Raw genomic sequence first — 190,027 nt, 5'->3', positions numbered from 1 at the left:
CGGCCTGCGCGGAAGATGTAACGGGGCTCAAACCATGCACCGAAGCTACGGGTATCATCTTACGATGATGCGGTAGAGGAGCGTTCTGTAAGCCTGTGAAGGTGAGTTGAGAAGCTTGCTGGAGGTATCAGAAGTGCGAATGCTGACATGAGTAACGACAATGCGAGTGAAAAACTCGCACGCCGAAAGACCAAGGTTTCCTGCGCAACGTTAATCGACGCAGGGTTAGTCGGTCCCTAAGGCGAGGCTGAAAAGCGTAGTCGATGGAAAACAGGTTAATATTCCTGTACTTCCAGTTATTGCGATGGAGGGACGGAGAAGGTTAGGCCAGCCTGGCGTTGGTTGTCCAGGTTTAAGGTGGTAGGCTGAAATCTTAGGCAAATCCGGGATTTCAAGGCCGAGAGCTGATGACGAGTTGCCTTTAGGCGACGAAGTGGTTGATACCATGCTTCCAAGAAAAGCTCCTAAGCTTCAGATAACTGGGAACCGTACCCCAAACCGACACAGGTGGTTAGGTAGAGAATACCAAGGCGCTTGAGAGAACTCGGGTGAAGGAACTAGGCAAAATGGCACCGTAACTTCGGGAGAAGGTGCGCCGGCGAGGGTTAAGGACTTGCTCCGTAAGCCCATGCCGGTCGAAGATACCAGGCCGCTGCGACTGTTTATTAAAAACACAGCACTCTGCAAACACGAAAGTGGACGTATAGGGTGTGACGCCTGCCCGGTGCCGGAAGGTTAATTGATGGGGTTAGCGCAAGCGAAGCTCTTGATCGAAGCCCCGGTAAACGGCGGCCGTAACTATAACGGTCCTAAGGTAGCGAAATTCCTTGTCGGGTAAGTTCCGACCTGCACGAATGGCGTAACGATGGCGGCGCTGTCTCCACCCGAGACTCAGTGAAATTGAAATCGCTGTGAAGATGCAGTGTATCCGCGGCTAGACGGAAAGACCCCGTGAACCTTTACTATAGCTTTGCACTGGACTTTGAATTTGCTTGTGTAGGATAGGTGGGAGGCTTTGAAGTGGGGACGCCAGTTCTCATGGAGCCATCCTTGAAATACCACCCTGGCAACTTTGAGGTTCTAACTCAGGTCCGTTATCCGGATCGAGGACAGTGTATGGTGGGTAGTTTGACTGGGGCGGTCTCCTCCCAAAGAGTAACGGAGGAGTACGAAGGTGCGCTCAGACCGGTCGGAAATCGGTCGTAGAGTATAAAGGCAAAAGCGCGCTTGACTGCGAGACAAACACGTCGAGCAGGTACGAAAGTAGGTCTTAGTGATCCGGTGGTTCTGTATGGAAGGGCCATCGCTCAACGGATAAAAGGTACTCCGGGGATAACAGGCTGATACCGCCCAAGAGTTCATATCGACGGCGGTGTTTGGCACCTCGATGTCGGCTCATCACATCCTGGGGCTGAAGCCGGTCCCAAGGGTATGGCTGTTCGCCATTTAAAGTGGTACGCGAGCTGGGTTTAGAACGTCGTGAGACAGTTCGGTCCCTATCTGCCGTGGACGTTTGAGATTTGAGAGGGGCTGCTCCTAGTACGAGAGGACCGGAGTGGACGAACCTCTGGTGTTCCGGTTGTCACGCCAGTGGCATTGCCGGGTAGCTATGTTCGGAAGAGATAACCGCTGAAAGCATCTAAGCGGGAAACTTGCCTCAAGATGAGATCTCACTGGGATCTTGAATCCCCTAAAGGGCCGTCGAAGACTACGACGTTGATAGGTTGGGTGTGTAAGCGCTGTGAGGCGTTGAGCTAACCAATACTAATTGCCCGTGAGGCTTGACCATATAACACCCAAGCAATTTGCTGACGCAGATTGCGGTGGTGAAGACGAAAGACCCGAAAATTCGTAAGACCACAAATATCGCATATCCGAATTCGCTGGGCTGTCCATCTGGACATTCTGGCAACAGAATTTCTTGACGACCATAGAGCATTGGAACCACCTGATCCCATCCCGAACTCAGTAGTGAAACGATGCATCGCCGATGGTAGTGTGGGGTTTCCCCATGTGAGAGTAGGTCATCGTCAAGATTCATTTCGCAAAACCCCTATCTGCGCATGCAGGTAGGGGTTTTGTCTTTGTGGGCAAAAAAAACTGGACCTGCTCGAATCACTGTGGGAACAGGCAGCTCGGTGGAGGGCACCGGCTTCGCCGGTGTTCGCGGGTAAACCCGCTCCTACAATGGCCTGTGTCCCCCCCCCCGATGTGTGTCCACCACCAAACTGTGTAGGAGCGGGTTTACCCGCGAATACGGTGGCGGCGGCAACGGTGAACGGCGGGTGGAAATTGGCCAGCAGGGCCGGCCTCTTCGCGGGTAAACCCGCTCCTACGACGGCCTGTGTCCACCCCCCGATGTGTGTCCACCACCAATCTGTGTAGGAGCGGTTTTACCCGCGAATACGGTGGCGGCGGCAACGGTGAACGGCGGGTGGAAATTGGCCAGCAGGGCCGGCCTCTTCGCGGGTAAACCCGCTCCTACAGAGGATGGTGCGACGCCAGGCTAGATTGGCCTCCACGCATCATTAACGCGACTTTCCCGCCCCCCCCCTACGTCAAGACTTTGGTTCGGGGCACTTCTGCTCTGGACCTGGCGATGCCAGCGTACCGTGCTGCGCATTTCTGGACTTCCCCGTCCCATCACTTGAGGTAGCAAGCAAGATGGCCAAGGCCGCCGATGTCGTTGTGCAATGCCTGGAAAACGAAGGTGTCGAGTATGTATTCGGCATTCCCGGTGAGGAAAACCTCGACCTGCTCGAATCCCTGCGCAAGTCGAAGATCAAGCTGGTACTGACCCGTCACGAGCAGTCTGCAGGTTTCATGGCTGCCACCTACGGTCGTCTGACCGGCAAGACCGGCGTCAGCCTGTCGACCCTCGGCCCTGGTGCCACCAACCTGGTGACCGCCAGCGCCTACGCCTACCTGGGCGGCATGCCGATGATGATGATCACCGGGCAGAAGCCGATCAAGAAGTCCAAGCAGGGTCGCTTCCAGATCATTGACGTGTGCGGCATGATGGACCCCATCACCAAGTACACCCACCAGTTCGCCTCGGCCGACAACATCCCGGCCCGCATGCGCGAAGCCTTCCGCCTGGCCGAAGAAGAAAAGCCGGGTGCGGTGCACCTGGAGCTGCCGGAAGACATCGCCGCCGAGCAGACCGACGCGCTGCCGATCCCGCGCAGCCTGCACCGCCGCCCGCTGGCCGAGCACGTGGCCATTGAAGCTGCCGTCGAGAAACTGCAGAACGCGCGTAACCCGATCCTGGTGATCGGTGCCGGTGCCAACCGCAAGATGACCGCCAAGGTCCTCAAGCAACTGATCGACAAGACCGGCATCCCGTTCATCACCACCCAAATGGGTAAAGGCGTGGTCGACGAGCGCCACCCGCGCTTCCTTGGCAACGCTGCGCTGTCGTCGGGCGACTTCGTTCACCGCGCCGTCGAAGCCGCCGACCTGATCGTCAACATTGGCCACGATGTGATCGAGAAGCCGCCGTTCTTCATGGTCCGTGGCGGCACCGAAGTCATCCACATCAACTTCCGCTCTGCCGAAGTCGATGCCGTGTACTTCCCGCAAGTAGAAGTGATCGGCGACATCGCCAACGCCGTGTGGCAGATCAGTGAAGCACTGAACGACACGTCGCACTGGGACTTCACCCGCCTGATGGCCATCCGTGAAGCCAACGAAGCACAGATCGCCGAAGGCGCTGACGACGACCGCTTCCCGGTCTACCCACAGCGCATGGTGGCTGACATCCGTCGTGTACTGCCGTCCGAAGGCATCGTCGCCCTGGACAACGGCATCTACAAGATCTGGTTCGCCCGCAACTACAAAGCGCACAAGCCAAACACCGTGCTGCTGGACAACGCCCTGGCGACCATGGGCGCCGGCCTGCCATCGGCAATGGCTGCGCACCTGGTGCACCCGGACCGCCCGGTAATCTCGGTGTGTGGTGACGGCGGCTTCATGATGAACAGCCAGGAACTGGAAACTGCAGTACGTCTGGGCATGCACATCACCGTGGTGATCCTGCGTGACGACGGCTACGGCATGATCCGCTGGAAGCAGGCCAACATGGGCTTCACCGATTTCGGCCTGGACTACGGCAACCCGGACTTCGTCAAGTATGCCGAAGCCTACGGCGCCAACGGCCACCGCGTGGAAAGCGCCGAAGGCCTGCTGCCGCTGCTGGAGCACTGCATCAAGACCCCAGGTGTGCACGTGATCGACTGCCCGGTCGATTACAGCGAGAACGACCGCATCCTCAACAGCGAGCTGCGTGAGCGCGCGTTGGCGGTGTAAGCCCTGACGACCTTATCGCTGTAAGCCGGCACCCACAGGTATCTCAGATCCTGTAGGTGCCGGCGGGTGGTAGTTAGCAACCACTTCACGCCTGTTGCAATTGATCATTCTCAGGTTCTCTAGTCATGGAGAACCCGAGAACATGACTATTGGTTCGACACACAACCATCCTGCCGATCTGGCCATCGACCCATCACTGCCTATGCAGCCGTGGGCAGCGCGTTTCCCTAATCCCCCGGATCTCTGCTTCGACTACCGCCGTCTTATTGAACAAAAGGGAGGCGTCGCACGCGCCACACAACCCGATCACTGAATTTGCATCGTCGGTGCCGGAGTTACCGGGTTGCTTCAGCACAGTTCAATGGTGACTTTACCCTTGAGTACTACCCACACTATCAGGTTGGGAAATAACGGCGTACGGCGCATTTTGTAGGGGGAGTCCTACTGCCATTGTGTGATTTTCCTTTGGTTCCATAGGACTCTCCTGACTGTCGCTCCCTGACCCAACATCGCTTTACTGGCGTCCTTCCAAAACAACCACAAGAAGGAAGCCGCCATGTCTGAATCCTGTTCCCCCGTCAGCCCCGTACGTATCGCTGTCATCCAGTACGACCCTCAGGTCGGTCTTGAGCACTGTGAGAGCAACGTGAGCAGAGGCCTGGCATTGGCCCGGCGCGCAGCACGCGAAGGTGCCAACCTGATCGTACTGCCTGAACTGGCCAACACGGGCTACACCTTCAACTCCCGTGCCGAAGCCTATTCCCATGCGCAGGTGTTGCAGGACGGCCCTTGCCTGAAAACCTGGGCCGACTTCGCCAAGCAGTACCAGGTATACCTGGCTGCGGGGTTTGCCGAACGTGACGGGCTGAAGCTATACGACAGTGCTGTACTGTTTGGCCCCGAAGGCCTGCTCGGGCACTACCGCAAAGCGCATCTGTGGAACCAGGAAAAGCTTTGGTTCACCCCTGGTGACCTGGGGTTCCCGGTGTTCGAGACGCCTATCGGCCGTATCGGCCTGCTGATCTGCTGGGACATCTGGTTCCCGGAAGTGCCACGGGTGATGGCCGCGCAAGGTGCCGACATCATCTGCAGCCTCAACAACTGGGTATGGACCCCGCCGCCGTTGTTCGATGATGCAGGGCGCTGCATGGCCTCGTACCTGACCATGACGGCAGCGCATGTCAACAACGTTTATATCGCCGCCGCGAACCGGGTCGGCAGTGAGCGGGGCGGGCGCTTCCTGGGCTGCTCGCTGATCGCCGGTACTCATGGCTGGCCGATCGGCGAGGTGGGCAGTGCAGAAGCCGAGGAGATTATCTATGCCGATGTCGATTTGAGCAGTGCACGGTCGGCACCGATCTGGAACAGCCTCAACGACCTGCCAAGAGACCGGCGCACCGACCTCTACGATGCCACCCTTGGCTATCGCTTGCATGCACCTATGCCACGTTGAGGAGTTGCGAATGAACACGCACTTCTTCTCACGACAGCAGCATTGGCTTGTGTTGATGTTCGGCTGCCTGCTGGTGTTTCTCGCTGCAAGCCTTGCCCATGGCCAATGGCTGGATTATGCACAGAGGGTGGCGACGCTCGATGAGCCGCTCAGCCGCTTGCGCTGGATTGTTGGTGATATCAGTGAAGTGGCTTTCTACAAGCACGAACTACCCGCGCTGGGCTTGCTGCTGGGCGCGTGCCTGGCGCACTGGGCGCAGGTGCGAGGGTACCGCTGGCAGGGCTTTGCCATTTGCTATGGCAGCGGATTATGGCCATGGGTGTTTACCAGCTCGCTCTTGGGCTTGCTGCTCAGCCATGCATTGTGGGGATGGACCTTGGCCAGTGGCATCTGGCAACCAACGTTCGTTGCCTTCGTGTCATTGCCGGCAGCCATGGTCTTGCTTTTTGGTGCGGGCTGGCGGGTGACGATCACGGGGGCGCTACTGGGGGCACTACTGGTAACACCGGCCAGCCTGCTGATGGTCAATTACCTGTGTTATCCCCTGCAGTTGCCCGTGGTAGTGGGCAATGTGAGTGGCATGGCTGTGGCAAGCGTCGTGGCCTTCATCCTGTGCAAGCGCTTTCCTTCATGGGTACGCCAATGCGGTGAACCCACCGTCGTGGCGCCGGTTGTCAATCAGCCTGACTACGGTGTGGTCTGGACTTTGCGGCGCGTTCTGGCCGACTTCAGCGAAGCCCCATTCTTTGGTAATGAGCTGGCCAGCCTCGGGCTATTGCTGGGTGTGTTGCTGGCATACCTGTTGAGCCCGGCTGCACTGTCATACGGTTCTATGTTGGTGATGCAGATGGTGGCCGGGCAGGCCCTGGCATCCCTGGTCGGGGTTGTATGCTGGCGTGGACAGTGGAAAGCCCGTGGGTGGTACCCCACCTACATTCCGATTGTGTCGATCGTCCCGGCCGCGGTCTTGACACATGGCGGCAGTTGGCAAGTGGTGGTGGCCAGTGCAGTGCTGGGTGCACTGTTGGCTCCGCCGCTGGCAGTGGCGATCACTCAGCGGTTGCCGGCCTATGTGCATGGCTACATCGGCAATGTGGTGTCGATGGCCATCTGCACGCTGGGCATCGTGCCGGTAGTCGGTTTGGTTGTGGGGGGAGAAGCATGAGTGAACATTCGAGCTTGCCCAGGCTGTCGATCGCCACTCTGGGCGGCACGGTCAGTATGCGGGCCGGTGCGGTTGGGGGTGGTGTGACGCCAAGCCTGGATTGTGAGCGGCAACTGCTTCAGGTTCCACAGTTGCGCGAGATGGCACAGTTGAACGTTGCTTCATTGTGCCTGCTCCCCAGTGCATCGCTGGACTTCGCGACGTTGCTGGAGGTGCTGGCATGGGCCCGGGGCGAGGTGGAGCGCGGAGCTCAGGCCTTGGTATTGAGCCAAGGGACCGATAGCCTTGAGGAAACGGCCTATTTCCTGGATCTGCTCTGGCCATTCGAGGTGCCATTGGTGATGACGGGTGCCATGCGCTCGGCGAGTCAGCCGGGCAATGATGGGCCGGCCAACGTGTTGGCTGCGGCCCAGGTTGCATTGGCAAAAGACAGCCATGGGCGAGGTGTGCTTGTGGTCATGAATGATCAGGTCCACTGCGCGGCAAGGGTTCGCAAGACGGCCAGCCTGGCGATGGCGGCATTCGAGTCGCCCGGATGTGGCCCGTTGGGCGACGTTGTGGAGGGGAGCGTGTTGTATCGCCATCCGCCTGGGCGGCGGGAAGTGTTGCCGTTACCGTATCGCATCGACCAGCGCGTTGCCCTGCTGGAAGCCTGCCTGGACGCAGACACGGCGCTGCTGCAGGCTGTGGCCACACTGGGTTACGAAGGGTTGGTCATCGCCGGTTTCGGTGCTGGTCATGTTTCTGCCAGTTGGTCCGAAGTGCTGGAACACTTGGCGCCCACCTTGCCGGTATTGGTTGCTACACGCACAGGGAGAGGGCCTACAGCCCGGGCAACCTACGGGTTTGCTGGTGCAGAAATCGACTTGCAGAAAAAAGGCGTCTACATGGCTGGGCCACTCTGCCCGCGCAAGTGCCGCATCTTGCTCTGGCTGCTGATAGGCGCCGACCGGCAACATGAGCTGCAGGCCTGGTTGCAGCCCTGAACCATCTGCCCGCGCAGTCGTTCGCGCGGGCAGCCCTTCCGGCGTTGCTGTGCTAGGGTGCACACACTTTTGCTCCCCAGGATTTTTACCCATGCTCCCCGTACTCAGCAAAAAAGAACTCGACCGCCTCGAAGACCTGCTGATCACCTATGGCAATGACTACTCGGTGCTGAACCTGGCCGAGCTCAATGGCTTTTTCGTCGCGCTGGCCAGTTCGCCGATCACTGTCCACCCGGAGCAATGGCTGCCCGCGGTGGCGGGTGGCAAGGTACCGAAGTTCAAGAAGCCCGCGCATGAGGAGGCCTACACGGCATTGATGCTGCGTTATGCCAGCCAGGTGGCAGAAGAACTCAGCAATGGTGTCGACCAGTTCGAGCCGCTGTTCGAGGAAAGCGAGGGCGAACAGGGCACTGTGATCGTGATGGAGGAGTGGTGTTTCGGCTACATGCGCGGTACCCAGATTGCCGGTTGGGGCGAGTTGCCACCGGAGCAGGACCCGCTGCTCAAGGCCATTTCGCTACATGGGCTGGAGGATAATTTCGAGCTGCTGGACCAGATGAGCGAAGAGGATATCCAGGCCTGTGTGCCGCAGGTGGTCGAGGCTGCGCGCGGGCTGTACCGACATTTCAAAAAGCGGCACTGATCTGATATCTGCATGAGCTAGTGCTCACCTGCCGGCGCCAGCGCAAGTGTTTGGAAACCATTATTCCGCCCCGCGAAATTATGGTTTCCCCTGCGCACTGATTCTGCTACCAGCCGATCCAGTGCAGCATGTGCTCCATCAGCCCCATCCCGGCGCTGACCAGGAACCAAGCCCATGTCGAACCCGATCAAGCTCTACAACTTCCCCAAGTCTGGCCATGCTCATCGCATCGAGTTGATGCTCTCGCTACTGAACCTGCCCACCGAGCTGGTGTTCGTCGACCTGGCCAAAGGCGCGCACAAGCAGCCGGACTTCCTCGCCCTCAACCCGTTCGGCCAGGTTCCGGTCATTGATGACAACGGCACGGTGATTGCCGACTCCAACGCCATCCTCGTCTACCTGGCCAAAAAGTATGACAACGGCGCGTGGCTGCCCGAAGAACCTGCCGCCGCCGCCCGTGTGCAACGCTGGTTATCAGTCGCTGCCGGCCCGCTGGCCTTTGGCCCGGCCGCCGCCCGCCTGGTCACGGTGTTCGGGGCTTCATTCAATGCCGACGAAGTGATTTCCCGTGCCCACACCTTGCTCAAGGTGATCGATGCCGAGTTGGCGAAGACGCCATTCCTGGCGGGTAGCACACCCACGATTGCGGACATTGCCAACTACTCCTACATCGCTCACGCCCCTGAAGGCAACGTGTCGCTGGAGCCCTATGCCAATGTGCGCAACTGGCTGGCGCGGATCGAGGCGCTGCCGCGTTTCGTCCCCATGCCGCGCACCGTGATCGGGCTGCAAACCCACGCCTGAAACCCCGCCATCGCGAGGAGCGCCGCCATGCAACAATCTCCTGATCACCGCCCCTCGCCCTGGCATACGGGTGAAAAGACCCTGCAGGAAAAGGTCGGTGTAGCAGAACGCATGGAGGCGTTCGGGCAAAAGGTCATTCGTGACCACATGCCCGACCAGCACCGGACGTTCTATCACCAGTTACCCTTCATGGTCGCCGCCAGTGTGGATGCCCAGGGTCGGCCTTGGGCCACGCTGCTGGAAGGGCCAGAAGGGTTCGTAAGCTCGCCTGACCCTCGTATGCTGACGATCCACACCACGTTGCCGGCAGATGACCCCGCCACCCCCGGGTTGGCAGCCGGGCAGGCGGTCGGCCTGCTGGGGATCGAACTGCACACCCGTCGGCGCAATCGCATCAACGGGCAGATCCGCCACGCTGCCCAAGGGCAACTGCACGTGGCCGTAGAGCAGGCGTTTGGCAACTGCCCGCAGTACATCCAGTTGCGTGACTACACCCGCGTCACCGAACCCGCCCTCGGGCGCATCGATGCGACAACACTGGATACCTCGACCGTCAGCATGATCCAGGCGGCCGATACCTTCTTCGTCGCCAGCTATGTCGAGCATGCTGACGGCCAGCGCTCGGTAGATGTCTCTCACCGTGGTGGCCGGCCAGGGTTCATCAAGGTCGAAGGCAATCGGCTGACGATTCCCGACTATGCTGGCAATCTGCATTTCAACACCTTGGGTAATCTGGTGGTCAACCCGCGGGCCGGCTTGCTGTTCATCGACTTCAATAATGGCAATGTGTTGCAACTGTACGGGCGTGCCGAGGTGCTGCTGGACAGCCCGGCCATCCAGGCCTTTGAAGGGGCTGAGCGGTTATGGACACTGCAGGTCGAGCAGGTGGTGTGGCGTCCGGCAGCCGTTGCCCTGCGCTGGGCTTTCAAGGAATACGCGCCGACCAGTCTGATGACCGGTACCTGGGCCGAGGCCGATGCGCGCCTGGAGCAGCGGCGACAACAGCGCCAATGGCTGGCCTGGCGGGTGCTGCGGGTGGAGCAGGAAAGCCGCGACATCCGCTCGTTCTATCTCGAACCACCGGCAGGCTGCCGTGTGGCCTTTGCCCCTGGCCAGCATCTGCCTGTGCAGGTGACGCGTGATGGCGAGCCGGCGCTGATCCGCACCTACAGCCTTTCAAGTGCCCCCGACGATGGATTCTTGCGCATCAGCGTCAAAGCCCAGGGCCCGGCTTCGCGGTATTTGCATGAGCACGTTGTGGCCGGCGAGGTGTTGAATGTGCGGCCGCCGATGGGCAGCTTCACGCTTGATCAGCAAAGCACGCGCCCGTTGGTGCTGATCGGCGCGGGCGTGGGCATCACGCCGTTGCTGGCCATGCTGCGTCAGCAGTTGAGGACGGGGCAGGCCCGGCGCATTCATCTGTTCCATGGCGCACGCAGCCTGGCCGACTTGCCGTTCCAGCAGGAACTGGCGACCTTGCAGCAACAGGCTGGCGAACTACTGCATATACACCGCGCCCTGAGCCAGCCTGACGGGCACGCGCAGGTCGGTCGTGATTACGAGTTTGCCGGCCGGTTGGGTATCGAACAGGTCAAGGCAACGCTGGCGTTGGACGACTACGATTTCTACCTGTGTGGTCCGGGCAGCTTCACCCAGCAGCTTTACGAAGGGCTGCGTGGGGTGCATGTGCCGGATGCGCGGATTCACGCCGAAGCGTTTGGCCCGTCGACGCTGCGGCGGCACACCGACGCAGACCAGCCAATCTTGCAACAGCCGCCTGCCGCCGACGAACCGGTGCCGGTGTATTTTGCTGCGTCGGCCAAGGAGGCTCGCTGGGTTCCCGGTAGCGGCACCTTGCTGGAACTGGCCGAGGCGCGTGGGCTGGCACCGGAGTTCAGTTGCCGGGGTGGTTCGTGTGGTACCTGCAAGACCCGGCTGGTGAGCGGCCAGGTGCATTATCCGAATCCGCCGGCAGAGTTGCCGGAGGCAGGGTCGGTGCTGATCTGTTGTGCTGTGCCAGCGAAGGGGGAGGAGGGGATGCAGGCGTTGGTGCTGGATGTCTGATTCAAGCCAGTCGTAGGAGCGGGCTTGCCCGCGAAGAGGCCGGCACAGCTAACACCACGCATCCAGATGAACGATAATCCGCACGCCCCATTACCCTCAGGAGCCCGCATGGACCAGATCCACCTGATGAAGGTATTCGTCGCCGTCGGCGAGCTGGAAAGCTTCGCCGCGGCTGCCCGCCGTCTGGACATTTCTGCGGCCGCCGTCACCCGCGCCGTCAGCGCCCTGGAAGAGCAGCTCGGGGTCAAACTGTTGCTGCGTACAACCCGCAGCGTGCGTCTGACCGAGGCCGGCGGCCGCTATCTGGAAGACACCCGGCACATTCTCGCCAGTATTCACGAGGCCAATGAAGCCGCTGCCGGCATCAACGCGACGCCCAGGGGCGACCTGGCGGTGACCGCGCCGATTTTGTTCGGCAAGAAGTTCGTCATGCCGTGCATCGTCCGTTACCTGCAGCAGTACCCGGAAGTCGACGTTTCCGCGTTTTTTCTCGACCGCGTGGTGAACATGGTCGAGGAGGGCATGGACGTGGCCGTGCGCATCGGGCCGTTGCCCGACTCCGGGTTGAAGGCGTTGCGGGTGGGCAGGGTGCGGCGCATGTTGTGTGCCTCGCCCGACTACCTGGCGCGCCATGGTGTGCCGAAGCATCCGTCGGACCTGGCCGGGCATGCGATAATCGGCACCACCAACCTGTCGCCGCGTGCGGGTTGGCGCTTCGGAGTGACCGACGAACCTACCTTGGTGCGCATGAAGCCACGGCTGACGGTAACCAGCAATGACGGGGCAATCGCAGCTGCCAGCGGCGGGCTGGGGATTGCCCGGCTGCTGTCGTACCAGGTGGCGGACGAACTGGCTAGCGGGGAGTTACAGGTGCTGCTGGCCGAGTACGAAGAGGCGCCCTGGCCCATTCATGTGCTGCACCGCGAAAGCAAGTACGGCTCGGCCAAGGTCAGGGCCTTTATCGACATGCTGGCGCAAGACTTGCGCGATCAGCAGCTGGATTGAGGTCGTGCAGCGCGTCGAGAAATGGCGCCAGACAATGTTCGCTATCGTGACGGCCCTTTTTCAGGCAGCCCGCTCACAACGCCCGATACTGCATCCTGAACCCCAGGGTCATTGCCTCCCCCCAGTTCAGCAACCGCAACCCTGGTCGCCCTGGCAGGTGATGCGCATTGATTGGGTGGCTAACAGGTTCAAAGCAGAAAAAACCTTGCCCCTGCGGGCAATACAGCAAGAAGTGTTCGGCCCCATTGGCACTGCACGCCAGTCGATAACCCGCGCTGGGCTGTTCGATCACACACTCCCCTGGCCAGCCATTGAAGGCGTGATCAACCACTGTCTCGGGTAAACGCCCCATGGCATTGAAGCGCCATTGTTCGGGCACCTCGGCCTGGTACGACGGCAACCGCCCATCCTCGGCCAGCCACACTTTGCGTGCCGATGCGTACAACTTGGTATCGGGATACCGCGGAAAGTAAGGGTGCAACCCCAACCCGTACCAGTTGGCCGACTCATCCAGATGGGTTACATGCAGGTCCAGGTTCAGGCACCCCTCATGCAGATGCACATCCAGCGTGGCCCGGTAAGCAAACGGCACAGCACTGTCTAGCGTCAGCCGTGCTCGCTGTTCACTGTGATGCTCCACCTGCCAGGCCTGTTGCCAGGCACTGCCATGGATCGGGTAAGGGTCATGCCCGGTATTCGGTGCCAGTGCCTGCCACCCCTCGGGCCGGACAAAGCCACCCTCGCCAATGCGGTTGGACCAAGGCGCCAGTGGGTAGCAGGCGAGGCGTCGTGGCGTACCACTTTCCAGTGCGGCCAGGTCGGAATGGCGCAGCAGCGCTTGCCCGGTCGCTTTCACTTCCCAGTTGACCAGGCTGGCGCCCAACTCCGGAGCCAGGCTCAGGCGGGTCAGGCGGTCCTGCAGGTGCAGTTCGGTCACAGACATTCAGGGCTCCATTTAAATGAACGATCAATTGGCCCGACGGTAGGTGAGCAGCACGATGCCGCACACCACCACCGCGCCGCCGAGTAATTGCAGGGTGCCCAGTTGCTGGTCGAGCAAGGCCCAGCCCAGCAGTAGCGTGGCGATGGGTTCGACGTTCATCACGGGGGCGTTCTGCGCCATGTTCAGCCTTGGCACACAAACGAACAGCAAGGTGAAGGCCAAGCCATACAGCACTACCAGGCTGGCCAAGGCCGCCCAGCCACTGCTGCTGCCTGGCAGTGACAAACCGGACGGCATCACGCCGCTTGCGCCTGCAACCAGCATGCTGGAGAACACGATCAGCAAAGTCAGCAGGCTGCGCACGGGGCCGCGCACGCTGGCCAGTTTATGGTCGGTGATCCACAAGGCACAGGCAAAGGCACAGGCGGCGCCGAAGGCCAGGCTGACCCCTGGCACCCAGTGCGGGTTGGCCGCAGCGCTGTCGGCCAGGCGTGCCGGCACATCCAGCGCCAGCACCAGGCCGCACAGGATCAGGCCCATGAACAGCACGGTGCGGCCCGTGGGGCGTGCGCCGCCCAGCGCCCAGGTGAGCAGCGCCAGCAGCATCGGGAAGGTGTTGCCCACCAGCAGCGCCAAAGCCACTGGAATACGCGCCACCGCCGAGTACAGGCACAGGCTCTGGGTGGCAATCAGCAGGCCGAGCAGCAACTGCCACCGGCGCGCACCAGCGGGCAGGGCCAGGGCCTGGCGTTGCCACAGCAGCAGCCCGGCCAGTACCAGGAACGTGATGCCTGAGCGGCAGAGAATCGCCAGCAGCACGCCGGTGCCGTCATCGAAGGCGATGCGCGCGGCGATGTGGTTGCCAGCGAATGAACAGGCCAGCAGGGCGAGCAGGGCGATGGCCAGTTTGCGGGGGAAAAGCGGTACAGCCGAGGAGGGAACAGCCATGTGCAGGATCCATTTGCAAGAGCCCAGGGGCCGCCAAGCGGCCCCCGTTCATAATTACAGCACCACGCTAGGCAGCCACAGCGAGATCGCTGGAATGTAAGTCACTGCCATCAGCACCAGGAACAGCGCCAGGTAGAACGGCATCAGCGCCTTCACCGTCGACTCGATACTCACCTTGCCGATGGCCGAGCCGACAAACAACACCGCTCCCACCGGCGGGGTGATCAGCCCGATACCCAGGTTCACCAACATGATCATGCCAAAGTGCACCGGGTCCACGCCGATACCGGTAATCACCGGCAGCAGGATCGGCGTAAGGATCAGGATCAGCGGCGCCATGTCCATCACCGTGCCCAGCAGCAACAACATGAAGTTGATGCACATCAGGATCACGTAGCGGTTGTCCGACAGGGTCAGGAACGCCGTGGTGATCTTCGACGGGATCTGCATTAGCGTCATTACGTAGCCGAAGCTGGCGGCAAAGCCGATCAGGATCATCACGATGGAGATGGTCCGTACTGTGCGGTGCATCAGCTTGGGCAGGTCGCGCCACTTGTAGTCGCGGTAGATGAACATGGTCACGAAGAATGACCACACCACTGCCACGGCTGCCGATTCGGTGGCGGTGAACACCCCCGACAGGATACCGCCGAGGATGATGACCATGGCCATCAGGCCCCACAGCGCCTCACCGGCAATTTTCAGCGCCTGGCGCAGCGGGATCACTTCGCCCTTGGGGTAGTTGCGCTTCTTGGCGAACAACAGGCACAGGCCCATCATCACCGCGCTCAGCAGCAGGCCGGGCATCACCCCCGCCATGAACAGCGAGGCGATCGACACCGTGCCGCCCGCCGCCAGCGAGTACAGCACCGAGTTGTGGCTGGGCGGGGTCAGCAGCGCCTGCACCGAGCCGCTGACGGTCACGGCGGTGGAAAATTCACGCGGGTAGCCTTTGCGCTCCATCTCCGGGATCAGCACCGAGCCCACCGAGGCGGTATCGGCTACCGACGAGCCGGAAATCGCACCGAAGAAGGTCGAGGCCATGATGTTGACCAGCGACAGCCCGCCACGCACGAAGCCCACCAGCACCCCGGCAAAGGCCACCAGCCGGCGTGACATGCCGCCTTCGGCCATGATCGCGCCGGCCAGCACGAAGAATGGAATGGCCAGCAGCGAGAACTTGTTAACCCCACTGGCCACCTGGATCATCATCGCCTGCAGCGGGATGTCGATCCACCAGGCGCCGATCAGTGCCGACAGGCCCAGGGCGTAGGCTACCGGCATGCCGATCAGAATCAGCACGATGAAACTGCCCAACAGAATGAACGCTTCCATTTACGCAGCTCCTTCGTTTTCTTCGACCAGATCAAAGCGCACGACCTTGCGGTTGCTCTGATCGCCCAGCAGGAGTTTTTCCAGCACGAACACCAGCGTCAGCACGCCGCCGACCGGGATCGGCGCGTAAGTCATGCCGACCCGCACACCGGGCAGCGAGGCCAGCGACTGGTTCCAGGTGGTGATGCACAGCCGGGTGCCGTAATAGGTCATGAACACGCACACCACGATCATCAGCAGTTGTACCAGCAGGGCGACCAGCTGGCGCTGCAGCGGCGGCAACCGGTCGGTAATCATCCCCACCGCCATATGCGCCCCGGCGCGATAGCTGGCGGCGGCACCAACGAAGGTGAATACCACCATCAGCAGGATAGAGACTGGCTCTGGCCAGCTGGAGCCGGTGCCCAGCACGTAGCGGGCGAAGATGCCCCACGGGATGATCAGCGTCATGGCCAGGATCGACAGGCCCGCGATCCAGATGCAACTGCGGTACAGCGTGTCGTTCACGCTCAGGAAAAGCGATTTCATAGGCATCACCAAAGCGGCAGGGCGGCGGCGGCCGCACTGCCGAGGTCGTCTTGGAAGGGGCTGGTATTACTGGACGGCGTCGATACGCTTCATCAGGTCGGCGTACGGCGCGCCGTACTTCTCGCGTACCGATGCGGTGGCTTCGAAGAACGGTTTCTTATCGACAGTGATGAACTCGACACCGGCGGCCTTGAGCTTCTCTTCGCTGGCGGCAGACTTGGCGTCCCACAGCGCACGCTCTTCCATCTGTGCTTCGCGCGCGACCTTTTTCACCAGCACCTGCTGCTCCGGAGTGAGCTTGTTCCAGGTGGTCTTGGACATCACCACCGGCTCCGGCAGGATCAGGTGGCCGGTCAGGGTGTAGTACTTGGCGCTCTGGAAATGGTTGTGCTCAAGCAAGGTCGGCGGGTTGTTCTCGGCGCCGTCGATCACGCCGGTTTGCAGGGCACTGAAGATTTCCCCGGTGTCCATGGCGATACCGTTGCCGCCCATGGCGTTCATCATGTCGATGAACAGCGGGTTGCCCTGTACGCGAATCTTCATGCCTTTGAGGTCTTCCAGGCTGCGCACCGGCTTTTTGGTGTAGATGCTGCGCGAGCCGCCGTCCATCCAGGCCAAGGCCACCAGGTTGAAGTCGGAGTTGGTGATCTTGTCGAGGATCTCCTGGCCGATCTCGCCATCGATGATCTTGCGCATGTGATCATGGTCGCGGAACACGAACGGCATGTTGAACACGTTCACATCCGGCACTACCGGGCCGACGATCCCCAGGCTGACGCGGGTCATCTGCACGGCGCCGATCTGAGCCTGTTCGATCACTTCCTTTTCCGATCCCAGCACGCCGCCGGCGAACATCTTGAAGGTAATGTCGCCATTGCTGGCCTGTTCCAGCTTTTTACCCATGTTCTGCTCGGCGACCACGGTCGGGTAGCCGGCCGGGTGGATTTCGGCGAACTTGATGTCCAGCGCCGAGGCGGGCATGGCCACGCTGAAGGCGAACGGGAGTACGGCAAGAAGCAGCTTGCGTTTGAACGTCATGATGAAACTCCGTGGTTTTTATTATCCGGTTTCGGGCGTGCAAGTGTGGGTGTGGCAGTGGGGCTCAGCCCCGGTAGGCAGGTTCCTCCAGGCCCTTGGTGCCAGGGTTGAGGGCAAATACCCCGCCAGCCAGTGGCTGGTCGCCGAGGTCGATGCCCGCGGGGCGAATCGAAGTGACGTACAGGGTGTCGAGGTTGGCGCCACCAAAGGCGCACATGGCCGGCTTGTTCACCGGTACGCTGAGCGAGCGGTCGAGGCGCCCGTCAGGGGTGAAGCGGTGAACTTGCCCGGCGTCGTTGCCGCAGATCCAGTAGCAGCCATCCTGGTCGATCGCGGCGCCGTCGGGGCGCCCTGGGTAGCCGCGCATGTCGACGAACAGCCGCTTGTTGTGCGGCGTGCCGCTGTCGGTGTCGTAGTCGAAGGCCCACACCTTCTGCACGTTGGGGTGTGAGTCGGACAGGTACATGCGCTTGCCGTCGGGGCTGAACGCCAGGCCGTTGGGCACGATCATGCCGTCCTGCTGCAGGTGCAGGTGGCCTTCGCCGTCATGCCGGTACAGCGCACCCACATGGGCGCCTTGCTGCATGTCCAGCAGCATGGTCCCGGCCCAGAAGCGGCCCTGACGGTCGCAGCGGCCATCGTTGAAGCGCATGCCGGCCTGGGCGTGCTGCACGTTGCTGAGCAGCCGGCTGTCCAGGCTGCCGTCCGCCCTGGCCTGGAGCTGAAAGATGCCGCTTTCCATACCCGCAACCCAGCCCTGACCGCTGCGGGCGATGCAGGCCAGCATCTCGTCGCCTTGCCAGAACTGGTGTTTGCCATCGGCCGCTTGCCAGCGATGCAATTGGCGAGCGGGAATGTCTACCCAGTACAGGGCCTGTTCACCGGGGTGCCACACAGGGCTTTCGCCGGTACCGTTACGGGCGTCGACGATCAGTTCGCAGTTCATGGCCGTGCCTCCTGGCGTGGGGTCAGTTGAACGGGCCGGCCACGGCGAAAGCGCCGCCCTGGTAGACCATGCTCGGGTCATCGGCGGCGGGTGCCGGTTGGGCCTCCACGGCTGCGCGGAAGGCTTCCGAGCTGTCCTTGGGCACATAGCCCAGGTGCGCGGCATGGCGGTTGTCCCACCACACGGTGCGATTGTCGGAGGCGCCGTAGACGATGGTATGGCCAACGTCGGGCGTCGATAGGCCACGTTCGATCAGTTGCACCAAGTCGTCATAGCTCAGCCAGGTGCAGAGCATGCGCGGGTTCTGTGGCTGCGGGAACGACGAGCCGATGCGAATGCTGACGGTCTCGATGCCGTAGCGGTCAAAGTAGAAGCTGGCCACATCTTCGCCGTAGCACTTGGACAGCCCGTAATAGCTGTCGGGACGGCGTGGCGCGTGAGCGTCGATGCGCTCATCCTGGCGGTAGAAACCGATGGTGTGGTTGGAGCTGGCGAAGATGATGCGCTTGACCCCGTGCTTGCGCGCCGCCTCATACACGTGGAACACGCCGCAGATATTGGGGCCGAGAATCTCTTCGAAGGCGTGTTCGGTAGAAACCCCGCCAAAGTGGATGATGGCGTCCACGCCTTCGACCAGTGCATGCACCGCAGCCTTGTCGGCCAGGTCGCAGGTGATGACTTCCTCATGCGGGCCAGCAGCAGGCGCCATGGGGCTGATGTCGGAAAGGCGCAGGACCTCGGCGTAGCCTTTCAGGCGTTCGCGAAGGACCTTGCCCAGGCCGCCTGCGGCTCCAGTGAGCAGCAGGCGATTGAAGGGGGTAGTGGTCATGGCCGGCTCTTGTTGTTAGTTGTTGTAGGTTGTCGTATGACTTGGGTGATTATTGGCGGTGGTTCTGTGTGTTGTCAATGAGGCTTGGGCGGCTTTTGCCGGCCTTTTCGCGGGTAAGAAAGGGCGAAAGGCCTGCGCGGTCGCCCGTAGGAGCGGGTTTACCCGCGAAAGGGCCGGCCCTGCTGGCCAATCTCCACCCGCCGTTCACCGTTGTCGCCGCCACCGTATTCGCGGGTAAACCCGCTCCTACACCAGATCGAGGGTGGACACAGGTCGGTGGTTGGGCGCAGGCCGCTGTGTAGGAGCGGGTTTACCCGCGAAAGGGCCGGCCCTGCTGGCCAATTTTCACCCGCCGTTCGCCGTTGCCGCCGGTACCGTATTCGCGGGTAAACCCGCTCCTACACCAGATCGAGGGTGGACACAGGTCGGTGGTTGGGCGCAGGCCGCTGTGTAGGAGCGGGTTTACCCGCGAAAGGGCCGGCCCTGCTGGCCAGTTTTCACCCGCCGTTCGCCGTTGCCGCCGCTACCGTATTCGCGGGTAAACCCGCTCCTACACCTGATCAATGGTGGACACAGGTCGGTGGTTGGACACAGGTCGTCGTAGGAGCGGGTTCACCCGCGAAAGGGCCGGCCCTGCTGGCCAATCTCCACCCGCCGCTCACCGTTGCCGCCACCACCGTATTCGCGGGTAAACCCGCAGGTCTTGATCAGAGCAACGACAATGGGTAGTTGAAGATCAACCGGTTCTCATCAAACTCGTTATTGCTGTAATCCCGGCGAATCGACGAGTTACGCCATTTCACACTCAAATCCTTGAATGCCCCGCTCTGGATCACATACGCAAGCTCCGTTTCACGCACCCACTCCTTGCCATCGGTCACCCCCCCGCTGTGCACATCGCGCCCGCTGATGTAGCGGTTCATCAAGGTCAGCCCTGGCACCCCGACGGTGACGAAGTTGAAGTCATGGCGCACCTGCCACGAACGCTCGTTGGCATTGTCGAAGCTGGAGTTGTAACTGTCGTTGGCCAAGGTCCCGCCACTGGTGCCGTTCACCCGCATCCAGGTATCACCATCGACTTTCTGCAGCCCCACCCAGAAGGTGCTGCCACCGTACTTGGCCGAGAACATCCCCGAGTAGGTCTTGTTGTCCAGCTGCCCGGCGCGTTCGGAGCCGTCCTCGTCGCCATGGAAGTAGCCCAGGTTCGCACCCAGGGTCCAGTCACCCACCGGCTGGCTGTGGCTCAGTTGCAGGTATTGCTGCTGGTACACGTCCTTCAGCACCGCATTCCAAAGCCCCACCAGCGTGCGGTCCTGGTTGAACTTGTACTCGCCGCCGACGAAGTTGAAACGGTCCGACACGCCGCCGCCGTAGCTCATGTCTTCCATGCTCGCGTCGTTACGCGGGCTGTTGCCGCGGAACTGGCCGCCGTACAGGGTCAGCCCTGCGATTTCGTTGGAGGTAACCTGCCCGCCACGGAACGTCTGTGGCAACGAACGCCCGTCGTCCGAACGCAGAATCGGCAGTACCGGCATCCATTCACCGATCTTCAGTTCGGTCTTGGAAATACGCGCCTTGCCCGCCACTGCCAGGCGCCCGTAGTCGTCTGCCGGCTTGCCATCGTCATGGCGTGGCAGCAACGCCGTGCCATAGGTACCGCCACCGCCGTCGAGTTTGACCGACCACAGCCCCAGCACATCCACGCCGAAGCCGATTGGCCCTTCGGTGAACCCCGAGCGGGCATCGAGGATGAAGCTTTGCGTCCACTCCTCGGCCTTGCTCTGTGGGTTGCTGGGGTTGGTGAAGTTGCGGTTGATGTAGAAGTTGCGCAGCCCGAGGGTGGCCTTGCTGTCCTCGACAAATCCCGCTGCCAGGCTGGTGCCCGGCAGGCCGGCGATAACCCCGGCGCCAAGCAGGGCGAAGGGTAGGGTGTGGCAGATTTTCATTATTGTTGTGCTCCCTAAGGGTGTGGCAGCCCGTCCACCGGGCACGCGCAAGCGGCCTGCGGCAGGGGCGGGTAGATAACGGGCCGGTCAGGGCCAGGGGTGAATGCGCGGTAACCGGGCGCTACGTACTGGCAGGTTTACGCGAGCTGGCCGGGGGAAGAGGGGTATGCAACAGACGTAGGTGTAGCGGGATGGATGTCGACATAAGTTCGTCCACTGATTGTTGTTTTTGTTATGCGTTGTCGTACAACTGTGGGCGATTATTAGCAAGGGGGAGGAGGGCTGTCAACGGCTGATCGCAGAGCAAATAGGGTACTAGACGCCAAAAACTGAGCGGCAGAGGCTCTACCCTGAACGCGCTGCAGACATACTACAACTGCCATGCACCATGCCACGCACGTACACGATCTACTGGTAGGAGCGGGCTTGCCCGCGAACACGGGTAAAGCCCGTGCCATCCACCCCATTGGCCGCCTCGCACCGCAAACCGGGGGCAGGGTTAAAAATCAAATCGTAACTGCGGTGGCCCCATCCCCGAGCCTGCGCTATCTTCAGATCTGGCCTCGCCCTTGACCACGTAGACTGGCATGTCCAGTCCCGGCATCCTTGCTGGTGCCGTACCCCTCCTGTCGGCAGGGGCGAGGCCTCTTCATTTGAAGGGAATGGCGCTGTGGTCACTTCCGGCAGACAAACTGCCATTGCAGAGTCCCCACGATCAGTGCAGTGTAATGACAATCGTCTTTACATGAGGGCTATGTCATGGCTTCTATCAATATCCGCGTCGACGATGATCTCAAAGCCCGCGCCTACAAAGAGCTCGATCGCCTCGGTGTCACCCCCTCCGAACTCATGCGCCAGGCCCTGCAATATGTAGCTGAGCGGGGCAAGCTACCCTTCCGGCCGGTCCTGATGACCGAGGAAGATGAAGATCTCATTGCTACCGTACAAGAGCGGCTTGCTTCTCCGCAGCGCGTGAGGGTAAAGCTGGATGACCTATAGCCTCGACTTCGATGCCCGCGCATTGAAAGAGTGGAAGAAGCTGGGCGATACCGTGCGTCAGCAGTTCAAGAAGAAACTGGCAGAGGTCCTGCTGAAACCTTGAATCGAGGCAAACCGCCTTCACTCGCTGCCGGATTGCTACAAAATAAAGCTTCGCAGCAGCGGGTACAGGCTGGTTTATCAGGTCATTGACCAAGAGATCGTGGTTTTTGTCGTCGCTGTCGATCGCCGTGAGCGGGACCAAGCTTACAAAAAGGCTGCTGAGCGACTTGAGTAGGCCTATAGGGTTTGGCAGCCCCAGGCCGAAATCTCAAGGTAAAACACCGCCTCAAAGCTAGAGCTGTGCTTCGGTGGGAGCGGGCTTGCCCGCGAAGAATCCGACTCGGTGTATGGCACCGGCTTCGCCGGTGTTCGCGGCGGTTCAACGCCTCGATGAACCCGCACAGGTCCCCCATCAGCCCAGAGGGCTCATTGCCAAGTCAGGCAGACCAGCTTGCCAGGTAACCCCGGCAAACTGCGATCTCTGTAGGAGCGGGTTCACCCGCGAAGAGGCCAGCACAGGCAATAAATGGTCCCCTGTTCACATGGGCCTTCGCAGGGGCGGTCTTTTATAGGATTAAGAAATCAATCTTCGTAACTGACGTCAGGACTCTCGGGGAAAATCATAAAAAAAGGCTGCCAATCGGCAGCCTTCTCGATGCTCAGCCCGGACGATCAGTCCCAGCTCAACGCCCCACCGGTCTGATACTCAATCACACGCGTCTCAAAGAAGTTCTTCTCTTTCTTCAAGTCCATGATTTCGCTCATCCAAGGGAACGGGTTGGTAGTCCCTGGGTACTCTTCCTTCAGGCCAATCTGGGTCAGACGACGGTTGGCGATGAACTTGAGGTAGTCCTCCATCATCGCTGCGTTCATGCCCAGCACGCCGCGTGGCATGGTGTCTCGGGCGTATTCGATCTCCAGCTGGGTCCCTTGCAGGATCATCTGGGTCGCTTCTTCCTTCATCGCCGCATCCCACAGGTGCGGGTTCTCGATCTTGATCTGGTTGATCACGTCGATACCGAAGTTCAGGTGCATCGACTCGTCACGCAGGATGTACTGGAACTGCTCGGCCACGCCGGTCATCTTGTTGCGGCGGCCCATGGACAGGATCTGGGTGAAGCCGCAGTAGAAGAAGATGCCTTCCAGGACGCAGTAGTAGGCGATCAGGTTGCGCAGCAGCTCTTTGTCGGTTTCGACGGTGCCGGTGTTGAATTCCGGGTCGGAGATGGCGCGGGTGTACTTCAGGCCCCAGGCGGCTTTTTTAGCGACCGACGGGATCTCGTGGTACATGTTGAAGATCTCGCCTTCATCCATGCCCAGCGACTCGATGCAGTACTGGTAGGCGTGGGTGTGGATCGCCTCTTCGAAGGCCTGGCGCAGGATGTACTGGCGGCACTCCGGGTTGGTGATCAGGCGGTACACGGCCAGGGCCAGGTTGTTGGCAACCAGCGAGTCGGCGGTGGAGAAGAAGCCGAGGTTGCGCATGACGATGCGGCGCTCGTCTTCGGTCAGGCCGTCCTGGCTCTTCCACAGGGCGATGTCGGCGGTCATGTTGACCTCTTGCGGCATCCAGTGGTTGGCGCAGCCGTCCAGGTACTTCTGCCAGGCCCAGTCGTACTTGAACGGTACCAGCTGGTTGAGGTCGGCGCGGCAGTTGATCATGCGCTTTTCATCGACTGCAACGCGGGCCGAGGAACCTTCCAGCTCGGCCAGGCCTTCGGCAACGTCGAGGGCGTCGAGGGCAGCCTTGGCACGTTTGACGGCTTCGGAGTCAGAAGCGGTGGCCGCACGGGCCTCCAGGGCGGCGGCACCACCGGCGCTGTCGAGCTTGTCGAGGGTGGCGGCGGCAGCGGCCTGCGCAGGGGTGTTGCCTTTGGCGGCTACTTCGCCGTCTTCTTTGTCGAATTCGTCCCAGCTCAGCATGGTTTGGCTCCTGCTTGAGGGTCGCCCTGGGGCAACCGGTTGGATTTTAAGAATGTGATGCCTGACGCAAGGCCGTAACGGCGAATGGACAGCTCGAGAGGCTGACTCTCGTTTACATCTGAATGTGTTCTGGCTTGTACCTGGCCAGGCCTCTGGGAGGGGCCAGGACAATTGAATAGGTGCTCTTTTCAGAGGGCGCAGAGTATACCGGAATTCACCTTCGATCGGGGCGCGTGTGTCGCCGGCGAGGGTAACTTTTTCGACCGGTTTGGCGTGCGTCCGTTCACGAAAAAGGTGGCTTCTTCTACGGGGGGAGAGTGTAGCGCCAACCTATATGTTGTGCCAGTTTAAATTTCAAGGCACATCATATGGTGTTTCTTGAGGGCTGTGTTGCAAAGCCGGCCTCGCCGCGGGCTGGCCGGCGATGAGGCCAGCTACCACTAGCTACGGTGGGTATACAGCGTTTCGACAATGTGTGTCTTGGGGTGCTTGCGTGCCTGTTCCACTGAGGTGAAACGGCCGGTTTCTGCGTTGCGACCAATCTTGCGAGATGCCAGTTTTTTCCGCGCCATGGGCGTACATCCTTTTTTGAGAGGTCCTGTTCTTTTACCGAGCTGCGTGAACAGTGGGCAAAGGGCAAGGTTTCTCTGAGGCGCGGATACAAAAATGCCGCGCGGGGCACCCGTAGGCACCCCGCACGGCATTCAGGCCTTACTGGCAGGCTTCGCAGTCAGGCTCGTCGATCGCGCAGGCCTTCGGCACTGGCGCTGGGCCGGCTGCCTGGACCGGGGCGCTGTCGCCACCGCTGGAAACGGCGTTGAGCTTGCCGGTGTTGATGGTCGACTTCTCGGTGCTGGTGGCGGCCAGGGCACGGAGGTAGTAGGTGGTTTTCAGGCCACGGTACCAGGCCATGCGGTAGGTCACGTCCAGCTTCTTGCCCGATGCACCCGCAATGTACAGGTTCAGCGACTGCGCCTGGTCGATCCACTTCTGGCGACGGGAAGCCGCGTCGACAATCCACTTGGTCTCGACTTCGAACGCAGTGGCGTACAGGTCTTTCAGCTCTTGCGGGATACGCTCGATCTGCTGTACCGAACCGTCGTAGTACTTCAGGTCGTTGATCATGACCGAGTCCCACAGGTCGCGGGCCTTGAGGTCGCGAACCAGGTACGGGTTGATCACGGTGAATTCGCCCGACAGGTTCGATTTCACGTACAGGTTCTGGTAGGTAGGCTCGATCGACTGCGACACGCCAGTGATGTTGGCGATGGTCGCGGTTGGCGCGATGGCCATGATGTTCGAGTTACGAATACCTTTCTGCACGCGGGCACGTACCGGCGCCCAGTCCAGGGTTTCTTCCAGGTTGACGTCGATGTACTTCTGGCCACGGGCCTCGATCAGGATCTGTTGCGAATCCAGCGGCAGGATGCCCTTGGACCACAGCGAACCCTGGAAGGTCTCGTAGGCGCCGCGTTCATCGGCCAGGTCGCAAGAAGCCTGGATGGCGTAGTAGCTGACCGCTTCCATCGACTTGTCGGCAAACTCGACGGCAGCATCGGAACCGTAAGGAATGTGCTGCAGGTACAGCGCATCCTGGAAGCCCATGATGCCCAGGCCGACCGGACGGTGCTTGAAGTTCGAGTTACGCGCTTGCGGCACCGAGTAGTAGTTGATGTCGATCACGTTGTCGAGCATGCGCACGGCGGTGTTCACGGTACGCTGCAGCTTGGCAGTGTCCAGCTTGCCGTCGACGATGTGGTTCGGCAGGTTGATCGAGCCCAGGTTGCAGACTGCGATCTCGTCCTTGTTGGTGTTCAGGGTGATTTCGGTGCACAGGTTCGAGCTGTGGACCACGCCCACGTGCTGCTGCGGCGAACGCAGGTTGCACGGGTCCTTGAAGGTCAGCCATGGGTGGCCGGTCTCGAACAGCATCGACAGCATCTTGCGCCACAGGTCTTTGGCCTGGATGGTCTTGAACACCTTGATCTTGTTGTACTCGGTCAGGGCTTCGTAGTACTCGTAGCGCTCTTCGAAGGCCTTGCCGGTCAGGTCGTGCAGGTCTGGCACTTCCGAAGGCGAGAACAGGGTCCACTTGCCGTCATCGAAGACACGCTTCATGAACAGGTCAGGGATCCAGTTGGCGGTGTTCATGTCGTGGGTACGACGGCGGTCATCACCGGTGTTCTTGCGCAGCTCGATGAATTCTTCGATGTCCAGGTGCCAGGTTTCCAGGTAGGCACATACAGCGCCTTTGCGCTTGCCACCCTGGTTCACGGCAACGGCGGTGTCGTTGACCACTTTCAGGAACGGGACGACGCCCTGGGATTTACCGTTGGTGCCCTTGATGTACGAGCCCAGTGCACGGACCGGGGTCCAGTCGTTGCCCAGGCCGCCGGCGAATTTCGACAGCATGGCGTTGTCGTGGATCGCGTGGTAGATGCCCGACAGGTCGTCCGGCACGGTGGTCAGGTAGCAGCTGGACAGCTGCGGGCGCAGGGTACCGGCGTTGAACAGGGTCGGGGTCGAGGCCATGTAGTCGAACGACGACAACAGGTTGTAGAACTCGATCGCACGGGCTTCCTTGTCTTTCTCTTCCAGCGCCAGGCCCATCGCCACACGCATGAAGAACACCTGCGGCAGCTCGAAGCGCACGCCATCCTTGTGGATGAAGTAGCGGTCGTACAGGGTTTGCAGGCCCAGGTAGGTGAACTGCTGGTCGCGCTCGTGGTTGATCGCCTTGCCCAGTTTTTCCAGGTCGAAGTCGGCCAGGGCCGGGTTCAGCAGCTCGAACTCGATACCTTTGGCGACGTAGGCCGGCAGGGCCTTGGCGTACAGGTCAGCCATTTCGTGGTGGGTGGCGCTGTCGGCTACATTCAGGAAGCCCAGGCCTTCGGCGCGCAGGGTGTCCATCAGCAGGCGGGCGGTAACGAACGAGTAGTTCGGCTCGCGCTCCACCAGGGTACGGGCGGTCATCACCAGGGCGGTGTTGACGTCCTTGATGGCCACGCCGTCGTACAGGTTCTTCAGGGTTTCGCGCTGGATCAGGTCGCCATCGACTTCGGCCAGGCCTTCGCAGGCTTCGCTGATGATGGTGTTCAGGCGGGCCATGTCGAGCGGCGCCAGGCTGCCGTCAGCCAGGGTGATGCGGATGCTCGGGTGCGGCTCGACCACGGCGTCGGTGTTGGCGCGGGTGGCACGCTCCTTGGCGCGCTGGTCACGGTAGATCACGTAGTCGCGGGCAACTTTCTGCTCGCCGGCGCGCATCAGGGCCAGTTCGACCTGGTCCTGGATTTCTTCGATGTGGATGGTGCCACCCGATGGCATGCGACGCTTGAACGTGGCGGTAACCTGCTCGGTCAGGCGCGCGACGGTGTCGTGGATGCGCGACGAAGCGGCGGCAGTGCCGCCTTCAACTGCGAGGAACGCCTTGGTGATGGCGACGGTGATCTTGTCGTCGGTGTAAGGGACGACAGTGCCGTTACGCTTGATCACGCGCAGTTGGCCAGGGGCGGTGGCAGCCAGATCCTGGTTGGAATCGGCGGCCTGCGGCACCTTGGCCTGCGGGTTCTCGCGAGTTGTGTCGGTTTGCATGGGTGGGTGTCTCCACAATTTCTATATTGTTCAGGCGCCCTATGGGCGCCCACCGTTCCGTCCACTTGCTCGATGGCCTTGCGGGGATGCACAAAGCATGCGCATCCGCCCGCACGGGCGTACCGACTTCGGGACAGACTCAGGAATTAGGGGCAATGGCTTGCCGCTCCCTGGCCGAAGTCAAAGGTTTTGGGCGGGGCCCAAAATCTGTTGCTGATGGATGCCAGGGCTGGCCTGCAACACCCATGCCCGAACAAGGCCCTGGAAGGGCTTGCCTCGGTCGCCTCCGCAGGAGCGGTTTGGCTGCTGAAATCACCTGAAGTTCCACCCGGAAAATCGCTTGATCTTGCGGGTTGACTTTTGTGTGTGATTTTGCACGAACCCCTATATCTAGTGGTTCGCTGCGATCGGGATACAAGATAATGCGGTATTGGGGGCTTTGCAAGGCGAGCGCCTGTGGATAAGTTGTGTGTACTTTGTGAGTGAATGGTGGGTATTCGCTGTAGGCCTTGTGCCAAGTGGTTTGCAGTATTTTTCTGCACCGTGACGCCCTTGGGCAGTTTTTTTGGGGCGCGAAGCCTGTCACAAAAAACGGTTCAGTCGAGGGGGCGGTAGGGCGTGTCTGAAGATCTGGGGTGCCTGGGAGATCGAGCACCGTCCGCGGGGCGCTCGGTCTCGCAGGGCCCCCCATCTACATTCATACTCTCAGCTGCCCTGACACGATCCCAAGAACAACAAGGCCAAAGCCATGGACCACCCCATACCCCGCATCCTCATCGTCGAAGACGACCAGCGCCTCGCCGAGCTCACCGCCGAATACCTGCAGGCCAATGGTTTCGAGGTCGCGGTGGAGGCCGATGGCGCCCGCGCCGCGAGGCGCATCATCGACAGCCAGCCCGACCTGGTGATCCTCGACCTGATGCTCCCCGGCGAGGACGGCCTGAGCATCTGCCGTCGGGTGCGCAGCCAGTACCAGGGGCCGATCCTCATGCTCACCGCGCGCAGCGATGAACTCGACCAGGTTCAGGGCCTGGACCTGGGTGCCGACGACTACGTCTGCAAACCCGTGCGCCCACGCTTGCTGCTGGCGCGTATCCAGGCCCTGCTGCGCCGCAGCGAAACCGTGGACAGCAAGCGCCAGGACCTGGCCTTCGGTGCGCTGCGTATCGACAACCGCCTGCGCGAGGCGCACCTGGGCGAGCAGTTGATCGAACTGACCGGCGCCGAATTCGATCTGCTCTGGCTGTTGGCCAGCAACGCTGGCCGGGTGCTGACCCGTGAACAGATCTTCACCGCACTGCGTGGCGTGGGCTACGACGGCCAGGACCGCTCCATCGATATCCGCATCTCGAAAATCCGCCCCAAGATCGGCGACGACCCGCTTCAGCCGCGGTTGATCAAGACCCTGCGCAGCAAAGGCTACCTGTTCGTTGGCGAGGCACCATGAACAATTCGATCTTCCTGCGCATCTACGGCGGCATGCTGGCCGTGCTGGTGCTGGTGGCCCTGCTTGGCGTGCTCAGCCTGCACCTGGTCAACGAAGTGCGCGCTGCCCAGCATCGCGAGGGCCTGGCCCAGGGCACCTTCAGCCTGATGGCCGACAACCTGGCAATGCAGAATGAAACCCAACGCAAGCGTTCGCTGCTGATCTGGGAACGCCTGCTTGGCGTGCCGTTGGCGCTGCAACCGATGAGCGCACGCAGCCTTGACGGTGGCCAGCGGGCGCGCCTGTACCGTGGCCTGGTGGTGGTCGAGAAGATTGGCCCGCATGCGGCGCAAGTGCTACGCAAGGTGGGCCAGGAAGACCTGATGCTGGTCGCGCAGATCAAACAGATCAGCGAGCAGTTGGCGCGGGCCACCCTCTATCTATTGGCCGACGAACTGGTGCGCTACCCGGTAACCGAACAGCAGCAGCGCCTGGCACAGATCAAGCAGGAAAAGGGCTTCGGCTTTGGCGTTGCCTTGCAACGTATCGAGCGGGTCAGCCTGGACGATGACCAGCGGCGCCGCGTGGAGGAGGGCGACACGGTGATGGCGCTGGGCAAGGATGGTGACTCGATCCGGGTGTTCGCCGGGCTGACGGGCTCGCCATGGGTACTGGAAATCGGCCCGCTGTACCAGCTCAACCCTTACCCGCCGCAGTTGCTGATTCTGATTGCCTTCCTGGGGCTGTGCCTGATCGGCCTGGTGGTCTACCTGCTGGTGCGTCAGCTGGAACGTCGTGTGTCCGGCCTGGAGATTGCTGCCACGCGCATCGCCCAAGGCAGCCTGGATACCCGCGTGCCGGCCGGCGACGCCGACTCGGTAGGGCGCCTGGCGGCTGCCTTCAATGGCATGGCCGAGCACCTGCAGCGCTCGCTGACCATGCAGCGCGAGCTGGTGCGAGCGGTGTCCCACGAGCTTCGCACGCCGGTGGCGCGCCTGCGCTTTGGCCTGGAGATGATCGAAAGCGCCACGACTGAACAGGTGCGGGCAAAGCATCTGGCGGGCATGGACGGGGATATCCAGGACCTCGACAAGCTGGTCGACGAGATGCTGACCTACGCCCGCCTGGAGCAGGGCGCACCGGCCTTGAAGTTCCAGCGGGTCGATCTGGATGCCTTGCTCGATCGGGTGATCGAAGAGCTGGCACCTTTGCGTGCCGAGGTGCGGGTGGTGCGCGGCGACTGTCAGGGCGCGGATGCCGAAGGCGCCTGGGTCGAGGCCGAGCCGCGCTACTTGCACCGGGCCCTGCAGAACCTTGTCGGCAATGCCATGCGCCATGCCGAGGGCGAAGTGCGCCTGAGCTATCAGCTGGGCCAGCAACGTTGCCGCATCGATGTGGAGGATGACGGCCCAGGGATCCCCGAGGGCTTCTGGGACCGCATTTTCACGCCCTTCACCCGCCTCGATGACAGCCGCACCCGTGCCTCGGGCGGGCATGGCCTGGGCCTGTCGATCGTACGGCGGATCATCTACTGGCACGCGGGCCGGGCCACGGTGGGCCGCAGCGAGGCGTTGGGCGGTGCCTGCTTCAGCCTGAACTGGCCAAGGCAGCAGGCACCGCTGTGAAGGTCAGACGCTGACCAGGCTCAGCAGGTGGCCGTCCTGCAGGCAGAACTGACCTTGCAGCTCTGCGCCTTGCTGCCACTGCGGTGACAGGTCGGTGAGCAGGCGCAAGCGCGCCAGCCCTTCTGCGGACCAGTCGAGCACTTCTGCGTGTTCGAAGTAGAAGCGTTGGCGAGTCAGTGGGTACAGGGTCTTGAACAAGCTTTCCTTCAGCGAGAACGTCAGGGTGACCGTAAGCCCAAGCTGGCGGCGGTCCAGGCGCTCCAACTCTGCCGGGGTAAGGATTTCGCCCATCAGCCGCTCGGCGCGCGCGTCATCCAGCAAGGCTTCCTGATCCAGGCCCAGACCTTGGCAGCTGTTTTCGCCGGCGACCACCGCGGCGGCCCAGCCCTTGCCGTGTGTGATCGAGCCATGAATACCGGCGGGCCAGATGGGCGAGCGGTCTTCGTGGGTGCCGGGCACGTAGTCGCGGCCGTCCAGGTGCTGGAGCGCGGCGCGGGCACATACGCGGCCGGCCAGGTACTCGGCCTGGCGCTTGGCCACCGAGCGCAGCAGGCTGGCGCTGGGCAGTACGCCAGCGCGCTGGAAGTCGTCGGCGGCCAAGTGGGCAGGGTCGAAGGCGCAACTGACCAGCACCGCGCCGGGCAATGGGCGGGGCAGGGGCCAGTGGTGCTGGAGCGGGGCGCAACAGGCAGGAAGTGTGTTCATGGCGGCTATTGTGCCAGCTGTGCAGGCGCTAAGGGAGGTGGCGTGGTAACGCCTCCTTTCCCACAACGATTGCACAATCTTTTATTTGAACACCTTCTTGAAGAACGCCTGCATATCCGCCCAGGAACGCTCGTCCGCGGCCTTGTTATAGCCAATGTCCGGCCCCCCATGTTCACCGTGGCTCAGCCGATCGGCATCGGGGTTGGTGAACCCGTGCTTGGCCCCTTCAATACTGACGAACTGGTAGTTGACCTTGGCCGCATCCATCTCGGCCTTGAACGCCTCCACCTGCTGTGGGGTGACCATGCTGTCCGCCGCACCATGCTCGACCAGGATATCGGCCCGCACCACGCCAGGTTTTGCCGGGGTCTGGGTGGCCAGTGCGCCATGGAAGCTCACCACGCCATCGAGCTTTTTTCCCCGGCGTGCGGCATCGAGCACCACCTTGCCGCCAAAACAGTAGCCGACAGCGCCCAGTTGATGCTTGTTCACATTCGGCTGCTTTTTCAACAACTCCAGGCCCGCGTCGAAGCGCGCTGCTGCTGCGGCCGGGTCCTTCATCGCTGCGGCCATGAATGCCTGGGCATCCTGCGGATGCTCGGTGTGCTTGCCATCGCCGTACATGTCGATGGCCAGTGCCTTGTAGCCCAGGGCGGCAAGATCTCTCGCACGACGCTTGGCATAGTCGTTCAGGCCCCACCATTCATGCACCACAACGATGCCTGGGCGTTTGCCGTCCAGCGCGTCATCGTAGGCGTAGTAGCCGACGAGGCGGTTGCCATCGTCGTCCTGATAAGGAATTTCACGGGTCACTACCGCCGCTTGGGCGAGGGCGGCGCTGCACATCAGGGTCAGGGCCAGCAGGGCTCGCATGTTCACAACTCCTTGTTTTGCTATCGATTCGTTCAGCCGGGGTTCAGCCAGGGTTCAGTCGCGGTTCAGGGTGCCCTGATTACTCTAGCTTCCAGACCGAAACAGCGCACCCAACTGGAGTACCCAGCCATGAAAACCTTCAATACCTTGCTTGCCGCCATGGCCGTCTGTGCCGCTGGCATTACCACCGCCCAGGCCGCGGACGACAACTTCGCCAGCCTCACCTACGGCCAGACCAGCGACAAAGTTCGCAAGTCCGGCCTGCTGCAACGCAACACCGATCAGCTCAATGCCGACGGTATTATCGGCAAGGACGATACCTGGGGTGTGCGTCTGGGCAAGATCAACGACCAGGGCCGCTACTACATGACCTATGACAATGTCTCTGGCGACCACAGTGGCCTGAAGTTGCGCCAGGAAAACCTGCTTGGCAGCTACGACTTGTTCCTGCCGGTGGGCGATACCACCAAGCTGTTCGGTGGTGGCAGCCTGGGTGTGACCAAGCTTACCCAGGACTCGCCAGGCGCCAGCCGGGACACTGACTACGGTTATGCCTACGGCTTGCAGGCCGGTGTGATCCAGGACATCACCGACAAGGCCTCGGTCGAACTGGGCTACCGTTACCTGCGCACCAATGCCGCGACCGAGGTGGGCGCGCATGGCGGGCCGAAGGATGGCACCCTGCGCCTGACCAGCAGCGCGCAGACCTACCTGGCAGCAAGTTACAAGTTCTGACGAACGAGCCGCGTTATCCTGTACCGGCCTTCGCGGGCACGCCCGCTCCCACAGGTACTGCACAAACCGCTGAAACTGTGCAGTACCTTTGGCTTGTGCGGGTGCTGCACACGTTTCAGAGACTGTGCGATTGCTGTGGGAGCAGGCATACCCGCGAATAGGCCGGTACAGGCAATACACATAAGGAGCTGCACATGAAACTGCTGGTGGTCGAGGACGAAGCCCTGCTTCGCCATCACCTCTACACCCGCCTGGGCGAAAGCGGCCATGTGGTCGAGGCGGTCGCTGATGCCGAAGAGGCGCTGTACCAGGCCGAGCAGTACCATTTCGACCTTGCCATCATCGATCTGGGCCTGCCCGGTATCAGCGGCCTGGAGCTGATCACGCGGCTGCGCAGCCAGGACAAGACCTTCCCCATTCTCATCCTCACAGCCCGTGGCAACTGGCAAGACAAGGTCGAGGGCCTGGCCGCCGGTGCCGACGACTATCTGGTCAAGCCGTTCCAGTTCGAGGAGCTTGAAGCACGGCTCAATGCCCTGTTACGCCGCTCCAGTGGTTTCATCCAGTCGACCATCACCGCTGGCCCCTTGGTACTTGACCTCAACCGCAAGCAGGCCACCCTCGACGAACACGCCTTGGCCCTGACTGCCTACGAATACCGCATCCTCGAATACCTCATGCGCCATCACCAGCAGGTGGTGGCCAAGGATCGCCTGATGGAACAGTTGTACCCAGGTGACGAAGAGCGCGACCCCAATGTCATCGAAGTGCTGGTTGGCCGCCTGCGCCGCAAGCTTGAAGGCGAGCGCGGCTTCAAACCCATCGACACGGTGCGCGGTCTGGGCTACCTGTTCACCGAGCGCTGCCGATGATCCGCTCGCTGCGGGTGCGCCTGATGCTGGCCGCCGCAGTGTTGGCGCTGCTGTTCATGCTGGCGCTGCTGCCGGCCTTGCAGAAGGCCTTCAGCCTGGCTCTGCAGGAGTCGATCGAGCAGCGTCTGGCCTCGGATGTGACCACGCTGATTTCCGCTGCGCGTATCGAGCATGGCCAGCTGCAGATGCCGACACTGCTGCCGGACGAGCGCTACAACCTGCCCTACACAGGCCTGCTCGGCTATATCTTTGACCGCGACGGCAAACTGGTCTGGCAGTCGCGTGCCACCGCCGACCGGCACATCAACTACCAGCCGCGCTATGACGGGCGCGGCAACGAGTTCGACCGCATTCACCAGTCCGATGGCGAAGAGTTCTTCGTGTACGACGTCGAGATCAAGCTGTTGGGCGGGCAGAGTGCCGCCTACAGCATTGTCGCTCTGCAGCCCGTGAGCGAGTACAAGGCCACCCTCAATGGCCTGCGCGAAAAGCTCTACCTGGGGTTCGGCGCTGCATTGCTGGCGCTCATGGTGTTGTTGTGGGCAGGCCTGACCTGGGGGCTGCGCTCGTTGCGACGCCTCAGCCACGAACTGGATGAAGTGGAATCAGGTGCACGTGACGGTCTGAGCGGTGAGCACCCACGCGAGTTGCTGCGCCTGACCCGCTCACTCAACCGTCTGTTGCGCAGTGAGCGTGAGCAGCGCACGCGCTACCGTGATTCGCTGGACGACCTGGCCCACAGCCTGAAGACGCCGCTGGCGGTGTTGCAGGGTGTGGGTGAAAGCTTGCAGCAGCGCAGCGGCGAGCGCGAGCAGGCGCGGGTGCTGCAAAGCCAGATCGAGCGCATGAGCCAGCAGATCGACTACCAGCTGCAACGCGCCAGCCTGCGCAAGAGTGGCCTGGTCCGCCACAGCGTCTTGCTGCGGCCGTTGCTCGACAGCCTGTGCAGTACCTTGGCCAAGGTTTACCGGGAAAAACGTGTGAACGTGGTGCTGGAGTTGCCGGACGCGGCGCAGGTGCCGATGGAGCAGGGCGCGTTGCTGGAAATGCTCGGCAACCTGCTGGAGAACGCCTACCGGCTAAGCCTGGGCCAAGTGCGGGTGAGCCTGGTGAAGGCGCCGGGGTATCTGACCTTGTGCATCGAGGACGACGGGCCGGGCGTGCCCAACGACCAGCGTGAACGCATTCTGGAGCGTGGGGAGCGGCTGGACAGCCAGCACCCGGGGCAGGGCATAGGCTTGGCCGTGGTCAAGGATATCGTCGACAGCTATGACGCCGAGCTGAGCCTTGGCGATTCGCCGCTGGGGGGCGCTGCGTTCAGGATCACCTTCAACCTGGATTGATCCCTAGCCTGTGCCGGCCCATTCGCAGGTCAATCCGCGAATGGGGGCACAGGCAATCCACAAAGGGCGGATTTCCGCCATTCCTCCTTGTACAAATTCCGCCATCGGGCGGAAATCCGCCAATCCGTCTCGGGAATATCGCCCTGTCGTTGGGCATTTATTCCTAGCAAATACGGGCTTTGCACCCTTCATGGGCATTTTGGCACCACCCTTGCTATTGATCCTCGCAGAGGCCTGCCCAGGCAGCTCGAACACAACGACAAATCCCTCCAAGTGCAGGAGGGTTAGCGATTCAGGTGCCCCCATCACCCTGGGAAGGGTGAACCGGCACACTTGAGGAAAATTAGCCATGACGACACGTCAGCCGCTGTACAAATCCCTGTATGTCCAGGTGTTGGTCGCCATCACCATCGGCATCCTGCTCGGCCACTACTACCCGGAAACGGGCGTTGCCCTCAAACCCCTGGGTGACGGCTTCGTCAAACTGATCAAGATGGTCATCGCCCCGATCATCTTCTGTACCGTGGTCAGCGGCATTGCCGGCATGCAGAGCATGAAGTCGGTCGGCAAAACCGGCGGCTACGCGTTGCTGTACTTCGAAATCGTCTCCACCATCGCCCTGATCATCGGCCTCGTCGTCGTCAACGTGGTCAAGCCAGGCGCTGGCATGCACATCGACGTCAGCACCCTGAACGCCAGCAGCGTGGCTGCCTACGCCGCCGCCGGCGCGCAGCAGACTACCGTCGGCTTCCTGCTTAACGTCATCCCCAATACGGTCGTCGGCGCCTTCGCCAACGGCGACATCCTGCAAGTGCTGATGTTCTCGGTACTGTTCGGCTTCGCCCTGCACCGCCTGGGCAGCTACGGCAAGCCGGTACTGGACATGATCGACCGCTTCGCCCACGTCATGTTCAACATCATCAACATGATCATGAAGCTGGCCCCGATCGGTGCTTTCGGCGCCATGGCCTTCACCATCGGCCAGTACGGTGTTGGCTCGCTGGTGCAGCTGGGCTACCTGATGGCCTGCTTCTACATCACCTGCCTGCTGTTCGTGCTGGTGGTGCTGGGCGGTATCTGCCGTGCCCACGGCTTCAGCGTGATCAAGCTGATCCGCTACATCCGTGAAGAACTGCTGATCGTGCTGGGTACTTCGTCCTCGGAGTCGGCCCTGCCACGCATGCTGGCCAAGATGGAGCGCCTGGGTGCCAAGAAATCGGTAGTGGGCCTGGTTATCCCGACTGGTTACTCGTTCAACCTGGACGGTACCTCGATCTACCTGACCATGGCTGCGGTGTTCATCGCTCAGGCCACTGACACCACCATGGACATCACTCACCAGATCACCCTGCTGCTGGTGCTGCTGGTGGCTTCCAAGGGTGCTGCCGGCGTTACCGGTTCGGGCTTCATCGTGCTGGCCGCGACCCTGTCGGCTGTTGGCCACCTGCCGGTTGCCGGCCTGGCGTTGATCCTTGGCATCGACCGCTTCATGTCCGAAGCCCGCGCCCTGACCAACCTGGTGGGCAACGCCGTTGCCACCGTGGTAGTGGCCAAGTGGGTCAAGGAAATGGACAACGACAAGCTGGCTTCGGAATTGGCCTCCGGTGGTGCGCCGCTGATCGATACCCGCCCGACGGACGACCTGGGCGTGGCTGAAGGCCCGGCTCGTTGATAGCGGGTTGAAATGAGAAAGGCGACCCAAGGTCGCCTTTTTCGTGTCTGCGCGGTCCCTTGTGGGAGCGGCCTTGCGTCGCGAAAGGGCTGCGCAGCAGCCCCGGCGACCTTGCAGGATGGCTGAAATCTTGGGGCCGCTGCGCAGCCCTTTCGCGACGCAAGGCCGCTTGTGTCTTGATGGGGGATTAGAATCTGGAGTGAGAGCGGTGAATGGCAAGCTGAATGCCGTAGGTGCCTTGAGCACGTGTGGGAGCACAAGCTGCCATTCACCGTTCCACTTTGGCGAGAGCCCGAACAGTTGGATGCGGCTCTGATCTCGAATCACAAGCGTGGGCCAAGCCAAAGTCCTCTCACTGTGTTGAGTTTAGGAGGTTTTGGTGATGGCTTCCTTCTTGGGTATCGATGTTTCCAGTCTCTCCCTTGATGCTGCGGTGCGGCCACAGGGCATCAAAATGCATTTAAGCAATGATCCCACAGGCTTTGAGGCGCTACTGGAGAGCCTTCGCAAGCTCAGTATCAAGCGCGTCCTGTTAGAGGCGACGGGTGGCTACGAGCGAGATGTCATGCGTTTTCTACAGGACGCTGGCTACAAGGTCATACGCGTTAATCCCAGGCGAGCCAGGTCATTCGCTGACTCTCTAGGCATCAAGGCCAAGACTGACGCCATCGACGCCGAGGTTCTGGCGCACTATGCCGAAGTCATTCCAGATCAACCCTCCCTGCGAATCAGCCCCGAACGAGCGCTTCTGCGAGAGTTGCTTCAGCAACGTGATCGGTTGGTTCAACAGCGAGATGACGACCTGCGGCGCCTGAAGCAGGTGCAATCGACTGCAGTTGCTAACTACCTGAATGCCAACCTGAAACACTTCAAAGCGCAGATCAAACTGGTTGAGCGTGAGATCGAACAGCAAACCGCGATGCTGAACGACGAACGGGTTACCCAACTGATTAAAGTGAAAGGCATTGGGATGGTGACAGCGGGCAAGCTAGTAGCGCTGCTGCCGGAGCTGGGTCGGGTTGAATCCAGAGAAATTGCCTCCCTGGTCGGAGTGGCGCCCTTCAACCACGACAGCGGGAAATTCATGGGCAAGCGCTCTATCTCTGGCGGACGATTTGCGGTCAGGCGATCGCTGTACATGGCATGCCTTGTGGCGATGAGATACAACCCAGCACTCAAGGCTCGTTATCAGTCACTGCGGGAGCGCGGAAAACTTCCCAAAGTCGCTATCGTGGCCTGCATGAGAACGTTCATCGTGCGGTTAAATGCCATGCTCAGAACGGGTACATCATGGCTCGATCTAGTGCTACCGCAGCCTGAAAGTACAACGTAAATCCAGAACGCAGCGTGAGCCGCGTGGAAGCGGGCTTGCCCGCGAAGCCAACACCGTGGTGGATGGCACGGGCTTCGCCCGTGTTCGCGGGCAAGCCCGCTCCCACAGGGAAGGCGCCAGCTTTTAGAAATTGAGCAAGACAGTTGCTCCCACACAGGGCGATGCGGCGGCCCTCAGCCCAGTACCACCTCCAACACCCGGATCTCCTCCGGCTGTGGGTAATGCCACCTTACTTGCACATCCCAGAACTTCACCCCGTACACCCGCTCGGACGGTGGTATCTGGTAGGCCGGCCGTGGGTCCTGCGCCAGGCATTGCTCGATCAGTTGCACCAGCGGCTCATTCAAACGCAGCGCATGCTCGCGGGCCTGGATCAGGGCGTTGTCCGCCCACTGCACGGCAATTGCCACAGGCGCTGCGTTGGCCATCTGGTTGCTGGCGCCAGCGACGCTGTCGGCATAGGGCACATAAGGCTTGATGTCCAGCACCGGCGTGCCGTCGAGCAGGTCGATCCCGGACAGCAGCAGGCGCCCGGGCTCCACGCCCTCCAGGCGTACCACCGACTGGCCGATGCCGTTGGGCCGATGGGTGGCGCGGGTGGCGAACACTCCCATGCTCTTGTTGCCGCCCAGACGCGGAGGCCGCACTTTCAGGCGTGGTTTTTCCTCCAGTGCCTGGTGGAACAGGAACAGCAGCCACACATGGCTGACCTGCTCCAGGCCCTCGACCGCGTCACCTTGATCGAACGGCGGCAACAGTTCGAGCACGCCACGGGCGGCAGGCGCCAGCTGCGGCTGGCGCGGAATGGCGAACTTTTCCTTGAAACAGGAGTGGACGATGCCGACCGGGACAACCGTATGCTGCATGGCCACTCAGCCGCGCACGCGCAGGGTCAGGCCCTTGAGGAAGTTGCGCATCAACTGGTCGCCACACGGGCGGTAGTTGTCGTGGCCAGCCTTGCGGAACAGCGCGCTGAGCTCAGGTTTGCTGACCGGGAAGTTGACCGACTTGAGAATCGCGTGCAGGTCGTCTTCCTTGAGCTCAAAGGCCACACGCAGCTTCTTGAGGATCAGGTTGTTGGTTACCGGCAGCTCGATCGGCTGCTGCGGGCGGCTATCGTCTTTGCCTCGGCGGTAGATCACCAGGCCGTCAAGGAAGTGCGCCATCACCCGTTCAGGGCAGCGCACGAAGCCTTCCTCTTCTTCTTTTTTCAGGTAGGTGGCCAGCACCAGAGGATGCACTTCGAGGCCAGAGAGCCCGATGATCTCGGCCATCTTGGCGTCGTTCACCTTGAGCATGTAGCGCAGGCTGCGCAGGACGTCGTTGTGGTTCATTGCAGCAGAATCCTGTTCAGGTGCCGCGCGTTCCGGCGCGGCGTATTGCTTAGAAACGTTCGGAGGTAGCCAGGTAACGCCATTGGCCCAAGGGCAGCTTGCCCATCGACACACCACCCAGGCGAATGCGTCGCATGCCTAAAAGCTCCAGGCGCAGGTAGGCGCATAGCTCGGAAATCTGCCCTGGTTGTGGGTTTTTCAACACCATGCGCAGGTGTGTCTCGTTCTGCCAGCTGGCCTTGGCCTTGGGCAACTCGCGGTCATTGCGCATGGCCCCACGCGCCAGGCGTTCCAGCGCCTGGGGGGTGGTTTCGCCGCGCACTTCAATGATGAACTCTTGCTCCAGGCGACGCAGGTCGGCCTCGATCTTGCGGGATACCCGCCAGTCCTGGGTAAACACCTGCAGGCCGCTGGCGCCACGCTCCAGCGGTGCCACGCAGGCTTGCCGGGCAAAATGCCCGTGCAGGGCGCGCACGCCTTCGCGGTGGGCCTCGCTAAGGCTGCCCATGTTCATGCTGGCGCGGGCGTCTTCACTGTCCATGCCGGCTGGCTGGTTCAGCAGCAGGGTCACCGGCTCCAGGGTTTCGGCACGGGCGCCCGGCAGCAGTTCGACGCGCTGCTGCTCAACCTTGAACTGCGGCTGCTCGACCACCACGCCATCGACCGTTACCCAGCCTCCTTCAATGTACTGCTCGGCCTCGCGGCGGGAGCAGCCGAGCTGCTCGATGAGGCGTTTGGACAGGCGGACGGGTTCGGACATGGGGCAATTCGCAAGGCAGGGAAAGGCCTCCATTGTACCTGCCTGCAAGCGGTAGATGATGGGAATCTGTGTCAGATGCGCCATTTTGGACACATAGCGCGGCACATTCAGGCGCCGCCTCAAGGCACTGTGCGCATTAGCCTCATGTGCAGCAGAGGATAGGGCTGGCCCAGGCCGTCGGTTTCCGAACGGCCGATGACCTCGAAACCCTCATGCAGGTAGAAGCCCAGCGCTTTCGGGTTCTGTTCGTTGACGTCAAGGTACTCGGCATTCAGCTCATTGATGGCATAGCGCAGCAGGCGCTTGCCTACCCCTTGGCCGCGGTAGCCAGGTGCGACGAACAGCATGTCCACCCGCCCGTTGGCGACACCGGCGAAACCACAGATGCGCTGGCGGTCCTTGCAGCAGATCAGCATCACTGCGTCGAGGTAGCGGCGCAGCACATGTTCGCGCAGTAGCAGGATATAGCCCTCTGGCAGAAAGTCGTGGGTGGCGCGTACTGAATCCTCCCACACCTGTACCAGCTCGCTGTAGTCGCACAAGCGCGGGGTTTGCAGCGTCAGTAGCGCAGCCATGCCGGTGTTCCTCTGGGACGATAGGGAAAACATAGCAGGCCAACCACCGGTCGGCTTGTTCGCTTGGCGCTTGAGACCTGGGGAGTGACGGTCTATTAATTAAGCGTGGGAAAAAATCCCACGCAAATATAAGTTCAATCTGAAGCAAGATTACTGACCGATTTGGCGTTCTCGTGGCGAAGACCTGGAGACGGACTATGCAAATCCACCTGCTGTTCAAGAAGGCTTTACTCGCGGCTGCTGTAGCTGGCGTGTTGTCGATGTCCATTGCCTTGATCCCTGACTCGATTTCTCATGGCTCCAGTGCCTACGCTAAAGATGGCGGTGGCGGTGGCGGTGGCGGTGGTGGCGGTGGCGGCGGTGGCCACGGTGGCGGTGGAAGTGGCGGCGGCGGTGGCCACGGTGGCGGTGGAAGTGGCGGTGGCGGTGGCCACGGTGGCGGTGGAAGTGGCGGTGGCGGTGGCCACGGTGGTGGTGGAAGTGGTGGCGGCGGTGGCCATGGTGGCGGAAGCGGAAGTGGTGGCCACGGCAGCGGCGGTGACGGTGGTGGCCATGCCGGCAACAGCGGCAGTGGCCACGACGGTAATTCAAACGCTGGGCGCAGCAGCAACCATGCTGAAGCGGGTGACGATCATGGCAATCACGCGGGTGGGGAACCCGGGGATGATCATGGTAATCATGTCGGCGGTGAGCCTGGCGATGATCACGGCAATCATGTTGGTGGTGAACCTGGTGACGATCACGGCAACCATGTGGGTGGCGAACCGGGTGATGACCACGGTGTTCATGCCGGCGGCGAGGCCGGGGATGACAACAGCAGAAGCTGATTGGCGCTGACCCGAAGTGGCCCATACAAAACCCAGCGGACGGGTTTTGTATGAGCAGGTTCTGGCCTGTCTTGCCTTTATCACGTCATTTCCAATGAGCGCTGACAGCTTTTTCCTCGTCCATGCCGGGATATGATTGCGGTTTGCGTGGGATTAATTCCCGCGTCTTATACTGGGTGCCTCTGTCAAGGAATGCCCTCGATGCAATCGCCTGTCTTACCCCCGTCGATGCTGAGTGCGCTGCGGCGTGTGATGCGCCCGCTGGTGCGCCTGATGCTGCGCAAAGGGGTTACCTACACGATGTTCACCGACCTGCTCAAGGAGGTGTTCGTCGATGTGGCCCATCGTGAGTTTCGCCTGAACGACACCGCGCCAACCGATAGCCGCATCAGCCTGCTTACCGGCGTACATCGTAAAGATGTCCGGCGGCTGCGTAATGAGGGTGACACTGCAATTGCGGCCCTGCCGGATAACATCACGCTAGGTGCACAGTTGGTCAATGTATGGACCAACACCCCACCATTCTGCTCGGCACCCGGCCAGGCGAGGGCGCTTGCGCGGCTAGCCAGTGTGGGTGGCGATTGCTCATTCGACGCCCTGGTCGCCAAGGTCAGCACCGATATCCGCGGCCGGGTGGTGCTGGACGAATGGTTGCGCCTGGGCGTCGTGCGGCTCGATGAGCAGGATTGCGTGCACCTGGAAGCCCATGCATTCGTGCCACAGAAGGGTTTTGATGAAAAGGCTGCGTACTTCGGCCACAACCTGCATGACCATGCCTGTGCGGCGGTGCACAACCTCAGCGGCGAAGGCCCGCCATTTTTTGAGCGTAGCGTGCACTACGATGCCTTGAGCCCGGCCAGCGTCGAGCATTTGCGAGATGTGGTAGCCAAGGATGGCATGCAGACACTACTTGCCTTCAGCCGGCTTGCAGCAGCGTTGGAGAGTGCTGATGAGCCCGGTATCGAACAACGTCAGCGCATCACTGTCGGGCTTTATTTCTACACTGAAGCTACCGATTCCGACCCGTCGAAGACACCCGGCCCATGACTCTTCCTGTGCGCTACCTCAGTGCTGTCATGTTTGCCCTGGTTTTCGGGGGGAACCTGATGGCCCCGGCCGAGGTGGCCGCAGCGCCGGTGTGTGTCAGCCGTGACGAGATGGGTATGGCCGGTGCCGCAGGCCTGCAGTTTCCCGGCGGTATGGGCGGCACCGGTGTACGCAATGAAAATGGCGGCGTCGGTGGCACCGGTGCCCCAGTCCAGCAACGTCCGGGTGGTACAGGCGGCACAGGCGCGGTGGCGGAGGGTGTGGACGGCACCTACTTTGATCAGCGCCACGGTGATGTAGGTGGTACCGGTACGCCGATCCTGCGCCCGGGTGGTACTGGGGGTACAGGCATCGTCGGTACCATCACCGGCTTCGCCTCGATCTGCGTCAATGGCATGGAAGTGCACTATGGCAAGGACGTACCGGTGAGTGAAAACGGTGCGCCTGCCAGCAGTGGTCACCTGGCGATCGGGCAGGTGGTGGCGGTGGAGGCATTCGCCACCCAGCGCGGCCTGCAAGCGGGGCGCATTTCGATCCTCAACGTCTTCGAAGGGCCGTTGACGGCGCTGCCCAATGCCTCGGCCCCACTGCGGGTCATGGGGCAACCCGTGCGGCTGGCCGCTGGCGCGCGGGTAGCTGAAGGGTTGCGCCCGGGTGAGCCCGTGAGGGTCAGCGGCCTGCGCGATGCCCGGGGAGAAGTCGTGGCGACCCGTATCGAACGGGCACCGGGGTTGAGGGAGGCCAGCGCCATCGGCGCGGTTGATCGCACTGGCAGCCTTCAAGGGTTGAAGTTGGGTACCCGTGTGGCGCCTGCACGTGAGGTGCTGGTGCGCGGCCAGTGGACCGGGCGCCAGCTTGAAGTGGCACAAACCCGTCCAGACCCGAGCCTGCCTTTTGCTGGTCGTGTCCAGCAGGCGGTGGTTGAAGGGCTGGTACAGCGCACACAAGCTCGGCAGTTGGTGGTTGCAGGTCTCAATGTGACATTGGGGCAGGGCACCGTAATTGTCGGTCGGCAGCCAGCGGCGTTGGCGCTTGATCAACGTGTGCGGGTGAGCGGGGTGCTCAATGGAACTCACGAGCTGCGGGCAACCCGCGTGGAATTCCAGGACGGCCGTGTCGACAATCCTGACAGAAGCCAGTCGGGGCACGGTGGTGAGCATGACGGAAGCAGCTCCGGCGGCTCCAGCAGCGGTCATGGCGCAAGCGATGGGGCCAACGATCGTGATGAAAACAGCGATGATCACAGTGGGCGCAGTGCCGTTGACGGCTCCAGTGACCATGGCAGTGGTGACAAGTCGGGAGAGTCGGTACACCTCGACGCATCGGAGCAATCGACGCGTAGCAACAGTGGAAGCTCCGATCGGGTTGAGAAGGTCGAAGTCGAAAACACCGGAAAGGTCGAAAAAGTAGACAAGGTCGAGAAGCCCGAGAAGGTCGAGAAGGTCGAGAAGGTCGAGAAGGTCGAGAAGGTCGAGAAGGTCGAGAAAGTCGAGAGGGTCGAGAAAGTCGAGAAAGTCGAGAAAGTCGAGAAGGTCGAGAAAGTCGAGAAAGTCGAGAAGGTCGAGAAAGTCGAGAAGCCCGAGAAAGTAGAAAAAGTAGAAAAGCCTGAACGGGTCGAAAAGGTGGAGTTACCAGAGAAAGTTGAAAAGGTGGAGAGGCCGGAAAAGGCAGAGACGGTGGAAAAAGTCGAGCATCCAGAGCGATCCGGGCGTTAGCCAACTAGGCTGGGTAAGTCCGGCCATGCTTCCCGAAAGAGTACTGAGTTGCAAATGAGACCCACGCTCCCTCTGTTCGCCTGTTTGCTCTCGTGCACCTGCGTGTCGGCGCTGGCCGATACCTTCAGTGCCGCCATTGGCATGGATTATTCAAGTGGCGACTATGGTACCGGCACCACTTCGGAAATCTGGTATGTGCCGGTGGTCGGCAAGTATGAGAGCGGCCCCATGACCTACAAGGTTACCGTGCCTTGGTTGCGTATCACCAACCCCGAAGTCGGCCCCAATGGTGACCCCTTGCCCGGTGGTTGCCGAGACGTGGAAAGCGGGTTGGGTGACACGGTTGCCAGCGCCGCCTATGCACTGCTCGATGGTCGTGACGGCGGCCTGATGCTGGACCTGATCGGCAAGGTCAAATTCCCTACCGCTGATGAAGACCAGTGCCTGGGCACCGGCCAGTACGATTACACCACCCAGGTCGACATAGCCAAGGGCTTTGGCCCGGTCACCGGTTTCGCGACGCTGGGTTGGAAGAAGTTCGGTGACCCGCCCGATAGCGACTTCGATGACCCGGTATTTGCCAGTCTCGGCTTTGCCCTGCCGGTGGCGGTCGGTACTTCGGCCGGCGCCTCCTACGATTGGCGGCAGAAAGTGGTCTCGACCGGGGCGCAGATCAAGGAGCTTACCCTGTTCCTCACCCACAAGCTCAACCAGCAGTGGAAAGTCCAACTCTATGCAGTCAAAGGCTTCTCGGATGCCAGCCCGGATGCCGAGGGCGGCCTGATGCTGTTTCACACGTTCTGACAAAAAAGCCCCTGCGCCGGTCATTCCCTATGGAGAACGCCGGGGCAGGGGCTTTGCAGGCTTCAGCCGTTTTAGATGGGTTCAGCCCACAGGTCGTACTCGTCGGCATCCACCACACGGCAACGCACTTTGTCGCCTGGCTTGAAACCATGGTCGCCATCGATGAACACGCTGCCATCGATTTCCGGTGCATCGAAGAAGCTGCGGCCAACCGAACCTTGTTCCTCGACTTCGTCGATCAGCACGTCGATTTCCTTGCCGATGCGCAATTGCAGGCGGGCAGCACTGATGGCCTGCTGGTGGGCCATGAAGCGGTCCCAGCGCTCTTGCTTGACGTCGTCCGGTACTTCGGCCAGGCCCAGGTCGTTGGCCGGGGCGCCTTCCACCGGCGAGTACTGGAAGCAGCCCACGCGGTCGAGCTGGGCTTCGGTCAGCCAGTCCAGCAGGTACTGGAAGTCTTCCTCGGTCTCGCCCGGGAAGCCGACGATGAAGGTGGAGCGGATCACCAGCTCAGGGCACTGCTCGCGCCAGTTCTTGATGCGCGCCAGGGTGCGGTCTTCGAAGGCCGGGCGCTTCATCGACTTGAGCACTTTCGGGCTGGCGTGCTGGAACGGGATGTCCAGGTACGGCAGGATCTTGCCGGCAGCCATCAGCGGGATCACGTCGTCAACGTTCGGGTAAGGGTACACATAGTGCAGGCGGACCCAGGCGCCCAGGCTGCTCAGTGCTTCGCACAGCTCGAGCATGCGGGTCTTCACCGGGCGGCCGTTCCAGAAGTCGGTCTTGTACTTGACGTCGACGCCGTAGGCGCTGGTGTCCTGGGAAATCACCAGGATTTCCTTCACCCCGGCCTTGACCAGGCGCTCGGCCTCGCTCAGCACTTCACCCACCGGGCGGCTGACCAGCTTGCCGCGCATCGACGGGATGATGCAGAAGCTGCAGCTGTGGTTGCAGCCTTCGGAGATCTTCAGGTAGGCATAGTGGCGCGGGGTCAGCTTGACGCCCTGTGGCGGCACCAGGTCGATCAGCGGGTTGTGGTCCTGACGCGGCGGCACCACTTCGTGAACGGCGTTGACTACCTGCTCGTACTGCTGCGGGCCAGTGACCGACAGCACGCTTGGGTGCACGTCACGGATGCTGCCTTCTTCGACGCCCATGCAGCCGGTGACGATCACCTTGCCGTTTTCCTTGATGGCTTCGCCGATCACTTCCAGCGATTCGGCCTTGGCGCTGTCGATGAAGCCGCAGGTGTTGACCACCACCACGTCGGCGTCCTCGTAGGTGGGTACGACTTCATAGCCTTCCATGCGCAGCTGGGTCAGGATGCGCTCGGAGTCGACCAGGGCTTTTGGGCAACCCAGGCTTACGAAACCTACCTTGGGGGTGGCGGGCGTGGTGGACATGACTAACCTCGGTATTGAATACAGGTCGCCCGGCCGGAATCGGGGGCGAACTTGACGGGCGCTTTTGGCGCCTCTGATCAAAAAGTGCGCAATTCTAGCGAGCGCAAGGGCGCTTGACCAGCAGAAATACGACGAACGCTGCGCTATGCTTCGCGCCGTTGCGCCGGGGTACCTTCCAGGGCCTGGTGGCAGATTGATTACCAAGGGCCGTGAAGGCCGTTTGCGGGAGTGGTCGATGGTTCAGGCAAGCAGTCACGCTGAGGGCGGGCACGAGGGGAAGCAGGGTGCGTCACGGTCGGTGGGCCTGCTCGTGGCGGCGGTCGGGGTGGTTTATGGCGATATCGGCACCAGCCCGTTGTATACCCTCAAGGAAGTCTTTACCGGCGGCTACGGGGTGTCGGTCAACCATGATGGCGTGCTGGGGATCCTGTCGCTGATCCTTTGGTCGTTGTTGTGGGTGGTGTCATTCAAGTATGTGATGTTCATCTTGCGTGCCGATAACCAGGGGGAGGGCGGCACCATGGCGTTGACCGCTCTGGCGCGGCGGGCCACGGCGGCGTACCCGCGGCTGCGCACGCTGATGGTGATCTGTGGCTTGATCGGCGCTTCGCTGTTTTATGGCGACAGCATGATCACCCCGGCGGTGTCGGTGCTGTCGGCGGTGGAGGGCATGGGCCTGGCCTTCGATGGCATCGACCACTGGGTGGTGCCAATTTCGCTGGTGGTGCTGGTGGCGCTGTTCCTGGTGCAGCAACATGGCACTGAGAAGATCGGCAAGCTGTTTGGTCCGATCATGGTGACCTGGTTCGTGGCGCTGGGCGCGCTGGGTGTGCATGGCATCTCGCAGAGCCCGGAAGTACTCAAGGCGTTCAACCCGGGCTGGGCAGTCAACTTCTTCGTGGTGCACCCCGGTATTGGCGTGGCCATTCTGGGTGCGGTAGTGCTGGCGCTGACCGGTGCCGAGGCGCTGTACGCCGACATGGGGCACTTTGGCCGCAAGCCGATTGCCCGGGCCTGGTTCATCCTGGTGCTCCCGGCGCTGGTGCTCAATTATTTTGGCCAGGGTGCACTGCTGCTGCAAAACCCGGAGGCCGCGCGCAACCCGTTCTACCTGCTGGCGCCGGGCTGGGCGCTGCTGCCGTTGGTCGGGCTGGCCACCATGGCCACGGTTATCGCTTCGCAGGCGGTGATTTCCGGGGCCTTCTCCCTGACCCGTCAGGCCATTCAGCTGGGCTACATCCCACGTATGCAGATTCAGCACACCTCAAGCGACGAGCAGGGGCAGATCTACATTGGTGCAGTGAACTGGACGCTGATGGTGGGTGTGGTGCTGCTGGTCATCGGCTTCGGGTCCTCGGGCGCTCTGGCGGCAGCCTACGGGGTTGCGGTCACCGGTACCATGCTGATGACCACCATCCTGGTGTCCGCGGTGATGCTGCTGCTGTGGAAGTGGCCGCCGCTGCTTGCAGTGCCGATTCTGGTCGGCTTCCTGTTTGTCGACGGGCTGTTCTTCGCCGCCAACGTGCCGAAAATCGTCCAGGGTGGTGCCTTCCCCGTGTTGGCCGGTGGTGTGCTCTACCTGCTGATGAGCACCTGGAAGCGCGGCAAGCAGATTCTGGTCGAGCGCATCGATGAAGGTGCCCTGCCATTGCCATTGTTCATCAGCAGCATCCGCATTCAGCCACCGCACCGGGTCGAGGGGACTGCAGTGTTTCTGACGGCACGCTCCGATGCCGTGCCGCATGCGCTGTTGCACAACATGTTGCACAACCAGGTGTTGCACAGCCAGGTGGTGCTGCTGACTGTGGTCAGCGAAGACCGGCCGCGGGTACCGGAACATGAGCGTTTCGAGGTGGAAGCCTATGGCGACGGATTCTTCCGTGTGTTGCTGCACTTTGGGTTCATGGATGAGCCGGACGTGCCTGCCGCGTTGAAGCTGTGTCATCTGGATGACCTGGACTTCACGCCAATGCGCACTACCTACTTCCTCAGCCGCGAGACGGTGATCGCGTCACGGCTGGAGGGGATGTCGCGCTGGCGGGGCAACCTGTTCGCGTTCCTGCTGAAAAATGCCAACGGCAACTTGCGCTTCTTCAACCTGCCGTTGAACCGGGTGATCGAACTGGGGACGCAGGTCGAGATCTGAATGGGTTTGCACAGCAAGGGTCAGGGCCGCAGAGCGGCCCTGACCCTTGTCAGTTCTGTTCAGCTACGCTGGTCTTGCCCTGGCGCGTCTCGATCTCGCCAATCAAGCGCTTGGCGAGTGCCGGGTAGTTCTCGTCGAAGTGGTGACCACCAGGCAGTTTCAGGCGTTCACCCACTGCCGTCTTTTCCGTGCAACCGCTCTCGTCGGTTTCCTCGACGCCATATACGCACACGACCTTGGACGCTGGCAGCTTGGCCATTTCCGGCCCGGTTGGCGCTTCCTGGCCTTCCTTGCCCAGCCAACCCTCGACCTCGATCTCGAAGCTGCCACTGCGCGCAAAGGCTAGCAGCACCACCGCGTCGATACGCTGCTGGTCCTCGACGGGCAGGCGGTTGTAGATTGCCGGCAGCACGTCGGCGCCGAACGAATAGCCGGTCAATACGAAGCGCTTGGTACCCCACTTCTGCCGGTAGTGATGCATCAGCTCGGAAAGGTCGGCGGCGCTTTGTTCCGGGGTCTTGTGCTGCCAGTAGTAGCGCAGCGTGTCGATGCCCACCACCGGGTAACCCAGCTTGGCCATTTCCCCGGCCACGTCGCGGTCCAGGTCGCGCCAGCCGCCATCACCAGAGAGGAACAAGGTAACCGTGTCTGTGGTTTGCCCGGCCGGCACTTCGACCACCGGGATGGCCAGTGCGTTACCGTCGCGGCCGACCAGGGCTTGGGTCAGTTGCGCCTTGAGCACTTGTGGCAAGTGGATGTCGTAGTCGCTGATGCTGGTTTCGGCGTTGGCCTGGTCGCGCACGAAGGCGGCGCTGGCGTCATCCGGGTTGTCGTTCCAGGCGACGTTCCAGTGGCCATGGGCAGCCGATTTGGGCAGCGGTGCCTGGCAGTCAGGCTGTTCGAGGGTGAAGCCCACGGAAATGGCCCGCGCCTTGTCATCGTTCTGGCTGGCCAGCCAGCGCCAGGCCTGGGTGGCACCGGGGCCGATGCCGGCGACCAAGGTCGGTTTTTCCTGCAGTTGGGTCAGCGCCTGGTCCATGGCCTGTTGCTGCTTGCTGCAGTCGCCAGGCGGCAGAATCACCTGTACCAGCTGGGCTTCACCGGCCTGGCTCAGGTCGAGCAGTTGCTTGCCCGTCAGTGCCTGGTCTTGTGGCACGCCGATGGCCACCCGGGCCTTGGGGTGCACGCCAGGGGTAACACGGGTGATGCTGGTGTCATTGATGCTCATTTGCTCCAGGCGCGCCTCGGGAGCCGGGCGCGTCCACAGCCAGAAGGCCAGCGCACCACCCAGGGCGGCCAGCAGCAGGGGAACCAGCAGGTACAACCAAAAGCGTCGGGTCATCAGCGTTTCACCAATCCAGTCAGGCCGCCTGCAATCAGGGCGGCGGTGTCGGCCAGTGCCACCAGCGGGTCAAGCCCGGCTGGCACGGCCATGTAGCGGGGTTCCCAGTCCGGCTGGAACTTGTCCTTGAAGCGTCGAAGCCCCTGGAAGTTGTAAAGCTGTTCACCGCGGCGGAACACCAGCGAACCCAAGCGCTGGGTCAAGGGGGCGCCGCGCCTGGGTTGCAGGCCGGACAGCGGTACCATGCCCAGGCTGAAACGCCCGTAGTCATGGCTTTTGTAGTGCAGGATCAAGCCGATCATCATGAACTCCATGGTCAGCTTTGGCGCTTCGGGGTGCGCACGCATCAGGTCGAGGCTGGCCAGCTCGTTTCCATGGGTTTCCAGCAAGTTGGCGAAGGCTACCGGGCGGCCCTGGAAGCGAATCAGGGCTATGCGGAAGTGCTGCAGGTAGTCTGGGCTGAAGCGCCCCAGCGAGAAGCCTTTCTCGCGCACGTTTTTACCGCCGAGCCAGGCGTCGGAAATTTCCTTCAGCTCAGCCAACGGGGCGTGGCCGGGCTCATGGATCTCCAGGCTCAGGCCATCGCGTCCGCCGCGGTTCCAGGTGTAGCGCAGGTCTTTCATCTCCTTGCCTTTGGCTTCAAGGTCAAAGCGGCGCAAGTCGACCCGGGCTTCTTCACCGAGCTTCAATGCGGTCAGGCCGATGTCCATGTAGAACGGCAGGTTCTCCGCGCGTACCTGGTAGAACACGGGGCGTGCGTGGTGCAGGTCGCACAGGTCGCGGAACTGCCAGATCATCTCGGCGCGTTCCTGGGCCGGGCCTATCGGGTCGTACAGCGCCACCAGGCTGCGGCCGCGCCGGGCGTACATGAGGAACGCGTTACCACGCGGGTGGAACAGCAACGCCTTGTCGCCAGTCAGCGCCAAGCCGCCGTCGGGCTGGTCGGAGGCCTGCAGGATGCGGCTGGCGCGTTGCAGCTCTTCTTCATCGGGCAGGTGGATCACTGGCGGCGCTGTGCGCAGCAGCCACGTCAGTGCCACGGCAGCCAGCAGCAAGGCACTGCCCATGGCGGCGCGCAGGCCCCGTGGCGCGTCGGCATCGAGGGTGAACTGCCACCACAGCTGATGGCTGTAAGGCACATCCTGGTAGGCGAACAGCAGAAGCCACACTGATGCGCCCACCGTACAGGCGCTGGCCACCAGGAAAACCGGCGAGAAGGGCAGCTCCAGCAGTCGGCTGGGGCGATAGAACGAGCGGCGGAACAGCGCGAGCAGGGCGGCGGTAAAGGTCAGCAGGCAAGCCTCTTCCCAGTCAAAGCCCTTCAACAGCGACAGCAGGGCGCCGACCAGCAACAGCACGGTGGTCAGTAGCCAGGCGGCGGACAGGCGCCGGCGCAGGCCTTGGGCCAGCAGCAGGCATAGCACACCGATCAGGCTGGCGCCGAAATGAGAGGCGTCGATCAGCCGGTGTGGCACCAGGAAACCCATATGCTCCAGGCGCGTATCTATCTCGGGCGTGGCACCGGAAAAAAGCAGCACCACGCCGGACAGGAACACCAGAATCGACAGGATCGGTGCGGCCAGACCTGAAGCGGCCTTGATGGCCTGTTGCGCAAACAGCAGGCGTCGGGCTTCATTGGCCAGCAGCAACACGCAGGCCAGCAGCAGTGGCAGCACCACATAGATCAGCCGGTACAGCAGCAAGGCAGCCGCCAGCGGTGCGGCACCGAGCTGGTCGGCAAAGGCCGCCAGCAGGATCGCTTCGAACACCCCGACGCCGCCCGGTACGTGGCTGAGCACGCCCGCGGCCAAGGCCAGCAGGTACACCAGCACGAACGCGCCGAAAGGAGGGGCTTCGGGCAGCAACAGGTAGAGCACGGTGGCCGCCGCCGCCACATCCAGCGCGGTTATCAGCAATTGCAGGGCCGCCAGGCGTGCATCCGGCAGGCGAAGTGTGCGCCGCCCCAGTTGAACGAGCAGGTTATTGGCCGCCGGTTGCTCGGCCAGGCGTCGGCGGTACAAGCCAATTACCAGTAAGGCAGACACCACCAGCACGGCGCTGGCAACAGCTGCCAGCAGGCCGGGCGCCAACCCGAGCGCTGTCGAGGCCGCCGGCAGGTTGCTCAATGTCGCCAAGGCGGCCAGGGGCGGCAGCGCGCAGCCCAGTGACAGGCTGGCAAACACGGTCATGCGTGCGACTTCGCCAGCACCAAGCCCTTGCCGTGCGTACAGGCGATAGCGAACCGAGCCGCCAGAGAGCATCGACAGGCCGATGGCGTTGCCGATGGCAAAGGCGCTGAAGCCGCCCAGTGCCAGGCTGCGTGCTGGCAGTTTCACGCCCGCATAGCGGCTGGCCGACCACTCGTAGCCCAGCAGGATCACAAAGCCGATCACCGTTGCCAGCAAGGCGCCCAGCAATGACTGGGTGGGCACGCTGAGCATGGCATCGTGCAAGGCATAGATGTCCAGCTCGCTCAGCAGGTGGCGGCAGGCAATCAAGGCCATCGTGAACAGTAACAGGGTCACCATCAGGCCTATGGGCTGGCGGTAGCGACTCAGGCGTTCGAGTAGGGGCAGGCGCTGCACAGCACCGGGTAGCGCCGTAGCGAGTGGCACCGGAGGTTCGGGATTGTGCGAAGTCATGAGTTGCCCCGGGCATGCAGCGCGAGGTGAAGGAAAGGTGCGGCCAAGTGAAAGTCCCTTAGGAAAACGTATCCAATGTTACTCCGGCCTCAGGCGTTTGCAGCGGCCTGGCAGGGTTAAAGATAGTTCATCCTGGGCGCGACATCTCAAGCCTGCGGGTTGGCATGAGGGGAGGGAAAATCGAGGCGACGAAAGTCAGGGAGGTATAAAGCAACAAACCCCGCGCTGCTTTTACACAGGCGGGGTTTGTTCTGACGAATATGGTTGCGGGAGCCGGATTTGAACCGACGACCTTCGGGTTATGAGCCCGACGAGCTACCAGGCTGCTCCATCCCGCGTCAGTGGGGCGGATTCTACAGCGTGTGGTTTGTATGTCAAGCGCTAGGCTTTGATTTTTCGACGTTTTTTCGCAAATGCTTATCAGCAGGCAAAGAAAAAGGCCACTGTGTTAACAGTGGCCTTTTCTTGAATCTGGTTGCGGGAGCCGGATTTGAACCGACGACCTTCGGGTTATGAGCCCGACGAGCTACCAGGCTGCTCCATCCCGCGTCAGTGGGGCGGATTCTACAGCGTGTAGTTTATATGTCAAGCGCTAGGCTTTGATTTTTCGAGGCTTTTTCGGAAAAGCTTTTTAACGGGCAAAGAAAAAGGCCACTGCGTTAACAGTGGCCTTTTCTCGAATCTGGTTGCGGGAGCCGGATTTGAACCGACGACCTTCGGGTTATGAGCCCGACGAGCTACCAGGCTGCTCCATCCCGCGCCTGTGAGATCGAATTCTACGGATTTACGCTCCGATGTCAAGCAATTGTTTTGGAAAAACCTTTTTTGTTCAAACCCTTAGCGCTTCACATCCGTGTACAGCTCAGTCACGGCGGGGCTTTCAGGCCGATTATCGTGTAGCAAAGCAGGTGAGCTGTTTCAGAGGAGGGCGCATGCGATACTATCTGTATGAATTTACAGTGCTGACGGTCGTCCATGTCCTTGCGCAAGATCATCCACGTCGACTGCGATTGTTTCTACGCTGCGATCGAGATGCGTGATGACCCGCGCCTGGCCGGTCGCCCCATGGCGGTGGGGGGCTCGCCCGACCATCGCGGGGTAATCGCCACCTGCAACTATGAAGCGCGTGCCTATGGCGTGCGCTCGGCCATGTCATCGCGGCATGCGCTGAAGCTCTGCCCCGATCTGTTGATCGTCAAGCCGCGCTTCGAGGCCTACCGTGAGGCCTCGCGGGAAATCCACACGATCTTTCGCGACTACACAGAGCTCATCGAGCCTTTGTCCCTGGACGAAGCCTATCTGGATGTAAGCGACAGCCAGTGGTATTCGGGCAGCGCAACGCGCATTGCCGAGGATATACGCCGGCGTGTTGCCCGCACCCTGCATATCACCGTGTCGGCTGGCGTGGCGCCTAACAAGTTTCTGGCCAAGATCGCCAGTGACTGGCGCAAACCCAACGGGCTGTTCGTGATTACCCCAAACGAAGTGGAAACGTTCGTTGCAGCCTTGCCGGTGGCCAGGTTGCATGGGGTGGGTAAGGTGACGGCCGACAAACTGACGCGGCTGGGCATCGAAACCTGCCTGCAGTTGCGTGAGTGGTCGCGGCTGGCATTGGTGCGCGAGTTCGGCAGTTTTGGCGAGCGGTTGTGGGGGTTGGCGCGGGGGATCGATGAGCGTGCAGTGCATAACGACAGCCGACGCCAGTCGGTGAGTGTGGAAAATACCTACGACACCGACCTGCCAGACCTGGCCAGTTGCTTGGCGCGGCTGCCAGATCTGCTGGCTAGCCTGAACGAACGCATCGCTCGAATGGACAGCAGTTACCGGCCAGACAAGCCGTTCGTCAAGGTCAAGTTCCATGACTTCAGCCAGACCACCATGGAGCAAGCCGGGGCCGGCCGGGACCTGGAGAGTTATCGGCAATTGCTGGGGCAGGCGTTCGCCCGTGGCGGCAAGCCGGTACGCTTGCTAGGGGTAGGGGTGAGGTTGCGTGACTTGCGGGGCGCACATGAACAGCTGGAGCTGTTCCCGCCTAAATGAAAGGGGCTGCAATGCAGCCCCTTCTATTAATGCACGCCTGGATCCGCCACCAACCGGCCAGTGGCCTTGGTCAGCGACTGCAGGAACTCCTGTTGCAGCTCCGGATCGTTGCGGGTCAGCTCGATCAGGCTCTGTTCCATTTCACTGGCTTCCTCTTCAAGGCCCAGTTCGGACAGGCGCTTGACCCGGTGCACCCACTGGCCGACATCATCATCTTCGAGGTCATCGAAGATCAGCTCATGGGCTTCGAGCAGCTTATTGCGCAGGGTAGCGCTGACCAACAGGCTGGCATCGCCTCGTACCGCATTGTCCTCGTCAAGTACTTGCAGGTGCAGGGTGCCGACGTGGTTGAGGTTTTGCTCGGAGAACGGGCTGTCGAGCAGGTTCAGGCGCAGCACGCCGTTGCGGTCCGTGGTCAGCTCGTGGGTCATCTTGCCGGCCTTGACCTCGACCAGGCGCTCGCTCCAGGGCAGGCTGGTGGATTCCTCTCGCTGTCCTTTCTGCACTTCGCTGATCCCGGCCAGGTTCTGCTGGGCGCGGCCGTTGGATGGCACGTTCATGAACGGATTGAGCCCATCCACGCCATAGCTGAGCCAGTCGTGGGTGATACTTTGCGGCAGGTTGCCCAAGGCGAAGACGTTGACCACATTGGCGCCGACACCCGCCACCACGGCCACTGCACCCAGCGGGATCTCGTAGATCTCCCGCCAGGGTTGGTAAGGCGTGTAGCGGTCATAGCGACGGGTCACTTCGAATTCGGTCACTTCGAAGCGCTTTTGCTCATGCACGCGCACACGTCGCTGCGGAAGCTCCATCACCTTCGGCTCGCCGACATCGATCTGCAGGGTGTGCTCGAGCAGTTTGCGCTCGACGCGCTCCTCATGGTCGCTGCGCTGGGACATCTGGTTGGCGCAGCCGCTGACGAGCAGGGCGCCGCACAGTGCGGCGCCCCCAAGGGTAAAGGTACTTCGCTTGTACATGATCACTCGTGCATTGGTTATCAGCGGCGAACGCGGGCCTGCAGGAAGGTCAGCACTTCATTGAGCGGCAACGCCTGGGCGTCCTGCTCGGTGCGGTGCTTGTACTCCAGGTTGCCTTCGGCCAGGCCGCGATCGCTGACGACGATGCGGTGTGGGATGCCAATCAGCTCCATGTCGGCAAACTTGATGCCTGGGCTGGTCTTCTTGTCGCGGTCGTCCAGCAGCACTTCGAAGCCGGCAGCAGTCAGTTCGGCGTACAGCTTGTCGGTTGCCTCACGGACCACCTCGGTTTCATAGCGCAGCGGCACCAGAGCGATCTGGAACGGGGCCAGGGCGTCGTTCCAGATGATGCCCTTGTCGTCATAGCTCTGCTCGATGGCCGCGGCGACCACGCGGGAAACGCCGATGCCGTAGCAGCCCATCGACAGAACCACCGGCTTACCGTTCTCGCCCAGTACTTGGCATTTCAATGCCTCGCTGTACTTGGTACCCAGCTGGAAGATGTGGCCCACTTCGATGCCGCGCTTGATCACCAGGGTGCCCTGGCCGTCCGGGCTTGGGTCGCCTTCGACCACGTTACGCAGGTCGGCAACCTGTGGCACCGGCAGGTCGCGTTCCCAGTTGACGCCGAAGTAGTGCTTGTCGTCGATGTTGGCGCCAATGCCGAAGTCGCTCATCAGGGCAACCGAGCGGTCGATGATGATTTCCAGTGGCAGGTTGAGCGGGCCGAGCGAGCCGGCGCCGGCGCCAATGGCGTCGCGCAGTTCGGCTTCGGTGGCCATGACCAGCGGGTCGGCAACCTGTTCCAGCTTGGTGGCCTTGATTTCGTTCAGTTCGTGGTCGCCACGGACGATCAGGGCAATCAGCTTGCCCTCTTCGGCACCGCGTACGATCAGGGTCTTGACGGTCTTTTCGATCGGCAGGCCGTGGTTTTCCACCAACTGGGCGATGGTCTTGGCGTTCGGGGTGTCGACCAGGCGCAGCTCCTCGGTAGGGGCAGGGCGCACGGTTTCACGCGGGATAGCCTCGGCTTTCTCGATGTTGGCGGCGTAGTCGGAGCTGTCGCTGAAGATCACGTCGTCTTCGCCGGACTCGGCCAGCACGTGGAACTCGTGCGAGTAGCTGCCACCGATCGAGCCGGTGTCGGCCTGCACAGGGCGGAAGTCCAGGCCTAGGCGGGTGAACACATTGCTGTACGCCTGGTGCATGCGGTCGTAGGTTTCCTGCAGGGAAGCCTGGTCGGCATGGAACGAGTAGGCGTCCTTCATGATGAACTCGCGGCCACGCATCAGGCCGAAGCGCGGGCGGATTTCGTCACGGAACTTGGTCTGGATCTGGTACAGGTTGAGCGGCAGCTGTTTATAGCTGGACAGCTCGTTACGGGCCAGGTCGGTGATCACTTCTTCGTGGGTAGGGCCGACGCAGAAGTCACGCTGGTGGCGGTCTTTCAGGCGCAGCAGCTCAGGGCCGTATTGCTCCCAGCGACCGGATTCCTGCCACAGCTCGGCGGGCTGGATGCTCGGCATCAGCACCTCCAGGGCGCCGGCGGCGTTCATTTCCTCACGCACCACGGCTTCGACCTTGCGCATTACCCGCAAGCCCATCGGCAGCCAGGTGTACAGGCCGGAGGCCAGTTTGCGGATCATGCCGGCACGCAGCATGAGCTGATGGCTGATGACCACTGCGTCGGCAGGGGTTTCTTTCTGGGTGGCGAGCAAATATTGACTGGTGCGCATGGTTAGCCGTGTCGATTGCCTAAGACGTTGAAATAGCCCCGCATTGTACGGGGGGGAAACGAAGGCGTACAGGATGCCCCAGGGCGTGACACTTGTCAGCCAAGAAAAAGCCCGGCGTGATTGCCGGGCTTTTTCAGGTGCGGGGCACTGCAAGCCAGGCTTACAGGATGCTCAGCGGGTACTCCACGATCAGGCGCAGTTCGTCGATCGATGGGGAATCGTAGTAGACACCATCGGAAGAACGGTAGGTGGCTTGACGCACGCGGAAGCTCAGGTCTTTCGCCGGGCCTTCCTGCAGCACGTACTTGATGTCGACGTCGCGTTCCCATTCTTTGCCGTTGGTGGTGCCGGCGACGTTGGCGTCGGAACCGCGTACATAACGGGTCATGAAGGTCAGGCCTGGAATGCCGTATTCGGCAAAGTTCAGGTCGTAGCGAGCCTGCCAGGATTTCTCGTCTTCGGCGTTGAAGTCGGAGCGGGCCACGGAGTTGGCCAGGAAGATGGTGCCGCCACCGTCGATACCATAACCATAGTCGCCGTCGCCGGTGACTTTCTGGTAGGCCAGGGTGAAGGTGTGAGCGCCGATGTTGTAGGCGCCCGACAGGCTGAACGCGCGGTTGTCCAGCTTCTCGCCATCGAATGCGCGGTACTCGGCAGAGCCTTCGCTCTTGGTGTCATAGATGTTGAAGTCGAACACCAGGCCTTGATTGTCGGAGATTGGCAGCGCCCAGTTTACGTTGGCGTAGTATTTGCGCCAGTAGTCTTCAACCTTCGAGTAGTACAGGCTGGTGCTGAGGTTGTCGGTGAAGGCGTAGGTGCCGCCGACCACGTTGGCTTCCTTCAGGCCGAAGCTGTCGCGGTTGGTTTGTTCCTGGGCAGTCAGGCTGGTGAAGTGACCAGCGTGCAGGGTCAGCCCTTCGATCTCGTTGCTGGTGATCAGGGTGCCCTGGGCGATTTCTGGCAGCAGGCGGCTGTCATCGGTGGCGAAGACCGGCAGCGCGGTGAACTGGTCACCCACTTTCAGCACGGTGTCGGAGATGCGGAATTTGACCGCGCCGCCGCCCTTGGAGTAGTCATCCTGCGAACGGCCGTCGGAACCGGTCGGGAACAGGCCGGTACCGGCACGGCCCTTGCCGCTGTCCAGTTTCAGGCCGAGCATGCCGATGGCGTCGACACCTACACCCACGGTGCCTTGGGTGAAGCCGGACTCGAAGGTGCCGACGAAGCCCAGGCCGGTTTCTTCGCGACGGCTCTGACCGCCTTCGTTGTTGCGGAAGTCACGGCTGAAATACAGCATGCGGGTCTTGACGCTCAGCTTGCTGTCTTCGATGAAACCTTTGGACTCGTCCTGTGCCGAGGCCATTGCCAACTGCGAGGTCCCTGCCGAAACGGCCAGGGCGATCATGCTCCACTTCATCACGCGCATCGTGATTTGCTCCTTTGGTTTTTAGGAAGAGTACCGCTGCGTCCAAGTCTTTTAGTTATATGGGGCAGCTCTTTCTTGTTATGTCGGCGAAAATGTATAGCACGCAGACTGTTGTTGGCGATATGGCTATAAGCACTCTTTGCGGAACTTTTTCACCGTGTCGCTTTTAAGTATTTCCATGTCGCAAATCACGCCCCGGTGCAGGGGCCGTATAACCTCAGCGCTGTTCCTGTCACCGTAATGAATCGGTAATTGCCGATTCCGGTTGAGGAAACTCCCTGGTCACCCATGTCGCTATTGTTATTTGTCGCGTACAGCTGCCACTGCAGATGTCGTGCCGACTTGGCGTGAAGGGAATGCAACAAGCGTGCTCAAAATTCGCAACAGTTCATGAAATTTTCACAAAACCTGCTACCGAGGGTCGGGAAGTCCCGTAAACGCGGGGCGAAGGCTGCTTGTGTGATTTGTGCGATCGAGAATCATTAGAAATTAAAAAGTTGCCTTTAGAGTCAAAGTGTTACCGCAACTTGTTCATCCAGCGTCGTTTGTGGGGTGGTCAGTGTGGGAGGGGCGGGCAGGTGGCCTCATTTTGGTGCGAAAAGTAGCGCTGTGTTACCGGGAGTGTGCAAGGTATCCTTGCTGGCCTGTTTTCCGCCTGAAGCGGGATGGTATTGCCTGAAGGAGATATGCCGTGTTCGTCCTCGATTCGCGTTTGCAGCAGGATTCGCTGGTGTTGGGAGAGTTTTCGCTGTGCCAGTTGCTGCTGAGCAAGGATGCCAATTACCCATGGTTCATTCTGGTGCCCAAGCGCGCTGGTGTCAGTGAGCTGTTCGAGCTGGATGCGGCAGAGCAACAGCAGTTGTGGCAGGAAACCACCTTGTTGGCAGAAGCGCTGAAGGCCAGCTATGGGGCCGACAAGATGAACGTGGCTACCTTGGGCAACGTGGTCAGCCAGTTGCACATGCATGTGATCGTGCGCCAGCGCGACGACGCCGCGTGGCCGGCACCGGTATGGGGCAAGTGTGCGCCTGTGGGCTACACCGATGATCAACTGCAAGCCGTTCGCCAGCGCCTGCGCGGGCTACAACTTGCTGGTTACCAAGAGGCCTGAGATGACACTGGAAATGCGGATGGTCGAACTGGAAACCCGTCAGGCGTTTCAGGATGACGCTATCCAGGCGCTGAATGACGTGGTGGTGGAGCAAGCGCGTGTGATCGAGCGGCTGCAATTGCAGATGGCCGAGCTGATCAGGCGCCATGAAGAGATGGTTGGCCAGTATGGCAGCGAAGGGGAAGAGGCCCCGCCTCCTCATTATTGAGTTGTTCCCGGCTGCTATCGCCGGCAAGCCAGCCCCCACAGGTATGATGCTGCCTTCAGGTGCAGCACGGCCCTTGTGGGCGTTGGCTTGCCGTCGATAGCGTCGGCCGGTCAGCCGTTGGTCAGCGGCGGGTTACTGCAACCACGTCTTCGGCCTGCAGGCCCTTGTCGCGGTGCATCACCGAAAACTCCACGCGCTGGCCTTCGACCAGAATGCGGTGGCCCTCGCCGCGGATGGCCCGAAAGTGCACGAAAATGTCATCACCCGAGTCTCGGGAGATAAAACCAAAGCCTTTCGATGTGTTGAACCATTTGACGGTGCCGGTATCACGGTTGCCGGCATCTTGTGCCACGTGTTGACTGCCGCGTGCCTTGCGCGGGCTGCGGGCAAAGCCCACGGCCAGATGCAGGGCCACGGCCAGCGCCGCACACACCAGGGCTGCCAGGTTGCCCATTTCCGGGCGGGCCAGTAGCGTCAGGGTCTGCAGCACGACGGCGACCACCAGCAGGGCGCAGGCCAGGTGCTGCAGTTGTTGCCGCGCGCCGCGATGATACAGCGGCACGACCGGGGCCAGCACCAGATTGAGCAGGCCGAGAAGGGCCAGGTAGACCGCGTCGGGTTGCTGCAGGAAGGGTGTCGCATCGGTTTTCAGGCTGGGTATGAGCGATAGCAGCAAAGCTGCGACGCCCGTCACCAGATGGACGATCTTGAACATGGGGTTGGCTCACTGTTGATAAGGCCGATCACAGGAAGAGCTGGCAGCACGGTGCGCATGAGATATAGAGCGCGAACACGTGGCAGGCCAGCCTATGCACCCGGCAATGACAGTCCGCACGGGTGGCACAGTGCCTATTTAACAGTAAAGCCACAGCCTACTCAAACCGCGGGCCGCCCAGTGGCGATGTATTGCGCCATGTCACATGCGGGATGCGACAAGTGTTGCTACAGTGGTCGGCGCCCGCTTGAGTCTCAAGCCTTATGGAAAGGGGAGCTTCATGGCAATCGATATCGGTATCAGTGAAGAAGATCGCAAGTCCATCGTCGATGGGCTGTCCCGCCTGTTGTCGGATACCTACGTGCTGTATCTGAAAACCCATAACTTTCACTGGAACGTCACCGGCCCGTCGTTCCGCACCCTGCACCTGATGTTCGAAGAGCAGTACAACGAACTGGCGCTGGCAGTCGATTCGATCGCCGAGCGCATCCGTGCCTTGGGCTTCCCGGCACCGGGTTCGTATGCATTTTATGCACGGCACTCGTCGATCAAGGAGGAGGAAGGCGTCCCCCCGGCAGACGAGATGATCCGCCAGTTGGTTCAGGGGCAGGAGGCCGTGGTACGCACTGCGCGCAGCATTTTCCCTGTGGTGGACAAGGTCAGTGACGAGCCGACCGCCGACCTGCTGACACAGCGCATGCAGGTACACGAGAAAACCGCCTGGATGCTGCGGGTACTGCTCGACGGCAAGTAACCGTTGCTCAAGGCGGAAAGCTTGCGCAACCTCTGTGGGAGCGGGCACGCCCGCGAACACCGGCGCAGCCGGTGCCCACCATTCATCGGCAGCCGCCTGCCAGGTGCAGTGCGTTATACCTTGGTCGACGGGCACCTCTGCCACAAGGCCTGAGTAACCCCTGTGGGAGCGGCCTTGTGTCGCGATAGGGCCGCAAAGCGGCCCCAGCAATCTATGCATGATGCCGAGATCCTGGGGCCGCTGCGCGGCCCTTTCGCGACGCAAGGCCGCTCCCACAGGCTCCGCCTGGCAATCCGGTATTTGCGAAGGAACATTTTGCCGCTGCTTTAAGCTCGCCCGTCAGCGCTTCATAGGCCACCTGGTACCTGTGACGAGGAAGTGTGGCGCATGATGCAAGCGAGCAAACGTATGGCTGGCCAGGGCAGCTGGCCAGGAAAACAGTGCATCGACCCGTTCAAGGCGGACTTCGACATGTTGCAGACGCAGCCGGTGTCACGTTCGGTGCGGCTCAACGGCTTTTCTACCTGTTTGCGCCTGGAGGCTGTCTACTGGGGTATCCTTGAGCGCATCGCTGCCGCCAACCGTTGTTCGGTCAGTGCGGTGTTGTCCTACGTGGACCGTGAAGTGCACCTGCGCCAGGGCGGAGTGCGCAACTTCAGCGGGCTGATCCGGGTAATCTGCGTGGCGTGGCTGCAGGACCCGCCAAGTGTGCGCTGATCGCCAGGCGGGCTGCGCAGTGCTTGCTAACCATATATAATCCCGCTTTTTGCTGCCCCCCGGCAGCCAGCGTTATGGTTGACGAGAGACACCCATGCCCCTTTATGACTATCAATGTGCGTCCTGCGAGCACCGCATGGAAGTGCTGCAGAAGATCAGCGCCGCGCCGCTGACCGATTGCCCGGCCTGTCAGGCGCCGGCACTGAAAAAGCTGCTGTCGGTGCCAGGCTTTCGCCTGAGCGGTAACGGTTGGTACGAAACCGACTTCAAGACCGGGGCGAAAAAGAATCTGGCAGGCGGCGACAAGGCCGACTGAGTTGAATGCTGTGACCGGGTCTTGCAGTATTAGCCCTCCGGGCGGCCAAGGCCTCCACCGAATACACGAATCACGAGAAGCGAAACCACCATCATGATGCGCAGCCATTATTGCGGCCAACTGAACGAGAGCCTGGACGGCCAGGAAGTCACCCTTTGCGGCTGGGTCCATCGTCGCCGCGACCACGGCGGGGTGATCTTCCTCGACATCCGTGACCGCGAAGGCATGGCCCAGGTCGTGTTCGACCCGGATCGCGCCGAAACCTTCGCTGCTGCCGACCGTGTGCGCAGCGAATACGTCGTGCAGATCACCGGCAAGGTCCGCAAGCGTCCTGAAGGTGCAGTGAATGCCAACATGGCATCCGGTGCCATCGAGATCCTCGGCTACCAGCTGAACGTGCTCAACGAAGCGGAAACCCCGCCGTTCCCCCTGAACGAATACTCCGACGTCGGCGAGGAAACCCGCCTGCGTTACCGCTTCATCGATCTGCGTCGCCCGGAAATGGCCGACAAGCTGCGCCTGCGCTCGCGCATCACCAGCAGCATCCGTCGCTTCCTCGACGAAAACGGCTTCCTCGACGTCGAAACCCCGATCCTCACCCGAGCCACGCCGGAAGGCGCGCGCGACTACCTGGTGCCAAGCCGTACCCACGCCGGTAGCTTCTTCGCCCTGCCTCAATCGCCACAGCTGTTCAAGCAGCTGCTGATGGTCGCTGGCTTCGACCGTTACTACCAGATCGCCAAGTGCTTCCGTGACGAAGACCTGCGTGCCGACCGTCAGCCGGAATTCACCCAGATCGACATCGAGACCAGTTTCCTCGATGAAAGCGAGATCATGGGCCTGACCGAAAGCATGATCCGCAAGCTGTTCAAGGAAGTGCTCGACCTGGAATTCGGCGAATTCCCGCACATGACCTTCGAAGAGGCCATGCGCCGCTACGGCTCCGACAAGCCAGACCTGCGTATTCCGCTGGAGCTGGTTGACGTTGCTGACCAGCTGAAGGATGTCGACTTCAAGGTGTTCGCCGGCCCGGCCAACGATCCGAAGTGCCGCGTTACCGCCCTGCGTCTGCCAGGTGGTGCCAGCATGCCGCGCAGCAAAATCGACGAGTACACCAAGTTCGTCGGTATCTACGGTGCCAAGGGGCTGGCCTACATCAAGGTCAACGAGCGCGCCAAGGGCGTCGAAGGCCTGCAGTCGCCGATCGTCAAGAACATCCCTGAGGCCAACCTCAACAACATCCTCGATCGCGTTGGCGCCGTAGACGGTGACATCGTGTTCTTCGGTGCCGACAAGTTCAAGGTAGTCAGCGAAGCCCTGGGTGCGCTGCGTATTCGTCTGGGTCACGACTTCGAGCTGCTGACCTGCGAGTGGGCGCCGATGTGGGTCGTCGACTTCCCGATGTTCGAAGAGAACGAAGACGGCAGCTTCACTGCATTGCACCACCCGTTCACCGCGCCGAAGTGCACCCCGGAAGAGCTCGAGGCCAACCCGGCCACTGCCCTGTCTCGTGCCTACGACATGGTGCTGAACGGTACCGAGCTGGGTGGCGGTTCGATCCGTATCCACCGTAAAGAGATGCAACAGGCGGTATTCCGTCTGTTGGGTATCGAGGCAGAAGAACAGGAAGAGAAGTTTGGCTTCCTGCTCGACGCTCTGAAGTTCGGGGCACCGCCTCACGGTGGCCTGGCGTTCGGTCTGGACCGTCTGGTCATGCTGATGACCGGCGCTCAGTCGATCCGTGAAGTGATCGCGTTCCCGAAAACCCAGAGCGCCGCATGCGTCATGACCCAGGCCCCTGGCATGGTCGACGCCAAGGCCCTGCGCGAGCTGCACATCCGACTGCGCGAACAGACCAAGGTCGAGTAAGCAGTCCCCGGGCGCATCCACATGGATGCGCCTTTGCGTTTCGACGCAGGTATTTTCCCGTCCCGCCCCGTCATGGGGCGGGGCTGTTTGTGATTCAAAGGATTCGGAGTCGTTATGGCTGGTCATTCCAAGTGGGCGAACATCAAGCACCGCAAAGAGCGCCAGGATGCCAAGAGGGGCAAGGTCTTCACCAAGTGGATCCGCGAACTGACGGTCGCTGCCAAGCAGGGTGGCCCTGATCCGGCATCCAACCCGCGCCTTCGCCTGGCGCTGGACAAGGCGTTGGGCGCCAACATGAGCCGCGACATCATCGATCGTGCCGTGGCCCGTGGTGCTGGCACCAATGAAAGCGACAATGTCGAAGAGCTTAGCTACGAAGGTTACGGCCCGGGTGGCGTGGCGATCATGGTCGAAGCCATGACCGACAACCGCAACCGTACCGCCGCGGCCGTGCGCCATGCCTTCACCAAGTGTGGCGGCAACCTGGGTACTGACGGTTCTGTGGCCTACCTGTTCGAACGCAAAGGCCAGATCAGCTTTGCTCCGGGCGTGGAAGAGGACGCGTTGATGGAAGCGGCAATGGAAGCCGATGCCGACGACGTGGTCGCCAACGACGACGGCTCCTTCGACGTGTTCACCTCGTTCAACAGCTTCTATGCCGTGCGTAATGCCTTGGAAGAGGCTGGCTTCAAGGCCGCTGACGCGGAAATCGTCATGCAGCCGACCACCAGCGCCGAACTCGACCAGGACGGTGCCGAAAAGGTGCTCAAGCTGATCGACATGCTCGAAGACCTGGATGACGTGCAGAACGTTTACTCCAACGCCCAGATTTCCGATGAGATCATGGAAAACCTCGGCTAAGGTGATTTGGCATTTTGTGCCAACTCTGAGCGTTTGATAGCGCCTGTGCCGGCCCTTTCGCGGGTAAACCCGCTCCTACAGGTATTACGCCCATTTCAAATGTGGTGCAGTACCTGTAGGAGCGGGTTTACCCGCGAAAGGGCCGGCGCAGTTTGTAGAGATGCATCATTTTTTCGACGGGCTTTATGACTCTGATTCTAGGTATCGACCCCGGCTCGCGCATCACCGGCTATGGCGTGGTACGCCAGACCGCCCGTGGTTGCGAGTACGTGGCGTCGGGCTGCATCCGCACCGGCAGCGGTGAGCTGCACGAGCGGCTGCAGATTGTTTTTCGTGGTGTCAGTGAAATCATTGCTCAGCACGGCCCGGTGACCATGGGCATCGAACGGGTGTTCATGGCCCGCAACGCCGATTCGGCGCTCAAGCTTGGCCAGGCACGTGGCGCGGCTATCGTCGCCGCCGCCGAGGCCGGCCTGGAGATCGCCGAGTACAGCGCCACCCAGGTCAAGCAGGCCGTGGCCGGCACGGGGGGGGCCAACAAGGAGCAGGTGATGATGATGGTCATGCACCTGCTGAAATTGACGCAAAAACCGCAGATCGACGCTTCCGATGCCCTGGCCATCGCCCTGTGCCACGCCCACACCCGCTCCAGCCTGGTGCCGCATGGCTTGAGCACAGCGCGGCGACGCGGCGGGCGCTTGCGTCTGTAAGCGCTTCATGCGCTGATACACATTTTGTTCGGGTGATGCATTCACCTGCTGCATTTGCTGATAGGGTTGAGCGGTCTTTGACCGGCTCCCCGAGAGGAAGGATCGGAACGTGATTGGACGTTTGCGCGGCACCCTGGCGGAAAAACAACCGCCTCACCTGATTATCGACGTCAACGGCGTGGGTTACGAACTGGAAGTTCCCATGACCACGCTGTACCGTCTGCCCAAAGTGGGTGAAACCGTCACGGTGCATACCCACCTGGTCGTGCGCGAAGATGCCCACTTGCTCTACGGCTTTGCCGAAAAACGTGAGCGCGAGCTGTTCCGCGAGCTGATCCGTCTGAACGGCGTAGGGCCTAAGCTGGCCCTGGCGCTGATGTCCGGGCTGGAAGTGGATGAACTGGTGCGCTGCGTGCAGGCCCAGGACACCTCAGCCCTGGTGCGCGTGCCGGGCGTCGGCAAGAAAACCGCCGAGCGCTTGCTGGTCGAGCTCAAGGACCGTTTCAAGGCCTGGGAAACCTCGCCGGCCATGTTCACCCTGGTGTCCGATGGGCCTTTGCCGGTTGCCAGCGAGTCCAGTGCCGAGGCCGATGCAGTCAGTGCCTTGGTCTCGCTGGGCTACAAGCCGCAGGAAGCCAGCAAGGCAATTGCCGCGATCAAGGACAAGGCCGGCCTGAGCAGTGAAGAGCTGATCCGCCGCAGCCTGAAAGGGATGATTTCCAAGTGATCGAAGCCGACCGCCTGATCGCCGCCAGTGGCCGCGACCGCGAAGAAGTCCAGGACCGTGCGATTCGCCCGCTGAGCCTGGACGAGTACATTGGCCAGCCGGTGGTGCGCGAGCAGATGGCGCTGTTCATCCAGGCCGCCCGCGGCCGCGGCGAATCGCTTGACCACACGCTGATCTTCGGCCCGCCCGGCCTGGGCAAGACCACCCTGGCCAACATCATCGCCCATGAAATGGGCGTGTCGGTGAAGAGCACTTCGGGGCCGATTCTCGAGCGCCCCGGCGACCTGGCAGCCATGCTGACCAACCTCGAGCCGCACGACGTGCTGTTCATCGACGAAATCCACCGGCTGTCGCCTGTGGTCGAAGAAGTGCTTTACCCGGCCATGGAGGACTTCCAGCTCGACATCATGATCGGCGAAGGCCCGGCAGCCCGTTCTATCAAGCTCGATCTGCCACCCTTCACCCTGGTGGGGGCTACTACCCGTGCCGGCATGCTGACCAACCCGCTGCGTGACCGCTTCGGTATCGTGCAGCGCCTGGAGTTCTACAACGACAAGGATCTGAGCACCATCGTCAGCCGCTCGGCCAACATCCTTGGCCTTGCCATCGAAGACCAGGGGGCCTACGAGATCGCCCGTCGTGCCCGTGGCACGCCGCGCATCGCCAACCGCCTGCTGCGCCGCGTGCGTGACTACGCCGAGGTGCGCGGCAAGGGCCAGATCACCAAGGCCGTGGCTGACATGGCGCTGAACCTGCTGGATGTCGACGAGCGTGGTTTCGACCATTCGGACCGTCGCCTGCTGCTGACCATGATCGAGAAGTTCGACGGCGGCCCGGTGGGCGTGGACAACCTGGCTGCAGCCATCAGCGAAGAGCGTCATACCATCGAAGATGTGCTTGAGCCGTACCTGATTCAGCAGGGCTACATCATGCGCACGCCACGCGGCCGCGTGGTCACCCGGCATGCCTACCTGCACTTTGGGCTGAATATTCCCGGGCGCTTGGGGGAGGGGGGCGATTTTTCCGAGCCAGGCGATGAATGACAGATCAAAAGCGACTTTTCGTGGTCCTACCGCTGGCATGCCCTGGGTGCGCTGGCAATAAGACATTAATGAAGAAAAAACAGTTGCCACAGCGGATTGGCAAGCTGAGGAGTAAGCACTAGAGTATGCGCGCGCAAAATCAGCTCGAACCGTTCGCACACCGGTGTCGCGTCTATTACGAAGATACCGATGCGGGCGGCGTGGTGTATTACGTCAACTACCTGAAATTCATGGAGCGCGCGCGCACCGAACGCCTGCGGCATCTGGGCTTTTCCCAGTCGCAGCTGGCTGAAGACAACCTGCTGTTCGTGGTCCATTCCAGCGAAGCGCGCTATCACGCGCCGGCGCGGCTGGATGACGAATTGCGGGTGACCGCGCAAGTACTTGAACTCAATCGCGCCAGCTTGCGTTTCGTACAGCAGGTCTGGCGGGAAAAGGATGAAACGCTGCTTTGCGAAGGGCAGTTCCTGGTGGCTGCCGTGCGCGCCGACACTTTCAAACCCCGAGCCCTACCCCCCCAGCTGCGCGACGCCTTTGCGGCGGACGGCTCGGGTAATCAATCGAATGCAGGAGAATAAGCGTGGAAGCTAACGTCGTCGACCATACCTCCATGTGGAGTCTGGTCAGCAATGCCAGCGTGGTGGTACAGCTGGTAATGCTGACCCTGGTGGCCGCCTCGGTCACCTCATGGATCATGATCTTCCAGCGCAGCACCATGCTGCGCGCCGGTCGTCGTGCGCTGGATGCCTTCGAAGAGCGTTTCTGGTCAGGCATCGACCTGTCCAAGCTGTACCGCCAGGCAGGCAGCAACCCAGACCCGGACTCCGGCGTGGAGCAGGTGTTCCGTGCCGGTTTCAAGGAGTTCTCGCGCCTGCGCCAGCAGCCGGGTGTCGACCCGGACGCTGTCATGGAAGGTGTTGGCCGTGCCATGCGTGTGGCCATCTCGCGCGAGGAAGAAAAACTCGAGCAGAGCTTGCCGTTCCTGGCCACCGTTGGTTCGACCAGCCCGTACATCGGCCTGTTCGGCACCGTGTGGGGCATCATGAACTCCTTCCGCGGCCTGGCCAGCGCACAGCAGGCCACCCTGGCCACCGTTGCGCCGGGCATTGCCGAAGCACTGATCGCAACCGCCATCGGCCTGTTCGCGGCAATCCCGGCTGTCATTGCCTACAACCGTTTCGCCGCGCGCAGTGAAATACTGATCGGCCGTTACTACACCTTCGCCGACGAGTTCCAGGCGATCCTGCACCGCAAAGTGCACACCAGCGAAGAGTAATCAGGTAGAAGCCCATGGCCCGAGTTCGCCACAAACGCAAGCCCGTCGCCGAGATGAACGTGGTGCCCTACATCGACGTGATGCTGGTGCTGCTGGTCATCTTCATGGTGACGGCGCCCATGCTCAATCAGGGCGTGAAGGTCGACCTGCCCAAGGTTTCCAGCGAAGCCTTGCCGCAGGACAACAACGTCCAGATCCTCACCATCTCCATCAAGGCCGATAAAACCTATTACTGGAACCTCGGCAGTGAAGTCGATACCGACAAGCAGATGGACAAGGCCATGACCTTGCCGGCCATGACCGACGCCGTTACCAAGATCATTGCTGCCGGCCGTGACCAGGGCAAGCAGACCCAGGTGTTCATTCGTGGCGACAAGGCTGTCGACTATGGCGCGGTCATGGGTGCCATGGGCGGGTTGCAGAAGGCCGGTGTCGGTAACGTTGGCCTGATTACCGAGGCGCCCTGATGCAACAGCGAGAGCCATCCGCCTCGGAAAGCTACTTCTGGCCCAGTGTCTGGGCCATCGGCCTGCATGTGCTGGTGTTTGCCCTGCTGTTCGTCAGTTTTGCCATGACGCCTGAGCTGCCGCCTTCCAAGCCGATCGTTCAGGCTACCCTGTACCAGCTCAAGTCCAAGAGCCAGGCAACCACCCAGACCAATCAGAAGATTGCCGGGGAGGCGAAGAAAACCGCTTCGCGCCAGACCGAAGTCGAGCAGCTGGAACAGAAGAAGGTCGAGCAGGAGGCCGTGAAGGCCGCGGAACAAAAGAAAGCTGACGCCGCTCAAAAGGCCGAAGAGGCCCGCGAAGCCGCCGAGGCGAAAAAAGCCGAGGATGCTGCCAAGGCCGCCGAAGCTGCCAAGGCTGCCGAGGCCAAGAAAGCCGCCGAAGCCAAGAAAGCCGACGAGGCGAAGAAAGCCGCCGAGAAACAGCAGGCCGACATCGCCAAGAAAAAGGCTGAGGACGAAGCCAAGAAAAAAGCCGAAGAAGAGGCCAAGAAAGAGGCCGCTGAAGAGGCGAAGAAGCAAGCCGCCGAGGAAGCCAAGAAAAAGGCAGCCGAAGAGGCCAAGAAGAAAGCAGCCGAGGACGCCAAGAAGAAAGCGGCGGCCGAGGACGCGAAGAAGAAGGCAGCTGAAGAGGCCAAGAAAAAGGCCGCTGCAGATGCCCAGAAGAAGAAGGCACAGGAAGCGGCCCGCAAGGCGGCAGAAGACAAGAAAGCCCAGGCACTGGCCGAGCTGTTGTCCGATACCACCGAGCGGCAGCAGGCGCTGGCCGACGAGCAGGGTGACCAGGTGGCCGGCGACTTCGACGACCTGATCCGTATGCGCGCGGCCGAGGGCTGGGCACGTCCGCCTTCCGCGCGCAAGGGCATGACGGTGGTCCTGCAGATCAACATGTTGCCGGACGGTACCATCACCAGTGTCAGCGTGGCCCGTTCCAGTGGTGACGGCCCGTATGACAGTTCGGCGGTGGCTGCGGTGAAGAACATTGGTCGTTTGACCGAGATGCAGGGTATGAAGCCGAGCGATTTCAACCAATATCGTTCGTTCAAGATGACATTTACACCTGAGGATCTAGCGTTGTGATTAAACGTCTGAGAGGACTGCTGGTCATGCTCTGCTGCGTGGCAGGCATGGCGGTGGCAGAAGAAAAGAACATCCTGGTTACCAGCGGCAGTGATCGGGCCACGCCCATCGCGGTAGTGCCGTTCGGTCTGCAGGGCGGCAGCGTGCTGCCCGAAGACATCGCCGACATCATCGGCAATGACCTGCGCAACTCTGGCTACTACTCGCCAATTCCGCGGCAGAACATGATCAGCCAGCCGTCGCAGGCCAGCGAAGTGATCTTCCGTGACTGGAAAGCGCTGGGTGCACAATACGTGATGGTCGGCAGCATCGTGCCGTCGGGCGGTCGCCTGCAGGTGCAGTACGCGCTGTTCAACGTCGCCACCGAGCAGCAAGTGCTGACCGGCAGCGTGGCGGGCAGCACCGACCAGCTGCGCGACATGGCGCACTACATTGCCGACCAGTCGTTCGAGAAGCTGACCGGCATCAAGGGCGCGTTCTCTACGCGCATGCTGTACGTGACGGCTGAGCGTTTTTCCACCAACAACACCCGCTACACCCTCCAGCGTTCGGACTACGACGGTGCGCGTGCGGTGACCCTGCTGCAATCGCGTGAGCCGATCCTGTCGCCGCGCTTTGCGCCAGATGGCAAACGGATCGCCTACGTTTCGTTCGAGCAGAAGCGCCCACGTATCTTCGTGCAGAACATCGATACTGGCCGCCGCGAGCAGGTGACCAACTTCGAAGGCCTGAACGGTGCGCCAGCCTGGTCGCCAGACGGTTCGCGCCTGGCGTTCGTGCTGTCCAAGGACGGCAACCCGGACATCTACGTGATGAATGTGGCCTCGCGCCAGATCAGCCGTGTTACTGCAGGCCCGGGTATCAATACCGAGCCGTTCTGGGGTAAAGATGGCAACACCCTTTACTTCACTTCCGACCGTGGCGGCAAACCGCAGATCTATAAACAGTCGGTCAGTGGTGGTGGTGCCGAGCGCGTAACGTTCGTGGGTAACTACAACGCCAACCCGAAACTTTCGGCGGACGAAAAGACCCTGGTAATGATCCATCGCCAACAGGGCTTTACCAACTTCAAAGTGGCGGCACAGGACTTGCAGCGCGGAAGTGTAAAGATTCTGTCTGAAACAAGTCTTGATGAGTCTCCCACTGTTGCGCCAAACGGCACCATGCTAATCTACGCCACCCGCCAGCAGGGCCGGGGAGTCTTGATGCTCGTGTCGCTTAATGGCCGCGTGAGGCTCCCACTTCCTACCGCTCAAGGCGAAGTCAGAGAACCGTCCTGGTCCCCTTACCTGAACTGATTGCGGCGTAATACATTTTGCTTAACACACTGGGGTTTCATTAGGAGTTTCACGATGGAAATGCTGAAGTTTGGTAAATTTGCTGCGCTGGCCCTGGCCATGGCCGTAGCTGTAGGTTGCTCCTCGAAGGGCGGTGATAACGCAGGCGAAGGCGCTGCTGTAGATCCTAACGCTGGCTACGGTGCCAACACTGGCGCTGTTGACGGCTCCCTGAGCGAAGAAGCCGCCCTGCGCGCAATCACCACCTTCTACTTCGAATACGACAGCTCGGACCTGAAGCCAGAAGCCATGCGCGCTCTGGACGTTCACGCCAAGGACCTGAAAGCCAACGGCAACCGTGTTGTTCTGGAAGGTAACACCGACGAGCGCGGCACCCGCGAGTACAACATGGCTCTGGGTGAGCGTCGTGCGAAAGCCGTTCAGCGCTACCTGGTTCTGCAGGGCGTTTCCCCTGCTCAGCTGGAACTGGTTTCCTACGGCGAAGAGCGTCCAGTTGCTACCGGCAACGACGAGCAGTCCTGGGCTCAGAACCGTCGCGTAGAACTGCGTAAGTAAGTTCTTATGCGTATGTGCCGCCGTGTAGTAACCGTCCTCGCACTCAGCCTGCCGCTTGCGGCCTGGGCTGAGGTCCCTGTAGTAGATGACAACGCAGGCAGCTATCCGCCTGCGGGTTATGGCACGAGCGGCGCCTATGCCGGGTCAGGGGCTTCGGCCCCTGCCTCTGCACAGGGCCAGCTGTTCATGCAGCTGCAACAGATGCAGGATCAGCTTTCCCGCCAGCAAGGCATCATCGAAGAGCTGCAAAACGATGTGTCGCGCATGAAGCAGGAAAACCTGGAGCGTTACCAGGACCTGGACCGTCGCATCAACAGTGGCGCTGCGCCTGCCGCAACCCCTGACAATTCCTCCGGTGGTGGTGCGTCCAATGCCGCCCCCGATGCCGCAGCAGGTGCTGCTGCGCAACAACCGGCCGGCAGTAGCCAGCCCGGTGATCCGGCGAAAGAGAAGCTCTATTACGACGCAGCTTTCGACCTGATCAAACAGAAAGACTTCGACAAGGCCAGCCAGGCGTTCAACGCCTTCCTGCGCAAGTACCCCAACAGCCAGTACGCCGGTAATGCCCAGTACTGGTTGGGTGAAGTGAACCTGGCCAAGGGTGACCTGCAAGGCGCCAGCCAGGCCTTTGCCCAGGTCAGCCAAAAGTACCCGAAGCACAGCAAGGTGCCAGATTCGCTGTACAAACTGGCTGATGTCGAGCGCCGTATGGGCCATACCGACAAGGTAAAAGGCATCCTCCAGCAGGTCGTCACCCAGTACCCCGGCACCTCTGCCGCTCAACTGGCCCAGCGTGACCTGCAGAAGCTCTAGGCGTTGTCGCTGTACCGCTCGAAAGAAACCCGCGCCAGTCGCGGGTTTTTTCGTTAGAATCACTGCCCTTTTTTCGTAAACACGCTGCTGCGGATAACGCGATGTCGAGTCCGCGACAGTGCCTGACGGAGGCGGACAGCCTGTTTAGCTGTCACGCCCGTGGCGAGCATGCAAGACACATTACGCATCACCGAAGTCTTTTACTCTTTGCAGGGTGAGACGCGAACGGCCGGGCTGCCTACGGTATTTGTGCGCCTCACCGGTTGCCCCCTGCGTTGCCAGTACTGCGACAGTGCCTATGCCTTCAGTGGCGGTACCGTTCGCACCCTTGATTCGATCCTTGAGCAAGTGGCCGGCTTCAAGCCGCGCTACGTCTGTGTCACCGGTGGCGAACCGCTGGCCCAGCCCAACGCCTTGCCATTGCTGCAGCGGCTGTGTGACGCCGGTTACGAGGTGTCGCTGGAGACCAGCGGCGCGCTGGATATTGCCGGCACCGACACCCGCGTCAGCCGTGTGGTCGACCTGAAAACCCCAGGCTCCGAAGAGTCGCACCGTAACCGCTACGAGAACATCGAGCAGCTGACGCGCAACGACCAGGTCAAGTTCGTCATTTGTTCCCGTGAGGATTATGACTGGGCGGTATCCAAGCTGATCCAGTACAACCTGGCAGAGCGTGCCGGTGAGGTGTTGTTCTCACCCAGCCATCATCAGGTGAACGCCAGTGACCTGGCTGACTGGATCGTTGCTGACAACCTGCCCGTACGCTTCCAACTTCAGCTGCACAAGCTGCTGTGGAACGACGAGCCCGGACGTTGATTGAGGAGCACGTACACATGACAGAAAAACGCGCAGTAATCCTGTTGTCCGGCGGCCTGGACTCGGCCACCGTGGTTGCCATGGCCAAGGCCGAAGGCTACAGCTGCTACACCATGAGCTTTGACTACGGCCAGCGTCATCGCGCCGAGCTGAACGCCGCTGCCCGCGTGGCCCGCGACCTGGGTGTGGTCGAGCACAAGGTGATTGGGCTGAACCTCGACGGCATCGGCGGTTCGGCATTGACCGACAGCAGCATCGACGTGCCGGAAGCCCCGGGTGAAGGCATTCCGGTCACTTATGTGCCGGCGCGCAACACCGTGTTCCTTTCGCTGGCGCTGGGTTGGGCTGAAGTGCTGGAAGCGCGCGACATCTTCATTGGCGTCAACGCCGTCGATTACTCTGGCTACCCGGATTGCCGTCCCGAGTTCGTCGAGGCCTTCGAGCGCATGGCCAACCTGGCGACCAAGGCTGGCGTAGAAGGGCAGGGTTTCCGCATCCAGGCGCCGCTGCAGAACATGAGCAAGGCGCAGATCGTGCAGGCCGGTATGGCCCGTGGTGTGGACTACAGCCTGACCGTTTCCTGCTACCAGGCCGACGATGACGGCCGCGCCTGTGGCAAATGCGACAGCTGCCGCCTGCGCGCCGACGGTTTCAAGGCCGCCGGTATCGAAGACCCGACTCGGTATTTTTGAAAAAATCGTGATGGGGTGTTGAATTCTCGTTAGAAATCAGTATTATACGCGCCATCAAATGGGTCGTTAGCTCAGTTGGTAGAGCAGTTGGCTTTTAACCAATTGGTCGTAGGTTCGAATCCTACACGACCCACCATACGCAGTCCGTGAAAGCCCGCTACCAGAAATGGTCGCGGGCTTTTTCGTTTGCGCTACGGGTTTCGGAAAAAGGGCGCAGAGCGCCCACACATTACTCGGCCCATTCCGGGTCGCCAGTGAACACCACTGTCAGCCAGCGGTCCGGCCCTTCGCCGCCTACCGCGTCGCCAATCTCGTTGCGCCAGGCATCCCATTCATCGATGGTCTTCGCCGCCATGGTTTTGGGCACGATGAAATACAGCTCAATCTCCCGCGAACGCCCGACCTTGGCGACATAGGCGCGGTAAGACTGCAGGCCGTGGCGAGCGACGAAGGCCTTGGCCACCTCATCTACGTGCAGCTTGAGGTCGCCAGGGGTGACCAGGAAGATTTCAGACAGCGCCTGACGCACCACCGACATCGGCAATGGCACGATCACCAGGCACACCAGCGCCAGCACCGCCGGGTCAATATAGGGTGATACCCATTCCAGCGAAGTACCTTGCACGGCATAGCCAAAGCAGAAGGCGATCAGCAGTGCGGCCGTGATGCTGGCTGACATTACCCAGCCCTTGACGTCCATGCGCACGAAGTCTGACTTTAGTTTGCGGTTGGCGCGGGCCTCGATGACGGCGATGGTCACGCAGGTGATCACCGTCAGCGCCGCGTAGACCATGGCAATGCCGAACTCCAGGTGGCGCCCGCCTTGCAGCAGGCTGCTGACGGCATTGATCAGCGCGTAGATGGCCACGCCGCCGAGCAGAATGCCGTTGAGCGCCAGTACCATGGGTTCCAGGTGCCAGAAACCCATGGTGAAGCGCTCGCGCAGCTTGCGTGACATCTGCACGCTGGTGGTGTGCGAAGTGATCAGCTTGACCACGACCAGCGAGAGCCCGCTCATGCTGGCGTCGACCAGTGAGTATACGCCGTCGAAGACGATGGAAAACGAGCCGGAGGCAAGGCCGAAGGCGATGCCGATGGTGGCGATGAACAGGGTGGCGGCGATCGAGGTGCGTAAAAGCCCTTGTTCGCTGGTGATGTCGAAGAAAGTGGATCGGGTTGGATTAGGCATAAGTTGTGCTCAAGAATAACAATGGTGCGGTGCCTGTCAGGGCCTCTTCGCGGGCACGCCCGCTCCCACAGGAACTGCACAGCCCCTTAGGATTACGCCGAACCTGTGGGAGCGGGCGTGCCCGCGAAGAGGCCCTGACAGGCTAAACGCGAAACTGCTCCATCAGCGCCTGCTGCTGGTTGGCCAGCCGGTTCAGGGCTTGGCTGATGCGTGCCGATTCATCGGCCTGTCCGGCCAGTGATTCTGTCACGTCTCGAATGCCGGCCACGTTACGGTTCACTTCCTCGGCCACCGCGCTCTGCTCTTCCGCCGCCGAGGCTATCTGCAAGTTCATGTCGCTGATCACCGCCACGGCCTCGCCAATACGCTGCAGTGCCGGTAATGCCTGCTCCATGCGTGCGGCGCTGTCCTGGGCCTGGCGTTGGCCTGCATGCATGGCCCCCACCACGTCCTGGGTGCCTTGCTGAAGGCCTTCGATGACCTGGCGAATTTCCTCTACCGAAACCTGCGTGCGCTGGGCCAGGCCGCGCACCTCATCGGCAACCACGGCGAAGCCACGCCCGGCTTCGCCTGCGCGGGCCGCTTCGATGGCGGCATTCAGTGCCAGCAGGTTGGTTTGCTCGGCAATGGTGCGGATCACTTCAAGCACCGAGCCGATTTGCCCGCTGCGGTCTTCCAGTGCACGGGCCTCGTCCATGGCAGTGTTCATGCCTGCGGCCAGGCGGTCGATGCCCTGGCGCGTGCTGTCCACCAGTTGCAAGCCTTCCTGGCTGGCCTGATCCGCGGCGCGTGCGGCCTGGGCCGCCTGCGAGGCGTTGTGGGCGACATCCAGAGCGGTGGCGCTCATTTCATTGGCCGCTGTGGCCACCTGTTCGATTTCGCGATGCTGCTGCTGCATGCCGTTGCTGGTCTGGCTGGCGATGGCGGCCGATTGGTCGGCGGTGTCACGGGCCTCCTGCAGCGACCCTTTGACCTGAGCAATGACCGGTTGCAACTTGTCGAGGAAGCGGTTGAACCAGGCGGTGAGCAGGCCCAGTTCATCCTGGCGGGCGTAGTCCAGGCGACGGGTAAGGTCGCCTTCGCCACTGGCAATGTCTTCCAGGCGTGCCGCCACGGCCAGGATTGGCCGGCTAACGCCGCGAGCGGTCAGCCACACCAGCAGCAAACCCACGATTGCCGTGCCAAGGCCTATCAGCAGGCTGGTGAGGTTGGCATTCTGGTTATGGGCATCAAGGCGCTGGTTTAGGGCTACGGCAGGGGCCTGCAGCACGCTTTCCGGCACTTCCAGCCATACCTGCCACGGGGCTGTGTCAGGGATTGGCGTGAAGGGGTGGGCCACGCGCAGCAGACCGTCGGCTACCGCATTTGCCATGGGCTTGCCGAGCGTGCTGTCGTCGCGGCTGTTGCCCGCCAGCAGGCCGGCGGCGGTGGCGATACTCACCTGGCCCTGGCCGTCGAACAGGTCGCGGCGGCCGTCCACACTCAGTTGCTGCAGGTTGGCCAGGCCGATGTCCAGGCCGACCACGCCGACTACCTTGCCGTGTTCCAGCAGTGGCAGAGCGATGCTGGTCATCAGCACCTGACGGCCGTTGACCTCGTCGAGGTACGGTTCGAGCATGCAGGTCCTGGCGGTGTCCTGCGGGCAGGTCAGCCAGCGGTTCTTCGCCGCGCCGTTGCTGCCGATGCTGGTGTCACCGAGCATCGTTTCCGGCATGGCTTCAAGTTCCAGGGTGCCGGGGCTTGGTTGGGACCAGTACAGCGAGAAACGCCCGCTCTCATTGCTGCCCAGGGCGTCCTGCCCGAGGTAGTGGCTGTCCTGCTGGTCCAGGGCATTGGGCTGGAACACCAGGTACAGGCCAATCACATCCGGGTTGCCGGCCAGGCTAGCACGCGCCTGGCGGGTCAGTTCGGCGCGCAGGTCGCTACCACCACGGTCCTTCAGCACCTGTACCAGGCGGGCAAAGCCATTGCCGTACTGGTAGGCGTCCATGAAGTAGCGCTGGATACGCAAGGCCTGGGTTTCGGCGTGGGCCTGCAGGCGCTGGCGGGCGCTGTCTTCGAGCATGGCAGTGTTGGCCTGGTTGACCAGGGCGGCGCTGCGATGGGCCTGGGTCAGCGAGGTGGCTACCAGCAAGGCGACAATGGCCAGCAGGCACAGGCCGGCGAGGAGTGTGATCTTCCACTGGATGGAGAGGCGACGCAGCGGCATGAGGGCTTTCCTTTTCAAACAAATGCAACGCCCGCGATCAGGCGCGGGCGTTGTTGGCAGCGTGGGTCATTCGGCGACGTAGTTGGGCGGTGCCGCGCGGAAGGCTTTGGTCAGCCAGCCCAGGTAGACCAGCCCGAGCGCAGCCCAGATGCCGCCAAACATCAGCGAATGTGCGTTCAGGTCCAGCCACAGCGAGACGATGATGCAGAAGCCGATGGTAGGCAGAACCAGGTACTTAAACTGGTTGCTCAGGCCTTTGCGATTGCCTTCACGCAGGTAGCAGTGGTTGATGACCGACAGGTTGACGAAGCTGAACGCGACCAGGGCGCCGAAGTTGATGATGGAAGTGGCGGTAACCAGGTCGAAGAAGATCGCCGATAGCGAAATCAGCCCTACGACTGCAATGTTCAGCACTGGCGTCTTGTAGCGCGAATGCAGGCGGGCGAAGACGCTGGCCGGGATCACGTTGTCGCGGCCCATTACATACAGCAGCCGTGACACGCTGGTTTGCGAGGCCAGGCCCGAGGCGATGGTGTTGATCACGGTGCAGGCAATGAAGATCGACTGGAAGAGCTTGCCGCCAACGTACAGGGCAATTTCCGGCAGGGCTGCTTCATGGTCGTGGAAGCGGGCCATGGTCGGGAAGTAGGCCTGGATGAAGTACGACACGGTGATGAAGACCACACCGCCAATCAGTGCGGTGAGGAAGATTGCCCGGGGAATGGTCTTGGCCGGATCGCGGGTTTCCTCGGACAGGCAGGTGACCGCATCAAAGCCCAGGAACGAGAAGCACAGGATGGTTGCACCGGCGGCCAGGGCACTGAACTGGGTCTGGCTGTCGGCGAACGGTATCAGGCTCCAGGTGGTACCCAGCCCTTCACCCTGGTCCAGGCCGCGCACGCACAGGTAGATGAACACGGCGATGATCGCCACCTGTACACCCACGAACAGCAGGTTGAAGTGGGCCACCAGGTTTACGCTGCGCATGTTGATCAGGCTGATCAGGGTGACGAAGCCGGCGACCCACATCCACTCAGGTACTTCCGGGAACATGGCCGAAAGGTACAGCTTGGCCAGTAGCGCGTTGACCATCGGCAGCAGCAGGTAGTCCAGCAGTGAAGACCAGCCCACCAGGAAGCCCACGTGCGGGTTGATCGCGCGCTGGGTGTAGGTGTAGGCCGAGCCCGACTGCGGGAAGCGTTTTACCAGGGTGCCATAGCTCACCGCGGTGAACAGGATGCCGGCCAATGCCAGGATGTAGGCGCTGGGTACATGGCCAGCGGTGATCCCGCTGACGATGCCGAAGGTGTCGAACACGGTCATCGGGGTCAGGTAAGCCAGGCCGATGATGATCACGTGCCAGAGGCGCAGGGTCTTGCGAAGTTGGCCGTTGCCGGAAGCGCTGTGGTCAGGCTGCATGCTGGCATGGCTCCTGCTGCTGGGCGTAAACGACGGGCACGGTGTATTGCGCATGCGGCAAGGGCGAGCGGGTGGGCTCCATATTGTTCACCTTTTATGTTGGAGCGGCGGAAGGCGCGGTGGGGCGCGCAAAGTGGTGAAAATAAAAAACGATGGGTAGGTGGGTGTCAAGTTAAACATGACAAGATGTTGCAAAATTGAAATATTTATCGATTAAATACGGGATTTGTTCGGTTGTTGCGCGTTTTTTTGCGATTCTGATCAATTTGAGTGTTCGTAAAAATTAACGAATCCTTTGCTTGTTTCACCTGGCTGTCGGATGTGTCCGAAAAATGGCATTTCTCGAGCTGGGCCAGCACTCGGCCCAATCGGGGGTGGTACTCTTCGATTTCTGCGTGGCCTCTGGCCGCCTTCGAAGCCCTTACGGACAGCAATCGGTTCTATTCATGAAGAAATCAGTTGGCATCCTTTCCGGCCTGGCTATCGCCATTGCCGTCGCAACCACCGCAGGCGCCTGGTACACCGGCAAGCAGCTGCCGGCAGAGCTGGACAACGCCCTTGCACGCAGCAACGCCGAACTCAAAAAGGCCCTGGTCAGTACCGGTGGTAGCATGAGCATCGAGCGTGTGTCGCTGGAGCAGCATCTCTTCAGCAGCACTGCCCAGTACCGGCTCAAGGCTCGCGACATCAACGTGGGGCAGGGCGAGGTGATCAATTTTGACGTGGGCGTGACCGACCAGATCGAGCACGGCCCGTTTCCCTGGTCGAGGGTCAGGGCACTGAAGCTGATGCCGGTAATGGCGGTCAGCAACAGCACGCTGCAGAAGGATGAAGCCGTCGCGCCATTGTTCGCCGCTGCGGGTGAAAAGGCCCCGATCAGCGCACAGACCAGCCTGGGTTACGGCGGCAGCGTGGTCAGCCAGGTTCAGCTGGCGCCGCTCAAGATTGACGAAGCGGATGGCAACACCTTCGACTTTTCGGGCATGCAGTTCGAAGTCAGTGGGGACAAGGAGGGCAAGGCCTCCAAGTTCCGCGGCCAGGCCGACAGGCTGGTGATGAAGCGTGTGCATGACGACCAGCCGCCGGCCACGTTCGAGCTCAACGGGCTGACGTTTGGCGGTAACCTCGCAGCCACCGCGCACGATGCCATCTATGTCGGTAACGTCGATCTGGCGTTGGCTGAAGCCAAGGTCACACTTGGGCCGAAACAGCAGGTGCTGTTGATCAAGGGCCTGGAACAGAACGCCTTGCAAACCCTCGACGGCACGGACACCGTAGGTGGCCGCGCGGCGTACAAGGTCGGCGACATCAGCTGGGATGGCCGCGCGGTAGGCAAGGCGCAGATGGCGGTGAGCGTGACTTCGGTAAACGCCCCGGCGCTGCAGGCCTTGTCGAAGTGGTACCAGTCGCACTTGCCGGAGTTCGAGGCCGCCAGTGCGGCTGGCCAGCCGGTGCCGCAGATCCAGATGGACGACGCCGAAAAGGCCCGCTTCCAGGGTGACTTGCAGAAGTTGCTGGCCGCCAAGCCCAAGCTGGCGGTGGAAAACCTGTCGTTCAAGACCGCCAATGGCGAGAGCCGCTTCAACCTGTCGATGGACCTCGCCGCACCGGCCAGCTTCGACCTGCCGCCGGACCAGCTGAGCAAGCAGATCATCACGGAGGTGAAAGGCAAGCTGTCGCTGTCCAAGCCGATGATCGGTGACCTGGCGACCTTGCAGGCCTTGCTGGATGGCCAGACCGATGCGCAAGCGATTGCCATGCAGTCGAGCCAGGCGGGGGAGATGGTCGGCATGATGGCGCTGCAGAGCGGCATGGCCACCGTACAGGGCGATGATGTGGTCAGCAGCCTGCACTATGCCGATGGCATGGTCGATTTCAATGGCCGAAAAATGACCGTGGAAGAATTTGCCATGTTCATGGCGGCGCATCTGGCGGCCCTGTCGCCGCAGGGGTGATGGTTTCTCCTGTTGCGGCCTCTTCGCGGGTGAACACGCTCCTACCAGGATTTCACAGTGTAGGAGCGGGTTTACCCGCGATGAGGCCAGCACAGGCAACACAAAAACCCCTTTAGTAATCGCTGGATTGTCTGTAGCCTTCGGCCTCCGATAATAATCCGCGCCCGCAGAGGGCCGTGGCGGTCACCATGCCGTCCGGCACCCTTAGCCGATCTGCCAGGGCCGGGTGATACACTCGATTTGACGCGCAAGCGCGCCTGCAGGTCCAGCGATCATGACCCAGATTTCCGAACGCCTTTTGGTTCAGGCCCACCTCGACGCCAAGCAGCCCAACCCGCTGACAGCCGAGCAGGAGGCCGAATACCGTGCGGCCATCGCTGCCGAGCTCAAAGCCCAGAATGCCGTGCTGGTTGCCCATTACTACTGCGACCCGGTCATCCAGGCGCTGGCTGAAGAAACCGGCGGCTGCGTGTCCGACTCGTTGGAAATGGCCCGTTTCGGCAAGAACCACCCGGCCGAAACAGTCATCGTGGCCGGTGTGCGCTTCATGGGCGAGACGGCAAAAATCCTCACTCCGGAAAAGCGCGTGCTAATGCCGACACTGGAGGCCACTTGCTCGCTCGACCTGGGCTGCCCGGTAGAAGAGTTCTCGGCCTTCTGCGACCAGCACCCTGAACGCACCGTGGTGGTCTACGCCAACACGTCCGCAGCGGTGAAGGCACGCGCCGATTGGGTGGTGACTTCGAGCTGCGCGCTGGAAATTGTCGAAAGCCTGATGGACAACGGCGAAACCATCATCTGGGGCCCGGACCAGCACCTGGGCCGTTACATCCAGAAGCAGACCGGTGCCGACATGCTGCTGTGGGACGGTGCCTGCATCGTTCACGAAGAGTTCAAGTCGCGCCAGTTGGCTGACATGAAGGCGCTGTACCCGGATGCTGCGATCCTGGTGCACCCCGAGTCGCCGGAAGCGGTGATCGAGTTGGCCGACGCGGTGGGTTCCACCAGCCAGCTGATCAAGGCTGCCCAGACCCTGCCGAACAAAACCTTCATCGTCGCCACCGACCGCGGCATCTTCTACAAGATGCAGCAGCTGTGCCCGGACAAGGAATTCGTCGAAGCCCCCACCGCCGGTAACGGCGCGGCATGCCGCAGCTGTGCGCATTGCCCGTGGATGGCGATGAACACCCTGGAGCGGGTGCTGGATTGCCTGCGTAACGGCACCAACGAAATTTTCGTTGACCCGGCGCTGGTGCCCAAGGCGATCAAGCCGCTAAACCGTATGCTGGACTTTACCCAGGCGGCGCGGCTGAAGCTTTCCGGTAACGCTTGAGGTTGCCGAGGCCGCTTTGCGGCCTAATCGCGACACAAGGCCGCTACCACACGGATCGCGCCAGCTTTTAGAAATTGAGCAAGACAGTTGCTCCCACATGGCCCTGCAGACGCCTGTGGGAGCGGCCTTGTGTCGCGATTGGGGCGCAAAGCGCCCCCAAAACCCTCAGCGCCCCATCATTTCCTGAACCATGCGCCGTTGCTCCATGATCTCGCGCTGGCGCTGGTCAATCTGTGAGGCCAGCGGGAAATTCCCACCCGCCCGGCGCTTGGCGTAATCCAGCTGCTGGATTGCCTGATCAAAGTCGCCGACCAGCGTGAAGTACTCGGCACGCGCTCGGTGCAAGCCAATGGTATTGCCCGACAAGCCACGCACCTCGGCCATGTCGTACCACACATCCGGGTCATCCGGCCGACTCTTCACCAGCTCGTTCAACACCTTCTCGGCCTCAGCCGGCTTGTTCTGTTTCACCAGCAGGTCGGCACGCACCTGTTTCAACGGGTAGTTGCCCGGGTACAGCCCCTGCATCCGTTCGGCGCGCTGCTGGGCGTCGGCAAGACGGTTGTTGGTGATGTCCAGGTCGATTTGCGCCAGGTTGTAGGTGATGTCGTTGGGCGCCTTTGCCAGCAGCGGCTTGAGCATTTCACGGGCCTCGTTCAATTGCCCGCCCTTGATCTGTGCCAAGGCCAGGCCATAACGTGCGGCATCCAGTTTTGGGTCTTCGTCCAGCTGGGCGCGGAAGCGCTTGGCGGCAAGCCCCGGCGTGCCTTCGTAGGTCAGTGCCACCCGGGCGCGGATCAGCTGGTAGCGCATGCTGTCTTCAATACCACCCTGGGGCGCCTGGTCGGCGCGGTTACGGGTGTCGGCAATACGTGATTCGGTCACCGGGTGGGTCAGCAGGAACTCCGGCGGTTTGGCGTCATAGCGATACTGGCGTGCCAGGCGCTCGAACATGGTCGGCATGTTGCGCGGATCGTAGCCGGCCTTTTCCAGGTTCTGGATACCGATGCGGTCAGCTTCCTGTTCATTCTGGCGCGAGAAGCGCCGTTGCTCCTGAATGGCCGCCGCCTGGGTGCCGGCAATCATGCCGATGCCCGCATCGCCGGCGCCACCTGCGGCCAGCACGATGCCGGCCAGCAGCGCTGCCATCATCGGCAACTGCATACGCTGCTGGGCCTCGACACCCCGCGCGAAGTGGCGTTGCGACAAGTGCGCCAGTTCGTGGGCCAGTACCGAGGCATATTCACCCTCGGTCTGGGCGTTGAGGAACAGCCCGCCGTTGACCCCGACAATGCCACCCGGGGCGGCAAAGGCGTTCAGCTCGCGGCTGTCGATCAGGATGAACTCCAGGCGCCGGTCCTGCAGCTGGCTGGTTTCGGCCAGCTTGTACACGCTGGTTTCGACGTAGTCCTTGAGCTGTGGGTCGTTGAGCTGATTGACCTGGCCGCGCAGCAGGCTGAGCCAGGCACGGCCCAGTTGGTGCTCCTGTTGCGGCGAGACGATCGCAGAACTGGCATCACCCAGTGATGGCAGGTCGTCAGCATGGCCGGGAAGGGCCATCAGGCAGGCCAGCGTCAGCAGGGTAGGGCGCAGTAGATTCATGCATGAAGCTCGCGTCGGATCAAAGATACCTACTGTAGCGGGCTCACACGTTGGCGACCAGTGGCGCTATCCTAGCCAGCCATGCCAAGAAGCACCCTGGCGATGCCTTTGGAGACCCTGCGATGAGTAACACCCTGACCTGCGACGCCGAACTGGACGCCAGCGGGCTGAATTGCCCTTTGCCACTGCTCAAGGCCAAGATGGAGCTCAATCGCCTGGCCAGTGGCGCGGTGCTCAAGGTTATCGCCACGGACGCAGGCTCCCAGCGCGACTTCCGCACTTTCGCCCAGTTGGCCGGTCATACCCTGCTGCAAGAAACGGCCGAGGCCGGTACCTATACTTACTGGCTGCGCAAGGCCTGAGTCTTTTCCAAGGATCGTCAATGTTCAAAGTGCTTCGCGACTGGGTGCAGCGCTACTTCTCCGATGAGGAAGCGGTGGTGCTGGCGGTCCTGTTGTTCCTGGCTTTTACCGCCGTGCTCACCCTGGGCGGCATGCTCGCGCCGGTGCTGGCGGGCATGGTGCTGGCGTTTCTGATGCAGGGGCTGGTCAACGCCCTGGAGCGCGTGCGCGTACCTACACGGCTGGCGGTGATGCTGGTGTTCGCCTTGTTCATGGGCGCACTGGCGGTGTTCATGCTGGTGCTGGTACCGCTGCTGTGGCATCAGCTGATCACGCTGTTCAACGAGCTGCCGGGCATGCTCGGCAAGTGGCAGTCGTTGTTGCTGCTGCTACCGGAGCGCTATCCGCACCTGGTGTCGGACGAGCAGGTATTGCATGCCATCGAATCGGTGCGCGGTGAAATTGGCAAGTTTGGTCAATGGGCGCTGACCTTCTCGTTGTCCAGCCTGCCACTGCTGGTCAATGCCATGATCTATCTGGTGCTGGTGCCGATTCTGGTGTTCTTCTTCCTGAAGGATCGCGAACTCATTGGCCGCTGGGTCAGTGGCTACCTGCCGCGCCAGCGCACCTTGCTGAACCGGGTGGGCAGCGAGATGAACCGGCAGATCGCCAACTACATCCGCGGCAAGGGTATCGAGATTCTGATCTGCGGCATTGCCACTTACATCGCCTTCATCAGCCTGGGGCTCAATTACGCAGCGCTATTGGCGTTGCTGGTGGGGCTGTCGGTGGTGGTGCCTTACGTGGGCGCGGTGGTCGTGACCGTGCCGGTGACCCTGATTGCGCTGTTCCAGTGGGGCTGGGGCGACCAGTTCATCTACCTGATGACGGTGTACGCGATCATCCAGGCGCTGGATGGCAACGTGCTGGTACCGCTGCTGTTCTCCGAAGCGGTGAGCCTGCACCCGGTGGCGATTATCTGCGCGGTGCTGCTGTTTGGCGGGCTATGGGGGTTTTGGGGGATATTCTTCGCCATCCCCCTGGCGACGCTGATCAAGGCCGTGCTGGATGCGTGGCCCAAGCAGGAGCCTAGCGTTTCACCGATGCTTTGAATGTCATTGGGGCCGCTCTGCGGCCCTTCGCGGGCACGCCCGCGCCCACTGGGCCCTGCACAATTCCTGTGGGAGCGGGCGTGCCCGCGAAGGGCTGCAAGGCAGCCCCATTCAATTTCAAGCCTTGTTCAAGGTCTGAGCAGCAGCCAGAACTGCATCCACATGCCCGGGCACTTTCACGCCACGCCATTCCTGGCGCAGCACCCCGTCCTTGTCGATCAGGAAAGTGCTGCGGTCAACGCCCATGTACTCCTTGCCATACAGCTTCTTCAGCTTGATCACGTCGAACAGCTGGCACAGGGCCTCGTCCTTGTCGCTGATCAGCTCGAACGGGAAACCTTGCTTGGCCTTGAAGTTCTCGTGCGACTTGATGCCATCACGCGACACACCGAATACCACGGTGTTGGCCGCGGCGAAGGCGTCATGCTGGTCGCGGAAGCCCTGGCCCTCGGTGGTGCAGCCTGGGGTGCTGTCCTTGGGGTAGAAGTACACCACCACCTGCTGGCCCTTGAGTTCGGCAAGGCTGACGGTTTGCCCGCTGGTGGCCTGGGCCTGGAAGTCGGCGACAGGTTGGTCGAGTGCTACAGCCATGATCGGTTTCCTTACATTGGGTTCTGGGGACGCCATGGCTCGATCAGTGCGTCGAGGTTCAGGGCATCGGCAAAGTCCAGGAACTGGTCGCGTAGCCAGCTGATCTGCGTGCCGGCCGGCAGAATCACGGTGAACTGGGCGTTGAGCATGCTGCTACCGGTTTGCGGCGCCAGGTAGGTGTCGCAGGTCATGGCTTCCAGCTCGACGCGGTGGTCAAGGAAGAACTGGCACAGCTCGTTGATGATGTCCGGGCGGTAGGCAGCGCTGACGTAGGCTACATACGGAAGGGCCTGCGGGCGCACTTCCTGGTCCGCGCTGCGGACCACGTCGAGGGTCAGGCCGTGCTTCTTGCCCAAGCCTGGCAGGGTGGACTCGAGACGTGCCAGGGCGTCCCAGCTGCCGCCCACCTGCAGCACCAGGGCGCTGGTCTCGCCGTGGCGGCTCAGGCGCGAGGTGACCACCGCGCAGCGGTTTTCGAAGGCAGCGCGGCTGAGGACGTTGGCCAGCTCCATGGGGTTCGGGCCCAGGGCACTGATGACAAGGAATTGTTCGCGGACGGTGGGGGTGGACATGCAGCATTCCTAAAGCGATGAGCGGTCGGCACAGGACGGGCAAATGCCTCCTGTCGGCAGGGCCCGGGGCTCGCATGCGAGGTCTTGGACGCTGGCGGGGAGCAAGGTCGACGGCCCGGCGGGCCGCGCTGCACCGATCAAAGGGCCAAGGGTAGCGAAATAAGCCGCCGAGGGGAATGCTCCACCCGCCTGCTTCGCTTGTGCAAGGTCGATGCCCCCAGTACCATTACCGCTCTCTTTTTCCGGCAGGAGCAGTTACATGATTGCGGGCAGTATGGTGGCATTGGTCACACCCATGGATGCACAAGGGCGTGTTGACTGGGGCAGCCTCGACAAACTTGTAGACTTCCACCTGGAAAACGGCACCCATGCGATCGTCGCTGTCGGCACCACCGGTGAGTCGGCCACGCTGGATGTCGAAGAACACATCCTGGTCATCAAGCACGTGGTCGAGCGCGTCAAACGCAGCGCCAAACCGATTCCGGTCATCGCCGGCACCGGTGCCAACTCCACCGCCGAAGCCGTGCACCTGACCCAGAACGCCAAGAATGCTGGCGCCGACGCCTGCCTGCTGGTTGTGCCGTACTACAACAAGCCAACGCAAGAAGGCCTGTACCAGCACTTCAAGCACATTGCCGAAGCCGTCGACATCCCGCAGATCCTCTACAACGTTCCCGGCCGTACCTCCTGCGACATGCAGGCCGAGACCGTGATCCGCCTGTCGACCGTGCCGAACATCATCGGCATCAAGGAAGCCACGGGCGACCTGGCCCGCGCCAAGGCCATTCTCGATGGCGTCAGCAAGGACTTCATCGTCATGTCCGGCGACGACCCGACTGCCGTCGAGCTGATCCTGATGGGCGGCAAGGGCAACATCTCCGTCACCGCCAACGTCGCTCCGCGCGAAATGGCGGACCTGTGCGAGGCCGCCCTTGAGGGCAATGCCGAGAAGGCCCGCGCAATCAACGAAAAACTCATGCCGCTGCACAAAGACCTGTTCTGCGAGTCCAACCCGATCCCGGTGAAATGGGCGCTCGTCGAAATGGGCCTGATGCAAAAAGGTATTCGCCTGCCACTGACCTGGCTGAGCGAAGGCTGCCACGAAAAAGTCCGTACTGCCTTGCGCCAGTCCGGCGTACTGGTTTAAGAGGAAGTACACCGCATGAAGCGACTGGCTGGTCTTTCCGCCCTTGCCCTGATTATCTCCACCACCAGTGGGTGTGGCTGGCTGTGGGGCGAGGATGGCTATTTCCGCGACCGCGGCAGTGACTACCTGCAGGCGCACCCGACCGCGCCGATGCAGCTGCCGCCGGACGCCAGCAACGTCAAACGCCTTGACCCGCTGCTGCCGATTCCGCGTAACGTCGCTGACGATACCGTCAAGGGTGAGTTTGAAGTGCCTCGCCCGCAACCGTTGACGGGCGGTGCCGCCCAGGTCACCGACTACAGCCTGCAACGCAGCGGCAGCAGCCGTTGGGTGCTGGCCCAGCATTCGCCAGCCGAAGTGTGGCCGGTAGCCCGGCAGTTCTTCGAGGATAACGGCTTCCGCATTGCTGAAGAGCGCCCGCAGACGGGTGAGTTCAACACCACCTGGCAGCGTTTCGACGAACTGTCGGCATCGCTTGGCCAGCGTCTGGCCAGCACTGCCAGCAGCGGCGACAGCGAGGTGCGTGTTCGTGTGCGCATGGAGCCTGGCGTGCAGCGCAACACCTCCGAAGTGTATGTGGTCAGCGTCGAGCGCCCGGCCGGCAGCACTGCCGAGCCTGCGTTCCCGTCCAGCTCCAGCAATACCGGCACCGATGCCCTGCTGGTCGACGAAATGCTTGCCAGCATGAACCGCAGCGCCGAGAAGGGCGGTTCGGTGTCGCTGCTGGCCGCGCGCGATTTCGACGCCCCAAGCCGCGTCAGCCTGAGCGAAGACGGCAGCGGCAACCCGGTGCTGTACCTGGGCTCCGACCTGGACCGCGCCTGGTCTGGCGTGGGCCGTGCGCTGGAGCAGGGTGGCGAATGGCGTGTTGAAGACATCAACCGCAGCCTGGGCCTGTACTACATCAACCTGTCCGAAAAGCCTGACGACAAGCAGAACCAGCCTGGCTTCTTCAGCCGCCTGTTCGGCAGCGAGCCGACCAAGGAAGAGCGTGAAGCCCGTGCCGAGCGTTACCAGGTTCGCCTGAGCAAGGTGGGTGAGAGCGTGCAGGTCACGGTCGAGAAAAACATCAACACCGTGGCTCCGGCCGATGTCGCCCGCCGTGTGCTGAGCGCCATTCAGGACCACCTGGGCTAAGTGCGCTTCGCGGTACTCGGAAGCGGCAGCCAAGGGAACGGCACGCTGATCGCCAGTGGTGACACGTTCATCCTGGTCGATTGCGGTTTTTCCCTGCGTGAAACCGAGCGGCGCCTGGCGCTGCTCGGGGTTTCTGCCGCTCAGCTCAGTGCAGTGCTGGTCACCCACGAACATGCCGACCACGTGCATGGGGTCGGCTTGCTGTCACGGCGCTACAATGTACCGGTCTACCTCAGCCAAGGGACTTTGCGCGGCATGCGCAAGCCGGTGGAGGTGGCCGGTTTTCTCGCGTGTGGCCAAAGCCTGCGTATCGGCAGCCTGGAAGTAACCGCAGCGCGGGTCGAGCACGACGCCTACGAGCCGTTGCAGTACGTGGTCAGCGACGGCAAGCGGCGCTTTGGCATGCTGACCGACCTGGGCTCTTACGACGCGCTGTTGCTGGAGCGTTACCAGGGCCTGGATGCACTGCTGATCGAGGCCAACCACTGCCGCGACCTGCTGGCACGTGGTCACTACCCGGCTTTTCTGAAGCAGCGGGTGGGTGGCATGCAAGGGCATTTGAACAACCACCAGGCCGCGCGCCTGGTGCACGAGTTGGGCTGGAACAACCTGCAACACCTGGTGCTGGCCCACCTCAGCAGCAAGAACAACCTGCCACACTTGGCCCGCCAGTGCTTTGTCGACACCCTCGGGTGTGACCCGGACTGGCTCCAGGTGGCGAATCAGGAACACGGGCTCGACTGGCGCGAAATCGCCTAGCCCAACACCTCAAGCAAGCGGAGCCCAATCATGGAAAAACGCGAAGAACTTTACCGCGGCAAGGCCAAATCGGTTTACAAGACCGATGACGCCGACCGCTTGATCCTGCTGTTCCGTAACGACACTTCGGCGTTCGACGGCAAGCGTATCGAACAACTCGACCGCAAAGGCATGGTGAACAACAAGTTCAACGCCTTCATCATGCAGAAACTGGAAGAAGCCGGCGTGCCGACCCAGTTCGACAAGCTGCTGGGCGACAACGAGTGCCTGGTGAAGAAGCTGGACATGATTCCGGTCGAGTGCGTGGTGCGTAACTACGCTGCCGGCAGCCTGGTCAAGCGCCTGGGCGTGGAGGAGGGCATCAAGCTGGAGCCGTCCACCTTCGAGCTGTTCCTGAAGAACGACGAGAAGGGCGACCCCTTCATCAACGAATCCCACGTTGTCGCGTTCGGTTGGGGCACCGCCGAGCAACTGGTGGAAATGAAGAAGCTGTCGTTGAAGGTCAACGAAGTGCTGAGCAAGCTGTTCGATGACGCCGGCCTGCTGCTGGTCGACTTCAAGCTGGAGTTCGGCGTATTCCACGGCCAGATCGTGCTGGGCGACGAGTTCAGCCCGGACGGCTGCCGCCTGTGGGACAAAGAAACCCGCAAGAAGATGGACAAGGACCGCTTCCGTCAGGGCCTGGGCGACGTGATCGAAGCCTACGAAGAAGTTGCCAAGCGCCTGGGCGTGCCGCTGTAAGCGGCACGTTCACGCAAGCGCCTGATACCACGCGATTTTTTTGAAAAAAAGATTTGCGTTTTAAAAGAACGCTGGTATGATGCGCGGCATTGGAGAGATGCCGGAGTGGTCGAACGGGACGGATTCGAAATCCGTTGTACTGGCAACAGTACCTAGGGTTCAAATCCCTATCTCTCCGCCATACAAGATCAAGCCCCTGGAAGCGAAAGCTACCGGGGGCTTTTTCGTTATGGAAGGCAAAGATTTACAGCCAGCATGCTAATTGCCCGAGCGCTTAAATCAAGGGCCCGGAAGCTTCTCGAGCGGCCTGACTGTGAGCTCTACGCCTAAGGCAACCATCAGTTTTTGAATAGTAGTGAAACGGGTCTTTTCTCCGCCCTTCAGCGTTTTATAAAGAGACTCTCGATTGACCCCTGCGTCTTGCGCAAACTGATTCACGCCCTTGGCTTTTGCCACTTCACCCAATGCATGCATCAGGGTCTGAGCGTCATTAGCCTTCATTGCTTCTGCCAGAAATGCCGCGATGGTTTCCGGGCTGTCGAGAAACCGGGAGGCCTCGAAGCGTTTTGTTTTGCTCAAATCCAGATCAAGGATTGGCATGTCTTGCGGCGAAATTTTTTTGCTCATCATTTTTTACCTCGTAAAGCATCAAAAATTTCCTTTGCTCGTTTGATGGCTCTGCGTTGATCTGTTTTATCGCTACCGTAGAGCATCAGGTAGCGGATTGCGCCCGTTCGAACGAAGTAGATTCGATATCCGGGGCCTACAAATACGCGCATCTCACTGATACCCTCGCCAACGGATTCGATATCACCGAAGCAATCGTTTTCTGCTCGGGCAATCCTCAATGAAACAGCACCTCTGCCAATTGGATCTTTTAGGCCATCTAGCCAATCGTCAAATTCAGACGTTGTGTCTATCTGATTCGGCATGCATTGAATGTAGCCTACTGGCTACTCCTTGTCGATGAGTGAGCGGCCGAGTGGGCCTGCGGCTCTATAAACGGAGTGGGTTGCCCATTACGCAACGGGTGTATACGCCTGCAGCGATGTTCGCCTCCCATCGTCGGCGCTTGGTTTGGCCGTGACGTGATGAGGCTAGGACGCGAGCGGAGCGCTGGCAACGGATAGCGCGGGTTTGCTGAGCGTTTGGGAAATGGACTACATGGCGGTAGAGAATGTCGCACTCCAGCTTTAAGCGTGGGGGCTCGCTTAGGTGCGTTTGCGGCATGATGCAATCGGTGAAGCCCCGGGATATTTTGCGTTTCCAGGACTTCCTCGCACTTACTTTTTCATCATCCCCAGCTCAGCGTCATCCAGCAGCGCCTTGGCCATCGCGCTCAGGTAATGCGAGGCCCAGATCAGTTTCTGGTCGCCGTCCATCAGGCCGGTGATGATCAGGTCGCGCACGTAACCCATGAGTTCGGAAGCCTGTTCGCGGGCGTCCTGGCAGGGGATGCCGGGTTCGATGCGGAACAGCGGGTGAGTGTTGTTTTCGCCTTGGTAGAAGCAGGTCTTGCCGACTGTGGTGGGTTCTGTTGTGTTGTCGGTGGGCATTGTTTTGTTTCCCTGGATTCTGGGTTGCCTGGGCTGGCCTCTTCGCGGGCACGCCCGCTCCCACAGGTGCTGTGCAGTGCGTGACGGCTGTGGTGACCCTGTGGGAGCGGGCGTGCCCGCGAAGAGGCCTGACCTGCTAATGCAAGGTGTGAGGCTCTGTGGGTAAATGCGGCCGCATCTGCAACTGCATCAACGCCGACTCGACCAGCCCCTGTACCGCTTCCATTTCATGGATCACGGCCTGCATCACGATCGAGCTGTGGGCGGTAGGTTTGAGTTGCACGGATTGACGCGCCACGGACAGGGCGCAGAGTACGTACTCTGAGGACTGGACCAGGGTGTCTTGCAGGATCTGGGTGGAATGGGGGGAGTAGGGTGGATCGGGGACTGTCTTGCGCATGTAAGCTCCTTGGGTAGTGGAGCCGCCTGGCAACGCTGTCAAACGAATGGAGGCAGCTATACATGGGTTGACAGACCGGTACCCAAGGACCCGGCGCACACGAATGTGCCCCATGCACAGCTGCCATTAAGCGCTGCAACGGAAACTTGAGTAGTCGGCCTGTCAAAGCCGGTCGCTGATTTCACAACGACGAGCCGAGACTAGAGCGCGACCGAATCCGTCGCAACCGTTTGAGCGGGTTGGCAGTATGTTTGGGAAACGCCCTACAAGGAAGGGGATAATTCTGAGTAGAAGTTGTAGGACGGATTTCTACTAATCAATCAGACAGGCTTCCTGCAACATTTTGTCTTGAACTGACAATGGCACCTTGGGCTACAATGCGGCGCTCTGATACGCCACTCACGCCCAGGCCACACGCCGTAATGATTACGCGCGCTGGGCGATGAACTCTTCCTGACATGGATTCGTTGGATGCTTTGCGCCGTACTGGTCTCCCCCTGCGCCCCTCGCTGGACGGCTGAATTGTCGTCTGCGGCCAGTGCTGCACACTTTCTGAAAAACCCGCACAAACTCGAATGCTGCCGCCAACCATTGGCTGCGGTACGCGGCTGTGCGCCCCACCGAAAATGGAGTGCTCCACTTGCGTAAGAAATTCGTCGCGTCCCTTCTGGCGGTCGCCATCGCCTCTACCACGGCCTGTGCACAGCTCGGGATCAGCAAAGAGCAAGCGGGCACCGTGATCGGTGGCCTGGCCGGTGTGGCCATCGGCTCGACCATGGGCAGTGGCAACGGCAAGATCGCCGCCGCGCTGATCGCAGGTGGCATTGGCGCCTACGTGGGCAATCGCATCGGCCACATGCTCGATGAAAAGGACCAGCAAGCCCTGGCGCTGCGTACGCAGGAAGTGCTGAGCCAGCAGCAAACCACTGCCAGTGCCCAGCCAGTGACCTGGAAGTCCGACCACTCCGGCGCCACCGCGCAGATCGTGCCGGGCAAGGAATACACCAAGACCAAGCAGGTCGAGGTCAAGCGCGCGCCGAAGATCCAGGCGGTGCCGTCGATGAAGCTGATCAACGAGCCGTATGTGACCATCAGCGACAACCTCAACGTGCGTGCCGCGCCTAACCAGGCTGGTGAGAAGGTCGGCAGCCTGAAGAACCACACCGAATTTACCGCCGTGGGCTCCACCGGTGACTGGATTCTGGTCGGCCGCAAGGGTGTGACCGTGGGCTATGTGCACAAGAACTACGTCGAGCCCAAGGCGCAAGCGGTTGCCAAGCGTGTAACGCCAGCCGTCAACCTGGACGAGCTGGACGTTGCCGCCAGCAAGGAAACCCAAGGCTTCGACCTGGACTCGGTGCAGTCGCTGCCAACCCAGACAGTTGCCGCCGAAGCGGCCTGCCGCCCGGTCACCGTCAGCCTGAAATCGCAAAGCGGCCAGACCGAACAAGAGCAGAACACCTTCTGCAAACAAGCCAACGGCACCTGGGAACTGATCTGAGGAACTCCATGAAAAAGCACGCGCTCGCGCTGGCTGTGATCGGCGCTTGTGGTCTGGTACCGCAGGCGTTCGCCCACGAGCTGGCCTTTTCCAAGAAAGACAACATCAAGGTCGAAGTGCCCGGGGATGCCACCACCTGGTGCAAACCCCAGGTAGACCTGACCATCACCCGCCCGGCCTGGGATAACCAGGAACTGCTGTCAGGCCTGCTGACCAAGCTGCCGTTCGTGTTCGCCAAGGACTGCTCGACTGCCAAGGTGAACTGGAAGGCGGTCGATGCCAAGGGCAACCTGTACGCCAGCGGCTCGGGCAATGCCAGCAACCTGGGGCTGGTAACTCTGGCTGCTGCGCCTGCCACTGCCGCCCCGGCGCCGGCTGCAGCAGTTGCCCCCGCTCCGGCACCTGCGCAGCCAGAAGCACCGGCTGCTGCTGCACCGACACCGGCACCTGCTCCGGCCCCAGCCCCAGCCCCAGCCCCTGCTGCTGCAGCGGCGCCGGCAGTGGTCGAAGCCGCACCTGCGCAGGCAAAACCCGCTCCGGCCCCCGCGCCCGCGCCAGCCGTAGCCGCAGAGCCAGCCCCGGCCCCCGAAGCTCCGGCAGCAGCCCCTGTTGTGCCGCCCGCTCCGGCACCTGCCACAGCAGTCGCCGCAGCCCCCACTTCGGACTTCGGTCGCTCGGTGGTCCTGGAAAACCGCAACCTGATGCAGGTAACGGACGGCACCGGCTGCAAATGGGTGCTCAGTACCTCGATCATCGGCGATGGCGATACCCTGTCGTTCGGCACCACCCCGGCCATGCCGTGCCCGGCGTCCGGCTTTGGTGAAGGCAGCTTCGACAAAATCAGCTGGAAGGCTGTGGGTACCTACCGGGGTGATAACTGGACCCGCGTTTATGCTCACCCGAGTGGTTTGATCTTCAACAAGCACCTTGAGCCTGCGGTAAAGGACAAGGCCGTTTCTTATCTCACGCCGCAAGCTGACCAGGCCGCGTTCCTGGTCGGCGAGATCCCAGGCCGGCAGATGAAGGTGTACCTGACGTTCACCCGCTCCAGCTACGGCGTGCTCCGCCCGTTCGGCAGCGACCCTTACTACGTCGCGGTCACCCCGGACGAGTCGTTTGCCCTGGACGCGACCAAGTACAAGGAAGCTGCGCTGGAAATCTTCGACCTGATCAAGACCACCTCGCCGACCACCACCGATGTGGCTAACCTGTTCATCGTCAAAGACCTGTCGGCGATCTCGAACAACATCTGGGGCAACGACGCGCAGAAAATCACCCGCAACCGCATCGGCATCAACCGCCAAGGCCTGTTCTTCGATGTGCGCGACGGAGCCAACTGGGCGGTACAGCGCGAGCAGCAGCGTGTGCGTGAGCAGCGTCAGCGCCAACAGGAACTGGCCCGCGTGCACACCCGTGTGCTGGAACGTTACCAGCAGTTGCAGGACGGCATGAGCGACTTCAAGGGGCGCGAAACCGAGGCGTTGGCGCAGATGGCCGGTATCAAGGTGCGCTTTGCTTCGCCACTGGAGCAGCAAAACCCTGCGACCTCGGCCAGCGTAGTGCCGATGATGGTGCACGTCACCGGCAAGAAAGGTGACTTCTACAGCATCGACTTCCCGAGCAACGGCCGCCTGGTTGCGGACGAGGAATACAGCGAAGGCTGGTACGTGACCCAGGTGGCCAACGCCACGCCGTACTACCCGCTGGACGACGGCCGCGCCGTGCCTACCTACCGTGCCTACAGCGCCGGTGAACCCGAGGCCTGCAAACAGGACCACTGTGCCGACCGCGTGTCGTTCGGCGCCGTGCTGGCCAAGGAATTCCCCAACGCCGGTATCGATTTCAGCTGGACCCCCGAGGTCTCCCAACAGTACGTGAACGACTGGAACAACGCTTCCGCAATGGTCCAGTGAGGCAAACACCATGATCAAACAGATGAACAAGAAGCAGCTGCTGATTGGCGGTGTGGCCGCAGCGGTGCTGGTGCTCGGTGGTGGCTATGCGATGGTCGCCAGCTCGGGCAAGAAGGCTGCGCTGGCCTACTACGACGACTTCAAGGAGCGCTATTTCCTTGAGGATGTGCTGTCGGAGGGGGACATTTCCTACTCGGCGTTTTCCGGCAACCTGACGGTAGCCGACCCGGAGATCCGCGTGGCGGCGGCGCAGACCAATGGCGCCCAGCAGTTCATGCGCGGCCTGTCGGGCTTGATGGAGTCCGTACAGGGTGGTTCGGCTGAGGAAGGCCTGGCGGGCTGGGCCAAGTACCAGCTCAATGTCAGCCGCAATGTGGCCGGGGTGTACCTGAAGGCTGATGCGCTGAAGCTGGCCCATGACGGAGACAGCAAGGATGGCAGCATTCATATCCAGTTGCTGGGCATGCAGATGGCCAACCCTTACGTTGCCAGCAAGGGGGCTGAAGTCGTGCTGGTGGCGGATGTCAGCGACGAAGTCCAGCCACGTGCCGAGCTGGCCGCCAATGGTCGGGCCGCCCCGTCGAACTTCACCTGGGGCGCCAACATGGCGGTGCGCCAGCCAGTAACCGGCGCGTTTCTGGTCAGCAGCACCGGTGACTTTGGTACCACGGTCGACCTGGACTTCACCATCAAGCGCTCCAGCGATGGCGAAGGCTCGATGGCGTTCGTGGTCACCCACCGCAACGACGGCTCCAAGGTGGGGGAGATCGTGCGCAAGGCCGACTTCCAGTCGCTGCCGGAACTGGACGATGTCGAAACCCAGCTCAAGAGTGCCCTGAGCGCGATGCTGATTGGCGCGTACAGCTCGTACACCGGCCAGGCGGTGTTGGCTGAAGCGGTCAGCGGCTTTGCCCGCAAGGCCAAGGTCGAGAACTACTCGGTGAGCTACAGTGGCTTCAAATCGCTGAAAGAGGCTTTCAGCGATTACCAACAGCAAGTCCCCAAGGCGAAGTTCGCGGCCTTCTGCCAGGAGGTTGGGCTGTCGTCGTGGAGCAGTGACTTTGGCGCCAAGGCCAAGAACCACAGCGATTCGGAATGCGCCATCGGGCAGAAGCTGGTCGAAGACGGCAGTTTCGAAGAGCAGTACACCTTCAAGGAAGGCAAGAGCCTGTTTGCAGCGTTGTTCGTGAGCAAGGCGTATCAGCTGGAAACCAATTGATTGGGTAATGGCTGAGTGAACAAGCCCCCGGGAACCCTGAGTTGCCGGGGGCTTTTTTTGCTGTCAGGTGTGCCCGGACCCTGTCGGGCTTGGGATCAGCGCATCGCCGCCAGTTTGATGCCGAATCCCACCAGGCAAGCCCCCGCCAGCCGCTCGAACATATTGGCAATTCGCGGGTTGGCGCGCATGCGCTCGGCCAGTTGATGGGTCAGCACCACGGCAATCAGCCCATACAGGAAGGTCACTACCGCCACTGTCGCCGCCATGAAACCGAACGTCACCAGCCCTTGGTGCTTCACGGGGTCGACGAACAGCGGGAAAAACGCCATGTAGAACATGATCGCCTTGGGGTTGAGCAGGGTGATCATCATGGTCTGGCGCAGGTACTGGCCGTTGTCCATGCGGCAGGTGTGTGCTGCACCACCGGGTTTGCTCAGCAGCATGCGCAGGCCCAGGTAGGCCAGGTATGCAGCCCCCGCCCACTGCACCATATGAAAGGCGGCAGGGTAGGTGGCCAGCAGGGTGGCGACGCCGGCTACCGCCAGCCACAGCAGCACCTGGTCACCCACGATCACGCCACAGGTCGCGGCCAGGCCTGCCTTGATACCGCCCTTGCCGGTGGCGGTGATCAGGGCGAAATTGCCCGGGCCGGGGATGGCCAGAAGAATAAGGAAGGCGATGACGAATGCGCCGTAGTCGGTGACGCCAAGCATGGTGAGTTCCTGTTGGGCATTGCGAAGGCAGTGCTCTGAACTATCGTCGCCAAAGGCGCGCTTTTCAACCTGTTGTTGCACAGTTGCAAAGAACCTGTGCCAAGCGCGGCTTGGATCCAATGCCTGGAGTCTGTATGATTCCGCGGCCATCAGACGATGGTCGAAGATGATTCATTTAAAGGATTGAGTAATGAAAAAGCTGTTCAAGGCCACCGTAGCCGTTGCCGTCGTTTCGGGTGTTGCCCTGCTGTCGGGTTGCACTGGCCAGGTTTACAACCAACCGAAAAACTGCACCTACGACTACCTGTTCCACCCTTCGGTTTCCATCTCCAAGATCATCGGTGGCTGCGGCCCGATCGATAAACTGCCTCAGCAGCAGTAATCTTGGCGGTACCCTGATCGCGACGCTTGCGGCGTGATCCAAGGCCCCCGGTCATGCACATGGCCGGGGGTTTTTGTTTGTGACGTGACAAACTGCCGCTGGGGCAACCGGTCGCCTTGACGCTCCGGCCTGCAATTTGTTTGTGCTGGCATTTCAGATACAATCGGAAAAACGATTCAGCCTTGTCGGTCAATTCGACCAAAGGCCGAGCCGTTTTCTGGTTCTCTGGCTGCTGAACAATGATCAACAAAAAGCCTGCGCTGAAGAACACGCTTTACCGGGGCCAGCCACAGGCCCTCCCTCTGTTCTCCTGACTGGAATTGATCAATGTTCAAGAAAGCTGGCAAGACCTTGCTGGGTCTGGCGGTCGCTGCAAGCGTCATGCAAGCGCACGCTGCAGAAACCAAGAAAGTAGACGTGCTGCTGGTCGGCGGCGGCATCATGAGCTCCACCCTGGCTGTGTGGCTGCACGAGCTGGAGCCAAGCTGGTCGATGGAAATGGTCGAGCGCCTGGATGGCGTGGCCGAAGAAAGCTCCAACGGCTGGAACAACGCCGGTACCGGCCACTCCGCGCTGGCCGAGCTGAATTACACCCCGGAAGACAAAGACGGCAACGTCAACATCTCCAAGGCCATCGAAATCAACGAAGCCTTCCAGATTTCCCGCCAGTTCTGGTCGTGGCAAGTACGCCAGGGCGTGCTGAAGAACCCGCACTCGTTCATCAACACCACCCCGCACATGAGCTTCGTGTGGGGCGATGACAACATCAAGTTCCTCAAGAAACGCTACGACGCACTGCAGGCTAGCCCGCTGTTCCGTCCGATGCAGTACTCCGAGGACCACGCGCAGATCGCCAAGTGGGTCCCGCTGATGATGGAGGGCCGCGACCCGAACCAGAAGCTGGCCGTGACCTGGACGCCAATCGGCACCGACGTGAACTTTGGCGAGATCACCCGCCAGTTCGTTGGCCACCTGCAGACCCAGAAAGGCTTCGACCTGAAGCTGTCCAGCGAAGTGCAGGACATCACCCGCAACAAGGACGGCTCCTGGCACGTCGAGTACAAGAACCTGAAGGACGGTACCGAGTCGGCCACCGACGCCAAGTTCCTGTTCATCGGTGCCGGCGGCGGCGCGCTGAAGCTGCTGCAGAAGTCGGGTATTCCGGAAGCCAAGGAATACGCAGGCTTCCCGGTGGGCGGCTCGTTCCTGGTGACCGAGAACCCGACCGTGGCCATGCAGCACATGGCCAAGGCCTACGGCATTGCCTCGACCGGTGCGCCACCCATGTCGGTCCCGCACCTGGACACCCGCGTGCTGGACGGCAAGCGCGTCATCCTGTTTGGCCCGTTCGCTACCTTCTCGACCAAGTTCCTGAAGAACGGTTCTTACCTGGACCTGCTGAGCAGCACCACCACCCACAACGTGTGGCCGATGACCAAGGTGGGTGTCGACCAGTATCCGCTGGTCGAGTACCTCGCTGGCCAGCTGATGCTGTCTGACGATGACCGCTTCGAAGCCCTGCGCACCTACTTCCCGAATGCCAAGAAGGAAGACTGGCGCCTGTGGCAGGCCGGCCAGCGTGTGCAGATCATCAAGCGTGATGCCGACAAGGGCGGCGTGCTGAAGCTGGGTACCGAAGTGGTGGCTTCCGAAGACCGCACCATCGCGGGTCTGCTGGGTGCCTCGCCAGGTGCTTCGACCGCTGCACCGATCATGCTGAACGTGCTGGAGACGGTGTTCAAGGAGAAGGTCGCTACCCCAGAGTGGCAGGCCAAGATCAAGGAAATCGTGCCGAGCTACGGCACCAAGCTGAACGACTCGGCAGCGGCCACCCAGAAAGAGTGGAACTACACCGCTGAAGTGCTGCAACTGGGTAAACCGCCTGTGATCGACGCCAGCGTTGAATTCGGTGGCGCGGCAAGCAAGCCGGTTGAGAGCAAGCCTGAGAACGACATGGCGCTGTAACCGGCCATTGTTGTGAAAGAAAGCCACGGGGGAGACCTCGTGGCTTTTTTGTTGCCAAGCCCAGCGCAGCCCTCAGGCTTATCGCCATCCCTGGTAGGAGCGGGTTCACCCGCGAAGAGGCCTGCACAGGTATCACTGCTGGCGCAGTATGCACTCCAGCAGCCCGGGAAACCGCTCGCCCAGCATCTCGCTGCGCAGCGAATTCATATGGGTAGTCCCCACATTGCGGGTTTGCACCAGCCCTGCATCACGCAACACACGGAAGTGGTGGGACATGCTCGACTTCGGCCGGCCTCCGTCCAGCTCGCCACAGCTGGCCTCGGCCACGCCGGCCAGGTGGCGGACGATTTCCAGGCGCACGGGGTCGCTGAGCGCATAGAGCAGGCGTTCAAGGATGAGGTCGTCGGGGTTGGGATGTTTATAGGCTCGCATGGTTGACATGATAACGGGGGTTTCATTAATTGCCATAGTTCGATTATGATCGAACAACAGTATTCAATTGAACCCGGAGTTTCCCATGTCCGCACTGTTCGAACCCTACACCCTCAAAGACGTCACCCTGCGTAACCGTATCGCCATTCCGCCGATGTGCCAGTACATGGCCGAAGACGGCATGATCAACGACTGGCACCACGTACACCTGGCCGGCCTGGCCCGTGGTGGTGCCGGCTTGCTGGTGGTCGAGGCCACTGCTGTGGCGCCGGAAGGGCGTATCACCCCCGGTTGCGCCGGTATCTGGAGCGATGCCCACGCTCAGGCGTTCGTACCGGTGGTGCAGGCCATCAAGGCTGCCGGTTCCGTGCCGGGTATCCAGATCGCCCACGCCGGGCGCAAGGCCAGCGCCAACCGCCCGTGGGAGGGTGACGACCACATTGCCGCCGACGACGCGCGCGGCTGGGAGACCATTGCCCCGTCTGCCATTGCCTTTGGCGCGCACCTGCCGAAAGTGCCACGCGAAATGACGCTGGACGATATCGCCCGGGTCAAGCAGGACTTCGTCGATGCCGCCCGCCGTGCGCGTGATGCCGGCTTCGAGTGGATAGAACTGCACTTTGCCCATGGCTACCTGGGCCAGAGCTTCTTCTCCGAGCACTCCAACAAGCGCACCGATGCCTACGGTGGCAGCTTCGAAAATCGCAGCCGCTTCCTGCTGGAAACACTGGCCGCCGTGCGCGAAGTGTGGCCGGAGAACCTGCCGCTGACCGCGCGCTTTGGTGTGTTGGAATACGATGGCCGCGATGAGCAGACCCTGGAAGAGTCGATCGAACTGGCCCGTCGCTTCAAGGCCGGTGGGCTCGACCTGCTGAGCGTGAGTGTCGGCTTCACCATTCCCGACACCCACATCCCCTGGGGGCCAGCGTTCATGGGGCCGATTGCCGAGCGCGTGCGCCGCGAAGCGAAGCTGCCCGTGACGTCGGCGTGGGGCTTTGGTACGCCGCAGTTGGCGGAGGCCGCATTGCAGGCCAACCAGCTGGATCTGGTTTCGGTAGGGCGCGCGCACCTGGCCGACCCGCACTGGGCTTACTTCGCGGCCAAGGAGCTGGGGGTGGAAAAAGCGTCCTGGACCTTGCCAGCGCCTTATGCGCACTGGCTCGAGCGTTACCGCTGAGCCTTGGAGGGGCTGCTTTGCAGCCCATTCGCGGGCAAGCCCGCACCCACAGAGACACCGCAGGTTTCAGATACTGCACCCTCCCTGTGGGAGTGGGCTTGCCCGCGAATGGGCCGGTAGAGGCTAAAACCGGTCCAGTCGGTATGCGCCCATCTCAGGCCCATCAGCCTGCTCAGCCAACCGCCCCACCCATTCCGCCGTCACCGCCGCCTGGGTCAACCCCAGGTGCTGATGCCCAAACGCCAACAGCACCCGCCCATCGCACACCCTGTCGATCACGGGCAATGAGTCCGGCAACGAAGGCCTGAAACCCATCCACGGCGTTGCCCCTTCGACGCTCAAGTCGTGCCGGAACAACCCCTTGCTCAACCGGTGCAACTGCCACGCCCGCTGCATGCTCGGCGGTGCCTGCAGCCCGGCAAACTCCACTGTGCCCGCCAGGCGCAAGCCTTCGGCCATGGGCGTCATGATGAATTTGCGTTCAAGCGAGGTGACTGCAAACGGCAGGCGCTGGTGCTCACCCGGCAACATCAGGTGGTAGCCGCGTTCGGTATCCAGCGGCACTCGCGTGCCTGTCAGCGCGGCAGTCAGTTTTGCAGAATGGGCGCCACAGCTGACAAGCACCTGGCGGGCATTGAGCATGCCTTGGTCGCTGGCAAGGCTCACGCCGGCACTGTGCAACTGCCCGCCATCGACCTGCGCCTGGACAAAGCGCACCCCACTGGCCTTGGCCGCTTCGAACAATTCGCACACCACCCGATAAGGGTCGATGAAGTGCCCGGTGCGCGGGAAGAACAGCCCGCCCAACAGTGACGGGCTGAGTTGCGGCGCCGCTTCGCGCACGGTTTCGGCCGACCAGAAGTCCACCGGCACCGCCTGCTGTTGCATGCGTGTGCGCAACGCCTCCAGCGCTTGGCGTGACTCCGGCTTCTCGAACACCAGCAACGAACCATCCTCTTGAAACAATTCGCTGCGCCCGATCGAGCCCAACAGCCGTTGCCAGGCGCCCAGGCTGCCTTCGTTCAACGTGCGGATGCCCGCCACGCTGCGCTGGAACGGCGCCGGGCGCAGGTTGAGCAGCAGCCGGGTGAACCACGGCATGGCTTTGGGCAGGTATTTCCAGTCCAGGCGCAGCGGGCCCATCGGGTCGAGCAGCATGCGAGGCAGGCGCTTGAGGATCGACAGGTCGGCAATCGGGAACACTTGCTCGGTTGCCAGGTGCCCGGCATTGCCGAAGGACGCGCCAAGGCCGGGTGCCTGGCGGTCGACCAGGGTTACCCGACGGCCCTGGCGGGCCAGTTGCAAGGCACAGGCGACGCCGACGATGCCTGCGCCGACCACGGCAATATCGGTTTCAGCGGTTTCGAGCATGCTCAGCCTTCCCGTTTGCCATCTAGCAGGCGCCGCAGTTGCAGCGGGTTGCAGTGTTTCAATGCCTGCGGCAGCAGCGCATCGGGGAAGTCCTGATAGCAAACCGGGCGCAGGAAACGCAGGATCGCCGCGGTGCCCACCGAGGTGGTGCGGGCATCGGAAGTGGCCGGGAACGGCCCGCCGTGGACCATGGCATCGCACACCTCGACACCCGTCGGCCAGCCATTGACCAGAATGCGCCCGGCCTTGCGCTCAAGGGTGGGGAGCAGGGCGCGAGCGCTGTCGATGTCGGCCTCGTCCAGTTGCAGGGTGGCGGTCAGCTGACCTTCCAGGTGTTCGGCTACCTGGCGGACCTGTTCATCGTCGGTGCAGGCAACGACCAGCGACGCTGCACCGAACACTTCAGCCTGCAACGCCGGGTCGGCGAGAAACGCTTCGGCCTGGGTCACGAACAACTGTGCTTGGCACTGGTTGGGGCCCTGATCGGTTTGGCCACTGGCGATGGTTTGGGCACAGGGGTTGTCTGCCAGGGCTGCGATACCGGCCTGGTAGGCACTGAAAATGCCGGGGGTGAGCATGGTTTGGGCGGGGGCCTGCTGCACGTAACCGGCGGCTGCAGTGATGAACCGCTGCAGGGCCGGCCCCTGCCGGGCGATTACCAGGCCAGGGTTGGTGCAGAACTGGCCGGCGCCCTGGGTCAGCGAGGCGACGAAACCTTGTGCCAGTGCTTCGGCACGGGCTTGCAGGGCGGCGTCGAACAGGAACACCGGGTTGATCGAACTCATTTCGGCATACACCGGGATGGGCTCCGGGCGCGCCTGGGCGGCTTGGCACAGCGCCATGCCACCGCTGCGCGAGCCGGTGAAACCAACGGCCTTGATACGTGGGTCGCTGACCAGGGCAATGCCCACTTCGCGGCCCGAGCCATAAAGCAGCGAGAACACACCCTCCGGTAGGCCGCACTGCTTCACCGCTTGCGCCACTGCCTGGCCGACCAGCTCACTGGTGCCGGGGTGGGCACTGTGGGCCTTGACCACCACGGGGCAGCCAGCGGCCAATGCCGACGCGGTGTCACCACCGGCCACCGAGAAGGCCAGCGGGAAATTGCTGGCGCCGAACACGGCGACTGGCCCCAGCGCCACCTGGCGCTGGCGCAAATCAGCGCGGGGAAGGGGCTGGCGCTCAGGCAGGGCGCTGTCGACCCGCACGTCCAGCCATTCGCCGGCCCGCACTGTACGGGCAAAGGTGCGTAGCTGGGTGCAGGTACGGCCACGCTCGCCCTGAATGCGCGCCTTGGGCAGGCCGGTTTCGGCCACGGCGCGGTCGATCAGGGCATCGCCGAGGGCCTCGATCTGTGTGGCGATGGCTTCAAGGAAGTCTGCTCGTTGTTCGAGCGAGGTTTCGCGGTAGGCGTCGAATGCCGCCCAGGCCAGCGCGCAGGCCTGGGCCACGTGTTCGCCGGTGCCGCCGAGGTAGGCCGGCTCCAACGTCTGACCGGTGGCTGGGTCGATGGCACGGATGGCTTCGCGGCTGCCGGTTACCGGCCTCTGGCCGATCAGCAGGTTGCCTGTGAGGGGCATGTAGCCTCCTTGGATATCTAATGCAGATGCATGGGGGGGATTACGACCCCTGTAGGAGCGGGTTCACCCGCGAACACCGGCGAAGCCGGTGCCATGCACCGGGTCGCCTGATTCGCGGGCACGCCCGCCCTCACAGGGAGAGCAGTGGCTGCTCAGGCGATGTTCTGCTCGGCCGACCAGCTGGCATACCAGCTGCGGAACAGCGCGTACTGCTGTTCGGCATAGTTGCGCTGAGCGTCGGTCAGTACGTCGGTCTCGTTGAAGTGCAGGCTGTACTCGGTGTCGCCGTTGAGCACCATCAAGTGCTTGTAATACAACACCAGGTCGCAGCCCTCGTCGAACGACGACAGTACCGCCAGCGCCGCTTCCAGCTCGCGCGCCAGGCGCCGGGCACGGGCGTCGCCTTTGGCGGCCTGTTTGCTCAGGCTCACCAGTTGCAGCACTTCGCGCGGCAGCGCGTTGCCGATGCCGGTGATGGCGCCGGTGGCGTTGCAGTTGACGAAGCCATGCACCACCTGGGTGTCGACACCGACCATCAGGGTGACATCGTCATCCTTGGAGGTGATGTGCTCGGCGGCGTAGCGCAGGTCGGCGCCACCGCCGAACTCCTTGAAACCGATCAGGTTGGGGAACGCGCTACGCAGTTCGAAGAACAGGTCGGCGCGGGTGGCAAAACCGTAGTAGGGGCTGTTGTAGATCACCGCCGGCAGCTTCGGCGCGGCAGCCAAGATGGCCGAGAAGTGATGCTTCTGGGCGATCAGCGAGGCGCCGCGGCTGAGCACGCGAGGGATGACCATCAGGCCGGCGGCACCGACCTTGGCGGCGTGGGCGGCATGCGACACTGCCTCACGGGTGTTGACTGCGCCCGTGCCGACGATGGTCGGGATACCGGCCGCCACCAGGCGCGCCACGCCTTCCTGGCGCTCGGCCTCGGTCAGCAGCGGCCAGTCACCCATCGAGCCGCAGTACACCACCGCGCTCATGCCGGCTTCGATCAGTTCGCGGCCCTTGCGCACCAAGGCGTCGAAGTCCGGCTTGCGCTCGGCGGTGCATGGGGTCATCAGGGCGGGCATGGTGCCGGTGAAAATGTTGTTGGTCATTGTTGTTACTCCTGGCGAAATTGGGTTTGGTCAAAAGGCCTGGGGCTCAGATGCCCCAGGCGAACGGGTCCTGTTCGTCGATCAGCAGGGTGCTGTCGGCGGTCATGTGGGCGCGGCCGGTGATGAACGGTCGAATACGCTCGCCGTCACGCTCGTAACGGCCGTGAAACTGGCTGCCGGTGATGCTGGCCTGCACCCAGGTCTGGCCTTCGGCAAGCGTGCCGTCGGCGGCCAGGCAGGCCAGCTTGGCGCTGGTGCCGGTGCCGCATGGGGAGCGGTCGTAGGCCTTGCCGGGGCACATCACGAAGTTGCGGCTGTCGGCGTTGGCGTCGTCGGCGAACAGCTCGACATGGTCGATGGGCGCGCCGTTTTCGCCGGTGATGCCTTGGGCTTCGAGCGCCTTGAGCATGGCCCAGGTGTACTCGGTCAACACCTCGCGGTTATCCAGCTCGATGCGCTGGCCGTGTTCGGCAACGAGGAAGAACCAGTTGCCGCCCCAGGCGATGTCGCCGTGCACCACGCCATGGCCGGGCACGTCCACCGCAACCTGTTGGCGGTAGCGGTAGGAGGGCACGTTGCCGATGGTGATGGCGCCGTCGTCATGCAGGGTGGCGCTGACCTGGCCGACCGGGGTGTCGATCTTGTGCACACCCGGTGCGATCAGGCCCAGGTGCTGTAGCGAGGCGACCAGGCCGATGGTGCCGTGACCGCACATGTTCAGGTAGCCGGCGTTGTTGAAGAAGATCACCCCGCAGGTGGCGTCGGCCGACACTGGCGGGCAGTACAGTGCGCCAACCAGCACATCGTTGCCGCGTGGCTCCAGCAGGCAGGCGCGGCGCCACCGGTCGTGCAGCTCGCGCAGTTCGTCGCGCTGTTCGGCCATGCTGCGGCCGTGCAGTTGCGGAAAGCCCTTCATCACCAGGCGGGTTGGTTCGCCGCCAGTGTGGGAGTCGATGACGTGAATCTGTTTCATGGGCTTGTCCCTTGCGTAAAAGATCAGGAAGCGACGGCAGCAGGGCGGCCGGTATAGGTTTCAGCGCAGGCTTCGCTTTCGTCCTCGCCTTCCAGGCGCACCAGGTGGGCAGGCACGCCAGTGGCCGCGCCCCAGTAGTAGATGCCCAGCGCGCAGGCCGCCACGACCACGGTGTCGAATGGGTGGCCGATGACGCCCAAGCCGCCGAAGCTGCCCAGCCACGACAGCAGGATGGTCAGCGCATAGAACCCGATCAGCCACGCCGACGAGCGAACTTGCTGAGCCAGCGACAGGTGCTGGGTGGGTACGAAACGGCTGCACAACAGGTACAGCACGAACATCACGATCTGCAGGGCCAGCAGCCACGACACGGTGTTCCAGCCCGACCAGTACACGATCAGCGCAGCGATGATGAACGACAGCGGGCCGAGCACAGCCATGCCCTTGACCCGGAACGGGCGCGGCATGTGTGGTGCATTGCGGCGCAGGGCGGCGACGCTGACCGGGGCCACGGCGTAGCTCAGTACCAGAGCGGCGGATACCACGTTGATCAGCGCTTCCCACGACGGGAAGGGCAGGGTCCAGAACACCGACAGGCCAAATGTCAGCCACAGGGCCGGGCGCGGGATGCCGGACTCTGCATCGATGCGGGTGAAGTACTTGAAGAAGGTGCCGGTCTGCGCCCAGCCATAGATCACGCGCGGGGTGGCGTTCATGTAGATGTTGCCGCAGCCGCTTGGCGAGATTACTGCGTCGGCCACCACCAGGTAGGCGAGCCAGCCCACACCCAGGGCCAGGGCGATGTCACGGTAGGGCAGGGCCAGTTCCTTGGTCACGCTGGCCCAGCCGTTGGCCAACATTTCGGTCGGCACGCTGCCGAGGAAGGCCAGTTGCAGCAAAGCGTAGATCGCGGTGGACAGCAACACCGAAAGAATCAGCGCAATCGGGATGGTGCGCTGCGGGTTCTTGACCTCGCTGGCCACCGAAATGATCGGCGTCAGGCCCAGGTAGGCGAAGATGATGCCGCCGGCGGATACGGCCATTTCCACCCCGGACAGGCCGAACGGGGCAAAGCCCTGGACCTCGAAGTTTTCTGGCTTGAAGAAGGTGAACAGCACGCCGATCACCAGCAGCGGCACGATGAACTTGAACACGCTGACCAGGTTGTTGGCCTTGGCGAAGGTTTTCACGCTGCGGTAGTTGAGGAAGAAGAACAGCCCCAACAGGGCGAACTGCACCAGCCAGCCGAGCACGGTTGGGTCGCTGGAGCCGGCCTTGGTCAGCCCGGGGAACCAGGCGGCGGCGTATTGGCGTGAGGCGACCACTTCGATGGCGATCAGGCTGGAAAAGGCGATCAGGGTGATGAAACCCATCAGGTAGCCGAGCAGCGGACCGTGCGAGTACACCGGGCAGCGCACCACGCCACCGGCACGTGGCAGGGCGGCGCCCAGCTCGCAGTAGACGATACCCAGCAGCAGTACGGCGAACCCGCCGAGAAACCAGGAGAGGATGCCGGCCGGGCCGGCGATGGCCGACACGTGGCTGGCGGCGAACAGCCAGCCGGAGCCGAAAATGGCCCCTAGGCCGATGAAGGTGAGGTCCAGCAGTGATAACTGTTTTTTGAATTTGCCTGACATGGGTTCGCCTTTTTGTTGGTTATTGGATAGGCAGGTCTGATGTCACGAGATGCGGCTTTTTGGGCCGCGCTCTTGTAGGACTTGGGCGGCTTGCGTGGGGCATAGAGTGAACCGGTCGGGGCGGCGGTTCTTGATGGTTTTCTGCAAGGGGGATGACGAAATCGGCACAGTTGCAGAAAAACAGTGGTAAGGCGCAAAGCGGGGGGATAGGCTCAAAGCCATACCGGATAAGGGTTTGAGAGATGCAGTGCTAGTGCCGGCCCTTTCGCGGGTGAACCCGCTCCTACAGGTACGGCGCAGAATTCAAAATCTGTGGGGGCCCTGTAGGAGCGGGTTCACCCGCAAAGAGGCCGGCCCAGCCAGCAGAGAACCGACAGATGACCGACGCCCCCCTGGCAACCCTCTACCAGTCCCTCGACCAGCACCGCCCCGCCACCCTCGAGGCCCTGCTCGCCGGTGTATCGCTGTTGCTGCCGATGCTCGACGCCATCCCCAACGCCGCAATCTTCATCAAGGACCCGGCCGCCCGCTACGTGCTGGCCAACAACACCTTGGTCCAGCGCTGCGGCCTCAAGCGCTTGCAACCGCTGCTGGGCAAGACCAGCGCCGAAGTGTTCCCGGCACAGCTGGGCCCCGGGTACACCGAGCAGGACCGCCGGGTGCTCAAGGAAGGGATGGTGCTGGAGGACCAACTGGAGCTGCACCTGTACGGCAGCCGTGAACCCGGCTGGTGCCTGACCCACAAGCGCCCGCTGTACAACCAGGCGGGCGAGATCATCGGCCTGGTTGGTATTTCGGTCGACCTGCAGTCAGCCGCCGACAGCCACCCCGCTTACCAGCGCCTGGCCGCAGTGGACGAGCACATTCGCCAGCATTTTCACCAGCCGATCAGCATGGGCGAGCTAACCCGCATCGCCGGTATTTCCGTGGCCCAGCTGGAGCGCTATTGCAAGCGGGTGTTCCACCTCACGCCCCGGCAGATGATCCACAAGGCGCGCCTGGAGCATGCCCATCGCCTGCTGCATTCGGACCTGCCGATCACTGAAGTGGCGATGCGCTGCGGCTACACTGACCACAGCGCCTTCAGCCGCCAGTTCAAGCAACTGACCGGCTTTACGCCACGCCAGTATCGCCAGGCTACCGCCGATCAGGTGGCCTGAAACAGCCCCCGGGCCTCGGCAAAGCATTGCTCCGCAATCGCCGAGCGCGGCTCGCTGCGGCGCAGCAGCAGGCCGACCGGGCTGTGGATGGCGGCGTCGGCCACCGGTACGATGCGCAGGTGCTCGCTGAGGTCTTCCAGGCCGCAGTCCAGTGGCATGATCGCGCAACATATGCCGGTGTTGATGGCCTGGATAAGCTGGAAGCTCGAGTCGCTCTCAAGCACCGCATTGGGCTCCAGACCACGGCTGCGGAAGCTCAGGTCCAGCGACTGGCGGTAGTGCATGCCTTTGCTCAGCAGCCCCAGCGGAATATCGCCAAGCTCGTCCCAGCGCAGCCGGTCGCTGGCAAACTGGAAGTGCCGTGTATCGTGCAGCAGGCCCATGGTGGTGGTGCCGAGTTCGATCACTTCGAAGAAGCTGGTGTTGACCTGGTCCAGGTAGCAGATACCCAGGTCGAGCTGGTTGCGGCTGAGGCCGTCGATGACCTGTTCCGAACTCAGCGAGCTGAGCTGAAAGTGCAGTTCGGGGTATTTTTCGCGCAGGGGCAGCAGCAGGTGCATGGGGTTGAAACTGGCCAGCGGCACCGTGCCCAGGCGCAGGCTGCCGACCACCTGGCCACGGCAACTGGCAGCCTCGGCCTGCAGGCCGTCGTGGGCGGCGAGCAGGGTACGGGCCCAGGCCAGGATGCGCTCGCCGGCCTCGGTGAAACCTTCGAAGCGCTGGCCCCGCTTCACCAGCACCAGGTCCAGTTCGTCTTCCAGGTTGCGCAGGCGCATGGACAGCGTCGGCTGGGTGATATGGCACAGCGCCGCCGCCTGGCCGAAGTGGCGGGTCTGGTCGAGGGCGATGAGGAACTTGAGCTGCTTGATGTCCATGGAAGTGCCTGGCGTCTGGTTATGCAGACCTTAACCCACGTCTGCGATAGATGTCATTGATCGGCCGGTACGTCATATCGATTGGACGTCTCTGGGGGTATGCCTCTAGCGTGGTGAAAATGCCCTTCAAGGAGCTTCACCGTGCGCGTCCAACTTGATGCGGTCTTCGTACCGCTGAACATCGCCGTGCTGACTGTCAGCGACACCCGTACCTACGACAACGATACTTCCGGCGAGCTGCTGGCCAACCGCTCGGTCGAGGTCGGTCACCGGCTGGTGGCGCGAGCGCTGCTCAAGGACGACCTGTACAAGATCCGCGCTCAGGTGGCCAGCTGGATTGCCGATGAACAGGTGCAGGTGGTGCTGATCACCGGCGGTACCGGCTTTACCGGGCGCGACAGCACACCCGAAGCGGTCGAGTGCCTGCTGGACAAGCGTATCGATGGGTTTGGCGAGTTGTTCCGGGCCTTGTCGATTCTCGATATTGGCAGTTCGACCGTGCAGAGCCGGGCGTTGGCCGGGTTGTCCAACCGCACGTTGGTGTGCTGCCTGCCGGGCTCGACCGGGGCCTGCCGCACCGCCTGGGAAGGGATTCTGGCCGAGCAGCTGGATGCACGGCACCGGCCCTGCAACTTCGTCAAACACCTGTTGCCGATGTAGGCGCGGGTTTACCCGCGAAGAGGCCAGAACAGGCAACCACCCACGGTCAGCTCAACACATACCCCACCGGCAACAAGGCGGGAGGTAGCTGCTGCTCCCCCAGCCCGGCCAGCACATCGCGCTCCACAGTCCGCACCATGGCATCGGTCGGCAGATCGTTCTCATCGCGCCCGAACGGGTCTTCCAGCTCGTTGCCGATCGCATCCAGCCCGAAGAACGTGTACCCCACGATGGTGGTGAACAGCGGTGCCAGCCAGCCCAGTGGCTCGGCCAGGGCAAACGGCAGCAGCAGGCAGAAAATGTAGATAGTACGGTGCAGCAGCAGCGTGTAGGGGAACGGCAAGGGTGTGCCCTTGATCCGCTCACAGGTGGCCTGCACTTCGGTCAGGCCCACCAGGCGCTGCTCCAGCAGGTTGTAGCGCCATTCGCTGATCTGTTGCTGTGCGGCCAACCGTGAACAGTGTTCGCCGATTTCACGCAGGATGCCGTCGCACACATTGTGCGGGCTGATCGCATCGGCCCTGGCCAGCCACGGCCTGGCAGCTGCCCGTTCGTCCTCGTTACGCAGCCGGGCATTGAGTGCATGGGCGAAACCACACAGGTTGCGCAGCAGTTCGGCGCGCAGTGTTTCGTCGGTAATCGCCACGCTTTCCCGCACGAACGAGCGGGTTTCGATAATCAGTTTGCCCCAGGCCTTGCGCCCCTCCCACCAACGGTCGTAGCACGCATTGTTTCGAAAGCTCATGAAGATCGACAGCGACAGGCCCAGCAAGGTGAACGGCGTGGCGCTGACCGGGTAGAAATACGCCGGATAATGCCGCTCGACCAGCACGATCAGCGCGGCCAGCAGTGTCACCATCAGGCAACGCAGGGCAATGCGTTTGACGATCGACCCCTTGAGGGTGAACAGCACGCGCAACACATCGGTGGAGGGGGGGACGATCATGGAAATCCAGAGACGGCTGCTCAGCCGCCGGTCATGTTCATGAAGCGCAGGATCTGCACATCGCCACCGACTTCGAAATGATGGCGATAGGGCTTGAGGTGCAGCGAGTCGCGAATGGCCTTTTCCAGGCGTTCGGGGTTGCCAGGGTGGGCGCGCAGCACGTGCTTGAGGTCTACCGAGTGTTCGTTGCCCAGGCACAGCAGCAGGCGGCCTTCGACGGTAAGGCGCACGCGGTTGCAGGTGGCGCAGAAGTTGTGGCTGTGCGGGGAAATGAAGCCGACCCGGGTGTTCGCGGCTTCGGCCAGGCGCCAGTAGCGGGCCGGCCCCATGGACGACTCGGTCGATTCGACCAGCGTGAACTGCTCGGCCAGGCGTGCCCGTACTTCATCGCTGGAGCAGAACGATTCGCCACGTTCATGCTCGCTTATTACCCCCAGCGGCATTTCCTCGATGAAGGTGATGTCCAGCTCGCGTTCGATGGCAAAGCGCACCAGATCGACCAGTTCATGGTCGTTGCGGCCTTTGAGTACCACGCAGTTGAGCTTGGTGCGTTTGAAACCGGCCTGGCGTGCGGCGTCGATGCCGGCGATTACCTGGGCTAGGTCGCCGGTGCGGGTCAGCTGCTTGAAACGGTCGGCATCCAGGCTATCCAGGCTGATGTTCAGGCGTGTCACCCCGGCGTCGAACAGCGGCTGAGCCAGGCGCCCGAGTTGCGAGCCGTTGCTGGTCAGGCACAGCTCGCGCAGGCCGGGCAGGGCGGCGATGCGCCCGCACAGGTCGACGATGCCCTGGCGTACCAGTGGCTCGCCACCCGTCAGGCGGATCTTTCGGGTGCCCAGCGCGACGAAGCGTTCGGCCACCTGGAACAGTTCTTCGAGGCTGAGGATTTGCTGGCGCGGCAGAAACTGCATGTCTTCGGCCATGCAGTACACGCAACGGAAGTCACAGCGGTCGGTGACCGACATCCGCAGGTAGTCGATTTTCCGGTTGAAGCCGTCGATCAGGGCCCGGCTGTTCTGTTCCACGTTCGCACTCGAATGGGTTGGGACATGACTCCAAGCTATAACCTGGCCGCAAGGCCGTCAAATTGCTTTGCCTGACCGGTTGATCGATGGCCTCTATCGCTTGGTATGGCATCTGGCCGGTCATGATCGAAACCGCTTATCACGCCGTAAGATCTTTCGATTGGACGCCCCTTCCCACGCTCCATAGGCTGGAAAAAAGCATCGAAGCGTGAGGATTCATCGCATGAGCCAGGACGAACACATCAGGGACTACAAGGGCGCCGCTGCCGGCTGGGGGGCGCTCAAAAGCGTGACCAAGAGCTGGCTGGGCAGCGACAACGCCTTCAAGAACCTGCGGGCCATGCTCAAGACCAACCAGAACGGCGGTTTCGACTGCCCCGGCTGTGCCTGGGGCGAGTCGCCGGAAAGCGACATGGTCAAGTTCTGCGAAAACGGCGCCAAGGCGGTCAACTGGGAAGCCACCGGCCGCTCGGTCGACCCGGCTTTCTTCGCCAAATACAGCGTCAGCGCGCTGAAGGAGCAGACCGACTACTGGCTTGAATACCAGGGCCGCCTCACCCACCCGATGCGCTACGACGCCGCCACCGACCACTATGTCGAAACCACCTGGCAGGAGGCCTTCGAGCTGGTCGCCAGGCACCTGCGTGCGCTGCAGTCGCCGGATGAAGCCGAATTCTACACCTCGGGCCGGGCCAGCAACGAAGCGGCGTTCCTTTACCAGCTGTTCGTGCGTGCCTACGGCACCAACAACTTCCCGGATTGCTCGAACATGTGCCACGAAGCCAGCGGCGCGGGCATGTCGGAAACCCTCGGGGTGGGCAAGGGCACCGTGGTGTTCCACGATCTGGAGCTGGCCGACGCGATATTCGTCATCGGGCAGAACCCCGGCACCAACCACCCGCGCATGCTCGAACCCCTGCGCGAAGCGGTCAAGCGTGGCGCCCAGGTCGTCTGCTTCAACCCGCTGAAAGAGCGTGGCCTTGAGCGCTTCCAGCACCCGCAGCACCCGTTCGAAATGCTCAGCAACGGCTCCGAGCCGACCTCCAGCGCCTACTTCCGCCCGGCCTTGGGTGGGGACATGGCGGCAATGCGCGGTATTGCCAAGTACTTGTTGCAATGGGAGCGCGAGGCGCAGGCCAAGGGCGAGCCGGCGGTGTTCGACCATGCCTTCATCGCCGAGCACACCAGCGGCGTCGACGATTACCTGGCGGCGGTGGACGCCACGTCCTGGGAGCACATCGTCAAACAGTCGGGCTTGACCCTGGCCGAGATCGAGCTAGCCGCCCGCATGTACCGCAAGGCCGAGCGGGTCATCATGTGCTGGGCCATGGGCGTCACCCAGCACCGCCATTCGGTGCCGACCGTGCAGGAAATCGTCAACCTGCAGCTGCTGCGTGGCAACGTCGGCAAGCCCGGCGCAGGCCTGTCGCCGGTGCGTGGCCACAGTAACGTGCAGGGTGACCGTACCATGGGCATTGACGAGAAACCCTCGGCGGCGCTACTCGATGCCATCGAACAACGTTTCCAGTTCAGTGTGCCGCGTACCCATGGGCACAACGCAGTGTTGGCGATCAAGGCTATGGAAGAGGGGCGGGCCAAGGTGTTCATTGGCCTGGGCGGCAACTTTGCCCAAGCCACCCCGGACACCGCGCGCACCCACGCGGCGCTGCAGAACTGCGCGTTGACCGTGCAGATTTCCACCAAGCTCAACCGCTCGCACCTGGTCACCGGCCGCGATGCGCTGATCCTGCCGTGCCTGGGCCGTACCGAAATCGACCTGCAGGCCGAAGGGCCGCAAGGCGTGACCGTGGAGGACACCTTCAGCATGGTGCACATCTCCAATGGCCAGTTGCGCCCGCGCTCGCCGCATATGCGCTCGGAACCGTGGATCATTGCCGGCATGGCCAAGGCCACGCTGGGCAACCAGCCGATCGACTGGGAGCACGCGGTGGCGGATTACAACCGCATTCGCGACATGATCGCTGACGTGATTCCGGGCTTTACCGGTTTCAATGAACGCTTGAACAGCCCCGGCGGGTTCCACCTTGGCAACAATGCCGCCGATCGCAACTTCCGCACGGCCACGGGCAAAGCCCGCTTCATGCCCCACGCGCTGCCCGAGGAACTGGTCAACGCCAAGGTACTGGCCCGTGGTGACAAGCCCGACCTGATTTTGCAGACCCTGCGTTCGCACGACCAGTACAACACCACCCTGTATGGCCTGGACGACCGTTACCGTGGGGTGTTCGGCCTGCGTGAGGTGGTGTTCGTCAATGAGGCGGACATCCGTCGCCTGGGCTTCGAACCGGGTGAGCAGGTAGACCTTGTGTCGTTGTGGGAGGATGGCGTGGAGCGGCGGGTGTCCGGGTTCCGCCTGGTGGCGTATGACGTGCCTGAGGGGCAGGCGGCGGCGTATTACCCGGAAACCAACCCGTTGGTACCGCTTGATAGTTATGGCGAGGGGACCTATACCCCGACCTCGAAATTCGTGGCGATCAAGGTCGTGAAAGCCAAGGCGGGGAACCGCATTGCGGCGGTGCTGGCCTCGGATTGATGGGGTGCCTGTGCTGGCCTCTTCGCGGGTGAACCCGCTCCTACGGGACCTCACAGCGCTTGAGGTTGAGGTGATCCTGTGGGTTTGCCCGCGAAGAATCCAGCACCAGTCAGGCGCGATGCACCGGGTAAGCCGTGGTGTACTTCATCTGCTCCATGGCAAAACTGGAGGTGATGTTCGATAGCCCATCGGTACGGGTAATCAGCTTTTTGTAGAACCGGTCATACGCCGCAATATCACCCACCACCACCCGCAGCATGTAGTCCCAGTCCCCGGACATGCGGTAGCACTCCATCACTTCCTCGAACCCGGTCACCGTCGCAGCAAACTGCTCCAGCCATGCGCTGTCGTGACGCTGGGTCTTGAGCTGGACGAACACGGTAAGCCCCAACCCCAGCCGTTCGGGGTCCAGCAGGGCGACGCGGCCTAGGATGTAGCCGTCTTCCTCCAGGCGCTTGACCCGCTTCCAGCACGGTGTGGTGGACAGGTTGACGGCCTCGGCCAGGTCCTTCAGCGAGATCGAGGCATCACGCTGTAGCAGGGTAAGAATGTGCTGGTCGAAACTGTCCATATCGCGCGCTGGCCGTGCAGAAAAATATTTCACAGATTACCCCAAGGCCAGATGATTTGGGTTGTGCGATAGTTGCAGCTTTCATTCTGCCAATGGGCCTGACCATGTCCGACAAGCCGCGCAATTTCGCCACCCGTACCATTCACGCCGGCGAGCAGTTCAGCGTTGCCGATAACGCCATTTTTCCGGCCATCGTCACCGCCAGTTCGTTCACCAAGCGCAGCCTGGACGATAAGCCGGAATATTCCTACAGCCGCGTCGGCAACCCCACCCGGCATGCCTACGAAACCTGTGTCGCTGCCCTGGAAGAAGGCGTGGGCGCTGTGGCCTGCGCCTCGGGGGTCAATGCCACCGCAACCGTGCTTGAGCTGCTGCCCAAGGATGCCCACGTGGTGGTGATGAACGGCGTGTACGGTGGCACGTTCCGCATCATGGAAGATTACCGCAGCCGCACCTCGGGGCTGACCACCACCTATGTCGATCTCAACGACCTTGAAGCCGTAGCGGCTGCGATCAAGCCGGAAACCCAGCTGATCTGGATCGAGTCGCCGACCAACCCGTTGCTGCACCTGGTCGACATCAAGGCGGTGTGCGACCTGGCCAAGGCCAAGGGCATCCTCACCTGCATCGACAACACCTTCTGCTCGCCGTGGAACCAGCGCCCGATCACCCTGGGCGTGGACTTGGTGATGCACTCGGCCAGCAAGTACATCGGTGGCCACTCCGACCTCACCGGCGGTGTGGTGGTGGCGGCCAACGATGCGTTGCTGGCACGCCTGCGCCGTATCAGCATGGCGATAGGGGCGGTGCAGGGGCCGTTCGACTGCTACCTGGCCCTGCGCGGTCTGAAGACCCTGGATGTGCGCATGGAGCGCCAGTGCGCCAATGCCCTGCAGGTGGCGCGCTTCCTGGAAGGTCAAGCGCAGGTCGAGCAGGTGTATTACCCAGGGCTGGAAAGCCACCCTCAGCATGAGCTGTGCAAACGCCAGATGCGCAGTGGCGGGGCGGTGGTGGCGATGAAAGTGAAAGGCGACCGCGCCGCGCTCAATCGCCTGGTGGAGGCGCTGCAGATCTTTGTCCTGGCCGACTCGCTGGGTGGGGTGGAAAGCATGATCAACCATTCCTGGAGCATGTCGCACTGCTCGCTGAGCCCAGAGCAGAAAGGGGTGATGGGGATCAGCGAGAACCTGCTGCGGTTGTCGGTAGGTATCGAGGATTACCGTGACCTGGTCGAGGACCTGGATGGGGCGTTGAAAGCGCTGGTTGCTGTGTAGGGCTGCCGGCCTCTTCGCGGGCTCGCCCGCTCCTGCAGGTGGTAGGAGCGGGTTTACCCGCGAATACGGTAGCGGCGAGAACGGTGAACGGCCAGGGACATTGGCCAGCAGGTCCGGCCCTTTCGCGGGTAAACCCGCTCCTACGACGGTCTGCACATCGGTGTAGGAGCGGGCTTGCCCGCGAAGAGGCCGGTGGATTCAATAAATGCCTGTCAGGATTTGGGCGGATGAATGATCCGTTCGATCTTGTCCTTGATCAGCAACCTTTCCTTGCGCAGGCGGTTGACGGCCTCGTCGTTGGTGCCGTTGCCTTCGGCGGCTACCACCTCCTTGTCCTTGGCGTTGTACTCCTTGTGCAGTTTGTGCAGGTCCTGATCCTTCTCTATGAGTGCCTGGAATGCATCAGCGGTAACGTGCAGGTCAGCGAGCAGATCGTGCGGAACTGGCATTTCTTCACCTCTGTCAGGGTTGTCGGTAAGGTCCTGACCATTGAGGATAGCTGTCTTTGCGCAGGCTTGTGACGGCGGTTCAGGCTGAATGGCAGCTGAATGGTTTTGAGATAATTGGTAAAAGACGCACCCTCACGAAATTGTTACCGACTTTTTCACAAAAAATTGATGACGTGCTTTCTAGAGTTCGCCCAACTTTCCCACAGTGCCATTTGGCCTGGGGGTGATAATCACTCTTGATTGCGAACGCTGATGCTCAACTTCAAATCCCTGCGGACTGAATGGGTCACGCTGCTGGCCAGTCTTTACCTGCTGATCGGCTTCAACATGTTCCTCTGGGAGCATCTGCAAGCGGCGGTTCCTGCCGGCCTGTCGGGGTTGTGGCTGAGTCTGGCGTTTGCTGTGCTGATGCTGTTCGCCTTCAATCTCATACTCACGTTACTTGCCTTCCGGTATGTATTGAAGCCGGTACTTATTGTGTTGTTCATCAGTGGCGCGGGCGTGGCTTACTTCATGAACCAGTACGGCGTACTTATTGACGCCGCGATGTTCCGCAATATGGCCGAGACCAATGTTGCGGAAGTGCGCGACTTGATGTCGTTCAAGTTTGCCGCGTATATCCTGCTGCTGGGCGTGCTGCCATCGGTGCTGCTGTGGAAGGCGCAGATCGCCTACCGCCCCTGGCACCGCGAGTTGCTGGGCAAGTTGGTGGTCAGTGGTGCCTGTGTGGTGACCATTGGCTCGGTCGCGTTGGTCAATTATCAAGGGCTGTCGTCGCTGTTCCGCAATCACCATGAATTGCGCCTGATGCTCACCCCCAGCAATATCGTCGGGGCCTCCATTGGTTATGTCGGCGAGCGGGTCGGTACGGCTTCGCGCCCGTTCCAGCATTATGGCGAAGATGCCAAGCGTGATGCGGCCTGGCAAAAACATGAGCGCAAGTCGCTGACCGTGCTGGTGGTCGGGGAAAGTGCCCGGGCAGACCATTTCGGCGTGCTGGGCTATGACCGCGATACCACGCCCAATCTTGCCAAAGAGCAAGGCCTGCTGGCGTTTTCCGACGTGCACTCGTGTGGTACGGAAACGGCGGTTTCGGTGCCTTGCATGTTCTCGGGCATGAAGCGCAGGGATTACGATGCCCGCGTAGCGAAGAACCGCGAAGGGCTGTTGGACATCCTCCAGCGTGCCGGCCTGGCCGTGCAGTGGCGTGACAACCAGTCGGGCTGCAAAGGCACCTGCGATCGCGTGCAGTTCATCGACGTCAGCAACCTCAAGGACACGCAGCTGTGCGCCGATGGCGAATGCCATGACCAGATCCTGCTGCAAGGCCTGGACGCGTTGATCGACAACCTCGACAAGGACACCGTGCTGGTGCTGCACCAGATGGGCAGCCACGGCCCCGAGTACTTCAAGCGCTACCCCAGTGATGGCGAGCGCTTCACACCGGTGTGCCAGAGCAACGCGTTGAACCAGTGCAGCAAGGAGCAAATCATCAACGGATACGACAACACCCTGGCCTATACCGACAAGGTGCTGGCCTCGCTGATCGATACCCTGCGCAGCAAGCAAGACAAGGTCGACACGGCGATGATCTACCTGTCCGACCACGGCGAGTCGCTGGGCGAGTACAACCTGTTCCTGCACGGCACGCCCTACGCCATCGCTCCCGAGCCGCAGAAGCACGTGCCGCTGCTGACCTGGTTCTCCGACAGCTACAAGGAGGACTTCGGCGTCGATACCGACTGCCTGGCACGGCTCAGCGATGCCCCGCTGTCCCAGGACAACCTGTTCCACTCGATGCTTGGCCTGTTGCAGGTGCATACCGAGCTCTACCAACAGTCGCTGGACATGTTCGCCAGTTGCCGGCCCTGGCTGGCGGCCAAGCGCTGAAGCCCTGTGGGAGCGGGCAAGCCCGCGAACCCGGGCAAGCCCGGGTCTTACACCGTATTGCCTTCATTCGCGGGTGCGCCGGCTCCCTCAGGGTGGACTGCCCCCGAAAAGCGGGACAGTTTCACCCGCAGTGCCCGCGCCGTATATACTGCGCGCCAATGTTAGTGGGAGAGCCTTGTGGCCATCGAAATTCACTGGATCCGTGACGACCAGAGCCTGGCCGAACACTGCCGCGACTGGCACCTGCTGCCCTTCGTCGCCGTCGACACCGAATTCATGCGGGTCGACACCTTCTACCCGAAAGCCGGGCTGATTCAGATCGGCGACGGCCAACGCGCCTTTCTGATCGACCCGCTGCTGATCGGCAACTGGCAACCCTTGGCCGATCTGCTGGAAGACAGCGGTGTGGTCAAGGTGCTGCACGCCTGCAGCGAAGACCTTGAAGTGCTGCTGCGCCTGACCGGCAAGCTGCCTCAGCCGCTGTTCGACACTCAGCTGGCCGCCGGTTACCTGAACCTGGGCTTCTCCATGGGCTATTCGCGGCTGGTGCAGGAAGTGCTGGGCATCGAATTGCCCAAAGGCGAAACCCGCTCCGACTGGCTGCAACGCCCGCTCTCGGAAACCCAGGTCAGCTACGCTGCCGAAGATGCCGTGCACCTGGCCGAGCTGTTCACCGTGCTGCGCCCGCGGCTGAGTGACGACAAGTATGCCTGGGTGCTGGAAGACGGCGCCGAGCTGGTGGCTGCGTTGCGCCGTGAAGTCGAGCCTGAAAGCCTGTACCGCGACGTCAAGCTGGCCTGGAAGCTGGCGCCTCAACAACTGGCAGTGCTACGTGAGCTGTGCGCCTGGCGCGAGCGCGAAGCGCGCAACCGCGATGTGCCGCGTAATCGTATCCTCAAGGAGCACTCGCTGTGGCCCATGGCCAAAAGCCAGCCGAACAACCTGTCGGCCCTGGCCAAGATCGACGAGATGCACCCGCGCACCATTCGTCAGGACGGCGAGTGCCTCATCCAGCTGATCAAGCGCGCCGCCAGCCTGCCTGCCGAGCAATGGCCTGCGCCCTTGCCCGAGCCGCTGCCGATCGAGGCTGCGGGCCTTCTCAAGCAGCTGCGTGCCATCGGCCAGGCCGAAGGCGAGCGCCTGGGGATTGCGCCCGAGTTGATGCTGCGCAAGAAAGCCCTGGAGGCGCTGCTCAAGAGCGGATACCCCAATGGCCCTTATCAACTGCCCGATTCGCTGCGCGGCTGGCGCCGTGAGCGCATGGGCCAGGCCCTGCTGGAGAACCTGGCAGGTGCCGGAGAAACCCGATGAAACGTATTTGCTCGATCTACAAGAGCCCACGCAAGAACGAAATGTACCTGTACGTACTCAAGGCTGACGGCCTGGAGCGCGTGCCTGAAGGCCTGCTGCCGTTCTTCGGCACCCCCGTGCACGCTTTCGACCTGGTGCTCAGCCCTGAGCGCAAGCTGGCCCGCGAGGACATCACCAAGGTGCTGGAGAACCTCGAAAGCCAAGGCTACCACCTGCAGATGCCGCCGCTGGAAGATGAGTACATCGAGCACCTGCCCGAAGAGCTGCTGCGCCGAAACGACCCCGTCTGACCATGCGTGTACTGATCGCTGAGCATGACCATGCTCGATACGCCGGGCTTTTGCGCGCCGCCGCGCCAGAAGTGGAAGTGTTGACCAGCGGCGACTCTGCCGAACTGGCCCGCCAGGCACCGCAGTGTCCGGTGTGGCTGGGCCAGCCGGACTTGCTGGCCAGTCTGCTGCGCCAAGGCCACAAGCCTGGCTGGATACAGTCGACATGGGCGGGTATCACGCCGTTGCTGGCCGACGGCCTGCCGCGTGATTACCGCCTGAGCCGCGCAGTAGGCATCTTCGGGCAGGTGATGGCCGAGTACATGCTCACCTATATGCTAGGCCATGAGCGTGAGGTGCTGTCGCGCCTGGTCAGCCAGGTCGAGCGGCGGTGGGATGACCGCCCGGGGCGCAGCCTGGAAGGGCGCAAGGTCCTCATTGTGGGTGTAGGCGACATTGGTCAGCGTGTGGCCGAGTTCCTGCAGCCGTTTGGTGTGGCGCTGTACGGCGTTGCCAGCAGCGCCCGTGAGCAGGCGCCGTTCGTCGAGGTGGCGGCGCTGGCCGACCTGCCGCGCATGGTCGGCCAGGTCGACTACGTGCTGAACCTGCTGCCGGATACCCCGGCGACTCATGACCTGTATGACGCCGCGCTGTTCAAGTGCTTCCAGCCCTCGGCCTTGTTCATCAATGCCGGACGTGGTGTGGCGGTGGTCGATGCCGACCTGGTCGAGGCGTTGAAAGAGGGCCATCTGGCCGGTGCCGTGATCGATGTGTGCCGCCAGGAGCCGTTGCCCAAGCAACACCCGTTCTGGACCGCCTGGGGCTTGCTGCTGACCGGGCACAGCTCGGCGCCCACCTCGCCGACAGCGATGGTGCGCTTGTTTGTCGAGAATGTGCGGGCTTATGAAGCGGGGCAAGGGTTGCGGGGTGAAGTCGATTTCGCCCGGGGCTACTGATCGCTGTGGCCTGTACCGGCCTCTTCGCGGGTAAACCCGCTCCAGCACAGGGTGGTGATCCCCCGTAGGAGCGGGCTTGCCCGCGAAGAGGCCAGCACGGCCAACACAAACCTTACAGGCTGAAATCGCCTTCAGCAGCCAGCTCGCTCAGCGGCTTGCGCGGGCTCGGCACTTCACGCGCCTGCAGGGCTTCATCCAGGCTGGCCTTGTCCCCCAGCTTGCCGATCGCCACCATGGCATGCAGTGCGTAACCATCGGGAATCTTCAGTTCCTGACGTGCCAGGTCCTGATCGAAGCCGGCCATGCCATGGGTATGCCAGCCGCTGATGCTGGCCTGCAGGGCCAGGTGCCCCCAGGCAGAGCCCGTGTCGAAGGTGTGCCACAGGGCCGGTTTTTCTTCCGTAGCGCCCGGGGCCGCGAAGGTAGTCTTCGAAATGACCAGCACCAGCGCCGACGCTTGTTGCGCCCAGCTGCGATTGAATGGCACCAGCAGGCTCAGGTAACGCTCCCAGTTCGGCGTGTCGCGGCGGGCATACAGGAAGCGCCAAGGCTGCGAATTATAGGCCGACGGTGCCCAGCGGGCGGCCTCGAGGAAGCTCAGCAGGGTTTCTTCGCTGATCGGCTCGGCGGTGAAGGCGCGTGGTGACCAGCGGTTGATGAACTGCTCGTTGATGGCGTAATCGGCAATGCGGGGGTTAGCGCTCATGGCGGCTCCTGCAAACGGACGGGAAAAGCGCACGCTACTGCGTGCCGTCGCGACTGACAAGCGGTCTGGCTTTGCCGAAGGCCAGGCTCTAGACTGGCGCCGCCGCGCGCCGTGGCCCCAAGATGAAGGCAGGAACCCTGTGTGATGATCGCTGAAAACGCGCCGTTCTGGCGGCGCAAGACCCTCGAACAACTCAGCCAGCAAGAGTGGGAGTCGCTGTGCGATGGCTGCGGCCTGTGCTGCCTGCAAAAGCTCGAGGACGAAGACGACAACAGCGTCTATTACACGCGCATCGCCTGCAAATTGCTGGACCTGGATACGTGCCAGTGCAGCGACTACCCCAACCGCTTCGCCCACGTGCCAGACTGCATCCAGCTGACCCCGGGCAAGGCCGACCAGTTCAAGTGGCTGCCGAGTACCTGCGGTTACCGTCTGGTCAGTGAGGGCAAGGACTTGCCGGCTTGGCATCACCTGGTCTGTGGCGACCGGCAACAGGTTCATGAACAGCGCATTTCCCAGTCGGGGCGTATGCTCAGTGAACACGATGTGCACGAAGACGACTGGGAAGACCACCTGATCTTTCGCGCCAGCTGACCGGCGCGGCCCGCTGCCTCGGGGAAACAAGGAGTTTCTGTATGCGTTGCCAGCTGTTGTTGCTGTTGGGCCTGATGGCCAGTTCGCCGGCCTGGGCGAAGAAGGTCGACCTCCACTACCAGGTGCGCTTGCTGCCTGCCAGCGGCCAGGCCGAGGTCCGCGTGACATTGGCCGAAGGCAGCGCCGTGCGCAGCCTGGACTTCGACTTGGGCAAGGCTGGGGCCTACAGCGGCTTCCAGGCCGATGGGCAATGGCAGCTGAAGGGGCAGCGTGGTATCTGGCAGCCAGCGGCCGGCAAGACCAGCCTCAGCTACCGTGTGCAGCTGGACCAGAAGCTGGCCAGCGGCGCCTATTCATCACGCATCACCCCACACTGGGCACTGTTCCTCGGCGACCAGCTGATACCCCCTGCGCGCCTCGACCAGCAGGATGGTACCGAGCTGGTGGCGCGCCTGGCTTTCGACCTGCCCGAGGGCTGGAAGAGCATCGAAACGTCCTGGCCGCGTATCGGCAAGGGGAAGTTTCGCATCGACAACGTGTCGCGCTTGTTCGATCGCCCGACCGGCTGGATGCTTGCCGGCGACCTGGGCAGCCGCCGCGCTCGCCTGGGCGAGACCGAAGTGACCGTGGCCGCGCCGGTGGGGCAGGGCATGCGGCGCATGGACAGCCTGACCTTGCTCACATTCGTCTGGCCACAACTACAAGCTGTGTTCCCGCGTAACCCGCCCAAGCTGCTGTTGGTCGGGGCGCGTGACGGCATGTGGCGAGGGGCTATGGCTGCGCAGGGCTCGTTGTACCTGAACAGTGCCCGGCCCATGGTCAGCGAAAACGGCAATAGCCCGTTGCTGCGCGAATTGGTGCAACTGTTCGCGCAGATTCACGGGCGTGACGGCAGTGACTGGCTGGTAGAGAGCCTGACCGATTATTACGCCAACGAGTTGCTACGCCGCTCGGGCGGGATGAGTGATGACCGTTACCAGGTCTGGCAGGCGCGTCTGAGCAAGCAGGGCGCCAAGGTCAACCGGCTCAAGGGTGAACGCGCAAGCCCGGCCCAGGTGGCCCGCGGCGTGATGCTGTTGCAGGCGCTGGACAAGGAAATCCGCATTCACACCCAGGCCAAACGTTCGTTGGACGATGTGGTGTGGGGGCTGATGCGCCTGCCCAGCGTCAGTACCGAAGACTTTGTGCAGATCAGCGAGAACGTGCTGGGGCGGCGTTCCGATGTGCTGCAGAGCAAGGTGCTGCACTAGGCATCCCTGCGCCTGACAATCGGCAGGGCGGCATCGTCTGCAAGTCGCATTTCAAGCGTATCAAGTCGTACCTGGAATACACCGCCGAGCAGAAACTCAGCATTGTTCACGGGGCGAAACCGAGGTTGGGGAGCGTGCAGCCAACCATCGTCGGCAGCGTTGATCGCGACAACCCATGGTTTGTCGAGGCAATGTTCGGCCCGGTTTCGGTGCTGTTCTGACGGAGCTCAGCACTCGGTCGCCCTGTGTTGGCAGGTCTGTCCTGCCGCCGCAGTGGCGGCCTTTTTATTTGAACTTGGGCCCCGAGCGGGTATTCAGCCCCTTGGCCAAGCGGTCGTACAGCACCACATTCACCGTTGCCGCCAGGTTCATGCAGCCCTCGGTCGGGATGTAGATAGTCTCTTCACACCATCCCCGCACCTCTTCGCTCAACGAGCCATCCTCTGGCCCGAAGATGTAAATGGCCCGGTCCGGATGGGTGTAATCCGGCAATGGCCGCGCACCCTCCACCAGTTCTACCGCCACTGGCGTGCAGCCCAGCGGGATAATGCGCTGCAGGTCGTCGATGCCGATCAACGGGATGTCGTAGTGCACGCGCTTGGTGTCGGTGACGAAGTCACGTGCGCGTTCATAGCGTTTGCCCGTGTAGAACACCGAATTGACGCCATAGCAGCCCGCTGCGCGCATCACAGAGCCGACGTTTTCTGCCGACTTGGGGTTGAACAGGCCGATGCAGCTGTATCGTTTGTTTGCCACGTACCGGGGCCCTTCGCGAAAAAAAGCGCGATTATACGGGCTGCCCGGTAGCAGCGGGGGGCGAATCGATGGTCAGTCTTTCTTCAGCATGCCCGCCAGCCCGGCAAACGGGTTGTGCGTAGCCTTGGCAATGCTCGGGGTGCTGGTGGAGCCTTCGCTGAAGTACTGCTGGTCGGTGTAGCGCGAGTGTTCGTTGTCGTGGCAGTACAGGCACAGCAGCTCCCAGTTGGAGCCGTCCTGAGGATTGTTGTCGTGGTTGTGGTCACGGTGATGCACGGTCAGCTCGCTCAGGCGCTTGCCGGCGAACTCGCGGGCGCAGCGGCCGCACACGTGCGGGTACATTCTCAGGGCCTTGTCGCGGTAGCCCATTTCCTTGTCGCGCTTGGCATCGGCCAGGATGCGGTCGAGGCGCGCGGTGGCGGCGGCAGAAGAGGTGGAGCTCATGGTGTTTCCTTTGTTCTGATCAGGCAAGTGACGGTTATGCCATTGAGTCTAGCGCGCTTGCAGGTCAGGCGGACAGGCGAAAGCGTTGAATTAGGCGTAGCCTGTAGAAAGGTTCCCGACAGGAGGTTGCTGATGTTTCACGCGATCCTCGCCGCGCTGTTGATGGCTGGCCTGCCCTTGGCAGAAGCTGCCAGTACGCCACCCAGGCTCACGCCGCCAGTACCCGGCGCGCCCGGTACGCCGACGCCTACGCCATACCCGCAGATTACCCCGAGTACGCCGCCCAAGGCTTATGACAGCCAGCCGGGGGCGCCCTTGTTGCCGCCGATGCCAGTGCCCGGCCCGCCGAAGGATCAGCCATTGCCCGGGTTGCGGCAGGACCCGCCGAAGCCGGTTGTGGAGGATGATTGACGGGCGGGAGCTGAGGGCGTCTGGGGCTGCTTTGCAGCCCATCGCGACACAAGGCCGCTCCCACAGGTTGGACTGGATTCCGCGCTGTGGACTGCACCCTCAGAAGATGGACAGATGTCCAACATCTGGGGTGCAGTCCACTGTCCTGTGGGAGCGGCCTTGTGTCGCGAAAGGGGCGCAACGCGCCCCCCGCTCTCTCAAAGGATACCCAGCTCGCCAAACACGAACGCATACTCCAGGGCCACATCCTTCAACCCTTGGTACCGCCCGCTCATCCCGCCATGCCCAGCCCCCATCTCGGTCTTGAGCAGCAGCAGGTTGCTGTCGGTCTTGAGCGTGCGCAACTTCGCCACCCATTTGGCCGCCTCCCAATACTGCACGCGGCTGTCGTTGTAGCCCGCCACCACCAGCATCGCCGGGTAGGCCTGCGCTTTCAGGTTCTCGTACGGCGCATAAGCCTTGATCCGTTCATACACCTCCGGCTCCTCAGGGTTGCCCCATTCATCGTACTCGGTCACGGTCAGCGGCAGCTCCGGGTCGAGCATGGTGTTGAGCACGTCGACGAAGGGCACTTCGGCAATGGCGCAGCGGAACAGCTCAGGGCGCAGGTTGAGCACCGCGCCGATCAGCAGGCCGCCGGCGCTGCCACCACTGATGGCCAAGCGGTCGGCGGCCGTCACGCCCTGGCTGATCAGGTGCTCGGCGCAGGCGATGAAGTCGCTGAACGTGTTGTGCTTGTACTCCTGCTTGCCGGCACGGTACCAGGCCTCCCCCAGTTCACCACCACCTCGCACATGGGCGATGGCAAAGGCCACGCCGCGCTCCAGCAGGCTCAGGCGCGCATGTGAGAACCAGGGGTCGAGGCTTTCGCCATAGGCACCATAGCCGTACAGGTACAGTGGCACGGTCTTGCCCAGGTCCTGGCGGCGGCGTACCAGGCTGATCGGCACCTGGGTGCCGTCCGCTGCGGTTGCCCACAGGCGCTCACTGACATAGTCATCGGCATCGAATGCACCGAGCACCGGGGTTTGCTTGAGCACCACCTGGGCGCCCGTGGACAACGCCAGCTGGCGCACCTGGGCCGGGCGGTTGAGTGCTTCGTAGCGCAAGCGTATGCGAGTGCTGGCAAATTCCAGGCTGTCCTGCACGTACAGGCTGTAGGCGGCGTCTGGCAGTTCGACGCGGTAGGCCGGCAGGCCCTGTGGGCGTACTTCGATGATCGGCAGGCCGCCTTCGCGCAGGCTCAGGGTGAGGGCACCGGCGTTCAGGCTGAGGCCTTCGAGCATGACCGCGTCGCGGTGCGCCACCAGCACCTGCCACTGTTCGCGGCTTGGCACTGGTGCGACTGGCGCGTGGTACAGGGCGAAGTTGATGCCATCCTGGTTGGTGCGGATGAACCAGCGCCACTGGCCGTCGAGTTGGCCGTGGTCGGGGAAGTATTCGTGGCCTTCGACGCGCGGCGCCAGGCAGGTGAACGGCGCCTGCGGGGTTTCGGCGTCCAGCACCCAGGCCTCGCTGGTGGTCTTGCTGTTCAGCAGCAGCACCAGCTGGCGCTCGGAGCTGGTGCGGTAGCAGTGCAGGAAGAAACGCCCGTCTGGCTCTTCGAACACGGTGTGCGCGGCGTCGGTGCCCAAGGTGTGGCGACGCAGGCGCCATGGGCGGTGGGTGTCGTCCAGCTCAGCGAAGAATAGCGTCTGGCTGTCGTTGGCCCAGGTCAGGCTACCGTCGCAGTTGTCGAAGGGCAGGGCAGTGACACGGCCACTGGCCAGGTCTTTGACGTACAGGGTATAGATTTCGTCGCCGCTGGTGTCGAGGCTGTAGGCCAGCAGACGGTGGTCGGGGCTGATGTTGAACGCGCCGAGGGAGAGGAAACCGCCGTTGGCCAGGACGTTGGGGTCGAGCAGCAGTTGCTCCTGGCTTTCATCGACGGTGTTCGAGTCGTCGGCCGGGCGTGGGCAGCGGTAGTGACGCGGGTATTCGTCGCCGGCGGTGGTGCGGGTGTAGTACAGGTAGGGGCCCCAGGGCGCCGGCAACGAGAGGTCGGTCTCCAGGATGCGGCCCTTGATCTCTTCGAACAGTTGCTCACGCAACGGTGCCTGGTCGGCCAGGCAGGCTTCCTGGTAGGCGTTTTCAGCGTGCAGGTAAGCGAGTACCTCGGGGGTATCGCGCTGTTGCAGCCAGGCATACGGGTCGGTGGCCTGGTCGGCTTGGGCAATCGGGGGTTGGGGCTTGGCTGGCATTGAAGATCTCTTGATTGGGGTTGCCTGTGCCGGCCTCTTCGCGGGTAAACCCGCTCCTACAGGGATCGCACCGAGGTAGGAGCGGGTTTACCCGCGAAGAGGCCGGCACAGGCAAACACTGTCTGCGCCCGGAAAAGTGTTTATCATAGGCATCTCTTTGCCTGGCTTGCACGAACACCATGACCGAGAACGACTACACCTTCGCCTGGGGCTTGTACGCAGTAGCCGCCTTAGGGTGCCTGCTGGTGGGCTTCAAGCTCACCGGCTGGATGTGGCGCTGGCTGCGCGAACCGCTACGGGTGGTGCTGGCGGTGCTGCTGCTGACCCCGACCATCGTCGACCCGGTCAAGGACAGCTTCGCCCCTGCAATCGCCATCACTGCGCTGGATGTCGCTTTCAAGGTCGGCAACAACGCCTGGCGCGCTGTGTCCGACTTCGCCATGTATGGCATGATCGCCTTCGGCCTGTACTTCCTCTTCGTGCTGCTGCGCTGGCCGCTGGAAAAGCGCGCGCACGCACGCCGTGAGCAGGCCGAAGCCGCCGCCAGGCGTCAGCGGGCCGAGGATGACCAGCTCGGCACCCAGGCGCCGCTGGCTGCCGAGCGCAGCGACCGTTACCGTGACGACTTGCCGCCAGCCGCTACGCGTGGCGCAGGCCGGGTCGAGCCTCGTCTGTAAACGGAGACACGCCTATGTGCGAACTACTGGGCATGAGCGCCAACGTCCCTACCGACATTGTTTTCAGCTTCACCGGCCTGATGCAGCGGGGCGGGCGTACCGGCCCGCACCGTGACGGCTGGGGGATAGGCTTTTACGAAGGCCGCGGCCTGCGCCTGTTCCAGGACCCGGCCGCGAGCAGCGAGTCGGAAGTGGCCAACCTCGTGCAGCGCTACCCGATCAAAAGTGAAGTGGTGATCGGTCATATCCGTCAGGCCAACGTCGGCAGGGTGTGCCTGTCCAACACCCACCCGTTCGTACGGGAAATGTGGGGCCGCAACTGGTGCTTCGCGCACAACGGCCAGCTGGGTGACTTCAAGGGCCTGGCCAGTTTCTACCGGCCAGTGGGCGACACCGACAGCGAAGCGGCCTTCTGCGACCTGCTCAACCGCATCCGCAGCGCTTTCCCCGAACCGGTGCCGGTGGAGCAGCTGCTGCCAGTGTTGGTCGAAGCCTGTGCCGGCTACCGTGGTCAGGGCGTGTTCAACTGCATGCTCAGCGACGGCGACTGGTTGTTCTGCTTTTGCTCGACCAAGCTGGTGCACATTACCCGCCGTGCGCCATTTGGTGCCGCACGGTTGAAGGATGTCGACCTGATCGTCGATTTTCATACCGAAACCACCCCCAACGACGTGGTCACGGTGATTGCCACCGAGGCCCTGACCGAGAACGAGACCTGGCACCGCTACGCGCCGGGTCAGTGGGCCCTGTGGCGGCACGGCGAGTGCGTGGCGCACGGCCAGAGCTAAGGACGCTGCATGTTCAGAAGTTACCTGCGATTGCTGTTGTTCACCTTCGGCCTGCTGGCCGGTATCCAGGTCCCGGGGCTGGTCAAGGACTACAGCCAGCGGGTCGAGGCGCACCTGTTCGAATCGCGCGAGGCACTCGATGGGTTCCGGCAAACGGCCGAGCGCTTTTTCAAGGGCGACTTGCAGGCACTGCTGCAGCACTACCGCAGCAGCGACGACCCGGTATTCAACAGTGATGCCAACAGCATCGAAAGCCTGATGATCCGCAACGAACTGCTGGAAAACGAATGGCAGGTGCTGCAAGGGTCATGGGCCGAGCGTACCTGGCATGTGCTGGTACAGGCCGACCCGCAGTTGCGTGAAGAAACCCTCAATGGCTACAGCTACCAGATTCTGCTGGTGCCCGAGGCGATTGGCTGGGGTGTGGGTGCCGGTTTTGTGCTGGCCTTTGTGGTCGAAAGCCTGTTGCTGGGGATTGGCTGGCTGATCCTGGGCGGGCGGCGCAGGGTGGTGAAAGAGAGCTGGCGCTAAGTTCTGCTGTACCTGTACCGGCCCTTTCGCGGGCAAGCCCGCTCCCACAGGATCATCACAGGCCTGGCGGGCCAGGTTGTACCTGTGGGAGCGGGCTTGCCCGCGAAAGGGCCGGTACAGGCAGAGACTGTTGTTCAGACCAGTACGATCCGCTGCCCCCCCACATCCCGCGCATACCGCTCCAACACCTGCCGGCAAACCCCAACCACCTCATCGACCAACGCCACCCCGGTCTGCCACGCCACCACCAGCTCAAGGCTCGGCGGCGGCTGCAACCCTTCCAGCAGCACCAGCTCGCCCCGGCCCAACTCGGCATCCACCAGCGCCGGCGGTAGCGCGCCAATGCCAAAACCGTCGCGCAACAGCCGGGTAATCGCCGCCACCGAGTTCACACAATTCAACCGCGGCGCCTCTGCCCCCTCAGCCTGCAGCAAGCTCAGCACCTCCTGGTGTGGCCGTGAATTCTTCGAGAAGGTGATGATGCGCTCGCGCCCAAGTTCGGCCAGCGACGCATAGTCCCGGTGCTGGTGGGCGCCTGCGGCCACCACCCAGCCCATTGGGTAGCGCGCCAGGTCGAGGCTGCGGATCGATTGCTCGCGCAGCAAGTCGGTCTGCAAGATCACGTCAAGAAAGCCCTTCTGCAGCTGCTCGCGCAAGTTCAGCGCGGTGTCGGCCACCAGTTCGATTTCCACCTGCGGGTAGCGCTCGGTCAGCTCCGCCACCAGTGCGCTCATCCAGGTGTGGATCACAGTATCCATTACCCCGATGCGAATGCGCCCGACCTTGGCCCGGTCGCTGTCCAGCGACTGCTTCATGGCCTTGGCGGTTTCCAGCATGCGTTCGGCGTATTCCAGTACCTTGCCGCCCTCCGGGGTCAGGCTGACGCCGCGGGAGTCGCGCAGCAGCAGCTTCACGCCCAGGTCAGCCTCCAGTGCGGCAATACGGCTGGATACCGAAGCCTGGGTGGTGAACAGCTTTTCTGCCGTCAGGCGGAAGCTCTTGAGCCGGGCGACCCAGACGAAGGTTTCGAGGAAGCGAAGGTTCATGATCAGTTTTTCTTGTTCCAGACCGGCGGTTTTTTTCGTTGGACGCAGGCGAGGCGGCCTCTGAACAATGACGCCCAGGCCGCGACGCTTCATGTCGCCCATAAAACAATACCAACAAGCCGAGGCATCCATGAACCCCACCGGCGTGCAGCAGCAGGTCAGTACCCTCCCTTCGTCCGGGCCTTTCGCCTGGTACCGTGACATCGACAAACAGCAACGACGTACCTTCTGGAGCTGCAAGATTGGCTATGGCCTGGACGGCATGGACACACAGATGCTCAGTTTCGTCATCCCTACGCTGATCATGCTGTGGGGTATCACCACCACTGAAGCCGGGTTGATCCACACCAGCACGCTGATCGCCTCGGCTGTAGGAGGCTGGGTGGCCGGTATCCTCTCCGACCGCATCGGCCGGGTGCGTACCCTGCAACTGACGGTGTTGTGGTTCGCCTTCTTCACCTTCCTGTGCGGCTTCGCTCAGAACTACGAGCAACTGTTGATTGCCCGAACCCTGATGGGCTTTGGCTTCGGTGGCGAGTGGACCGCCGGCGCGGTGTTGATCGGCGAAGTGATCCGCGCCCAGGACCGCGGCAAGGCGGTGGGCATGGTGCAGTCCGGCTGGGCAATTGGCTGGGGCCTCACGGCCATCCTTTATGCGCTGCTGTTCTCCTGGCTGCCGGCAGAGCAGGCCTGGCGTGCGTTGTTCCTGCTGGGGCTGGTACCGGCAATCTTCGTGATCTTCGTTCGCCGCCTGGTCAAGGACCCTGAGGTCTATCGTAAGGCCAAGGCAATGGAAAACGCCAAGGCACCCTCGCGCTTCTACGAAATCTTCGCGCCGGGCATGCTCTGGACCACCGTGCGGGCATCCCTGCTGACCACCGGCGCGCTCGGCGGTTACTACGCCATCACCTCGTGGCTGCCAACCTTCCTGAAGAACGAACGCGGCCTGAGTGTGCTGGGCACGGGGGGCTATCTGGCCATGGTGATCGTCGGCTCGTACATGGGCTATGTGGTCAGTGCTTATCTGTCCGACCTGCTGGGGCGCAAGAAGAACTTCATCCTATTCGCCGTGGGCTCTTTCGTCATTGTGCTGTTGTACACGCAGATGCCGGTCAGCGATGGCGTGATGCTGTGGCTGGGCCTCCCGTTGGGCTTCTTCGCCTCGGGTATCTTCAGCGGTATGGGGGCGTTTCTGACCGAACTGTTCCCCACGCGCATTCGGGGTTCGGGGCAGGGCTTCTGTTACAACATCGGCAAGGTCATTGCCGCGCTGTTTCCGTTGATGATCGGCATGCTCGGCCAGAATGTTCCGCTGGGCCTGGGTATCGGCGTGTTTTCTGCGGTGTCCTACGGCATTGTGATCGTGGCGGCCTTGAGCTTGCCTGAAACCCGCGGCAAACAGCTGCAGGCGCGGTAAGGTAGGCCTATGCACAACGACAAGGGAGACCGCGTGGTGGAACGCCTGCTACTCAATTGCGACATGGGTGAGAGTTTCGGCAGCTGGCGCATGGGCCTGGACGCCGAGGTCATGCCTTACATCGATTGCGCCAATATCGCCTGCGGCTACCACGCTGGCGACCCCGGTATCATGCGTCGCACGGTGACGTTGGCGCTGGAGCACGGGGTGACTATCGGCGCGCATCCGGCCTACCCGGACCTGGTCGGCTTCGGCCGCCGTTCCATGGCCTGCAGCCCGGAAGAAATCCGCGACCTGCTGCATTACCAGATCGGTGCGCTGGATGGCATCTGCAAAGTGCTGGGTGGTCGTGTGGCCTATGTGAAGCCCCATGGCGCGCTGTACAACGACATGATGGCCGACCCGCTCAAGCTGCGTACCGTGCTGGAGGCCGTAGCGGCCTATGACAGCAACCTGCCATTGATGCTGATGGCCACCGCCGACAACCGTGCCGCCCAGGCACTGGGCGATGAAATCGGCGTGCCGCTGTGGTTCGAGGCGTTCGCAGACCGCGCCTACACCGCCAGCGGCCATCTGCTGTCGCGGCGCCTGCCGGGCGCGGTGCATCACGACCCGGCGCGGGTGGTGGAGCAGGCGGTGCGTCTGGCCCGAGGCGAAGCGCTGTTGGCTGACGATGGCAGTGCCTTGCAGCTTGCCGCCCGCACCCTCTGCGTGCATGGCGACAACGACAGTTCGGTGGCGGCGGTGCGGCAGATTCGCCAGGCCCTCGATGGGCTGGAGGTGTGATGAAGCCGCGAATTGAAGTGGTCGCCATCGACAGCCTGATGGTACGCCTGTTCGACCGTATCGATGAGGCCAACATGCCATGGATGCTCGCCGCCAGCCGGCGCTTGAGCGCGGCGTTCGGCGAGCACCTGCTGGACCTGGTGCCGTCCTACACCACGCTGATGGTGCAGTCTGCCCTGCCGCCGGGCGAGGCCAGGGCGCGAATCGCTCAGGCGCTGGACGGCTTGCAGCCTGACACCGGCAGTGGCGGCCGCCGACACGAGATCCCGGTGTGGTACGACGCCAGTGTCGGCCCCGAGCTGCCTGTGCTGGCGGCCCGCAGCGGCTTGAGTGAAGCGGAGATTGTTCGGTTGCACGGCGAACGTGATTACCCGGTGTTTGCCCTGGGCTTCGCGCCTGGTTTCGGCTTTATGGGCCTGGTCGACGAGCGCCTGGCCAGCCCTCGTCTGAGTACCCCGCGCAAGCGCGTGGCGGCGGGCAGCGTGGGTATTGCCGAGCGCCAGACGGCGGCCTACCCGGCAGTATCGCCGGGTGGCTGGAACCTGATCGGGCGCACCCCGGTGCGGTTGTTCGACCGTGAGCGTGAGGGTTACAGCCTTTTGCAACCCGGTGACCGGGTGCGCTTCGTGCCGGTTTCGCGCAGCGAATTCCTGGCCATGGGTGGTGATGTGGAGGCGCAGGGATGAAGCAGTTGATGATTGAGGCCAGTACGCCGTTGTGCCAGTTACAGGATGCCGGGCGCTTTGGCGTGCGCCACCTTGGCGTGACCCAGGGCGGGGCGCTGGACTGGGTGGCGATGCACTGGGCCAACTGGCTGCTGGGCAACCCGTTGGGGGCGACGGTGGTCGAGGTGGCGCTGGGTGGTTTTTGCGTGGTGGCCGAACAGGATTGCGTGCTGGCCCTGGCCGGTGCCGACCTGGATGCGTGTGTCGATGATCAGCCGCTGGCGCCATGGCGCAGCTTTGCCCTGGCCAAGGGGCAGCGCTTGACCCTGAAGCAGCCCAAAGTGGGTGTGCGGGCGTATCTGGCGGCACCGGGTGGGTTCCTGGGTGAGGAGGTGCTGGGCAGTTGTGCCACCGTGGTACGTGAAGCACTGGGTGGCATCGATGGCCAGGGGGCTGCGCTGGCTAGAAACCAGGCATTGGCTTTTACCGGTAGCAGTGCACCCCTGCGCGAAGTGCCGCACGCGTTGTGCCCACAGTTCGCCCCAAAGCCGGTGCTCGACCTGGTGATGGGCGCGCAGATCGGTGAATTCAGCGGTACCAGCCTGTTCGAGGCATTCAACCGGGAGTGGACGCTGGACAGCCGGGCCGACCGCATGGGCATCCGGTTGTTGGGGCCGCAGCTGGTGTACCAAGGGGCGCCGATGATCTCCGAAGGGATCCCGCTGGGAGCGGTACAGGTGCCGCCGGACGGGCAGCCGATCGTGTTGCTCAATGACCGGCAGACCATTGGTGGGTACCCGCGGCTGGGCGCGCTGACGCCGCTGGCGCTGGCGCAACTGGCGCAGTGCATGCCGGGGGCGGTGGTGCGGTTCAGGGCGGTGGTGCAGGACGAGGCCTGGCGGGAGCAGCAGGATTACCTGAACCGTTGGCGGTAGAGCGGGCGGCCTCTTCGCGGGTAAACCCGCTCCTACACACGTGCTGTGCATGCCTTGACGGCGATGTTGGAGCAGGCAACCTCACTTGGACAGGTAGCGCATCCCGTCCTCCAACCCTTGCAGGGTCAGCGGATACATCTTGTCCTCGATCAGGTCGCGCACCAGATGGGTCGAGGCGGTGTACTCCCAGGCCTGCTTGGGGTACGGGTTGATCCAGATGACCTTCCTGAATTTTTCCATGAAGCGCTGGATCCACACATACCCGGCTTCTTCGTTCCAGTGCTCTACGCTGCCACCCGGCTGGGTGATCTCGTAGGGCGCCATGGCCGCGTCACCGACGAACACCACCTTGTAGTCTTCGCCGTACTTGTGCAGCAGGTCGAAGGTGGAAAAACGTTCGGACGTGCGGCGCAGGTTGTTCTTCCACACCGACTCATAAACGCAATTGTGGAAGTAGTAATACTCCAGGTGCTTGAACTCGGTCTTGCAGGCCGAGAACAGCTCTTCGCAGACTTTGACGTGGGCATCCATCGAACCGCCAATGTCGAGCAGCAACAGCAGCTTCACGGTATTGCGCCGCTCGGGGCGCATCTGGATGTTCAGCAACCCGGCATCACGCGCGGTGTGGTCGATGGTGCCGTCGATGTCCAGCTCTTCGGCGGCGCCTTCGCGGGCGAACTTGCGCAGCCGGCGCAGGGCCAGCTTGATGTTGCGGGTGCCAAGCTCGACCTGGTCGTCGAGGTTCTTGTACTCGCGTTGGTCCCAGACTTTTACTGCCTTGCCCTGGCGCTTGCCGGCCTCACCGACGCGGATGCCCTCGGGGTTGAAGCCGCCCGAGCCGAATGGGCTGGTGCCGCCGGTACCAATCCACTTGTTGCCGCCAGCGTGGCGTTCCTTCTGCTCTTCGAGGCGCTGCTTGAAGGCCTCGATAAGCTTGTCCAGGCCGCCGAGCGACTGGATCTGCGCGCGTTCTTCATCGGTCAGCGAGCGCTCGAATTCCTTGCGCAGCCAGTCTTCGGGGATCAGTGCCTCAATGTGCCGGTCAAGGTTTTCCAGGCCCTTGAAATAGGCTGCGAAGGCACGGTCGAACTTGTCGAAGTGGCGTTCGTCCTTCACCAGGATGGCGCGGGCGAGGTAGTAGAACGCGTCCATGTCGGCGAACACCACGCGCTTTTGCAAGGCCTGGTGCAGGTCGAGCAGTTCACGCACCGAAACCGGCACCTTGGCCGCACGCATCTCATTGAACAGATTGAGCAGCATGGCCCTGCTCCTGTCAGCGGTTGCCGCGCCGGCTCATGAAGGCCAGGCGCTCGAGCAGTTGTACATCCTGCTCGTTTTTTACCAGCGCACCGGCCAGCGGCGGGATGGCCTTGGTCGGGTCGCGTTCGCGCAACACCGCTTCACCGATGTTGTCGGCCATCAGCAGCTTGAGCCAGTCGACCAGCTCGGAGGTGGACGGCTTTTTCTTCAGGCCCGGCACCTTGCGTACGTCGAAGAACACGTCCAGCGCCTCGCTGACCAACGACTGGCTGATGTTCGGGTAGTGCACGTCGACGATCTGCTGCAGGGTCGTGCGGTCGGGGAAGGCGATGTAGTGGAAGAAGCAGCGGCGCAGGAAGGCGTCCGGCAGCTCTTTTTCGTTGTTCGAGGTAATGATGATGATCGGACGCTGTTTGGCCTTGATGGTCTCGTCGATTTCGTAGACGTAGAACTCCATCTTGTCGAGCTCTTGCAACAGGTCGTTGGGGAATTCGATATCGGCCTTGTCGATTTCGTCGATCAGCAGGATGACCCGCTCGTCGGCCTCGAAGGCCTCCCAGAGCTTGCCCTTTTTCAGGTAGTTGCGCACATCGTGCACCTTGTCCACGCCTAGCTGCGAATCGCGCAGGCGGCTGACCGCGTCGTACTCGTAGAGCCCCTGGTGGGCCTTGGTGGTGGACTTGATGTGCCAGGTGATCAGGCGCGCCCCGAACGAGGCCGCCAACTGCTCGGCGAGCATGGTTTTGCCGGTGCCCGGTTCGCCCTTGACCAACAGCGGGCGTTCGAGGGTAATGGCCGCGTTTACCGCCAGTTTCAGGTCGTCTGTGGCGACGTAGTCGCGGGTGCCTTCGAACTTCATGGGGGGTTGTCCTCTGTTTAGGGCTGTGCGGGCCTTTTCGCGGTACAGGGTTGTAGGTGCGGGTTTACCCGCGAAGAGGCCCGAACAGGCAGCACATAATCCGGATTTGTTTCCGACTATAACGCGGGGCCAGGCGGCTGCAAACGCAGACCGGGTATTCAGTCCCTGAATGCCCCGTCACGCTGTCTCAGTCAGACTTCGGCGCTGGTTGCTCATAGCGCGCATTGAATGCCTGGACAAACCCGTTGCGCAGGATCTGCAGGAACGCCTCGAAGGCACTGACATCCTGCTTGCGCACACTGCCGCTGAGTTCCACCCGAGTGGCGAACTGGTTTTTCGGCTGGTTCTTCAGCACCGTCTCGGTCGCACCCACCAGGGCCTCCCACACCGAGCGGAAGAAGCCCTTGTCCTTTTCCTCGACGTCCTGTTGCCAGTCGAATACGTCGACATCGCGCAGCAGCGGTTTTATATAGCCGTTCAGCCGGCCGTTTTCTGCCTGGGCCTCGATGACCACGTCACCGTGCCCGGCATTGAAGTCGAATTTGCCGTAGGCGCTGGCAAAGTCATTCAGTTTGCGCAGCTCGATGCCGGTGGCGCGAAGCCTGAATTCGAAGTCGTCGAAATCACTGAAAGGGTCGAAGGTGGCACGGCTTTCTACGTTCGCATCCCCCGCGATGAGCGCCGTGCCTTCGAAACTTGCGTCGCGACGGCCTTTCTGGTCGCGCACGTTGGTCAGGTTGCGGATGCTGGCGTTCAACCGGGTGGCCTTGAGGTCGACCGGTGGCTTGGAATTGAAGTTGCGGAACGTCAGCACGCCCTTGTCGATACGCACTTCGTTGAGGGTGATGGGCAGGAGTTTTTCCAGCTGCTGGCGCCAGTCGGTACCTTGGCCGGTCTGCGATGCCTGTTTGCTACCACCGTCGACAAAGTTCAGCTCGGGGTGCACGAAGGTCACCTCCGCCACCACCGCCTTGTCGTACCACAACGCATGCCAGCTCACCGAGAGGTCGATCAGTGGGGCGTCGAGAAACGGTACGGGCACCTTGCCGGTGGTCTTGACGATTTTCAGCCCGTTTATCTGATAGGCACCGCGCCACCAGGCCAGGTCCACATCGGCTACCTGGCCGCGGTAGTCACCCATGTCGGCCAGCTTGTCGTTGAGGTAGTCGCGCACCAGGTAGGGCAGGGCCAGGTGCAGCGCCACCAGCAGCACGATCAGGCTGGCCAGGCCGACCAGCGGCCAGCGATAGCGGGCTTTCATGAGGCTGTCTCCAAGGCGGGATGTGCGGTTGACCGCAACGTGCCGGGCTGAGTTCGAACAGGCTTTACGGGCCACCGCAGCAGGCTTACCCTTGAGGCATTTCCCTGCTTTTTCATGCCAAGGACCCCTGCCATGAGCCGTATCTTTGCAGACAACGCCCACTCCATCGGTAACACGCCGCTGGTGCAGATCAACCGCATCGCCCCGCGCGGCGTGACCATCCTGGCCAAGATCGAAGGGCGCAATCCCGGGTACTCGGTCAAATGCCGCATCGGCGCGAACATGGTCTGGGACGCCGAAAGCAGCGGCAAGCTCAAACCGGGCATGACCATCGTCGAGCCCACCTCGGGCAACACCGGTATCGGCCTGGCCTTCGTCGCCGCCGCCCGCGGCTACAAGCTGATGCTGACCATGCCCGCCTCGATGAGCCTGGAGCGCCGCAAGGTGCTGAAGGCACTGGGCGCCGAGCTGGTATTGACCGATCCGGCCAAGGGCATGAAGGGCGCCATCGAGAAGGCCAACGAAATCGTCGCCTCCGACCCGGAGCAGTACTTCCTGCCGGGCCAGTTCGAAAACCCGGCCAACCCGGCCATTCACGAGAAAACCACCGGCCCTGAGATCTGGAACGACACGGACGGCGCCATCGACGTGCTGGTGGCAGGCGTGGGCACTGGCGGCACCATCACCGGCGTGTCGCGTTACATCAAACATACCCAGGGCAAGGCCATCCTGTCGGTGGCAGTGGAGCCCGTGGCATCGCCGCTGATCAGCCAGACCCTGGCCGGCGAAGAACTGAAGCCAAGCCCGCACAAAATCCAGGGCATCGGCGCCGGCTTCGTGCCGAAAAACCTCGACCTGTCGATCGTCGACCAAGTGGTGACGGTGACCGACGAAGAGTCCAAGGCCATGGCGATTCGTCTGATGCAGGAAGAGGGCATCCTTTGTGGTATTTCCTGCGGTGCGGCAATGGCGGCAGCGGTGCGCCTGGCCGAAAAACCGGAAATGCAGGGTAAGACCATCGTCGTAATCCTGCCCGATTCGGGCGAGCGATATTTGTCGAGCATGCTGTTCAGCGACATGTTCAGCGAGCAGGAAAACCAGCAGTAATCGGCCTTCCCGCTGATCCGGCGCAACGATCGGCGGCCTGGTTTATTGCAAAATCTTCATGAATGCGATCCCGCCCGGGTTGTTTTTACCGCGGCGGGATCGGTTTATGATGGCAGGATGATTTTCTGGAGAGCAGGCAGCGCAGCCCTGACTCTTCCTCAAGGAGTGAAAGCATGACCTTTTCCTTTGCAGCCAAGGCGGGTGTCTTGCTGGTGTTTTTCGGCAGCGTGCTGTTCGTGCACTTGCGCGGCAAGGCCCGCCTGCCGGTGTTGCGCCAGTTCGTCAACCATTCGGCGCTGTTCGCCCCCTACAACGCGTTGATGTACCTGTTTTCCGGCGTGCCGTCCAAGCCCTACCTGGATCGCCAGCGCTTCCCCGAGCTGGACGTGTTGAAGGACAACTGGCAGGAAATCCGCGAAGAGGCCATGCGCCTGTTCGACGAAGGCTATATCCGTGCCGCTGAGAAAGATAACGACGCCGGCTTCGGTTCGTTCTTCAAGAAAGGCTGGAAGCGCTTTTACCTGAAGTGGTACGACAAACCCCTGCCTTCGGCGCAAACCCTGTGCCCGCGCACTGTCGAGCTGGTCAGCAGCATCCCCAATGTCAAAGGCGCAATGTTTGCCCTGCTGCCCGGCGGCAGCCACCTGAACCCGCACCGCGACCCGTTCGCAGGCTCGCTGCGTTATCACCTGGGGCTGTCCACGCCCAACTCCGACGCATGCCGCATCTACGTGGACGGTGAGCAGTACGCCTGGCGTGATGGCGAAGACGTGATGTTCGACGAAACCTACGTGCACTGGGTCAAGAACGAAACCGACGTTACCCGCGTGATCCTGTTCTGTGACATCGAGCGCCCGCTGAGTAGCCCGCTGATGACGCGCATCAACCGTAAGGTCAGTGCCTTCCTCGGCCGCGCCACCGCGCCGCAGAACACCGACGACGAGCGCGTGGGCGGGATCAACCAGGCGTACGCCTGGAGCAAGCGCTTCAGCAACAGGATCAGCAGCCATGTGAAGCAGTTCAAACGCGCCAACCCCAAGGCTTACCGCGTGCTGCGGCCGGTACTGGCGGTGGTGGTGGCGTATCTGTTGTATCGCTGGTTGTTCTGATTTTTTCTGCGCTAACCGGCCCCTTTGCGGGGCAAGCCCGCTGCCACCGGTGCGCCTCATCCTTCAAGGACGAGGGTGCGCTTGTGGCAGCGGGGTTGTGCCGCGAAGAATCACTCGCTATATTCCAGAACATTCACTTTCTCAAAGACCGCGTTCATGCCAGCCATCCCTTCCACCACACGCTTTGCCATCGCGCCAGTCGCGGGCTTGGTCGTGCGTGGTAGCCAGCAGCCGGTCATGATCTGTCACTCCCCACCACCTGTCAGTGGCGTCGTAGGCGGCGTAGCTCCGCCTCATTGCGTGGTTGTGCTGGGCTGATCGGCTTCGTGCCGCAACCCTTCGCACGCGCAACGTACTGAACACGGTCGGCTACTGCTCACGTTGAAGCGCACGCCGTCCGTTTGGCTTATCTGCCTACTATCAGGTGGCAATTCATGTCTGTCTTTACCAAAACGTCCGTGGCCTCGGCGGCCACTACCTGCCTGTTCGTCCTGCTGTGGAGCAGCGGGGCGATCGTCTCCAAGCTCGGCCTGGCGCATGCCAGCCCGTTTGCCTTTCTGCTGTTGCGCTTGGCGCTGGCCCTGGCCGGCCTGTTGCTGATCGGCCCGTTGCTAGGGCTGCGCTGGCCGCGTACTCGCGGGAGCATTCTGCGCGCCCTGGGTACCGGTTGTGTGCTGCTCGGTGCCTATCAGATTTTCTATCTGTTGGCACTTGATACCCATGTCACCCCCGGCGTCATGGCCACGGTGATGGGGGTACAACCGATCCTCACCGTGGTGCTGATGGAACGCCAGCGTTCCTGGAGCCGTTTGTTCGGCCTGAGTTTGGGGTTGGGTGGCTTGATCATGGTGGTCTACCAGGGCATCAACCTGGGCGGGGTATCGCTGGCGGGCATGCTGTTCGCCCTGCTGGCGTTGGTCAGCATGACCTTTGGTTCGATCCTGCAGAAGCGCATTACCGACAACCCCATGGGCACACTGCCGCTGCAGTACCTGGCCGGCTTTGCCATGTGCGCGCTGTTCGCACCTCTGCAACCGCTTCATGTCGAGTGGACCGGCAGCTTCGTCGGTGCGCTGCTGTGGATGGGCCTGGTGGTCTCGCTGCTGGCAACCTTGCTGCTGTACCGGCTGATCGCCAAGGGCAACCTGGTCAATGTCACCAGCCTGTTCTACCTGGTGCCGGCAGTGACTGCGGTAATGGACTTGCTGATCTTCGGTAACCGCCTGGCACCGCTCAGCCTGTTGGGCATGGGGCTGATCGTGGTAGGGCTGCTGTTCGTGTTTCGCAAGCCTGCCGCGCGCCTGGCCGAGGCGTAGGCCCTAGCGGAATTCTTCGGGGATGGCGTGGCGCAACACGCCTTCCTCGAAGTCCAGCAGGCCGGCTTCGCGCTGGGTGAGCAGGTAGTAGAGCAGGGTATCGAGCGAGCGTTGCGGCGGGACCTCGACCGCCAACATCTTCACTGCTTGCTCGGTTTCACAGGCGCAGCCGAAATCCAGCAATGCTGCGCGTACCTGGTCGAGGGTTTCCGGTGGTTTGACGACCACCCGGAACACTGAGCTGCCGCTGCTATGGCGCAGTTCTGCGAACCAGGTTTCGCCTGCTTCCTCGCGGGTGTCGATCACGTCGCCCGGGGCGATGCCATAGACATGGAAGGGTATGTTGTCGATGGCGTAGCCGCCTTCCACGGCCTTGGCCCACAGGCCCTCGACCGAGGCTGGTGGGTAGCCGTTCTCGTCCTGTTCCAGGCGGAACAGGACCTTTTTGTACGCGCTGTTCATGCAGTACCCCGCTTCAGCTGCGCGCCGGGCGCAGCACCAGCCACAAGGCCAGGCCAATCAGCAGGCCGCCGTATAGGTGCGCCATCGACAACGGCTCATTCAGCAGCCATGCCCCCCACAATACGCCGAATACCGGGATCAGGAAGGTCACGGTGCTGGCTTTTACCGGGCCGATTTCTTCGAGCAGGCGGAAGTACAGGATGTAGGCAAAGGCGGTGCACAGCAAACCCAGCCCCAGCAACGACAACCACACCTCCCAGCCCCCCCAGCTGGCGGGCGGTTGGGTGAGTGCGCTCCAGCCGAACAGCGGTGTCAGCATCAGCGTGGCGCCGAGCATGCTGCCCAGTGCGGAAAGACGGCTGTCCAGGCCGCTGATCCAGCGGCGGGCGAGGAACCCGGCAAAGCCGTAGCAGGTGGTGGCCGCCAGGCAGGCGAGGGCGCCTTGCAGCAGGGCCATGTCCAGTGCCACCGGGCCGGCGCCGCTAAGGATGCCGACGCCGAACAGGCCAAGGAAGATGCCGCAGAGTTTGGCCAGGGTCATTGGCTCGCGGAAGAACAGTACGCCGACCAGCACACCCATCAGCGGGGTGGTGGCGTTGAAGATCGCCGAATAGCCGGCCGGCAGCACCTGGGCCGCCACCGAGTAGAAGGTGGCGGGGATGCCGGAGTTGATCATGCCCAGCACCAGGCACGCACCGAGCTTGCCCTGGAAGTCCCAGCGCACGCGGGCGGCGGCCAGAAGCACGATCAGGCCTAGGCAGGCGATGGAAACCCGGAAGAACGCGGTCGGCACCGTGCCCAGTTCGGGGGCGATGATGCGCATGAACAGGAAACTCGCTCCCCAGACGGCGGCAAGGGTCAGCAGGCGGGCTAGGGCGATGGGGCTCACAACGGTCTCCGGAGGTAAGGCAGGGGCGCGAGTGTACGCCAGGGGGCGGGGGGATTCTTGTGCTTTCTTGCTGTGTAATTCCTCTTGGGCTGCAGGGCTCTGGGCAAGGCAGCTGCAACTACAGCTCGGGCCTTCAATGGCAGTAACCCATGAAGCCAAGGGCGGCTAAGCTCTGTACTCAATCCCAGTTCCGAGGCCCCACGCATGTCCCAGCCCTGGCCCGCTGTCGAAATCGCCCGGATGATCCTCGCCGGCTTCGACGACTACCGCGATCATTTCCAGCGCATCACCCTCGGAGCCCGCAAGCGCTTCGAGCAGGCGCGCTGGCAGGATATCCAGCAGGCCGCCGCCGCCCGCATCAATCTCTACGAAGAGAAAGTCGCCGAAGTCAACGGTTGGCTGCGCCAGGCCTTTGCCGCAGAGGTGCTGCTGGACGTGGAACAGTGGCCGCTGGTGAAAAACGCCTATATCCACCTGATCGACCCACGCCTGGACGACGAGCTGGCAGAGACCTGGTACAACTCGCTGTTTTGCAGCCTGTTCAGCCATGACCTGATCAGCGACGGCTGCATGTTCATCCACACGACCCGGCCTTCCATGCGCGGCCGCGAGCGCGCGGCGCAAACCCGTACCTATCGGCTTGACGGCAGTCTCAGGAACTTGCTGCGCGCGGTGTTCGCCGATTACCCGTTCGACATGCCCTATGGCGACCTGGAAGGCGACCTGGCGCGGCTGGAAGAACAACTGCGCGAATGCCTGCCCGACTGGGTGTGCAAGGACCCGACGCTGGCCGTGGAGCTGTTTGTACCCGTGCTTTACCGCAACAAGGGGGCCTATCTGGTCGGCCGCCTGTACAACAGCGATGAGCAGTGGCCGTTGGTGATTCCCTTGCTGCACCGCGAGGGCCACGGCATCGAGGCCGATGCGCTGATTACCGACGAGGCCGAGGTGTCGATCATCTTTTCGTTCACCCGCTCTTACTTCATGGCCGATGTCCCGGTGCCCGCCGAGTTCGTCAATTTCCTCAAGCGCATCCTGCCGGGCAAGCACATTGCCGAGCTATACACCTCGATCGGGTTCTACAAGCAGGGCAAGTCGGAGTTCTACCGCGCGCTGATCAACCACCTGGCCAGCAGTGATGACCGCTTTGTCATGGCGCCAGGGGTACGGGGCATGGTCATGAGCGTGTTCACCTTGCCCGGCTTCAATACGGTGTTCAAGATCATCAAGGACCGCTTCTCGCCATCGAAAACCGTGGACCGCGCCACGGTGATCGACAAGTACCGGCTGGTGAAGAGCGTCGACCGGGTGGGGCGTATGGCCGACACCCAGGAGTTTGCCGATTTTCGCTTTCCGCGCAGCAAGTTCGAGCCGGATTGCCTGGCCGAGTTGCTGGAGGTGGCACCGTCGACGGTGGCGCTGGAGGGCGACACGGTGCTGATCCGCCACTGTTGGACCGAGCGGCGCATGACGCCGTTGAACCTGTACCTGGAGCATGCCACCGAGGGCCAGGTGCTGGAGGCACTGGAGGACTACGGCCTGGCCATCAAGCAGTTGGCGGCGGCGAACATCTTCCCCGGCGACATGTTGCTGAAGAACTTCGGCGTGACCCGCCATGGCCGGGTAGTGTTCTACGACTATGACGAAATCAGCTTCCTGACCGAGGTGAATTTCCGCCACATTCCGCCACCGCGATACCCGGAGGACGAAATGTCGGGCGAGCCGTGGTACTCGATCGGGCCGCATGATGTGTTTCCCGAAGAGTTTCCGCCGTTTCTGTTTGCCGATATGGGCCAGCGGCGGTTGTTCAGCCGCTTGCATGGGGAACTGTATGACGCGGATTACTGGAAGGGGCTGCAGGCGGCGATACGTGAGGGGAAAGTGATCGATGTGTTTCCGTATCGGCGCAAGGCCCGGTGAATCAGGTCGAACAGGCCTGTCACGCCTTCAAACACTTCATCTCGCTCAAATGGGTACGCACCTTGCTCAGCCGTTCCTGCAGGAACCGCCGCTGTTGCGGGGTGCTTTGCCGCACCAGGTCCACCAGCAGGCTGCGCGCCTGTCGCTCGGTATTCTGATACGCCGCCCGGTACTCGGGTGTCCACAAACTCTCCTTGCGCTGCAACAAGGTCGCCAGGCGCGGCTCGAAGCTGGAGTCGTTGCGCTGGTTCATCGCCAACAGCAGTTGCTGTTGCCAGTGGGCACGGTTGGCGATCCATTCACGGTTCTGGTCACCCAGCGCTTGAGACCAGGTCTGGATGCGTTGCTTCTGTACCGCCGTCAACTCGCCAAACCATGGCGTCAGGCGTTTTTCCATGCGCTCGCTACGGCGGGCCATCTGCTTCGGCAATGGCGTATCCACATACTGCTTTTGCCGCTCACTGATGTCATCGCGGAAGGCTTCACGCATCTGCGCTACCTGGTCGTCGCTCATGCCGCGCAGCAGTTCGGTGGCCGAAGGGGTGATTTCCTCGGCCACCCGACCAATTGCCTCACGGACCTCGCGGGTGCTTTGCTGCAGGGCCTGGTCGGTGACCTGGTCGTCGGCGACCAGCTCACGTAGCCGGTCGAGCCAGTCAAGGTAGCCGGGCAGTTGAGTCTTGCAATGCCAGGCCAGGTGCTCGCGCAACCGATCGTCCAGCAGCGCCCTTTGCTCGCGGTTCATGTCCAGGTAGTCGCTCAGCGACCACGGCACCAGGCGGTCGAGGTTGCGATAGGCCAGGTCGATGCGGCTGCAGGCGGCCAAGGCCAGGGCGAAGCCGATGGCGATAAGCAGGGCTTTGGGCAGGCGTAGCGGCATGTGCTGTTCCTTCCTCAGGCTGGTCAGAAGGTAGATGCAAGTGCGGCCTGGCGGTTCCACTGCATGAGTGGTCGGGCCATGTGGTGGCTTCAGGTGTAGAATAGCCGCCTTGTCTTGAGGATCATCGGAAATGGCTCTGCTTGGGCGTTACAACAGTTTGCAAATCGTGAAACACGTGGACTTCGGTCTGTACCTGGACGGCGGCGCCGATGGCGAAATCCTGCTGCCCGGGCGCTACATCCCGAAAAACGCCGAGACCGAGGTCGATGACTGGTTGAACGTGTTCATCTACCTGGACAGCGAAGACCAGCTGATCGCCACTACCGAGAAGCCCAAGGTGCAGGTTGGCGAGTTCGCCAGCCTGAAGGTCAAGGACATCAACGGTGCCGGTATCTTCCTGGACTGGGGCCTGTCCAAGGACCTGCTGATGCCGTACTCGGAAGAGGCACGGCCACTGAAGATCGGCGATTATTGCGTGGTGCACGTGTACCTCGACAAGCGCACCCGCCGGATCACTGCCACGTCGCGCCTGGACCGCTACCTCGATGTCACCCCGGCCGACTACAAGGTTGGCCAGCCGGTCGAGCTGCTGGTAGCCGGCGAAACGCCGATGGGCTTCAAGGCCATCATCAACAACCGCCACTGGGGCCTGATCCACAAGAACGAGGTGTTCAAGTTCTTGCGCTCGGGCATGCACGAGAAGGGCTTCATCAAGGAAGTGCGCCAGGACGGCAAGATTTCGTTGAGCCTGCAGCCGGTAGGCGCCGCCCTGGCGGACACCCTTCAAGAGCAGATCATGGCGCGCCTGGAAGCCGAAGGCGGGGTGTTGGGGGTGTGCGACAAGAGTGACCCTGCGTTGATCAGCAAGCTGTTCAACGTCAGCAAGGGCAACTTCAAGAAGGCCATTGGCGGGTTGTTCAAGCAGGGCCTGATCGTCATCCATGACGATCGCATCGAGAAAGCCTGACGGCCTTACGCCTGTACGAAGTTGCGGAAGTCCAGCTGCTCGCCACCCGGACGGGTGTCGCGCAGCAGCGAGTCACGGTCGGCGCTGAGGGCCAGGCTGATGGTGGAGCGGCGCTTGCCGGGCTTGCGCACTTCCATTTGCTCCAGGTGAGCCTTGAGGAAATTGGTGGGCACCTTCAGGTGCTGCAGTTCATCGCTTTCTGGCGTGTGCAGCAGCAGGTTGACCCAGTCGGCCTGGCCCTTGCCCAGCAGTGCCACTGGCACTTCGAACCACCACAGGTTGCGTTTGTTGTCCAGGATGGCGAACAGGGTATTGCTGCTGGTCAGCACCGGCCGGGCCAGTGCTTCGTTGCGCCGGGCGATGGCGGCGGGTTTGTCGAGTTTCATGCAGGTTCCTGCGAGTTGACGCTATGAAGGCCTGCATTGTGAGGGGTGGCACGGGGCGGGGCAAGGTTTGTGACTTGCGGTGCCTGTGCCGGCCTCTTCGCGGGCTTGGGCGGTATTCGCCTGCCGTTTTACCGTTCGGCTTCTGGCCGGAAAATCCGTTGAAACTCCTGGCCCAGGCGTTGGGTCAACCTACTGTCGACACGGTTCACGTGTCTCCATTTGCAGGAGTTTTGCCATGAGCGGTACTAAAGACAAAGCGAAAGGCTTGGCCAACGAAGCGATCGGCAACGTGAAACAGGGTGTTGGCAAGGTGACCGACAACGACAAGCTGCGGGCCGAAGGCAAGGCGCAGGAGCTTAAAGGCGAGGCGCAACAGATCAAGGGCAATGTGAAGGATGCGGTGAAGAAGCCTTGACTTGAGGTGAGGCGGCCTGTGCCGGCCTCTGGCGGGTAAACCCGCGTAGAGGCCGGCACTATTCGTAAGCAAATTCTTCAATCACGGCCGGGAGCAGCACAGCACGGGCACGGTCTATTAGACTTGCCTGTGTAACGATCAAGCGGCGAAAGGAGACGCTATGATTTTCCCCGACCTGCGCGGCTTGCCCCTGCACCGCGTGCTGGTTCGCACCGTCAAGGAATTCCTCGACGACGAGATGTCCACCTATGCCTCAGCGCTGGCCTACCAGGCGCTGTTCTCGCTATTCCCCTTCCTGTTGTTCCTGATTGCCCTGATCGGTTTCCTGCACTTGCCGGACTTTTTCTCCTGGCTGCGTCTGCAATCGGAACTGGTGTTACCGCCCCAGGCGCTGGAGCAGGTGAACCCGGTGATCGACCAGTTGCAACAATCCAAGGGCGGGCTGCTGTCGGTGGGTATCGTGATCGCCCTGTGGACCGCCTCCGCCGGCGTGCGCCTGATGATGAGCGCCATGAACGCCGCTTACGATGTGCCCGAAGGGCGCCCGGTGTGGAAGCGTATCCCGCTTTCCATTTTCTACACCGTGGGCCTGGCTGGCATGCTGCTGGCGGCCGCAGCACTGATGGTGCTGGGCCCGCAGGTGATGGAATGGATAGCCGCCCAGATCGGCATGCAGGAGTTCATCGTCACACTGTGGACCATCCTGCGCTGGCCGGTGATCATCATTCTGCTGATGGTGGCAGTGGCCCTGATCTATTACGTGATGCCTGATGTGAAACAGCAGTTTCGCTTCATCACCCCGGGTTCGGTGCTGGCGGTTGTGGTGTGGATCGTGGCCTCACTGGGCTTTGCCTACTACGTGAAGACCTTTGCCGACTACAACGCCATGTACGGCAGCATTGGTGCAATCATCGTGCTGTTGCTGTATTTCTATATTTCGGCTGCCGTGCTGCTGCTCGGCGCCGAAATGAATGCGGTGATCGAGCACATGTCAGCCGAAGGCAAGAACCCGGGCGAGAAAGACTTCGACGGGGAAAAGCCCAAGGAAACCTTGACTGTACTGGGTCACGAGCACCCGAACCCGAGCAAACCTCATAGCGTCGAGCCGAACCCCTGATGATCCGTGACATTCTCAAGATGGGCGACGAACGCCTGCTGCGCATCGCTCCGCCAGTGCCCGAGCACCTGCTTGGCAGTGCCGAACTGCAGCAACTGATCGACGACATGTTCGAAACCATGCGTCACGTAGGCGGTGTGGGCCTGGCCGCCCCGCAGATCGGCATCGACCTGCAGTTGGTGATCTTCGGCTTCGAGCGCAGCGAGCGATACCCCGATGCCGAGGCGGTGCCGCAGACCATTCTGCTGAATCCGGTCATCACCCCGACCTCAAGCGAGATCGAGGACGGCTGGGAAGGTTGTCTGTCGGTGCCTGGCTTGCGCGGCGTGGTGCCGCGCTTCAAGCATATCGGCTACCAGGGCATCGACCCCCAGGGCAACCCGATCAACCGCTTTGCCGATGGCTTCCATGCGCGGGTGGTGCAGCACGAGTGCGACCACCTGATCGGCCGGCTATACCCCTCGCGCATCCAGGACTTTGCCAGGTTCGGCTACACCGAGGTGCTGTTCCCTGGGCTTGAGGTCAGCGACGACTGACCTCGCTGCAGGGCTACCAGGCGTTTGTTGCGCTGATAGCGAAGCAGGCGGCTGGCCAGGGCTTCTGGCAGCTGTTGGGCCAGGTCGAAACCCAGGCGCTGGTAGAAGGGCGTCAGGTCGGGATGACAGAACAGCCAGACGGGCCCGTCAACCTGCGACAGTGCTGCCTCGATCAACTGCGCGGCCACCCCTTGGTTGCGTCGCTGCGGGGCGACGAACAGGCCCGTCAGCCAGAATCCCTCACCCACCGCACTCAGGCTCAGCCCGGCGATGATGCCAGGGTCCCGCGCTACCCACAGTTCGGCGTCGCTTGCAGCGCGCATGCGTGAGCTGTGCTGGCGGTAGAAGTGGTCCAGCAAACGGCGTTCTGTGTCCGAAAGCGTCGAACAGGACAATTTTTCAGAAATGGTGAGTCCTACCCTGAAACGTGGCCAGAGGCTCTGGCCTGATGATTTGCGGCCACTTTGTCGCAGATTGTTGCAAAACCGGCAAGGGTGAATATCCGACTCCGGGGTTCAACTATTACTGGCCGGGAGTAGAATTTTCTTCATCCCCCCTGGCAGTACGAAGCGGGATCGGTACTTCGTGCCATCTAGACCCTAGATGACAACTTCTCCGCGCCGGATACGGCAATAGAAGTCAATCGATCAGCTTGAACGCTCTAAAGGCAAAACCACATGAAACCATTACTGATTCTTGCATTGGTCGGTATGTCCTCGTTCGCCCTCGCCGATGAGGCCAAACCCGTCTCCAGCGAGCCTGTGGCTCAGCAGTACGACTACTCGATGAACCTGGACATCAAGCGGGTGATCAACCTGTCGACCATCCCCAATGTCTGCGAAGTGGTACCTGCGACCATGACCTATGAAGACCATCAGGGCCAGGTGCACACCATCCAGTACCGTGCCATGGGAGAAGGTTGCCAGCAGGGTTGACTGGCGGTGCCCGCCACAGGGGCTGAAAACGCTGTGGCGGGCACTTGCTGGCCCTGATGCGATCTCCCAGGTGCTCCGCCAATACAGAATAATGTCCCCGCCTGTCGAATCCTCCGCTTCCCGTTCGACCATAGCTGAAGGCACGCGTCACACACCGTGCCCCACCCCTATGATCTGTCGGAGGTACCCCCGATGAGCACCGCAGCCGAATCCGAAATCCGCCAATTGATCGAGCGCTGGATGCAAGCCGTGCGCGATCGCGACATCCCGGGCATCATCGCCCCCTATGCCGACGATATCGTCGCCTTCGATGCCATCCAGGCTCTGCAATTCAAAGGCAAGTCCGCCTACACGGCGCACTGGGAAATGTGCATGGGCATGTGCACCGGCCCCATGGTGTTCGAACTTGCCCAACTTACCGTGTACGCCGCTGGCGATCTGGCCCTGGCCCATTGGCTGAACCGCTGCGGCCCGGGCGACGACGAAAGCCAGTGCGGCTTCATGCGCGCCACGGTGGGCTATCGTCGTCAAGGCGGCCAGTGGCAGGTCATCCACGAACACTGGTCGGCGCCTTTCGACATGGAAACGCAAAAGGCCCTGTTCGATCTCAAGCCCTGAGCCTTTATCGCCAAACGCACTTTGCCAATGCCTTGGAGGCGACCATGAAATACCTGTGCCTGGTCTATTGTGACGAGGGGCTGTTGCACAGCCTGCCCGACAGCCCGGCAGACGCTGAATGCATGGCCTACGCCGAAGCCATTCACGGTTCCGGGCGCATGCTGGCGGCCGAGGCGCTGAAGTCGGTGCAGACGGCCACCACGGTGCGTATGCGTAACGGGCGCATGAGCCTGACCGACGGCCCGTTCGCCGAAACCAAGGAGCAACTGGCGGGCTTTTACCTGGTGGAGGCCCGCGACCTCAACGAAGCGCTGAATATCGCCAAGGGCATCCCTGCTGCGCGGGTCGGCAGTGTCGAGGTGCGACCAGTGCGCGAGCTGCAACCCTGACAGCCAAGGAGAACCATCAGCATGAGCCTTGCACCCATTGCCCAGGCGCAACACGAGTTGTCCATCAGCCGCCTGATCGACGCACCACCGGCCAAAGTATTTCGCGCCTGGACCGAACCCCAGTGGCTGATGCAGTGGTGGGGGCCGCGCGGCATGACCACCCCGGAGTGTGAGATGCAGTTGTGGGCCGGTGGCCTGTTTCGCACCCTGATGCGCGCGCCGGATGGCAGCGAGTACCCGAACCAGGGCGTTTTCCTGGAAATTGCCGCGCCACGCCGGCTGGTGTTCACCGATGCCTTCGGCCCCGGTTGGGTGCCGTCGGACAAGGCCTTCATGACCGCCGTGATCAGCTTTGACGAGGAACAGGGCAAAACCCGCTACACCGCCCGTGCCTGGCACTGGAATGCCACCGACTGCCGGGCCCATGAAGAAATGGGCTTCCACCAAGGCTGGGGAGAAAGCCTGGACCGCCTGGTGGAGGTGGTGACCCAGCGGATGCCCGACTGATGGCAGCACTGGCCCAGGTGAGCGCCGAAGTCGAGGCCGTGTACCGGCAGGAGTCGCGGCGCATACTGGCGACACTGATCCGCTTGCTGGGTGATTTTGACCTGGCCGAGGAGGCCATGCATGACGCCTTCTTCATTGCCGTCGAGCGCTGGCAACGCGACGGTATCCCCGCAAACCCGCGAGCGTGGCTGGTCTCTGTCGGGCGCTTCAAGGCCATCGACGCGCTGCGCCGGCGCGTCCGCTTCGACCGCTCCCAGGCGGACTTGAGCATGCTGCTGGATGGTCAGGCGCAGGACCCCAGTGAAGAAGAACTGCTGGCGGATGACCGCCTGCGGCTGATCTTCACCTGTTGCCATCCGGCCCTGTCGGCCGACGCTCAGGTGCCATTGACGCTTCGCGAAGTCTGCGACCTGACCACCGAGCAGATCGCCCGCGCCTTTCTGCAAAGCCCGACAACCATCGCCCAGCGGATCGTGCGTGCCAAGGCCAAGATCCGTGACGCGGGCATACCGTACCAGGTACCCGAGCTCAATGAGCTGCCCGAGCGCCTGGAAAGCGTGTTGCGGGTGATCTACCTGGTGTTCAATGAGGGCTATTCGGCGTCATCGGGCGAAACACTGCTGCAGCAGGAACTGAGCGATGAAGCCATTCGCCTGGCGCGGTTGCTGGTGCAGTTGCTGCCCGACCCGGAGGCGGTCGGCCTGCTGGCGTTGATGCTGCTGCAGGCGTCCCGGCAGCGGGCGCGCATCGATGGCCAAGGCGATTTGGTGGTTCTGGAGCAGCAGGACCGTAGCTTGTGGGACCGGCAGTTTATTGCCGAAGGCTGTGCCCTGGTGCGCCAGGCCCTGCAGAGCCGTGCGTTCGGGGCCTATACCGTCCAGGCGGCGATTGCTGCCGTGCATGCCGAAGCGGCGACGGCTGAAGAGACGGACTGGGGAGAGATCGTCGGCCTGTATGACGTATTGCAGCGGTATTGGCCATCAGCGGTGGTGGCGCTGAACCGGGCGGTGGCGCTGGCGAAGCGGGATGGGCCGGAGGTTGGCTTGCGGGAAGTCGAAGGGATTCTGGCGCGGGGGGAGTTGCTGGACTATCACCTGGCACATGCGGCGCGCGCCGAGTTGCATTGCCAGCTGGGGCAGGTAGAAGAGGCGCGAGCGGCCTGGCAGCAGGCGCTGGCCTTGACCCGACAGGCGCCTGAGCGGCGGCATATCGAGCGGCGTTTGCAGGCTATCGAATGATGTGGGGGTGCCGGCTCTTTTCGGGCCAGCCCATATCCCACAGGATGCCCGCTAAATCAACGAATTAGCGGGTTACCCAGGAGAGCAGCCTTGAAGTAGGTGCTGGCTGCATCACACTTCAGCTCGCCACAAAATTCGGCGGCGACACCAGCTCGACGGTCTGCTGCTTGCGCGGCGCCAGGATCTCGGCTTCACCCGCGACCACCAGCTCGTCGTTCTGGTTGTAGACGTTGGTGGCGATGCGCACCTTGAACTTGGGCAGCTTCTCGAGGATTTCCAGGCGCACGGTCAGGGTGTCGCCAATTTTCACCGGCTTCTGGAAGCTCATCTGCTGGCCCAGGTAGATGGTGCCAGGGCCAGGCAGTGTGCAGGCCACTGCCGCACTGATCAGCGCGCCGCTGAACATGCCATGGGCAATACGTTCGCGGAACATGCTCTTGGCGGCGAATTCGGCATCCAGGTGAACCGGGTTGTGGTCACCGGACATCGCGGCGAACAGCTGAATGTCACGTTCTTCAACGGACTTCTTGTATTCGGCCGTCTGGCCGACTTCGAGGGCTTCGTAAGGCGTGTTGGTGACCTGGGACATCGATGCTTCCTTAAGCGTTGGGCGAGGGCGGCTATCATTCACTGCGCGCAGGGCGGCCAAGGGCCAGCGCCTGTTCAAGCCAGCAGAGAATATCGGCGATGACCTCGCCACGGTTGATTTCGTTGAGTACTTCATGCCGCGCCTCCGGGTAGACGCGCAGCTGTACATGTCGGTTGCCGGTCGCGCGCAGGGCGTCGGCCAGATGGGTGAGACGCTTGCCGGCACTGACCGGATCACATTCACCGCCAATCACCAGCATCGGCAGGTTGGGATCGATCTGCGCGAGGTTACCCGGCTGACTGATCTGCGCCAAGCCTTGCAGCAGGTCGAGCCACAACTGGTTGGTGCAGCGAAAGCCGCACAACGGGTCGTTCACGTACTGATCGACCTCGCCCGGGTCGCGGCTGAGCCAGTCGAAGGCTGTGCGATTGGGCTTGAAGGCGCTGTTGAACGAACCGAAGGACAACCATTCGATCAGTGCACTCTTGCCCAGTGGCCCCTGGCGCCAGGATTCCAGCCGGGCAATCAGCCGCGCAAAGCGGTACAGCACGGCCGGTTGGTAGTTGGAGCCGCTGAGGATAGCCCCGTGCAGGCTGCCACTGTGATGCAGCAGGTACGCCTGGGCGATATAGCTGCCCATGCTGTGGCCGAACAGGAACAGCGGCGTGCACGGGTACTGCTGGCCGATATGCTGGGCCACACATCCCAGGTCGTTGACCACGGCATTCCAGCCATGATGGCGGGCGAACAGGCCGAGGTTGCCCAGCTCGGCAGTGCGCCCGTGGCCACGCTGATCGGCAGCGAACAGGGCAAAGTCGGCCTCGCTCAGGGCCTGGCCCAGGCGCTGGTAGCGCCCGGCATGCTCGGCCATGCCATGGGCCAGCAGCACCACGGCCTTTACCGGTTTGGCCGGCAGCCATTGGTGTACGTACAGGCTGCAGTGCTCACTGGCGGGCAGCCAGAAGGCGTCGTGGGGCATGGCGGGTCCTTGTGCGCGCAATTACCCGAACAGTGTATGCACAACCGGCCGGATTGCAGGAGGGGCACAAATAAGATTCACAATGTTAATGGCGGCACTTGGCGTATATGCCACCTTGGGTTTACCTGCTAACGTCGAATCAACGCCTTTTCGCCAGCAGGCGGTCAGGTAAAGGATTAAAGGACGCAGTGCAGGTCCAGGCAGAGGAACAATAATAAATGCAAGCCGATTTCTGGAATGACAAGCGCCCGGCAGGCGTGCCTTCCACCATCGACATCAATGCCTACGCCTCGGTGGTCGAGGTGTTCGAGCGCTCCTGCAAGCGTTTTGCCGACCGCCCGGCGTTCAGCAACCTGGGCGTGACCCTCAGCTACGCGGAACTGGAGCGCCATTCGGCAGCCTTCGCTGCCTGGTTGCAGCAGCACACCGACCTCAAACCGGGTGAGCGCATTGCCGTGCAGATGCCCAATGTGCTGCAGTACCCCATCGCCGTATTCGGTGCCATGCGCGCCGGGCTGATCGTGGTCAATACCAACCCGTTGTACACCGAGCGCGAGATGCGCCACCAGTTCAAGGACAGTGGCGCGCGTGCGCTGGTGTACCTGAACATGTTCGGCAAGCGCGTGCAGGAGGTGCTGCCCGATACCGGTATCGAGTACCTGATCGAAGCAAAGATGGGCGACCTGCTGCCGGCCGCCAAGGGCTGGCTGGTCAACACCGTGGTCGACAAGTTGAAGAAGATGGTGCCGGCCTACCAGTTGCCCCAGGCGGTGCCGTTCAAGCAGGTGCTGCGCGAGGGCCGCAGGCTGTCGCCCAAACCGGTGTCGCTGAACCTCGATGACATCGCCGTGCTGCAGTACACCGGCGGCACCACCGGCCTGGCCAAGGGCGCCATGCTCACCCATGGCAACCTGGTGGCCAACATGCTGCAGGTGCTGGCCTGCTTCTCGCAGCACGGCCCCGATGGGCAGAAGCTGCTGAAGGACGGCCAGGAAGTGATGATCGCGCCGCTGCCGCTGTACCACATCTATGCCTTCACCGCGAATTGCATGTGCATGATGGTCACCGGCAACCATAACGTGCTGATTACCAACCCTCGGGATATTCCCGGCTTCATCAAGGAGCTGGGCAAGTGGCGTTTCTCTGCCTTGCTGGGCCTCAATACCTTGTTTGTCGCACTGATGGACCACCCGGGCTTCCGTCAGCTGGACTTCTCGGCGCTGAAGGTCACCAACTCTGGTGGCACAGCGCTGGTCAAGGCCACCGCCGAGCGCTGGGAAGACCTTACCGGGTGCCGCATCGTTGAAGGCTACGGCCTGACAGAAACCTCGCCGGTGGCCAGCACCAACCCCTACGGCCAGCTGGCGCGTCTGGGTACGGTGGGCATCCCCGTGGCGGGTACTGCGTTCAAGGTCATCGATGATGATGGCAACGAACTGCCGCTGGGCGAGCGGGGCGAGCTTTGCATCAAAGGCCCGCAGGTCATGAAGGGTTACTGGCAGCAGCCCGAGGCAACGGCCCAGGCACTGGATGCAGAAGGCTGGTTCAAGACCGGTGATATCGCGGTGATCGACCCGGACGGCTTCACCCGCATCGTCGACCGCAAGAAGGACATGATCATCGTCTCGGGCTTCAACGTGTACCCTAACGAAATCGAGGATGTGGTGATGGGGCACCCCAAGGTCGCCAACTGTGCGGCTATCGGCGTGCCGGACGAGCGTTCCGGCGAGGCGGTCAAGCTGTTCGTGGTGCCGCGCGAGGGGGGGCTGAGCGTTGATGAGCTGAAGGCCTACTGCAAGGCCAACTTCACCGGCTACAAAGTACCCAAGCACATCGTGCTGCGCGAATCGTTGCCCATGACGCCGGTGGGCAAGATTTTGCGGCGGGAGTTGCGCGATATAGCGTGATACCGGGATGGCTTCTTCGCGGGTAAACCCGCTCCTACACCGCCAATGTAGGAGCGGGTTTACCCGCGAATGCCTCTAAACCGCTCTAAAAGGCCATATACAGCCTTATCTGCGACATTTTGGATAATTACTCTAAAAATGACCTGTATTGTTCATTGAGTCATTTTTGTGACCGCAAGGCCTGTTTTGGCCTCTAGGCGACCCCAGGCAAAGCTGTTACTCTCGGCCCGCTTCCAGATGATCCGGTTTGCAACGAACCGTCATCTCATATCAATAATAAGCGCATCGACGCGTGAATCGAACTTCGCTGTTGCTGAAGGAGTGGGCTTCCATGATCGAAAATTTTTGGAAGGATAAGTACCCAGCCGGGATTACGGCGGAAATCAATCCTGACGAATTCCCCAATATCCAGGCGGTACTCAAGCAATCCTGCCAACGCTTTGCCGACAAACCGGCCTTTAGCAACCTGGGCAAGACTATCACTTATGGCGAGTTGTATGCGTTGTCGGGGGCGTTTGCCGCCTGGCTGCAGCAGCATACCGACCTCAAGCCGGGTGACCGCATTGCCGTGCAACTGCCCAATGTCCTGCAATACCCGGTCGCGGTCTTCGGTGCCATGCGTGCCGGGCTGATCGTGGTCAACACCAACCCGCTGTACACCGCGCGGGAGATGGAACACCAGTTCAACGACTCGGGTGCCAAGGCCCTGGTGTGCCTGGCCAACATGGCCCACCTGGCCGAAAAAGTGGTGCCCAAAACCCAGGTCAGGCACGTTATCGTCACCGAAGTGGCCGACCTGCTGCCGCCACTCAAGCGCCTGCTGATCAACAGCGTGATCAAGTACGTGAAGAAGATGGTGCCGGCCTACAACCTGCCGCAGGCCGTGCGTTTCAATGACGCCCTGGCGCTGGGCAAGGGCCAGCCAGTGACCGAGGCCAACCCGCAGGCCAACGACGTGGCGGTGCTGCAATACACCGGCGGTACCACCGGCGTGGCCAAAGGCGCCATGCTGACCCATCGCAACCTGGTGGCCAACATGCTGCAGTGCCGGGCACTGATGGGCGCCAACCTGCACGAAGGCTGCGAAATCCTCATCACTCCGCTGCCGCTTTACCACATCTATGCGTTTACCTTCCATTGCATGGCGATGATGCTGATCGGCAACCACAACGTGCTGATCAGCAACCCGCGAGACTTGCCGGCAATGGTCAAGGAACTGGGCAAGTGGAAGTTCAGCGGCTTTGTGGGCCTTAACACCCTGTTCGTCGCCTTGTGCAATAACGAGGCGTTCCGAGCCCTGGATTTCTCGGCGCTGAAAATCACCCTGTCGGGCGGCATGGCCTTGCAGCTAAGCGTGGCCGAGCGCTGGAAGGCCGTTACCGGTTGCGCCATCTGCGAAGGCTACGGCATGACCGAAACCAGCCCGGTGGCGGCGGTGAACCCGTCGGAAGCGAACCAGGTGGGCACCATCGGTATTCCGGTGCCGTCGACCTTGTGCAAGGTCATCGACGACGCCGGCAATGAGCTGCCGCTTGGCGAAGTGGGCGAGCTGTGTGTCAAGGGCCCGCAGGTGATGAAGGGCTACTGGCAGCGTGAAGATGCCACGGCCGAGATTCTCGACAGCGAAGGCTGGCTGAAGACCGGCGACATCGCCGTGATCCAGGCGGACGGCTACATGCGCATCGTCGACCGCAAGAAAGACATGATCCTGGTCTCGGGCTTCAACGTGTACCCCAACGAGCTGGAAGACGTGTTGGCGGCCTTGCCGGGCGTGCTGCAGTGCGCTGCCATCGGTGTGCCGGACGAGAAATCGGGTGAAGTGATCAAGGTCTTCATCGTGGTCAAGCCGGGCATGACCGTGACCAAGGAGCAGGTGATGGAGCACATGCGTGCCAACGTCACCGGTTACAAGGTACCGCGCCACATCGAGTTCCGCGATTCGCTGCCTACCACCAACGTGGGCAAGATCCTGCGCCGCGAACTGCGTGATGAAGAGCTCAAGAAGCAAGGCTTGAAGAAGATCGCCTGACCATTAGCCTGCACGCTCAGTGTGGGGGCGGCCTGGTGTCGCGAAAGGGCCGCGAAGCGGCCCTGGGGTTTCGGCGGCGATGCAACGATGGCTGGGGGCGCTTTGCGCCCCTTTCGCGACACAAGGCCCCACAATAAGATGCGGCGCCGTCTTCAGACATTGTGAGCCCCTGTAGGCGCGGGTTTACCCGCGATACGGTAGTGGCGACAACGGTGAACGGCGGGTGGAGATAGGTCAGCAGGGCCGGCCCTTTCGCGGGTAAACCCGCGCCTACATCCGCGCAACTCAGCGCAGCTTCTCGAGCATCTGGTAATACCACATCCCCGCCGCCAGCAGCGGGTTCCCCAGCAAGTCCCCCATCGGCACCCGCACATGCTTGCACTGGGCAAAGGTGTCGAACTTCTCCAGCGTGCCGGTCAACGCTTCGGCCATGATCTCGCCCATGATGTGGCTGGTGGCAATGCCGTGCCCCGAGTAACCCTGGCAGTACCACACGTTGTCCGACAGCTTGCCCAGCTGCGGGATGCGGTTGACCACGATGCCCATGGCGCAGCTCCACTGGAACTCGATCGGCACCCCCTTCAATGCCGGGAAGGTGCGTTCGATGCAGGGGCGCAATTCGCCTTCGATGTCGCGTGAATCCTTGCCTGAGTAGTTGGCGCCGCCGCCGAACAGCAGGCGCTTGTCGGCCGTCAGGCGGTAGTAGTCGAGGACGAAGCGGCAGTCGTACACCGCCAGGTCCTGCGGGTTGATCTGCTCGGCCAGCTCACCCAGCGGCGCGGTGGTGACGATACCGCCCATGGCTGGGAAGATCTTGCCCTTGAGCTGGCGCTTTTCGAGCTTGTGATACACATCGCCGGCCAACATCACCTGGCGTGCCTCCACCCGGCCGTGGGCGGTAACCACCGCCGGGCGCGGGCCATGGACGATGTCCAGCACTTCGGAATTTTCGAATATCAGTGCACCCAGGCCATGTGCGGCACGGGCTTCACCCAGGCACAGGTTGAGTGGGTGCAGGTGCAGGTTGCGCAGGTTCTTCAACGCACCCAGATAAAGCGGGCTTTGCAGATGCTCGGCCACTGCAGCGCGATCGAGCAGTTGCACCTGCTCGCCCATGCCGCGGCGCTGTGCTTCGGCCTCGAACGCACGCAGTTCGTTCATGTGCGAAGGTTTCATCGCGGCATGCAAATGGCCACGCTTGAGGTCGCAATCGATGCCATAGCGCGCCACGCGCTGCTCGATCACCTGGTGCCCGCGCCAGCGCAAGTGCCAGATGAAGTCGTCGACTTCGGCGCCCAGGTGGTTGCGCATCTGCGAGCGCATGGCCTCGTCGCCCGACAGGCTGCCGGTGACCTGGCCGCCGTTGCGACCGCTGGCGCCCCAGCCGATACGGTTGGTTTCGACGATGGCGACCTTCAGGCCGCGCTCGGCCAGTTCAACCGCCGTGGCCACGCCCGTAAAGCCACCGCCGATGATCGCCACATCCACCTGCACCGTGCCTTTGAGTTGCGGGTACTCGCTGTGGTCGTTGAGGGTGGCGCTGTAATAGGACGGCGCGCGCTGCGCCGGGCCGTTGTTCAATGCTGCGTTCATGGGTGTTCCTTGTTTTGTAGGGGCTCAGGCCTGGTGCAGGTACCAGCGCCAGTCCTGTTCGCTGACTTCAGCCATGAACTGGCGGTACTCGGCGCGCTTGACCTTCAGGTACACGCCAAGGAAGTCTTCGCCCAGTGCTTCACGGGCCCATTCGGAATGTTGCAGGGCGTCGAGGGTGGTCAGCCAGTCGGTGGGCAGGTGTTCGGTGGCCTGAGCGTAACCGTTGCCTTCAACGGGGGCACCTGGGTCAAGCTGTTCGCGGATGCCCTGGTGGCTGGCAGCGAGGATCGCCGCTGCAGCCAGGTAAGGGTTGGCATCCGCGCCACAGATGCGGTGCTCCACATGGCGACTGTTGGCAGGGCCTCCTGGCACACGCAGGCTCACGGTGCGGTTGTCCACGCCCCAGGTTGGCGCCAGGGGCGCATAGCTGTTGGCCTGGAAACGTCGGTACGAGTTGGCGTTGGGGCAGAACAGCAGCAGCGAGTCGCGCAGGTGGCGCAGCATGCCGGCCACGGCCTGGCGCAGCAGCGGGGTGCCGGCCTTGTCTTCGCTGGCGAACAGGTTGTTGCCGGCGCTGTCGGCCAGGCTCAGGTGCATGTGCATGCCCGTGCCGGCCAGTTGGGCAAATGGCTTGGCCATGAAGCAGGCCTGCATGCCGTGAGCATGGGCCACACCTTTTACCAGGCGCTTGTAGCGCACCGCCTGGTCCATCGCCTGCAGCGCATCGCCATGCTCCAGGGTGATTTCCACCTGGCCGGGGGCGTACTCGGAAATGGCCGTGCGCGCCGGGATGCCTTGGGCCTTGCAGGCAGCGTACAGGTCGGCGAGGAACGGTTCGATCTGCTCCAGTTCGCGCAGGCCATAGACCTGGGTGCTGCGTGGGCGACCGCCATCGTTGTCCAGTGCCGGTTGTGGGCGGCCCTGGGCATCACGCTGCTGGTCGAGCAGGTAGAACTCCAGCTCGCAGGCCATCACCGGGTGGTAACCATCGGCCTTCAACGCTTCGATGGTGCGCAGCAGCACATGGCGTGGGTCAGCGATGCTGGCCGGCAGCCCCTCGCTGGGGTGCATGCTCACCTGCACTGCAGCGGTGGGCACCCGGCGCCAGGGCAGCCGCACCAGGCTGCCGTCAAGCGGGTAGGCACGGCAGTCGATATCGCCTACGTCCCACACCAGGCCGGAGTTTTCCACGTCGTCGCCATTGAGGGTCAGGCCAAGGATGGTGCTGGGCAGTGGCCGGCCTGTCTGGTACACGGCCAGCAGTTCCTCGCGGTGCAACAGCTTGCCGCGTGGCACACCGTTGGCGTCGAGGATGAACAGTTCGAACAGCTCGATATCGGGGTTGTCGGCCAGAAAACGGGTAGCCTGCTCTACAGGGGCAAAGTGCATGATCAATTCGCTCATAGGCGCGCAGGGCCACCGCGCAAGCAGGCGGCCCAGTTGAGTCAAACGGCCAGACGGTGGCCGGGTTTGGTCACAATGGCGTGAGCGAGGTGTCCGGTGGGCGCGCGTGACGGCAGTGCCACAAGGCCCAGAAGGCGAGGATGATGTGGACCAGCGGATTTTCCCCGGCACGGCTCCGGGCCTTCGGTAGCGAAGGGCGGGACGACGGTGGGGCGATAGGCTGGGCGGGAGTCATGCCTTTGATACTCACATGCGGCGTAAGGTTGATTAAAGCAGTGAATGGCAACCTTTACATCGCACTTGGCTAAACATTCGTGGTGAAAGCATCACGGTCAATGTGGGAGCGGGCTTGCGTCGCGAAAGGGCCGCGTAGCGGGCCCCGGCCATCAGCGACCATTCAGAAGTTTCTGGGCCGCTTTGCAGCCCTATCGCGACACAAGGCCGCTCTCACAGGGAGCGTGCAAGCAGCAGAGAATCCGCAAATCTGCGACAATCGCCCGACTTTCCGAATGCCGATCATGAAAAAGCAGGCTCACCTGCATCACTAAAAAGCCCCATGACTGACCACGCCATCGACAAACTGCTGCAAAACCTCGACCACGCCATGATTGCCGACCGCCATCGCCTGCGCCGGCAACTGCACGAACTGCGCAAGCGCCCCGACGAGGCGAAGCTGGCGCAGTGGGTGGAGAAGGTCCAGGCCTCCTGCGCTCAGGTCACCGCGCGTCAGCAGAGCGTGCCGACCGTACGCTACGACGACAACCTGCCCATCGCCGCCAAGCGTGACGAAATCAAGAAGGCCCTGGCCGAAAACCAGGTGTTGGTGATCGCCGGCGAGACCGGCTCTGGCAAGACGACCCAGTTGCCGAAAATCTGCCTGGAACTTGGCCGTGGCAGCCATGGGTTGATCGCCCATACCCAGCCACGCAGGATCGCAGCGCGTAGCGTGGCCGCGCGAGTCGCCGAAGAGCTGGGCACGCCCTTGGGCGCGCTGGTCGGCTACCAGGTGCGTTTCGAAGACCAGAGCGATTCCAATACCTTGGTCAAGCTGATGACCGACGGCATCCTCCTGGCCGAAACCCAGCACGACCGTTTCCTTGAACGCTACGACACGATCATCGTCGACGAAGCGCACGAGCGCAGCCTGAACATCGACTTCCTGCTCGGCTACCTGAAAACGTTGCTGCATCGTCGACCGGACCTGAAGCTGATCATCACCTCGGCCACCATCGACCTGGAGCGCTTCTCCAGGCACTTCGATGGTGCGCCGATCATCGAGGTGTCCGGGCGCACCTTCCCGGTGGACACCTGGTACCGCCCGCTGACCAGCGAACAGGACGAGGAAGGCAACCAGATCGAGGATGACCTCACCGTCGATCAGGCCATCCTTGCCACCCTCGACGAGCTGGCGCAGCACGAGCGTAGCGAGGGCAAGGGGCCGGGCGATGTGCTGATCTTCCTGCCGGGCGAGCGGGAAATCCGTGATGCCGCCGAGATCCTGCGCAAGGCGCAACTGCGCCATACCGAGATTTTGCCGCTGTACGCGCGCCTGTCGCCGGCCGAGCAGCAGCGTATCTTCCAACCGCACACCGGGCGCCGCGTGGTGCTGGCCACCAACGTCGCCGAAACCTCGCTGACCGTGCCTGGCATCCGCTATGTGATCGACACCGGTACCGCGCGCATCAGCCGCTACAGCTACCGCGCCAAGGTCCAGCGCCTGCCGATCGAGGCGGTGTCACAGGCCAGTGCCAACCAGCGTAAAGGCCGTTGCGGCCGGGTCGAGCCGGGCATTTGCGTGCGTCTCTACAGCGAAGAGGACTTCAACAGCCGGCCAGCGTTTACCGACCCGGAGATTCTGCGCACCAACCTGGCGGCGGTGATCCTGCAGATGTTGCACCTGCGCCTGGGCGCAATCGATGCCTTCCCGTTCATCGAGCCGCCGGATGGCAAAGCCATCAGCGACGGTTTCAACCTGTTGCAGGAGCTTTCGGCGGTTAACCGCGAGAACCAGCTGACGCCAATTGGCCGCCAGCTGGCGCGCTTGCCGATCGACCCGCGGCTGGGCCGCATGCTGCTTGAAGGCGCGCGCCTGGGCAGCCTGCAGGAAGTGCTGATTGTCACCAGTGCGCTGTCGGTGCAGGACCCGCGTGAACGCCCTCCAGAACGCCAGCAGGCCGCCGACCAGGCGCACGCACAGTGGAAGGACGTGGACTCGGACTTCGCTGCGCTGGTCAACCTGTGGCGCGGCTTCGAGGAACAACGCCAGGCGCTGACTGCCAACCCGCTGCGCAACTGGTGCCGCAAGCAGTTCCTGAACTACTTGCGGCTGCGCGAGTGGCGCGATGCTCATCGTCAGTTGGCGCTGATTTGCCGTGACCTGCAGCTGACGGTGAACAAGGAACCGACTGATTACCAGAAGATGCACAAGGCAATCCTCAGCGGGCTGCTCAGCCAGATTGGCCAGAAGACCGAAGAGGGCGACTACCAGGGCGCCCGCCAGCGGCGCTTCTGGGTGCATCCATCGTCGGGCCTGGGACGCAAGCGCCCGCAGTGGGTCATGGCTGCCGAGCTGGTCGAAACCACCAAGCTGTATGCGCGCATGGTGGCCAAGATCGAGCCGGACTGGATCGAGCCGCTGGCCGGCCACCTGATCAAGAAAAACCATTTCGAGCCGCACTGGGAGAAGAAGCGCGGGCAGGTGGTGGCCTACGAGCAGATCACGCTCTACGGGCTGATCCTGGTCGGCCGTCGGCCGGTGCACTACGGCCCGATCGACCCGGCGACCTCGCGCGAGCTGTTTATCCGTGAAGGCCTGGTGGGTGGCGAAATCCAGTCGCGGGCCAAGTGCCTGGCGGCCAACAAACGCCTGCTTGAAGCGCTGGACGAGCTGGAAGCCAAGGCTCGCCGGCGTGACATTCTGGCTGACGAAGAAACGCTGTACGCTTTCTACGAAGCGCGCCTGCCGGCGGAAATCCACCAGACGGCGACCTTCGACAGTTGGTACCGCATGGGCAGCCAGAAGGACGCCAACCTGCTGATCATGCGCGAGGAGGACGTGCTGGCCCGCGAGGCCAGCGAAGTGACCGCCGCACAGTACCCCGACAGTATGCAGGTGGGCGATTTGCGCCTGCCGCTGAGCTACCACTTCGAGCCCGGCCACCCCCGCGATGGTGTGACGGTGCGGGTGCCGGCGCCGCTGTTGCCGAGCCTGCCGGGCGAGCGCCTGGAGTGGCTGGTGCCGGGCCTGCTGGAGGCCAAGTGCGTGGCGCTGGTGCGCAACCTGCCCAAGGCCCTGCGCAAGAACTTTGTCCCGGTACCTGACTTCGTCAAGGCTTCGCTGGCGCGCATGACCTTCGGCCAAGGGGCGCTCCCGCAGGCCCTGGGCCAGGAGCTGCTGCGCATGACCGGTGCGCGTGTGTCGGATGAGGCCTGGGACGAGTCGGTCAACCAGGTCGAAGGCCACCTGCGCATGAACATCGAAGTGGTCGATGGCCAGGGCAAGTTCCTTGGCGAAGGCCGCGACCTGGCGGAACTGACCGCGCGCTTTGCTGCCGCCAGCCAGGCTGCCCTGGCCGTGCCGCGTGACGCCAAGGGTGAGCAGCCGGTGCAGGCCAAGGCCTTCAGCGAAGTGAAGCAGACCGCCCAGCAGAAGATCGCCGGCCTGTCGATGACCGTGTACCCGGCGCTGGTGGAAGACAACGGCACTGTGCGTGAGGGGCGTTTCTCGACCCAGGCCGAAGCCGAGTTTCAGCACCGCCGCGCCTTGCAACGGCTGTTGCTGCAGCAACTGGCCGAGCCGGCCAAGTTCCTGCGCGGCAAGCTCCCGGGGCTGACCGAGCTGGGCCTGCTGTACCGTGAAATGGGGCGGGTCGAGGCGCTGGTCGAAGACATTCTGCTGGCCAGCCTGGACAGTTGCATCCTGGAAGGCGAACAACCGTTGCCACGTGATGGCGCGGCCTTGGCCGCGCTGGCTGAACGCAAGCGCGGCAGCTGGGCCGAGCATGCCGAGCGCCTGGCAAGGCAGACCCTGGAAGTGCTGAAGCTGTGGCATGGGCTGCAGAAGCGCTTCAAGGGCAAGATCGACCTGAGCCAAGCGGTGGCGCTGAACGACATCAAGCAGCAGCTGGGCAACCTGGTGTACCCGGGCTTCGTGCGCGAAACGCCTGGGGTGTGGTTCAAGGAGTTGCCGCGTTACCTCAAGGCGGTTGAGTTGCGCCTCGAGAAACTCGGCTCGCAAGTACAGAAGGACCGGGTGTGGAGCGGCGAGCTGGCCAATTTGTGGGCGCAGTACAAGGCCCGTGCCGACAAGCATGCCCAGGAAGGCAAGCGCGATGAGCAACTGACCGTGTACCGTTGGTGGCTGGAAGAATATCGCGTGTCGCTGTTTGCCCAGCAGTTGGGGACCAAGGTGCCGATTTCTGACAAGCGATTGAGCAAACAATGGAGTCAGGTGGAAGGCTAACCTCCATTATTTGTGGCAAACTTTGGGGCGTTTGGGGCCGCTTTGCGGCCCTTGGCGGGTGAGCCCGCCTTGCGGGGGTAAACGTAGGCCCCTGAATTGGCACTAAAGTGCCATTAACCTGTCATGTTTCCAGCCAGCGCCCTGTGGCGGTGGCCTTTGACCAGAGGAACGACCGTGCATAACGTCGTGATCAGCGGCACCGGCCTGTACACCCCGGCCCAGAGCATTTCCAACGAAGAGCTGGTGGCTTCCTTCAACGCCTGGTCGCAGCAGTTCAACCAGGACAACGCTGCCGCCATCGAGCGCGGTGAAGTCGAGGCGGCGCCGCTCTCCGACGCGGCGTTTATCGAAAAGGCCTCGGGCATCAAGAGCCGCTTTGTCATGGACAAGGCCGGTATCCTCGACCCGCAGCGCATGAAGCCGCGCTTGCCCGAGCGCAGCAACGATGAACCGTCGGTGCTGTGTGAAATGGCCGTGGCCGCTGCCCGCCAGGCCCTGGAGCGCGCAGGCCGAACGGCGGCCGATGTCGACGGGGTGATCGTCGCCTGCTCCAACTTGCAGCGCCCGTACCCGGCCATCGCCATCGAAGTGCAACAGGCACTGGGTGTCCAGGGCTTTGCCTTCGACATGAACGTGGCCTGCTCGTCGGCCACCTTCGGTATCCAGACCGCCGCCAACAGCGTAGCGCTGGGCCAGGCGCGGGCGGTGCTGATGGTCAACCCCGAAGTGTGCACCGGCCACCTCAACTTCCGTGACCGCGACAGCCATTTCATTTTTGGCGATGCCGCCACCGCCGTGTTGCTGGAGCGTGCCGACCAGGCCACTTCGGCGCACCAGTTCGACATCGTCAGCAGCAAGCTCTGGACTGAGTTCTCCAACAACATCCGCAACAACTTCGGCTTCCTCAACCGTGCGGCGGAAGAGGGTGAAGGCGCTGCGGACAAGCTGTTCATCCAGGAAGGCCGCAAGGTGTTCCGCGAGGTGTGCCCGAAGGTGGCCGAGCTGATCGGGGAGCACCTGCAGGAGAATGGGCTGCAACCGGGCGACGTGAAGCGCTTCTGGCTGCACCAGGCCAACCTCAGCATGAACCAGTTGATCGTCAAGAAACTGGTGGGGCGTGAAGTGTCCGAGGAAGAGGCACCGGTGATTCTGGACCGTTACGCCAATACCAGCTCGGCGGGGTCGGTGATTGCCTTCCACCTGTACCAGGATGACCTGGCCAAAGGCTCGTTGGGTGTGTTGAGCTCGTTTGGTGCGGGGTATTCGATTGGTAGCGTGATTCTGCGCAAGCGCTGATTCATCAGGCGCCTGTTACGGCCTCTTCGCGGGCTTGCCCGCTCCCACAGGTACAGCACAGTTCTCAAGGTCTGTGGTGATTCTGTGGGAGCGGGCAAGCCCGCGAAGGGGCCGGCGCATTTCACACAGGCAAAAAGAAGCGGGAAACGCCGGATGGGGTCGGCGTTTCCCGCTTCAAGTGAAGCAGAGCAGGGTGTTGCTTAGAACTTGGCTTCCAGGTCTACCTGCAGGGTGTCGACGTCAGCATTGCTGTTCGGCAGCTGCGACAGGTCGGTCTTGGCCATCAGGTAGGCAGCACCCAGGGAGAAGTTCTTGTCGATTTCGTAACCGACCTTGAACTTATGACCGCGCGAACCGGTGTAGCCGTTGCCGAAGTCCGAATCGGTGAACAGGCTGACCACCGCGTTACGCTGCACATCGCGGTAGTTGTAGTCCAGGCTCCAGGCACCCATTTTGGTTTTCAGGCCAGCCAGCCAGGCCTGATCTTCGCCGTCGGTGCTGTCGGTGTTCTTCACGTACTGGCCATAGGCCGACAACGGAATGGCCAAGCCAGTGAAGTCGATCTGGCCAAAGCCTTCCACCAGATTGAACTCGTTGGTGGTGTTGCCGAACGACTGCAGGATGGCTGCTTCCTTGTCGTTGTCGTAACCATAGATGCTGGCACCCACGGTGAGCTTGAGCACGTCGGCCGGCGCGAACTTGGCGCCCAACTGGCCGTGGTAGACCTGTGCATCGTGCTTGTACTGGACGCCGTCACCATCGACGTTGTCCTTCAAGGTGTACTGACCGGCGCTGGCAAACACTTCGGCCCCGCCCAGGTCAGCCTTGTAGGTGGCCGCCACACCTTCCGGGTTGATGTCGCTATCCCAGATGATGTCGCCCATGCTCACCCAAGGCTGTTGCATCTTGCCGCCAATCAGGTGCAGGTTAGGGACTGCAGTCGGGTGCCAGTCGAGGTAGGCCAGGTCGACCCACAGCGACTTCTTGTCGAAGTAGTTGTCGAAGCTCTGGTTGGTCGAACGTCGGTCAGCGCTGCTGCCAGTGGCGATACGAACCCCAGCGTCAACCTGCGGGTTGATCTCGCTGTAGAAGCCGACACGGGCACGTACTCGCTGGCGGTCCTGATTGCCGCTGCTGCTGTTCGGATCGTCGACGTTGACGTCTTCGTAACGCAGGCGCACGTCACCCTTGATCTGGGTCTTGGCGGCCCATGCCACTTTTTGTTCAAAGGAGCTCATACGTTCGGACTGAGCTTTCTGGTCGGCCTTTTCCTTGGTTTCTTTTGCCAGGTCGCCCTGCAGTTCGTTGTACTGCGCCTGGTTGATCGAGCCATTGGCGCGGAGCATTTCGAGCAGCTTGGCGTCGACAGCAGCACTGGCCGGGGCACTCAGGGCCAGCATCATGCCGGTGAGGCTTACTCCGGTAAGTGTGGAAACAAGACGCATAAGGTTCTCCCTACTGAAAAAAATGGGGGAGGCTCAAGCGCCTGCCCCTGCGTTGGCATGTCTTCGGAAAGGGCCTGAATAGACAGGTTCTAGGGTTCCGGAAAACAGGCGCAAGTATTGCGGGGGCCAATGACAGATTAATGTCTGATTAGTGGCACTGTTGTTAAGTAATTGAGAATTAAAGGGCCCACCCGGCGTTCGTCATTTGAGCGACGGGCCTTCCTTGGGGATACTGACGGTCTTCAGAGAGCGAGCCGAAAACGTGACCAGCCTGTACAGCCTTGCCCACCTGCGTGATCTGCCGACGGCCACCTGGGATGCCCTTGTGCCAGCCGGCCAACCCTTCCTGCGCCATGCTTTTCTCAGTGCAATGGAGGACAGCGGCAGCGTGGCGCGCAACACTGGCTGGGCCGCCGAGCACCTGGTGCTGGAGCGAGGCGGGCAGGTGCGGGCGCTGTTGCCCGCGTACCGCAAATGGCACTCGTTTGGCGAGTATGTGTTCGACCATGGTTGGGCCGATGCTTGTGAGCGGGCCGGTATCGCCTACTACCCAAAACTGCTTGGCGCTGTGCCGTTCAGTCCGGTCAGCGGCCCACGGCTGCTGGCGGCCGATCCGGCTGACGGCTTGTTGATGCTGCAGGCCCTGCCGGAGTATCTGGGCAAGGGTGGGCTGTCCGGAGCGCACATCAACTTCACCGACCCGGCGCTGGACGCGCAGTTGGCGGGCCTGCCTGGGTGGATGGAACGCCTGGGTTGCCAGTTTCACTGGCAAAACCGGGGGTATCGCGACTTCCAGGACTTTCTCGACAGCCTCAGCTCGCGCAAGCGCAAGCAGATGCGCAAGGAGCGCGAGCAGGTGGCGGGGCAGGGTATCGACTTCCGCTGGTACCGCGGTGATGAACTGGACGAGGCACAGTGGGATTTCGTCTTTCTGTGCTATGCCAACACCTATGCGGTGCGCCGTCGTGCCCCCTACCTGACGCGCGATTTTTTCAGCCTGCTGGCCGAGCGGATGCCCGAGGCGGTGCGCGTGGTGATGGCCCGCCAGGGTGGTCGAGATGTGGCCATGGCCTTGAGCCTGGTGGGGGGCGACAGCCTGTTTGGCCGCTATTGGGGCTGCCTGGATGAGTTCGACCGGCTGCATTTCGAGACGTGTTTCTACCAGGGCATGGACTTTGCCATTGCCGAGGGTTACCAGCGTTTCGATGCCGGGGCACAGGGCGAGCACAAGTTGATACGCGGGTTCGAGCCGGTGTTGACGCGGTCGTGGCATTACCTGCTGCACCCAGGGTTGCGGCGGGCGGTGGAGGATTTTCTGCTGCAGGAACGGGAAGGGGTCAAGGGGTATGCCGAGGAGGCGCGGGGGATGTTGCCCTACCGCCGGGACTGAGAGATCTGTGTTGCCTGTGCCGGCCTTTTCGCGGGTAAACCCGCTCCTACAACGATAGCGAACCTGTGTAGGAGCGGGTTTACCCGCGAAAAGGCCGCGCAGGTGTCAATCGACCCCGACAAAGCCTCCGGTCTGGTGGTGCCACAACCGGGCATACAGCCCTTGCTGCTCCAGCAACTCACTGTGGCTGCCACTCTCGACAATTCGCCCCTTGTCCAGCACCACCAGCCGGTCCATACGGGCAATGGTGGAAAGCCGGTGGGCAATGGCGATTACCGTCTTGCCCTGCATCAGCGTCTCCAGGCTTTCCTGGATCGCCGCTTCCACTTCCGAATCCAGCGCCGAGGTGGCCTCGTCCATGATCAGGATCGGCGCGTTCTTCAGCAGCACCCGTGCAATGGCGATACGCTGGCGCTGGCCACCCGACAGCTTGACCCCGCGTTCGCCCACATGGGCATCGAAACCGGTGCGGCCCTGGGCATCCGAAAGCTGTGGGATGAACTCGTCAGCCCGCGCGCGGCGCACAGCTTCGTGCAGTTCTGCATCGCTGGCACCGGGGCGGCCGTACAGCAGGTTTTCGCGGATCGAACGGTGCAGCAGCGAGGTATCCTGCGTGATCATGCCGATCTGTGCACGCAGGCTGGCCTGGCTCACCTTGGCAATGTCCTGGCCGTCGATGAGGATGCGCCCACCCTGCACGTCGTACAGGCGCAACAGCAGGTTGACCAGGGTCGACTTGCCTGCCCCGGACGGGCCAATCAAACCGATTTTCTCGCCCGGGCGGATGTCCAGGTTGAGCCCTTCTATGACATTGGTGGCCTTGCCGTAATGGAAGTCGACGTCATCGAAACGCACCGCGCCGCGGCTGACCTTCAGGGCCGGCGCATTGGGCAGGTCGGTGACGGTGACTGGCTGGGCGATGGTCTGCAGGCCGTCCTGCACCATGCCGATGTTCTCGAAGATGCCGTTGACCACCCACATGATCCAGCCCGACATGTTGACGATGCGGATCACCAGGCCAGTGGCCAGGGCGATGGCGCCCACGGTGATCAGCGATTGACTCCACAGCCACAGGGCAAGGCCGGTGGTGGCGACCACCAGCAAGCCATTGAGGGTGGTGATTACCACGTCCATGCTGGTGATCACCCGGGAGGCCAGCTGAGTTTTCTCGGTCTGCTCGCGGATTGCCTCACGCGCATACTGCTGTTCGTAGTCGGTATGGGCAAACAGCTTCAGCGTTGCGATGTTGGTGTAGCCGTCGACGATACGCCCCATCAGCTTGGAACGTGCGTCCGAAGACACCACCGAGCGCTCCTTGACCCGTGGCACGAAGTAGAACAGCGCTGCAATGTAGCTGACGATCCACGCCAGCAGCGGCAGCATCAGGCGCCAGTCGGCCTCGGCGAACAACACCAGCGAGGTGATGGCGTAGATCAGCACATGCCATAGCGCGTCCACCGCCTGCACGGCGGAATCGCGCAGCGAGTTGCCGGTCTGCATGATGCGCTGGGCAATACGCCCGGCGAAGTCGCTCTGAAAGAAGTTCAGGCTCTGCTTGAGCACATAGGTATGGTTTTGCCAGCGGATCAGGCTGGTCATGCCGGGGTTGATGGTCTGGTGCACCAGCAGGTCGTGCAGGCCGAAGAACAATGGCCGCAGCAGCAGAATCACCACCAGCATCCAGATCAGCTCGCCGCTGTGCTCGCTGAAGAAGTTGGCATTGGGCGTACCTTGGGCCAGGTCGATGATCCGGCTGAGGTAGCTGAACATCGCCACCTCGATCAGCGAGGCGACCAGGCCGACCACCAGCAGGGCCACGAAGCTGGGCCACACCTGGCGCAGGTAATACAGGTAGAACGGCCACACCGTGCTCGGGGGGGCTTCGCTCGGTGCCTCGCGGAAAATATCGATCAGTCTTTCGAAACGGCGGTACAGCATGGGCGACAACACTCCTGTTCGTCCGACCTTCAGGCGGTTTCACATCCTTGTGAAGCCTGCGGTCAGTCGATACGTTTGGCGGACTTGATATAGACCGGATCGGCCGGTACGTCGCGCATGCCTTTTTTGATGGTGGTCGGCGAGTTGACGATCTGATCGACCACTTCCATGCCTTTGGTCACCTTGCCGAACACGGCATAACCGGCGTCGCGGCCTGGGTTGAGGAAGTCGTTGTCGGCGACGTTGATGAAGAACTGGCTGGTGGCCGAGTTCGGGTTGGACGTGCGCGCCATCGACAGGGTGCCGCGGGTGTTCTGCAGGCCGTTGCTGGCCTCGTTCTTGATCGGGTCGTTGGTGTTCTTCTGCACCATCTGGTCAGTGAAACCGCCGCCCTGGACCATGAAGCCCGGGATCACGCGGTGGAAGATGGTGTTGTTGTAGAAGCCGCTGTCCACGTACTCCAGGAAGTTCTTGGTACTGAGCGGCGCCTTCTCGGCGTTCAGTTCGATTTCGACCTGGCCGAAGCTGGTGTCCAGCAGGACGTGCGGGGTCTTGTCGGACGCCATGACACTGGTGGCAAAGGCGACCGAGCAGGCGGTGAGCAGGAGTTTTTTCAGCATGGGCTCAAAGATCCTTGAGAGGTGGAAGCGGCTGCGAGGAACTGCAGCAGGGTCTGGTTGAAGACCTCGGGTTGATCGAGGGGTGTAGCGTGCCGGGAATCGTCGACGACGACCAGCCTGGCGTTGGGTATGAGGGCGACATAGCGCTGTTTCAGTTGTATCGGCGTGTAATCGTGGTCGGCGGCGATCACCAGGGTAGGACAGTGAATCTGCCCGATGCGTTCCTGCACGCCCCAGTCGACGATGGCGTCGAAGCTTTTCAGGTAGGCGCGCTTGTCGTTGCGCGCCCAGCGCTGGGCCATCTTCTGTCGCAGGTCTGCTTGTTGTGGTTTGGGGAACAGCCGCTCGGCCAGCCCCTTGCCGACGGTTTCGACTCTGAGCACGCGCGCCAGGCTCCAGCGTTTGAACCACCATAGCCAGTCACTGCGGGTGCGACGCTTGACCTCGGGGGCGCTGTTGACGATGCACAGGCTGCGCAACCATTGAGGGTGGTCGACGGCAAACTGGAAGCCGACCATGCCGCCCATGGACAGGCCGACGAAGTGCACCGGGCCTGTGTGCAAGTGTTCGAGCAGGGCCAGCAGGTCGGCACTGAAGGTGGCGATCTGGTAACCGTCAGCGGGTTTGTCGGAGCGACCGTGGCCGCGGATGTCCATGAGTATCACCCGGTAGTGGCCGCTGAGCACCGGCACCTGCAACTCCCAGTCCTGGCAACTGGAGCCCAGGCCGTGCAGCAGCACCAAGGGTTCGCCCTGGCCATATTCCTCGTAATGCAGCGTGCATCCTTCGTGTTCGAAATAGGCCATGGGCGCGGTCCTCTCAGGCTTGTGGGGGGGCTGCGAAGGGCACGTCCAGTGGCGCGGTGTCGAAATTGCGCAACAGGTCGATGAGAATCTGCGTGGCCGGGCCCAGGGTCTTCTCTTTGCTCGAATAAAGGTAGAACAGTGGGTGGCGGCTGCCACCCTGATCCAGCGGCAATGGCTTGAGCACGCCTTCGCGCAGCTCGCGCTCGATCATGTGACGGGGCAGCCAGGCAAAACCCAGGCCGCTGCTGACGAAGGTGGCGGCGGTGCCCAGGCTGCCGACGGTCCAGCGCTGCTCGGCGCCCAGCCAGCCGACGTCGCGCGGTTGGGCGCGGCCGGAGTCGCGGATCACCACCTGCAGCTGGCTTTCCAGGTCCTGGAAGGTCAGTTCGCGTCCCAGGCGGTGCAGGCTGTGTTCGGGGTGGGCGACGGCGATGAACTCCACGGCGCTCAATTCGGCGCCCAGGTAGCCGCCGATGCTGTAGCTGCTGATGGCCAGGTCGGCGATGCCTTCGTGCATCACTTCCTCCACGCCAGACAGCACTTCTTCACGCAGGCGCACCCGGCAGCCGCGGCTTTGTGGCATGAACGCAGCCAGCGCGCGTACCAGGCGGGCGCTGGGGTAGGCGGCATCGACCACCAGGCGCACCTCGGCTTCCCAGCCCTGTTCCATGTGGTGGGCCAGGTCTTCGAGCTGGCTGGCCTGCTTGACCAGATGGCGCGAGCGGCGCAGCAGCACATTGCCGGCCTCGGTCAGCACCGCCTTGCGGCCATCGATGCGCAACAGCGGGACGCCCAGCTGCTCCTGCATGCGGGCCACGGTGTAGCTGACCGATGACTGCGAGCGGTGCAAGGCCTCGGCGGCCTGGGCAAACCCGCCGTGATCGACCACTGCTTGCAGGGTTCGCCACTGGTCAAGGGTTACGCGCGGCGCTTTCATCTTTCGCTCCTGTTGTCCTAAGCTGCGCTCTTTCAAGGAGAGCGGCCCATGAAGAAATGTTGTGCGGCAATACTGATGTGCCTGCCCCTCGGGGCCATGGCTTATCCCATCGATGTGGAGAAGGAGCTGACCGGGGTCAAGCTCGACTACACCGCCTATGACACGGCCTATGACATTGGCGCCATCACCCTCAACAACTATGGGCAGGTCCCGGCGGCGTGCAAGGTGACCTTCCGCAATGGCCCGGAGGCACCGCGGGTGCGCCGTGTGAACGTACCGGCAGGTAAAAGCGTCGATGTCACTGCCAAATTCAATCGGCAAATCATCAAACTGCGGATCGCCTTGAACTGCAGTGCGGAATAAACTGATTAATCGATAGATTGGACCCACTTTTTACGCTTTTTTATCGATAGGTCAAGCCTTAATCTCACCTCCATCGAATCGCACCCTTTTTTGCCGATGGAGGCACCCCATGTCCCGCGTACTGATCATCGAAAGCAGCGCCCGCCAGCAGGATTCCGTTTCCCGTCAGCTGACCAAGGACTTCATCCAGCAATGGCAGGCTGCCCACCCGGCCGATCAGATCACTGTGCGCGACCTGGCAGTAAGCCCGGTACCCCACCTGGACGCGAACCTGCTGGGCGGCTGGATGAAACCCGAAGAACAGCGCAGCGCCGCCGAACTGGAGGCCCTGGCCCGTTCCAACGAGCTGACGGATGAGTTGCTGGCTGCCGACGTGCTGGTGATGGCTGCGCCCATGTACAACTTCACCATCCCCAGCACCCTGAAAGCCTGGCTGGACCATGTGCTGCGTGCCGGCATCACCTTCAAATACACCCCGACCGGCCCGCAAGGCCTGCTGACCGGCAAGCGCGCCATCGTCCTGACTGCCCGCGGCGGCATCCATGCGGGTGCCAGCAGTGACCATCAGGAACCGTACCTGCGCCAGGTCATGGCTTTCATCGGCATCCACGATGTCGACTTCATCCATGCCGAAGGCCTGAACATGAGCGGCGAGTTCCACGAGAAGGGCGTCAACCAGGCCAAGGCCAAGCTGGCGGCGGTGGCCTGAGGGTTCACGAATTCCCAAACCTGACACCTGTTTTTGCTCCTTTGGGTGTACCTGCCCGGCTTGTATGGCCGGGCTTTTTTTATGCCTGGGGTTTTTAGGTCGCCAGTGCCGGCCTTTTCGCGGGTAAACCCGCTCCTACAAAGGCCATTGCAGATAACTGCGCGCAGGCGAGCCGCGAAGAGGCCGGTACAGCCCCTACATTCCTCATGGTTGAACTCATTCGCTGCAACCCGCTAAGGTCGCGGCCTTGATTCAAGAGAGGCAACCATGGGCTACCTGATAATCGTCGCGCTGATCCAGGCGTTTTCCTTCAGCTTGATCGGCGAGTACCTGGCCGGGCACGTCGACAGCTATTTCGCAGTGCTCGCCAGGGTGCTGCTGGCCGGCCTGGTGTTCCTGCCGTTGACCCGCTGGCGTCACGTCGAGCCGCGCTTCATGCGCTGGATGCTGCTGATCGGCGCGTTGCAGTACGGCATCACCTACGTCTGCCTGTACCTGAGTTTCCGCGTGCTCACGGTGCCAGAAGTGCTGCTGTTCACCATCCTCACGCCGCTGCACGTGACGCTGATCGAAGACGCCCTGAACCGTCGCTTCAACCCGTGGGCGCTGCTGGCCGCGCTGGTTGCGGTAGCGGGCGCCGCCGTGATCCGCTTCGACAGCATCAGCGGCGAGTTCTTCATCGGCTTCCTGCTGCTGCAACTGGCCAACTTTACCTACGCCGCTGGCCAGGTGCTGTACCGTCACCTGGTCGCTCGCCATCCCAGCGACCTGCCACACTACGCGCGCTTTGGGTACTTTTACCTCGGCGCGTTGCTGGTGGTGCTTCCGGCCTTCCTGCTGTTCGGCAACACTCAGCACCTGCCGAGCACTGATGTGCAATGGCTGGTGCTGTTGTTCCTGGGGCTGTGTCCGACGGCGCTGGGGCTGTACTGGTGGAACAAAGGTGCATGCCTGGTTTCTGGCGGTACGCTGGCGGTCATGAACAACCTGCATGTGCCGGTAGGGCTGCTGCTGAACCTGCTGATCTGGAACCAGCACGAGCCGCTAGGGCGGCTGTTCATCGGCGGGGGGATCATCCTGGCGTCGGTGTGGCTGAGCCGCCTGGGTGGTCGCGCGCAAGCACCGCTGGCCGGCAAGGCCTGACGCGCCCGTTGATCCGGGGCTGCAGGGCAGCCCCGGCAATCTCAAGCCTCGCTCATATCTTCAATGCGACGCGGCATCGGCTCTGCCGCCGTACGCCCGGCCAACCCCACGCGCATGTCATTGCCACTCGGCTGCTGATACAGGCTCAAGCCGAACTCCGGCAACACCGCCAGCAGGTAGTCGAAGATATCCCCCTGGATCCGTTCGTAATCCGCCCACACCGTGGTGGTGGTGAAGCAGTAGAAACATCGCTGTGAACACGCTGAAAAAAGGGTGCTGGCTTTACACATTTGTTTTTGGATGCAATCTCCATGGGAGCTGAAGTTTAGCGTCTATGCCTGGCCTCAATAACCACAATATTCTTTGCCGCCGAATCCAGAATAGCATTGAAGCGGCTAATGTTATCTAAATCTAAGTTGGCATCCCATTCGTCTAGCATTACGATTGGCGGTGGTGCGGACAAAACTTTCTCAATTTGTAATAGCCTTCGCTCACCCGTGGAAAGATTGTTTTCCAGCTTAACAAATTGCGCCTCGGGCGTCATCAGGAGAGCGTCATGTACAGCAGCTTTAATTCGTTTAAGGTAGGAGGATTTTCCTGATCCGTTATTTCCGCTAAGTAGATAGCGACCCACTGTTGTTGAACCGTTTTTTAGTTGGTCTAACAGTTCGGAAGGCGTAATGCTCTGAGAGGAGTTGCATTCTTCAATCTTGATGTTGCTCAAGTTCATGGAAGAAAGGTTTTCATGCTTTTCAAGTTCGGAAGCGAAACGGTAAAGATTTCTCATTTTAGTACGAACCAAGAGGAGTTGACTAAAATAAATGCTCAAGGAGTGAATGTTCCCGAATACCTGCAAGCTTCTTGGTAGCATTGCCACCAAAGCGCCTATGTTTGCGGCAGTGATGATGTTTGGAGTCTGAATGGTCGCGGCTACAATAATGGTTGCAAGAGCAATAGGCAAACATGCAATGAACTGTTCTAGTAAAACGTATCTATTTACTTCGCCAAAATACGAACGCGCTTTTTTTTCTAAAGACTCAAAGCTATCTGCTTTCATTTTTCGGCTGCCTAAGGTCGCTGAGTCCCACGTGAGCTCAATGGACAATAGCGCATCAAGTCGCTTTCGCTGCATGTTTCCGGCAGTATGCTTGATTCTGTTCTTTAAGATGCTCACTAATGCGGCAGATATTAAAAGTGAGATCGAAATGGCTATCGTAATCCCTAAACCGGTCGTGAAATAAAACACAGCTAGCGTCATGATCACATTCAGGCATGTCGATATTAACCCAACGTAAAAACCACAAGCATGTGTAATAGTAGAAGACGCCTCCCCGCTGATCCACTGCGCTAGACTTTTTTTGTTTTTATCTGATGCGTATCGCATGTCACTAGAGGCTTCACGTAGCACAGACTTCGTGTAGTTAAGCCATGTGGCGTTTGCCGCTTTAGTAACATATATTGAAGACATGGAGCTCACCATATACGCAGCAAGCGCAAATCCAAAAAAAAGAGAAATGTAGCGTACAATCAGCGTTAAATTACCATCGGCTAGCGTAGCCCCGGCCTTGGCAATGAAGTACGTGGAAAACGCAAGTAAGGTTTGCTGTGCAACAGCAAAAAAAATAGCAAGAACAAAGCTTCTGTCTTTCATGCTCAATTAATTCCTAATGCGAGCAAGGTACATAAAGCAACCGAGGCGCTCAACATGACTAAGACTACAGTATTTTTCATTCTGGTATTTGCGTAAGCGTTTCTCAAAGCTTTTGCTTGAGCGAACTGCTTGCCCGTGAAGCCCTTGCCATCATAGGGGCTGAATTTATTTATGAACGAGTCCCAAAACCCTATTTGTTTGATGTTGTAGTGATCAGGATTGAGAAATAATAAGTCCTGGGGCGTGAGATCGCTAAGCATCAACGTGGGGGTGGTAGTTCTAAGGGGGAAATAGCTATTAGAATGCAAGCTTGGAGCTGGGCTGTCTTTGCATAGTGCGCCTATCATCAATTCGCTTTTTATACAAAAGACAAGGGATTTGAATAGTCGATTTTCATAAACACTCCATGTAAATGATAAGTAAGTGCATCACGTAATGATGCGTATTCAGTATATGGGTGTTCAGTCTGGTTTTTGGATCTTAAATTTAGATGATTTCACGATGTTAATGGTTGAAAACATCAAAAAAATCGATACGTATTTGTATGAGAGGTGTTTTCTTGAAGCAAGCACGTTATGAATAGTTGTAAGAATGCAGATGGATGAGCATCAACACGGATTGCAATCAAGACGAATACGCCAATGACGTCACGTTCGTTCCCGGCACTCAATTTCGGGGCAAGCGCTTGCTGAGAATGGCTGCGCGGGAGGAACTTTTGACCACTGGTGGGCTTGAAGCTGGTGGGGCAGCCGGCGCTGACCTGGGTGCTGGCATACAAGGTATTCAGCCTGCCGACCGGCACCGGGCCGTTCATGCTGGCGGAGTATTCCAACCTTGAGGCGGGGTTGATTTCGCGGACGATCCTGTTGTCCCCCATGGCCTCGCTGGTGACCTTGACGGGGTTGTTGTACCTGCTGGGTTATGCGGAGTAGCTGCCGGCCCATTCGCGGGTCAACCCGCTCCCACAGGATGGCAGCACGGCTGGTGCTGTGAAGTCCCTGTAGGAGCGGGTTGACCCGCGAATGGGCTGCAGGGCAGCCCCGGCAATCTCAAGCCTCGCTCATTTCTTCCAGGCGACGAGGCAATGGCTCTTGGGCTGAACGCCCCGCCAAACCCACGCGCATATCATTGCCACTCGGCTGCTGATACAGGCTCAAGCCGAACTCCGGCAACACCGCCAGCAGGTAGTCGAAGATATCCCCCTGGATGCGCTCGTAATCCGCCCACACCGTGGTGGTGGTGAAGCAGTAGATCTCCAGCGGCACGCCTTCGGCGGTGGCCTGCATCTGCCGCACCATGCAGGTCATGTTCGGGTGCACGTTGGGGTGGTTCTTCAGATAGGCCAGGGCAAACGCGCGGAAGGTGCCGATGTTGGTCAGCTTGCGGCGGTTGGCCGACAGGTCCGCCACCGGCCCCAGCGCCTCGTTCCAGTTTTGCAGTTCCTGGCGCTTGCCCGCCAGGTAGTCACTCAGTAGCTGCACCTGGCTCAGGCGCTGTTCTTCTTCGCGGGTGAGGAAGCGCACGCCGGCGGCGTCGATGAACAGGCTGCGCTTGATGCGCCGGCCACCGGACTGCTGCATGCCGCGGTAATTGCGGAATGACTCGCTCATCAGGCGCCAGGTGGGGATGGAAACGAGGGTCTTGTCGAAGTTCTGCACTTTCACCGTGTGCAAGGTGATGTCCACCACGTCGCCATCGGCGCCTACCTGCGGCATTTCGATCCAGTCCCCAACATGCAGCATGTCGTTGCTGGTCAGTTGCACGCTGGCGACGAATGACAGCAGGGTGTCCTTGTACACCAACAGCAATACCGCCGACATCGCACCCAGGCCGGACAGCAGCAACAGCGGCGAGCGGTCGATCAGGGTGGCGACGATGATGATCGAGGCGAAGATCCACAACATCATCTTGGCCAGTTGCACGTAGCCCTTGATCGAGCGGGTGCGGGCGTGTTCGGTGCGGGCATAGATGTCGAGCAGGGCATCCAGCAGGCATGACAGCGCCATGGTCATGAACAACAGGGTAAAGGCCAGGGCGACATTGCCGAGGAAGTGCTGAGCGGTGTCGGACAGCTCAGGCACCAGCTTCAGGCCGAACTGCAGCACCAGGGACGGGGTCGTTTGCGCCAGGCGGTGGAACACCTTGTTGTGGCGCAGGTCGTCCAGCCACTTCAGTGCAGGCTGGCGGGCCAGCAGGCGCGCGCCGTGCAGTATCAGGAAGCGCGCCAGGCGGCCGACTGCCAGGGAGATGAGCAGCAGTACTGCCAGACCGATGGCAGCGTGCAGCATGGGATGTTGGTCGAGGGTGCCCCACAGGTCGAGGGAGTCACGCCAGATTCGTTGGATATCCATGGGCTTGCATACAGTCTTGTTGCGAAACGAAGCCGTATTAGAGCGCGGATAGCGACAAAGTTGCCAAAAGAAATTCGGCTAAGGCTGCAGAAAACGTTACCCTATGCAACTGAATTTCCCGCACTTGTCTGAGGTTACCTCCGTGTTCTCCCAATTCGCCCTGCATGAACGCCTGCTTAAAGCCGTGGCCGAGCTTAAATTTGTCGAGCCAACCCCGGTGCAGGCCGCGGCCATCCCCCTGGCCCTGCAAGGGCGGGATCTGCGTGTGACTGCGCAGACCGGCAGCGGCAAGACGGCGGCCTTCGTACTGCCACTGCTCAACCGTCTGGTCGACCTCAGCGGTCCGCGTGTCGAGATTCGCGCGTTGATCCTGCTGCCGACCCGTGAACTGGCCCAGCAAACCCTCAAGCAGGTGCAGCTGTTCTCGCAGTTCACCTACATCAAGTCGGGCCTGGTGACTGGTGGCGAAGACTTCAAGGAACAGGCTGCCATGCTGCGCAAGGTGCCCGACGTGCTGATCGGCACCCCGGGTCGCCTGCTCGAGCAGCTCAATGCCGGCAACCTCGACCTGTCCCACGTGCAGGTCCTGATCCTGGACGAAGCCGACCGCATGCTCGACATGGGCTTTGCCGAAGACATGGAGCGCCTGTGCAAAGAGTGCGAGAACCGCGAGCAGACCTTGCTGTTCTCGGCTACCACCGGTGGCGCGGCCCTGCGCGACATCATCGGCAAGGTGCTGAAAGACCCTGAGCACCTGATGCTCAACAGTGTCTCGCAACTGGCTGAAGGCACCCGCCAGCAGATCATCACCGCCGACCACGACCAGCATAAAGAGCAGATCGCGCAGTGGTTGCTGGCCAACGAAACCTTCGACAAGGCGATCATCTTCACCAACACCCGCGCCATGGCCGACCGCATCTACGGTCACCTGGTGGCCAAGGACGTGAAGGCTTTCGTGCTGCATGGCGAAAAGGACCAGAAGGACCGCAAGCTGGCCATCGAGCGCTTCAAGCAGGGCAGCTCCAAAGTGCTGGTGGCGACCGACGTGGCAGCCCGTGGCCTGGATATCGACGGCCTGGACCTGGTGATCAACTTCGACATGCCACGCAGCGGTGACGAGTACGTCCACCGTGTGGGCCGTACCGGCCGTGCCGGTGGCGAAGGTCTGGCGATCTCGCTGATCACCCACAACGACTGGAACCTGATGTCGAGCATCGAGCGCTACCTCAAGCAGCAGTTCGAGCGCCGGGTCATCAAGGAAGTGAAGGGCACCTACAACGGGCCGAAGAAGGTCAAGGCCTCGGGCAAGGCGGCCGGCAGCAAGAAGAAAAAGGTCGAGAAGAAGACCGGCGACAAGAAAGCTGCCGCCAAGCGCAAGCCTACTGCCAAGCCGAAGGCCAACGCGCCTCTGGCCAGTGCAGATGGCCTGGCGCCACTGAAGAAGCGCAAGCCTGCTGCTGAATAAGACTCACGCAGGCCCTTTGCAGAAGCGACACAAGCTTGCTTCTGCGAAGGGCGTGCGCAGGCGACGAACCATCACTCCGCCTTTTTCTCTGCCTGCTTCAACTCCTTGATCCGCTGGTCGATCAGCTGACACTTGTCGGGCAAGTCCTTGCTCGCCGTCCCCAGATCCATCCCCTGAAGCTCATCATTGATCTCCTTGGCCTTTTGCGGGTTCTGCTCAGTCAACTGAGTGACCAGCCCGGCCAGCTCCTCACGTTTTTGCGTTGCTTCTTCAGGTGTGCAGGCCCAAGCGGGCAGGGCGCAAAGCAGGGCAGCGGCACAGGCTATGGGCAGTAGCGGTTTCATCCTTCCAACCTCCGGCGGTGGTGATGCCCGGTGGAGGGCTGTGGGGCAGGGAAGTTCAGGGCTTGCGACCGATGGAAGATTTCTTTGGTGGTGGTCCTTGGGAGACCGAGCGCCGCGCGGGCGGCGCTCGATTTGCGCAATCTCCCCACACACAATCCGCAGCCCTTCTTCCCCAGTATCGCGTGCAGAGATTTCTTGTCGTCACAACGGTCTTGGTCGAGATCTAAAAATTTGCTCGAACACTTTGAGAGCGGGCTGACTTCATCGGCAAATCTGTAAGCAATTTCCCAAAGTAGCCTTGTTTGCTCGCGTTCTATTGCCCCGCCAGGTGTGGGGAGCTAGGGTCAATCGCACCTGAGGGCACGCAGCGCAATCCGCCCTTCGCCTTCGGGGCGATCTCGAAATGCCGTCGTTATCAGCCCAATCCTTACCAAGGAGAGGTGAGCATGGCCTTCGATGCTTATATTCAAATCGCAGAGATCACTGGCGAAGCACTGGACGAGCAGTACGCCAACTGGATCGAGATCATCGGCTACAAGTTCGGCGCCAACCAGAGCACCTCTGCCACCGCAAGCTCCGCGGGCGGCGCATCTTCCGGGCGGGCCACGCTCACCAACTTCACCTTTACCAAGTATCTGGACAGCGCCAGCTGCAAGCTGCTTGAGGCCAGCTGTGCCGGCCAGCACCTGAAGGAAGTGAAGCTGGTGGTGTGCCGGGCCGGTACCGAAAAGCTCAAGTACTACGAAGTCATTCTCGAAGAAGTGATCATCGCCGATTACGCCCAGAGCGCCAGCGCCGGAGTGCCGATAGAAGTGATTCAATTGAACTACGGCCGCATCAAGACCACCTATACGCGGCAGAAGCGCCGCGACGGCAGCACGGGCGGCAACGTGACCGGCGGCTGGGACCGCATCGCCAACAAGAAGTATGCGTGAGGTGCGACCATGTCCGAGGCACGCAGCTTTATCAATCCTCAGGCGCAATCGTTTGAGTCGCTGAAGGCCGGCACGCCCATGTCGGCCCATCAGCGGGCCAAGTTTGATGTGCTAAATGCGCATATCGCCAATGGCGTGGTTGTTGGAGGGGAACTGGTGATTGTTGGTGACCCCAGTACGCCATCGTGTACGAGCCATGAGGCTTTTTTAATGGCGAAGGCAGCGGGAATACATCATCAGCTGGAGGTCAATGGTGCTGGGGTGGATGACTTCTTTCTGGACAACTACGAGATGCTGAAAAGTTTCCTCACCCACGCCTCCATGGGGGCTGGCGCTGTAAGCGATGGCTGGAGTAGGCACCTTGAGTCGATCAAGAAGACCCTGGAAGATATTGAGGTCTTACATCGTCAATATTTGAGAGATGGCACAATTAAGGGGCGTAATGAGTTTTATGCCAGGCGAATGACCTTATTCATGAAGCTAGAAGAGCAGCTGAATAAATTGGCTGCGTACGGTTCAGGCCTGCGAAATAGAGGTTCGGTGAAGAGAGTCCTCGAGATATCAACCAAAAGCTACCTGCATACCGGTGAGATTGCTGGGTACGCCGAGAAGATCGCAGGAATCTCGAGAGCAGCCAATCTGATAAAGAAGGGTACTTATATCGGCTTGGGGCTCGACGTGGCTTCAACAGGGCTGAGTATCCATCATGCATGTACCTTTGGACGCCCTGAAGACTGCAGAAAGGCTAAATATGTGGAAGGCGTCTCTCTGGTTGGCAGTACGGGGGGATCGATCACTGGCGGGGCGATTGGTGGATTTCTAGGGGGAACTGGTTGCGTACTTTTCCTTGGAGTGACGACAGGCGGTCCGGGGGCTCTCGCGTGCACTGTCATTGGCGGTGCCGTGGGTGGCGCTACAGGCGGTTCGGTCGTAGGTGGTATCGGTGAAATGCTTGGTGAGTTGATATATGAGGTGGCGCAATGATTGGGTTCGACGCCAGGTGGTTAGGCCTTCCCTTGATGGTGGCTATGTTCATAGTCATATTTATATGGGTTTATGTTTCGGTTCGCTATGTGAGTCAAATAGAGTCGTTGCTATCTAATAGTTTGATGGTTTCTGGTAATAAAAAGATTTTTGGTCATGCAGGTTTGGTGGGTAAAGTGATGCGTACCGGCTCTGCATCCGTGATGTTGTCGATGAGGGCGATTTGCGTTCGTAAAGGCCTTCTAGACGTTCAGGATGTAAAAAAATTTCCTGGTGGATTGCGCCGCATGCTGGTTAGCTTGTGGTTTCTTCATATCGCTATTTTCTTGTCGCTCATTGGCCTTTGGAGCTGGTTGAAATTGGGGGGTTATTAAATTTCGTGTCTGGACAGGAAAATTTGCGCCTATCGTAGTGTTTTCAGCGCCTGGGAGACCGGGCGCCGCCCGCGCGGCGCGCAACAACGCAAGCGCTAAGCGCTTCGGAACGCTTGGCAACCCTGGCAGGTCCCAACCTGTGTACCCCTTTCGTCCACAGCAGGAGCCCGTAGCCATGAGCATCGCCTACGACTGGGACCTGATCGAACGCTTGCTGCACGAAGTGCAGAACGGCGCCGGTCACAGCTTCACGCCCCGCCCTTATGCCGAACAGCATGCTGCTGCACTGGCCGCCAAGGGTGAGCCGGTGGGTGACGTGGATCACCTGAAAACCCGTGCATGCGAGTATGAAAAGCTGCTATTTGAGCGCGGATTCATTGAATGCCGGCCTGAAGAGGACGGCGGCAATGGCGAAAACTTCGTCCTGACCGAACGCGGCTCGCGCTTGATGAGCCTGATCGACAGCAGCATCCCCGGCTTCGAGCACCCGCGCCAGGTGCTGGATGAGCAGGAAGATGCGCTGGACGAAACGACGTTCGAACAGGTATCTGCGAAGGCACAGATTGCTTGAGGTCGTTTTAAGGCTGGCAAGTGCAGCGTTCAAAACCCGATAATCGGTAGCTTCTGAACGCTGCCGAGCCTTGCCCATGCCTACGACCACCCCAGAGGCCCGCTTATGAGCGCGGTCCGCAAGAACCCTGACGCCTTTGCCTTCCAGGTAATGCTGGGCCTTTGCCTGATCTGGGGCTGCCAGCAGGTACTGATCAAGACCGCCGCCGTCGACATCGCGCCGGTGATGCAGGCAGCACTGCGCAATGGCATTGCCGCTGTGCTGGTAGGCCTGATGCTGTGCTGGCGGGGTGGCTGGGAGCAGGTCGGCACCACCTGGCGCGCAGGGTTGGTGGCGGGCGGGCTGTTCGGGGTGGAGTTTCTGTTCATTGCCGAAGGGCTGAAACTGACCTCGGCGGCGCACATGTCGGTGTTCCTCTATACCGCGCCGGTATTTACCGCCTTGGGCCTGCATTTTCGTCTACCCAGTGAACGCTTGCGGCTGCTGCAGTGGCTGGGCATTCTGCTGGCCTTCGGCGGCATTGCCATGGCCTTTGCCGGTGGCACTTCGTTCGAGCACATGGACAGCCGCACCTTGCTGGGAGATGCCTTTGGCGTGATCGCCGGGCTGGCCTGGGGCGCGACCACGGTGGTGGTGCGTTGTTCACGGCTATCGGAGGCGCCGGCGACCTTGACCCTGTTCTATCAGCTGGCGGTCGGTTTTGCCGGGCTGCTGCTGATCGCCCTGCTCAGCGGGCAGATCGGCGCGGTGTCGCTGACGCCGCTGGCGATGGGCAGTGTATTGTTCCAGGGGATTGTGGTGTCGTTTATCAGCTACCTCACCTGGTTCTGGTTGCTGCGCAAATACCTGGCGTCGAACCTCGCGGTGTTTTCCTTCATTACTCCGTTGTTTGGGGTGACCTTTGGCGTTTTGCTGCTGGATGAGCCGCTCAGTGCGAATTTCGTGGTGGGCGCGTTGATGGTATTGCTGGGTGTGATCCTGGTAAGTGCCGAGCCTTGGGTGAAACAACAATTGCGGCGGTTGGTAGGGTGATGTGTTGCCTCTACCGGCCCCTTCGCGGGCAAGCCGCGCCTGCAAAGCCGTTGTAGGCGCGGGCTTGCCCGCGAAGGGGCCGGTACAGACTGCATCGCCTCAGGATGCAGCCTTGGCCTGACAGGCGCTTCCCTGCTGTGCGTTACCCGGCAACTGGACCAGTACGCCCGCCACCGCCAACCCGCCCGCCGCCAGCATCAATGCCGGTTGCAGCCCGCCACTGTAATGGCTGCTGAGCGCCGCCAGCAGCGGCCCACTCAACTGCCCCAAGGCAAAGCACGCGGTCAGCAGCCCGGCATTGCGCTGTGTGGCATGTGGCGCCAACTCGCGCGAGCGCTGCATGACCAGTTGCATGCAGGCCAGGAACGGCCCGCCACACAGCGCAACACCCAGCACCAGCCCGATACCCCCACCCATCAGGCAGGCCAGCACACCCAGCCCTTGCAACCACAGGGTGGTGGTCAACCAGGTCGAGGTGCGGCCACCACGGCGCACGCTCACCAGCAAAACACCCAGCGCCGCCGCCAGGCCAAACGCCGGCCAGAACAGGTCAGCCAGCCACTGCCCGCGAAACTGCTGATTGGCCATCTGTGACAGAAAGGTGGCTGGCAGGATGTAGCCCATGCCATACAAGCCATACACCAACCCCAGGCGGCCAGTGCCGACACTGCGCGTCGGGCCTTGTCGCACTGGCGGCTGAGCCGGTGCCGCTTGCAGTGCCCGTGGCAACCACGGCCGCACGGCCAGCAGCATCACCAAGGCAGCCACGGCATAGATCAGCCACAGTGCAGCCGAGCCCAACCCCTGCACATGCGCGGCCAGTGCCAGTAGCCCGGTCACGGCAATACCCAGGCCGGGTCCGGCGAAAACCAGCGCTCCCAGGCGCTGGCGGTTGTGGGCAGTGGCTACTTGCTGGCTGAGGCTGGTGATCATCACCAGCACCCAGGCGCTGGCTACGCCTGTGCCGAAGCGCAGCAGCAGGTGGCCCCAAAAACCGTTGGCAGCCCAGGAGGCCAGGGTCAGCAGCACACACAGCCACAGCCCCCCGTGCAGGCGCAGCCGTACCTGGCCTGGCGAGCGGGCGAACATGGCGTCCACCGCACCCACGAAATAGCCCAGGTAATTGGCCGCCGCGACCAGCCCGGCGACTGTCAGGTCGAACTGGCCTTCGGCAATCAGTTGTGGCAGTTGCGGGGTGAGGGCGAAACGACCGATGCCCATGGCCATCATCAGCGCCACGGCGCTGGCGAGCAGTTGAATGAGTGGCGACATGACAGGTCTCCTGCGCGGATGTAAGTGATGGCTGGCAGGTTAGGGTGCTTTTATTTTCAATAAAATTGAATAATGATGATCAAGTTGTTCTGTTTTAGAGAATGCCGTGGAATTCAGCCAACTGCGTATCTTTCAGGCCGTGGCCGAGGAAGGCTCGGTTACCCGCGCCGCAGAGCGCCTGCACCGGGTGCCATCAAACCTCTCCACGCGCCTGCGCCAACTCGAGGAGCAACTGGGCGTCGAACTGTTCCTGCGCGAACGTCAGCGCCTGCAACTGTCGCCAGCAGGCAAGGTGCTGCTGGACTATGCCAACCGTATGTCCGCCTTGCGCGACGAAGCGCTGGGCGCCGTGCGTGGCGGTCAGCCGGCTGGGGACTTCGTGCTGGGGACCATGTACAGCACGGCGGCGACCCACTTGCCGGCGTTGCTGGCGCGCTATCACCAGGCTTACCCACAGGTGAACCTGCAAGTGCGTGCAGCACCCAGCGGCGAGTTGCTTGAAGGACTGTTGAACCACTCCCTGGATGCTGCTCTTGTGGACGGGCCACCGAGCCTTGCCGGGCTGGATGGCGTGCCGCTGTGCGATGAGCAACTGGTACTGATCACCAGCCCCGAGCACCCGGCGGTCCTCACCGCCAAGGACGTGGCGGGCAAGGCGGTGTTCACCTTCCGCCAGGGCTGCTCGTACCGCATGCGCCTGGAGGCCTGGTATGCCCATGCCCATACGCCGATGGGGCGGGTGATGGAGATCGAGTCGTACCAGAGCATGCTGGCCTGTGTGATCGCGGGTGCGGGTGTGGCGATGATGGCCCAGTCGATGCTCGACAGCCTGCCTGGACGTGATCGGGTGAGGGTGCACCCGCTGCAGGCACCTTTCGATCAGGCGGTCACCTGGCTGATGTGGCGCCAGGGTATGCGCGGGGCTAATCTGCAGGCATGGATCGACCTGCAACAAAGCGAAACGATTAACCAGTCGTCGGAATGCGCCGCCACGGCTTGATCCGAGTCAAAATCGCCCTTATCTGTAGGAACAGAGGCATGCGTAATACAGGACATAGGGCTATGATCTGTATGAAACATTGCAGGATTGATTTGCCGTGAGGCTGACCCGTCAAGGGGGCATTATGAATAA

177 protein-coding genes, 5 tRNA genes, 2 rRNA genes and 6 pseudogenes (2 of these 190 only partly in view) are annotated in these 190,027 nt (G+C 61.8%); 111 read left to right on the top strand and 79 right to left on the bottom strand.

Annotated elements, in window-relative coordinates:
- The 11 genes and pseudogenes from V6093_RS11855 to V6093_RS11805 all read left to right on the top strand — a co-directional run.
- A 23S ribosomal RNA gene (locus V6093_RS11855) occupies positions 1-1,789 on the top strand (it extends 1,104 nt beyond the left edge of the window).
- Between the two features lie 131 nt (positions 1,790-1,920).
- Positions 1,921-2,036, top strand: a 5S ribosomal RNA gene (rrf, locus tag V6093_RS11850).
- A gap of 628 nt (positions 2,037-2,664) precedes the next feature.
- Positions 2,665-4,308 (top strand): acetolactate synthase large subunit, encoded by a 1,644-nt coding sequence (locus V6093_RS11845; protein WP_003254851.1) that lies wholly within the window; start codon positions 2,665-2,667, stop codon positions 4,306-4,308.
- Positions 4,309-4,450: 142 nt separating this feature from the next.
- A pseudogene (locus V6093_RS11840) lies at positions 4,451-4,618 on the top strand (oxidoreductase); the annotation flags it as partial.
- 246 nt (positions 4,619-4,864) lie between these two features.
- Positions 4,865-5,761, top strand: coding sequence for a nitrilase family protein (locus V6093_RS11835; RefSeq protein ID WP_003254849.1), 897 nt, complete (start codon positions 4,865-4,867; stop codon positions 5,759-5,761).
- Positions 5,762-5,771: 10 nt separating this feature from the next.
- Positions 5,772-6,926, top strand: coding sequence for a hypothetical protein (locus tag V6093_RS11830; protein WP_004576807.1), 1,155 nt, complete (start codon positions 5,772-5,774; stop codon positions 6,924-6,926).
- A complete protein-coding gene (locus tag V6093_RS11825) occupies positions 6,923-7,912 on the top strand; it encodes an asparaginase (RefSeq protein WP_047603506.1) in 990 nt (329 codons plus the stop codon). Before V6093_RS11830 ends, V6093_RS11825 begins: the two co-directional genes overlap by 4 nt.
- 91 nt (positions 7,913-8,003) lie before the next feature.
- On the top strand, positions 8,004-8,555 hold the full coding sequence (locus tag V6093_RS11820) for a UPF0149 family protein (RefSeq protein ID WP_012051443.1): 552 nt from the start codon (positions 8,004-8,006) through the stop codon (positions 8,553-8,555).
- A gap of 174 nt (positions 8,556-8,729) precedes the next feature.
- Entirely contained in the window at positions 8,730-9,359 is a 630-nt protein-coding gene (locus V6093_RS11815) for a glutathione S-transferase family protein (RefSeq protein ID WP_012051444.1), read from the top strand.
- Positions 9,360-9,386: 27 nt separating this feature from the next.
- Positions 9,387-11,423, top strand: coding sequence for a pyridoxamine 5'-phosphate oxidase family protein (locus V6093_RS11810; protein ID WP_108078066.1), 2,037 nt, complete (start codon positions 9,387-9,389; stop codon positions 11,421-11,423).
- Positions 11,424-11,531: 108 nt separating this feature from the next.
- Positions 11,532-12,428 carry a LysR family transcriptional regulator gene (locus V6093_RS11805; protein ID WP_047603509.1) on the top strand — a complete coding sequence of 299 codons (897 nt, stop codon included), beginning with the start codon at positions 11,532-11,534 and terminating at the stop codon, positions 12,426-12,428.
- A 73-nt stretch (positions 12,429-12,501) separates the two neighbouring features.
- Here V6093_RS11805 and V6093_RS11800 read toward each other — a convergent pair whose 3' ends face one another.
- The 8 genes from V6093_RS11800 to V6093_RS11765 all read right to left on the bottom strand — a co-directional run bounded on the left by V6093_RS11800 (position 12,502) and on the right by V6093_RS11765 (position 20,941).
- The gene (locus V6093_RS11800; RefSeq protein ID WP_406669803.1) at positions 12,502-13,371 is read right to left on the bottom strand and encodes an aldose 1-epimerase; all 870 of its coding nucleotides are present in this window, start codon (positions 13,369-13,371) and stop codon (positions 12,502-12,504) included.
- Positions 13,372-13,395: 24 nt separating this feature from the next.
- Positions 13,396-14,319, bottom strand: coding sequence for an EamA family transporter (locus tag V6093_RS11795; protein WP_003254835.1), 924 nt, complete (start codon positions 14,317-14,319; stop codon positions 13,396-13,398).
- A gap of 54 nt (positions 14,320-14,373) precedes the next feature.
- On the bottom strand, positions 14,374-15,654 hold the full coding sequence (locus V6093_RS11790) for a TRAP transporter large permease (RefSeq protein ID WP_003254833.1): 1,281 nt from the start codon (positions 15,652-15,654) through the stop codon (positions 14,374-14,376).
- The gene (locus V6093_RS11785) at positions 15,655-16,182 is read right to left on the bottom strand and encodes a TRAP transporter small permease (RefSeq protein WP_003254832.1); all 528 of its coding nucleotides are present in this window, start codon (positions 16,180-16,182) and stop codon (positions 15,655-15,657) included.
- A 66-nt stretch (positions 16,183-16,248) separates the two neighbouring features.
- Positions 16,249-17,220 carry a TRAP transporter substrate-binding protein gene (locus V6093_RS11780; protein WP_064492306.1) on the bottom strand — a complete coding sequence of 324 codons (972 nt, stop codon included), beginning with the start codon at positions 17,218-17,220 and terminating at the stop codon, positions 16,249-16,251.
- A gap of 64 nt (positions 17,221-17,284) precedes the next feature.
- Positions 17,285-18,166 carry an SMP-30/gluconolactonase/LRE family protein gene (locus tag V6093_RS11775; protein WP_406669802.1) on the bottom strand — a complete coding sequence of 294 codons (882 nt, stop codon included), beginning with the start codon at positions 18,164-18,166 and terminating at the stop codon, positions 17,285-17,287.
- A gap of 22 nt (positions 18,167-18,188) precedes the next feature.
- Positions 18,189-18,995, bottom strand: coding sequence for an NAD(P)-dependent oxidoreductase (locus V6093_RS11770; RefSeq protein ID WP_003254828.1), 807 nt, complete (start codon positions 18,993-18,995; stop codon positions 18,189-18,191).
- A gap of 707 nt (positions 18,996-19,702) precedes the next feature.
- Positions 19,703-20,941, bottom strand: coding sequence for an OprD family porin (locus V6093_RS11765; protein ID WP_004577198.1), 1,239 nt, complete (start codon positions 20,939-20,941; stop codon positions 19,703-19,705).
- 759 nt (positions 20,942-21,700) lie between these two features.
- Here V6093_RS11765 and V6093_RS11760 point away from each other — a divergent pair.
- Positions 21,701-21,940, top strand: a complete 240-nt coding sequence (locus tag V6093_RS11760) for a type II toxin-antitoxin system RelB/DinJ family antitoxin (protein ID WP_003254825.1) — start codon at positions 21,701-21,703, stop codon at positions 21,938-21,940.
- Positions 21,930-22,217 (top strand): annotated as a pseudogene (locus V6093_RS11755) (type II toxin-antitoxin system RelE family toxin). The gene V6093_RS11760 and the pseudogene V6093_RS11755 overlap by 11 nt, the downstream one beginning before the upstream one ends.
- Positions 22,218-22,654: 437 nt before the next feature.
- Here V6093_RS11755 and V6093_RS11750 read toward each other — a convergent pair.
- The 3 genes from V6093_RS11750 to V6093_RS11740 form a co-directional block, all read right to left on the bottom strand.
- Positions 22,655-23,905 (bottom strand): ribonucleotide-diphosphate reductase subunit beta, encoded by a 1,251-nt coding sequence (locus V6093_RS11750; protein ID WP_003254823.1) that lies wholly within the window; start codon positions 23,903-23,905, stop codon positions 22,655-22,657.
- Positions 23,906-24,345: 440 nt separating this feature from the next.
- On the bottom strand, positions 24,346-24,477 hold the full coding sequence (locus tag V6093_RS11745; RefSeq protein WP_003254821.1) for a hypothetical protein: 132 nt from the start codon (positions 24,475-24,477) through the stop codon (positions 24,346-24,348).
- Between the two features lie 139 nt (positions 24,478-24,616).
- Positions 24,617-27,496, bottom strand: a complete 2,880-nt coding sequence (locus V6093_RS11740) for a ribonucleoside-diphosphate reductase subunit alpha (RefSeq protein WP_406669801.1) — start codon at positions 27,494-27,496, stop codon at positions 24,617-24,619.
- 748 nt (positions 27,497-28,244) lie between these two features.
- Here V6093_RS11740 and V6093_RS11735 point away from each other — a divergent pair.
- Both V6093_RS11735 and V6093_RS11730 read left to right on the top strand, forming a co-directional pair.
- Positions 28,245-28,943, top strand: coding sequence for a response regulator transcription factor (locus tag V6093_RS11735; protein WP_004576832.1), 699 nt, complete (start codon positions 28,245-28,247; stop codon positions 28,941-28,943).
- The gene (locus tag V6093_RS11730) at positions 28,940-30,547 is read left to right on the top strand and encodes an ATP-binding protein (RefSeq protein ID WP_003254818.1); all 1,608 of its coding nucleotides are present in this window, start codon (positions 28,940-28,942) and stop codon (positions 30,545-30,547) included. Before V6093_RS11735 ends, V6093_RS11730 begins: the two co-directional genes overlap by 4 nt.
- A gap of 3 nt (positions 30,548-30,550) precedes the next feature.
- Here V6093_RS11730 and V6093_RS11725 read toward each other — a convergent pair whose 3' ends face one another.
- Together V6093_RS11725 and V6093_RS11720 are read right to left on the bottom strand one after the other, a co-directional pair.
- The gene (locus V6093_RS11725; RefSeq protein WP_003254817.1) at positions 30,551-31,252 is read right to left on the bottom strand and encodes a 4'-phosphopantetheinyl transferase; all 702 of its coding nucleotides are present in this window, start codon (positions 31,250-31,252) and stop codon (positions 30,551-30,553) included.
- An 81-nt stretch (positions 31,253-31,333) separates the two neighbouring features.
- Positions 31,334-32,125: a dienelactone hydrolase family protein gene (locus V6093_RS11720; RefSeq protein ID WP_047603515.1), complete on the bottom strand. Its 792-nt coding sequence runs from the start codon at positions 32,123-32,125 to the stop codon at positions 31,334-31,336.
- A gap of 129 nt (positions 32,126-32,254) precedes the next feature.
- Between V6093_RS11720 and V6093_RS11715 the strand changes: the two genes are divergently transcribed.
- The 5 genes from V6093_RS11715 to V6093_RS11695 all read left to right on the top strand — a co-directional run bounded on the left by V6093_RS11715 (position 32,255) and on the right by V6093_RS11695 (position 38,080).
- Positions 32,255-32,860, top strand: a complete 606-nt coding sequence (locus V6093_RS11715; protein WP_003254814.1) for an outer membrane beta-barrel protein — start codon at positions 32,255-32,257, stop codon at positions 32,858-32,860.
- A gap of 194 nt (positions 32,861-33,054) precedes the next feature.
- Positions 33,055-33,732 carry a response regulator gene (locus V6093_RS11710; RefSeq protein WP_004576835.1) on the top strand — a complete coding sequence of 226 codons (678 nt, stop codon included), beginning with the start codon at positions 33,055-33,057 and terminating at the stop codon, positions 33,730-33,732.
- Entirely contained in the window at positions 33,729-35,075 is a 1,347-nt protein-coding gene (locus tag V6093_RS11705; protein WP_406669800.1) for an ATP-binding protein, read from the top strand. The genes V6093_RS11710 and V6093_RS11705 overlap by 4 nt, the downstream gene beginning before the upstream one ends.
- 349 nt (positions 35,076-35,424) lie before the next feature.
- Positions 35,425-36,747 (top strand): dicarboxylate/amino acid:cation symporter, encoded by a 1,323-nt coding sequence (locus V6093_RS11700; RefSeq protein ID WP_014861189.1) that lies wholly within the window; start codon positions 35,425-35,427, stop codon positions 36,745-36,747.
- 382 nt (positions 36,748-37,129) lie between these two features.
- Complete coding sequence (locus V6093_RS11695; RefSeq protein WP_004577666.1) at positions 37,130-38,080, top strand: IS110 family transposase; 951 nt, start codon at positions 37,130-37,132, stop codon at positions 38,078-38,080.
- A 173-nt stretch (positions 38,081-38,253) separates the two neighbouring features.
- On the opposite strand, the gene tsaA is transcribed toward V6093_RS11695, so the two are convergent.
- From tsaA to V6093_RS11675, 4 genes are all read right to left on the bottom strand, one after another.
- Positions 38,254-38,946 carry a tRNA (N6-threonylcarbamoyladenosine(37)-N6)-methyltransferase TrmO gene (gene tsaA / locus V6093_RS11690; RefSeq protein ID WP_019750645.1) on the bottom strand — a complete coding sequence of 231 codons (693 nt, stop codon included), beginning with the start codon at positions 38,944-38,946 and terminating at the stop codon, positions 38,254-38,256.
- 6 nt (positions 38,947-38,952) lie between these two features.
- Positions 38,953-39,414, bottom strand: a complete 462-nt coding sequence (locus V6093_RS11685) for a DUF1456 family protein (RefSeq protein ID WP_003254807.1) — start codon at positions 39,412-39,414, stop codon at positions 38,953-38,955.
- Positions 39,415-39,463: 49 nt separating this feature from the next.
- Positions 39,464-40,174, bottom strand: a complete 711-nt coding sequence (locus tag V6093_RS11680) for an rRNA pseudouridine synthase (protein ID WP_010952344.1) — start codon at positions 40,172-40,174, stop codon at positions 39,464-39,466.
- Positions 40,175-40,293: 119 nt separating this feature from the next.
- The gene (locus V6093_RS11675; protein ID WP_003254803.1) at positions 40,294-40,749 is read right to left on the bottom strand and encodes a GNAT family N-acetyltransferase; all 456 of its coding nucleotides are present in this window, start codon (positions 40,747-40,749) and stop codon (positions 40,294-40,296) included.
- A gap of 294 nt (positions 40,750-41,043) precedes the next feature.
- On the opposite strand from V6093_RS11675, the gene V6093_RS11670 reads away from it, so the two are divergent.
- The 4 genes from V6093_RS11670 (at position 41,044) to V6093_RS11655 (ending at position 45,142) form a co-directional block, all read left to right on the top strand.
- Positions 41,044-41,586, top strand: a complete 543-nt coding sequence (locus V6093_RS11670; RefSeq protein ID WP_406669799.1) for a hypothetical protein — start codon at positions 41,044-41,046, stop codon at positions 41,584-41,586.
- Positions 41,587-41,777: 191 nt separating this feature from the next.
- Entirely contained in the window at positions 41,778-42,623 is an 846-nt protein-coding gene (locus V6093_RS11665; protein WP_003254799.1) for a DUF6502 family protein, read from the top strand.
- The gene (locus V6093_RS11660) at positions 42,620-44,338 is read left to right on the top strand and encodes a DUF5666 domain-containing protein (RefSeq protein WP_406669798.1); all 1,719 of its coding nucleotides are present in this window, start codon (positions 42,620-42,622) and stop codon (positions 44,336-44,338) included. Before V6093_RS11665 ends, V6093_RS11660 begins: the two co-directional genes overlap by 4 nt.
- Before the next feature lie 54 nt (positions 44,339-44,392).
- A complete protein-coding gene (locus V6093_RS11655) occupies positions 44,393-45,142 on the top strand; it encodes a hypothetical protein (RefSeq protein ID WP_012051465.1) in 750 nt (249 codons plus the stop codon).
- Positions 45,143-45,213: 71 nt separating this feature from the next.
- Here V6093_RS11655 and rimO read toward each other — a convergent pair whose 3' ends face one another.
- Positions 45,214-46,545 (bottom strand): 30S ribosomal protein S12 methylthiotransferase RimO, encoded by a 1,332-nt coding sequence (gene rimO, locus V6093_RS11650; protein WP_108078123.1) that lies wholly within the window; start codon positions 46,543-46,545, stop codon positions 45,214-45,216.
- 235 nt (positions 46,546-46,780) lie between these two features.
- On the opposite strand from rimO, the gene V6093_RS11645 reads away from it, so the two are divergent.
- Positions 46,781-48,691: a potassium transporter Kup gene (locus V6093_RS11645; RefSeq protein WP_012051466.1), complete on the top strand. Its 1,911-nt coding sequence runs from the start codon at positions 46,781-46,783 to the stop codon at positions 48,689-48,691.
- A gap of 49 nt (positions 48,692-48,740) precedes the next feature.
- On the opposite strand, the gene V6093_RS11640 is transcribed toward V6093_RS11645, so the two are convergent.
- The 5 genes from V6093_RS11640 to V6093_RS11620 all read right to left on the bottom strand — a co-directional run bounded on the left by V6093_RS11640 (position 48,741) and on the right by V6093_RS11620 (position 53,435).
- On the bottom strand, positions 48,741-50,033 hold the full coding sequence (locus tag V6093_RS11640) for a virulence factor family protein (RefSeq protein WP_014861198.1): 1,293 nt from the start codon (positions 50,031-50,033) through the stop codon (positions 48,741-48,743).
- Positions 50,033-52,675: a bifunctional lysylphosphatidylglycerol flippase/synthetase MprF gene (gene mprF / locus V6093_RS11635; RefSeq protein WP_003254792.1), complete on the bottom strand. Its 2,643-nt coding sequence runs from the start codon at positions 52,673-52,675 to the stop codon at positions 50,033-50,035. Before mprF ends, V6093_RS11640 begins: the two co-directional genes overlap by 1 nt.
- A 261-nt stretch (positions 52,676-52,936) precedes the next feature.
- Positions 52,937-53,013, bottom strand: a tRNA-Met gene (locus V6093_RS11630).
- Positions 53,014-53,147: 134 nt separating this feature from the next.
- Positions 53,148-53,224, bottom strand: a tRNA-Met gene (locus V6093_RS11625).
- A 134-nt stretch (positions 53,225-53,358) separates the two neighbouring features.
- A tRNA-Met gene (locus V6093_RS11620) sits at positions 53,359-53,435 on the bottom strand.
- Between the two features lie 221 nt (positions 53,436-53,656).
- On the opposite strand from V6093_RS11620, the gene dinB reads away from it, so the two are divergent.
- Entirely contained in the window at positions 53,657-54,715 is a 1,059-nt protein-coding gene (gene dinB, locus V6093_RS11615) for a DNA polymerase IV (RefSeq protein WP_167398639.1), read from the top strand.
- Between the two features lie 26 nt (positions 54,716-54,741).
- On the opposite strand, the gene V6093_RS11610 is transcribed toward dinB, so the two are convergent.
- From V6093_RS11610 to V6093_RS11600, 3 genes are all read right to left on the bottom strand, one after another.
- Entirely contained in the window at positions 54,742-55,695 is a 954-nt protein-coding gene (locus V6093_RS11610) for a hypothetical protein (RefSeq protein WP_003254789.1), read from the bottom strand.
- Positions 55,696-55,715: 20 nt separating this feature from the next.
- Complete coding sequence (locus tag V6093_RS11605) at positions 55,716-57,431, bottom strand: proline--tRNA ligase (RefSeq protein WP_004575745.1); 1,716 nt, start codon at positions 57,429-57,431, stop codon at positions 55,716-55,718.
- A gap of 160 nt (positions 57,432-57,591) precedes the next feature.
- On the bottom strand, positions 57,592-58,857 hold the full coding sequence (locus V6093_RS11600) for an OprD family porin (protein ID WP_012051471.1): 1,266 nt from the start codon (positions 58,855-58,857) through the stop codon (positions 57,592-57,594).
- A 691-nt stretch (positions 58,858-59,548) separates the two neighbouring features.
- On the opposite strand from V6093_RS11600, the gene V6093_RS11595 reads away from it, so the two are divergent.
- Both V6093_RS11595 and V6093_RS11590 read left to right on the top strand, forming a co-directional pair.
- Entirely contained in the window at positions 59,549-59,968 is a 420-nt protein-coding gene (locus V6093_RS11595) for an HIT domain-containing protein (RefSeq protein WP_003254786.1), read from the top strand.
- A gap of 1 nt (position 59,969) precedes the next feature.
- A complete protein-coding gene (locus tag V6093_RS11590) occupies positions 59,970-60,176 on the top strand; it encodes a SlyX family protein (RefSeq protein WP_003254785.1) in 207 nt (68 codons plus the stop codon).
- A gap of 121 nt (positions 60,177-60,297) precedes the next feature.
- Here the strand turns inward: V6093_RS11590 and V6093_RS11585 are convergent, their stop codons facing one another.
- Positions 60,298-60,891, bottom strand: coding sequence for a cold-shock protein (locus V6093_RS11585; RefSeq protein WP_003254784.1), 594 nt, complete (start codon positions 60,889-60,891; stop codon positions 60,298-60,300).
- Between the two features lie 280 nt (positions 60,892-61,171).
- Between V6093_RS11585 and V6093_RS11580 the strand changes: the two genes are divergently transcribed.
- The 19 genes and pseudogenes from V6093_RS11580 to V6093_RS11490 all read left to right on the top strand — a co-directional run bounded on the left by V6093_RS11580 (position 61,172) and on the right by V6093_RS11490 (position 75,059).
- Positions 61,172-61,645, top strand: coding sequence for a Dps family protein (locus tag V6093_RS11580; protein WP_003254783.1), 474 nt, complete (start codon positions 61,172-61,174; stop codon positions 61,643-61,645).
- A 78-nt stretch (positions 61,646-61,723) separates the two neighbouring features.
- Positions 61,724-61,798: pseudogene (locus tag V6093_RS11575) on the top strand (dihydroorotase); the annotation flags it as partial.
- A gap of 234 nt (positions 61,799-62,032) precedes the next feature.
- On the top strand, positions 62,033-62,362 hold the full coding sequence (locus V6093_RS11570; protein ID WP_003254778.1) for a ribbon-helix-helix domain-containing protein: 330 nt from the start codon (positions 62,033-62,035) through the stop codon (positions 62,360-62,362).
- Between the two features lie 94 nt (positions 62,363-62,456).
- On the top strand, positions 62,457-62,678 hold the full coding sequence (locus tag V6093_RS11565; RefSeq protein ID WP_003254776.1) for an FmdB family zinc ribbon protein: 222 nt from the start codon (positions 62,457-62,459) through the stop codon (positions 62,676-62,678).
- Between the two features lie 93 nt (positions 62,679-62,771).
- Complete coding sequence (gene aspS, locus V6093_RS11560; protein WP_004575741.1) at positions 62,772-64,547, top strand: aspartate--tRNA ligase; 1,776 nt, start codon at positions 62,772-62,774, stop codon at positions 64,545-64,547.
- Positions 64,548-64,661: 114 nt separating this feature from the next.
- Positions 64,662-65,408, top strand: coding sequence for a YebC/PmpR family DNA-binding transcriptional regulator (locus tag V6093_RS11555; RefSeq protein ID WP_003254770.1), 747 nt, complete (start codon positions 64,662-64,664; stop codon positions 65,406-65,408).
- A gap of 185 nt (positions 65,409-65,593) precedes the next feature.
- Positions 65,594-66,118, top strand: coding sequence for a crossover junction endodeoxyribonuclease RuvC (gene ruvC, locus V6093_RS11550; protein ID WP_003254769.1), 525 nt, complete (start codon positions 65,594-65,596; stop codon positions 66,116-66,118).
- A 109-nt stretch (positions 66,119-66,227) separates the two neighbouring features.
- On the top strand, positions 66,228-66,845 hold the full coding sequence (gene ruvA, locus V6093_RS11545; protein WP_003254768.1) for a Holliday junction branch migration protein RuvA: 618 nt from the start codon (positions 66,228-66,230) through the stop codon (positions 66,843-66,845).
- Positions 66,842-67,888 carry a Holliday junction branch migration DNA helicase RuvB gene (ruvB, locus tag V6093_RS11540; RefSeq protein WP_003254766.1) on the top strand — a complete coding sequence of 349 codons (1,047 nt, stop codon included), beginning with the start codon at positions 66,842-66,844 and terminating at the stop codon, positions 67,886-67,888. The genes ruvA and ruvB overlap by 4 nt, the downstream gene beginning before the upstream one ends.
- 125 nt (positions 67,889-68,013) lie before the next feature.
- A complete protein-coding gene (gene ybgC, locus V6093_RS11535; protein ID WP_003254764.1) occupies positions 68,014-68,466 on the top strand; it encodes a tol-pal system-associated acyl-CoA thioesterase in 453 nt (150 codons plus the stop codon).
- 2 nt (positions 68,467-68,468) lie between these two features.
- A complete protein-coding gene (gene tolQ / locus V6093_RS11530) occupies positions 68,469-69,164 on the top strand; it encodes a protein TolQ (RefSeq protein ID WP_003254762.1) in 696 nt (231 codons plus the stop codon).
- Between the two features lie 14 nt (positions 69,165-69,178).
- A complete protein-coding gene (gene tolR / locus V6093_RS11525; protein ID WP_003254760.1) occupies positions 69,179-69,631 on the top strand; it encodes a protein TolR in 453 nt (150 codons plus the stop codon).
- Positions 69,631-70,749 (top strand): cell envelope integrity protein TolA, encoded by a 1,119-nt coding sequence (tolA, locus tag V6093_RS11520; RefSeq protein ID WP_012051476.1) that lies wholly within the window; start codon positions 69,631-69,633, stop codon positions 70,747-70,749. The genes tolR and tolA overlap by 1 nt, the downstream gene beginning before the upstream one ends.
- A gap of 26 nt (positions 70,750-70,775) precedes the next feature.
- Positions 70,776-72,047 carry a Tol-Pal system beta propeller repeat protein TolB gene (gene tolB / locus V6093_RS11515; RefSeq protein ID WP_012051477.1) on the top strand — a complete coding sequence of 424 codons (1,272 nt, stop codon included), beginning with the start codon at positions 70,776-70,778 and terminating at the stop codon, positions 72,045-72,047.
- 54 nt (positions 72,048-72,101) lie between these two features.
- Positions 72,102-72,602, top strand: a complete 501-nt coding sequence (gene pal, locus V6093_RS11510) for a peptidoglycan-associated lipoprotein Pal (RefSeq protein WP_003254755.1) — start codon at positions 72,102-72,104, stop codon at positions 72,600-72,602.
- 6 nt (positions 72,603-72,608) lie between these two features.
- Positions 72,609-73,415: a tol-pal system protein YbgF gene (gene ybgF, locus V6093_RS11505; RefSeq protein WP_003254754.1), complete on the top strand. Its 807-nt coding sequence runs from the start codon at positions 72,609-72,611 to the stop codon at positions 73,413-73,415.
- Positions 73,416-73,583: 168 nt separating this feature from the next.
- Positions 73,584-74,231, top strand: a complete 648-nt coding sequence (gene queE / locus V6093_RS11500; protein ID WP_003254753.1) for a 7-carboxy-7-deazaguanine synthase QueE — start codon at positions 73,584-73,586, stop codon at positions 74,229-74,231.
- The gene (queC, locus tag V6093_RS11495) at positions 74,231-74,923 is read left to right on the top strand and encodes a 7-cyano-7-deazaguanine synthase QueC (RefSeq protein ID WP_076403786.1); all 693 of its coding nucleotides are present in this window, start codon (positions 74,231-74,233) and stop codon (positions 74,921-74,923) included. The genes queE and queC overlap by 1 nt, the downstream gene beginning before the upstream one ends.
- Positions 74,924-74,983: 60 nt before the next feature.
- A tRNA-Lys gene (locus V6093_RS11490) sits at positions 74,984-75,059 on the top strand.
- Between the two features lie 93 nt (positions 75,060-75,152).
- Here the strand turns inward: V6093_RS11490 and V6093_RS11485 are convergent.
- From V6093_RS11485 to V6093_RS11470, 4 genes and pseudogenes are all read right to left on the bottom strand, one after another.
- Positions 75,153-76,112 (bottom strand): cation diffusion facilitator family transporter, encoded by a 960-nt coding sequence (locus V6093_RS11485; protein WP_014589999.1) that lies wholly within the window; start codon positions 76,110-76,112, stop codon positions 75,153-75,155.
- 142 nt (positions 76,113-76,254) lie between these two features.
- Positions 76,255-77,010 (bottom strand): methyl-accepting chemotaxis protein, encoded by a 756-nt coding sequence (locus V6093_RS11480; RefSeq protein WP_370688784.1) that lies wholly within the window; start codon positions 77,008-77,010, stop codon positions 76,255-76,257.
- 102 nt (positions 77,011-77,112) lie between these two features.
- Positions 77,113-78,102 (bottom strand): annotated as a pseudogene (mcpU, locus tag V6093_RS11475) (methyl-accepting chemotaxis protein McpU); the annotation flags it as partial.
- A 285-nt stretch (positions 78,103-78,387) separates the two neighbouring features.
- The gene (locus V6093_RS11470) at positions 78,388-79,740 is read right to left on the bottom strand and encodes an APC family permease (RefSeq protein ID WP_014862073.1); all 1,353 of its coding nucleotides are present in this window, start codon (positions 79,738-79,740) and stop codon (positions 78,388-78,390) included.
- A gap of 446 nt (positions 79,741-80,186) precedes the next feature.
- Here V6093_RS11470 and V6093_RS11465 point away from each other — a divergent pair, with 446 nt between their 5' ends.
- Together V6093_RS11465 and nadA are read left to right on the top strand one after the other, a co-directional pair.
- Complete coding sequence (locus V6093_RS11465) at positions 80,187-81,695, top strand: YdgA family protein (RefSeq protein WP_004575737.1); 1,509 nt, start codon at positions 80,187-80,189, stop codon at positions 81,693-81,695.
- 274 nt (positions 81,696-81,969) lie between these two features.
- The gene (gene nadA / locus V6093_RS11460) at positions 81,970-83,028 is read left to right on the top strand and encodes a quinolinate synthase NadA (RefSeq protein ID WP_003254747.1); all 1,059 of its coding nucleotides are present in this window, start codon (positions 81,970-81,972) and stop codon (positions 83,026-83,028) included.
- A gap of 165 nt (positions 83,029-83,193) precedes the next feature.
- Here the strand turns inward: nadA and V6093_RS11455 are convergent, their stop codons facing one another.
- Positions 83,194-84,630: a M48 family metalloprotease gene (locus tag V6093_RS11455; RefSeq protein ID WP_003254746.1), complete on the bottom strand. Its 1,437-nt coding sequence runs from the start codon at positions 84,628-84,630 to the stop codon at positions 83,194-83,196.
- 122 nt (positions 84,631-84,752) lie between these two features.
- Between V6093_RS11455 and V6093_RS11450 the strand changes: the two genes are divergently transcribed.
- Positions 84,753-84,992, top strand: coding sequence for a sulfurtransferase TusA family protein (locus V6093_RS11450; RefSeq protein WP_003254745.1), 240 nt, complete (start codon positions 84,753-84,755; stop codon positions 84,990-84,992).
- A 20-nt stretch (positions 84,993-85,012) separates the two neighbouring features.
- The gene (locus V6093_RS11445) at positions 85,013-86,083 is read left to right on the top strand and encodes an AI-2E family transporter (protein WP_003254744.1); all 1,071 of its coding nucleotides are present in this window, start codon (positions 85,013-85,015) and stop codon (positions 86,081-86,083) included.
- A gap of 117 nt (positions 86,084-86,200) precedes the next feature.
- Here the strand turns inward: V6093_RS11445 and V6093_RS11440 are convergent, their stop codons facing one another.
- Both V6093_RS11440 and V6093_RS11435 read right to left on the bottom strand, forming a co-directional pair.
- Positions 86,201-86,674: a peroxiredoxin gene (locus tag V6093_RS11440; RefSeq protein WP_014755600.1), complete on the bottom strand. Its 474-nt coding sequence runs from the start codon at positions 86,672-86,674 to the stop codon at positions 86,201-86,203.
- A gap of 11 nt (positions 86,675-86,685) precedes the next feature.
- Positions 86,686-87,246 carry a glycine cleavage system protein R gene (locus V6093_RS11435; protein WP_003254741.1) on the bottom strand — a complete coding sequence of 187 codons (561 nt, stop codon included), beginning with the start codon at positions 87,244-87,246 and terminating at the stop codon, positions 86,686-86,688.
- A 259-nt stretch (positions 87,247-87,505) separates the two neighbouring features.
- Between V6093_RS11435 and dapA the strand changes: the two genes are divergently transcribed.
- The 5 genes from dapA to V6093_RS11410 all read left to right on the top strand — a co-directional run bounded on the left by dapA (position 87,506) and on the right by V6093_RS11410 (position 91,211).
- Complete coding sequence (dapA, locus tag V6093_RS11430) at positions 87,506-88,393, top strand: 4-hydroxy-tetrahydrodipicolinate synthase (protein ID WP_003254739.1); 888 nt, start codon at positions 87,506-87,508, stop codon at positions 88,391-88,393.
- A gap of 15 nt (positions 88,394-88,408) precedes the next feature.
- Positions 88,409-89,530 carry an outer membrane protein assembly factor BamC gene (gene bamC, locus V6093_RS11425; RefSeq protein WP_003254738.1) on the top strand — a complete coding sequence of 374 codons (1,122 nt, stop codon included), beginning with the start codon at positions 88,409-88,411 and terminating at the stop codon, positions 89,528-89,530.
- On the top strand, positions 89,531-90,289 hold the full coding sequence (locus V6093_RS11420; protein WP_003254735.1) for an MBL fold metallo-hydrolase: 759 nt from the start codon (positions 89,531-89,533) through the stop codon (positions 90,287-90,289).
- A gap of 30 nt (positions 90,290-90,319) precedes the next feature.
- The gene (gene purC, locus V6093_RS11415; protein WP_003254733.1) at positions 90,320-91,030 is read left to right on the top strand and encodes a phosphoribosylaminoimidazolesuccinocarboxamide synthase; all 711 of its coding nucleotides are present in this window, start codon (positions 90,320-90,322) and stop codon (positions 91,028-91,030) included.
- Positions 91,031-91,121: 91 nt separating this feature from the next.
- Positions 91,122-91,211 (top strand) — tRNA-Ser (locus tag V6093_RS11410).
- Between the two features lie 98 nt (positions 91,212-91,309).
- On the opposite strand, the gene V6093_RS11405 is transcribed toward V6093_RS11410, so the two are convergent.
- The 4 genes from V6093_RS11405 to V6093_RS11390 form a co-directional block, all read right to left on the bottom strand.
- Positions 91,310-91,660: an addiction module antidote protein gene (locus V6093_RS11405; protein ID WP_080756762.1), complete on the bottom strand. Its 351-nt coding sequence runs from the start codon at positions 91,658-91,660 to the stop codon at positions 91,310-91,312.
- Positions 91,657-91,962: a type II toxin-antitoxin system RelE/ParE family toxin gene (locus V6093_RS11400; RefSeq protein WP_041168334.1), complete on the bottom strand. Its 306-nt coding sequence runs from the start codon at positions 91,960-91,962 to the stop codon at positions 91,657-91,659. The genes V6093_RS11405 and V6093_RS11400 overlap by 4 nt, the downstream gene beginning before the upstream one ends.
- 351 nt (positions 91,963-92,313) lie before the next feature.
- Positions 92,314-92,586: a DUF3077 domain-containing protein gene (locus V6093_RS11395; RefSeq protein WP_012051485.1), complete on the bottom strand. Its 273-nt coding sequence runs from the start codon at positions 92,584-92,586 to the stop codon at positions 92,314-92,316.
- Positions 92,587-92,722: 136 nt separating this feature from the next.
- A complete protein-coding gene (locus V6093_RS11390; protein ID WP_003254728.1) occupies positions 92,723-92,986 on the bottom strand; it encodes a hypothetical protein in 264 nt (87 codons plus the stop codon).
- Between the two features lie 640 nt (positions 92,987-93,626).
- Between V6093_RS11390 and V6093_RS11385 the strand changes: the two genes are divergently transcribed.
- The 3 genes from V6093_RS11385 to V6093_RS11375 are packed head-to-tail and all read left to right on the top strand — an operon-like array spanning position 93,627 to position 97,619.
- A complete protein-coding gene (locus V6093_RS11385; RefSeq protein WP_003254727.1) occupies positions 93,627-94,487 on the top strand; it encodes an SH3 domain-containing protein in 861 nt (286 codons plus the stop codon).
- Positions 94,488-94,495: 8 nt separating this feature from the next.
- On the top strand, positions 94,496-96,400 hold the full coding sequence (locus tag V6093_RS11380; protein WP_406669797.1) for a hypothetical protein: 1,905 nt from the start codon (positions 94,496-94,498) through the stop codon (positions 96,398-96,400).
- Between the two features lie 10 nt (positions 96,401-96,410).
- Positions 96,411-97,619, top strand: coding sequence for a hypothetical protein (locus V6093_RS11375; RefSeq protein ID WP_047604281.1), 1,209 nt, complete (start codon positions 96,411-96,413; stop codon positions 97,617-97,619).
- Between the two features lie 95 nt (positions 97,620-97,714).
- Here V6093_RS11375 and V6093_RS11370 read toward each other — a convergent pair whose 3' ends face one another.
- Positions 97,715-98,332: a LysE family transporter gene (locus tag V6093_RS11370; protein WP_003254721.1), complete on the bottom strand. Its 618-nt coding sequence runs from the start codon at positions 98,330-98,332 to the stop codon at positions 97,715-97,717.
- 190 nt (positions 98,333-98,522) lie between these two features.
- Between V6093_RS11370 and V6093_RS11365 the strand changes: the two genes are divergently transcribed.
- Both V6093_RS11365 and mqo read left to right on the top strand, forming a co-directional pair.
- The gene (locus V6093_RS11365) at positions 98,523-98,714 is read left to right on the top strand and encodes a YhfL family protein (protein WP_003254720.1); all 192 of its coding nucleotides are present in this window, start codon (positions 98,523-98,525) and stop codon (positions 98,712-98,714) included.
- Positions 98,715-99,041: 327 nt separating this feature from the next.
- Positions 99,042-100,679, top strand: coding sequence for a malate dehydrogenase (quinone) (gene mqo, locus V6093_RS11360; protein WP_047604279.1), 1,638 nt, complete (start codon positions 99,042-99,044; stop codon positions 100,677-100,679).
- A gap of 132 nt (positions 100,680-100,811) precedes the next feature.
- Here the strand turns inward: mqo and V6093_RS11355 are convergent, their stop codons facing one another.
- Entirely contained in the window at positions 100,812-101,147 is a 336-nt protein-coding gene (locus tag V6093_RS11355; RefSeq protein ID WP_003254716.1) for a helix-turn-helix transcriptional regulator, read from the bottom strand.
- A gap of 49 nt (positions 101,148-101,196) precedes the next feature.
- Here V6093_RS11355 and xenA point away from each other — a divergent pair, with 49 nt between their 5' ends.
- Entirely contained in the window at positions 101,197-102,288 is a 1,092-nt protein-coding gene (gene xenA / locus V6093_RS11350; protein WP_012051488.1) for a xenobiotic reductase XenA, read from the top strand.
- A gap of 123 nt (positions 102,289-102,411) precedes the next feature.
- Here the strand turns inward: xenA and V6093_RS11345 are convergent, their stop codons facing one another.
- The 5 genes from V6093_RS11345 to V6093_RS11325 all read right to left on the bottom strand — a co-directional run bounded on the left by V6093_RS11345 (position 102,412) and on the right by V6093_RS11325 (position 108,949).
- Complete coding sequence (locus V6093_RS11345; protein ID WP_047604278.1) at positions 102,412-103,659, bottom strand: FAD-binding oxidoreductase; 1,248 nt, start codon at positions 103,657-103,659, stop codon at positions 102,412-102,414.
- 2 nt (positions 103,660-103,661) lie between these two features.
- Positions 103,662-105,239 carry an aldehyde dehydrogenase (NADP(+)) gene (locus V6093_RS11340; RefSeq protein ID WP_267828404.1) on the bottom strand — a complete coding sequence of 526 codons (1,578 nt, stop codon included), beginning with the start codon at positions 105,237-105,239 and terminating at the stop codon, positions 103,662-103,664.
- A gap of 152 nt (positions 105,240-105,391) precedes the next feature.
- Positions 105,392-106,339: a dihydrodipicolinate synthase family protein gene (locus V6093_RS11335; protein ID WP_003254709.1), complete on the bottom strand. Its 948-nt coding sequence runs from the start codon at positions 106,337-106,339 to the stop codon at positions 105,392-105,394.
- Between the two features lie 46 nt (positions 106,340-106,385).
- Positions 106,386-107,312, bottom strand: a complete 927-nt coding sequence (locus tag V6093_RS11330) for a 4-hydroxyproline epimerase (RefSeq protein WP_003254707.1) — start codon at positions 107,310-107,312, stop codon at positions 106,386-106,388.
- Positions 107,313-107,335: 23 nt separating this feature from the next.
- On the bottom strand, positions 107,336-108,949 hold the full coding sequence (locus V6093_RS11325; protein WP_406669796.1) for an APC family permease: 1,614 nt from the start codon (positions 108,947-108,949) through the stop codon (positions 107,336-107,338).
- Positions 108,950-109,326: 377 nt separating this feature from the next.
- On the opposite strand from V6093_RS11325, the gene V6093_RS11320 reads away from it, so the two are divergent.
- Positions 109,327-110,109: an AraC family transcriptional regulator gene (locus V6093_RS11320; protein WP_088513426.1), complete on the top strand. Its 783-nt coding sequence runs from the start codon at positions 109,327-109,329 to the stop codon at positions 110,107-110,109.
- On the opposite strand, the gene V6093_RS11315 is transcribed toward V6093_RS11320, so the two are convergent.
- Positions 110,097-110,984: a LysR family transcriptional regulator gene (locus V6093_RS11315; RefSeq protein ID WP_003254701.1), complete on the bottom strand. Its 888-nt coding sequence runs from the start codon at positions 110,982-110,984 to the stop codon at positions 110,097-110,099. The two genes, V6093_RS11320 and V6093_RS11315, sit on opposite strands and share 13 nt — an antisense overlap.
- A 141-nt stretch (positions 110,985-111,125) precedes the next feature.
- On the opposite strand from V6093_RS11315, the gene moaB reads away from it, so the two are divergent.
- On the top strand, positions 111,126-111,644 hold the full coding sequence (moaB, locus tag V6093_RS11310) for a molybdenum cofactor biosynthesis protein B (RefSeq protein ID WP_102885781.1): 519 nt from the start codon (positions 111,126-111,128) through the stop codon (positions 111,642-111,644).
- Between the two features lie 46 nt (positions 111,645-111,690).
- Here moaB and V6093_RS11305 read toward each other — a convergent pair whose 3' ends face one another.
- Together V6093_RS11305 and moaA are read right to left on the bottom strand one after the other, a co-directional pair.
- Positions 111,691-112,590, bottom strand: coding sequence for a bestrophin family protein (locus tag V6093_RS11305; RefSeq protein ID WP_014860696.1), 900 nt, complete (start codon positions 112,588-112,590; stop codon positions 111,691-111,693).
- A gap of 20 nt (positions 112,591-112,610) precedes the next feature.
- Positions 112,611-113,615 carry a GTP 3',8-cyclase MoaA gene (gene moaA / locus V6093_RS11300; protein ID WP_003254695.1) on the bottom strand — a complete coding sequence of 335 codons (1,005 nt, stop codon included), beginning with the start codon at positions 113,613-113,615 and terminating at the stop codon, positions 112,611-112,613.
- Between the two features lie 223 nt (positions 113,616-113,838).
- Here moaA and V6093_RS11295 point away from each other — a divergent pair, with 223 nt between their 5' ends.
- Positions 113,839-116,169, top strand: a complete 2,331-nt coding sequence (locus V6093_RS11295) for an FdhF/YdeP family oxidoreductase (RefSeq protein ID WP_014755678.1) — start codon at positions 113,839-113,841, stop codon at positions 116,167-116,169.
- A 109-nt stretch (positions 116,170-116,278) separates the two neighbouring features.
- On the opposite strand, the gene V6093_RS11290 is transcribed toward V6093_RS11295, so the two are convergent.
- Positions 116,279-116,740, bottom strand: a complete 462-nt coding sequence (locus V6093_RS11290) for an Lrp/AsnC family transcriptional regulator (protein ID WP_003254691.1) — start codon at positions 116,738-116,740, stop codon at positions 116,279-116,281.
- Between the two features lie 92 nt (positions 116,741-116,832).
- Here V6093_RS11290 and V6093_RS11285 point away from each other — a divergent pair, with 92 nt between their 5' ends.
- On the top strand, positions 116,833-118,014 hold the full coding sequence (locus V6093_RS11285; protein WP_332730502.1) for an aminotransferase class I/II-fold pyridoxal phosphate-dependent enzyme: 1,182 nt from the start codon (positions 116,833-116,835) through the stop codon (positions 118,012-118,014).
- A 212-nt stretch (positions 118,015-118,226) separates the two neighbouring features.
- On the opposite strand, the gene V6093_RS11280 is transcribed toward V6093_RS11285, so the two are convergent.
- On the bottom strand, positions 118,227-118,463 hold the full coding sequence (locus V6093_RS11280; RefSeq protein WP_003254689.1) for a YdcH family protein: 237 nt from the start codon (positions 118,461-118,463) through the stop codon (positions 118,227-118,229).
- Between the two features lie 252 nt (positions 118,464-118,715).
- Here V6093_RS11280 and V6093_RS11275 point away from each other — a divergent pair, with 252 nt between their 5' ends.
- The 4 genes from V6093_RS11275 (at position 118,716) to V6093_RS11260 (ending at position 122,889) form a co-directional block, all read left to right on the top strand.
- A complete protein-coding gene (locus V6093_RS11275) occupies positions 118,716-120,353 on the top strand; it encodes a phosphoethanolamine transferase (protein ID WP_144000375.1) in 1,638 nt (545 codons plus the stop codon).
- A 177-nt stretch (positions 120,354-120,530) separates the two neighbouring features.
- Complete coding sequence (gene rnd, locus V6093_RS11270) at positions 120,531-121,664, top strand: ribonuclease D (protein WP_047604268.1); 1,134 nt, start codon at positions 120,531-120,533, stop codon at positions 121,662-121,664.
- Entirely contained in the window at positions 121,661-121,954 is a 294-nt protein-coding gene (locus V6093_RS11265; protein ID WP_003254683.1) for a YcgL domain-containing protein, read from the top strand. Before rnd ends, V6093_RS11265 begins: the two co-directional genes overlap by 4 nt.
- 2 nt (positions 121,955-121,956) lie before the next feature.
- On the top strand, positions 121,957-122,889 hold the full coding sequence (locus tag V6093_RS11260) for a D-2-hydroxyacid dehydrogenase (RefSeq protein ID WP_332730501.1): 933 nt from the start codon (positions 121,957-121,959) through the stop codon (positions 122,887-122,889).
- A 112-nt stretch (positions 122,890-123,001) separates the two neighbouring features.
- Here the strand turns inward: V6093_RS11260 and V6093_RS11255 are convergent, their stop codons facing one another.
- Positions 123,002-123,595, bottom strand: a complete 594-nt coding sequence (locus V6093_RS11255) for a nitroreductase family protein (protein WP_014755682.1) — start codon at positions 123,593-123,595, stop codon at positions 123,002-123,004.
- A 144-nt stretch (positions 123,596-123,739) separates the two neighbouring features.
- On the opposite strand from V6093_RS11255, the gene V6093_RS11250 reads away from it, so the two are divergent.
- Genes V6093_RS11250 through V6093_RS11240 form a run of 3 tightly spaced genes read left to right on the top strand, consistent with a single transcriptional unit; the run spans position 123,740 to position 125,660 of the window.
- Positions 123,740-124,189 (top strand): YcgN family cysteine cluster protein, encoded by a 450-nt coding sequence (locus V6093_RS11250; RefSeq protein ID WP_004575890.1) that lies wholly within the window; start codon positions 123,740-123,742, stop codon positions 124,187-124,189.
- 41 nt (positions 124,190-124,230) lie between these two features.
- Complete coding sequence (locus V6093_RS11245; protein ID WP_144000373.1) at positions 124,231-125,439, top strand: hypothetical protein; 1,209 nt, start codon at positions 124,231-124,233, stop codon at positions 125,437-125,439.
- A complete protein-coding gene (locus V6093_RS11240) occupies positions 125,331-125,660 on the top strand; it encodes an aldehyde dehydrogenase family protein (RefSeq protein WP_144000372.1) in 330 nt (109 codons plus the stop codon). The genes V6093_RS11245 and V6093_RS11240 overlap by 109 nt, the downstream gene beginning before the upstream one ends.
- A gap of 64 nt (positions 125,661-125,724) precedes the next feature.
- Here the strand turns inward: V6093_RS11240 and V6093_RS11235 are convergent, their stop codons facing one another.
- Together V6093_RS11235 and V6093_RS11230 are read right to left on the bottom strand one after the other, a co-directional pair.
- On the bottom strand, positions 125,725-126,195 hold the full coding sequence (locus V6093_RS11235) for an RNA methyltransferase (protein WP_003254677.1): 471 nt from the start codon (positions 126,193-126,195) through the stop codon (positions 125,725-125,727).
- A 72-nt stretch (positions 126,196-126,267) separates the two neighbouring features.
- Positions 126,268-126,639, bottom strand: coding sequence for a YajD family HNH nuclease (locus tag V6093_RS11230; protein ID WP_003254676.1), 372 nt, complete (start codon positions 126,637-126,639; stop codon positions 126,268-126,270).
- 132 nt (positions 126,640-126,771) lie between these two features.
- On the opposite strand from V6093_RS11230, the gene V6093_RS11225 reads away from it, so the two are divergent.
- Positions 126,772-127,050: a hypothetical protein gene (locus V6093_RS11225; protein WP_003254675.1), complete on the top strand. Its 279-nt coding sequence runs from the start codon at positions 126,772-126,774 to the stop codon at positions 127,048-127,050.
- A 197-nt stretch (positions 127,051-127,247) separates the two neighbouring features.
- On the opposite strand, the gene V6093_RS11220 is transcribed toward V6093_RS11225, so the two are convergent.
- Positions 127,248-129,290 (bottom strand): S9 family peptidase, encoded by a 2,043-nt coding sequence (locus V6093_RS11220; protein ID WP_274094389.1) that lies wholly within the window; start codon positions 129,288-129,290, stop codon positions 127,248-127,250.
- A gap of 179 nt (positions 129,291-129,469) precedes the next feature.
- Here V6093_RS11220 and V6093_RS11215 point away from each other — a divergent pair, with 179 nt between their 5' ends.
- The 3 genes from V6093_RS11215 to V6093_RS11205 are packed head-to-tail and all read left to right on the top strand — an operon-like array spanning position 129,470 to position 131,286.
- The gene (locus tag V6093_RS11215; protein ID WP_003254673.1) at positions 129,470-129,967 is read left to right on the top strand and encodes a hypothetical protein; all 498 of its coding nucleotides are present in this window, start codon (positions 129,470-129,472) and stop codon (positions 129,965-129,967) included.
- A gap of 14 nt (positions 129,968-129,981) precedes the next feature.
- Entirely contained in the window at positions 129,982-130,755 is a 774-nt protein-coding gene (locus V6093_RS11210; protein ID WP_003254671.1) for a class II glutamine amidotransferase, read from the top strand.
- Positions 130,756-130,764: 9 nt separating this feature from the next.
- Positions 130,765-131,286 carry a DUF2937 family protein gene (locus V6093_RS11205; protein WP_003254669.1) on the top strand — a complete coding sequence of 174 codons (522 nt, stop codon included), beginning with the start codon at positions 130,765-130,767 and terminating at the stop codon, positions 131,284-131,286.
- A 134-nt stretch (positions 131,287-131,420) separates the two neighbouring features.
- Here the strand turns inward: V6093_RS11205 and V6093_RS11200 are convergent, their stop codons facing one another.
- Positions 131,421-132,332 carry a LysR family transcriptional regulator gene (locus tag V6093_RS11200; RefSeq protein ID WP_341782764.1) on the bottom strand — a complete coding sequence of 304 codons (912 nt, stop codon included), beginning with the start codon at positions 132,330-132,332 and terminating at the stop codon, positions 131,421-131,423.
- A gap of 130 nt (positions 132,333-132,462) precedes the next feature.
- Here V6093_RS11200 and V6093_RS11195 point away from each other — a divergent pair, with 130 nt between their 5' ends.
- From V6093_RS11195 to V6093_RS11180, 4 genes are read left to right on the top strand one after another with little or no spacing between them, the layout of a single operon-like run.
- The gene (locus V6093_RS11195; RefSeq protein ID WP_406669795.1) at positions 132,463-133,749 is read left to right on the top strand and encodes an MFS transporter; all 1,287 of its coding nucleotides are present in this window, start codon (positions 132,463-132,465) and stop codon (positions 133,747-133,749) included.
- Between the two features lie 9 nt (positions 133,750-133,758).
- Positions 133,759-134,535, top strand: coding sequence for a 5-oxoprolinase subunit PxpA (locus V6093_RS11190; RefSeq protein WP_406669794.1), 777 nt, complete (start codon positions 133,759-133,761; stop codon positions 134,533-134,535).
- On the top strand, positions 134,535-135,221 hold the full coding sequence (gene pxpB / locus V6093_RS11185; RefSeq protein WP_003254664.1) for a 5-oxoprolinase subunit PxpB: 687 nt from the start codon (positions 134,535-134,537) through the stop codon (positions 135,219-135,221). The genes V6093_RS11190 and pxpB overlap by 1 nt, the downstream gene beginning before the upstream one ends.
- Positions 135,218-136,135, top strand: a complete 918-nt coding sequence (locus V6093_RS11180) for a biotin-dependent carboxyltransferase family protein (protein WP_406669793.1) — start codon at positions 135,218-135,220, stop codon at positions 136,133-136,135. The genes pxpB and V6093_RS11180 overlap by 4 nt, the downstream gene beginning before the upstream one ends.
- 81 nt (positions 136,136-136,216) lie before the next feature.
- On the opposite strand, the gene V6093_RS11175 is transcribed toward V6093_RS11180, so the two are convergent.
- The 3 genes from V6093_RS11175 to V6093_RS11165 form a co-directional block, all read right to left on the bottom strand.
- Positions 136,217-137,395 carry a VWA domain-containing protein gene (locus tag V6093_RS11175; RefSeq protein ID WP_274094386.1) on the bottom strand — a complete coding sequence of 393 codons (1,179 nt, stop codon included), beginning with the start codon at positions 137,393-137,395 and terminating at the stop codon, positions 136,217-136,219.
- A gap of 13 nt (positions 137,396-137,408) precedes the next feature.
- The gene (locus tag V6093_RS11170; RefSeq protein ID WP_003254658.1) at positions 137,409-138,254 is read right to left on the bottom strand and encodes a MoxR family ATPase; all 846 of its coding nucleotides are present in this window, start codon (positions 138,252-138,254) and stop codon (positions 137,409-137,411) included.
- A 187-nt stretch (positions 138,255-138,441) separates the two neighbouring features.
- The gene (locus V6093_RS11165; protein WP_054888689.1) at positions 138,442-139,515 is read right to left on the bottom strand and encodes a DUF748 domain-containing protein; all 1,074 of its coding nucleotides are present in this window, start codon (positions 139,513-139,515) and stop codon (positions 138,442-138,444) included.
- Positions 139,516-139,647: 132 nt separating this feature from the next.
- Here V6093_RS11165 and cysK point away from each other — a divergent pair, with 132 nt between their 5' ends.
- Both cysK and V6093_RS11155 read left to right on the top strand, forming a co-directional pair.
- A complete protein-coding gene (cysK, locus tag V6093_RS11160; RefSeq protein ID WP_003254654.1) occupies positions 139,648-140,622 on the top strand; it encodes a cysteine synthase A in 975 nt (324 codons plus the stop codon).
- Between the two features lie 173 nt (positions 140,623-140,795).
- Positions 140,796-141,731: an aspartyl/asparaginyl beta-hydroxylase domain-containing protein gene (locus V6093_RS11155; RefSeq protein WP_003254653.1), complete on the top strand. Its 936-nt coding sequence runs from the start codon at positions 140,796-140,798 to the stop codon at positions 141,729-141,731.
- A gap of 110 nt (positions 141,732-141,841) precedes the next feature.
- On the opposite strand, the gene V6093_RS11150 is transcribed toward V6093_RS11155, so the two are convergent.
- Positions 141,842-141,970, bottom strand: coding sequence for a hypothetical protein (locus V6093_RS11150; protein WP_003254652.1), 129 nt, complete (start codon positions 141,968-141,970; stop codon positions 141,842-141,844).
- Between the two features lie 195 nt (positions 141,971-142,165).
- Here V6093_RS11150 and V6093_RS11145 point away from each other — a divergent pair, with 195 nt between their 5' ends.
- The gene (locus tag V6093_RS11145; RefSeq protein ID WP_406669792.1) at positions 142,166-143,047 is read left to right on the top strand and encodes a DMT family transporter; all 882 of its coding nucleotides are present in this window, start codon (positions 142,166-142,168) and stop codon (positions 143,045-143,047) included.
- A gap of 3 nt (positions 143,048-143,050) precedes the next feature.
- On the opposite strand, the gene V6093_RS11140 is transcribed toward V6093_RS11145, so the two are convergent.
- Both V6093_RS11140 and V6093_RS11135 read right to left on the bottom strand, forming a co-directional pair.
- Positions 143,051-143,509 (bottom strand): DUF4265 domain-containing protein, encoded by a 459-nt coding sequence (locus tag V6093_RS11140; RefSeq protein WP_019436818.1) that lies wholly within the window; start codon positions 143,507-143,509, stop codon positions 143,051-143,053.
- Between the two features lie 13 nt (positions 143,510-143,522).
- A complete protein-coding gene (locus V6093_RS11135; RefSeq protein WP_004576045.1) occupies positions 143,523-144,398 on the bottom strand; it encodes a DMT family transporter in 876 nt (291 codons plus the stop codon).
- Positions 144,399-144,602: 204 nt separating this feature from the next.
- Here V6093_RS11135 and aceK point away from each other — a divergent pair, with 204 nt between their 5' ends.
- Positions 144,603-146,318 carry a bifunctional isocitrate dehydrogenase kinase/phosphatase gene (aceK, locus tag V6093_RS11130; RefSeq protein WP_047604255.1) on the top strand — a complete coding sequence of 572 codons (1,716 nt, stop codon included), beginning with the start codon at positions 144,603-144,605 and terminating at the stop codon, positions 146,316-146,318.
- Positions 146,319-146,337: 19 nt separating this feature from the next.
- Here aceK and V6093_RS11125 read toward each other — a convergent pair whose 3' ends face one another.
- The gene (locus tag V6093_RS11125) at positions 146,338-147,198 is read right to left on the bottom strand and encodes a DUF6279 family lipoprotein (RefSeq protein ID WP_121783032.1); all 861 of its coding nucleotides are present in this window, start codon (positions 147,196-147,198) and stop codon (positions 146,338-146,340) included.
- A gap of 130 nt (positions 147,199-147,328) precedes the next feature.
- On the opposite strand from V6093_RS11125, the gene V6093_RS11120 reads away from it, so the two are divergent.
- Complete coding sequence (locus V6093_RS11120; protein ID WP_010955234.1) at positions 147,329-148,165, top strand: S1 RNA-binding domain-containing protein; 837 nt, start codon at positions 147,329-147,331, stop codon at positions 148,163-148,165.
- Between the two features lie 5 nt (positions 148,166-148,170).
- Here V6093_RS11120 and V6093_RS11115 read toward each other — a convergent pair whose 3' ends face one another.
- Positions 148,171-148,551 carry a hypothetical protein gene (locus V6093_RS11115; RefSeq protein ID WP_003254641.1) on the bottom strand — a complete coding sequence of 127 codons (381 nt, stop codon included), beginning with the start codon at positions 148,549-148,551 and terminating at the stop codon, positions 148,171-148,173.
- 235 nt (positions 148,552-148,786) lie between these two features.
- On the opposite strand from V6093_RS11115, the gene V6093_RS11110 reads away from it, so the two are divergent.
- From V6093_RS11110 to def, 3 genes are all read left to right on the top strand, one after another.
- Positions 148,787-148,966, top strand: a complete 180-nt coding sequence (locus tag V6093_RS11110; protein WP_003254639.1) for a CsbD family protein — start codon at positions 148,787-148,789, stop codon at positions 148,964-148,966.
- A gap of 160 nt (positions 148,967-149,126) precedes the next feature.
- Positions 149,127-150,083, top strand: a complete 957-nt coding sequence (locus tag V6093_RS11105; protein WP_003254637.1) for a YihY/virulence factor BrkB family protein — start codon at positions 149,127-149,129, stop codon at positions 150,081-150,083.
- A complete protein-coding gene (def, locus tag V6093_RS11100; RefSeq protein ID WP_047604254.1) occupies positions 150,083-150,619 on the top strand; it encodes a peptide deformylase in 537 nt (178 codons plus the stop codon). The genes V6093_RS11105 and def overlap by 1 nt, the downstream gene beginning before the upstream one ends.
- On the opposite strand, the gene V6093_RS11095 is transcribed toward def, so the two are convergent.
- Entirely contained in the window at positions 150,574-150,978 is a 405-nt protein-coding gene (locus V6093_RS11095; protein ID WP_144000369.1) for a GNAT family N-acetyltransferase, read from the bottom strand. The two genes, def and V6093_RS11095, sit on opposite strands and share 46 nt — an antisense overlap.
- A 318-nt stretch (positions 150,979-151,296) precedes the next feature.
- Between V6093_RS11095 and V6093_RS11090 the strand changes: the two genes are divergently transcribed.
- The 5 genes from V6093_RS11090 to V6093_RS11070 all read left to right on the top strand — a co-directional run bounded on the left by V6093_RS11090 (position 151,297) and on the right by V6093_RS11070 (position 154,306).
- On the top strand, positions 151,297-151,554 hold the full coding sequence (locus V6093_RS11090) for a DUF2790 domain-containing protein (protein WP_003254632.1): 258 nt from the start codon (positions 151,297-151,299) through the stop codon (positions 151,552-151,554).
- 192 nt (positions 151,555-151,746) lie between these two features.
- Positions 151,747-152,172, top strand: a complete 426-nt coding sequence (locus tag V6093_RS11085) for a nuclear transport factor 2 family protein (protein WP_003254630.1) — start codon at positions 151,747-151,749, stop codon at positions 152,170-152,172.
- Between the two features lie 44 nt (positions 152,173-152,216).
- Positions 152,217-152,561, top strand: a complete 345-nt coding sequence (locus tag V6093_RS11080) for a YciI family protein (RefSeq protein ID WP_014860684.1) — start codon at positions 152,217-152,219, stop codon at positions 152,559-152,561.
- Between the two features lie 21 nt (positions 152,562-152,582).
- The gene (locus V6093_RS11075; protein ID WP_012051517.1) at positions 152,583-153,068 is read left to right on the top strand and encodes an SRPBCC family protein; all 486 of its coding nucleotides are present in this window, start codon (positions 152,583-152,585) and stop codon (positions 153,066-153,068) included.
- Positions 153,068-154,306, top strand: coding sequence for an RNA polymerase sigma factor (locus V6093_RS11070; protein ID WP_003254625.1), 1,239 nt, complete (start codon positions 153,068-153,070; stop codon positions 154,304-154,306). The genes V6093_RS11075 and V6093_RS11070 overlap by 1 nt, the downstream gene beginning before the upstream one ends.
- A gap of 118 nt (positions 154,307-154,424) precedes the next feature.
- On the opposite strand, the gene V6093_RS11065 is transcribed toward V6093_RS11070, so the two are convergent.
- Together V6093_RS11065 and V6093_RS11060 are read right to left on the bottom strand one after the other, a co-directional pair.
- A complete protein-coding gene (locus V6093_RS11065; protein ID WP_014755701.1) occupies positions 154,425-154,895 on the bottom strand; it encodes a MaoC family dehydratase in 471 nt (156 codons plus the stop codon).
- Positions 154,896-154,929: 34 nt separating this feature from the next.
- A complete protein-coding gene (locus V6093_RS11060) occupies positions 154,930-155,874 on the bottom strand; it encodes an alpha/beta hydrolase (protein ID WP_406669791.1) in 945 nt (314 codons plus the stop codon).
- Positions 155,875-156,092: 218 nt separating this feature from the next.
- Here V6093_RS11060 and fadD2 point away from each other — a divergent pair, with 218 nt between their 5' ends.
- Both fadD2 and fadD1 read left to right on the top strand, forming a co-directional pair.
- Positions 156,093-157,781, top strand: coding sequence for a long-chain-fatty-acid--CoA ligase FadD2 (gene fadD2 / locus V6093_RS11055; RefSeq protein WP_019750689.1), 1,689 nt, complete (start codon positions 156,093-156,095; stop codon positions 157,779-157,781).
- A 331-nt stretch (positions 157,782-158,112) separates the two neighbouring features.
- Entirely contained in the window at positions 158,113-159,810 is a 1,698-nt protein-coding gene (fadD1, locus tag V6093_RS11050) for a long-chain-fatty-acid--CoA ligase FadD1 (protein ID WP_003254620.1), read from the top strand.
- A gap of 285 nt (positions 159,811-160,095) precedes the next feature.
- Here fadD1 and V6093_RS11045 read toward each other — a convergent pair whose 3' ends face one another.
- Together V6093_RS11045 and V6093_RS11040 are read right to left on the bottom strand one after the other, a co-directional pair.
- A complete protein-coding gene (locus tag V6093_RS11045) occupies positions 160,096-161,403 on the bottom strand; it encodes an FAD-binding oxidoreductase (RefSeq protein ID WP_003254619.1) in 1,308 nt (435 codons plus the stop codon).
- A 24-nt stretch (positions 161,404-161,427) separates the two neighbouring features.
- Positions 161,428-162,792: a glutamine synthetase family protein gene (locus V6093_RS11040; RefSeq protein ID WP_029380539.1), complete on the bottom strand. Its 1,365-nt coding sequence runs from the start codon at positions 162,790-162,792 to the stop codon at positions 161,428-161,430.
- Positions 162,793-163,363: 571 nt separating this feature from the next.
- Here V6093_RS11040 and hrpA point away from each other — a divergent pair.
- On the top strand, positions 163,364-167,269 hold the full coding sequence (gene hrpA, locus V6093_RS11035) for an ATP-dependent RNA helicase HrpA (protein WP_003254617.1): 3,906 nt from the start codon (positions 163,364-163,366) through the stop codon (positions 167,267-167,269).
- A gap of 174 nt (positions 167,270-167,443) precedes the next feature.
- Positions 167,444-168,565 carry a beta-ketoacyl-ACP synthase III gene (locus tag V6093_RS11030; RefSeq protein WP_003254616.1) on the top strand — a complete coding sequence of 374 codons (1,122 nt, stop codon included), beginning with the start codon at positions 167,444-167,446 and terminating at the stop codon, positions 168,563-168,565.
- Positions 168,566-168,765: 200 nt separating this feature from the next.
- On the opposite strand, the gene V6093_RS11025 is transcribed toward V6093_RS11030, so the two are convergent.
- Positions 168,766-170,010 carry a putative porin gene (locus tag V6093_RS11025; RefSeq protein WP_003254615.1) on the bottom strand — a complete coding sequence of 415 codons (1,245 nt, stop codon included), beginning with the start codon at positions 170,008-170,010 and terminating at the stop codon, positions 168,766-168,768.
- Between the two features lie 262 nt (positions 170,011-170,272).
- Here V6093_RS11025 and V6093_RS11020 point away from each other — a divergent pair, with 262 nt between their 5' ends.
- On the top strand, positions 170,273-171,400 hold the full coding sequence (locus V6093_RS11020) for a GNAT family N-acetyltransferase (protein ID WP_004576866.1): 1,128 nt from the start codon (positions 170,273-170,275) through the stop codon (positions 171,398-171,400).
- A gap of 105 nt (positions 171,401-171,505) precedes the next feature.
- On the opposite strand, the gene V6093_RS11015 is transcribed toward V6093_RS11020, so the two are convergent.
- The 4 genes from V6093_RS11015 to V6093_RS11000 all read right to left on the bottom strand — a co-directional run bounded on the left by V6093_RS11015 (position 171,506) and on the right by V6093_RS11000 (position 175,701).
- Positions 171,506-173,338 (bottom strand): ABC transporter ATP-binding protein, encoded by a 1,833-nt coding sequence (locus V6093_RS11015; protein ID WP_012051527.1) that lies wholly within the window; start codon positions 173,336-173,338, stop codon positions 171,506-171,508.
- Positions 173,339-173,400: 62 nt separating this feature from the next.
- Positions 173,401-173,958 carry a peptidylprolyl isomerase gene (locus V6093_RS11010; protein WP_047604243.1) on the bottom strand — a complete coding sequence of 186 codons (558 nt, stop codon included), beginning with the start codon at positions 173,956-173,958 and terminating at the stop codon, positions 173,401-173,403.
- On the bottom strand, positions 173,952-174,764 hold the full coding sequence (locus V6093_RS11005) for an alpha/beta fold hydrolase (RefSeq protein ID WP_047604241.1): 813 nt from the start codon (positions 174,762-174,764) through the stop codon (positions 173,952-173,954). Before V6093_RS11005 ends, V6093_RS11010 begins: the two co-directional genes overlap by 7 nt.
- Before the next feature lie 13 nt (positions 174,765-174,777).
- Positions 174,778-175,701, bottom strand: coding sequence for a LysR family transcriptional regulator (locus tag V6093_RS11000; protein ID WP_003254610.1), 924 nt, complete (start codon positions 175,699-175,701; stop codon positions 174,778-174,780).
- 48 nt (positions 175,702-175,749) lie between these two features.
- On the opposite strand from V6093_RS11000, the gene V6093_RS10995 reads away from it, so the two are divergent.
- From V6093_RS10995 to V6093_RS10985, 3 genes are all read left to right on the top strand, one after another.
- A complete protein-coding gene (locus V6093_RS10995) occupies positions 175,750-176,064 on the top strand; it encodes a hypothetical protein (protein WP_012051530.1) in 315 nt (104 codons plus the stop codon).
- A gap of 109 nt (positions 176,065-176,173) precedes the next feature.
- Positions 176,174-176,773, top strand: coding sequence for an FMN-dependent NADH-azoreductase (locus tag V6093_RS10990; protein ID WP_003254608.1), 600 nt, complete (start codon positions 176,174-176,176; stop codon positions 176,771-176,773).
- 267 nt (positions 176,774-177,040) lie between these two features.
- Positions 177,041-177,916, top strand: coding sequence for a carboxylate/amino acid/amine transporter (locus V6093_RS10985; protein WP_047604239.1), 876 nt, complete (start codon positions 177,041-177,043; stop codon positions 177,914-177,916).
- Positions 177,917-177,957: 41 nt separating this feature from the next.
- On the opposite strand, the pseudogene V6093_RS10980 reads toward V6093_RS10985, so the two are convergent.
- The 3 genes and pseudogenes from V6093_RS10980 to V6093_RS10970 all read right to left on the bottom strand — a co-directional run.
- Positions 177,958-178,158: pseudogene (locus V6093_RS10980) on the bottom strand (mechanosensitive ion channel family protein); the annotation flags it as partial.
- 83 nt (positions 178,159-178,241) lie between these two features.
- Positions 178,242-179,567, bottom strand: coding sequence for an ABC transporter ATP-binding protein (locus tag V6093_RS10975; protein WP_256873163.1), 1,326 nt, complete (start codon positions 179,565-179,567; stop codon positions 178,242-178,244).
- A 2-nt stretch (positions 179,568-179,569) separates the two neighbouring features.
- Positions 179,570-179,929, bottom strand: coding sequence for a DUF6875 domain-containing protein (locus V6093_RS10970; protein WP_323055201.1), 360 nt, complete (start codon positions 179,927-179,929; stop codon positions 179,570-179,572).
- A gap of 357 nt (positions 179,930-180,286) precedes the next feature.
- Between V6093_RS10970 and V6093_RS10965 the strand changes: the two are divergent.
- Positions 180,287-180,499, top strand: a pseudogene (locus V6093_RS10965) (AEC family transporter); the annotation flags it as partial.
- A gap of 117 nt (positions 180,500-180,616) precedes the next feature.
- On the opposite strand, the gene V6093_RS10960 reads toward V6093_RS10965, so the two are convergent.
- Entirely contained in the window at positions 180,617-181,918 is a 1,302-nt protein-coding gene (locus V6093_RS10960) for a mechanosensitive ion channel family protein (protein WP_144000364.1), read from the bottom strand.
- 103 nt (positions 181,919-182,021) lie between these two features.
- Here V6093_RS10960 and V6093_RS10955 point away from each other — a divergent pair, with 103 nt between their 5' ends.
- A complete protein-coding gene (locus V6093_RS10955) occupies positions 182,022-183,383 on the top strand; it encodes a DEAD/DEAH box helicase (protein WP_012051553.1) in 1,362 nt (453 codons plus the stop codon).
- Positions 183,384-183,454: 71 nt separating this feature from the next.
- Here V6093_RS10955 and V6093_RS10950 read toward each other — a convergent pair whose 3' ends face one another.
- The gene (locus V6093_RS10950) at positions 183,455-183,727 is read right to left on the bottom strand and encodes a hypothetical protein (protein WP_003254599.1); all 273 of its coding nucleotides are present in this window, start codon (positions 183,725-183,727) and stop codon (positions 183,455-183,457) included.
- A 446-nt stretch (positions 183,728-184,173) separates the two neighbouring features.
- On the opposite strand from V6093_RS10950, the gene V6093_RS10945 reads away from it, so the two are divergent.
- From V6093_RS10945 to V6093_RS10925, 5 genes are all read left to right on the top strand, one after another.
- The gene (locus tag V6093_RS10945) at positions 184,174-184,662 is read left to right on the top strand and encodes a type VI secretion system tube protein Hcp (RefSeq protein WP_144000362.1); all 489 of its coding nucleotides are present in this window, start codon (positions 184,174-184,176) and stop codon (positions 184,660-184,662) included.
- 9 nt (positions 184,663-184,671) lie between these two features.
- Positions 184,672-185,646: a hypothetical protein gene (locus V6093_RS10940; protein ID WP_047604232.1), complete on the top strand. Its 975-nt coding sequence runs from the start codon at positions 184,672-184,674 to the stop codon at positions 185,644-185,646.
- Complete coding sequence (locus V6093_RS10935) at positions 185,643-186,020, top strand: hypothetical protein (RefSeq protein ID WP_047604231.1); 378 nt, start codon at positions 185,643-185,645, stop codon at positions 186,018-186,020. Before V6093_RS10940 ends, V6093_RS10935 begins: the two co-directional genes overlap by 4 nt.
- Before the next feature lie 175 nt (positions 186,021-186,195).
- Positions 186,196-186,591 carry a hypothetical protein gene (locus tag V6093_RS10930; RefSeq protein ID WP_003254595.1) on the top strand — a complete coding sequence of 132 codons (396 nt, stop codon included), beginning with the start codon at positions 186,196-186,198 and terminating at the stop codon, positions 186,589-186,591.
- A 105-nt stretch (positions 186,592-186,696) separates the two neighbouring features.
- The gene (locus V6093_RS10925; RefSeq protein ID WP_060538489.1) at positions 186,697-187,623 is read left to right on the top strand and encodes a DMT family transporter; all 927 of its coding nucleotides are present in this window, start codon (positions 186,697-186,699) and stop codon (positions 187,621-187,623) included.
- 99 nt (positions 187,624-187,722) lie between these two features.
- Here the strand turns inward: V6093_RS10925 and V6093_RS10920 are convergent, their stop codons facing one another.
- Complete coding sequence (locus tag V6093_RS10920; protein ID WP_004576873.1) at positions 187,723-188,895, bottom strand: MFS transporter; 1,173 nt, start codon at positions 188,893-188,895, stop codon at positions 187,723-187,725.
- A 106-nt stretch (positions 188,896-189,001) separates the two neighbouring features.
- Between V6093_RS10920 and ptrR the strand changes: the two genes are divergently transcribed.
- Both ptrR and V6093_RS10910 read left to right on the top strand, forming a co-directional pair.
- Positions 189,002-189,895: a putrescine utilization regulator PtrR gene (gene ptrR, locus V6093_RS10915; protein WP_003254589.1), complete on the top strand. Its 894-nt coding sequence runs from the start codon at positions 189,002-189,004 to the stop codon at positions 189,893-189,895.
- 124 nt (positions 189,896-190,019) lie between these two features.
- Positions 190,020-190,027, top strand: the 5' end (the start) of a protein-coding gene (locus tag V6093_RS10910; RefSeq protein WP_009683677.1) for a PA1414 family protein. Its footprint extends 121 nt past the window's final position; only the first 8 of its 129 coding nucleotides appear in the window; its start codon is at positions 190,020-190,022; its stop codon lies beyond the right edge, outside the window.

It is taken from the genome of Pseudomonas putida group bacterium ESBL64, from assembly GCF_045277175.1.
Taxonomy (GTDB): Bacteria; Pseudomonadota; Gammaproteobacteria; order Pseudomonadales; family Pseudomonadaceae; genus Aquipseudomonas; species Aquipseudomonas alloputida.
This window is presented reverse-complemented; position numbering and strand designations above follow the sequence as displayed.

Excerpts from the sequence above, each read along its gene's own strand:
- V6093_RS11155 (WP_003254653.1), top strand. The coding sequence starts at position 140,796 with ATGACCTTTTCCTTTGCAGCCAAGGCGGGTGTCTTGCTGGTGTTTTTC.
- V6093_RS11285 (WP_332730502.1), top strand. The coding sequence starts at position 116,833 with ATGGGCCTGACCATGTCCGACAAGCCGCGCAATTTCGCCACCCGTACC.
- V6093_RS11745 (WP_003254821.1), bottom strand. The coding sequence starts at position 24,477 with ATGGCGCGGAAAAAACTGGCATCTCGCAAGATTGGTCGCAACGCAGAA.
- V6093_RS11790 (WP_003254833.1), bottom strand. The coding sequence starts at position 15,654 with ATGGAAGCGTTCATTCTGTTGGGCAGTTTCATCGTGCTGATTCTGATC.
- V6093_RS11725 (WP_003254817.1), bottom strand. The coding sequence starts at position 31,252 with ATGAACACACTTCCTGCCTGTTGCGCCCCGCTCCAGCACCACTGGCCC.
- V6093_RS11660 (WP_406669798.1), top strand. The coding sequence starts at position 42,620 with ATGACTCTTCCTGTGCGCTACCTCAGTGCTGTCATGTTTGCCCTGGTT.
- V6093_RS11290 (WP_003254691.1), bottom strand. The coding sequence starts at position 116,740 with ATGGACAGTTTCGACCAGCACATTCTTACCCTGCTACAGCGTGATGCC.
- V6093_RS10930 (WP_003254595.1), top strand. The coding sequence starts at position 186,196 with ATGAGCATCGCCTACGACTGGGACCTGATCGAACGCTTGCTGCACGAA.
- V6093_RS11280 (WP_003254689.1), bottom strand. The coding sequence starts at position 118,463 with ATGCCAGTTCCGCACGATCTGCTCGCTGACCTGCACGTTACCGCTGAT.
- def (WP_047604254.1), top strand. The coding sequence starts at position 150,083 with ATGATCCGTGACATTCTCAAGATGGGCGACGAACGCCTGCTGCGCATC.
- V6093_RS11320 (WP_088513426.1), top strand. The coding sequence starts at position 109,327 with ATGACCGACGCCCCCCTGGCAACCCTCTACCAGTCCCTCGACCAGCAC.
- fadD1 (WP_003254620.1), top strand. The coding sequence starts at position 158,113 with ATGATCGAAAATTTTTGGAAGGATAAGTACCCAGCCGGGATTACGGCG.
- tolB (WP_012051477.1), top strand. The coding sequence starts at position 70,776 with ATGCTCTGCTGCGTGGCAGGCATGGCGGTGGCAGAAGAAAAGAACATC.
- V6093_RS11435 (WP_003254741.1), bottom strand. The coding sequence starts at position 87,246 with ATGTCCACCCCCACCGTCCGCGAACAATTCCTTGTCATCAGTGCCCTG.
- V6093_RS11245 (WP_144000373.1), top strand. The coding sequence starts at position 124,231 with ATGCGTTGCCAGCTGTTGTTGCTGTTGGGCCTGATGGCCAGTTCGCCG.
- V6093_RS11835 (WP_003254849.1), top strand. The coding sequence starts at position 4,865 with ATGTCTGAATCCTGTTCCCCCGTCAGCCCCGTACGTATCGCTGTCATC.
- V6093_RS11450 (WP_003254745.1), top strand. The coding sequence starts at position 84,753 with ATGAGTAACACCCTGACCTGCGACGCCGAACTGGACGCCAGCGGGCTG.
- V6093_RS11665 (WP_003254799.1), top strand. The coding sequence starts at position 41,778 with ATGCAATCGCCTGTCTTACCCCCGTCGATGCTGAGTGCGCTGCGGCGT.
- V6093_RS11400 (WP_041168334.1), bottom strand. The coding sequence starts at position 91,962 with ATGCCGAATCAGATAGACACAACGTCTGAATTTGACGATTGGCTAGAT.
- V6093_RS11255 (WP_014755682.1), bottom strand. The coding sequence starts at position 123,595 with ATGAGCGCTAACCCCCGCATTGCCGATTACGCCATCAACGAGCAGTTC.
- V6093_RS11440 (WP_014755600.1), bottom strand. The coding sequence starts at position 86,674 with ATGGCTGTAGCACTCGACCAACCTGTCGCCGACTTCCAGGCCCAGGCC.
- V6093_RS11750 (WP_003254823.1), bottom strand. The coding sequence starts at position 23,905 with ATGCTGAGCTGGGACGAATTCGACAAAGAAGACGGCGAAGTAGCCGCC.
- V6093_RS11775 (WP_406669802.1), bottom strand. The coding sequence starts at position 18,166 with ATGAACTGCGAACTGATCGTCGACGCCCGTAACGGTACCGGCGAAAGC.
- pxpB (WP_003254664.1), top strand. The coding sequence starts at position 134,535 with ATGAAGCCGCGAATTGAAGTGGTCGCCATCGACAGCCTGATGGTACGC.
- V6093_RS10985 (WP_047604239.1), top strand. The coding sequence starts at position 177,041 with ATGGGCTACCTGATAATCGTCGCGCTGATCCAGGCGTTTTCCTTCAGC.
- V6093_RS11335 (WP_003254709.1), bottom strand. The coding sequence starts at position 106,339 with ATGACCAACAACATTTTCACCGGCACCATGCCCGCCCTGATGACCCCA.
- aceK (WP_047604255.1), top strand. The coding sequence starts at position 144,603 with ATGTCCCAGCCCTGGCCCGCTGTCGAAATCGCCCGGATGATCCTCGCC.
- purC (WP_003254733.1), top strand. The coding sequence starts at position 90,320 with ATGGAAAAACGCGAAGAACTTTACCGCGGCAAGGCCAAATCGGTTTAC.
- V6093_RS11715 (WP_003254814.1), top strand. The coding sequence starts at position 32,255 with ATGAAAACCTTCAATACCTTGCTTGCCGCCATGGCCGTCTGTGCCGCT.
- V6093_RS11825 (WP_047603506.1), top strand. The coding sequence starts at position 6,923 with ATGAGTGAACATTCGAGCTTGCCCAGGCTGTCGATCGCCACTCTGGGC.
- V6093_RS11305 (WP_014860696.1), bottom strand. The coding sequence starts at position 112,590 with ATGATCGTCCCCCCCTCCACCGATGTGTTGCGCGTGCTGTTCACCCTC.
- V6093_RS11345 (WP_047604278.1), bottom strand. The coding sequence starts at position 103,659 with ATGCTCGAAACCGCTGAAACCGATATTGCCGTGGTCGGCGCAGGCATC.
- V6093_RS11145 (WP_406669792.1), top strand. The coding sequence starts at position 142,166 with ATGTCTGTCTTTACCAAAACGTCCGTGGCCTCGGCGGCCACTACCTGC.
- V6093_RS11610 (WP_003254789.1), bottom strand. The coding sequence starts at position 55,695 with ATGTACAAGCGAAGTACCTTTACCCTTGGGGGCGCCGCACTGTGCGGC.
- V6093_RS11140 (WP_019436818.1), bottom strand. The coding sequence starts at position 143,509 with ATGAACAGCGCGTACAAAAAGGTCCTGTTCCGCCTGGAACAGGACGAG.
- aspS (WP_004575741.1), top strand. The coding sequence starts at position 62,772 with ATGATGCGCAGCCATTATTGCGGCCAACTGAACGAGAGCCTGGACGGC.
- V6093_RS11220 (WP_274094389.1), bottom strand. The coding sequence starts at position 129,290 with ATGCCAGCCAAGCCCCAACCCCCGATTGCCCAAGCCGACCAGGCCACC.
- V6093_RS11330 (WP_003254707.1), bottom strand. The coding sequence starts at position 107,312 with ATGAAACAGATTCACGTCATCGACTCCCACACTGGCGGCGAACCAACC.
- V6093_RS11200 (WP_341782764.1), bottom strand. The coding sequence starts at position 132,332 with ATGAACCTTCGCTTCCTCGAAACCTTCGTCTGGGTCGCCCGGCTCAAG.
- V6093_RS11090 (WP_003254632.1), top strand. The coding sequence starts at position 151,297 with ATGAAACCATTACTGATTCTTGCATTGGTCGGTATGTCCTCGTTCGCC.
- V6093_RS11830 (WP_004576807.1), top strand. The coding sequence starts at position 5,772 with ATGAACACGCACTTCTTCTCACGACAGCAGCATTGGCTTGTGTTGATG.
- V6093_RS11340 (WP_267828404.1), bottom strand. The coding sequence starts at position 105,239 with ATGCCCCTCACAGGCAACCTGCTGATCGGCCAGAGGCCGGTAACCGGC.
- V6093_RS11780 (WP_064492306.1), bottom strand. The coding sequence starts at position 17,220 with ATGACGTTCAAACGCAAGCTGCTTCTTGCCGTACTCCCGTTCGCCTTC.
- V6093_RS10950 (WP_003254599.1), bottom strand. The coding sequence starts at position 183,727 with ATGAAACCGCTACTGCCCATAGCCTGTGCCGCTGCCCTGCTTTGCGCC.
- V6093_RS11060 (WP_406669791.1), bottom strand. The coding sequence starts at position 155,874 with ATGCCCCACGACGCCTTCTGGCTGCCCGCCAGTGAGCACTGCAGCCTG.
- V6093_RS11395 (WP_012051485.1), bottom strand. The coding sequence starts at position 92,586 with ATGCCCACCGACAACACAACAGAACCCACCACAGTCGGCAAGACCTGC.
- queE (WP_003254753.1), top strand. The coding sequence starts at position 73,584 with ATGCAAGACACATTACGCATCACCGAAGTCTTTTACTCTTTGCAGGGT.
- V6093_RS11105 (WP_003254637.1), top strand. The coding sequence starts at position 149,127 with ATGATTTTCCCCGACCTGCGCGGCTTGCCCCTGCACCGCGTGCTGGTT.
- V6093_RS11455 (WP_003254746.1), bottom strand. The coding sequence starts at position 84,630 with ATGAATCTACTGCGCCCTACCCTGCTGACGCTGGCCTGCCTGATGGCC.
- ybgF (WP_003254754.1), top strand. The coding sequence starts at position 72,609 with ATGCGTATGTGCCGCCGTGTAGTAACCGTCCTCGCACTCAGCCTGCCG.
- V6093_RS11655 (WP_012051465.1), top strand. The coding sequence starts at position 44,393 with ATGAGACCCACGCTCCCTCTGTTCGCCTGTTTGCTCTCGTGCACCTGC.
- V6093_RS11210 (WP_003254671.1), top strand. The coding sequence starts at position 129,982 with ATGTGCGAACTACTGGGCATGAGCGCCAACGTCCCTACCGACATTGTT.
- dapA (WP_003254739.1), top strand. The coding sequence starts at position 87,506 with ATGATTGCGGGCAGTATGGTGGCATTGGTCACACCCATGGATGCACAA.
- V6093_RS11735 (WP_004576832.1), top strand. The coding sequence starts at position 28,245 with ATGGACCACCCCATACCCCGCATCCTCATCGTCGAAGACGACCAGCGC.
- V6093_RS11640 (WP_014861198.1), bottom strand. The coding sequence starts at position 50,033 with ATGACCCGACGCTTTTGGTTGTACCTGCTGGTTCCCCTGCTGCTGGCC.
- V6093_RS11680 (WP_010952344.1), bottom strand. The coding sequence starts at position 40,174 with ATGTCCGAACCCGTCCGCCTGTCCAAACGCCTCATCGAGCAGCTCGGC.
- V6093_RS10920 (WP_004576873.1), bottom strand. The coding sequence starts at position 188,895 with ATGTCGCCACTCATTCAACTGCTCGCCAGCGCCGTGGCGCTGATGATG.
- V6093_RS11125 (WP_121783032.1), bottom strand. The coding sequence starts at position 147,198 with ATGCCGCTACGCCTGCCCAAAGCCCTGCTTATCGCCATCGGCTTCGCC.
- V6093_RS11800 (WP_406669803.1), bottom strand. The coding sequence starts at position 13,371 with ATGTCTGTGACCGAACTGCACCTGCAGGACCGCCTGACCCGCCTGAGC.
- V6093_RS11590 (WP_003254785.1), top strand. The coding sequence starts at position 59,970 with ATGACACTGGAAATGCGGATGGTCGAACTGGAAACCCGTCAGGCGTTT.
- V6093_RS11150 (WP_003254652.1), bottom strand. The coding sequence starts at position 141,970 with ATGACCGGCTGCTGGCTACCACGCACGACCAAGCCCGCGACTGGCGCG.
- V6093_RS11110 (WP_003254639.1), top strand. The coding sequence starts at position 148,787 with ATGAGCGGTACTAAAGACAAAGCGAAAGGCTTGGCCAACGAAGCGATC.
- V6093_RS10995 (WP_012051530.1), top strand. The coding sequence starts at position 175,750 with ATGAAGAAATGTTGTGCGGCAATACTGATGTGCCTGCCCCTCGGGGCC.
- V6093_RS10935 (WP_047604231.1), top strand. The coding sequence starts at position 185,643 with ATGATTGGGTTCGACGCCAGGTGGTTAGGCCTTCCCTTGATGGTGGCT.
- V6093_RS11810 (WP_108078066.1), top strand. The coding sequence starts at position 9,387 with ATGCAACAATCTCCTGATCACCGCCCCTCGCCCTGGCATACGGGTGAA.
- V6093_RS10975 (WP_256873163.1), bottom strand. The coding sequence starts at position 179,567 with ATGAAAGACAGAAGCTTTGTTCTTGCTATTTTTTTTGCTGTTGCACAG.
- V6093_RS11040 (WP_029380539.1), bottom strand. The coding sequence starts at position 162,792 with ATGCACTTTGCCCCTGTAGAGCAGGCTACCCGTTTTCTGGCCGACAAC.
- tolA (WP_012051476.1), top strand. The coding sequence starts at position 69,631 with ATGCAACAGCGAGAGCCATCCGCCTCGGAAAGCTACTTCTGGCCCAGT.
- V6093_RS11600 (WP_012051471.1), bottom strand. The coding sequence starts at position 58,857 with ATGCGCGTGATGAAGTGGAGCATGATCGCCCTGGCCGTTTCGGCAGGG.
- V6093_RS11480 (WP_370688784.1), bottom strand. The coding sequence starts at position 77,010 with ATGCAGCAGCAGCATCGCGAAATCGAACAGGTGGCCACAGCGGCCAAT.
- V6093_RS11195 (WP_406669795.1), top strand. The coding sequence starts at position 132,463 with ATGAACCCCACCGGCGTGCAGCAGCAGGTCAGTACCCTCCCTTCGTCC.
- V6093_RS11765 (WP_004577198.1), bottom strand. The coding sequence starts at position 20,941 with ATGAAAATCTGCCACACCCTACCCTTCGCCCTGCTTGGCGCCGGGGTT.
- fadD2 (WP_019750689.1), top strand. The coding sequence starts at position 156,093 with ATGCAAGCCGATTTCTGGAATGACAAGCGCCCGGCAGGCGTGCCTTCC.
- V6093_RS11700 (WP_014861189.1), top strand. The coding sequence starts at position 35,425 with ATGACGACACGTCAGCCGCTGTACAAATCCCTGTATGTCCAGGTGTTG.
- V6093_RS11355 (WP_003254716.1), bottom strand. The coding sequence starts at position 101,147 with ATGGCAATTAATGAAACCCCCGTTATCATGTCAACCATGCGAGCCTAT.
- V6093_RS11605 (WP_004575745.1), bottom strand. The coding sequence starts at position 57,431 with ATGCGCACCAGTCAATATTTGCTCGCCACCCAGAAAGAAACCCCTGCC.
- hrpA (WP_003254617.1), top strand. The coding sequence starts at position 163,364 with ATGACTGACCACGCCATCGACAAACTGCTGCAAAACCTCGACCACGCC.
- ruvC (WP_003254769.1), top strand. The coding sequence starts at position 65,594 with ATGACTCTGATTCTAGGTATCGACCCCGGCTCGCGCATCACCGGCTAT.
- V6093_RS11770 (WP_003254828.1), bottom strand. The coding sequence starts at position 18,995 with ATGACCACTACCCCCTTCAATCGCCTGCTGCTCACTGGAGCCGCAGGC.
- V6093_RS11260 (WP_332730501.1), top strand. The coding sequence starts at position 121,957 with ATGCGTGTACTGATCGCTGAGCATGACCATGCTCGATACGCCGGGCTT.
- bamC (WP_003254738.1), top strand. The coding sequence starts at position 88,409 with ATGAAGCGACTGGCTGGTCTTTCCGCCCTTGCCCTGATTATCTCCACC.
- V6093_RS11390 (WP_003254728.1), bottom strand. The coding sequence starts at position 92,986 with ATGCGCAAGACAGTCCCCGATCCACCCTACTCCCCCCATTCCACCCAG.
- V6093_RS11250 (WP_004575890.1), top strand. The coding sequence starts at position 123,740 with ATGATCGCTGAAAACGCGCCGTTCTGGCGGCGCAAGACCCTCGAACAA.
- V6093_RS11070 (WP_003254625.1), top strand. The coding sequence starts at position 153,068 with ATGGCAGCACTGGCCCAGGTGAGCGCCGAAGTCGAGGCCGTGTACCGG.
- V6093_RS11065 (WP_014755701.1), bottom strand. The coding sequence starts at position 154,895 with ATGTCCCAGGTCACCAACACGCCTTACGAAGCCCTCGAAGTCGGCCAG.
- V6093_RS11275 (WP_144000375.1), top strand. The coding sequence starts at position 118,716 with ATGCTCAACTTCAAATCCCTGCGGACTGAATGGGTCACGCTGCTGGCC.
- mprF (WP_003254792.1), bottom strand. The coding sequence starts at position 52,675 with ATGACTTCGCACAATCCCGAACCTCCGGTGCCACTCGCTACGGCGCTA.
- V6093_RS11005 (WP_047604241.1), bottom strand. The coding sequence starts at position 174,764 with ATGGCCTATTTCGAACACGAAGGATGCACGCTGCATTACGAGGAATAT.
- V6093_RS11015 (WP_012051527.1), bottom strand. The coding sequence starts at position 173,338 with ATGCTGTACCGCCGTTTCGAAAGACTGATCGATATTTTCCGCGAGGCA.
- V6093_RS11565 (WP_003254776.1), top strand. The coding sequence starts at position 62,457 with ATGCCCCTTTATGACTATCAATGTGCGTCCTGCGAGCACCGCATGGAA.
- V6093_RS11315 (WP_003254701.1), bottom strand. The coding sequence starts at position 110,984 with ATGGACATCAAGCAGCTCAAGTTCCTCATCGCCCTCGACCAGACCCGC.
- V6093_RS11115 (WP_003254641.1), bottom strand. The coding sequence starts at position 148,551 with ATGAAACTCGACAAACCCGCCGCCATCGCCCGGCGCAACGAAGCACTG.
- V6093_RS10960 (WP_144000364.1), bottom strand. The coding sequence starts at position 181,918 with ATGGATATCCAACGAATCTGGCGTGACTCCCTCGACCTGTGGGGCACC.
- V6093_RS11265 (WP_003254683.1), top strand. The coding sequence starts at position 121,661 with ATGAAACGTATTTGCTCGATCTACAAGAGCCCACGCAAGAACGAAATG.
- V6093_RS11175 (WP_274094386.1), bottom strand. The coding sequence starts at position 137,395 with ATGCTGCTCAATCTGTTCAATGAGATGCGTGCGGCCAAGGTGCCGGTT.
- V6093_RS10945 (WP_144000362.1), top strand. The coding sequence starts at position 184,174 with ATGGCCTTCGATGCTTATATTCAAATCGCAGAGATCACTGGCGAAGCA.
- V6093_RS11085 (WP_003254630.1), top strand. The coding sequence starts at position 151,747 with ATGAGCACCGCAGCCGAATCCGAAATCCGCCAATTGATCGAGCGCTGG.
- V6093_RS11570 (WP_003254778.1), top strand. The coding sequence starts at position 62,033 with ATGATGCAAGCGAGCAAACGTATGGCTGGCCAGGGCAGCTGGCCAGGA.
- V6093_RS11025 (WP_003254615.1), bottom strand. The coding sequence starts at position 170,010 with ATGCGTCTTGTTTCCACACTTACCGGAGTAAGCCTCACCGGCATGATG.
- V6093_RS11380 (WP_406669797.1), top strand. The coding sequence starts at position 94,496 with ATGAAAAAGCACGCGCTCGCGCTGGCTGTGATCGGCGCTTGTGGTCTG.
- V6093_RS11000 (WP_003254610.1), bottom strand. The coding sequence starts at position 175,701 with ATGAAAGCGCCGCGCGTAACCCTTGACCAGTGGCGAACCCTGCAAGCA.
- V6093_RS11805 (WP_047603509.1), top strand. The coding sequence starts at position 11,532 with ATGGACCAGATCCACCTGATGAAGGTATTCGTCGCCGTCGGCGAGCTG.
- ybgC (WP_003254764.1), top strand. The coding sequence starts at position 68,014 with ATGCGCGCGCAAAATCAGCTCGAACCGTTCGCACACCGGTGTCGCGTC.
- V6093_RS11720 (WP_047603515.1), bottom strand. The coding sequence starts at position 32,125 with ATGCGAGCCCTGCTGGCCCTGACCCTGATGTGCAGCGCCGCCCTCGCC.
- V6093_RS10925 (WP_060538489.1), top strand. The coding sequence starts at position 186,697 with ATGAGCGCGGTCCGCAAGAACCCTGACGCCTTTGCCTTCCAGGTAATG.
- V6093_RS11405 (WP_080756762.1), bottom strand. The coding sequence starts at position 91,660 with ATGATGAGCAAAAAAATTTCGCCGCAAGACATGCCAATCCTTGATCTG.
- V6093_RS10990 (WP_003254608.1), top strand. The coding sequence starts at position 176,174 with ATGTCCCGCGTACTGATCATCGAAAGCAGCGCCCGCCAGCAGGATTCC.
- V6093_RS11180 (WP_406669793.1), top strand. The coding sequence starts at position 135,218 with ATGAAGCAGTTGATGATTGAGGCCAGTACGCCGTTGTGCCAGTTACAG.
- V6093_RS11230 (WP_003254676.1), bottom strand. The coding sequence starts at position 126,639 with ATGAGCTCCACCTCTTCTGCCGCCGCCACCGCGCGCCTCGACCGCATC.
- V6093_RS11675 (WP_003254803.1), bottom strand. The coding sequence starts at position 40,749 with ATGGCTGCGCTACTGACGCTGCAAACCCCGCGCTTGTGCGACTACAGC.
- V6093_RS11295 (WP_014755678.1), top strand. The coding sequence starts at position 113,839 with ATGAGCCAGGACGAACACATCAGGGACTACAAGGGCGCCGCTGCCGGC.
- V6093_RS11080 (WP_014860684.1), top strand. The coding sequence starts at position 152,217 with ATGAAATACCTGTGCCTGGTCTATTGTGACGAGGGGCTGTTGCACAGC.
- V6093_RS11190 (WP_406669794.1), top strand. The coding sequence starts at position 133,759 with ATGCACAACGACAAGGGAGACCGCGTGGTGGAACGCCTGCTACTCAAT.
- V6093_RS11820 (WP_012051443.1), top strand. The coding sequence starts at position 8,004 with ATGCTCCCCGTACTCAGCAAAAAAGAACTCGACCGCCTCGAAGACCTG.
- V6093_RS11705 (WP_406669800.1), top strand. The coding sequence starts at position 33,729 with ATGATCCGCTCGCTGCGGGTGCGCCTGATGCTGGCCGCCGCAGTGTTG.
- V6093_RS11465 (WP_004575737.1), top strand. The coding sequence starts at position 80,187 with ATGAAGAAATCAGTTGGCATCCTTTCCGGCCTGGCTATCGCCATTGCC.
- rimO (WP_108078123.1), bottom strand. The coding sequence starts at position 46,545 with ATGTCCACCACGCCCGCCACCCCCAAGGTAGGTTTCGTAAGCCTGGGT.
- V6093_RS11585 (WP_003254784.1), bottom strand. The coding sequence starts at position 60,891 with ATGTTCAAGATCGTCCATCTGGTGACGGGCGTCGCAGCTTTGCTGCTA.
- V6093_RS11205 (WP_003254669.1), top strand. The coding sequence starts at position 130,765 with ATGTTCAGAAGTTACCTGCGATTGCTGTTGTTCACCTTCGGCCTGCTG.
- V6093_RS11645 (WP_012051466.1), top strand. The coding sequence starts at position 46,781 with ATGGTTCAGGCAAGCAGTCACGCTGAGGGCGGGCACGAGGGGAAGCAG.
- V6093_RS10955 (WP_012051553.1), top strand. The coding sequence starts at position 182,022 with ATGCAACTGAATTTCCCGCACTTGTCTGAGGTTACCTCCGTGTTCTCC.
- V6093_RS11695 (WP_004577666.1), top strand. The coding sequence starts at position 37,130 with ATGGCTTCCTTCTTGGGTATCGATGTTTCCAGTCTCTCCCTTGATGCT.
- xenA (WP_012051488.1), top strand. The coding sequence starts at position 101,197 with ATGTCCGCACTGTTCGAACCCTACACCCTCAAAGACGTCACCCTGCGT.
- V6093_RS11485 (WP_014589999.1), bottom strand. The coding sequence starts at position 76,112 with ATGCCTAATCCAACCCGATCCACTTTCTTCGACATCACCAGCGAACAA.
- cysK (WP_003254654.1), top strand. The coding sequence starts at position 139,648 with ATGAGCCGTATCTTTGCAGACAACGCCCACTCCATCGGTAACACGCCG.
- V6093_RS11710 (WP_004576835.1), top strand. The coding sequence starts at position 33,055 with ATGAAACTGCTGGTGGTCGAGGACGAAGCCCTGCTTCGCCATCACCTC.
- V6093_RS11815 (WP_012051444.1), top strand. The coding sequence starts at position 8,730 with ATGTCGAACCCGATCAAGCTCTACAACTTCCCCAAGTCTGGCCATGCT.
- V6093_RS11225 (WP_003254675.1), top strand. The coding sequence starts at position 126,772 with ATGTTTCACGCGATCCTCGCCGCGCTGTTGATGGCTGGCCTGCCCTTG.
- V6093_RS11120 (WP_010955234.1), top strand. The coding sequence starts at position 147,329 with ATGGCTCTGCTTGGGCGTTACAACAGTTTGCAAATCGTGAAACACGTG.
- V6093_RS11670 (WP_406669799.1), top strand. The coding sequence starts at position 41,044 with ATGGCTCCAGTGCCTACGCTAAAGATGGCGGTGGCGGTGGCGGTGGCG.
- V6093_RS11365 (WP_003254720.1), top strand. The coding sequence starts at position 98,523 with ATGAAAAAGCTGTTCAAGGCCACCGTAGCCGTTGCCGTCGTTTCGGGT.
- V6093_RS11445 (WP_003254744.1), top strand. The coding sequence starts at position 85,013 with ATGTTCAAAGTGCTTCGCGACTGGGTGCAGCGCTACTTCTCCGATGAG.
- V6093_RS11795 (WP_003254835.1), bottom strand. The coding sequence starts at position 14,319 with ATGGCTGTTCCCTCCTCGGCTGTACCGCTTTTCCCCCGCAAACTGGCC.
- V6093_RS11170 (WP_003254658.1), bottom strand. The coding sequence starts at position 138,254 with ATGAAGTTCGAAGGCACCCGCGACTACGTCGCCACAGACGACCTGAAA.
- nadA (WP_003254747.1), top strand. The coding sequence starts at position 81,970 with ATGACCCAGATTTCCGAACGCCTTTTGGTTCAGGCCCACCTCGACGCC.
- tsaA (WP_019750645.1), bottom strand. The coding sequence starts at position 38,946 with ATGCAGCATACGGTTGTCCCGGTCGGCATCGTCCACTCCTGTTTCAAG.
- V6093_RS11760 (WP_003254825.1), top strand. The coding sequence starts at position 21,701 with ATGGCTTCTATCAATATCCGCGTCGACGATGATCTCAAAGCCCGCGCC.
- pal (WP_003254755.1), top strand. The coding sequence starts at position 72,102 with ATGGAAATGCTGAAGTTTGGTAAATTTGCTGCGCTGGCCCTGGCCATG.
- V6093_RS11325 (WP_406669796.1), bottom strand. The coding sequence starts at position 108,949 with ATGTCAGGCAAATTCAAAAAACAGTTATCACTGCTGGACCTCACCTTC.
- V6093_RS11470 (WP_014862073.1), bottom strand. The coding sequence starts at position 79,740 with ATGCAGCCTGACCACAGCGCTTCCGGCAACGGCCAACTTCGCAAGACC.
- tolR (WP_003254760.1), top strand. The coding sequence starts at position 69,179 with ATGGCCCGAGTTCGCCACAAACGCAAGCCCGTCGCCGAGATGAACGTG.
- V6093_RS10940 (WP_047604232.1), top strand. The coding sequence starts at position 184,672 with ATGTCCGAGGCACGCAGCTTTATCAATCCTCAGGCGCAATCGTTTGAG.
- V6093_RS11045 (WP_003254619.1), bottom strand. The coding sequence starts at position 161,403 with ATGAACGCAGCATTGAACAACGGCCCGGCGCAGCGCGCGCCGTCCTAT.
- V6093_RS11785 (WP_003254832.1), bottom strand. The coding sequence starts at position 16,182 with ATGAAATCGCTTTTCCTGAGCGTGAACGACACGCTGTACCGCAGTTGC.
- V6093_RS11730 (WP_003254818.1), top strand. The coding sequence starts at position 28,940 with ATGAACAATTCGATCTTCCTGCGCATCTACGGCGGCATGCTGGCCGTG.
- mqo (WP_047604279.1), top strand. The coding sequence starts at position 99,042 with ATGTTCAAGAAAGCTGGCAAGACCTTGCTGGGTCTGGCGGTCGCTGCA.
- V6093_RS11555 (WP_003254770.1), top strand. The coding sequence starts at position 64,662 with ATGGCTGGTCATTCCAAGTGGGCGAACATCAAGCACCGCAAAGAGCGC.
- V6093_RS11845 (WP_003254851.1), top strand. The coding sequence starts at position 2,665 with ATGGCCAAGGCCGCCGATGTCGTTGTGCAATGCCTGGAAAACGAAGGT.
- V6093_RS11375 (WP_047604281.1), top strand. The coding sequence starts at position 96,411 with ATGATCAAACAGATGAACAAGAAGCAGCTGCTGATTGGCGGTGTGGCC.
- V6093_RS11165 (WP_054888689.1), bottom strand. The coding sequence starts at position 139,515 with ATGAAAGCCCGCTATCGCTGGCCGCTGGTCGGCCTGGCCAGCCTGATC.
- V6093_RS11370 (WP_003254721.1), bottom strand. The coding sequence starts at position 98,332 with ATGCTTGGCGTCACCGACTACGGCGCATTCGTCATCGCCTTCCTTATT.
- V6093_RS11580 (WP_003254783.1), top strand. The coding sequence starts at position 61,172 with ATGGCAATCGATATCGGTATCAGTGAAGAAGATCGCAAGTCCATCGTC.
- V6093_RS11215 (WP_003254673.1), top strand. The coding sequence starts at position 129,470 with ATGACCGAGAACGACTACACCTTCGCCTGGGGCTTGTACGCAGTAGCC.
- V6093_RS11075 (WP_012051517.1), top strand. The coding sequence starts at position 152,583 with ATGAGCCTTGCACCCATTGCCCAGGCGCAACACGAGTTGTCCATCAGC.
- V6093_RS11685 (WP_003254807.1), bottom strand. The coding sequence starts at position 39,414 with ATGAACCACAACGACGTCCTGCGCAGCCTGCGCTACATGCTCAAGGTG.
- V6093_RS11740 (WP_406669801.1), bottom strand. The coding sequence starts at position 27,496 with ATGCAAACCGACACAACTCGCGAGAACCCGCAGGCCAAGGTGCCGCAG.
- V6093_RS11010 (WP_047604243.1), bottom strand. The coding sequence starts at position 173,958 with ATGCTGAAAAAACTCCTGCTCACCGCCTGCTCGGTCGCCTTTGCCACC.